We start from the raw sequence: 176,032 nt of genomic DNA on the forward strand, positions 1-176,032 counted from the left end.
GTGCCGCCGGCCGCGTCCCACCCGCTGGCAGGGCTGGCGCAGGTCGCCCGGGCCGCGCTCGGCGTGGCCCACCGGGTGCGGCGCGGCGCGCAGGCGGCGATCGGCGTACCGGCGCCGCCCGTGCCCCCGTCACCGCCGGATCCGGCCGCCACCGACCGCGGCACCCGCCGCGACACCGAGCCACGCCCGGTGCGGGAGCGGCCACCGACCCGGGACGAGCGGATCGCGGCCGTGGCGGCCTCACCCGCCTGGCGGGCGGGCGCGGCGCAGCTGGTGCTCGCCGCCTGGCTGCTCGCCGCCGTCGCCGAGTGGCACGTACTGGAGGTCTACACGCTGCCGGCGGCGCTCGGCCTGCTGGTCGCGGCCGGCCCCCGGGTGGCGACCGGCCGGTCGGCGGCGGCCTGGGGGCCGGCGCTGTGGGTCGCCGCCGCGCCCTCGGTCGCCTACGCGGTGCTGGCCCCGGGCAGCCAGCGACCGGTGGCCGTGTTCGTCGTCGCCGCGACCGCGATGGCGCTGGGCGCGTGGCGGTCCGTGCGGGCCCCCGTCGTCGCCGGGGGCGTCACCGCCGTGACCCTGGCACTGGGGCTGCTCGCGGTGCAGCTGCCGCTGCCCATCGCCGGCGCGCTGGTCGTCGGAGCGGCCCTGCTGGGCGTCGGTGCCTGGCGGGAGCAGCTGCTGCGCCGGCGGCGGCAGGAGTCCGACGCCGGGGGGACGCCGGAGCCGGCGGGTCACGCCGACGGCTTCCGCACCCGGCTGGCCGACATGCGCTGAAGAGGAACCCCTCTGCCCCACGCCTCACAGGCTCGTCGCGGGACCCCGGTGAGGTGCTGGAATGGCCCCCTTCCAGGGCCCCGCCCTGAGCCTGCGAAGGGCGGGGAGGAAGGGGGCCATTCCTCAGACGCGGAAGCCGAGGGCGCGCAGCTGCTCGCGGCCGTCGTCGGTGATCTTGTCGGGGCCCCACGGCGGCATCCAGACCCAGTTGATCCGGATGTCGTCGACCAGGCCGGGGCCGGGGCCACCGGTGAGGGCCTGGCGGGCCTGGTCCTCGATGACGTCGGTCAGCGGGCAGGCCGCCGAGGTCAGCGTCATGTCGATGACGGCGACGTTCGAGTCGTCGACGTCGATGCCGTAGACCAGGCCCAGGTCGACGACGTTGACGCCCAGCTCGGGGTCGACGACGTCGCGCATGGCCTCCTCGACGTCCTCGATGAGCGCCGACTTGTACGCGGGCAGCTCGGCCGCCGTCGCGTCGGTCGCGGCCGGCGTCGCGTTCTCGGTGGTCTCGCTCATGCCTGCTGGCCTCCAGTCGGGGTGGCGTCAGCGACCGACAGAGCTCGGGCGCTGGCGTCCTTGAGAGCCATCCAGCTCATCAGTGCGCACTTGATCCGGGCGGGGTACTTCGACACGCCGGCGAACGCGACGGCGTCCTCCAGCTCGTCCTCGAGCTTCTCGGCCACCGCGGCGTCGCCCTTGCTCTGCATCAGCGTCATGAAGTGCTCGCCGGTCTCGAGCGCCTCGGGCACGGACTTGCCGATGACGAGGTCGTACATCGCCGACACCGAGGCCTGGCTGATCGAGCAGCCCATCCCCTCGTAGGAGACGTCGGCCAGCGTGTCGCCGTCCAGGTGCACCCGCAGGGTCACCTCGTCGCCGCACGTCGGGTTGACGTGGTGCACCTCGGCCTCGAACGGCTCGCGCAGTCCGCGGCCGTGCGGGTTCCGGTAGTGGTCCAGGATGATCTCCTGGTACATCGACTCGAGCTGCATGCTCTAGTCCGCCCCATTCCCGTTGGGCACAGCCGGGGCAACGCCGAAGAACGTCTGGGCCTTCCGGATCCCGTCGGCCAGGGCGTCGATGTCGTCGTACCCGGTGTGCACGTAGAAGGTGGCCCGCGTCGTCGCCGGGACGCCGTAGCGCCGAACGACCGGCCACGCGCAGTGGTGCCCCACCCGGACCTCGACGCCGAGGTCGTCGAGGACCTGGCCGACGTCGTGCGGGTGGATGCCCTCGACGGTGAAGGAGACCGCGCCGCCGCGGGCCACGGTGTCGGGCGGGCCGATCACGGTGACCCCGGGGATCTCGGCCAGCCTCGCCAGCGCGTACCCGGTCAGCGCCTCCTCGTGCGCCTGCACGTCGGCCATGCCGAGGCCCTGCAGGTACTCGACGGCGGCGGCGAGCCCGATCACCTGCGCGGTCATCGGCACCCCGGCCTCGAACCGCTGGGGCGGCGGCATGAAGGTGCTGCCCTCCATGCGGACGACCTCGATCATCGAGCCGCCGGTCAGGAACGGTGGCAGCGCGTCGAGCACGTCGTACCGGCCCCACAGGACGCCGACCCCGGTCGGGCCCAGCATCTTGTGGCCGGAGAACACGAGGAAGTCCGCACCCAGGGCGGCGACGTCGACCGGCTGGTGCGGCACCGACTGCGCGCCGTCGACCAGCACCAGCGCACCGACCTCGCGCGCGCGGGCGACGATGCCGCCGAGCGGGTTGATCGTGCCGAGGATGTTCGACTGCTGGGTGACCGCGACCAGCTTGGTGCGCTCGTTGACCACGGTGGCCAGGTCCGAGAGGTCCAGCCGGCCGTCGTCGGTCAGCCCCAGCCAGCGCAGGGTCGCGCCGGTGCGCTCGCACAGCTGCTGCCAGGGCACCAGGTTCGCGTGGTGCTCCATCTCGGTCACGACGATCTCGTCGCCCTGGCCGACGGCGTACCGGCGGAACTCCGGCTCCTTGGCGGTGGCAGCGTTCGACAGCGCGTAGGCGACGAGGTTGATGCCCTCGGTGCTGTTGCGCGTGAAGACGATCTCCTCGGCCGGTGCGCCGATGAACGCGCCGATCGTGGCGCGGGCCGCCTCGTAGCGGCCGGTCGCCTCCTCGGCGAGCTGGTGCGCGCCCCGGTGCGGGGCGGCGTTGCAGGTCTCGTAGAAGTCGCGCTCGGCGTCCAGGACGCTGCGCGGCTTCTGCGAGGTGGCCCCGGAGTCCAGGTAGACCAGCCGCTTCCCGTCGCGGACGGTGCGGGTCAGGATCGGGAAGTCCGCCCGGATCGCCTCGACGTCCAGAGGCAGGGGCGTCTTCTGCGCCCCGGCTTCGGGACGCGAGACGGTCTGGGTCATGACTGGAGGACCTCCGCTGCGGCCTTCTCCGCGCTGGCCTGCTCGTTCGAGTCCTTGACGTACGCGGCGTAGCCCTGGTCCTCGAGCTTCTCCGCCAGCTCCGGGCCGCCCTCCTCGACGATCCGGCCGCTGACGAAGACGTGCACGAAGTCGGGCTTGATGTAGCGCAGGATCCGCGTGTAGTGCGTGATCAGCAGGACGCCGACCTCGCCCTCGGCGCGGGTGCGGTTGACGCCCTCGGAGACGATCCGCAGCGCGTCGACGTCGAGGCCGGAGTCGGTCTCGTCGAGGATCGCGATGCGCGGCTTGAGCAGCCGCATCTGCAGGATCTCGTGGCGCTTCTTCTCACCGCCGGAGAAGCCCTCGTTGACGTTGCGCTCGGCGAACGCCGGGTCCATCTCCAGGGCCGCCATCTCGGTCTTGACGTCCTTGACCCAGGTGCGCAGCTTCGGCGCCTCGCCCTTGACCGCGGTGGCCGCGGTGCGCAGGAAGTTGGAGACGCTCACCCCGGGCACCTCGACCGGGTACTGCATGGCGAGGAACAGGCCGGCGCGGGCGCGTTCGTCGACGGTCATCGCGAGGACGTCCTCGCCGTCGAGGGTCACCGTGCCGCCGGTGATCGTGTACTTGGGGTGGCCGGCGATCGAGTAGGCCAGGGTGGACTTGCCCGAGCCGTTCGGACCCATGATCGCGTGGGTCTCGCCGGCGCGGACGGTCAGGTCGACGCCGCGGAGGATCTCCGTGGCGTCGTCGCCCTCACCCACGGTGACGTGCAGGTTGCGGATCTCCAGCACGCTGCCGTTCTGGGGGGTGGTCACTTCTCGCTCCTCAGTTGCTGGCCGCGGGAACGGAGGCGTCGACGTCGACCAGGACGTCGTCGCCCTCCACCCGGACCGGGTAGACGGACACCGGCTCGGTGGCCGGCAGGTTGGTGGGCTCGCCGTTGCGCAGGTCGAAGCACGACCCGTGCAGCCAGCACTCGATGGTCGGGGCGCCGCGGAACTCCTCGACGTCGCCCTCCGACAGCGGGACCTCGGCGTGCGAGCAGAGGTCCTCGATCGCGTAGACCTCGCCCTCGAAGCGGACGACCGCGACGTCGACGTCCGCGAGCTCGACCCGCAGCGAGCCGGTCTCCGGGACCTCGGTCAGCGCGCACACCCGCTCGAAACTCACTCGGAGACCTCCACCGGCTGCTCGTCCAGGCCGGGCAGGGCGCCGAGACGGGCCTCGATCGTGCCCATCAGGCGGTCCTGCAGCTCCGGCAGGCCGATGTGCTGGACGACGTCGGCGAAGAAGCCGCGCACGACCAGGCGGCGGGCGGTCTCGGCGTCGATGCCGCGCGAGCACAGGTAGAACAGCTGCTCGTCGTCGAACCGGCCGGTGGCGCTGGCGTGCCCGGCGCCGACGATCTCGCCGGTCTCGATCTCCAGGTTGGGCACCGAGTCGGCGCGGGCGCCGTCGGTGAGCACCAGGTTGCGGTTGAGCTCGTAGGTGTCGGTGCCGGTGGCCGCCGGGCGGATCCGCACGTCACCCACCCACACCGTGTGCGCCTTCTCGCCCTGCAGCGCGCCCTTGTAGAGGACGTTGCTGGTGCAGTTGGGCACCGCGTGGTCGACCCACAGCCGGTGCTCCTGGTGCTGGGTCTCGTCGGCGAAGTAGACGCCGAACAGCTCCGCGGTCCCGCCGGGGCCGGCGTACTGCACGTTGCTGACCAGCCGGACGAGGTCGCCGCCGAGGGTGACCACGACCTGCTTGACCGTGGCGTCGCGGCCGACGACGGCGTCGAACTGCGCGCCGTGCACCGTGCCGGGCGCCCAGTCCTGCACCGAGACGAGGGTGACCTGCGCGCCGTCGCCGACGAGCAGCACGACCCCGCCGGAGTACCGGGCCAGGCCGCTGTGGTCGAGGACGACGGTCGCCTTCGCGAACGCGCCCACCTCGACGACCAGCTGGCCCCAGACGACCTCGTCGGACCCGGTGCCGGACAGCCCCAGCCGGACCGGGCGGTCGAGCTGGGCCTCGGCCGGCACGCGGACGACGGCCGCGCCGCCGCTGCGCTGCCGGGTGAGCGCCGCCAGCCGGTCGACCGGCTCGGGCAGCCCCTTGATCAGCGGGTCGTCGGCCTCGACGCTGGTCAGCTCGACGCCCTCGGGGAGCTCGGTGTCCCACTGGAGGTGGGCGTCGGAGGGCGCGCCCTGCAGCAGCGGGCGGATGCGGCGCATCGGGGTGAAGCGCCAGTCCTCCTCGCGGCCGGTGGGGTCGGCGAAGGCGTCGGGGTCGGTCGAGGTGAACCGCTCGGCCGGGGAGCCGGTCGGGGCCGGTCCGCCGTGGGAGTGCGCGCCCGGCGTGGCGCGGCCGGCCGTCGCCGTCTCCGACGCCGGGGTGGTCGGCGGGCCGGCCTGCGCACCCACGCCGGGGGCGAACAGCTCGCCGGCGAGGGTGGCCGGCGCGACCGCGACGTCCTCGGTGGTGCTGGGGGTGTTCTGCTCCGGCATCAGCCGACGGCACCTTCCATCTGCAGCTCGATCAGGCGGTTCAGCTCGAGGGCGTACTCCATGGGCAGCTCCCGGGCGATCGGCTCGACGAAGCCGCGCACGACCATCGCCATGGCCTCGTCCTCGGACAGGCCGCGGCTCATCAGGTAGAAGAGCTGGTCGTCGCTGACGCGGGAGACGGTCGCCTCGTGACCCATGGCCACGTCGTCCTCGCGGACGTCGACGTAGGGGTAGGTGTCCGACCGGCTGATCGTGTCGACCAGCAGGGCGTCGCACTTCACCGTCGACCGGGACCCGTGCGCGCCCTCGTCGATCTGGACCAGTCCGCGGTAGGACGTCCGGCCGCCGCCGCGGGCCACCGACTTCGACACGATCGTCGAGGAGGTGTTCGGCGCGGCGTGCACCATCTTGGCGCCGGCGTCCTGGTGCTGGCCCTCGCCGGCGAAGGCGATGGAGAGCACCTCGCCCTTGGCGTGCTCGCCGGTCATCCAGACCGCGGGGTACTTCATGGTGACCTTGGAGCCGATGTTGCCGTCGACCCACTCCATGGTCGCGCCCTCGTGGGCGATGGCCCGCTTGGTGACCAGGTTGTAGACGTTGTTCGACCAGTTCTGGATGGTCGTGTACCGGCAGCGGGCGTTCTTCCTGACGATGATCTCGACGACCGCGGAGTGCAGCGAGTCCGACTTGTAGATCGGCGCGGTGCAGCCCTCGACGTAGTGCACGTAGGCACCCTCGTCGACGATGATCAGCGTCCGCTCGAACTGGCCCATGTTCTCGGTGTTGATCCGGAAGTAGGCCTGCAGCGGGATCTCCACGTGCACGCCCTTCGGCACGTAGATGAACGAGCCGCCGGACCACACCGCGGTGTTCAGCGCGGCGAACTTGTTGTCCCCCGACGGGATGACCGAGCCGAAGTACTCCCGGAAGAGGTCCCCGTGCTCCTTGAGCGCGGTGTCGGTGTCGAGGAAGACGACGCCCTGGTCCTCCAGCTCCTTCTGGATCTGGTGGTAGACGACCTCGGACTCGTACTGCGCGGCGACACCCGAGACCAGCCGCTGCTTCTCGGCCTCCGGGATGCCCAGCTTGTCGTAGGTGTTCTTGATGTCGTCGGGCAGCTCCTCCCACGAGGCCGCCTGGGCCTCGGTGGAGCGCACGAAGTACTTGATGTTCTGGAAGTCGATGCCGGAGAGGTCCGAGCCCCAGTCGGGCATGGGCTTGCGGCCGAAGAGCTTGAGCGCCTTGAGCCGGCGCTCGAGCATCCACTCAGGCTCGTTCTTGCGGGCCGAGATGTCCCGGACGACGTCCTCGCTCAGACCACGCTTGGCCGACGCTCCGGCGACATCGGCGTCAGCCCAGCCGTACTGGTAGCGGCCGAGCTGGTCGATCTGCTCGTCCTGCGTCAGCGGCGTACTGGTCACCGGCTGCTGGGTGCTGGTCATACGGGCGTCCTCTCCCGGTCGATCGTGGGGGCGGTGCTGGTGGACGGGGCGGTGCGCACAGTGGCCGTCGTCGGCCGCGCTCCTCGCTCACCTGGTACAGGTCTTTCGGGGGTCGGTCTGTTCCCTCGCCGCAACGGGCCGGGGATGTGTGTGGTGCAGATCCCGTCGCCGTGGGCGATCGTGGCCAGGCGCTGTACGTGCGTACCCACCAGGCGGCCGATCACCGCGGTCTCGGCCTCGCACAGCTGCGGGAACTCCGCCGCCACGTGCGCCACCGGGCAGTGGTGCTGGCAGAGCTGCCCGCCGCTGGAGATCGCCGAGGCCGAGGCAGCGTAGCCCTCGGCCGTGAGGGCCACGGCGAGCACCTGTGCCCGGTCGACGGTCCCGCCGCCCGCGGCCTGCTCCACGGCCGTGGAGCAGCGCCGCTCGAGCCCGGCGAGCTGGGCCTCGGCGACCGCACGGACGGCGTCGGGCCCGCCCGAGGCGGCGACGAACCGCAGCGCGGTCAGCGCCAGGTCGTCGTAGGCGTGCGGGAAGGCGCTGCGGCCGGCGTCGGTCAGGTGGAACAGCCGCGCGGGACGGCCCCGGCCCCGGCGGCCGCCGGGAGCCTGCCGCTCCTCGACCTGTCCGGTCGCGACGAGGGCGTCGAGGTGGCGGCGGACGGCGGTCGGCGAGACGCCCAGCCGGCCGGCCAGCTCGGTCGCCGTCTGCGGACCGTGCTCGAGCAGCAGGGCGCTGACACGGTGCCGCGTCCGGCCGTCGTCGGTGGTCGCCGACGGGCGGGACGGGGGCGCCATGCCCCCGACGTGCACGCTGTCGCTTTCCACAACACAAGTGTTACCTATTTCCGGCCGCTCGCAACCAAGGCTGCCCTAACCCGCCCCTTGCGCCGGACGCGCCTGTGATCGATGCCACCAGGAGCCACCGCCTAGCATCGGGGGGTGCCGGTCTCCCCTGCCGTCGTCTCGCGTCTCGCCCTGGCCAACGCCGTCGCCAACGGCGCCATCGTCCTCACCGGCGGGGCCGTCCGACTGACCGGCTCGGGGCTCGGCTGCCCCACCTGGCCGCGGTGCACCGACGCGAGCTTCGTCGCCACCCCCGAGCTGGCCGGCCACGGCGTCATCGAGTTCGGCAACCGGCTGCTGACGTTCGTCCTCGCCGCGGTCGCGATCGCCACCGTGGTCGCCGTCTTCCGCTCCCCGCGGCGGGACCTGCGCGGGCTCGCCGTCATCGCGTTCCTCGGCATCCCCGCCCAGGCCCTGCTCGGCGGCGTCACCGTGCTCACCGGCCTCAACCCGTGGACGGTCGCCGCGCACTTCCTGGTCTCCTCGGGGCTGGTCGCCGTCACGACCGTGCTGTGGCTGCGGTCCCGCGAGCCCGGCGTCGGCCGGCCGCTGGTCCGCCGCCCGTTCGAGCTGCTGGTCGGGGGGATCGCCGCGGCGACCGCAGGGGTCCTCGTGCTCGGCACCGTCGTCACCGGCAGCGGGCCGCACAGCGGCGACCCCGAGGCAGGCCGCACCGGCTTCGACCCGGAGCTGGTCAGCCAGCTGCACGCCGACTCGGTGTTCCTCCTGCTCGGGCTGACGATCGCGCTCCTGGTCGCGCTGCACGCCACCGACTCGCCCGGCCGGATCCGGCGGGCCGCCCGCGACCTGTTGCTCGTCCAGCTGGCCCAGGGCGTCGTCGGCTACGTGCAGTACTTCACCGACCTGCCGATCGCCCTGGTGCTGCTGCACATGCTGGGCGCGGTGCTGGTGACGGCGCTCACCGCCCGGCTGGTCTGGTCGGTGCGCGGCCCGGCCTCCGACGTCCCGGTCGGGGCACCGGCGCCCCGGGTCTCGGCCCGCACGCACTAGCCGGTCGCCGACGGGTCGTCGTCTCGACGGCTGGAGGCGACGACCCGTCGGCGCGGTGCGAGCACGTGGTCCGGTGCTACGACAGGTCCACCCGCCAGACCTCCCCGTCGTACGTGACGATGTAGGCCGCGCCGCGGGTCACCTCGAGCGACGTGGGCCGGTCGAGCGGCTCCGCGACGACGTCGAAGCCGCCGTCGTCGACGCGCAGCAGCTGGCCGGTGTCCGGCACCGCGGGCGTGGCCGGCGTCCCGCCCGCGGGGAAGGCTCCCTGGGACAACGCGTACTCCGCGTGCCGGCCGAACTCCACGTCCACCAGGAGCCGGCCACCCGACGCGACGTCCCGCACGCGGTCCGAACCGACGCGGAACGAGACGATGCGCCCGTCCTCGGGCCGGTGCGGCACGGGCCCGGCAAGGGCGAGGTGGACCCGGCGTCCCTCGCCGTCCAGACCGGTCGGCACCACGTTGCCCAGTTGCAGGACCGAGCGCACGTCCCCATCGGGGTCGGCGCGCAGCACGCGGTTGTGGTTGCCGTCGGTGATCAGGAAGCCGCCGCGGAAGGGCTGCATGGCGTAGGGCACGCCGCCCGGGGCCTCCCCTCCCACCGGCGGCGGGTTCGCCCGGGAGAAGGCGCCGGTGTCCGCGACGACCGTGCAGGTGTCCTCGTCGTCCACCCGGTACACCCCGGTGACCGCGTCGGCGACCAGCCCGACCAGGACGTACATCGTGTCGTCCAGGAACGCCACGTCCATCGCGCCACCGGCCGTGGCCGCCGCCCCCCGGAGCGGCAGGCACGTCGCGACGACGGTCACCTCGCCGGTCCGGCGATCGATGCGGGACACCTCGCCCGCGGTGGGCTCGGTGACGTACAGGTCGCCGTCGGGACCGATCGTGCTGCCCGAGCCGCCGCCCAACCCGGATGCGAGCAACCGCGCCTCGGTCGGCTCACGCTGATCGTCGTGGCCCTGCGCCACCCCTGGTACCGCCAGCCCCGCCCCCACCACCGCGAGGACGAGCAGAGACCGGTTCCGGTGTCGTGGGTGCATGGTCGGACCTCCCCCTGCGCCGCCGTGCCGCACGCGCGGGTGCCTCCGCCGGCATCCCCGTCCCGGGCCCGACGTGCGGAGCCGGTCTACTCGGGTCGCCGGGGTGGGACAAGGGGTTTCGATCCGGCTCCGTCCGGAGGCTCGGAGCCGTCGCTCAGACGAGGACGTCGACGATGATCGCGACCGACACCAGGGTCATGTAGGTGATCGAGATGTGGAACAGCTGCATCGGCTTGGTCTCCGCGCCCGAGCGGATGCGGCCGAGCAGCCGGTGCGCCTCGATCGCGAACCACAGTCCCAGCCCCGCGGCCGCGGCGGTGTAGATCCAGCCGATCCCGAACCCGTCGGCCACCGGCCACAGCAGCAGCGAGATGGCGACCGTGGCCCAGGTCCACGCGACGGTCTGCCGGCCGACCGACTGCGCAGCGGCCACCACCGGCAGCATCGGGACGTCGGCGCGGGCGTAGTCGGACCGGAACCGCATGGCCAGCGCCCAGAAGTGCGGCAGCTGCCAGCAGAAGACGACGCCGAAGAAGACCACCGCCGGCCAGTCCAGGGACCCGGTGACCGCGGCCCAGCCGATGAGCACCGGCGCCGCCCCCGGCACCCCGCCGAACAGCGTCGAGTGCCGGGTGTGCCGCTTGAGCACCATCGTGTAGAGGACGGCGTAGTAGACGATCGCGCCCAGCGCCAGGGCCGCGGCCAGCAGCGTCGTGGTGGCGGCCAGCAGGGCGACCGAGACGACGGTCAGCACCAGGCCGAACACCAGCGCCCCGCGCGGGCTGACCTCGCCCATCGGCAGCGGCCGCCGCTCGGTGCGGTGCATCAGCCGGTCGATGTCGCGGTCGTACCAGCAGTTGAAGACGTTGGCGGCGCCGGCGGCGAGCGTGCCGCCGACCATGGTGGCCAGCAGCAGCCGCCAGGACGGCCAGCCGCCGACGGCGAGCATCATCGCCGGCAGCGTGGTGACCAGCAGCAGCTCGATGATCCGCGGCTTGGTGAGGGCCACGTAGTTGCGGATCGTGGCCGAGGCGCGACGGGCCTGGACGGCCGGGCGCTCGGACAGCGCCGTCACCGCGAGGCCTCGGGCACACAGGTGCGCGGGCAGGGCACCACCGGGCACCTGGACAGCACGGGGTCCCTTCCGACCGGGGACAGCAGAACGGGGACCACTGTAGCCCGCGGTGCCCCCCTGTCCTGGCGGGCATGACCGGCGTCCCGTCGCGGCAGACGGCTAGGGTCGATCACGTTGGTGCTGCGCTCGCAGCGGGTAGGGCCGACGTCGACGACGACGGTGCGTCCGGGTCCTGCACCGCAGGACCGGGGTGGCGCGCGCCAGGCCGGTCGCTGGAGCTCGGCACCGTCGTCCGCCCGGGGTCCGACGGCCCCACCGAGCGTCCCGGGTGGTCCCGCACCGGCCGACCCCGAGGGAGCACGCGAGAGATGGGAACCAAGAGCACCGAGTCCGAGGCCCCGGCCGAGGCCGCGAGCGACGCCCCGACCGGCAACCCGACGCAGCCCTCCCCCACGCTCCCCGACGACTTCGGGGACATGGACCGCCGGGTCATCGACACCGCCCGGGTGCTCGCGATGGACGCCGTCCAGAAGGTCGGCAACGGCCACCCCGGGACGGCGATGAGCATGGCCCCCACCGCCTACCTGCTGTTCCACAAGTGGCTGCGGCACGACCCCACCGACCCGAACTGGGCCGGCCGCGACCGGTTCGTCCTGTCGATGGGCCACTCGAGCCTGACGCTCTACGTCCAGCTGTTCCTGTCCGGCTACGGCCTGGAGGTCGAGGACCTGCAGGCGCTGCGCACCTGGGGCTCCAGGACCCCCGGCCACCCGGAGGTCAACCACACCCCCGGCGTCGAGACCACCACCGGGCCGCTGGGCCAGGGGGTCGGCAACGCGGTCGGGATGGCGATGGCGGCCCGCCGCGAGCGCGGCCTGCTCGACCCCGAGGCCGCCGAGGGCGAGAGCCTGTTCGACCACACCATCTGGTGCTTCGCCTCCGACGGCGACCTGGAGGAGGGCGTCAGCGGCGAGGCCTCGTCGCTGGCCGGCACGCAGCGGCTGGGCAACCTCGTCCTCGTCTACGACGACAACCGGATCTCGATCGAGGACGACACGAACGTCGCCTTCACCGAGGACGTCGGCAAGCGCTACGAGGCCTACGGCTGGCACGTGCAGCGGGTCGACGACGGTGAGGACCTCGCCGCGGTCGACGCCGCGTTCGCCGCCGCGGTGGCCGAGACGGGCCGGCCCTCGATCGTCGTGCTCCGGACGATCATCGCCTGGCCCGCGCCGAACAAGCAGAACACGGGCGCCGCGCACGGCTCCGCGCTCGGCGAGGCCGAGGTGAAGGCCACCAAGGAGATCCTCGGCTTCGACCCCGAGCGGACCTTCCAGGTCGACGACGAGGTGCTGGCGCACGCCCGCTCCGTCGTCGAGACCGGCCGCAAGGCCCGCGCCGAGTGGGACGAGCGCTTCGCCGCCTGGGAGCAGGCGCAGCCCGGGCGCGCCGCGCTGCTGGCCCGCATGCGGGAGCGCCGGCTGCCCGAGGGCTGGGCCGACGGCCTGCCGTCGTTCCCGGCCGACGAGAAGGGCGTGGCCACCCGCAAGGCCTCGGGGCAGACGCTCGCCGCGCTCTACCCCGAGCTGCCGGAGCTCTGGGGCGGCTCGGCGGACCTGGCGGAGAGCAACAACACCGCCGTCGAGGGCGAACCGTCGTTCCTGCCGGCCGACCGGCAGACCAAGATGTGGTCCGGCGGCCCCTACGGGCGCACCCTCCACTTCGGCGTCCGCGAGCACGCGATGGGCGCGATCATGAACGGGATCGCGTTGCACGGCGGCACCCGCGTGTACGGCGGCACGTTCCTGACCTTCTCCGACTACATGCGCGGGGCGGTCCGGCTGGCGGCGCTCATGCAGCTGCCGGTCACCTACGTGTGGACCCACGACTCGATCGGGCTGGGCGAGGACGGCCCCACCCACCAGCCGATCGAGCACTACGCCGCGCTGCGGGCCATCCCGGGGCTGGACGTCGTCCGGCCGGCCGACGCCAACGAGGTGACGGTGGCCTGGCGGACCATCCTCGAGCACAACGACCGGCCGGCCGGGATCCTGCTGTCCCGGCAGAACCTGCCGGTCTTCGACCGTGAGCGGTTCGCCTCCGCCGAGGGCGTGGCCCGCGGCGCCTACGTGCTGGCCGAGGCCTCGAACGGCGCGCCCGAGCTGATCCTGCTCGGCACCGGATCCGAGGTGCAGATCGCCATGGCCGCCCGCGAGCGGCTGGAGGCCGAGGGCGTGCCGACCCGGGTCGTCTCGGTGCCCTGCGTCGAGTGGTTCGCCGACCAGGAGCAGGCCTACCGCGAGGAGGTCCTCCCGCCGTCGGTGCGCGCCCGGGTCAGCGTCGAGGCGGGCGTGCCCATGGGGTGGCGCGAGTTCGTCGGCGACGCCGGCCGGATCGTGGGCCTCACCCACTACGGGGCCAGCGCCGCGTACTCCGTCCTGTACGAGCAGTTCGGCCTGACCGACGAGGCGGTCGTGACCGCCGCGCGGGAGAGCCTCGAGGCGGCGCGGTCCGGCACCGCCGTCCCGGCCGGTCCCGTCCCGGCCACCGGCGGACTGCCGCACCCGACCGGCGACCGCTGATGAAGGACCCCGCTGTCCCCCACCACTCGCAAGCTCGCGGCGGGCCCCTGCAGCGGGGCCGCTCCAGGCCCAACCACGAAAGGCAATGACATGGCACAGAACGAGAAGCTGGCCGACCTGTCGTCGGCGGGGGTCGCCATCTGGCTCGACGACCTGTCCCGCGACCGCATCCGCAGCGGCAACCTGCAGTCGCTGGTCGACGAGTACAGCATCGTCGGGGTCACCACCAACCCGACGATCTTCGCGGCGGCGATCAGCGGGTCGGAGCTCTACGACGACCAGCTGCACGCCCTCGCCGTCCGGCAGGTGAGCGTCGAGGAGGCGCTGCGGACGATCACCGGCGCCGACGTCCGGGACGCCTGCGACCTGCTCGCTCCGGTCGCCCAGCGGCAGCCCGGCGACGGCCGCGTCTCCCTCGAGGTGGCCCCCGGCCTGGCGCACGACACCGACGCCACGGCCGCCGAGGCCGCCCACCTGTGGTGGCTGGTCGACCGGCCGAACCTGTTCATCAAGATCCCGGCGACCGAGGCCGGGCTGCCGGCGATCACCACGTCGATCGCCCGCGGCATCAGTGTCAACGTCACCCTCATCTTCAGCCTCGAGCGGTACCGGGCGGTCATGGACGCCTACCTCGCCGGGCTGGAGCAGCGGCTGGCCGACGAGCCGGACGCCGACCTCACCGGCATCGCCTCGGTCGCGTCGTTCTTCGTGTCCCGCGTGGACACCGAGATCGACAAGCGGCTGGACGAGGTGGGGGCCGACCCGGCGCTCAAGGGCCGGGCCGGCGTGGCCAACGCCCAGCTGGCCTACCAGGCCTACGAGGAGGTCTTCTCCTCCGACCGCTGGAAGGCCCTCGAGGCCAAGGGCGCCCGGCCGCAGCGCCCGCTGTGGGCCTCGACCGGCGTCAAGAACCCCGACTACTCCGACACGCTCTACATCAGCGAGCTCATCGCCCCCGGCACGGTCAACACCATGCCGGAGAAGACGCTCATGGCCTACGCCGACCACGGCGCTCCCGGCACCCCGGTGCAGAAGAGCTACGACGAGGCCGCCTCGGTCATGCAGGCCGTCGCCGACGCCGGCGTCGACCTCGACGACGTCTTCCGCGTCCTCGAGGAGGAGGGCGTGCAGAAGTTCGTCGACTCGTGGGACGAGCTGACCGAGTCGGTGCGCACCCAGCTCGAGGACAAGAAGTGACCGAGGGCCGGTGACGCTGCGGTTCGCCTGCGCGGGCCTGGACGTCCCGCCGGCGGTCCGTACCCAGGTCGCCGACGACGACGTCGCCGCCCGGCTCGCGGCCGAGGACCCGACGCTGTGGGGTCCGGACGCCGCGGCCGGGACGGCGGCCCGGCTGGGCTGGCTGGACCTGCCCTCGACGTCCCGCGAGCTGGTGCCCCGGCTGGCCGCGCTGCGCGCCGAGCTGCAGGCCGAGGGCCTGGACCGGGTCGTGCTGTGCGGCACGGGCGGGTCCGCGCTGGCGGCCGAGGCGGCCTGCCGGACGGCGGGCGTCCCGCTGGTCGTCCTCGACGGCACCGACCCCGGCCAGGTGGCCGCGGCGACCGCCGAGCTGGAGCGCACGGTCGTCGTCGTGACCTCGGGCACGGAGACGACCGACGCCCACCGCCGGGCCTTCGTCACGGCCTTCGCCGCCGCGGGCCTGGACGAGGCGCGGATCGGCACCCGGTTCGTCGTCGTGACCGGCCCCGGCTCCCCGCTCGCGCAGACCGCGGCGGCGATGGGCGCCCGCGCGGTGTTCCTCGCCGAGCCGGGCCTCGGCAGCCGGTACGGCGCGCTGTCGGCGTTCGCGCTGGTGCCGGCCGCGCTGGCCGGGGCCGACGTCGGCGCGCTCCTCGACGAGGCCGTCGAGCTGGCCGAGGACCTGGTCAAGCCGGACAACCCCGCCCTGGAGCTGGGCGTCGCCCTCGGCGCGGGCTTCCGCACCGGCCGGGACAAGGTCGCCCTCGCCGACGGCGGCTCGTCCCCGGCGGGGTTCGCCGGCTGGGCCGAGCAGCTCATCGCGGGGTCCACCGGCACGCAGGGCCGCGGCCTGCTGCCGGTGGTGGTGGAGTCGGTCGACGCCCCCGGCGCCACCGGCGCGGACACGCTGCTGGCCGTCGTCGGCGGCGACCCCGTCGCCCCGGGCCCGTCGGTCGGCGTGACCGGTCCCCTGGGCGCCCAGTTCCTCGCGTGGGAGTACGCGACCGCAGTCGCCGGCCGGGTCCTCGGGATCGATCCCTTCGACCGGCCCGACCCGGACGAGGAGGACCCGCCGGTGCCCGAGGACGGCGTGCCGGAGCAGCGGCCGGCCGCGACGATCGGGGCGGTGCAGCTGTCCGGCGTGAACGGCGTCCTGGACGCGGTGGACCTCTCCCAGCACGACGGGGTCGCCCTGGCCCTGGCCGCCGTGCTGGCCGCCGTCCCGCCGCGCGGCTACCTGGCGGTCACCGCCCACCTCGACCCCGGGCGCGACGCCCGCGCGGCCGCGCTCCGGGCGGCGCTCGCCGCCCACGGCGATCGTGCGGTGACCTTCGGCTGGGGTCCGCGGACGCGGTCCACCACTGGTCCCTACCACCAGGACGGCCCGCAGACCGGGGTGTTCCTGCAGATCACCGGCGACGTCGACGACGACCTCCCGGTGCCCGACCGGCCGTACTCCTTCGGCGACCTCCAGGCGGCGCAGGCGGCCGCGGACCGGCAGGCCGTGGCCGACCGCGGCCGGCCGCTGCTGCACCTGCACCTGACCGACCGCGCCGCCGGCATCGGCCAACTGCTCGACGCGCTCGGCTGAGCGCCGTCCAGCAGGATCGGTGCCGGAGACTTGTCCTGCGATCCGCCCCGTCGGCCGGTCCACCGCCGCGCCGGACGACGGGTCCCCGCCGACCTCGAGGACGGAAGATGATCCCCAACCCGCTGCGCGACCCGCGGGACCGGCGGCTGCCCCGCGTGCCGGAGCCCTGCGCCCTGGTCGTGTTCGGCATCACCGGCGACCTGGCCCGCAAGAAGCTGCTGCCGGCGGTGTACGACCTGGCCAACCGCGGCCTGCTGCCCACGAACTTCGCCCTGCTCGGGTACGCCCGCCGCGACTGGGGTGACACCGACTTCGCCGAGCTCGCCCGCGAGGCCGCCCGCAAGGCCGCCCGCACGCCGTGGCGCGAAGAGGTGTGGGAGCGGCTGGCCGGCAGCGTCCGGTTCGTGCAGGGCTCGTTCGACGACGACAACGCCTTCGACCAGCTCGCCGAGACCCTCGGCGAGCTGGAGGGCACCCACGGCATCGGCGGCAACGCGGCCTTCTACCTGTCCATCCCCCCGGCCATGTTCCCCATCGTGCTCAAGCAGATGCAGCGCACCGGCATGGCCGACAGCACGCCGGACCGCTGGCGCCGGGTGGTCGTGGAGAAGCCCTTCGGCACCGACCTGGCCTCCAGCCGGGAGCTCAACGCGCTGGTCGACTCGGTGTTCAGCGCTCAGGACGTCTTCCGCATCGACCACTACCTGGGCAAGGAGACCGTCCAGAACCTGATGGCGCTGCGGTTCGCCAACACGCTGTTCGAGCCGATCTGGAACGGGCACAACGTCGACTCGGTGCAGATCACGATGGCCGAGGACGTCGGCATCGGCGGGCGGGCCGGGTTCTACGAGGAGACCGGCGCCGCCCGCGACGTCCTGCAGAACCACCTGCTGCAGCTGCTCGCCCTGACCGCCATGGAGGAGCCGGTCGAGTTCTCCGCCGAGGAGATCCGCACCGAGAAGCTCAAGGTGCTCCGCGCCATCTCGCTGCCCGACGACCTCGCCACCTTCGCCATCCGCGGGCAGTACGAGCAGGGCTGGCTGGCCGGCCAGCGGGCCAGCGGGTACCGGCAGGAGGAGGGCGTCGACCCCGAGTCGACCACCGAGACCTACGCCGCCGTCCGGCTGGGCGTGGAGACCCGCCGCTGGGCGGGGGTGCCGTTCTACCTGCGCACCGGCAAGCGGCTGCCGCGGCGGGTCACCGAGATCGCGCTGGTGTTCAAGCGCGCGCCGCACCTGCCCTTCGCCGACACCGACACCGAGGAGCTCGGCAACAACCAGCTGGTGGTGCGGGTGCAGCCCGACGAGGGGGTCACCCTCAAGTTCGGGTCGAAGGTGCCCGGCAGCGTCATGGAGGTCCGCGACGTGTCGATGGACTTCCTCTACGGCGAGCAGTTCACCGAGGTCAGCCCCGAGGCCTACGAGCGGCTGCTCCTCGACGTCCTGCTCGGCGACGCGACCCTGTTCCCGCGCAACGCCGAGGTGGAGGCCTCGTGGACGGTGATCGACCCGCTCGAGGAGTTCTGGGCCGGGACGACGCCGCACGCCTACCGGGCCGGCGAGTGGGGCCCGCGGGCGGCCGACGAGATGCTCGCCGCCGAGGGTCGACGGTGGCGGCGGCCGTGACGCGCACCCGCGGTACAGCCACCCGACTGGAGGAGACGCCATGACGACCCTGTGGGACACCACCGGATCCGCGGTGGTCAAGGAGCTGGCCGCCCAGCGGCGCACCGGCGGGGCCGTCCTGTCCGGGGTTGCGCTGACCCTGGTGGTCGTGGCCGACGAGGGGCGGGTCGAGGAGGCCGAGGAGGCCGCCACCGCCGCCTCCGAGCAGCACCCCTGCCGGCTGCTCATCGTCGTCCGCCGGCAGATCGAGGCCCCGGCGCCTCGGCTGGACGCCGAGGTGCTGATCGGCGGGCGGCTGGGTCCCGGCGAGGCCGTGGTGATGCGGATGTACGGGCGGCTGGCCCTGCACGCCGAGTCGGTCGTGCTGCCCCTCCTGGCCGCCGACGCGCCGGTCGTCACCTGGTGGCACGGCACGCCCCCCGAGCGACTGGACACCGACGCGCTGGCCGTCATCGCCGACCGCCGGATCACCGACAGCTCGCTGGCCGACGACTCGCTGGCGGCGCTGCGCACCCGGGCCGAGGACTACGCGCCGGGTGACACCGACCTCGCCTGGACCCGCAGCACGCCGTGGCGGGCCACCCTCACGTCGACGGTGGACTCGGTGGCGGGCCGGCGCGGGGACGTCGTCCGGGTGCACGGCGGTCAGGTCGAGGGCGATCCGCGCAACGCGACCGCCCTGCTGCTGGCGGGCTGGCTCAGCGCGCGGTGCGACACCGAGATCCCGGTCATCGAGGGCGAGCGGCGGCCCGGGCCCAGTGGGGTGTCCTCCGTCGTCCTGCAGCTGGACCAGGACGAGGAGGTGCGGGTCACCGCGGACCGGCGGGGCGGCGCCGTCATCGCCCAGCCGTACCGGCCCGAGGCCATGGTCGCGCTGCCGGACCGCCAGCTCGGCGACCTGGTCGGCGAGGAACTGCGCCGGCTGGACCCCGACGAGCCGTTCGCCGAGGCGCTGGAGGCGACGACCGGCACGTCCGGCCTGTCCCGGCGCTCACCGGTGCGCTCGCACGTGTGGTTCGACCCGACCGACGTCCGCGGCGGGGACGGCGACCCGCTGCCCACGGTGCCGCCGACGTCGGCGGGTGCCGAGGAGGTCGCCGAGCACGGCGAGCAGGACACCGAGGAGGTCCGCACGTGACCGGGCTCGCGACGTCACCGAGGAGCACGGCAGCCCGGCGCGCGCGTCGGCCGAGCGCCGGCGAGGCAGGCTCGTGAGCCTCCCCCCGGGGGACCGGATCGCCGCGCAGCTGCCCGAGGACGGGCGTCCGGTGCCCGACGTCGTCGTCGAGCCCGACGCCGACCGGCTGGCCCGCGCGGTCGCCTCCGCCCTGGTCGCCCGGCTCGCGGCGGCGCAGGCGGTGCACGGGACGGCGTCGGTCGTGCTCACCGGCGGCGGGATCGGGACCGCCGTGCTCAAGCGGGTCGCGGCCCTCGCGGCCGAGCCCGAGCGGGAGCGGGTCGACTGGAGCGCGGTCGACGTCTGGTGGGGCGACGAGCGCTACCTGCCCGCCGGCGACGGGGAGCGCAACGAGACCGGTGCCCGGCGGGCGCTGCTGGACGCGGTCGACGTCCCGGCGGAGCGGGTGCACGCCATGCCGGCCGCCGACGCCGGCTTCGCCGAACCCGAGGACGCCGCCGCCTGGTACGCGGGGCAGCTGGCCGACGCCGCCCCCGACGGCGCCGCGCTCCCCCGCCTCGACCTGCTGCTGCTGGGCATGGGCGCCGAGGGCCACGTCGCCTCGATCTTCCCGGACTCGCCGGCCGCCGCCGACGACCGCCCGGTGGTCGCGGTCCGCGACTGCCCCAAGCCACCCCCGACGCGGATCAGCCTCGGCTTCCCGGCGATCAACAGCGCGGAGGAGGTGTGGCTGCTGGTCACCGGGGAGGCGAAGGCGCCGGCAGTGGCCCGGGCGCTCCGCGAGCGGCCCGGCCCGCAGCAGCTGCCCGCAGCCGGGGTGCACGGCCGCCGGGCCACCCGCTGGCTGCTGGACGCGGCCGCGGCGGGCGGGCTCGACTCCGCGGACTGACCGGTGGAGGTGCGGGTCCTCGGGCCGCTGGAGGTGCGCCGCGACGGCGTCCCCGTGACCCTCGGTGCCCGGCTGCAGCGGGCCCTCCTGACCGTCCTCGTGCTCGAGGGCGGCCGGGTGGTGCCCGCCGACCGGCTGGCCGAACTGCTGTGGCGCGGCGCCCCGCCGCCGAAGACGTCGGCGTCGCTGCACACCACCGTGGCGCACCTGCGCCGGGCGCTCGAGCCGGGGCGGACGCCGCGCAGCGGGCCGTCGGTGATCGTCAGCGCGGCGCCCGGCTACCGGCTCGCCACGGAGGACGTCGACGTCGACGCCGACCGCTTCGAGCGGCTGCTGGCCGAGGCTCCCGGCCTCGCCGGAGCCGACGACGCACGGGCGCTGCGACTGCTCGACGAGGCGCTCGGCCTGTGGCGGGGGCCCGCGCTGGCGGAGTTCGCCGACGAGCCCTTCGCCCGCCCGGCGGCCGACCGGCTGGAGGCGCTGCGGCAGAGCGCCGTCGAGCTGCGGGCCGGCGTCCTCGTCGCGCTGGGCGACGTCGCCCGCGCGGTCGCCGAGCTGCAGGCCCACCTCGGCGCCCACCCGCTGCGCGAGCAGGCCCGCGCGTCCCTCGCCCGGGCCCTCTACCTCTCCGGCCGGCAGGCCGAGGCGCTGGCCGTGCTGGGCGAGGGCCGCCGGCTGCTGCGCGAGGAGCTCGGCCTGGACCCCGGACCGGAGCTCCGGCGGCTCGAGCAGCAGATCCTCGACCACGACGACGCGCTGCGACCGGAGCGCCCGCCGGCCCCGGCCGCCCCGGCACCTCCGCCCGCCCCCGCGCCCGCGCCCGTCCGGCTCACCGGTCGGGACGAGGAGGTGGCGCTGCTGCGGTCCGTCGTCGCCTCCGCCGCCGGCGGGAGCGGCGGGGTGGTCCTGCTCACCGGCGACGCCGGGATGGGCAAGACCGCGCTGCTCGACGCGCTGCGCGACGCGGTGTCCGACGCCGGGGGCACCGCGCGCGCGACGGTGTGCCGGGACGGCCTGGCCGCGCCGCCGTTCTGGCCGGTGGTCCAGGTGGTGCGCGCGGCCGCCGCGACGCTGGGCCCCGACGCCCGGGCGCGGCTGGGCGCCCGGCTGGGGCCGCTGCGCGGGCTCGTGCCCGACCTCGGCGGGCCGGGTGACCCGGCGGCCGGCGGCGTGGACCCGGCGATGGTGCTCGTGCACCTCACCGACGCGCTCGAGGTGCTCCTGACCGGGCCGGACGGCGGCCGGCCGGCCCTGCTCGCCGTGGACGACCTGCACCTGGCCGACCCCGCGACCCTGCAGCTGCTCACCGGCCTGGCGCAGGGACCGGACCGCACGCCGCTCGTCCTCGCCGTCGCGCTGCGCACCGGCGAGGACGCCGACTCCCCCGCGCTGACCGACGCGCTGGCCACGCTGGGCCGGCTTCCCCGGTCGGTCCGGATCGACCTCGAACCCCTGCCGGACGACGCGGTCGCCCGGCTGGTGCGTGCGGCCGCCCCGTCCGAGCCGGGGGCCGCGGAGGTCGCCGCCGTCGTGGCCCGCGCGGAGGGCAACCCGTTCTACGCCCTCGAGCTGGCGCGGCTGCCGGCGGACGACCGGCCCGCGCCCGGGGTGGGCCGTCCGGTCGGCGGCGTGCCCGCCGCCGTCTTCGACGTGCTGCGCCAGCGGGTGCAGCGCCTGCCGGCCCCCGGCGAGGAGCTGCTGACCGCGCTGGCCGTCGCCGGGGAGCCGCTGGCGGTCGACGACGTCGCCGCGGTGAGCGGGGTCCCGCTGCCCACCGCGCTGCCGGTGCTGGAGGCCGCGGTGCGGGCGCGGCTGGCGGTGGACGCCGGCGCGGGACGGTTCGGCCTGGCCCACGGGCTGCTCGCCGACGCGCAGCGGGCCTCGCTGAGCAGCGCCCGGGCGGCCCTGCTGCACCGGGCCCTCGCCGAGCGGTTCGCCGAGCGGCGCGGCGCCGATCCCGGCGAGGCCGCGTCGATCGCCCACCACCACCTGGCCGCCGCGGCGCTCGACGGCGGTGCCGCGGCCCTGCCGTGGCTCGAGCGGGCCGCCGACGCCGCCCTGGCCGTGTCCGCCCTGGACGCGCTGCGCGAGCTCTCCGGCCGGCTGCTCGCCCTCCCGGCGCTGGCCACCGATCCCGACCGGGACCGGCGGGAGCTGCGGGCGCGCAGCCGGATCGGCTACGTCGACGTCTGGTCGGCCGGCTACGACAGCCCGTCGATCCGGGAGTACTGCCGGCTGGTCGACCACTGGACCGTCCCCGACCAGGCCCGCCCGGACGACCAGGAGCTGCTCTGGGTGGCGGGCCTCTTCCAGTGCCAGGTCGGCCGGCTGGACGACGCCGACCGCACCGCCGCGCGGATGGCCGCGCTCGCCGGGGGTCTGGACGACGCCACCGCCACCTACCTGGCCGAGGACATGACCGCCGTCGTCCGGTGGATGCAGGGCCGGGCCGACGAGGCGCTGGCCGCCCTGGACCGCGCCGAGGCGGTGTCCGCGGCGGCCGACCTGCGGCGGTCGCTGGCGTTCTCCCCGCCCACCCGCATCGCCGTCGTCCGGGCCCTCGCGCTCTGGCACGTGGGCCGGCGGGCGGACGCCCGCGCGCAGGCCGACCTCGCGCTGCGCGCGGCCGCGGCGGCCGGGCTGGGTGCCGCCGGGTTCGCCCGGCGCTGGGCGCTGGTCCTGGCGCTGCAGGACGGGGACCCCGACCGGGTGCGTGCCCTGGTGTCGATGGAGCTGGCCGAGACCTCCTGGGAGCGGTTCCGCTACCCCTCCGCCGTCGTCGCGTTCGCCGAGGGCTGGCTGCAGGTCCGCACCGGCGACCGGGACGCGGGGCTGGCCGCCATGCGCACGGCCCACGCGGTGCTGGTCGACCAGGGGCTGTCCGCCGGCCGCTCGGTCTTCCTCGGGCTCCTCGCCGAGGCCGCCCTGGCCTGCGGGGACCCGCGGCAGGCGCACGCCTACGGCACGGCCGGCCTGGCGATCGGCGAGCGCGGCGAGCGGTTCTGGACGGCACCGCTCGAGCGGGTGCGGGCGGCCGCGCTCGCCGCGGACCCGGGGGCCGACGTCAGTGGATGACAAGTCCCGGCTCAGTCGGCCGGCCGACCCTGACCCCATGACCGAGACGCTGCTCCGCGACCCCCTCCGGGAGATCCGTCCCGGCGACCGCTGGCTGGTCGCCGTCGCCCACCCCGACGACGAGTCCTTCGGCTGCGGCTCGACGATCGCCCGCGCCGCGGCCGCCGGGGCCGAGGTGACGGTCGCCTGCGCCACCCGCGGCGAGGCCGGGGAGCTGCCGCCCGGGGCGCCCGACTGCGGCGACCTGGGCGCGGTGCGGGAGGCCGAGCTGCACCGCGCCGCCGCCGCACTCGGGGTGGCGCGCGTGGAGCTGCTCGGCTACCGGGACTCCGGCTTCGACGGCCCGCCGCCGCCCGGGTCGCTGTGCGCGGCCGACCCGGCCGCCGTGGCCGCCGTCCTGGCCCGGCTGGTCGCGGACCTGCGGCCCACGGTCGTGATCGTCCTGGACGGCAGCGACGGCCACCGGGACCACCTGGCGGTGCGGGCCGCGGCGCGGGCAGCGCTCGCCGGGCCGGGCGGCCCCCGCCCGGCCCTCTACGAGCACTGCCTGCCCAACGCCCTGATGCGCGGCTGGCTCGAGGAGATGCGCTCGCTGCGGCCGGACACCGCCTACCACGCGCTGGACCCGGCCACGCTGGGCCGGCCGGACGACGAGGTCACCGACGTCCTCGACGTCAGCGGGGTGCTGGACCGGCGGGAGGCCGCCATCGCCGAGCACCGGTCGCAGGCCTCGCCGTTCGACGGGCTCAGCGAGCCGCTGCGCCGGGCGTTCCTGACGACCGACCACCTGGCCCGCGTCCCCCTCGGGGAGCACACTGCCTGACGCGACCGCTGCAAGCAGATCGCAAGCGGGCCTCCAGACGGCGGCGGCACAGTGACCGCACCCCGTTCCCACGCACCCCGGAGACTGCGATGACGCTCCCCGCCTCCACCCGCCCGGCCATCGACCGCCCCGCGGGCGCCGTCGTGCCCACTCCGGCGCTCCGGCACGCCGGCTGCTACTGGGACCACGAGCAGGCGGGCTGGGTGCGGTACGCACCGGTGCCCGCGCCCCGGCCGGCCCAGGACTGACGAGGCCCCCCGCAGGTCCCCCCGCGAGCGGTGGGGGCAGGGGGTACTCCGTCAGGCGCCCCGGCGGGCCCGGAGCTTGGCGAGCGCCTCCTCGAGGAGCGCGTCGCCGTCGGCGTCGCTGCGCCGCTCGCGGACGTAGGCGAGGTGGGTCTTGTACGGCTCCGTGCGCGGCGCCGGCGGCGGGGCCGCCTGGTCCTGCCCGGCGGGCAACCCGCAGCGTGGGCAGTCCCAGAACTCGGGGACATCGGCGTCGGAGGCGAACGCCACCCGCGTCTCGTGCCCCTGCGTGCACCAGTAACCGATGCGGCGGCGCGGAGCGGTCTCGCCGCGCTCGGCCTCACCCATCGGCCCTGCGCCGACCCGCGTCCCCCGGATCGCGTTCCCACCAGCCACGAGCGCCCCCTGTGCGTCCCCAGGTGATCGCGACCCCGGACGGGCCGCGCGCGCAGTCTAGGGCTTGGACGTCGCGATTCCGGTCACGTTTTGCGCGCGGGACCGTGCCGCGCGCGCCGCCGGACCCCCGGAGCTGCGGCTCAGACCTTGAGCAGGATGCCCAGGCCCACGATGCAGACCGCCCAGATGAGGGCGGTGAAGATCGTCAGCCGGTTCAGGTTCTTCTCGACCACGGACGAGCCGGCCAGCTGCGAGGAGACCGCGCCGCCGAACATCGAGGACAGGCCCCCGCCCTTGCCGCGGTGCAGCAGGATCAGCACCACGAGGAGCACGCTGGTCAGCACCAGCAGCACGTTGAGGACCAGCTCGATCATGCATCGAGGGTAACCGACCGCTCGCGCACCCCCGACCGACGCGGCCGAGACCGGCTGTCAGCGGCTCTGCCACCCGTCCGCATCCGCGCCCTGGTCCGCTCCTCGCTCGCCGGCGCTCGCTGCGATGCTCCCAGGGCTGTCAGCGGCTGTGCCACCCGTCCGCATCCGCGCCCTGGTCCGCTCCTCGCTCGCCGGCGCTCGCCGCGATGCTCCCAGGGCTGTCAGCGGACTCCGGCGGTGGCCAGGTCGTAGGACGTGTAGGCCGACATCACCACGCCGTTGCGCAGCCGCTGACCGGCCAGCAGCTGCACCCGGGTCTCGGTCAGCGGCACGTACGCGCCGGTGGCGGTGGCCGCGGTGGCGACCTCGCTCCAGGCGGCCCGGGCGGCCCCCGGGTCCCCAGCCGCAGCGCGCGCGGCGTCGATCAGCCCGTCGACGGCGGGATCGGCCAGGCGCGCGAAGTTGGTGTTGCCCACCGGGCTGATCGACCGGCCGTCGACCAGCGGCTCCAGGAACGAGCCGGGCGTCGGGACGTCCGCCGTCCAGGTGGCCAGGACGATGCCGAACCCGTTGGCCGCCACGTTGTCGGGGTTGCCGACGTCGGTGGCGTAGAAGCTCGGCGCGGCCAGCGGGCGCACCTCGACCTGGATGCCGATCTCGCCCAGCTGGCCGGCGATCTCGTCGGCCACCGCGACGCTGATGGTGGCGTCCGGGACGGCGAGCACCGTGCGGAAGCCGTCGGGCTGCCCGCAGGTGGCCAGCGACTCGCGGGCCGCGGCGAGGTCCGGCTCGGGGTCGGACTCCTCCGGCCCGCCCTCGAGGGCGCGCGGCCACAGCTGTGAGGTGCGGACGGCGTTGACCGCCCCGCCGAGCCGCTCCTGCACCGCCCGGCGGTCGATCGCGGCCGCGACCGCCGCCCGGCACGCGGGGTTGTCCAGCGGGGCCACGTTGGTCGGGAGGGCGAGCAGCCGTACCACCCCGCTGGTCACCTCGTCCACCCGCTCGGTGACCGGCACCTCCCCGCCGGCGCCCTCGGCCAGCCGTGCCGTCGTCGCCGCCTGCACGCCGGTGCCGGAGACGTCGACGTCGGCGGACCCGGCGAGCAGGGCCTGGTCGCGCTCCACGCCGGTCAGCCCGGTGCGCACGATCACCCGGTCGGGCAGCGCGGTGCGGACGTCGTCGGTGGCGCCGTCCCACTGCGGGTTGCGGTCGAGCACGATGCCGGTCACCGGGTCCACCGAGCTGATCGCGTACGGGCCGGAGGACACCGGATCGCGGCCGTAGTCGCCGGCGGTGTCGTTCTCGATCGGCACCGGGCTGCTGGAGGGCAGCGCCATCACGTACGGGAAGTCCGGCTGCGGGCTGCGCAGCCGGAAGGTGATCGTCCGGTCGTCGGGAGTCTCGACCGCCGCCAGCCCCAACTTGTCGGGCGCCTCGTCCTGGTAGGGCCCGGCGTAGGGGTTGCCCGGGTCGTCCAGCAGCTCGACGACCTGGGTGGGACCACCCACGACCACGTCGGAGGCGAAGGACCGTTCGATGCCGTACTTGACGTCGCGCGAGGTGATCGGCCGGCCGGTCTCGAACCGGGCGCCCTCGCGGAGGGTGAACGTCCAGGTGGTGCCGCCGTCGGGGCTGGTGCCCAGGTCGGTGGCGAGGTCGGCGACGAGCTGGTCGCTGCGCCCCGGCTCGGTGGAGAAGGTCACCAGGGTGCGGGTGTAGAGCCGCATGAGGTTCCACACGCCCGGCAGGTACGAGCGCTGCGGATCGAGGCTGTCCACCTCGCCGGTGACCACCCGGAGCGTGCCGCCCGCGGTGTCCGACGGCGCCCGGACACCGGTCAGGCCGGCGTCCGGGCCGCCGCCCTGGACGGGCACGCCCGTGTCGCCGTCCCCGCTGCTGCAGCTGACGGCGACCGCGACCACGAGCAGGACGGCGGCGGCGATGCCGACGACCCGGCCCCCGGTCCCGCGGGCCCAGGCCGGTCCCCGACTTCGCGTGCTGTCCACCTACCCGCTCCCCGCCTGCCGGCGGCGGCGGTCAGCTGCCGTCGGCGGCTGTCCGACAGATCTGCGTGAACTCGTCGGCGTCCAGGCTGGCGCCACCCACGAGTGCACCGTCGACGTCCGGCCCGGCCAGGATCCCGGCCGTGTTGGCGGCCTTCACCGACCCTCCGTACAGGATACGGACGACAGCGGCCGTCTCCGGGCCTAAACGCTCGGCGAGCCGCGTCCGCAGTGCGCCGCAGACCTCCTGCGCGTCCTCCGGGGTGGCGACCTCGCCGGTGCCGATCGCCCACACCGGCTCGTAGGCGATGACGATCCCGGTGCCCCCGCCCGGCGTGGTGACCTGCTCGGCGGTCAGCCCCTCGAGCGCCGCGTCGAGCTGCGCCGTGCAGTGCGCGACGTGCGTGCCGGCGCGGCGGACGTCGAGGCCCTCCCCCACGCAGAGGATCGGCACCAGGCCGTGCCGCAGCGCCGCCTGGACCTTGCTGGCCACGACCGCGTCGTCCTCGCCGTGCATCGCCCGCCGCTCGGAATGGCCGACGACGACGTAGGCGCAGGCGAGCGCGGCGAGCATCGCCCCGCTGACCTCACCGGTGTACGCGCCGGAGTCCTGCACGGAGAGGTCCTGCGCGCCGTAGCCGACCTCCAGCTTGTCGCCGGTCACCAGCGTCTGCACGCTGCGCAGGGCGGTGAACGGCGGCAGGACGACGACCTCGGCGGCCTCGAGCTCGGGCTCCTTGAGCGAGAAGGCGAGCTTCTGCACCAGCCCGATGGCCTCGAGGTGCGTCATGTGCATCTTCCAGTTGCCGGCGATGAGGGGACGGCGCCCCTCCCGCCGCGCGGCGGTGCCCTTGCGTGCCATCAGGCGTCCCCTCCGTCGGCGAGCACCGCGAGGCCCGGCAGCTCCCGGCCCTCGAGGTACTCCAGCGACGCGCCGCCGCCGGTGCTGATGTGGCCGTAGGCGGCCTCGTCGAGGTCCAGCTGCCGCACCGCGGCCGCGGAGTCGCCGCCGCCGACGACGGAGAGCCCGTCGATGGCCGCGACCGCCTGCGCCACGCCGCGGGTGCCGGCCTGGAAGGGCGCCAGCTCGAACACGCCCATCGGGCCGTTCCAGAAGACGGTGCGGGCGCCGCCGAGCTCCGTGCCGAACACCTCGACGGTGCGCGGTCCGACGTCCAGGCCCATCTGCCCGTCCGGGATCTCCTCGACCCCGACCGTGGTCGTCGCGGCGTCGGCACTGAACTCCGGGGCGCAGACGACGTCGACCGGCAGGACGATCCGGTCCCCCGCCTCGTCCAGCAGCCGGCGGCAGGTGTCGACCTGGTCGGCCTCCAGCAGCGACTTCCCGACGCCGTGGCCCTGGGCGGCCAGGAAGGTGAAGCACATCCCGCCGCCGACCAGCAGCCGGTCGACCTTGGGCAGCAGCGCCTCGATGACGGCGAGCTTGTCGCTGACCTTGGAGCCGCCGAGCACCACGACGTAGGGCCGCTGCGGATCCTGGGTCAGCCGGGTGAGGACGTCGAGCTCCTGGGCCACCAGCCGGCCGGCCACGTGCGGCAGCCGCTGGGCGACGTCGAACACCGAGGCGTGCTTGCGGTGCACCGCGCCGAACGCGTCGTCGACGTAGACGTCGGCCAGCGCGGCCAGCCGGTCGGCCAGCTCGCCCCGCTCGGCGTCGTCCTTGGAGGTCTCGGCGGCCTCGAAGCGGACGTTCTCCAGCAGCAGCACGTCACCGTCGGCGAGGCCGGCGGCCCGGGCCCGCGCGTCGTCCCCGGCGACGTCGGTGGCCAGGGGCACCGCGGTGCCGAGCAGCTCGCCGAGCCGCTCGGCGACCGGGGCGAGGGAGAACTGCGGGTCCGGGGAGCCCTTCGGGCGGCCGAGGTGGGCGGCGACGATCACGCGGGCGCCGGCGTCCCGGAGCGCCTGCACGGTGGGCAGGCTGGCCCGGATCCGGCCGTCGTCGGTGATCGCGCGGGTGCTCTTGTCGAGGGGGACGTTCAGGTCGGCGCGCACGAGCACGCGCCGACCCGAGACGCCCTCGGCGAGCAGGTCGTCGAGGGAGCGCATCGTCAGAGGGACTTGCCCACCAGCGCGGTCAGGTCGACGAGGCGGTTGGAGTAGCCCCACTCGTTGTCGTACCAGCCGAGCACCTTGACCATCGGGCCGAAGACCTTGGTCAGCTTGGCGTCGTAGATGCACGACGCCGGGTCGGTGACGATGTCGGAGGAGACGATCGGCGCGTCGGTGTAGGTGAGGTACTTGCCGAGCGGGCCGGCCGCCGCCTCGCGGTAGGCGGCGTCGATCTCCTCCGCCGAGGCCTCCCGGTTCACGGTCACCGTGAGGTCGGTGGCCGAGCCGGTGGGCAGGGGCACGCGCATGGCGTACCCGTCGAGCTTGCCCTTGAGCTCGGGCAGCACCAGCCCGATGGCCTTCGCGGCGCCGGTGGACGTCGGCACCATGTTGAGCGCGGCGGCGCGGGCGCGGCGGAGGTCCTTGTGCGGACCGTCCTGCAGGTTCTGGTCGGCGGTGTAGGCGTGGATCGTGGTCATCAGGCCGCGCTCGATGCCGAACGCGTCGTTGAGGACCTTCGCCAGCGGGGCCAGGCAGTTCGTGGTGCAGGACGCGTTGCTGATGATCGTCTGCGAGCCGTCGTAGAGGTTGTCGTTGACGCCCATGACGATCGTGATGTCGTCGTCGCTGGCCGGCGCGGAGATGATGACCTTCTTCGCGCCACCGGCGTCGACGTGCTTGCGGGCGTCGGCGGCCTTGGTGAAGAAGCCGGTGGACTCGACGACGACGTCGACGCCCAGGTCGCCCCACGGCAGGCTGGCCGGGTCGCGCTCGGAGAGCACCTTGATGGTGTTCCCGCCGACCTTGATGCCCTCGCCGTCGGCGGCGACGTCGTCGGCCAGCTTGCCGAGGATGCTGTCGTACTTGAGCAGGTGGGCGAGGACCTCGGGGCTGGTGAGGTCGTTCACCGCCACGATCTCGATGTCCTGGCCGCTGGCCGCGGCGGCCCGCCAGAAGTTGCGGCCGATCCGGCCGAATCCGTTGATGCCCACGCGCACGGTCACTGCAGACCTCCGATGTCGGTCGACGCTGTCAGTCGGGGCCGCGAGACCGCGGCCTCGCTCCGGCGACGACCCTAGCGGTCGCGGGAGGCCGGGGCCCGGGCCGCCCGGAGAGGCGACCCGGGCCCACGGAGGCGGCCCCTCCAGGGTCCCGCTGGAACGGCCACCCTCCAGGGTCCCGCGCCGAGCGAGGCGTGGGGGGAAGGGTGGTCCTCCTACTGGGCGAGCATGTCCTCGGTGACCACCGACTCGGTGTCGGGGATGCCGAGGTCCTTGGCCCGCTTGTCGGCCATCGCCAGCAGCCGGCGGATCCGGCCGGCCACGGCGTCCTTGGTCATCGGCGGGTCGGCGCGCTGGCCGAGCTCCTCCAGCGAGGCCTGGCCGAACTCCAGCCGCAGCCGGCCGGCTACCAACAGGTGCTCTGGGGCGTCGCCGGCGAGGATCTCCAGGGCGCGCTCCACGCGGGCGCTGGCGGCCACCGCAGCGCGGGCCGAGCGGCGCAGGTTGGCGTCGTCGAAGTTGGCCAGCCGGTTGGCCGTCGCCCGGACCTCGCGGCGCATCCGCCGCTCCTCCCAGGCCAGCACCGCGTCGTGCGCGCCCATGCGGGTCAGCAGCGCGCTGATCGCGTCGCCGTCCCGGACGACCACCCGGTCGGCGCCGCGCACCTCCCGGGCCTTGGCGGCGATGCCCAGCCGCCGCGCCGCGCCGACCAGGGCCATCGCGGCCTCGGGACCGGGGCAGGTGACCTCGAGCGAGGAGGAGCGGCCGGGCTCGGTGAGCGAGCCGTGGGCGAGGAAGGCGCCCCGCCAGGCGGCCTCGGCGTCGTTGATCCCGCCGGAGACGACCGACGGCGGCAGGCCGCGCACCGGGCGACCGCGCTGGTCGACCAGCCCGGTCTGCCGGGCCAGCCCCTCGCCGTGCTTGGCGATCCGGACGAGATAGCGGACGCCGCGGCGGATGTTGCCGCCGGCGAGCACGCTCACGCCGCTGGTGTAGCCGTAGACCTCGCTGATGTCACGGCGCAGCCGGCGGGCCACCGAGCCGGTGTCCAGCTCGGCCTCGATGACCACGCGGCCACCGACGATGTGCAGCCCGCCGCTGAAGCGCAGCAGGGCGGTGACCTCCGCCTTGCGCTCGGAGGTCTTGGTGCACTCCACCCGCGACAGCTCGTCCTTGACCATGGCCGTCATCGCCATGCCGTCCACCCCCACGTTCCCCCGGGGTTACCAGGCCCCATGTGCGACGTCCCCTCTTCTTCCCCTCGTACCGTCACCGGTACTCGGCGTTGCCGTACCCGGCAGCTCCCTTCCATGCCCTACGCCTCCCCGACGGCGGACCCGAGCGCCGCCGCCAGGCGGGCCGGGTCGTGCCGCGGAGCGCCGTCGAGCTCGGCGACGGGAGCCAGGACCAGCTCCGCGCCGCACTCACGCACCGCAGAAAGGAGACCACAGCGGTCAACAACCGAGTCGACATCGGCAATCACCGTGTGCAGCGCCACTCCGCCCAGATGGGCGCGCAGCACCGCCAGGTGCTCCTCCGGCGAGAAGCCGTCGGTCTCCCCCGGCTGCGGTTCCAGGTTGAGGACGACGACCACGCGGGCCCTGCTGGCGGCCAGCGCGGCCCGCAGCCGGGGCACCAGCAGGTGCGGCAGCACGGAGGTGTACCAGGAGCCGGGACCGAGCGACACGACGTCGGCCGCGGCGATGGCGTCGAGCACCGCGGCGCTCACCGGCGGGTCCGGCGGGGAGACCAGGATGTCCCGCACCCGGCCGGGCGTGCTGGCGATGGCCACCTGCCCGCGGATGGTGCGGGTGCGGGCCGGGTCGTCGGGGTCGGTGCTCTCCACCCGCGCGACGAGGTCGAGCGGGACGTCGGCCATCGGCAGCACCCGGCCGCGGGCGCCGAGCAGCCGGCAGAGGTCGTCCAGCGCCGCGACGGCGTCTCCGTCGTGCAGCTCGGTCAGGCCGGTGAGCACGAGGTTCCCCACCGGGTGCCCCGCCAGCACGCCGGTGCCGCCGAACCGGTGCTGCAGCAGCGCCGCCATCCGGCGGGTGTCCTCGGCCTGGTCGGCCAGGGCGGCCAGCGCCATGCGCAGGTCCCCCGGCGGCAGCACCGGCATCTCGCGGCGGATCCGGCCGGAGGAGCCGCCGTCGTCGGCCACGGTGACCACGGCGGTGAGCGCGGGGGTGATCCGTCGCCACGCGGCCAGCGCGGCGGCCAGGCCGTGCCCACCGCCGAAGGCGACAACGCGGGGCGGCCGCCCGGACGACGCCTCCGGACCCTCGGGTGCGGCGCCCACTACTCGCGGCCCAGGTCGCGGTGCTGGACGGCCGCCGCGACGCCGTCGGCGGTCAGCCGGCGGGCGAACTCCTCGGCGATCGCCACGCTGCGGTGCTTGCCGCCGGTGCAGCCGACGGCGAGGGTCAGGTAGCGCTTGCCCTCCCGCCGGTAGCCGGGGATCAGCAGCCGCAGCACGTCGAGGTAGCGGTCGAGGAACGCTCCGGCGTCCTCCTGGCCGAGGACGTAGTCGCGCACGTCCGGGTCCTGACCGGTGTGCGGGCGCAGCTCCGGCAGCCAGTGCGGGTTGGGCAGGAAGCGGGCGTCGATCACGAGGTCGGCGTCCAGCGGAAGCCCGTACTTGAAGCCGAAGCTGAGCACCGTCGCGGTGAGCGGTGGCGCCTGGCCCTCGTGGGCGAAGGAGTTCTCCAGCGTGGCGCGCAGCTGGTGGACGTTGAGGTCGCTGGTGTCGACCCACAGGTCGGCCTCACCGGCGATCCCGGTCAGCACTGCGCGCTCGGCGGTGATCCCGTCGATGAGCGTGCCGCCGTCCTGCAGCGGGTGCTCGCGCCGGTTGGACTCGTAGCGGCGCACCAGCACCTCGTCGCGGGCGTGCACGTAGACCACCCGCGGCCGGTGGCCCACCTCGGCCAGCACCCGGATCGCCTCCTGCAGGTCGCTGGAGAACGCCCGGCTGCGCACGTCGACCACGGCGGCGAACCGGCGGACGTCGCCGCGCGCGCCCAGCTCGACCATCGGCAGCAGCAGCGCCGGCGGGAGGTTCTCCACGACGAAGAAGCCGAGGTCCTCCAGCACCCGGCCGGCGCTGTTCTTGCCGGCGCCGGACAGCCCGGTGACGACGACGACGTCCAGCGGCTGGGTCTCGGTCGACGTCGGGTCGATCGGCGGCGGCACGTCGGTGTGCGGGTGCCCGGGCGCGCCCGGCGGCGTGCCGAGGACGCCGCCGCCGGACGCGCGGGTCAGCTCGCTCACGAGGCCACACGTCCGACCTCGGCCGTGGCACCGGCGTCGGGTCGGGGCGTGCCGCGATCGGCGGGCCCCTGCGGCGCGGTGGTCGTCGCCACGACGTCGTCCGACGCGGCGTCGGGATCCGGCGGTGTCTCCGCCGCCGGCTCCGCGACCGCGGCCTGCACCGCCTCCGCCGTCCGGCGTCCGATGCCGGGCACGGCCATGAGCTCCTCGACCGTGGCCGCGCGCAGCCGCTTGAGGGATCCGAACTGCTTCATCAACGCCTTCCGCCGCGTCTCCCCGAGGCCGGGGACGTCGTCCAACAGGGAGACCAGCATGCCGGTGGACCGCTTCTGCCGGTGATAGGTGATGGCGAACCGGTGGGCCTCGTCGCGGACCCGCTGCAACAGGTACAGCGCCTCGGAGGTGCGCGGCAGGATCACAGGGTCGCGCTCGTTGGGCAGCCACACCTCCTCCATCCGCTTGGCCAGCCCGCAGACGGCGACGTCGACGACGCCCAGTTCGTCCAGCGAGCGCGCGGCCGCCGCCACCTGCGGCGCACCGCCGTCGACGACGAGCAGGTTCGGCGGGTACGCGAACCGGCGCGGCCGGCCCTCCTCCGCGGCGACGCCCTGCTCGTCCCGACGGTCGGCCTCCTCCTTGAGGTGCCGGGCGAACCGCCGCCGGACGACCTCGGCCATCGCCGCGGTGTCGTCGGTTCCGTTGGTGACGCTGAACCGGCGGTAGTCGGACTTCTTCGCCAGGCCGTCCTCGAAGACCACCATCGAGGCCACCACGTTGGTGCCCTGGACGTGGGAGACGTCGATGCACTCGATGCGCAGCGGCGCGTCGGGCAGCTCGAGCGCCTCCTGCAGCTCCGAGAGCGCCAGGGACCGGGCGGTGAGGTCGCTGGCCCGCTTCACCCGGTGCCGGGCGAAGGCCTCCTTGGCGTTGCGCTCCACCGTCTCCAGCAGCGCCCGCTTGTCGCCGCGCTGCGGCACCCGCAGCGAGACCCGCGAGCCGCGGAGCTCGCTGAGCAGGTCGGCGTAGACGTCGGCGTCGTCGGGGAGCTCGGGGACGAGCACCTCGCGGGGCACGGCCTCCCCCGCCTCGCCGACGCCGGTCTGCTCGTCGACCCCGCCGTAGACCTGCAGCAGGAACTGCTCGACCAGCTCGCCGGTGGTGACCGCCTCCACCTTGTCGACGATCCACCCGCGCTGGCCGCGAACCCGCCCGCCGCGGACGTGGAAGACCTGCACCGAGGCCTCGAGCTCGTCCTGGGCGAAGGCGACGACGTCGGCGTCGGTGCCGTCGCCCAGGACGACGGCCTGCTTCTCCAGGGCCCGCCGCAGGGCCCCCAGGTCGTCGCGCAGCCGGGCGGCCTTCTCGTACTCCATCGCCTCCGCGGCGGCGGCCATCTCCTGCTCCAGCCGCTTGACCATCTGCTCGGTGCGGCCGGCCATGAAGTCGCAGAAGTCGTCGACGATCTCGCGGTGCTCCTCGGCGGAGACGCGGCCCACGCAGGGCGCGGCGCACTTGCCGATGTAGCCGAGCAGGCACGGCCGGCCGATCTGCCCGGCCCGCTTGAAGACGCCGTTGCTGCAGGTGCGCGCGGGGAAGACCCGGGTGAGGGTGTCGAGGGTCTCGCGGATCGCCCACGCGTGCGCGTAGGGGCCGAAGTAGCGGACGCCCTTCTTCTTCGGCCCGCGCATGACCTGCAGCCGCGGGTACTCCTCGTTCAGCGTCACGGCCAGCGACGGGTAGCTCTTGTCGTCGCGGTAGCGGACGTTGAACCGCGGGTCGAACTCCTTGATCCAGTTGTACTCGAGCTGGAGCGCCTCGACCTCGGTGCCGACGACGGTCCACTCCACGCTGGCCGCCGTCGTGACCATCTGGCGGGTGCGCGGGTGCAGGCCGGCGACGTCGGCGAAGTAGCTGTTCAGCCGCTGGCGGAGGCTCTTGGCCTTGCCGACGTAGATGACCCGGCCGCCGGGGTCGCGGAACCTGTAGACCCCCGGCGACTCCGGGATGCTGCCGACCGCCGGTCGGTACGTGGACGGGTCCGGCATGGAGCCCAGGTTAGGTCGGGGGGACGACGGTCCGCCCACCCCGGGGCGCGGGAACCGTCACAGGGACCACACGGATGTGATTCCGCCGCCCGCCCGGCCGTTGACAGCCCCGCCGTCCGGGTCCCAGCCTGGTTCCGCACGGGGGCAGGCGAGAGGGCCCCTCCATGGGTGCACACGTCCGTGCGGGCGACCGGCAGATCTGGACCGAGCAGGTCGGGCAGGGGCCCGACGTCCTGCTGATCGGTGGTCTCGGCGACACCGTCGAGTCCTGGCAGTTCCAGCTCGACGGCCTGGCCGACCGCTACCGGCTGACCGCCTTCGACAACCGCGGCGCCGGGCGGACCCCGATGCCGGCCGAGGGAGCCACCGTGGCGGGGATGGCCGACGACGCGGCCGCCGTCCTCGAAGCCCTCGGCATCGGGTCCGCGCACGTCGCGGGCTTCTCGGGTGGCAGCCTCATCAGCCAGGAGCTGGCACTGCGCCGTCCCGACCTGGTCCGCAGCCTGGTGCTGCAGAGCACGTGGGCGGCGCTCGATCCGTACTTCCGCGCATGGGGACACTTCGTCGAGTGGCTGGTCGACAACGCCTCCGACGAGCGCACCTTCCTCGAGTCGTTCTTCCTGTGGATCTACACGCCCCGCGCGCACAACGACGGCACCGTCGCAGCCTTCATCGACGAGGTGGTCGCCTTCCCCCACAAGCAGTCGGCGGAGGACGTGCACCGCTTCCTCGCCGACATCTGGCACTACGACAGCACCGAGCGGCTGCCCGGCATCAGCGCGCCGACGCTGGTGCTGGCGGGGGGTGTCGACCCCACCGCACGACCGCACCTCGGCCGGGCGGTCGCCGACCTGATCCCCGGGGCGCGCTTCGAGGTGTGGGAGACCGAGTCACACCAGCCCTTCCAGGAGGTCCCGGACCGGTGGAACGCCCGCGTGGACGCGTTCTGGCAGGAGGTCGCGGCCCGCGCCGGGACGCCGCACCCCCGGGCGGCGGACGACGAACACCCGTCGCCGGACCGGCCCCCGGCACCCTCCGCCCGCGGCGGCTGACCGGCCCGCCCACCGCGGCGCCGGAGAGAGGAGGCCGGAGATGGGCCGGCACATCCGGGTCCGGGAGCTCGACATCTGGACCGAGCAGGTCGGGCAGGGGCCCGACGTCCTGCTGATCGGCGGCGCCGGGGACACCGTCGAGTCGTGGCAGTTCCAGCTCGACGGGCTGGCCGACCGCTACCGGCTGACCGCCTTCGACAACCGCGGCGCCGGGCGGACGGCGATGCCCCGCGGCCGGGTGAGCGTGGCCACGATGGCCGACGACGCCGCCGACGTCCTGGACGGCCTCGGGATCGCGTCGGCGCACGTGGCGGGGTTCTCCGGCGGCAGCATCGTCAGCCAGGAGCTGGCGCTGCGCCGTCCCGACCTGGTGCGCAGCCTGGTGCTGCAGAGCACCTGGCCGGTGCCGGACCGCTACCTGAGCACGTGGCTGCGGTTCGTCCAGCGGCTGGCGGCGGTCGACTGGAGCGAGCGCGACTTCCTCGAGGGCTTCTTCCTCGACATCTACACGGCACGGGCGCACGACGACGGCACCGTCGCGGCCTTCATCGACGAGGTGCTCGCCTTCCCGCACAAGCAGGCGCCGGAGGACCTGCAGCGCTACCTCGACGCGTTCCTCGACCACGACGGCACGGCGGGGCTGCCCCGGATCACGGCGCCGACGCTGGTGCTCGCCGGTGGCGTCGACGTGGTCGCCCGCCCGCCGCTGGGGCAGGCCGTCGCCGAGGCGGTCCCCGGGGCGCAGTTCGAGGTGTGGGCGACCGAGGCGCACCAGCCCTTCCAGGAGGTCCCCGACCGGTGGAACGCCCGCGTCGACACGTTCTGGCAGGAGGTCGAGGCCGGCATCGGGACGCCGCACCCGCGGGCGGCGGACCACGACCGCGCGGCGCCGGCCCGCCGCGAGGGGTGACGCTCAGCCGGGGATCCGGCCGTCCAACCAGGCCAGCAGGTCGCCGGTCACCTCGTTGCGGTTGGTCTCGTTGAAGACCTCGTGGCGGGCGTCGTCGTAGACGTGCAGCTCGACCGGCAGGCCCCGGGCCCGGAGCAGGTCGGCGAGTGCGATGACCTGGCCGGCGTCGACCCCGCCGACCGGGTCCCGGCTGCCGGCCAGCAGCAGGACCGGCAGTCCGTCGGGGATCGTCGCGAGCGCGTCGGGGGTCACCGATCCGACGGCCAGGCCGAAGACGCCGGCGGCGTAGCCCGCGGTCAGCGGCATCCGGTCGCCGCACAGCGGGTCGGTGACGTACGCGTCGACCTCGGCGGGGTCGCGGGAGAGCCAGTCGAAGCGGGTGCGGGCCGGCTCGAAGGCCTCGTTGAAGGCGCCCAGCGCGTCGAGGGCGTGCTCGCCGGCTCCCGCCGCGACGGCCTCGTCCAGGGCGGCGACCGTGTCGGCGAGGTGCGGGGCCACGCCGACCGGCCCGGACAGCACCAGGCCGGCGAGGTCGCCGCCGTCCCGCTCCGCGGCGGCGAGCGCGACGATCGAGCCCATCGAGTGGCCCACGAGCACCCGTGGCACGCCGGGCTGCTGCTCGGCCATCACCCGCTGCAGGGCCCGGACGTCCCCCAGGAGGCTGTCCACGCCGGCGCCTCCGGAGCCCCCGAACCGGCCGACCCCGCTGCTCTCCGCCGTCCTGCCGTGTCCCCGGAGGTCGAGGGCGTACACGGCCAGGCCGCGGCCGGTCAGCGCCGCCGCCAGGCGGCCGTACCGGCCGGAGTGCTCCGAGGCGCCGTGGACGATCTGGACGGTGCCGCGGACGTCGCCGTCGGGCAGCCAGCGCCGGTAGACCAGGCGGACGCCGTCGGGGGCCTCCAGCTGCCGCAGTTCGTCTGACGTCGCCGTCATCGGGGGGCCTCTCCAGGTGGGTTCTTCACCGCCAGGACCGGGCAGTCGACGTCCAGCAGGATCCGCTGGGCGGCGCTGCCCATGAGCAGCTTGCCCACCGCCGAGCGCTTGCGCAGGCCGATGACCAGCAGCTCCGCCCCGGTCTCCTCGACCACGGCGGCCAGCTCCTCGGCCACGTCCCTCCCCCGGACCGGCTGGCGGACCTCGAACACGACCCCGGCCGCGGCGAGGTCGGTGTGCAGCCGCTGCAGGCGGTCGCCCTGGAGGAACTCCTCGTCGACGAGCGCGTCCCCGCGCGAGCTGTTGACCACCACCAGCCGCGCGTCCCGCCGCTGGGCCTCGACGACGGCGTGCTCCAGCGCCGCCTCACCCCGCGGGTTGGCGACGACGCCCACCACCACGACCCCGCTCACTCAGCCCTCCCCTCCCTCGCGGTTGGCCGCCGCGGTGTCGCGGTGGCGCAGCTCGCCGCTCTCCTGCACCTCCTCGGGGGTCGCGCGGCGGCCGCGGACGACGCGCAGCACGATCGGCACGACGAGCGCCAGGAGGGCCAGCAGCAGCACGATCCGGCTGAACCAGGTGTCGACGAGGACGCTGAGGTCCCCGCCGCTGATGGCCAGGGCCCGCCGGAGGTTGGTCTCGGCGATCGGCCCGAGGATCAGGCCGATCACCGCCGGCGCCACCGGCCAGCCGTAGCGCCTCATGACGAACCCGAGCCCGCCGAGCAGGAGCAGCAGCACGAGGTCGAGCGGGTCGGCGTTCACCGCGTAGCACCCGAGCGAGGCGAACAGCAGGATGCCCGCGTACAGGTACGGGCGCGGGATGCGCAGCAGCTTCACCCACACGCCGGCCAGCGGCAGGTTGAGCACCAGCAGCATCGTGTTGCCGATGAACAGGGCCGCGATGAGGGTCCAGACCAGGGTGGACTCGGTGGTCAGCAGGGTCGGGCCCGGCTGGATGCCGTAGCCCTGGAACGCGGCCAGCAGGATCGCCGCCGTGGCCGACGTCGGCAGCCCGAGGGTGAGCAGGGGCACCAGGACGCCGGCGGCCGCGGCGTTGTTCGCCGCCTCCGGCCCGGCCACGCCCTCGATCGCGCCCTTCCCGAACTGCTCGGGGTGCTTGGTCAGCTTCCGCTCGGCGGCGTAGGAGAGGAACGTCGGGATCTCGGCGCCGCCGGCCGGCAGCGCCCCGAACGGGAACCCGAGGGCGGTGCCGCGCAGCCACGGTTTCCAGGAGCGGCGGAGGTCCTCCCCGGTCATGTACCGGCCGGACGCCGCCATCACCTCCACGGGCCCGTGCCGCAGCCGGGAGGCGACGTAGAGCGCCTCCCCGACGGCGAACAGGGCCACCGCCACGACGACGACGTCGATGCCGTCGTTCAGCTGCGGGACGCCGAGGGTGAAGCGCTCCTGCCCGGTGAGGACGTCGGTGCCGACCAGCCCGAGGTAGAGCCCGATGCCGAGGGAGGCCAGGCCGCGCAGCGGGGACGCACCGAGCACCGTGGCCACCGCGACGAAGGCGAACACGGCCAGCGCGAAGTAGTCCGCCGCGGTGATCCCGATGGCGAGGTCGACGACGACCGGCGCCACCAGGGCGAGCAGCAAGGTGGCGATCGTGCCCGCCACGAAGGAGCCGATCGCCGCGGTCGCCAGGGCGGCGGCCCCACGGCCGGCCTTGGCCATCTTGTTGCCCTCGAGCGCGGTCATGATCGAACTGGCCTCGCCGGGGGTGTTCAGCAGGATCGACGTCGTCGACCCGCCGTACATGCCGCCGTAGTAGATGCCGGCGAACATGATGAACGCGCTGGTCGGCTCGAGGACATAGGTGACCGGCAGCAGCAGGGCCACCGTCATCGCCGGACCGATGCCGGGGAGGACGCCGACCGCCGTCCCCAGCAGCACGCCGATGAAGGCGAACAGCAGGTTGATGGGGGTCAGCGCGTCCGCGAAGCCGCCGGCGAGGTCGGAGAGCGCGTCCATCTAGAACCAGCCCGTCGCCAGCTCGAGGAGCGTCCCGCCGGGCAGCGCCACGTTCAGCGCCTTGACGAAGACGATCCAGACGACGATCGAGGTGATCCCCCCGACGATCAGCGGCCGGACGATGCCCCGGGCACCGAGGGCCCAGGCGACCGTGCCGAACATCAGGGTGACCGCCAGCGGCCAGCCGACGACGTTGATCAGCAGGGCGTGGGCCAGGAAGGCGACGGCGATGATGCCGACCGCGCGCCAGTCCGTGCCGACCGTGAGGTCGACGTCCTCGCTCTCGTCGGCGGGCCCCCGGTCGCCGCGGAACACCCGCACGCCCAGCGCCAGCGCGGTGGCGATGATCAGGCCGCCGACGAGGTAGGGGAAGAACCGCGGTCCGACGTTGCTCGCCGATCCGGGCACGGCGATGCTGCCGGCGTCCAGGACGAGGTAGACGCCGAGCGCGCCCAGCAGGACGGTCAGCGCCAGCTCGCCGTTGTTCCGGCCGGTCTGCTCCGGCGCGGGCGTCGCGGCCGGTGACTCGTCGCCGCCCGGCGGGGCGGGCGCGGGCTCCCGCGCGCTCACTGCACCAGGCCGATCTGCACCAGGATCTCGCGCACCCGCGTCTCCTCCGCGGCGAGGAACTCGCCGTACTCCTCCCCGGTGAGCAGCAGGTCGTCCCAGCCGTTGTTCTCCAGCGCCTCGGCCCACTCGTCGCTGTCATGCGTGTCGACGACCAGCTGGATGAGGTCCTCGCGGGCGGAGTCGCTCATGCCGGGGCGGGCCATCACGCCACGCCAGTTGGACACCTCGACGTCGAACCCCGACTCGATCAGCGTGGGGACGTCGGGGACCTGGTCGCTGCGCTCGGCCGTGGAGACCGCCAATCCCTTGAGGTCGCCGGAGGCGACCTGCGGCCCGTAGTCGGCGGTGCCGGAGATGCCGGCCGTGACCTGTCCGCCGAGCAGTGCCGACAGCGACTCACCCCCGCCGGAGTACGGGATGTAGTTGATCTGCCCGGGGTCGATGCCGGCGGCCACGGCGAGCAGGCCGGCGAGGATCTGGTCGGTGCCGCCGGCCGAGCCGCCGGCGATCGGCGTCGCGGCGGGGTCGGCCGCCCAGACCTCGACGAAGCCGGCGATGTCGTCGAACGGCGCATCGGCCGGGGCGACGATCAGCTCGGTCTCGCCGATCAGCCGGGCGATGGGCGTGACGTCGGTGAGCCGGGTGGACGAGTCGTTGGTGTCGACGGCGCCGACCATGACCAGCCCCATCATCATCAGCAGGGCGTCGTCGTCCTCCCGGCTGAGCTGACCCAGGCCGATCACCCCGCCGGCGCCCTCGACGTTGAACACCTGCACGTTGCGGGCCAGGCCGCTGCTCTGGATGGTCCGCTGCATCACGCGGGCGGTCGTGTCCCAGCCGCCGCCGGGGCTGGCCGGGGCCATGATCCGCAGCCGGGAGAGGTCGCCGGGCTGGACCACCGTCCCCGCGCAGGACGCCAGCGCGCTCAGGGCCGGCGCGGCGACGAGGCCGGCGAGGAGGGATCTTCGGGTGAGCACGGCTGCCGGCCTCCCGGGGACGTGACCGCGGTCACCTGCACCCTAGCCGCGCACCGCCCAGCGCGTCAGCCGGACGTCCGGGCCCCGGAGCCGCCCGGTGGGGGACGGCTCCGGGCCCGCCTCAGCTGGCCTTCTTGCGGACCCGCTTCTTCGGCGCGGCCGCGGCGGCGACGGCGTCCGGGTCGAGGATCTTCGCCAGGTACCGGCCGGTGTGGCTCTCCGGCACGCCGGCGACGAACTCCGGCGGCCCCTCGGCGACGACCGTGCCGCCGCGGAACCCGCCCTCGGGGCCCATGTCGATGAGCCAGTCGGCGCTCTTGATCACGTCGAGGTTGTGCTCGATGACGACCACCGAGTTGCCCTTGTCGACCAGGCCCTGCAGCACCAGCAGCAGCTTGCGGATGTCCTCGAAGTGCAGGCCGGTGGTCGGCTCGTCGAGGACGTAGATGCTGCGGCCGTTGGAGCGCTTCTGCAGCTCGCTGGCCAGCTTGACCCGCTGCGCCTCGCCGCCGGACAGCGTGGTCGCCGGCTGGCCCAGCCGCACGTAGCCCAGGCCGACCTCCGTGAGGGTGCGCAGGTAGCGGGCGATCGCCGGGATGGCCGCGAAGAAGTCGGCCGCCTCCTCGATCGGCATGTCGAGGACCTCGGCGACGGTCTTGCCCTTGTAGTGCACCTCGAGGGTCTCCCGGTTGAACCGGGCCCCCTTGCACACCTCGCACGGCACGTAGACGTCCGGCAGGAAGTTCATCTCGATCTTCAGGGTGCCGTCGCCGGAGCACGCCTCGCAGCGTCCGCCCTTGACGTTGAACGAGAACCGGCCGGGCAGGTAGCCGCGCATCTTCGCCTCGGTGGTGCTGGCGAACAGCTTGCGCACGTGGTCCCAGACCCCGGTGTAGGTGGCCGGGTTGGACCGGGGCGTGCGGCCGATCGGCGACTGGTCGACGTGCACCACCTTGTCGAGGTGCTCCAGGCCGGTGACGGTCCGGTGCCGGCCGGCGACCATCCGCGCGCGGTTGAGCTGGTTGGCCAGCGTCGTGTACAGGATGTCGTTGACCAGCGTGGACTTGCCGGATCCGGACACCCCGGTGACCGCGACGAAGCAGCCGAGCGGGAAGGTGACGTCGACCCCGCGGAGGTTGTGCTCGCGGGCGCCCTTGACCACCAGCTCCCGGCCGGGCGTGAGCTCGCGCCGGACCTTCGGGATCTCGATCGCCATGCGCCCGGACAGGTACGCCCCGGTCAGCGAGCGCTCGCTCGTCATCAGGTCGTCGAGGTGGCCGCTGACGACGATCTCGCCGCCGTGCTCGCCGGCGCCGGGGCCGATGTCGACGATCCAGTCGGCGACCTTGATCGTGTCCTCGTCGTGCTCGACCACGATCAGGGTGTTGCCCATGTCGCGCAGCCGGACCAGCGTCTCGATCAGCCGGGTGTTGTCGCGCTGGTGCAGCCCGATCGACGGCTCGTCGAGGACGTAGAGGACGCCGACCAGCCCGGACCCGATCTGGGTGGCCAGCCGGATCCGCTGCGCCTCGCCACCGGCGAGCGTGGCGGCCGGCCGGTCGAGGGACAGGTAGTCGAGGCCGACGTCGACGAGGAAGGACAGCCGGGCCTGGATCTCCCTGAGGACGCGGTCGGCGATGGCCCGCTCCCGGTCGCCCAGCTCGAGCCCGCCGAGCCACTCGGAGGCGTCACCGATGGAGAGGTTGGTGACCTCGGCGATCGAGCGTCCGTTGAGCTTGACGGCGAGGATCTCGGGCTTGAGGCGGGTGCCGTGGCAGACGGGACAGGGCACGTCGCGCATGTAGCCCTCGTACTTGTCCCGCGCCCAGTCGCTGTCGGTGTCCTCGTGTCGGCGCTCGAGGAACGGCATCACGCCCTCGAACGCGGCGTAGTAGCTGCGCTCGCGGCCGTACCGGTTCTTGTAGCGGACGTGCACCTGGTCCGGGGAGCCGTGCAGGATCGCCTTCTGCGCCTTGGCCGGCAGCCGCTCCCACGGGTCGTCCATCGAGAAGCCGAGCTGCTGCGACAGCCCGGAGAGCAGCCGGAGGAAGTACTCGTTGGTCATCGAGCTGGCCCACGGGGCGACCGCGCCCTGCGCGAGGCTCTTCTCCGGATCGGGGATGACCAGCTCGGGGTCGACCTCCTTGCGGGTGCCGATGCCGGTGCACTCGGGGCAGGCGCCGAACGGCGAGTTGAAGGAGAACGACCGGGGCTCGAGCGCCTCGAACGACAGCCCGTCGTCGACGCAGGCGAGGTGCTCGGAGTAGGTGCGCTCGCGGTGCGGGTCGTCGTCGGGGAGGTCGACGAAGTCGAGGACGACGAGCCCGCCGGCGAGGCCGAGGGCGGTCTCCACCGAGTCGGTCAGCCGGCGCTTGGCGCTCTCCTTGACCGTGAGCCGGTCGACGATCACCTCGATCGTGTGCTTCTCCTGCTTCTTGAGCTTCGGCGGCTCGGTCAGCGGGTGCACGGTTCCGTCGACCCGCACGCGGGAGAAGCCCTGGGTCTGCAGCGAGCTGAACAGGTCGACGTACTCGCCCTTGCGGGCGCGGACGACGGGCGCGAGCACCTGGAAGCGGGTGCCCTCCTCCATCTCGAGGACCTGGTCGACGATCTGCTGCGGCGTCTGCCGGGAGATCGGCTTGCCACAGTTGGGGCAGTGCGGCTGGCCGGCCCGGGCGTAGAGCAGCCGCAGGTAGTCGTAGACCTCGGTGATGGTGCCGACGGTCGAGCGGGGGTTGCGGTTGGTCGACTTCTGGTCGATCGAGACCGCGGGCGACAGGCCCTCGATGAAGTCGACGTCGGGCTTGTCCATCTGGCCCAGGAACTGCCGCGCGTAGGCCGACAGCGACTCGACGTACCGGCGCTGGCCCTCGGCGAAGATCGTGTCGAAGGCGAGGCTGGACTTGCCCGAGCCGGAGAGCCCCGTGAACACGATCAGCGCGTCGCGGGGGAGGTCGAGGTGGACGTCCTTGAGATTGTGCTCGCGGGCGCCGCGGACGACGAGGCGGTCCATGTGATCCCTGTCGGTCGTGCTCGGTGGAGGCCAAGCCGGTGGGGTGCTGCCGTGCGGGTGGTGCGGGGACGCCGGGCCCGGTCGCGCGCCGACGCCGGCCGCGGCGGCGGTGCCGGGCCGGTCTTGCTCAGGCGGGTGCTGGGACCGGTGGTGCAGTCGGGTCGAAGACCGGCGCGTACCGGCGCCACGGCTGTCGCCGCTCCAGCTCTCCGGCGACCCAGAGTAGTCGCGTCTCGGCTCCTGGGGGGCCGGCGAACTGGACGGCCAGCGGGTGCCCCTCGGGCCGGGTGCCGGCGGGCAGGACCAGCGCGGGCAGGCCGGCCAGGTTCCAGGCCGCCGTCCACGGGGCCCAGCGGGCGTTGGCCGTCACGTTGGCCAGGAACGACCGCTCGTGCCACGGCCGGGCGGGCAGGGGCGGGCCGGTCGTCACCGGGCTGAGCAGCAGGTCGACGTCGGCGAAGAAGGCGGTCATGCGCTGCCGGAACCGGTCGGCGGTGGCCGGCCGGACCAGGCCGGCGGCGCGGACCGCCCGCCCGATGCGGGCGTGCGTGCGGCTGCGCGGCTGGAGGTCGGCCAGGTCGATGCCGAGGTGCTCGGCGTCGTTCGCCGCGCCGGCCATCCACCGCGCGACGGCTCCGGCCGCGGCACCCGGGCTGACCGGTGGATCCCTGCGGACGACGGTGTGCCCGGCGGCGGTGAGCAGTCCCACGACGGCGTCCACCGCCGCCCGCGCCGGGCCGTCGGCGCGGATCCCCGGCAGCGGCGACCGGGTGCTGACCGCGACGCGCAGCGGCCGATCGGGGGCGACCGGCGGTGCCGGCTCCTCCCCCGCCATCACGGCGTGGGCCAGCGCGAGGTCGGCCACCGTCGTCGCCAGCGCGCCGTTCTCCGCCATGCCCGACCAGTCGTCGGCGCCGATCCCGGCGGGGACGACGCCGCGGCCCGGCTTGAGCGTGACCAGGCCGCAGGCGGCCGCCGGGAGCCGCAGCGAGCCCAGGCCGTCGTTGCCGTGCGCCAGCGGGACCGCACCCGACGCGACCGCCGCCGCGCTGCCCCCGGAGCTGCCGGCCGGCGAGCGGGCGGTGTCCCAGGGGTTGCGGCTCACCGTGCCGGGGCCGTCGGTGGAGGCGTAGAGGCACAGCTCGGGGGCGCGCGTGAGGCCGACGACGACCGCGCCGGCGGCGCGCAGCCGGGCCACGACGGGGTGGTCCTGGGCCGCCGTCCGGCTCGGGCAGGCCGGCGAGCCGTCGGTGCAGGCCTCGCCGGCGACGTCGACGTTGTCCTTCACCGCGATCGGCACCCCCGCCAGCGGGAGTGATCCGCGGTCGGGAGCGGCGTCGACGGCAGCCGCCTCGGCCAGCGCGGCCTGCCGGCGGACCACCCGGAAGGCCCCGACGCGGGCCTCCACCTCGTCGAGGTGGGCGAGGTGCGCGCGCACCACGTCGACGGCGGACAGCTCCCCCGCACGCACGCGGGCGGCCAGCTCGGTGGCGGGGAGGCCGACGATCGTCCGGCCCTCGGCACCGACCGGCAGACCTCCGCTAGCGTCCATGCCGAGGACCGTAACCGCGGCCGCCGACACTCTCGAACGGAGTCCAGGATGAGCTCGGGGACCTACACCGGCGACGTCGAGGTGGGCGGGCCCGCCGACGTCCGGGAGCTGCCGGGGCTGACCATCAGCAAGCTCGCGGTGAGCGAGATGGCCAACAACGCCTACCTGCTCCGCTGCGCCACGACCGGCGAGGCGCTGCTGATCGACGCGGCCGCCGAGCCCGACGCGCTGCGCACCCTGATCGGCGACACCGACCTGCGCACCGTCGTCACCACGCACGGGCACTGGGACCACCACCGCGCCCTCCCCCAGGTCGTGGAGGCGACCGGCGCGACCACGGTGGCCCACCCGGCGGACGCCGGCGACCTCCCCGTCCCGGTGCAGCGGCCGGTCGAGCACGGCGACACGGTGACCGTCGGCGCGCAGACCCTCGAGGTCGTGCACCTGCGCGGGCACACACCGGGCAGCATCGCGCTGGTCTGGCACGGCCCGGACGACGCCGGCACGCACGTCTTCACCGGCGACAGCCTCTTCCCCGGCGGCGTCGGCAACACCCAGAAGGACCCGCAGCGGTTCGCCAGCCTGATCGACGACGTCGAGCAGCGGCTGTTCGGCACGCTGCCCGACGACACCTGGGTCTATCCCGGCCACGGCAAGGACACGACGCTCGGCGCCGAGCGCCCGCACCTCGGGGAGTGGCGCGCCCGCGGGTGGTGATCCGGTGACCTTCCGGGCCGACGAGGTGGAGTTCCTGCGGTCCCACGGGATCGCTCGGCTGGCGACGCTGGGTGTAGACGGTCAACCCGACGTCGTCCCGGTCGCCGTCGAGTTCGACGGTGCGCACTTCTGGGTCGGCGGCTCCGGGGCGAGCGTCCTGCGGACCCGCAAGGTCGGCAACGTGCGGGCCGGACGTCGCAAGGTCGCCCTGGTGGTGGACGACCTGCCCTCCTTCGACCCGTTCATCGCGCGCGGGATCCGGGTCTACGGCGTGGCCGACGGTCCGGTGGAGCGGGTCGGAATGGTGGGTCCGGGTCTGTACCTGCGCATCACCCCCCAGGTCTCCTGGAGCTGGAACATGGCCGGCGAGCCGGTCGGCGCCACCTGGTACGAGACGAGACGGACAGTCCACGACAGCTCAGCGAGCGGAGCCGACGACCTGAGCTGACTGCTCGACCCTCTTCCCCGGGGGTCCAGGGAGGACATCGAACCCGACGGACCTCACGTCGCTGATACACGACCTCGAGGCGCGGAGCTTTGGCCGTCTCGACGACGCGACGTGGTTCTAACCCGGCCACGTGAAGAACAGAACCCTCGGCGCCGAACGGCCCCAGTTCGGAGAGTGGCGCGTCCGAGGGGATGACCGTAAAGGCGGCCTAAGGGACACCTCCGCAAGCCCGGACGCATCGGGCCGACGAGGTCGCTGAGAGTTCCAAACGCAAAGGCCCGCCACGACCGTTCCGAGCGCTTCTCGGCTAGGTGCGCGTGCGAAGGCGTCACATTCGCCGGACTGCGGTGCCTTGACAGGCGCCGCGTCACGGTCCACGGTGCGGCCCCACGTCCCGTCTGATGCAGAGGTGTGTCGTGCGCCACGGACACGAGCAGGCCATCGAGGTCCTCGACCGAGAGCTCGACGGCGTGAGCGGCGTCTTGACCGACCTGACAGATGCCGACTGGGAGCGGCCTACCCACCTGGTTCCCGAGGGTGAAGGAATCACGCCCTGGCGGGTTGCCGATCTGGTGGCCCACATCGACATCTCCATCGGCCTGACCCTCGGACTGCTCGACAGCATCCAGACGGGCCAGCCCGGCCGGGACCGGGCCAGCTTCTTCATCGCCGAGCGAAGCACGGTCGCCCCGGTCGTCTACGCCTACGCCCTGGCACACGCCGCGGAGGGCGACCGGACCAGCTTGGTGGAGCGGACGCGCTCCACCTTCGCTGCCAGTCTGGCGGGTATCCGCAACCACCCCCCGGACACCATCGGGTCCGGGTTCTTCGCCCTCATGCGCCTGGAGGAGTGGGTACCCACTCGCGTGGTCGAGGCGGTGGTGCACGGGATCGACCTCACGGACGCCCTGGACCGCACCAGCGTGGCGACGCCCGAAGGCATCGCCACGACAGCCGGCATCCTGGATGACGTGCTGGCCCGTCGCACAGTCGCGGGACGGCCCCCAGATCTCATTGACGACGTGATGTGGGTACGGGCGGCGTCAGGTCGAACCGCTCACCCCGACCCACGACTCCCGCTGATCGTGTGAAATGCGTCGACACCGGGGCTCGCAGCTTCCCCGCGGAGCAGTTTCCGGCCGACGGGGACGCAGCCGCGAGGAGTGAAACGTCCCTAAATGGGCCACTCAAGGACGCCGCGGCTGGTGCGGTCACTTAGCTCGCCTTTTAACTTCAGGCGGCTTCCTTCTTGATCGCGGGCTGGCGTGGTGCCGGTCCTCGTCGGCTGCCGATCGGGCGTCCGGGTGAGCGGCCGCAGGGTTTCGGTGGACTGGCCGGGGTGCCCAGGATCGGCAGGAGTCGAGGGAATCCGCGGCGGAGCCGGGCGGGAGTCAGCCGGTGCGCCGGCAGCCGGCGTCCCAGGGCAACCGCGCCTCGATCGCGATGGGCCGGGCCAGGCGCAGCTGGGCGTAGGCCAGGAGCACCACTCAGGTCCAGCGGTCGGCCTGCTCGGGCGTGCGCACCCTGGGAGTGGTCCAGCCCAGGGCCTGCTTGCAGAAGCGGAAGGTGTGCTCCAGGTCGAACCGGCGGATGTAGGCCCGCCAGCACAGGTTCAGGTCCGGGCGGCCGGGCCCGGCCCACCACAGCCACAGCGTCTTGACCGCCCGGGCGGTGGGCCGGGGCAGGTGCTCGACCTGGACCCGGATGACCGTGCTGGCCACGATCGGCGGCTGGGCGCAGTCGCTCCAGCGTCCCCGACCGGCCAGCTTGGGATGCAGCCCGCTCCAGCAGCCCACCTGCACCCGGCCGTACTGCTCGTCGTCGGCCTGCAGCGTCTGATCCGGGGCCGGCCAGGTGGCCGGGTCGGCACAGAGGAAGCGGGCGCCGTGCCGCGGCGGGCGGCCCAGCCGGCCCGCAACCGGTGCCGGGGCGGCGTAGAAGACCCGGTCGGAGCGGATCCGCGCCAGCACCGTCACCGGCAGATCGCCCAGGTCCACGGTGAGCGCGATCGGGTCGTAGCCGGCATCGAAGACGAACATCGGCGCCGCGCCGCGTTCCAGCCGGGCGGTCAGCGCGCGGACCTGGGCGGCGGTGACCCGGCCGACGTCCTCACCCGCCGACACCCGGTGGGCATCGACCGGAGCGGTCCACGAGTCGCGCTCGAAGCCGAGCTGGGCGATCCAGGAGTAACACCAGCCGGCCACGATCGGCTGACCGGCCGAGTGCCGGGTCGGTGAGTAGTAAAAACCGCGGCCTGGCGAGCACTCGGCATCGCAGCGCGGCCAGGTGCTGGCGTCCACGGCGAACACCGGGTGCGCCACCTGGGGCGTCCGCGCGGCCAGCAACTCGGCGATCCGGTCGGCGTCGACCTCGCCGACGGCCAGCGCGGCATACACGCTGCCCCAGCCCCGCCGGTGGACCGGCGGCAGGCTCAGGTGCGGCAGCGAGGGCATCGACTCAGCCGCCAGCAGCGCATCGACCAGCTCGAACAGCGCGTCACGACGCCGTCCCAGACAGCCGAACACTTCCTCACGGAAGCCCCGAAGCCGCGCCACCGCCAGGCTCTGGTCAACCCCACCGGTCGGGCACACACTGTCCATCGCGGCCACCGCCGTTGCTTCGAAGCATCGCAACTCCGAAGGATCCAGCGGTGGCCGCCCGCATGCCAGGCCCCGAATCACACCGGTGCAACTGCCGGACGCCTGGGGTTAAAAGGCGAGCTTAGGGACATGCGCGATGGTGGCCGGGGTAGGCGTCGGGTGGTTCTGGCGCGCCTACCCCGGTTGCCTGCACGGGCCCGACTCGATCGGGCTGCTCCCGTCTGAACTGCGGCGCTGATGCACCCACCCCTCGACCCGCGGCGCGAGTACACGTGGTCCGGTGCTGCCCCTCGTTCCTCCGATGTCGCTATGCGCTCGACTCGGGTGGGAGCCTGTTGCGCTAGCTCTCGCGGGTGCCGGATGGCTGACCGAAGGGGGCACGATGAGCGCCGCTAGAGACAACGTGCCATTGGAAGGCCGCTCGCATTTTCTGATCCTGACGATCCTGGCTGCGCTCGGCTTCGGGATGCTCTGGTGGGTAGAGAAGGTGCCAAATCAGCCCGAGAATGTGCGGTTCGGCATGTCGGAAGCCGCAGCCGGGCTGATGGCGGCAACGCTGGCTGTGATTGTCTCTCACCTCAGTCACAGGCGCGGTCGCGCGCGCCGAGCGGTGGTGTCTACGCACGGGGAAGATGCCTTGGGTTCCAGAAAAAGCGAGGGCGTCCTGCTATTAGTTGCGTCGGTCGGGTTGGTGATTGTTGCGATCCTGATTGCATTCTATCTGGAAATGTCGGTTGCCGCCGCCGCCGCGCTAGTCGCAGCAGTCCTCTCCTATGCACTTGCCGATCTCCTGCACGACACGTCCTCTACGGTTCGGACGCACCACACGTGGGGCTGGTTATTCATCGCGATTGTGCTCGTCGCTGCCGTCGTGTGCATTGTATCGGCCCCGAGTGTCGCTGAGGCGGTGGCGGCCATAGCGGCGGCGTTCGTAACTTTCGGAGGAAGTCTCGTTGGGCACGGGGAAGGCGCTGCTGCGTGACAGGCGCTGCATGCACGTCCCTTAGGCCGCCTTCAGGGCGAGAACAACAGTCGTAGCTGCCTGCCCGGGACTTAAGCATCGCGTCAGCTCGGGATCGCCTTGTGCCCGGACCGCTCCGCTTCCCGGGCGGTCCTGGGAGGACAACAAACCCGACCGACTTCACATCGCTACCTGGAGGAGCGGATCTTCGGCCTCTCGACGACGCGACGTGGTTCTACCCGGGCCACGGCAAGGACAGCACGATCGGCGCCGAGCGCCCGCACCTCGGGGAGTGGCGCGCCCGCGGCTGGTGACCCGGTGACCTTCGCCGCCGACGAGAGCGAGTTCCTGCGCTCCCACGGGATCGCTCGGCTGGCGACGCTGGGTGCAGACGATCAGCCCGACGTCGTCCCGATCGCCGTCGAGTTCGACGGTGCGTTCTTCTGCGAGAGCGTCCGGCGGACCCCCACGGTCGGCAGCGTGCGAGCCGGACGGCGGCACGGTCGCCCCTGGTGGTGGACGAACCCCCTCCTTCGACCCGTTCGTCGCGCGCGGGATCCGGGCCTACGGCGTGGCCGACGGTGCCGTGAAGCGAGTCGGGATGGTGGGTCCGGGTCTGCACCTGCGCACCACTCCCCAGGTCTCCTGGAGCTGGAACATGGCCGGCCAGCCGGTCGGCGCCACCTGGTATGAGACCCGACGGACATGATGGCTCGCCCGCTCCACGTGCTCGACCCGCGCGTTGGTCGGCACGAGTACGGGTCCTTCCCCGGGGGCCGGCGGTCGATCCTGCCGGTCGATCCTGCCGGTCGATCACGGCCCTGATCACGACGGACACCCGGCCACGGAGCGACGAGGCTCCGACCGTCGCGCGGCGACGGTCGGAGCCCCGATGACCTCAGCTGCTGGCAGCAGCCAGCGCTTCGATGCCCATGATCGCCTGTGGCCCTGGGGTATCCGCGTTCATGGTCACCGCCACGGCCGTACCGCTCTCGGCGTCGAAGCCGATGAACGCCGAGTGGGCGGCTCCGATGCCCATGTGACCCACGGCGGTGAGCTGGTCGGTCGCGTACTCCTCCAGTCCCAGGCCGTACTCGTGGACGACGCCGAACTGCGACAGGTCCTCCGCCGGGATGAACGCGCTCATCTCGGCCAGGCTGCGGTCGGAGAGCAGCCGGCCCTCGACCAGCGCCTCGGTGAAGGTGAGCAGATCCGAGGTGGTCGACTGGAGCCCGCCCGCCGCACCGCCGAGCGAGGGATGCTCGCTCTCGGTGTCGTCGACGAAGGCCTCCCCCTCCCTGGTGTAGCCGCGTGGTCCGCCGACGGCGACGACGCCGGTGTCGCGCATCCCGAGCGGCTCGGCGATGCGCTCGTGCACCTCCTCCTCCCAGGGGTTGCCGGTCACGTCCTCGATGATCTCGCCGAGGACGATGTAGTTGGTGTTGGAGTAGCGGTGCGGACCCCCGGGTTCCCCGGTACGTCCGGCCGCCTCGGCGACGGCGATGAGCTCCGACGGCGTCCACTCGCGCTGCGCGTCCGCCTCGACCGCAGGTGTGTTCTGGTACTCGTTCAGCCCGCTGGTGTGCTGGAGGAGCTGGCGCGGAGTGATCCGGTCGGCGTCCGCGAGATCGGGAAGGAAGCGCTCGATGCCGGCGTCGAGGTCGAGCTCTCCCTCCTCGGCCAGTTGCAGCGCGACGACGGCGACGAAGGTCTTCGTCACGCTGCCGACGTTCCAGGGGACGGCCGGGTCCACCGGCGGACTGTCCGCGTCTACCGTCTGGGAGCCCGTCGTCACCGTGACCGTGGCTCCGTCGGCCTCGCGAAGCGAGAGGACGGCGCCGACGAATTCGTGGTTCGCGTGATGCGACTCCAGGATGCCGGCAAGGGTCCGTTCGAGATCGGCGTCCCCCTGGAGTGCCGACGATGCGGTTCCGGCGGTGTTGGCCGAAGCGGCGGCAGCGGCCTCTCCGTCTGCGCCTCCGCACGCTGCCGCGACGGTCAGCGTGGCGAGCGCGGTTGCCGCCGCGAGGCTTCGGCGGAGGACCGCCGACCGGCGTGGGCGGTCAGGGGCAGGCTGCCGCGGAACGGGGGTGTGGGCGATGTGGGTCATGACGGTTTCCTCTCTGGACGACCCAGACCTGGACGGAGGAGCAGCAGGGCCAGGACCAGCCGGGCGGCGCACCGCGCACGCCCTCCCGGGGGCCGGAGCGGTGCGGGTGGGCTGAGGGACGGCGGTCATGCGAAACCTCCGGGGACGAGGCCGGCGCTGCAGGGTGGTGCAGCGGGCAGTGCGAGCGTGCCGCCGCCGTGGCGCCGTCCACGACCCCCGAGCAGGGGCGGATCCGGTCCCCCGCGAGTGGTCCAGGGCGCCGCACGGCCCCTCGCCCGGAGCCCGTGCCTGCCTCGCGGGAGGGAGGCAGATTGACTCGCGCGGGCCTGCCGGGCGGAACTCCGCAGCCAGACGATGAGCCCGCGTTGCCCTCCCTGCCGGGCCGCCTGCGCGAGGTGACGGCTCACGGGCTTCCGAGTCGATGCGGGTCTCGGCGTCGCTCGGGCGGTGGCGTCGGTCGGTCCCCCTCGCCGCGTCCGGACCGCTGGCCCTGGTGTGCGGCCCACTGTGGGACAAGCGGCCCGGAGGTACTTCTCGACCGACGTCTAGGTCGTCGGGTACCTACTCGCGTGCGGGGCCAAAGGCTCTGCGATCAGGATGGCTGCTTCCTACGCTTGGTTCGTGACGACGAAGCCACTGCAATGCTGGCTCGGGCTGCACGCGTACGTGACGGAACATCCCTCCGACGAGCGTTTCGAGGGCGTGCTGGGGCGTGTCTGCCGACGGTGCGGGAAGCGACAAGGCGCACTACGGGGCCCTGCCTCCCCCATTGGGCCGCCGAGCTGAGGTTCGTCGATCGAACGAGCTGAGAAGTCAACAGACCGTCCCTGAAGCCCGCCTTCCAGGGGACTGGTGCTGCCCGGCCCGGACGTTCCCGCGGATCGTGGTCAAGGCGTGCGGCTTGATGGCATTCCCGCGGGAACGTCCTGTTCAGTCGGCGCGAGTCGAGCTGCGCGTCACGTCGACCGCTCGACCTCCTCTGCTGCTTCCGCCGCCTCACGCGGCCCCGGCAGTTCAGCGCCGGCTGCCGGCGGCGAGTACAGGAGGGGCTGCCGCAAGTCGATGAAGTCCGGCGGCTCCGGGCTGAGGGCCATGAGCTGCTCCATGACCGCCTGCACCTCCGGCGGTGCCTCCTTGGTCTCGCCCTCGCGGGCCTCCGCCTCGGAGGTGAAGTAGATGACCTGGGCCCACCGGTCCGGCTCGTAGGTCATCATCACGCTGCCGAGGACATCGGGGCGGAAGTCCGCCATGTCCGCGGTGGACATCTGGGCAGCGAGCTCCTTGGCCCGTTCCCGGTCCGTCACCCGGCCCTGCATCACCTGCACGAATCCAGCCCGGTCCGGGTCCCCGGTCAGGTCGACCACGACGTCATCGCTGTCGGCGAAGGTCACCTCACCGTCGAAGAGCCTCTGCGTCTCCTCCCACCACCGGGACTGCTCCGGCCGCTCCGAGTTGCGGGCCGCGGCCTCGGCCGACTCGAAGCGGGCCACGGCGACGAACCGGCCGTCGTCAGCGACCCCGATCGTGCTGCCGAGCCAGCCGATCGAGCCGGGCTGAAGCTCCCGCATCCACGTATCCAGCGCCGTCCGCACCGCCTCGGCGTCCGACGTCCTGCCCTGAATGAGCTGAGCGAACATGGCGAGTCTCCCGCCGCCGTCGTCGGCCCCCGTGGGAAGGCCGACGCTAGGCCCGGGCAGCGGTCGGGGGGAACCGGTCCGGCGCGGTCCGTACGGAATCCGACGGCACGTCGCGACGGTCAGGCGCGGGGCTCACCCTCGGAGTCCAGCGGGGAGGACGCCGCCCCTGCGCCGGGCGGTGCGGACGGCGACTCCGGAGGCGAGGTGCCCCTGACCAGAGCCGGCGCCCGGGCAGGGCCTGACCCCCAGCGGGCAAGCAGTCGATGACCACCTCACCGAGCGGGACTCGACCGATGGGATCCGGCGGCGTACGGGGGAGAAGGACGATCAGCCCGACGTCGTACCGGTCGCTGTCGAGTTCGACGGTGCGGACTTCTGTGTCGGCGGCTCCGGTGCGAGCGTCCTGCCCGCAGCCGGCGTCAGCAGGCCCAGCCCGAACCGCAACCGAGCACGACCGGCAGTGTGGCCCGGCCCACGCCGGTCGAGAGCACACGAGGCCATGCCCTTCGAGTACCGCCAGCCTGACAGGTGCGTGGCCGACCGGTCCGGCCGTTCACCGCGGGCCTCTGCGGTGGAATCAGCGGCGCGACCGGCGCCCTCAACCTGTCACTGATCAGGCGCGTCGACGGGCCCGACGCCGCCGACGCCATGAGCGGCAGCCGGGGCCGATGCCGCACGGGCGAACAGGGACCGCAGAGTTTGCTTCTGAAAGGTCTCCTTGACGCCTCCATCAATCCCGACGCGATTCACACTGCCAACCCTTGACTGCCGGCCGAGGCGACGTCGTCGCCTCTGCACCGGTCCCTTGTGGCCGGGGTGGTCTACGCCATCCGACCGCTCGTCCGGCGTGTCGCCTCCCGTCGCGTCAATTGGCCCTGGGGACCGCCCGGACTTCGGTTGACTCGCTGGGGGGGACGGTGACGTCGCGGTGACACCGCGGTGACGTTCGCGCGCGCAATATAGGTTTGCGACGACACGCCGCCGCATCGAATGTGCGGCGAACCGCATGTAGTCACGACAGGCTGCCGTCGGCAACGGCAGCGGGCACTGGTCAGGAGGAGGTAGTCCCATGGCGGCCAATACGCAGCAGGGAAACTGGCGGTTCTGCAACAAGTGCTTCACACTCTGGTGGAACGGCGCATCCACCAACGGCGTGTGTCCCGCAGGCGGCGCCCACGATGGGCGGGGGAGCTGGAACTTCTACCTCCCGGCCAACTCGAACGAGGTCTTGCAGAAGTAGCTGCTGAGAGTTCTTCGGGAAAGCTGCTTGCTCGGCCGCCTGGATTACTCGGATGCCTCCCCTGGTCATCCCGCGACACGTTGCGGTGAGGCCGGGGCCAGCCGACAGGTGACCCTCCGGGGAGGGCCGAGAACCCACCACTTCGTCAGAATGCGTCTGGGGTGGCGACCGCGCAGGGGCGGCCGAGGTCGCGGACATCATGGCGGCAACTCTCGCCTTTCAGCGCATGAACTTGGCCTCGGCGCGGGTGGACCAAGCAGTCCGTCATCGGGGCGGCGACCTCGCACCTAATGCCTCCAGCGATCGTAGCGGCGCGGACACGGTGTCTCCAGTGGGCCGCTGCGCGACTTGCTGGACCGTCGGCCCGGACGGTAGGCAGTACCCGCCTTGCCGAGCCTGCTTGTCCCCGCCGTCGGCCGCAGAACCTGATCAGGGTGTTCTGCGGCCATGCCCGCGTACTCCGAGTTCATGACGTTGCCGAAGCCAAACTCTCTCGGAGAGACCCTCGTGAAGCTGCCCGAGCCCTCGGGTCCTGCTGCCGACAGCGACTCGTACCGCGGGTCTGCCATTCGTGACGCGGGTCGATGTTGGCCCGACTCGTTTTGGACGACCGATTCCCAGCGAGCTGGCCGGAGTTGTCTTGCGGCAGCTGATCAGCCACGAGGCGTCCGTGGACCGCACGGTTGACGGTCTCTGAACGACAGGCGAGGCGCGTACCGGGACATGGGGCCGAGTTGAGGGAGGCGGGACGATGTTCGAATCGATGACACGCTTCACAGACATGACGGGACAGATCGATAGGATTCGCCGAGCGAGCTCGACTCTCCTCAGGCAAGGGGATCGGGCGGAGGCGGCCGCTCTCGTGTCCGTTCTGCAAGACGTCGGAGGGACGTTCACTGCGGTTGAGCTGGTACTGAAGCGGTTTCTCTCGCTTCGGTTCGAAGCCAAGCGGGAAGACGACGCGACTACCTTGATCGAACTTCAGGGTGGAGAGCCGGCGAAGTTGATCGGCGAGATGCGGGCCCGCTCCAGCAAGATTGGCCATCTCTATTGGGATAGCCTACGAGGCTGGTTCGCTCGGTCCGGGATATCCGATCAAGAGCGGCGCGATCTGGAGACGCTCTTCGAGGCGATCGGCAATTCAGACAATGATGTCATAAAGCCAGCCGTGAGGGAGATAATCGATTGGTTGCAGGTGAACGCCGACTCCGTCGCAGAATCTGTCCGGAAGGGGGAGTTCAAGAAGGCAAAGGAGCAGGTGGACACTGCGGGACAGGAAGTTGCACCCATTAGGCGCGCCATGGGCAAGGTGGCCGCGGATCTCCTCGACCTCGAGATCCAGTTCACGCCACTATCCTTCGGTCGCCATGAGTGATCCTCGGGTCACGATCGGCGTGGCTCTGATTGCTGCCGTTACTGCATTGACAGGAGCTGCGGTGGCCGCGATCACCGCGAGCATTCGTCAACACCAGCAGTTGAGACACGACCGGATACTCGCAGACGTCTCAGAATTGCGTGGTGTCTTGGATGACGCTGTGCGGTCCACCGCCCGTGCGGCACGCTTCATAAGCGAGGCAGCCCGAGGCGAGCACATAGGCGACGAGCGAGACCGGAGGTTCGACGAGGCGCAGCACGACCTGCTTACCAACGCCCTGCGCATGCGGATTCGACTCGGCGACGGTGCACCCTACCAGGCGTGCAAGCAAGTCGCGCAAGCGTTCGCCAACTTCAGCAGTAACGTCGTAAGCGATGGTGTCCGGGATCGACAGACTATGGAATTTGACGCTGCAAGCGAGACGCTGGCCGAAGCAGCGAAGGCTGTAGCAGGGTCCCACACCAGCATGTCGCGAACCAATTGAACGAGTGTTCACGAGGGGAAGCTCGCTATTGAAGCTGCTGCCCGGCTTCGACGAGGGGCAGTCGAGTTCTGACCGGGCCTGATGAACGAGTGACTCTCCAGTGTCCCAGAGCCGCCATCAGGGCGAGAAGGACGGTCGACACCCGCCTGCCCGGGACTTGACCGTCCCCTCATGTCCGGATCGCCGCGCGGCCCCAGAGCCCTGCTTCCCCGGGGGTCCTTGAGGACGACAAGCCGACCGACTTCACGTCGCTGGTGGACGATCTGGAGGAGCGGATCTTCGGGCGTCTCGACGATTCGACGTGGGTCTATCCCGGCCACGGCAATGACACGACGATCGGCGCCGAGCGCCCGCATCTCGGGGAGTGGCGCGCGTGCGGGTGCTGACGCGCTGACCTCCGGAGCCGACGGGACCGAGTTCCTGCGCTCCCACGGATTCGCTCGGCTGGCGACGTCGGGGAAGGACGATCAGCCCACTTCCTGCGGACCCGCACGGTCAGCAACGTGCGAGCCGGACGCCGCAAGGTCGCCCTGGTGGTGGACGCCCTACCCTCCGTCGACCCGTTCATCGCGCGCGGGATCAGGGTCTACGGCGTGGCCGACGGTCCGGTGGAGCGGGTCGGGATGGTCGGTCCGGGGCCGTACCTGCGCATCACCCCGCAGGTCTCCCGGAGCTGGAACATGGCCGGCCAGCCGGCCGGCGCGACCTGGTACGAGACGAGACGAGCAGTCCACGACGGCTCCGCGACCCGAGGCCCGCAGGTGACTTCGTCGCCGCTCTTCCCCGGGCCACCTGGTCCCCGCGTGTGCACACGTGGCTGACAGCACCCGGACGACGTCTGGTGAGCAGTTCTCGTTGCCCGGCGGAGGTCTCTGGGGTCCTCCGCCGTCACCGCTCGTCTTCCCCGCGACGTTGCGCCCCTGGCTGTGCCCGCCGCCGCCCTCGTTGCCGACTGTGAGCGCGGTCTCACGTCAGCCACACCCGCCCAGGGACTGAACGCGAAGGGGACGCAACCTGCTGTTCGGCCCCTGCACGAAGCCACGCGCCACCTGCGCTCGTCACGGCGTGTATTCCGGCCGCGTCGGCGGTCTCTGGTGGGTGTGCACGACCAGAGACCTCCTCCCGCCAACCCCGGTGCCCGCGTCCCGCGGCGCTCGGCGGCCGACCCGGCGCCCGCGGTGTGCCTTTCCGACCTGCTGCAGGGGCGGGCGCTCGTGCACCCCGATCGGACGGCGGTCCACGACGGCGGCCGCCGCCTGACCTTCGCCCAGCTCACCGCCGGCAGCGCAGAGCTGGGTGCTTCGGTGTGGCGCCTCGGCGTCCGACCCGACGACCCGGTCGGCGTCTTCCTGGAGCCGTCACTCGACCTGGCGACGGCGGTCTGGGGCGTCGTGTACTCGGGCGGCGCCTACCTGCCGCTGTCGCCGGAGTACCCGGACGAGCGGATCCGGCACATGGTCACCGACGCCCGGGCACGAGTCGTGCTGACCGACCGGCAGCTGGCGCCGCGGCTGGGCGGGCTGGTCCCCGACGGCACCGTGATCGTCGCGCTGGAGGACCTCCAGGCGGCGAGGCCGCCGGCACCGTCCGGGTTCCGTGCCCCCGTCGGGCCGCGGAACCTGGCGTACGTCATCTACACCTCGGGGAGCACCGGCACCCCGAAGGGCATCATGATCGAGCACCGCTCGATCGTCAGCCAGCTCGGCTGGCTGGCCCGCGTGCACGGGCTCGACGGGCGCCGCACCGTGCTGCAGAAGACGCCGCTGAGCTTCGACGCCGCCCAGTGGGAGATCCTGGCGCCGGCCTGCGGCGCCACCGTGGCGATGGCCGGGCCGGGCGTCTACCGCGACCCGGACCGGCTGCTCGACCTGATCGCCGAGCACGGCGTCACCACCCTGCAGGGCGTCCCGACGCTGCTCCAGGCACTGGTCGACACCGACCGGCTCGGCGCCTGCTCCTCGCTGCGTCAGGTGTTCAGCGGCGGAGAGGCGCTGACCCGCCGCCTGGCCGTCGAGCTGCTCGATGCGCTGCCTGGCGCCGAGCTCGTCAACCTGTACGGGCCGAGCGAGTGCACCATCAACTCCTCCTCGCACGTCGTCGACCGCGACGCAGTCGGGGCCGGGCCGGACGTCGTGTCGATCGGCCGACCGGTGGACGGCACGGCCTACCACATCCTCGATCGCGCCGGTTCGCCGGTCGGGCCGGGCGAGATCGGCGAGCTGCACGTGTCCGGCGTCCAGCTCGCCCGCGGCTACCTGCACCGGCCGGACCTGACCGAGGAGCGCTTCCGCCCCAATCCGTTCAGCAGCGACCCGGCGCACTCTCGGCTGTACCGCACGGGAGACCTGGCGCGCTGGGACGCGGGCGGCAGCGTGGCCTTCGCCGGCCGCACCGACAGCCAGGTCAAGCTGCGCGGCTTCCGGGTGGAGCTGGACGAGATCCGCTGCGCCATCGAGGCGCACGACTGGGTGAAGCGGGCTGCCGTCGTCGTACGTGACGACTCGCGCACCGGCGCCAACCTCGTGGCGTTCGCCGAGCTGAACCAGCGCGAGGCCGCGTTGATGGACCAGGGCAGCCACGGCTCGCACCACCGGTCCAAGAGCAGCCGGCTGCAGATCCGCGCGCAGCTGTCCGACCCCGGATGCCGCGACACGGAGGACGTGGCCGCCCGCCCGCGGATCGACCTGGCCGGCCGCACCCCGACGGCCGCCCAGCGGGAGGCGGTGTTCGCCCGCAAGACGTACCGCTTCTTCGAGGGCGGCGAGGTGACCCGGGACGACCTGCTCCTCCTGCTGGACGCCCCCCGGCCGGACGTCGCGCCGCGGCTGCCGGAGTCGCTGACCGGCGCCGAGCTCGGCGGGCTGTTGCGCTGGTTCGGGCAGTTTCGCAGCGAGCAGCGGCTGCTGCCGAAGTACGGCTACGCCTCCCCCGGTTCGCTGTACGCCACACAGCTCTACCTCGAGCTGTCCGGCGCCGTCGGCGACATCGCACCGGGCCTCTACTACTACCACCCCGTGCACCACCAGCTGGTGCTCATCCGGCCCGGTCACGGCGCCGCCGGCGGCGGTCTCCGGCTGCACTTCGTCGGCCGGACCTCGGCGGTGGAACAGGTGTACCGCACGAACACCCGCGAGGTGCTGCAGATCGAGACCGGGCACATGCTCGGCCTCTTCGACGCCGTGCTGCAGAGCCACGGGCTGCTCGTCGGCGAGCCGGAGCCGGCGCCCGGCCTGCTGGCGGCGGTGGGCGCGGGGCCGGCCGACCACCATCTCGGCAGCTACGCCGTCGGGCCGTTCACCGGCCCCCGGATCGACCCGGTCGAGGTGTACGTGCAGGCCCACCCGGGCCGCGTCGCGGGGCTCCAGCGCGGCCTGTACCGGTACCTCGCCGGCCGCCTGGAGCAGGTCGGCGACGAGCTGGTGGAGAAGCGGCACGTCGTCGCCATCAACCAGGAGGTGTACCGGCGGGCCGGCTTCGGCGTCAGCCTGCTCAGCAGGCACCCGGAGCCCTGGCAGCGCTACGTCGAGCTCGGCCGCACCCTGCACCACCTGCAGATGAACGACCTCGGCCTCGGGTTGATGTCGTCCGGCTACAGCTCCGAGACCGGCAACGACCTCCCGTCGGCCCGCCGGATCGCCGAGACGCTGGGCCTGTCGGGCGGAGTTGCCTCCTACTTCGCGCTGGGCGGCCGGGTCAGCGACACCCAGCGACGCAGCGAGGGCATGAAGGAGGACGTCGTCCACATGCGGGGACCGGCCGAGATGGTCAGGGACGACCTCGCCGAGCGCCTGCCGCGCTACATGGTCCCCAACCGGGTGGCCGTGCTCGACGCGCTGCCGCTGACCCCCAACGGCAAGGTCGACCTGCGTGCGCTGCGTGAGCTGGACGAGGCGGCGGCCGGCACCGGCGACGCGCCGATGGTCGCACCGCGCACGCCGACCGAGGAGGCGCTCGTCCCGCTGTGGCGGCGAGCGCTCGAGCTCTCCGAGCTGTCGGTGCACGACGACTTCTTCCGCTGCGGCGGGAACTCGCTCGTCGCGGTCGGCCTGATCGGACGGATCAACCGCGAGCTGGGCGGCCGACTCCCCGTGCAGGCGCTGTTCGAGGACCCCACCGTCGAGGCACTGGCTCGCCGGCTGGACCGGAACTCGAGCGGCGGGTCGTCCCGGCTGGTCCGGCTGGGCACCGCCGAGGTCGGGCGGCGCCCGGTGTTCTGCTGGCCAGGGCTCGGCGGGTACCCGATGAACCTGCGGCTCCTTGCCGGCCGGATGCCCGGTGGTCGCCCGCTGCTCGGCGTCCAGGCGCACGGCATCAATCCGGGTGAGGCGCCGTACCCGACGCTGGCCGAGATGGCAGCCCGGGACGTCGAGCTCATCCGGCGCGAGCAGCCGGAGGGCCCCTACACGCTCTGGGGTTACTCGTTCGGCTCGAGAGTCGCGTTCGAGGCGGCGCACCAGCTCGAGCAGGCCGGCCACGAGGTGGACGAGCTGCTCCTGATCGCCCCCGGCCATCCGCGCCTTCGCGCCGACCTGCTCGAGCCGGCCGCGGGCGGCCGGCGAGCAGCCGGCCCGACCGACTTCGACGACCCGTCGTTCGTCGCGATCCTGTTCTCCGTCTTCGCCGGGCGGATCGACCACCCGCTGCTGGACGCCTGCCTGCGGGCGACGCGCGGCGAGGACTCGTTCCTGGACTTCGTCCACTCCCGTCTCGGGCTCCTGGACGGCGAGGTGGCGCGCCGCGTGATCCGCGTGGTGCGCCGCACGTTCGGCTTGGGGTTCACCGAGGACGAACTCGCCCGGCGACGGATCGCCGCCCCGGTCGCGGTTCTCGCCGCTCGTGGTGACGAGCCGTCGTTCGTGGAGACCGCGGCGGGGCGGGCGGCCTGCTCGCCGGAGGTCCTCCGCCTCTGCGCGGACCACTACGGCCTCCTGCGCGACTCCGGCGTCGACGAGCTGCTCGACGCCGTCCACCACGGCCGTGCCCACCGGAAGGACGCCCCCATGCCGCACGTCTCCGTCAGGCACTCTCCGCGCCGGCTCGGAGCGGACCGGAGCCCGAGCCCGGTCCGACACGTCCACCAGCCGGAGATCGTCCGCGGGAGGGCACGGCTGATCACGGAACCGCAGCACTGATCCCGGCTGCTGAACCCATCCGTGAAGAAGGGCTGTGTCGTGCACGAGATGATCGCGCGAGCCGTCGAGGACATCACCACCATCGTGGCTCGCGACCCATCGGTCCGGAGCCGCGGCGAGGCCCTGCTGCACCCGGCGCTGCCGGCGCTGTGGAGCCACCGGGTGGCCCACGTGCTGCACCGGCGGGGGTGGCGACGGGGCGCGCGTGCCCTCGCCGGCCTGGCCCGCGCGGCCAGCGGCGGCGTCGAGATACACCCGGGCGCGCGGCTCGGCCGACGGGTGTTCATCGACCACGGCGCGGCGCTGGTGATCGGTGAGACCGCCGTCGTGGGCGACGACGTCACCATCTTCCACCAGGTCACGCTGGGCGCCGTCGGCTGGTGGCGGGACGCCGAGCGGGACGACGGCGAACGGCGCCATCCGAGCATCGGCGACCGGGTGGTGCTCGGGGCCGGCGCAACCGTCCTCGGCCCGGTCACCGTCGGGGACGACGCGTTGATCGGCGCGTCCGCGCTGGTGCAGACCAGCGTCCCGGTCAGTGCGCGCGTGCTCGCCAGCCCTGCAGCCGTCCTGCTGCCCCACCCCGCGCCGGCGACCGACGGCCCGGGCCGGGTGCCGGGCACCGCCCCGGCTGGCGCGCTGCGTGTCGTGGCCGGTACCGGCTGCCGGCCGAGCGCTACCCCACCGCCGCCCACCCCCCGGGACCACCGGCCCAGCGCCTGATCGGAGACCAATTCGTGCGACACCTCGGAATCCTGGAGAGCAACCTCTCCGGCTCGGGCTTCGAGGGCCTGCGGATCAGCAAGGCTCTCGGCTGCCACGTCACCTTCTTCACCCGCGACGTGCAGCGCTACCTCGACGTCCCCGGTGCACCGGCGTACTTCGACGACTACGTCGACGAGATCGTGCACTGCGAGACGAACGTCCTCGAGGAGCTGCTGCCGCACGTACGGGCGATCGCGGCCCAGCGGCCGTTTGACGGGTTCCTCACGCTGGCCGAGTACGACGTCGTGGTCGGCGCCCAGGTCGCGGTCGAGCTGGGGCTGCCCACGGTCAGCGTCGAGGGCGTCCGAGTGGCCCGCAACAAGGCGCTGATGCGCCGCCGCTGTGCCGAGGCCGGCCTGCCGATGCCGGCCTTCCGCACCGTCGAGACACCGGCCCAGGCCCGGGAGGCAGCTCTCGGGGTGGGCCTGCCGTGCGTCGTCAAGCCGGCCGACGAGACGAGCAGCGCCGACGTGCGCCGGTGCCTCACCCCGGATGAGGCCGCCGGACACGTCGCGCTCATCCGCACCAGGGTGGAGAACACCCGCGGCCAGGCCCGGTACCACGAGCTGATGGTCGAGGAGTGCGTGCGCGGGCCCGAGGTGAGCGTCGAGGTGCTGGCCGAGGGCGACCGCTTCGAGGTGCTGGGCGTCACCGACAAGTCGCTGGCCGGCCACGGGTACTTCGTCGAGATCGGGCACTCCTTCCCCTCCGCCCTGCCGCCGGAGACCGTCCGTGCGTGCGGCGAGCTGGCCACCGATGCCCTGCGCGCCGTGGGTTTCGACCTCGGGATGGCGCACGTCGAGATCCGGGTCACCGAGTCCGGGCCGCGACTCATCGAGATCAACCCGCGGCCGGCCGGTGGCAAGATCACCGACCTGGTCGACCACGCGCTGGGCATCTGCTGCCTGGAGCTCGCCATCCGGCAGTACCTGGGACAGTCGCTGCCCGACGTCGTGCTGCCGCCCGCGCCGGTGGCCGGCGCCGCCATTCGCTACCTCAGCGGCCCGCCCGGTCGGGTCGTGGCGGTCACCGGTCAGGAGCGGGCGGCCGGCATGCCCGGCGTCCTCGAGGTGACGCTCAAGCCGAAGCCGGGCGACGTGCTGCGACCGTTGCACCGCAACGGCGACCGCGCGGGCCACGTGCTGGTCGTCGCCGAGACGGCGGCGCTGGCCAGCCGAACCGCCGAGGCGGCCGGCCACGAGATCGGCATCCACACCGAACCCCTGGCGACCGGCCCGGCGGGCACGTCGATCGCCGACCTGGTCGGCCGCACTCCGCTGGTGGAACTGGACCTGCAGCGTCTGCTCGACGCGGAACCCGGAGGCGCCCGGGTGCTGGCCAAGCTGGAGATGCTGAACCCCCTGTCCAGCAGCAAGGACCGCGCCGCGCTGTCGATGCTGGCGGGCGCCGAGGCGCGCGGCGAGCTGGCCCCGGGCGGCACCGTGGTGGAAGCGACCTCCGGCAACACGGGGATCTCCCTGGCCGCGCTGGCGGCCGCCCGCGGTCACCGGTGCATCATCGTGCTGCCGGACAACGCCACGCCGGAGCGGCTGCACATCCTGCGCGCCCTGGGCGCGGAGGTGGTGCGGACGCCGGCCGAGGGCAGGTACGAGGCCGCCGTCGCGAAGGCCGAGGAGATCCACCGCGCCACGCCCGGCTCGTGGTTCTGCCGCCAGCACGAGAACCCCGACAACGTCCGGGCGCACCTCCAGACCACCGGCCCGGAGATCTGGGCGGCCACCGGCGGCGAACTGGACGTCCTGGTCTGCGGCGTCGGCACCGGCGGCACCTTGAGCGGCATCGCCCGCTACGTCAAGCAACGCAGACCCGGGGTGCGCGTGGTCGCCGTCGAGCCGGCCGGCTCGCCACTGCTGTCCGGCGGCGTACCCGGCCCGCACGGGATCCCTGGCTTCAACGGCGGGTTCATCGCGGCCACCACGGACCGGGATCTGATCGACGAGGTGGTCACCGTCACCGATGCCGACGCCCTGGCGACGGCGCACCGGCTGGCCCGCAGGGCCGGCCTGCTGGTCGGCGTGTCGGCCGGGGCCGCAGTGCACGCCAGCGGGATCGTCGCTGCGCGGGCGGGTCTGGCCGGCGCCGTCGTCGTCACCGTTCTGCCGGACACCGGCGAGCGCTACCTCAGTGCCTGGCACCGGGAAGCCGAGTCGGCTGTGCCGGTGGCCGTTGCGCCTGAGCCGGTCATCGTCTCCGGCGGTGTGCCCTGAACGGTGAGCCTCCCGCTGCGGACGGGCGTCCGCGGCTGCTCATGGTCATGCCGTACCGGCAGCTGGTCCGGAAGGCCGTCGAGGAGGGGTTCTGGGTGGCCGCCCTGTGGGACCCGACGCTGGAGACCCCGGAGTACCTGGACGACGTACGGGCGGCCGCGGACGTCATGGTCCTCGCCGACTTCGCCGACGGTCCTGGGCTGCGCCGCACCATCCGGGAAACGGCGGAGCGGTTCGGCGTCGCGACGATCTACCACGTCGGCCGCGAGGAGACGATGCTCGCCGCCTACGAGGTCGCCGAGCTGCTCGGAGCGGAGCTGAACCCGGCGACCGCGGTGCGCCTGCTCACCGACAAGCTGGCGATGCGCCGACACCTGGCCGACTGCGGCATCTCCGCCGTCCGGTTCGCGGCTGCAGCGACGCGGGCGGACGTCCCGGCAGCGCTCGCCGAGGTGGGCTTGCCGGCCGTGGTCAAGCCGACCGCACTGGCCGGCAGCCGCGGCGTCTTCCTCTGGCGGCGGGCCGAGGACGGCGCGGCGTGGACGGAGCTCGTCGACGGTTTCGGCTGCGCGGGCCCGTTCCTCGTCGAGGAGTACCTGCGCGGCCCGGAGTTCAGCGTCGAGACGCTCAGCCACCACGGGCGGCACCAGGTCGTCGGCGTGACGGAGAAGCAGCTCGGGCCGCCGCCGCTGTTCGTGGAGGTCGGGCACGTCCACCCTGCGCGCCTCCCACCGGACCGGCGGCGCGCCGTCGAGGACCTGACGACGAGCTTCCTCACCGCGTGCGGCTACCGTTTCGGACCGGCCCACACCGAGGTGATCTGGACCGCCGACGGCCCGCGGATCGTCGAATCACAGGCCCGGCTGGGCGGCGACCGCATCCCACGACTGGTCCAGCTCAGCTGTGGGCTGGACATCGAGCGCGCCGTCTTCGCGGCGCTCGCCGGCCGCCTGCCGGCGCGGGCCACGCACACCGCGACGGCGGAAGTCCGCTTCGTCACGCTGCCGCCCGGGCGGGTCGATGCCGTGCGCGGGCTGCAGGCGGCGCGTCGGCTGGGCGGGGTGGACGAGCTGACGCTGCGCCCGCGGCCGGGCGACGTGCTGACCCCCGTGCGCGACTCTCGCGACCGGCACGGGCACGTCATCGTGTCCGGCGCCGGACCGGAGGAGGCGACTGCGCGGCTGGACGAGGTCCTCGCGACGATCGCGGTGGTCGTGAACGGCGTCGCCCACCGGCTCGACGGTCGGCCCCACCGGACCGTCGGCTGCCGACCAGCTCGCCTTCGCACCGTCACCGAGGCCCCGGAGGGCATCGACCATGTCGTTCCAGCAGCCCCTGCCTGCAGATGAGCAGGTCGTCTTCGTCGGGTTCAACTCCGCCTACCTGCGGGCGATCGAGGGCCGCGCGCCGACCGGCGGCATCGTCGTCCTCGAGGAGCCGGACATCATCCGCAAGCGCTCCCTGGCGGGCGCGGCGGACGCCTTCGACTGCCTGGACCGGATCGTCCCGGTCGCGTACCAGCAGTCCTCCGACGTCCTCGAAGCGGGGGCCGCGGTGGCCGGGCAACGGTCGGTGGCCGCCGTCGTCCCCGGCCTGGAGTACGCCGTACCGGCGGCCGCCGCGCTGGCCGCGGAGCTGGGCCTGCCCGGCGCGACCGAGCCGGCCGCACAGGCGCTGCGCGACAAGATCCAGCTACGGCAGGCGGCCGAGGCCGGCGGGGTGCGAAACCCGGACTGGCGCGAGGTCCACGGCCCCGACGACGTCCTCGCCTTCGCCGGCGGCCGACCGGTGGTCCTCAAGCCGGCCAATCGTCAGGCGAGCGTGGGCGTGGTGCTGCTCGACGCGGTCGACCCGGTGTCCACGCGGGCCGCGTGGGAGCACGCCTGCCGGGCGCATGAGCGCACGCAGGTGCCGGACCGGGAGCTGGCCTGGCGGTACATGGTCGAGGAGCGGCTGCGCGGCCCGGAGTTCAGCGTGGAGGCGCTGGTCCGCGCCGGCTCGGTGATCTTCGAGAACGTGACGGCGAAGACCGTGGTGCCCGGGCCCTACCCGGTCGAGCTCGGCCACCTGGTCCCGGCACCGCTGGAACGCACCACCCGCGCCGCCTTCGCGGCGGCGACCCGGTCACTCGTCGCGGCGATCGGCTTCGACACCGGCATCCTGCACGCGGAGTGGATCCTCACCGAGCACGGCCCGACGCTCGTCGAGTGCGCCGGCCGCTGCCCCGGCGACCACGTCGTCGACCTCATCGACCTGGCCTGGGACACGAGGCTCCGGTTCACCCTCATCGACCTGCTGGCCGGCCGGCCGGTCACGCTCCCTGCGGCGCCCGCCCGGGCGTCGGCGATCCGGTTCCTGGCCGCCGAGCCCGGCACCGTCGTGGACGTCATCGGCGTCGACGCGGCGTCCCGGCTGCCCGGCGTGCACGACCTCTCGGTCGAGGTGACGCGGGGCGACCCGGTCGGGGTGTGGGCGTCGTCCTGGGACCGCTGTGGACACGTCCTGGTCACCGGGGCCGACCCGGCCGACGCGCAGAGCCGGGCGGTGGACGCCAGCGCAGCCGTCCACATCGCGACGAGCTCGTCGGATCTGTGACGACCCCCACCCGGACACCGCCCCCCTCGGCGCGGCGCCGCTCGAGCCTGCGCGCACGCGCCACGCACGCGGAGCCCCGGCCCGGCCTGCCCGGCGGGTCGGTCGGCATGCGACTGGCCGTGATGGCCCTGGTCGACGCGGTCGGCACCGGCGCCTTCCTGGCGGTGTCGGTCCTGTTCGTGACCCGTTCGGTGCACCTGTCGCCGGCCGAGCTGGGCCTCGGCCTCACCCTGTCCGGGGCGATCGCGCTCGCGACGACCGTCCCGATCGGCGCGCTCGCAGACCGGATCGGCCCGCGCCGGGTGCTGGTCGGTCTCAGCCTCTGGCGCTGCGGTGGCTTCGTCGCCTACGCGTTCGTCCAGAACCTGTGGCAGTTCCTCACCGTCGTCTGCCTGCTCGGCCTGGTCGACAAGGCATCCGCGCCGATGTCCCAGGCGCTGGTCGGGCAGGCGGTGGCGGCCGCCGACCGGATCCGGGTGATGGCCACCCTCCGGGCGGTGCGCAACGTCGGGATGAGTGCGGGAGCGATGCTCGGCGGCCTGGGCATGCTCGTCGACACCCGCCCCGCCTTCAGCGCCGTCCTGCTCGCCAACGCGGCGTCGTTCGCCGTCCTGGCCGCGCTCGCCGCGGGGCTGCCGCGGCTGCTGGTGCCGGCCGCCGGACTGCGCCGCCGGTTCTCCGTGACCGTGTTCCGGGACGGCGCCTTCCTGGCGTTCACGGCCGTGAACGCGGTCCTCACCATGCACATGACCCTGCTCAGCATCGGACTGCCCCTGTGGATCATCGGGCACTCGCACGCCCCGCCGGCCGTCATCGCGCCGCTGCTGGTGGTCAACACGGTGCTGGCCGTGGCGCTGCAGGTCCGCGCCAGCCGCGGAACGGACACCGTCCCGACCGCGACGCGGGCACTGCGCCGGGCCGGGATCGCGCTGGCCACCTGCTGCCTGCTGCTGGTCGGCGTGCCGCGGCTCGGCGCCGGACCGGCCGTCGTCCTGCTGCTGGTCGCGATGGTGGCGCTGACCGCGGGCGAGCTGTGGCAGTCGGCCGGCGGCTGGGGCGGCTCCTACCTGCTGGCCCGGCCGGGGCAGGACGGCGTCTACCTGTCGGTCTTCTGGCTCGGCGTCGCGGTGCAGCAGATCGCGGCGCCCGTCGTCCTGACCCGTGTGCAGGCCGCCGGCACGGCCGGCTGGGTAGCGCTGGCCGCCGTCCTCGCCGGCTCCGGACTGCTCGCGCCGGCGGTCGGCCGCTGGGCGCTGGCCCGGAGGTCCGCCGGCCGGGAACCGGTCGCGGTCCCCGCCACCTGAGCGGTCCGGCTCGGGGACCGTCACCCGGGCGATCGTCCACCTCGTCGCGGAGCTCCTCCGCACGCGGGAGCACCCCCACGGTCGTCGACCGTGGGGGTGCTCCCACGTGCGCGCCGGTCCGGGGGCAACCGGGCGGAGGGACGCCGACCCGGCAGGAGCCGGCACGCCGGCTCAGGCGGCCTCGTCCTCCGCCCCGCGGAAGAAGTTGGGACGGCGCACGGTCGGGTCGTAGGCGCAGTGGTAGACGGGCGTGGTGGAAGGTGACATCGGCGGGACGATCCAGGCCCAGTCGGCGTTGACCTCCCGCCCGGACCGCATCTCGGTCTGCACATACCGGTGGAACTGATCGGTCATCGTGTGGTGGTCGACGATGCGGACACCCGCGCGCTCGAAGGACCACAGGACCGCGGCGTTCAGCTCCACCAGAGCTCGGTCCTTCCACAGCGTTCGAGCGGAGGAGACGTCACATCCCAGGTGCCGCGCCACCGTCGGCAGCATGTCGTAGCGGCTGGCGTCCCCGAAGTTCCGCGTGCCGATCTCGGCAGCCACGTACCAGCCGCTGAAGGGCGCGGCAGGGTAGGACACGCCCCCGATCTCCAGGCGCATGTCCGAGACCGTCGGGAAGCTGTACCACCGCAGCCCGAGGGACGCGAACCACGTGTGGTCGGGATGCGTGATGGCCACCTCGGGGGTCACCGCGTCCGGTAGCTCGAACAGGGTGGTGCCGTGTCCGGGCACCTCGACAGCGACCGGGAGGATGTCGAACGCCCCCGGAGGATCCCGGTCCCAGCCCAGGTCTCGGATGGTGTCGGTCAGGGCGAGGTTCGCCGGGTCACCCACGATCGAGCCGTCGGCTGCCCGGTGTCCGGCATAGCGGACGAGCTGGTCGTTCAGGATCCGCGGGCCGGGGCGTCCGGGCGCGTCCGGTGCGAACACCGACAGGACCGGCTTGATCCGGCCCCCGTTGCCCGCGAGCCTCAGGTGCTCGACGAGTTCGTCCCGGATCCCCTCCGGGGACGACACGGTCCGGCAGTCCCTGACCTGCAGGGTCCGCCAGTACAGCTTGCCGATGCACCTCGTGTGGTTCCGCCATGCGATCCGGCAGCCGAACTGGAGCTCGGCCGCAGTGTGGACATAGGTCCCCGTCCGCGAGATCTCGTCGACGATGGCCTCCCACCGCGGCTGCCAGAGGTCGTCGGGCATGCGGGTCTCCCGCCGGAAGACCTGCATGAAGTCGCTCGCGGCTGCCAGCACCGAGGCGGGCGGCGCCGCTGCCGGCGGTTCCGGCGTTGCCGGGCAGAAGTCGTGACGGGATGAGTGCACCGTGCCTCCAGGGATGCGCCGACGGCGGCTTCTTCGCGAGGACAGAGCCGGCCCGGCGCGGTCAGATACGGCGGTGCCGGCGTATCAGGGGCGGACGCGCGGTCCTCCGCGTAGCGGGGGTCGGGGCGTCCCGTTCCCCGAGGGCCGAACGGGCCCGACCACCAGCCAGCCCGGGAGGAACAGTGGCGTTGCCCCGCACGGCCACCCTGCTCGTCGTCGACGTCCAGGAGGCCTTCGACGACCCCAGCTGGGGGGCGCGCAACAACCCCTCGGCCGAGTCGAACATCGGAGCCCTGCTGGACCGATGGCGGTCCACCGGCCGCCCGGTCGTCCACGTCCAGCACCGCAACCCCGCACCGGGGAGCCTGTTCCACCCCGACGCCCCGGGGCACCGGTTCAAGCCGGTGGCTGCCCCGCTTCCCGGCGAGGCGGTCGTGCACAAGTCGGTGAACAGCGCCTTCATCGGTACGGATCTGGAACGGCGGCTGCGGGCCCGAGCAGAAGTGGACCTCGTCATCTGCGGGCTGACCACCGACCACTGCGTGTCGACGACGACCCGGATGGCGGGCAACCTCGGGTTCCGTGCGCGTCTCGTCGGGGACGCGACCGCGACCTTCGAGCGGACCGGCCCCGACGGGCGCCACTACGGCGCAGATCTCGTGCACGACACCGCCCTGGCCAGCCTGCACGGCGAGTTCGCGGACGTCGTGGCGACCGAGGACGTCCTGCTCGACCGTTGACACGGGCGGCCCGTCTGCCCGCCGGGGCGCCGGATCACGGCGCCGCGGGTGACGGTGGACGGCCCGCGGTGCGGCGCGCGTACGCCGCGGCCACGGCGAGGAAGGCGTCGTTGGCGGCCGGCAGCCCGACGGTCACGCGGATGCCCTCGCCGGGGAAGGGCAGGACGAAGACCCCGGCCGCCGCGCAGGCGTCGGCGAGGTCGTTGCTGCGAGCACCGGCGGCGACCCAGAGGAAGTTGGCGTGGCTCTCGGGGACGGGCCAGCCCTGCCGGAGGAGCGCCACGCGGACCCGGTCACGTTCGGCGATGACCTGGTCCACCCTCCGATCGAGGTCCCGGGTCACGTCCAGCGACGCGAGTGCCGCCGCCTGTCCCAGGCCGCTCACCGCGAACGGCGGGACCGCCGCGCGCAGGGCAGTGGTGAGAGGGCCGTGGGCGATGGCGTAGCCGACCCGGAGACCGGCGAGCCCGTACGCCTTGGAGAAGGTCCGGAGCACGGCGACGTTGCGGTGCCGGCGGTAGAACTCGAGACCGTCCGGTACGTCCGGGGCCCGGACGAACTCCCGATAGGCCTCGTCGATCAGGACCGGCACGTCGCCCGGGACCTCGCTGAGGAACCGGTGCAGCTCGTCGTGCTCGATGCAGGCTCCGGTCGGGTTGTTCGGGTTGCACAGGACGACCAGGCGGGTCCGGTCGGTCACGGCGCCTGCCATGCGGGGCAGGTCGTGCCGGGCATCAGCGGTGAGCGGAATCCGGATCGAGGTGGCGCCCGAGAGGTCGGCGAGCGCCGAGTACGCCTCGAAGGACCGCCAGGCGTAGACCACCTCGTCGCCCGGACCGCAGCTGACGGCCAGCAGCTGTGCCAACAGGGCGGCGCTGCCCGCGCCGCACACGATGTCGTCGGCGGGGACGGCCAACCGTGCCGCCAGCGCCGACCGCAGAGCACCGGCCCGTGGGTCCGGATAACGGTTGATCTCGGAGGCGCCGTCGACGATGGCCTGGCAGACCCCGGCCAGCGGCGGGTACGGGTTCTCGTTCGCGAACGAACGGTGGGCGGGGAAACGGGCGGTGAGCGCGCTCACGTCGCCGGCCAGCTGCGCCCGCATCAGGTCGGGAACGGAGGACATCGGGTCGGGCGCGGTGCTCAGGGCATCGGCCGACCGCAGCGACCGTGGCCCGGCGCGTCCGGCCCTCGGGGCCGCCGGCGCGTCGGTGGTGGTACGGGCGAGCTCGGACATGACGGCTCCTTGACGGGCCGGGCCGCGGGCCGGGCGCGCAGATCCCCGTCGGAGCGTGGTCGGCTGTCCAGGATCCGACGACCCGTCGGGCGGGATGCCCCGTGCGGTCTGCGTGCGGGGCCGGCTCCCCAGCGGAGCCCGCGGCCCCCTGGTGGATGGGGCTTCTGGCGGAGAACCGGCGGCGGTCCGCTGATACACGTGCCCCGCAGACGAGCGCCGTCCGGCGCCGCCGGGCCGCACGCTCCCGGCCGTCGGCCGGCAGCCGCCGTATCACCGGGCTCCCGAACTGCTCTGCCCTCTGCGTCCGGCCGGCGAGGTGCCGTGGGAGCTCGACCCCGACCTCCCAGCCGGCCGGTGTCGTACGTGCGCCGCCGAGCAGAGGAACGAGGTACCCCATGGGCTCCGCCGTCCGTACCCCCGGATCAGCTCCGCCGACGGGCGATCCCGGAGCCGCCGCCCCCGCACGAGCGCCCCAGCAACCGGACTGGCCGGACCTCGATGCCGTGGCCGCGGCTCGCCGGGAGCTGGCCGCCCGCCCCGCTCTCGTTGGACCGCGCTCCGTCGCCCGGCTGCGCGCCAGGATGGCCGCCGCCGCACAGGGGCGCGCGATGGTCGTCCAGGGCGGTGACTGCGCCGAGGCCTTCGGGACCGATGCCGAGACGGTGCGCCGCACCCTGGGCGTCCTGGCGGGGGTCGCCACCGTGCTCAGCAGGGCCGGCGGCGTACCGGTTGTCGAGGTGGGCCGGATCGCCGGCCAGTACGCCAAGCCGCGCTCGTCACCGATCGAGCGCGTGGGCGATCGAACGCTTCCGAGCTTTCGCGGCCACATCGTGCACGACCACCGCCCGAGCGCCGCCGCCCGCAGGCCGGACCCGCGCCGCCTCGTGCGCGCCCACGACGAGGCCGCCGCCACGCTGCGGGCCGTCGACGCCGCGACGGCAGGACGTCGCTCTCCCGTCTGGACCAGCCATGAGGCCCTTCTCCTCGACTACGAGGAACCACTGGTCCGGCGGGATCCGGTGACCGGCGGACGGTACGGGGGCTCGGGGCACCTCCTGTGGCTCGGTGAGCGCACCCGCGATCCGGACGGCGCCCACGCCAGGTTGCTCGCCGGCCTGAGCAACGCCGTCGCCTGCAAGCTGGGCCCGGACGCCGCGGTCCGGGACGTGCTGCGGCTGTGCGAGCTGCTGGACCCCGACCGTCTCCCGGGTCGTCTCTCGCTGATCTCCCGGATGGGGGCGGATGCCATCCGGGCAGCCCTCCCACCCCTGGTCCGTGCCGTCCGCGACGCCGGCCACCCGGTCGTCTGGCTCTGCGACCCGATGCACGGCAACACGGTGGCCGCGACCGGAGGCGGGAAGACCCGGTCCCTACGCGCGGTGATCGACGAGGCCGTCGCGTTCGTGGCCGTGCACCGGGACGAAGGCACGTGGCCGGGCGGGCTGCACCTCGAACTCACCGGGGACGACGTCCACGAGTGCGTGGACGACGCGACGGAGCGCCCACCCGCGGGCCGGGCCACGTCGTTGTGCGACCCCCGGCTCAACGCGCAGCAGGCCCTGACGGTGGCGGGCGCCATCAGCGACGTCCTGGGCCGCACCGCGGCCGGCCCATCCGCGGCCGTCCGGGGGGACGCCCCGGTATCAGACGCCGCCTGACCCCCTCCGTTCAGCCGTCACCCCGACTCACGTCTCCAGAGGAACCACTCATGCGTCTTTCCCCGCTGGCCGGCGACGGCAGCGCAGGCCCGGTCTCCGGTCAGGAGCTCGCGCCTCTCCGGATCCGGCTGGACAGCATCGACGAGGCGCTGCTCGACCGGCTGCGCGAGCGGCTCGAGTGCTGCCGCGCGATCGCCGCCGTCAAGGAGCGGCACGGCCTGCCGATGATGCAGCCCGACCGGATCGAGTTCGTCCGCCGGCGCGCCAGCAGGTACGCCACCGACCACGGCCTCGATGCCGGCTTCGTGGAGCGGCTCTACGCGCTGATCCTCGCCGAGGCATGCCGGCTGGAGAGCGCGCTCATGGGCGAGGACCGGCAGCCCGGCTGTGAGCCGATGGGCAGCTGCACGATCCCGGCGGAGCTCACGTGACGGGGATGCGAACGCTGCTGATCGACAACTACGACTCCTTCACCTACAACCTGCACCAGCTCCTGGGCGAGGTCACAGGCGTGGCCCCCACGGTCGTCCGCAACGACACGGCCTGCTCTCGGGAACTGCTCGAGCAGTTCGACAGCGTGGTGATCTCACCGGGCCCGGGCCGGCCGGAGCGGGTGGCGGACTTCGGCATCAGCGGGCAGGTCATCCGGGAGAGCGGACTGCCTCTGCTCGGGGTCTGCCTCGGTCATCAGGGGCTGTGCCAGCTCTTCGGTGCGGCCGTCACGCACGCGCCTGCTCCGATGCATGGCCGGATCTCACCGGTCCACCACAGCGGCGGCGGTGTGTTCGCCGGGTTGCCGTCGCCCTTCGCCGCGGTCCGGTACCACTCACTCGCCGTCACGGACCTCCCGGACGAGATCGAGCCGCTGGCGTGGACTCCCGACGGCGTCATCATGGGCGTCCAGCACCGGTACCTGCCGATGTGGGGCGTCCAGTTCCACCCGGAGTCGATCAGCAGCACCCACGGCCGCGAGCTGCTCGAGAACTTCCAGGAGCTGGCCCTGGCGGCCCGGGGACGGGCTCGCGCACGCCGGCGCCCGGTTCCGCCCCGGGCCGCCCCGTCGGGCCCCCGGGTCGGGGCATCGGGGCGTTACCGCGTCCACGTCCGGCAGTTGCCGTTCCTCCCCGATCCGGTCGCGGCGCTGGAGGCGCTGTTCCCGCAGGGTGCGCCCCGCTTCTGGCTGGACAGCAGCGACGTGGGCGCGGCGTCGTCGCGCTTCTCCTTTCTCGGGGACGGCCGCGGCCCTCTCGCGGAGTACCTGACCTACGACGTCGCAACGCGGACCGTGACGGTGGACCGTGGCGGCGAGCGGCGGCGCATCCAGACCGCGTTCTACGACTACCTGGACGAGCAGCTGCGCAGCCGCCGCGCCGAGACCCCCGAGGGTCTCCCGTGCGACTTCAACCTCGGCTATGTGGGCTGCCTCGGCTACGAGCTGAAGGCGGAGACGGGGGGCAAGGCGGCCCATGGGGCGCGGACGCCGGATGCGGCTCTGCTGTTCGCCGACCGGATGCTCGTGCTCGACCACCGGGAGGGCTCGTGCTACCTCGTGGGCCTGAGCGTCGATGACGAGACCACGACGCTGGCGTGGCTCTCCGAGAGCGCCGCGACGCTCTCGTCGTTGCCCGGCCGCGACGCCGGGCCGATGCGACCGACCTCCCCTGTGGCCCTGGTCGGGATGACCGACCCGTCGGTCCGGGACCGACTGACCCTGCGACAGGACGAGGGCTCCTACGCACGCCTGGTCGGGGAGTGCCTGGCCGAGATCCGCGACGGTGAGTCGTACGAGATCTGCCTGACCAACGCTGTCACCGCCCGGACGACGGTCGACCCGCTCAGCACCTACTCGTGGATGCGGGAGGTCAGCCCGGTGCCGTACGGAGCGTTGCTGGACTTCCCCGGGCTCGCCGTACTGAGCGCCTCCCCCGAGCGGTTCCTGTCGATCGGCTGTGACGGCACCGTCGAGTCCAAGCCGATCAAGGGCACCCGGCCCCGGGGGGCGTCACCCGAGGAGGACGAGGCGCTCCGGCGAGATCTCGGCAGCCGGGAGAAGGACCGTGCCGAGAACCTCATGATCGTCGACCTCGTCCGCAACGACCTCAACCGCGTGTGTGAGCTCGGCTCGGTGCACGTACCGCAGTTGTTCGAGGTGGAGACCTACGCACCGGTCCACCAACTCGTGTCGACGATCCGCGGCACCCTGCGCCCGGAGGTCTCCGCCGTGGACTGCGTGCGAGCCGCCTTTCCCGGTGGCTCCATGACCGGGGCCCCCAAGGTCCGCACGATGGAGATCATCGACCGGCTGGAAGGGGGGCCGCGAGGGATGTACTCCGGGTCCCTGGGCTGGTTCTCCCTGAGTGGTGCGGCCGACCTGAACATCGTCATCCGCACCCTCCTCGTCACCGAGGGCGAGGTCAGCTTCGGCGTCGGCGGCGCGGTGATCGCCCTCTCCGACGCGGCGGAGGAGTTCGAGGAGACCGTCGTGAAGTCCCGCGTCATGGTCACCGCCCTCGACAGGAGGGCACACGGGGACGACGCACCACCGCGCCTCGCGGAGTGCGCATGACCGCGCCCGCCGACCCGCGGCCGGTCTGCGTGGTGATCGGCGGCGCCGGTCAGGTCGGCCGGATGTTCGTCGATGTGCTGCTCGGTCTCGACGCGCGGGTCTGCGTGGTGGATCCCGCCGGCCGGCCGGTGTGGCTGCCGGAAGGCTGCGCTTTCGAGCGGGGCGACGTCACCGCCCCGGGTCCGGGACTGGCAGCGGTTCTCGCCCGCGCCGACGTCGTCGTCCTCGCCGTGCCCGAACGGGTGGCCCTGGAGGCCGTCGGGAGTCTCGCCGCACTCATCCGGCCCGACGCCCTGCTCGTGGACACGCTGTCGGTCAAGACGCGCATCGTCCGGGCCGTCGCCGATGCCTTTCCCCGCGCGGAGGCGTTGAGCCTGAACCCGATGTTCGCCCCGGCACTCGGGATGACCGACCGGCCCATCGCAGCCGTCGCGATCCGGGACGGACCGCGCTCTCAGGAGCTGCTCGCCGGCATCAGCCGCCAGGGAGCCTGCATCATCCGGCTGACCGCCGACCAGCACGACCGGATCTCCGCCGCGGTGCAGGCCCTCACCCACGCCGCGGTGTTGGCGTTCGGGCACGCGCTGGCCGGGCTCGGGGTCGGCTCCGCCGAGATGGGGGCGATGGCTCCGCCTCCTCACCGCCTGCTCCTCGCCCTGCTGGCGCGGATCGACGGCGGCTCGCCCCACACCTATTGGGACGTCCAAGCCGCCAATCCCTACGCCGCCCGCGCTCGAGATCTGCTGGTCCAGAGCACGGCCATGCTCGCCACCATCGTCGACACCGGCCGGCAGGACCGCTTCGCCGAGGTCTTGGGCGACATCCGGGACCTGCTCGGCCACGACGCCGAGCACTACCGGCAGCTGTGCGCGGAGGCGTTCCGGCACTCCGCGTGAGATCTGCTCACGCCCTCGCCCGGGGACGGACCGTCCGTCCCCTTCCCCTGCCGTGACCGGGCAACGACCGCACGGCATGCCGTCGCCACGACCGTCCTCCGGCCCCATCGAAAGGCGAGATCATGACCACTCTCCCCTCCCCCACCGTCCTGTCCCAAGGCCAGCGGCACTCGCTCGCCGTCGACCCCGACTTCGGCGGCGGCAGCGTCCTGCAGGCGGCCCTGTCGGCGAACCCCTGCCCCGACGTGCCGTTCATCCGCCTCGCCCGGCCGCTGGTCGGCACCGACGGTCAGCCGGTTCACGAGCTCAGCCTGTCCCGGCTCGACCACCTCGCGCAGAGCTGGTCGGTCTGGTACCTGGCGCGCGGCGTGCGCCCCCGCGACCGGGTCGCCATCTTCCTCGACGACTCGTTCGCCTACGCGGTCCACTTCTTCGCCCTGTCCCAGATCGGCGCCATCCCGGTGCTGGTCAACAGCCGCGCCTCCCGCGCGACCGCACTCGCGCTGTGCCGGCAGACGACGCCCGTGGGCCTGTGCACCGACGCTGCACGGCTGCGGGAACTCGGCGATGTGCGGACGTCCCTGGGTGTCCACTGGGTCAGCGTCACGGAGGAACTGCCGGCTCCCCCGCCGGCACAGCTGTCCGAGGCGGACCGGTTCCGGCACGCTCCCGACGATCCCGTCTCGATCCTGCACTCCTCGGGGACGACCGGGCGGCCCAAGCCCGTCGTACAGACCCACAGGTCGAGCACGGCGGGGCCTCGCTTCCGCATGCTCAGCCACGCCGAGACGCCCGGGGCCGTGATGATGACCGCGCTGCCCCAGGCCCACCTCGGGTGCATCGCGTACACGACCTACGCCGTGCTGACCGGAACCCCGATCGTGGCCCTCCACGACCCGACCGGCGCCGAGCTCGCCGCCGCGGTCGGCACCTACCGGCCCAGCTCCGTCATGGCCTTCGCCCACGCCTACGGCGAGTTGGCCGAGCTGGACCTGCCCCCGGGCTCCCTGGACTCGGTCAACGCGTGGGTGACCATGGGGGACGCGATCCACGAGGCGCACCTCCGCAAGATCCTCCAGCAGCGCAGCCCACACCTCCCCCCGAGCCAGTTCCTGGACCGGCTGGGCACGACCGAGCTCGGCTGGGGCGCGCTCCTGCACGTCAGCACGCACGGCTCGCCACGCAAGGACCGCTGCGTCGGTCGACCCACGGGCGTGGCCGACGTCACCGTGCTGCGCCCGGACGGCACCCATGCGGACGTCGGCGAGGTCGGGTTCCTCGGGGCACAGGGGCCCGCGGTCACCGCCGGCTACTGGAACGACGCGGACACCACCTACCGGAGCATGCTCGCCGGCTACTGGCTCACCGGCGACGTGGCCTACCGGGACCACGACGGCTCCTTCTACCAGGTCGACCGTGCCGTCGACGCCATCAGGACACCTCAGGGCACCGGCTTCTCCGTGCTCATGGAGGAAGTCCTGCTCCGCGAGGTGGCAGAGATCTCCGACTGTGCGGTGGTGGCCGGGGCGCGGGAGGGCACCCACGTGCCGGTGGCCGTCGTCCGATCGGCGACCCCCGGGATGCACCCGGCGCGGCTGCTCGAGCGGGCCAACGCCGCACTCCGGGCGTCGGGCCAGCCCGAGCTGGCGCTGCTGGAGGTCGCCCGCAGCGAGGCGGACCTCCCGCTCGGCGTCACCGGCAAGGTCCTGAAGCGGGTGCTCCGCGAGAAGTACGCGGACCTCTCGGCGTACGCCGCGGCCGCCGAGGACCGGGTGCTCGCCGTCCACGGTGGCTGCTGCGGGGCCGCGGGGTGCGCCGCGTGAGGCACCTCGGTGTCGTGGAGTCCAATCTGGCCGGGTCGGGGTTCGCAGGCCTCCGCATCGCGAAGGAGCTCGGCTGCCGGGTCACGTTCTTCACGTCCGGGACGGACCGCTACTTCGCCGTCCCGGGCGGCCGCCAGCACTTCGAGGCGTACGTCGACCGGATCGAGCTCTGCCAGACGAACGAGATCGCACCGTTGCTCGACCGGGTACGTGCCGTGCACGCCGTCCAGCCGCTGTCGGGGTTGCTGTCCATGGCCGAGTACGAGGTGGTCGTCGCCGCGATGGCCGCCGCCGAGCTGGGGCTGCCCGGTCCGGACGTGGACAGCGTCCGAGCTGCCCGCAACAAGGTGGAGATGCGCCGGCGCTGCGCGCAGCGCGGGGTCCCGATGCCCGCCTTCCGCAGCGTGACCGATGCGGCGGCCGCCGTGCAGGCGGCCCACGAGGTCGGCCTCCCCTGTGTCGTCAAGCCGGCCGACGAGACCAGCAGCGCCGATGTGCGCCGGTGCACCACCGTCGAGGAGGTGGTCGAGCAGTTCGAGACCATCCGGGCCACCGTGTTCAACGTGCGCGGCCAGCGGCGTCACCGCGAGGTCCTCGTCGAGGAGTGCGCGCTGGGCTACGAGGTCAGCGTGGAGGTGCTGGCGGGGCGGCGGCCGCAGGTGCTCGGTGTCACGGACAAGTCCGTGGGCGGGACCAACCGCTTCGTCGAGGTGGGCCACCTGTTCCCGTCCCTGCTGCCGGCGCCGATCCGCGCCGCCTGCGAGGACGTCGCGCTCGACGCCGTGGCCGCCCTCGGGTTCGACCTGGGACTGGCGCACGTGGAGATCAAGTACACCGCCGACGGTCCACGGCTGATCGAGGTCAACCCGCGGCCGCCGGGTGACCGGATCACCGACCTGATCGATCTCAGCCTGGGCACGTCCTGCCTCGAACTGGTCGTACGGCAGTACCTGGGCGAGCGCGTCGACGGAGGAGCGGCCACGTCCCCGGTGCGCGGTGCGGCGATCCGCTTCCTCACCGCCGAGCCCGGGCGGGTCGTCGGTGTCACGGGGACCGACGTGGCGGGCGCGATGCCCGGCGTGCGCGAGGCGGTCGTCTCCGTCGCACCGGGCGACCTGGTCCCCCCGCTGCACCGGAACGAGGACCGGGCCGGCCATGTCCTCGCTGTGGGCGAGAACGCCTACGTGGCGGCTCGGCGAGCCGAGGCCGCCCTGGGCGAGATCGCCGTTCGGACGGTCGCCGCACGCCACCCGCAAGGCGGTGGGGATCCCCGCCACGACGTCCTGGGAGCACCCCTGTGCACTGCAGCCCATCCGGCTCCGTAGCGACGCCCGGGAACCCGGCGCTCGGCGGACTGGACGCCACCGCGTGGGATCGCCTCGCGGCGGAGCACTTCTACTCGTCGGCGGACTGGTTGACGTTCTGCGCCGGTCACGGTGGCGGGATCTCGGGTGCCGTCGTCAGCTCCGTCGACGGGCTGCCCTCGGCCGCGGTCCCCGTCTGGGAACCCACCGAGCCCCCGTCTCCGCTCTACCGCTGGAACGACGTCCTCTCCGGACACGGCCTGCCCACGCTCCCCGAGCGGGGCCTGATCGTGGGTCCGCGGCAGGGCTACCAGACGCACATCCTCTCGGCGAGTGGACCCGTGCGCGCGGAGGCCGTGGCCGAGCTCGTGTCCCTGGTGCAGACCTGGCCGCTGGAGAGATGCCCGCGTGGCGACGGCAGCGCCCGCGTGGCCATGTACGTGACGTCGGCCGATGCACAGGCGCTGGCGGACGCCGGCGTCACCCACACCCCCGTGCTGCTCGAGGCCGATGCCTGGTTCGACCTGCCGCCCGGTGGCTGGGACGCGTGGTTGGCCACACTCCCGGCCAAGCGCCGCAGCAACGTGCGGAACGAGGTCGGCCGCTTCCAGCGGGCCGGGTACACCGTCGACCACCTGCCGCTGGCTGAGTGCTGGGCGGAGCTGGCGCCACTGGCCGCGTCGACGCAGGCCAAGTACGGCCACGTGGCGCCCGAAGCGCACTGGCGGGGCCTCCTCCATCGGCACATGACCGGCATGGGTCGGGCGGCCCGGGTCGCGGTCTGCCGGAGGCGTGGTGGCGACATCGTGGGCTTCTGCCTGTACTACATCCGGGGGAACACGCTCTTCCTCCGCTGGGCCGGGTTCGACTACGACCGGCTCGACCGCGCCGCCGAGTACTTCAACCTCGTCTACTACAGCCAGGTGGCCCGCGCGCCGGAACTGGGCGTCCGCCGGCTGCACGCCGGGGTCAAGGCCCTGGAGGCCAAGGTCCTCCGCGGCGCGCGCCTGCGTCCCCTGTGGATGGTCGACCTCGACCCCGACAGCGTGCTGAAGGGCGCCGACCCGGCGATCCGGCAGCACAACCGCGCCACCCGTGAGCGGCTGCTGGCCGAGGCGGGCTCCGGGTCGGCGGTCGACGACCCCGGCGCATGGCTCCCGTTCGCGTGAGCGACCGTCCCCACCGGGAGGAGCGCGACCGCGCACCCGCGGTGCGTCGAAGGCCGGCCGGGGGGGTCGGCGCTGCCCGGCACCGGCAACCGCGGGCGGGCACCGGTGTCCGCCGCAGGCTGGCGAGCCTCCTGCCGGCGGGTCGAGCGAGCCGCGCGGTGCTCGCAGCATCCCTGATCGACTCGATCGGCACCGGCTTGTTCCTCGCCGGTTCGGCGCTCTTCTTCACCCGGGCCGTGGGGCTGGGCACGGGGCAGATCGGGTTCGGGCTGTCCCTCGCCGGGGTCATCGGCCTGCTCTGTGCCGTGCCCCTCGGCAGGCTGGCCGACCGTCTGGGGAGCAAGCGGGCACTGGTCCTGCTGCTCCTGTGGCGGGGGGCGGGTTTCCTCGCCTACCTCTTCGTCGACGGCTTCTGGAGCTTCGTCGCGGTCGCCTGTCTGCTCGGCGCCACCGAGTGGGCGGTGGGCCCGGTGCTGCAGGCGCTGGTGGGCGCCACGGAGGAGCCTGCGTCGCGCGTCCGGACCATGGCTGCCATCCGGGCGGTGCGCAACGCCGGCTTCGCGTGCGGCGCACTGCTGGCCACGCTGGGCATCGCCCAGGACTCCGCAGCGAGCTACCGCGCGCTGGTGGTCGCCAACGCGATCTCCTTCTGCCTCGCCGCCGCCCTCCTGGCCCGGCGACGCGTTCCGCCCCACCGCCCAGCCCCACGACAGGCGGCCGCCCAGGCGGTGCGCGTCCATGACCCGAGGTACCTGGTGCTCGCGACCGCCAACGGGGTCCTCGTCCTGCACCCGATTCTCCTGAGCCTGGGACTCCCCCTGTGGATCGCCAGCCGGACGAACGCTCCTCCGGCACTCGTGGGGGTCATCGTCACGATCAACACCGTGCTGGCGGTCGTGGCCGGACTGCGTCTGAGCCGGCGCGTGGAGGGCGTGCGGGCGTTCGCGAAGCGGCAGCACTGGTCGGGCTGGTGCCTGGCCCTCTGCTGCGCCCTCGTGGCGGTGACCGAGTCGCTGGACGGCCTCACCGCCAGCATCGCCCTCCTGATCGCCGCCGTGGCCCTGACACTGGGCGAGGTCTGGCAGTCGATCGGCGCCTGGGGGCTCTCGTACGCGCTGTCCCCGGAGGACCGGCGCAACTACTACCTCAGTGTGTACAACCTGGGGCAGCCCGTCGCCGCGATCATCGGCCCGGTGCTGCTCACCACCGTCGTCCTGAGCGCGGGAGCGGTCGGGTGGCTGGCCCTCGCCGGCGCCTTCGCCGCCACCGGTGTGGGGGCCCGGGTCGTCGCGACCTGGTACTCCCCGAAGCGGGCCCACCGCGGTGGCCGATCCCTGGCCCGCGGCGCACGGGTCACGGGCCCGCCGGCCGCCGCGGCCGTACTCGAACAGGCGTGACGGGGACCAGGACACGACAGCGAAGGCGAAGGCGGAGGTGGAGCGGCGTGGATGAGCTGATGCTGGTGGGAGTGGGCCGGATGGGGCGGCCCTATCTGGCCGCTGCCCGCCGTCTCGGGCTGCGGGTACGCGCGGTCGAGTCGGTCGCCCGGGCATCCGCCCTGGCCGGCGAGGTCGACGACGTCCGGATGTGCGAGGGCGATCTCGACGAGCACTGGGTGGCGGCGGCGGCGGCCGCCGCCGCCGCCGGCCGACCCGACGGCGTCGTGGCCTTCAGCGAACCCCAGGTGATGGCCGCTGCACTCCTGCAGGAGTCCGAGCGGCTACCCGGCCCGGGGATCCACGCCGCCGTCCTGTCGAGGAACAAGGCCCTGCAGCGCGGCACCTTCGCCGCTGCCGGAGTGCGCCAGCCGGACCACCTGCTCACCGACGACCTGCGCGCGGCCGCCGACTGGGCCGCCGCGAGGATGCCTGTCGTCGTCAAGCCGCTGTCCTCCTCGGGCAGTTCCGGAGTCGAACTGGTCACGGACGTCGACGGATACCTCGAGGTGGCGCGCCGGCGTGCCGGGGAGGGGCGGTTGCTGGTCGAGGCCGCCGTGGCCGGCCCCGAGTACAGCTGGGAGGCGCTGGTCCGGGACGGTCAGGTGTGGTTGTCCAACACGACCGCGAAGGAGACCACAGGCCCTCCGCACTTCGTCGAGGTGAGCCACCGGACGGGCATCCGCCTGGCGCCCGCGGTCGCGACGGAGGTCGAGGGGCTCGCCGCCGCCGTCCTCCGGGCGCTGCGGATGAGCACCGGGATCGTCCACCTGGAGTTCCGGCTGGCGGCGGCAGGCCCCACGCTCATGGAGGTGGCGGTCCGGACTCCGGGCGACTTCATCATGGACCTGCTGGGGCTGACCTACGGCGTGGACTGGTTCGAGCTCGTCGTTCGGGCCGCGATGGGGTTGCCCCTGCCGTCACCGTCGGGGCCCGTGCGGTACGCGGCGAGCTACCTCCCCGTCGCCGCCCCGGGGGTCGTCACACGGATCCGCGGGCTGGACGAGGTCCTCGGACACCCAGCGGTCGTCCACGCCGGCCTCATCGTGGCCGAGGGAGATGTCATCCGGTCGCTCCGCTCGTCCGCCCAACGGGCCGGGCACGTCGTGCTCGCCGCCGACACCCGGGAGGAGCTCGAGGTCGCGCTGGCCGAGGTCCGCAGCACCCTGGACATCCGGACGCGATCCGAGCGGGTGACCGCGCGGACGCGATAGCAAGCGGGAGCGGCCCCGGAACGGGAGCCGTGCCGTTGTGTGCTGCCGCGGAGAGGCAGACGGGCGGCTGCCGACCAGACGACCGCACCGGGGGCTCCGACAGGTGAGGACGACGAACCCGCCGTCCCGCGACGTCTCCCTACGCCTCCCACGGTCGACGAGGACGCAGTGGGCGGCGATCGCGTCAGTCACGTGGACGGGACGGGATCGGCCTGTTCCACGGCGTCGGCAGGGATCCCGCGCTGGTGACGCGCCCTCCCGCCATCCCCACCACCCTCGTCATGCTCCGACGAGCCGACGCTGCGCGTGGCGGCGTACTGGCTGAACGGCGCGGACCGGGGTCGGCCGGCCCTCCACCGGTTCCGGCGACGCCGGTCAGGCTGCCTCGCCGGCAGGTCGATCGGACTGATGGACGCGACCGCAGGGCATGCCCGAGGGGTCGGTGTACGTGACGCTGACCTGCTCGCGACGGACGCGGATGACCAGGACCGTGGCCGGGTCGTAGCCCAGTGCGTCGCAGAGGAGGGCGAAGAGGTCGGTGTCCATGTCTCTCCGGCTGGAAGGGGTGAGGGCGCTGGTTCGCCGATCGCCGACGCTGTGGTGAGGCGGAGGTCGTCGCTCCGACACGCCGGGACCGTTGCCGGTCGCGGAACGGCGTCCGCACGCCACTCAACCGCGATCTCATGGCCCAGCGGAGGCCGGATGTGTCGGAAGACGTCCGCCGGACGGCCTCGTGCCCGCACGTCACCGGGAGATGACAGGTCGCCGACCTGGAAGGTCGATGGCACCGGGCGTCGGGTGTACGGGAGGCGTTGCAGGACCGGCTTCTGCGGGGCGGTGGCCGCAGGCGCCATCCGCTGAGGCGGCCGACGCGCTCCTGTGGTGGGCGCCGCAGGTCAGGCGACGGCCCGGACGGCGACGTTGGCAGAGGCGGGTTCGGCCGCCGTCGCAGCCGACGCCACAGGAATGCGCTGCTCGAGCTGACGCTGCTGCTCCGACAGGAACGCCTGCATGACGTCGTGGCTCTGCCGCTCGAGACGGCTGAGCCTGTCGATCTCGGCCCGCAGTTGTTGCGCCTGCATCGCCAGGGGCGCCAGCTCGCGCTGCCGGCGCAGTTCCATCTCGGCCTCGATCCGGCCGCTCTCGACCTTCGCGGCCGCGATCATGTCCTCACGCTCCCGGTGCGCCCGGTCCCGGATCTCGTCCGCCTCGGCAGCCGCATCGGTCATGATCTGCTCTGCCATCTCCTCGGCTCGCGCCAGCGTGCGCAGCGCGCGGGCGGCAAGACCGGGCTCACCGGCGCGTTCGTCGGCACCCGGCGTGGACACGGCCGCACCCGGCCTCGGTTCCTCATCGGCAGCAGCTGCCGCCGGGGCTGTCGTCGTCGGCTCTCCCGCCCGGGCAGCGAGCACCTCGGCGAGGTCCGCCTGCAACCGGTCGAGAAAGGCGTCGACGGCCTCGACCTTGTAGCCGCGGAACACGATGGGGAACGTCTGGGCCTCGATGTCAGGAGGCGTGATGCTCACGTCAGGTTCTCCTCGGGGTTTGTTCGGGCTGCTTCACACATCCGTCGTACAGGTTGGAGCGCGCCGACCCGTCCGTGATACGCAGGGCCGGACGGTCGACTGGCGGTCAGGGCTGACGTCGGCCGGCTCTTCGCGACCCCATCGAACGGAATCGCTCACCGGAGCGGCACACGGCAGAGCGTCGCCGGAGTCGCTCTCTGCGCGAGGGGTGCAGAGGTGGATCGGCTGAGCCGTCGAGGCCGGTATCAGGGGACCCCTGGGAGGCGTCTGTCAAGCAGATCCGCTCGGACGCCTGACTCGGAGCAGCCGCCCCTCGGGGCCACCGCTCGGAGCTCCGCCACCCGGCGGCGTGCATGGCGCCGTGTCGCCCACCCTGCACCTCCTACGACGGCTGAGGCATCAGGAGAGACCGGTGAACACCTGCGATCCTGCCGACGGCATTCGCTTCGTCCACATGGCTCGGCAGATGGATCCGTACTCCATTCCGCTGGAGTGCGGCCGCACGTGCGCCAGGCTGCCCACCGGATACGCCAACCTGTCTCCGCGCACCTGCCTGCGGCACCGCCGGTCCCCTCGACGGGGAGTTCCGCCCACACCCGATCCCGTGCCCTCCGATGCGACCGCAGAAGTCGCGCAGTGGTGATCGTCCGGGTCGCCCCCGCTGCGTCTCTCCGCGAGTACCCCGTCGCGGGGATGTGGGACCGCGTCCGGCGGCTGGGACCGGAGCCCCGCCCCGCTCTCGAGGCGACGCCGAGAGGGCCGATGCGCTGTCGCTCTGCTGACCCCGATCACCTCATCGACACCCGGGAGCCGTCATGACCGCCCTCATCGAGGATCTCCGCACCGACCTGGGAATCGACTTCGCCGGAGCCTGCCAGGAGCTCGCCCGGGCCCGGGTCCGACAACAGCGGAAGGACACGCCGCAGAACCGGGCCGCCGTCGCCGATTGCCTCGTGCGGATCGACCTCGTCCTCGACGTCTACCTCGAGATGTGGGGTCACGGCCGACGATGAGGACGGGGCCGGCGCGAATCGGCCGTCGCACCACTGAGATGTCCGCGGTTCGCCGTCCCGCATCGTGCGGATCCCCACCACGTCGCCGTCGGCGCCTCCCCGGGATCCCTGGCGACGTCCCCTCGTTCCTGACGGGAGCCAGGCGCCGAGCCCGGGCTCAGCCGGTTCACAGCAACCGATGCTGAACTCCCCTGCCCCTCTCGCCGGGAGACGGCTGGTCGCGGCCGCCGCTGACACCCACCGCCGGACGGGACGGGTGCCGTTCGTGCACGCGCCGTCGTCAGCGGGCCGGTGAAGGGAGCGGCGCCGGACACCTGGCAGGCGGCCACCCCCCTTGAGCCTCCTCGGGCGTCATCTCCCAGACGCGCGGGGACCCCGTGTCCAGGACGCCAGCGTCCGGTCTAGGTCGCTGTCCGCGGTCCTCCCCGTACGGGTGCCGGCGGCTCGCTGCGTGGGCCGGCGAGATCCTCGGCGTCCGCGGTGGTGACGTCGCCGACGTGCCAGCCCGCATAGCCGCCGTCGCGGTCGTCGTCACACCGGTCCGCGTACGGCTTGAAGCCCCCGATGTAGGGCATGAACACTCGCGGCTTACTGGAGACGTTGGCGCCCAGGTACCAGGAGTCGGCTCGGGGGAACAGCGTGGCGCGCGCCGCTTCGTCGACGCGCCGGGTCCACGCCTGCGCGGCGTCCGCCCGTGCCTCCACCGGTGCGGATCCCGCGTTGCCCGCAGTGCGCCAGGAGTTCCATCAGCCAGTTCACCTGCTGCTCGGCGGCGAGAGGGAGATTGGAGAGGCCGGCCGGGCTGCCCGGGCCGGTCAGCACGAACAGATTGGGGAAGCCCGGCACCCCGAGCCCGAGATGGGTGAGGGGGCCGTGCGCCCAGGTGTGCGCCAGCACGTCGCCGCGCGGTCCCCGGACGTCGATCCGGGTCAGTGCGCCGGTCATGGCGTCGAAGCCGGTGGCCAGCACGAGGACGTCGAGATCGTGTGACGCACGCGCGGTTTCCACGCCGCGCTCGGTGATCCGCACCATGGGATCGCGGCGCAGGTTGACCAGTTCCACGTTGCCGCGGTTGAAGGTCTCGAGGTAGCCACTGTCGGTGCAGATGCGCTTGGCCCCCACCGGGTGACCGCTCGGCAGCAGGTCCTCGGCGGTCTGTGGGTCTCGGACGATCTCTCGGACCTTGCGTTCGGCGAACCGCCGGGCGGCCTCGTTGATCTCCGGGTCGACGGCCTGCCCGTCGAACGTCTTCCCGAAGAGGACGCCGCCCTCCCGCCACCGGGCCTCGAACGCGGCCAGGCGCTCGGCCTCGTCGATCTCGGCATACTGCTTGTGGTAGGCGACGTGAGGTGTCCCGGCGAGGCTGGCCCAGGACCGCCGGCGACGCTCCGGATAGGCACGCTGGATCTCGTTCCACTCGTGCGGCGCGAACCGGCGGTTGAGGACCGGCACGGTGTAGTTCGCCGTCCGCTGGAACACCGTCAGCCGGGCGGCCACCTCGGCGACGAGCGGGATCAGCTGGACGCCCGACGACCCGGTGCCGATGACGCCCACCCGACGGCCGGTCAGGTCCACCTCCGTGTGCGGCCACCGCGACGTCTGCAGGAGCAGTCCGCCGAAGTCGTCGAGGCCCGGGACATCCGGCCTGTTGGGGGCCGACAGGCTGCCCGTGGCGAAGACCAGCCACCGCGCCCGGTGACACTCGCCGGTCTCAGTCGTCACCGTCCAGTTGGCGTCAGTGCCGTCGAAGGCCGCCGCCGTCACCCGGCGGTCGAAGCGGTAGTCGCGGCGGAGGTCGTAGCGGTCGGCGACGTGCTCCGCGTAACGGAGGATCTCCGGCTGGGTGGCGTAGCGCTCCGACCAGGTCCAGTCCCGCTGGAGATCCTCGTCGAAGGAGTACGAGTAGTCGATGCTCTCGACGTCGCACCGGGCACCCGGATAGCGGTTCCAGTACCAGACCCCGCCGACTCCGGACGCGGCCTCGAGGCCCAGCACCGAGAAGCCGTGCCGCCGCGCCTGGAGGACGGCGTACATGCCGGCGAAGCCGGCTCCGACGACGAGGACGTCCACCGCTCCGGACGCGACCTGGCCGTCGTCACAGGTCCTGGCCGGTGTGCTCATGAGCGGACCTCCTCGTCCGGTCGGTACGGCGTCTCCGGCACGCCTGCGCCGGACGTCCGGGCTCGCGGGGGCGCGATGTACTGCTGCCCCTCGGGGCACAGCGGGCCGCGGCCGGCAGTCACCACCGCGGCGGCCCGTGCGGGTTCCTGCAGCCGGCTCCGAACCATCTCCGCGGTGACCACCCCCGGACCCGATGCCGCGCGCCTCGTCGCACCACCCGAGGCGGAGCTGCAGTCGGCCGGGGCCGGTGACGAGACGCCGGACCGTCCGGTCGGGGTTGCCGCCGCCGGATCAGGCGACCCGATGCGGCGCGGCGATGTCATGGCGGGGGCCGCCCGCCGGTGGTCGGTGATCTCCCGGACCCGGCGTGCCGGGGGGCTCGTCATGGTCTCCGCTCTCCGATCCACGCGGTGTCTCGTCGGGCCTGCAGCGCCGCGGTCGATGTCCCCGAGACACCGACCGCGGCGCACGGGCGCGACGCGACCGTCCTCGACGGGTTCAGCCGTCGGTCATGGGGACGCAGTTCGGCCGGCAGGCCCGCTGGCCGACCGCGTCGAGGAAGATCTGGCGGATCTCATCCGGGCTCGTCGCCCGGTAGGCGGCGCCACCAGTGGCCTGGCTGATGGCGGCGAGCGCGTCGATCCCGCTCTCTGCCCCGTAGGCGATCGTCATCACCGGCACCGCCCGTCCGTCGGACTGCTCGGCGCGGAGTGTGGCCAGCAGCTGATCCAGCCCGATGCCGTCGTCGTCGGTGTCCTCCCCGTCGGTCAGGATCACGACCGCATTGACCCGCCCGGGGTCCCAACCGGCGCGAACCGCGCGCACGGCAGCGAGCGTGGTGTCGTACAGGCCGGTGCCGCCGTTCGTGACCGGCTCCAACTCCCCCAGGGCCCGGGCGAGCAGCTCGCGCCCGTTCGGTTCGGTACCGGCGAGCGGTGTGATCGGGAGCACCTCCCGGTAGTCGGAGATGGCGCTGACGTCCTCGGAGAACGCCCAGAGCCCGATCTGGCTGGAGTCGGGGAACAGGGCGAGGCCCGCGGCCGCGGCGCGCATCGAGAGCTCGATCCGGGTGCTTCCCCCCGCCTCCGGGACGACGGCGGCCATGGACCCGGAGACATCGACGACGGCGAGCAGACGAGAGTCCCGCCGCAGGACCTCGAGCACCCGCACCGCCTCGTCCGCCGTCGCGACGTCCGGGACGGCCACCGTGCCCGGCTGGGAACCATCGATCCCGTGGTCAGCGGTCAGGCCGCCGCCGACGCCGTCCGCCCCGCGGAACCCGGCCTCGCGGAGTCGATGCCGGCCGCCGACAGCCTGCAGCGCGGCGAGCAGCCGTCCGGCGTCCGATGCGGTCGTCCCCCCGGCTGTGAGGTCGACGAAGGGATGGTCGAACGGAGTCGCCGCCGGAGACGGGTAGACGGCGACCGGCTCGGGTGGGAGGCCCGGGCGAGCGTCGCCCGGCCGGGGATCGTCCTTCTCGTGCTGGGCCCACACCGCCTGCTCGCTGACGGGCACGGCGACGTCCGCTCCGACCGGCGCGCCTCCCGTAGCCGTCCCGTTCGTGCGCAGCCCCCGCAGGAGGTCCGTCACCGTCGCCCGGCCATCCGGCCCACGGTCGGCGGTCGCTCTCAGCGCCAGGAGGAGCCCGACCGTGGCGGGAGCTGTCGGCCCCTGCGAGACGTCCAGCACCACCTGGCGACCTGATGCGGCGCTGACCAGGGCGTCCCAACCGAGCGGGCCGTCGGCACCGGCCAGCGCGTCGTGGAGAGACGACGACACCGCCAGGACCAGCGGACTGGACGCGATGCTGGGGTGCTGTGCAGGCTCGAGGAGGTGACTCGCGGCGGCGCGTTCCACCCACAGGGAGGACGTCGGGATCCAGACGTCGGGGGGCTTCGCCCCTTCCTGGACCAGCGCACTCAGGACGTCGGGATCCTCCTCGGCCCGCACACGCGCTCGGATGCACCCGTTCGAGTCCCTGAGGTCATCGACGGACTCGGCCACCGCCAGGATGACGGGCGCGATGTCCGGCGACGCAACCACGTCCAGGGGTGGGCGCGCGTCGTCGCAACCGGCCGGCGTGCGGGCCGTCTGAGCAATCGCTCCCCCACCGCCCAGCGCAGCGACGGCGACGGTGACGGCGACCAGCAGGACGCGGGTGCGCGGCCGGCGACGCGGGACGATGAGCGCGTGACGGGCTCGTGACGGCACGGCGAACTCCTGGTGGATCGACTGCCGGGGCCGGGCGGCACGGCCTCGTGGTCGGCCGCCTCACGGATCTGAGCCGTGGTCGGGATCCCAGATACGTCGTGTGCTCTGGACCGGCGGAAGGGCTCGATAGCCCTCCGTCCTGTCGGGAGCTCGGGCACCTTCGCCGAACGGACCGGCCCCGGCCGCCGTGCACGGGGAGAGGTGGCACGGCCGGTCGCCCTCCGGCGGTTCCGGCGTATCTGCCAGGGGGACGCGGCCTCCTCTAGAGCACCGGGGCGCACTCGTCCCGGGCAGGTGGGCGGGCACGGGTACGCCCCCGCACGGCGTCCAGGCTCCCCAGGCAGCAGGAAGACGGTCCACACCGTCGTCCGCGATCGAATCGAGGACTCTCATGAACGAAGCGCTGTCCCTGCAGTCCACCCCGTTCGACGACCTGAATGCGGAGGAGAAGAGCGAGTACCTCCACGTGCTCGCCGATGTCGTCGCGGACATCGAATCTGAATTGGCACGGGCGAAGGCCGAACGGTCCGCACTGGTGAGAAGTCTCCAAGCGGACCTGGAGCGGGACCTCGATGAGTTCTGCCGCCCGACGGCGTCCGGTGCCGTTCGGGTGTCGGAGGGCCGGCCGCGGACGCCCGGCTCGCGCTGCTGTCAGGGACGGATGACCCCGGCGAACGTGCCGTAGGCCCGTCCGGCAGAACCGAATCGACTCCGGCGGCACGGGCGAGCAAACCGCGTGTCGCTCCCGATCGCCGATGGCCGTTCTCGAGACCGGCGACCCCGGTGCGAACGGAGTCGCCACGACCGTCGAACCCAGCATCCGTGCCACTAGGCTGGCCCGAACTGTCACAGCCCCGGTCGAGAGGGGGTGGACCGTTGGATCACGACAACGAAGACAATCCCGTCGCCTCGCTGGTTGCGGCCGCCATCGACGGTGACACTGCATCCTGGAACGCGCTCGTCGACCGGTATTCGCTCCTGGTGCTCTCGGTCGTCCGCCGCTACCGCCTACAGGGCAGCGACGCTGAGGACGTCGTCCAGACGGTGTGGTTGAGGCTGGTCGAGAACCTGCGTCTCATCCGGCAACCCGAGGCGCTGCCCGGCTGGATCGTCACCACCGCGCGCAACGAGTGTCTGCACGTGCTGAGAGGACGCCGGTACGTCGTGCCTGCCGATCTCGGGGAGGAGGCGTGGCCGGAGGGAACCGGTACACCTGCCGTCGAGGCGAACCTGCTGGAGAGCGAACGGCACGAGGCCCTCCTCATGGCCCTGGCCGAGCTGCCCGGACGGCAGCGGGCTCTCCTCCTGCTGCTGATCGAGGACCCGCCGCTGTCGTACGAGGAGATCAGCCGCCGCCTGGGCATCCCCATCGGCAGCATCGGCCCCACCCGGGCCCGCGCGCTGGCCCGGATCCGTACCTACCAGGCGGTGCAGGCGCTGCTGAACGCCTGAGTCCACGGGTGCCGGGACCGGCCGCCTCACCCGGCCCCGAGACACACGAACGCAGCGGCCGCAGCCCAGCCGGCGGAGTCCTCGGCGTCGAACCCCGCCTGGGCGGCCGCCAGCGCCTCGGACGGCGGGTGACCGGCCCGCAACTTCTCGTGGTACGACCGCATCAACGACACCGTCGCGGCATCGGGGACCGGCACGACCGGCGCGACCAGCGTCGCGGTACCGCCGCCGAGCAGGGCGGCGCCGAAGCCGAGGAGTTCCTCACCGGCGACGATGTGCGGCCGACCGGTGTCACAGGCGGCCAGCACCACGTGGTGCGGTGCCTGGGCCAGGCGCTCCAGCTCGTACACGGTCAACGGACCGTCCGCCAGCGTCAGCGACGAGAACAGCGGGTTGTCCGAGCGCACGTTGCCGTGCGCGGCCAGGTGCAGGACGGCCGCTCCGTTCATACGCGCCAGCAACGTGGGGGCGGTCGCCACCTCTTCGGACAGCAGGACGGACCCGGGGTACAGCGCGGCGATCGTCGAGGCCTCGATCGTCGCGCCCGGCAGTCCGGGACCGGCCACGACCACGACCGGAGCGTCGTCGGGAGGCCGGGGGCGGCTGACCGCCTGGTGCCACATCGTCGCCGACGGGTTGACGCTCACCGGCCGGCCATGGCAGGACGCCAGCACCGACCACGGCAGTGACTGCAACGCTCCGGTCGGAACCACGACGAGCGGGCGATCCCCCACCTCGTGTCGCAGCGGCCGCAGCAGCAGGTCGTCGAATGCCGTGGCCGCACGCTGGAGCACGGCCGTGGCCGCGGCCTCCCGACCGGTCGAAGCGGCCCGGGGCTTGACCAGGCGGTGCAGCGCAAAGGGCACGTGCGTCAGCACCTGTCGCACCGTCTGGGCCCGGCCGAGGAAGTGCAGCCGGGCGCGCCCCCCGGCGACGGTCACGGCATGCAGATCACCCTCCAGCTCGACGTACTCCACGAGGGCGGCGTCGCCGAGGGGGCCGGTGAGATCCGCCACGGAGTGCCGGAGCGGCCGGCGCTCGGCGCTCTCACCGGCCTGGAGCGTCCGGCAGCAGTCGCGGATGCGTCGCTCCAGGAGGACCTGGTGGGCGACCAGCGCATCGTCGGCACGGCCGGCCCCGCGGGCCTCCTCGATCTCGGCCATGGTCGACCGGAGGTCCGCCAGGTTGCCGGCGAGTTCCGGGTGCTCGGGTGGCTGGGCGGGGCGGAGCCGCAGGGCACTGGCTCGCGCTCGTTCAGCCCACCAGATCACCCGCCGCGGATCCTGGTCCTCGATCGCCATCCGCAGTCCCAACCGGGCGAGCGATCCCCGCTGCAGGCTGACGTGTGCGCGCAGCTCGGTGGCCCCCAGGGTGGCCTGGTAGTCCTCGACGATGCGCAGCCCCGCCCGCAGCGCCGACAGCGCGGCGGCCTTGCGTCCGTCCGCGCGGCGGAGCAGCGCCTCGGCCAACCAGGCGCGGACACGTGCGTCGGCCGGGCCGGAGTGCCGGGCACGGCTGGCCATCGACAGGTGGCGCCGGGCCGCGCTCCGCCGGCCCTGGTCCAGCGCGATCCGGCCGGCCAGGACCCGCGCCTCCAGCGCCGGGACCTTCCACTTGGCCGCCTCCAGGGCCTCGGCCACGCGTGCGGCCCGCTCCGCACTGGTGCCGGTGGGATCGGCGGCCACCTGGGCCTGTAGCCGAGCGAACCGAGCGAGTGCCAGGAGGTTGGTCCGCCCCAGCCGGTGCAGACCCTGGATCGCCGCAGTCGCGCTGTCACAGGCCGTGGCGGCATCCCCCTGCACGAGCGCGACGGTCGACAGGAGCAACTGCGCTTCGGGCAGGCGGACCTCACGCTGTTGGTTCCGGTACGCGGCGACCGCGGCCTCGGCGATCGTCCGCGCCTCGTCGAGCAGCCGCACCGACAGCAGCACCTCCGCCCGGTCGACGAGCAATGACGCCTCGACGAGCCCGAACCGGCGGTAACGCTCGTCGGCAGCGTCGAAGTGCCGCAGCGACGCCGGCACGTCGCCGCGCTTCGCCTTCACACAGCCCAGGTTCTGCTCGGCGAAGGCGCCCAGGAGGTCCAGGTCGTGCTCGACGCAGAGCCGGAGTGCGTCCACCAGGTCCGCCTCGGCAGCGGCGAAGGCACGTCGCGAGGTCTGGATCAGACTGCGGTTCGACAGCGCGCGGGCGGCCCACTCGGCGTCGCCGGCCTGCCGGAGCACCGGCAGGGCACGGCGCACCTCATCCAGGGCGGCGTCGTCGCGACCGAGCTCCTGCAGGATGGCCGCCCGCTGGACGCGGGCCCGGGCCGCCTCGACGCCCTCGAGATCCGGGAGCACCGCCTCCATCTCGCGCAAGGCCTGACCGGACTGCCCACGCACGACCAGGGCCGCGGCCAGGCTCATCCGCGCCTGAGCCACCCGGTGCCGGGACCGGGCACGCCGTCCGGCCGCCACGGAAGCCCGCAGATGGGTCAGGGCCGCCTCGATCTGGCCGAGATTCATCGCGGCGACGCCCAGCGCCCGCTCGGCCATGCTGACGACCTGCCAGGCACCGCTGCGCCGGGCCGGTTCCAGGATGGCGGCGCCGATCGCTCGTGCCTCGGTCGGCCGCAGCCGGGACAACTGCAGCGCCTTGACCGCAGACGCCTCCAGGTCCGTGTCGACGCCGGTCCGAGGGGTCGTGCGGACGTCACGCACGGAACTCACCCCATGACGGTGCGCCCGCGGCGAGGGGCGAGTCAACGGGTCATGGCGTGTCACGGGTGTTCGTTCGTACCCGTCGACCGCGACACTTTCCCGACCCAGCAACAGTCCCATCGGCAGGGGGGACCAATGGCCGCGGATCCGCGCTGGAGCGACCGGTACGCCGTCTACAGGTCTGAACTCGTCGTCGTCCTGGAACACCGTGGAGAGGTGCTGCGAGTCCTGCGCGCGTGGGACGTCGGCTTCGAGGCTCCGACCGCTGAGAACAAGAGCCGCTACGAGAGCCAGGACCTCGGCCTGGGTCTGATCCCCCTTTTCGACGACGAGAAGGCAGCGGCCATCGCCGTGGCGGAACTCAAACGGGAGGCCAAAGCGGACGCTGCGGTGAGAGCTCTCGTGGAGAAGGCTGCAGGAAACGCCGGCGTCGATGCGTACGTGGAGTCGCTGACGCCTGGGATGGACCGATTTCTGTGGGCATTGCGCACGCACTTCGCCGCCAAGTACGAGAGATGGACACCGACGCTCGGCAAGAACCGGCTGGTCGGGAATGTGGAGGGTGGCGGCAACATCTCCCACGCCGAGACCGAGCCGTCGCTCGCGGACTCCGACTGGCGGCCCAGGCCAGAGGTCCGCCCGACAGAGCCAGGTCCAGGCGTGCGGATCGGTGTGGTGGACACGTCGGTCTTCCTCCATCCATGGCTCGCGGGGGGTCTGGTCGGGCCGGCCGAGGACTTCCTCGGGCCACAGCCAGACGGCGGATACCCGGCCCTGGCCGGACACGGCACCTTCGTGGCCGGGCTGGCCATGCAGAGGGCGCCTGGCTGCGTGATCGAGTTCCGCAAGGTCCTGTCGGACGACGGCGGCACCGCTACGTCCTGGGACGTGGCGAGAAAGATCGTCGAACTCGGACGCACCGGGTTGGACGTGCTCAACCTGTCACTCGGCTGTTTCACCGAGGACGGGCAGCCGCCGCTCGTACTCGCCACGGCGATCGACCGCTTGGATCCCGAGATCGTCGTCGTGGCCGCCGCCGGCAACCACGGCGACGTCCCGACGAGGGAGGCCGGGGACGCCGAACACCCCGCCATCACGATCGGCGACCGGCGTAAGCCGTCATGGCCGGCCGCCCTGGATGACGTCGTCGCGGTGGGAGCGGCCAGGGACGACGGGATCCGCGCGGCCTTCACTCCGGACGATGTCCCGTGGATCGACGTGCTCTCGAACGGAGTGGACGTTTCCAGCACCTACCTCGACGGGCAGGTGAACGTGACGTACACACCAGGAGAGCCTCGGCCCAAAGAGTTCAAGGGGTATGCCGAGTGGAGCGGCAGCTCGTTCTCCGCAGCACTGGTGAGCGGAGAGATCGCGCGCAGGACGGTGCCGGGCCGATCGTCCGCACAACAGGCGTGGCGGGCGATCCTCGACGAACTCGAGGACGGGCAGCCGGGCGTTCGTCCCCCGTTCCTCCAGCTCCGCTGAGCCGCACTCGCCGTCCAGCCGACGGAGGCAGGGACCGCGGTCCCGTCGCCCGGGGTCGCTCGCCCTGCTCAGGGGATCGCGACCAGGGGGTGACCAATCGGGGTTCGGTCGTGCGGTCCACCCGTCAGAGGCGGAACCAGTCCGTCATGAGCACCCCTGACGAGGTCCGGCAGCGCAGCCGGACCAGTCCCACGGACGAAGTCTCGAAACAGAAGCAGCCCAGCTCGTCGATCTCCGCCTGCCCGAGTTCCCCGTCCGGCCCCAGGAGGGCCGCCTCTCCGGAGGTGGGCGGGACGAGCTGACCGACGAGACCGTCGTCGGTCTCGTCGAGCTCTACGGACAGTTCCCTACCCTCGAAGACGAGAGAGCGTGGTGCGGCGCTGCTCCGGACGAGTGCCGATTCATCCGCGAGCGAATCGTGGCTGAGCGCGGCGAGTTCAGCGTCGACCGTTCGCCACGAGAATGCAGCCTGACCCGCGGCCACCATCGTGGGAGTCGGTGTCCCTGCTTGCCGGACGGCCGTGCGCAGCTGCGCGAGCAGCAGGTCGTCCTCGTCGGAGTTCTGCGGTGTCACTGTGGTGGCCTCCCTTCTTCGGGTCGACGTCCGATGCTGCATGGTGCACCCACCGACACCGGGATCGCCAGAGCTGCCGCTCCCTGCTCGATGGGGCCTTTCCCAAGAGGATGTTCCAACGCTCTCCGGAATACGTGCGCCTCGAGATCGGCGGTCGCGAGGTCCAGATCGACGACGGCCCGACGACGACCGACGGTGCCGGCACAGAGACGAACGCGGCGAACCGGCCGCGCCGAGCGCCGCGCAGCTGCTCCAGCAACACGTCGTCCTCGGCCAGCCCGCGGTGTCACCTCACGTGACCTCCCTGCGCCCCGCGGCGTGGCCCGATGCCGCATCCGGCACCCTGCGACACCGCATCGCCAGGACCGCCGATCCCCCCAGCGGTCCGATCCGTCCTCCAACGGAGCCCTCGGCCCGCCCAGGGATACCGGCCACGCGGCCGGAGCGACGTCAGCCTGCGTGAGTGCGTGCCGGCGCGGCGGGCACCAGGTCAGGAACCGCACAGGACGATCGATCCCCGGACGAGTTCGGGCTGACGCACGCCCATCGCCGTCCCACCGCACCGGTCCCGACCAGAGGGGCAGGTCGCCGACCGGACCCGGCGGTGTCGGCCGTGACACCGGCCGCCGTGGACGGACGGATGCGGGTATCAGGCCCGGCCCCCTGGGTTCTGCTGGGTGGGACCTCCAGGCGCAGGTCCCCCATCAGCCGTCACTCTCCGGGAGACGAGCGCGTCATGGCACGCAACCGAGCCTGTTACCGCCACACCCGCGTCTGGATGGCCGCCTGCCCCGAGTGCACGGCGTGGCACCTCCCCGTCCAGATCACCGCACGGAACGCGGCGGCCTGGCAGCAGTCGAAGCGGGCTTGAGGAACCACAGCTGGTCGGCAGCCGTGATGCGGTGACGTCCAGACGTGGGTGTGCCGTTCACCGCTGTGCGGGGCCGCCCCGGCTCGCCCCGTGCTGGTGGACGTCGAGGGGCTCCTACGCCGGGACACCCTGGTGAACCACCCCCCGCAGAACCTCGACTCGCCGCTGGACCTCCTCGGCCGGGCGGACGAGGAACTCGGAGCGGCGCGCGACACGGCAGCCCACACGCTCCGCCCTCTATCCGCCAAGCCTCGTCCGCAGCCAGCGCATGGCGCCGTCAGCCGCCAACCGCTGCTCCATCCGGAGCGACGGCGCATAGTAGGGAGCCGGCCTGAGCGAGTTGCTCCGCCAGTAGCCGGCGAGGGCCACCAGGAAGGCGTCGACCGCTCCCGGCGGTGCTGTCCGACCGACCTCGCGGGACAGGAAGACGGCGTTCGCGTCGAATCGGACCATCTGCGCGCCCACGGTGGGCAGGAAACACGCCAGGTCCAGCCAGGGAGCCCCCACGGCCGGCCACGCCCAGTCGACGAACACGACCTCGGTCGGCGTCAGCAGGATGTTGTCCCGACGCAGGTCCAGGTGTAACAGCGTGACCCCGCCGACGCCGTCCGCCCAGTGCGACTCCAGCGACGCCAGTGTTGAGAGGTGCTCGGCGGCCCAAGGATCGGCGTCGGCCAGCGCCGACCCGTCCTCGATCTGCTCCCAGGCGCCACCGAGGACTGCCGAGAAGGCATCACGGACGGTGGCGGCGTCCTTCATCGGGCTTGGCGTCAGGGCCTGAACGCTTCGCTCTATCGAGTCCAGTACCCGGATCAGGTCCTCACCGTCCCAGGACAACGACGGAAAGCGACCGGCCACGTCGTCGAAGATGAGGCAGACCCAGTCCCCGTCGTCGATGTGGGACCACATCCTCGGCGCGGGGACCGCTGGCGGCAGGTGCGCATTGACCGTCGCCTCATGGCGGTAGGCGGTCGGCACCCAGTCCCCGTACGCAGCGCTGGCTGCCTTCACGAAACAGCGGCGGCCATCGGCGAGGAGCAGACGGGCCGCAACGCCAGGAGTGAAGCCGCCCGAGGGCGCCTGGATCGACACGACCGGCGCTCCGACCGTGTCCGTGATCGCTCGGCGCACGTGCGCCGGCACGTCCGACCAGCCCAATCGTCGCGGGGGCGCGGGCTCCGAGCTCTGCATGGGGCGGCCTCTCCACCGTCGCGGGACAGCCAAGGCATCGCAGATGTGCGGCGACGAATGTCATCCCCGGAGGCGTACGCCAGACCTCAGATCGCATTCTCGAGTTCCGGCTCGGCCCGGCGCCGCCGGGGCAGCTGGCGGCGGACCGTCCGCCGCCGAAGTGGGAGGGTCCTCAGGTCACCGGCAGGCGTCTACCGCCCGAACACCGAGCGCTCCCCCAACGCTCGGGCGTCGAGCGCGTGTTGCCATTCCGCAAGCTTCTGCTCGCGCTGCGTAGCGAGCGCCCGGGTCCACGTCGATGCGGGAACGCAGCCGGCACCCGGAGGGCTTCGCACGGCCCACCGACGGGTGGGTTCAGGCGACGCGGTTGACGTGCACGCCGGCGACGCAACAACTCGATGCCGGTCACGTCGTTCAGGGGGCTGGCCCCCAGCTGGAGCTCCTGGAGAAGTGGCGCATCGGCCGGCCCGCGCACGTCGGCGATCTGATTGCCGACAGCGTCGAGGATCAGCAGCGTCGGGATGGTCCCGAGCGGCGTGGGGTCGACGATCGCGTTCTGCGCCAGCCGCAGCGTGTCGAGATCGGGCGGCCCCGCCAGCGGCCCGTCGTCGGTGATCTGTGCGGCGGCGACACCGCGGCTGGTGAGGGTGGTCGTCTCCGCCAGGGGCGTCAGATCGCTGACGGGGTTCTGCGAGAGACCGAGGTCGAACAGCAGCAGGCCGACAAGGGGGACAGGTGCTGGATGCCCTCGAGCCGGCGGATCGGTCCCAGCGCTGAGCTCTGACCGTCGCAGTGGAGCTCGGTGATCACGGCGCCGAGGACGCCTCAGTGCAGCCGCTCGGCCACCTGCTCCAGGCCGTCCCTGATCAAGCGCCCGTACTCGTCGTCGCCGAGCACGCCGATCGTCGCCTGCGCCTGCTGGAGGTGCTCGCGAGCACGGACGAGATCGCCCAGCTTTCGGTAGCACTCGCACAGGTTCAGGTGCAACGACGGGTACAGGCCGGCTACCGGAAGCGTCACGCCGGCCTGCACCACCCGCGCGTCCGTGATCAGGTCGGCAGCAGCCAGGGCTCGTCGGTCCCAGACCAGCTCGTCGCGCACGTCGTCCTGCACATCGGCCATTGCGTGGGCGAGCGTGCACCGGTGCAGCGGGTCCCCCCGCTCGCCGCCGATCTCCTCCCAGATCTCTGCGAACTGGTGGCGAGCGGCCTCGCGCTCGCCCGAGTGGCTGAGTTGCACCACCTGCCCGATCCGGATGAGCGTCGGGTCCGTGATCATCGCCGACCACTTCCTCCCCTCGCGGCAGGCGTCCGCCTCTCGCGCCAACGTCAGGCTGACACTGCTCACAGGGATCGGGCCGCTCGAGCACCGGTCACCTGTTCGGGGACCTGACCTCGACGCCGCGATGTCGCACGGACACAGTGCTGGGCGTGTACCCCGCCGCACCGACACCGCCGCCGGAGCCGGCTCGTGCGGGCCCGCCGCGGTCGGCGTGGGTGCCGTCGTCCACGTGGCTGGTGGCCGACGTGCCCGGGCCGCTGTGGCATTCCTGCTCTCCCCGGCCCTGATCGGTTCCGCAACCGCCGTGGTCCTGCTGCGGCGGGAGACGGGTCTGGAGTCTCGGAACCCGGTCTTCTGGACGTGGCCGGCTCTCGTCGTGGTCGCCGCCGCGGCGCTGGTGTGGAACGCCCTCTACGCGCGGCGGCGCTGTCGAACCGCGACTTCGGCGCCATCATCCCGATCTGCCACTGACTGTTCACGTTCACCCCGGCCTGCCTTGCCGGCTGGCTGTTGGGTGGTCGCGGACGCCGAGCGGGCGGGCCGCAGCGCTGGGCACCGGTGTGGTCCCCCTGCCGCTGTTCGCGCTGTCGTGGGCACTGCCGGCCGGTCCGACGGGGTCTCGCTCGCCGTCATCGCAGGCCTCCTGGACGTCGTCGGCTTCCTCGGTGTGGCGCCGCTCGTCGCGGGAGTGGCCCTGGCCGGCGCGATGGGCGGCGCAACGACGACTGCCCGGTAGACCGTCCGCGCAGACCCCCCCGAGACGGTGTGTCCAGGGACGTGGCGGGATCCCGCGAGAGACGCGGCCGCCATGGGGCAGCCGCTCGGCGTGAGGGCGGCGTGGGGCGCCGGCGCAGCGCTGAGTCTGGCGGCGCGCACAGGTCTACCTCCCGACCGAGACGACTCCTCATCGGGAGCAGGACATGGGCCTCATCCACATCGAGCTGTTCGCGACCCTCGACCTCGTCGGGCAGTCGCCCGGCAGCCCCGACGAGGACCCGGAGGGGTTCCCGTTCGGCGGCTGGCAGGCGCCCCTGCTGGACGAGGTCGCCGGGGCGCAGGTCGGTGCCGCGTACCAGGGCACGGACGCCCTCCTGCTCGGCCGCCGCACGTACGACATCTTCGCCGCCTACTGGCCGTACCAGGAGGGCGGCCAGGACAACGAGATCGCAACGCTCTTCAACAGCGTCCCGAAGTACGTGGCCTCCCGCGGCACGCCCGACCTCTCGTGGGCCGGTGCCACGCAGCTCGGCCCGGATCTGATCGGCGCCGTGCGCGAGATCCGTGACCGGCACGAGCACGTGAAGGTCGTCGGGAGCCTGAACCTGGTGCAGACCCTCCTGCGCGAGAAGCTCTTCGACCGTCTCGACCTATGGGTGCACCCGGTCGTGCTCGGCGTCGGGAAGAAGGTGTTCGACGGTGGCGCGGTGCCCACGACCGTCACGCTCCTCGAACCGCCCGTAGCCGGTCCGAAGGGCACCGTGTACCTGCGCTACGGGCTCGCCGATGGCACGCCCCGGACAGGGGACATGAGCACACCCGATCGCGGCGCCCGGCGCGACGATTGACGCCACGCTGCGCCATGCGGGTCCGTGTCGTCGGCGGTGGATCCCCCGGACCGGTTGGCGTCAACGCCACGCTCCTCGCCGGAGCCGCGGCGTCACCCACTCGTGGTGGACGTGAGGGTGACGGGACGATCCCGGGGGAACGTGGTCGAGGTGTCCGGCTGAACGGCGATCCCGCGGGGAACGCCACCGCCACCTGCCCCTCGTGTGCGCCCCGACGGCCGAGAGCCCCCCCGAACAGTCGACCGCCCGGCGCCGGTGCCAGGACCCGACATCCATCCATGCACCGCAGACCCGCTGAGGACGTCTCCAGTTCAGGTGTCGGCGTCCCCGTGGTCGTCCGGTTCGGCGCCGCGTGACCGCACGGGCGGCGAGGGCCGCCGCGGCTCCCGCACGCCGGCGCCGTCCGCCCCGCCGCCGAACCCGACCCGGACCCGGACCGCGGTCGTGGGACTGCCTGGATGGGGCCACTGCTCGACGACCCGCGCCGTGGGCGACTCCCATCCCCACCAGTCCACCTGCCACTGGTTGTCGATGCTGACGTCGAGGCTCAGCGCGAGGCAGACGCGCGCGGCGTCATCGGGAGGCAGTCCCACGACCTCGGGCGCCGCCTGCGGCGCTGGCTCCATCCAGAGAGCATCTGTCCAGCCCACGGTCGCCGCACGTTCCCGCGATCCGGTCGAGCTGCGGCCGGGAGCAGGCACGGCGCGCTCGGCGTTACGGTGGGCGGCTGCTTGTCGAGAGGGGCCGCGCGACATGGGCTCGCACACGGACAGCACCGACGGGCAGCGCCGCGACGAGGAACTCCAGGCGGTCACGGTCGGGACGCGGGAACCGCACAACGCTCCGATCGCCCTCGCGGCGTACGACCCCGACTGGCCTCGGTTGTTCCGTCGCGAGGCCGACCGCCTCCGCTCCGCGCTCGGCGACGCGGCGCTGCTCGTCGAGCACGTCGGGTCGACGTCGGTCCCCGGTCTGGTGGCCAAGCCCATCATCGACATCCTGCTGGTCGTGTCGGATTCGGCTGACGAGCCGCGCTACGTGCCACATCTGCAGGCGGCCGGCTACGTCCTGCGGATCCGGGAGCCCGAGTGGTTCGAGCACCGCCTGTTCAGGGGGCCGGACACCGCCATCAACCTGCACGTCTTCAGCTCGGGCGCGGCCGAGGTGGAGCGGATGCTGCGCTTCCGCGATCGGCTGCGCGACGACGACGCGGCGCGGGAGCGCTACGCCCACGTCAAGCGCGAACTCGCGCAGCGGACCTGGCGGCACGTGCAGGACTACGCCGACGCCAAGACCGCCGTGGTCACCGAGATCCTCGACGCCGCGGAGGGCCCACCGACCCCATGCGCCGGCTGATCACCGGGGCGACCGTGCTTCCCTCGCAGGCGGGAACTCCCACGAGACGGACAGGAGGCCGAGGTGACGGTGGCCGAGACGACGGTGGCCGAGGTGATGGCCGAGCTGGCCGCGCTCGAGGACCCCAAGGCACGCGCGGTCAACGAGAGACACGGCGACGACCACGGCGTGAACCTCGGCCGACTGCGCGCGATCGCGAAGCGGCTGAAGACGCAGCAGGAACTCGCTCGCCGGCTCTGGGAGACGGATGACACCGCGGCGAGACTGCTGGCGCTCCTGATCTGCCGTCCGAAGGCGTTCGAGCGGGACGAGCTGGACGTCATGCTGCGCGAGGCACGCACTCCCAAGGTGCACGACTGGCTCGTGAACTACGTGGTCAAGAAGAACCCGCACGCCGAAGAGCTGCGCGTGGCGTGGTCCGCCGACCCGGATCCGGTGGTCGCGAGTGCCGGCTGGGCGCTGACCACCGAACGCGTGGCGAAGAAGCCCGAGGGCCTCGACCTGGCAGGACTGCTCGACGTCATCGAGGCGGAGATGAAGGACGCCCCCGATCGCCTGCAGTGGGCGATGAACCACTGCCTGGCCCAGATCGGGATCGAGCACGCCGAGCACCGCGCTCGTGCCCTCGACATCGGCGAGCGCCTCGAGGTGCTCAAGGACTACCCGACTCCCCCGAACTGCACGTCTCCGTTCGCGCCCGTCTGGATCACCGAGGTGGTGCGCCGACAGCACGAGAACTCGGGAGGGTTCGCGCTCCCCCTCGCGGGGGCCGGAAGGGGGGCGGCGACGACGTCAGGCTGAGACGAACGTGTGCGCGGGAGACAGCTCCGGCTCCTCGGTGATGCCGACCTCCTGCAGCACCGGCATCAGCTTCTCGCCGAAGGCCCCGGCGGCTTCCAGCGTCCGACAAGGCTGTGGCCTTGACGGCGTTCCCGCGGAAACGTCGTCGGCACCACGGCGCCCCGGTCCCGCGCGGGACGAACCGCCGCGGACCAGACGCCGTCCAGACGAGCGATCTCGTGGTCCACCCACCCGCGGTCGAGGCCGTGCGCCCGGACGACGCGCTGGTCGACGTCGGACCTGGACGACAGACGGATCTTCATCGAGGGGTCAGCACACAGAACTCGTTGCCGTCGGGATCGGCCATCACCACCCAGCCGACGTCGCCCTGGCCGATGTCGTTCCGAGTCGCCCCGAGCGAGACCAGGCGGTCGACCTCCGCGTGCTGATCACCGTCGTCCGGTGGAGCGAGGTCGAGGTGCAGCCGGTTCTTCCCCGTCTTCGGCATCAGGGGCGGACCGCCCCAGGTGATCTTCGGACCGCCGTGCGGGGAGCGGATCGCGGTCTCCTGGTCCTGGTCCCAGACCAACGGCCAGCCCAGCGCGTCGCGCCAGAAGTACCCGACCCCCTGCGAACCGTCGCACGCGAGCGCTCCGACGAACCCGCAGTCGGCCAGGAAGTGGTTGCCCGGCTCGATGACGCAGAACTCGTTGCCCTCGGGGTCGGCGAGCACCACATGGCGCTCCTCCGGGCGTTGACCGACATCGGTGTGGCGGGCACCGAGCCGCAGTGCGCTCGCCACCGTCTGCTGCTGGTCCTCGAGGGACGCGCTCGTCAGATCGAGGTGCATCCGGTTCTGACCGGTCTTCGGCTCGTCGGTCGGGAGGAACCGGAGCCGGAACCCGGTGTCGTCGCTCGGCAGGAGCGCGATCCCGTCGTCGGGGTCGTCGACCAGCTCCCAGCCCAGGACGCCGGCCCAGAAGCGCGCGAGGAGGAGCGGGTCGTTCGCGTCGAAGCTGAGCGCGACGAGGCGGCAAGGCATCCGGTCCGCATCTCCGATCTGCCGACGACCAGCCGGAGCAGGCCACGGCCGCCCGCCCATGGGGGAACGACGCTAGGGCCGCCGCAGACCGCGGGGCAACGCGAATTCGGCCTGGAGGTGCCGGGCACGGATCGACCCACCGGCGAACGGCGGCGGAGCGTCATCAGCGGCATGGCCGAGCCGCCTGATGGCCGAGCCGCGACCTCGTCGCCCGTCGAGGGCGGCGCGCAGGACCACTCCCCCCACCACCCGCGGCACGGGCGCCGGCGGCGCCACTGGCTCGCGCTCGCCGCCGTGGTGGCACTCGCGCTCGTCGTCGGCGTCGTCGTGTGGCGCGGTGGGGACGACCCCGCGAGCCGCGCGGAGGCCGCCCGGGCCACCGCGCGCCTCGATCGGCGTGGCCGGCACCGCCGTGGTGATCGTGGCGGTCCAGCCGGGCACCGGCTCGACCATGACGAACGCGAACGGGGTGTCGGTCGGCAGCTGCACGCGCAGCGACGTCGTCCGCGCGGTGTCGCTCTCGCTCGGCACCCGGAAGGTGATCTGCCCGAAGCCGCCGGCGGCGGCGTCGGGCGAGCCGACGGTCACGTGCGCGGACGCCGTCCCGACGCCGAGGGTCAGGACGGCGACGACGGCGGCGAGCACCGCCAGCGCAGCGCGGCGCAGTCGGGTGGTCATGGGGGCTCCGCGGGCCTCCCCCCATGCCGATCCCCCTCCCACCCCCGATGACGGGGAGAGGGGCCCGGGCTACTCCTCGTCCTCGAACAGGGCGACGAGCTCGTCGGCGGTGCCCGCCACGTGCAGCGGCACGATCGACACCGTCCACTCCGCACGGCGGTCGTCCACGCCCAGCGCGAGGTCCCACGCCGCGCGGGCGCTCAGCGGGCCGAAGCAGGCATCGTCCCCGTCGTCGCTGACGGCCACCTCGACCAGCCAGGTGTCGGAGAGGTCGGCGGCCAGCTCGGCGAAGTCGGGGGGCGTGCCCTCGTCGGGCTCCGGCGAGTCGGCCTGGACGGGGTAGATGAGCGCCATGAGGCACCCTCTCAGAGCTGGATGCCGCGCGTGAGGGCGCCGTCCACCACGAGGTTGGTCCCGGTGGTGAAGCTGGAGACCGGGCTGGACAGGAAGACCACCGCCCGCGCCATCTCCTCCGGGGCCCCCATCCGGCCGGTCGGGTTGAGCGCGAGCGAGTCGGCGTACAGCTCCGGCTGACCGGTCTCGATGCCGTTCCAGATGCCGCCGGTGAAGTAGGTGTTGCCCGGCGAGACCACGTTGGCCCGGACGCCGCGGCCGGCCAGCTGGAAGGCGAGCCCGGAGACGTAGCCGACGATCGCCGTCTTCATCGTCCCGTAGGGGCCGGAGGCGAAGTCCACCTCGCGGCCGGAGACGCTGGAGACCGCCACGATCGAGCCGTTCGCGCCGGCCTCCAGGTACGGCAGGGCGGCCCTGGCCAGCCGCACCGTGTGCATGAGGTCCACCTCGAAGGACAACCGCCAGTTCTCCTCGGTGTCCGGAACGGCCAGCGCGCTGACGTTGGCGACGACGGCGTCCAGACCGCCCAGCCGGGCCGCCGCGGCGTCCACCCACGACACCAGCGCCGGCCCGTCGCCGACGTCGAGCCGGACGCCGGCCGCGCGGCCGCCGCGCTCGGCGATCGCCTTCTCGGTGGCCTCGATCTCGGCGGCGTCGCGGGCGCAGAACTCGACGACGGCGCCCTCGTCGACGAACGCCTCGACGATCGCCCGCCCGATGCCGCGGGTGCCGCCGGTGACGAGCACGCGGGAGCCGGTGAGCTGCAGGTCCATGGGGTCCTCCGGGGTCTCAGAGCAGGGTCGCCGCGCGGCGGCGCAGGTCGTCGTGCAGCCCGCCGTAGGCCGTGGCCTGCGGCAGGAGGGACTTGCGCGCCTTCACCACGGCGCTGTAGTTCGCGTCGACCACATTGGCGATCGGCACCTCGGTGATCTGCGAGAGCAGTTGGTAGGCGTCCATCGGGTGCAGCCCGAACAGCTCGCCGAACCAGCGCACCAGCTCGACCTGGCCGATCCGCCAGGCGTCCTCGAGCGGGCGGCTGGAGCCCACCGTCATCCAGTGCGTGTCGTCCTCGAGCCGGGGCCATGCAGGCCACCCGCCCACCCCCCCGCCCTTGATCAGCTCGACGATCAGTGTCGTGGTCATCGCCCCCTCGACGGCGGTGCCGCAGGCCTCGCCCTCCCCCTGCCGGTAGTGCCCGTCGCCGACCGAGAACAGCGCGCCCTCGACGTTCACGCCCAGGAAGCACGTCGTGCCCGGGCGCATCTGCGGGGTGTCCATGTTGCCGCCGAACCGCTCGGGCACCAGCGAGCTGCGCACCTCGCCGCCCGGCGGGGCGACGCCGACCGTCCCGAGCATCGGCGCCACCGGGAGGGCGACCTGCAGGTCGGTGTGCTGCGCGGCGAAGGTGACGGTGTTGGCGGCCCGGTCCAGCTCGTAGATCCAGGTGGTGTCGGGCAGCGGGTCCTGAAGTGTGGCGACGCGGTCGGTGCTGGTGAGCCCGCCGAAGAACGGGATCGCCGCCGAGGCGCCCCAGTCGCGGGCCGGCTCCATCGCCACGAAGTGCAGCGCGAGCGTGTCGCCGGGCTCGGCGCCCTCGACGTAGAACGGGCCGGTCTGCGGGTTCACGAAGCGCAGGTCGACCTTCTCGGTGGACAGGTCGGTGGTCTTCTGCAGGGCGCCGCAGAAGGCGTCGTCGGACCAGACCCGCAGCGCCGTCCCCGGCGGGATCCGGCGCAGCGGGGCGACCCCGCCGAAGGTGAACGCGTACTGCTCGAACGTGGGCACGACCTCGACGACGTCCATGACGCAGCCTAGGAAGGCGCAGGTCAGCTCGGCAATGCTCAGATCCCGTTCCGCATCCGCACCCGGTCCGGGGTCAGCTCCGCCACCGAGGGGACGCCGAGCAGCTGCAGCGTGCGGGCGATCTCGCGGGACATGATGTCGGTGGCCCGCTGCACGCCCCGCTCGCCACCGGCCATCAGCCCGAACAGGTACGCCCGGCCGACCAGGCAGGCGCGGGCGCCGAGGGCGACGGCGGCGACGACGTCCGCGCCGTCCAGGATGCCGCCGTCCAGGTAGACCTCCGCCCGGTCCCCGACCGCCGCCACCACCGCGGGCAGCTCCTCCAGCGGCGTCGGCGCGCGGTCGAGCTGGCGGCCGCCGTGGTTGGAGACGACGACCGCGTCGGCGCCGGCGTCCACCACGGCGCGCGCGTCGTCGGCGGTCTGCACGCCCTTCACCACCAGCGCCCCGGCCCACGTCGCGCGCAGCGCCCTGACGTCGGCCACCGTCGCGGCCGGCTCGAAGACGCGGTCGGCCAGCTCGGCGACCGTGCCGCCCCACGAGCGCAGCGAGGCGAACTCCAGCGGCTCGGTGGTCAGCAGGTCGACCCACCACCGCGGGTGGACGGCGGCGTTGGCCATGGTCCGCAGCGTGAGCGCCGGCGGGATGGTGAACCCGTTGCGGACGTCGCGCAGCCGGGGCCCGGCCACCGGGGTGTCGACGGTGAGCACCAGCGCCTCGTACCCGGACGCCGCGGCCCTCCCGACCAGCGCCTCGCTGGCGGCACGGTCGCGCCACAGGTACAGCTGGAACCACTTGCGCGCCCCCGGGGCCGCGGCGGCGAGCGCCTCGATCGTCGTGGTCCCCATGGTCGACAGCGCGTGCGGGATGCCGACCCGCTCGGCCACCCGGCCGACCGCGACCTCGCCCTCGGTGTGCATGAGCCGGGTGAAGCCGGTCGGGGCGAAGACCAGCGGCAGCGCCGACGGCCGCCCGAGGACCGTCGTCGACGGGTCGACGACGGAGACGTCGCGCAGCACGCTCGGGCGGAACTCGACGCGCGCGAACGCCTCGCGGGCGCGGCGCAGGCTGATCTCCGCGCCGGCGGCCCCGTCGGTGTAGTCGAACACCGCCCGCGGGACCCGCCGCCGGGCGATCTCCCGCAGGTCGCCGACGGTGACGGCCGCCGCCAGCCGCCGGTCGGTCGCGTCCCCCGGCCGCCGGCGCGGCCGGACCACCTCCCGCAGCTCGCTCCAGCGGGGCACTCGACGCTCGACCACGCGACCTCCTCGACCCGGCGTCCGCCCACCCTGCCAGCACCGGTGTGACGGCCGGTACGGGTGGGACGGCGCCGGCCCCGCCCGGCGCTCCGACGCGCGACCGTCGGCGCGCGGAGTTAACGTGCGGGTAACCGTGACGCCGGTCACGCTCCGATCACAGACAGGCAGGGTCCCGATGCTCTACACCGCGTACGAGGTCAACCGCCGGGCGAGCGCGCCCGTGCTGGCGGCGTCCGGGCTGACCGCCCGGGCGCTGTCCGCGCTGCCGCCCCGGCTGGGGGGCGCGGCGGGCGTGCGGCACCTGCGCGCGGCCTGCGACGTCGTCGCCAAGGCGCGGCCGACCCACGCCCGCCCGGAGTACGGGATCGACGCCGTGGTCGTCGGCGGCCGGCCGGTCGCGGTCACCGAGGAGCCGGTGACGGCGACGCCGTTCGCGACGCTCCTGCACTTCCGCAAGGCGTCGCTGACCGGCCAGCCCCCGGTACTCGTCGTCGGGCCGATGTCCGGGCACTTCACGACCCTCATCCGGCCGACCATCCGCACCCTGCTGACCGACCACGACGTGTTCGTCCTCGACTGGCACAACGCGCGGGACATCCCGGTCGAGCACGGCGCGTTCGGCCTCGACGAGTACATCGAGCACGTCATGGACGCGCTGCGGCAGCTCGGCGGCGGCGCGCACGTCGTCGCCGTCTGCCAGCCCGCCGTCCCGGTGCTGGCCGCGGTGGCGCTGCTCGCCGAGGCCGACGACGACGCCCAGCCCGCCAGCCTCACCCTCATGGCCGGGCCGGTCGACACGCGGGTCAACCCGAACCGGATCAACCTCGCCGCCGAGAAGCGCCCCCTGTCGGCCTACGAGCGGCGGCTGATCGCCTCGGTCCCGGGCTGGTACGCCGGCGCCGGGCGGCGCGTCTACCCGGGGGTCGTCCAGCTGACCGCGTTCATGTCGATGAACCCGCGGCGGCACCTGAGCGCGCACCTGCAGATGGTCCGGGACCTCGCCGGCGGCAACACCGAGCGGGCCGCGGCCACGCAGGCGTTCTACGAGGAGTACGGCGCCGTCATGGACGTCCCGGCCGAGTTCTACCTGGAGACCGTCGGCCGGATCTTCCAGGAGCACCACATGGCGACCGGCCGGTTCACCTGGCGCGGGCAGCGGGTGGACCCGGCCGCGATCGGGCGGACGGCGCTGCTGACCGTCGAGGGCGCCCGCGACGACATCTGCTCCCCCGGCCAGACCCGGGCCGCGCACGACCTGTGCACCGGCATCCCCGAGGAGCGCAAGCGGCACCACCTGCAGGAGGGGGTCGGCCACTACGGCGTGTTCAGCGGGTCGCGCTGGGAGAACGAGGTCTACCCGGTGCTGCGCGACTTCATCGCTGCCTCCGCCCGCGAGGAGGTCGCGGCGGGCTGAGCAGGGGATCCCCCGGAGGCCGCGAACCAGGGGCCGATCCGGGCGTTCCCCGATGGTCGCGGGCGGTCGTGCCCAGCAGAGTTCTTGCCATGACCACCGCACCGAACCCTCCCCAGCACCCGACCTGGCAGCAGCCGCCTCCGCGGCCCCAGCTGCGCCGCAGCGGCACCGACAAGATGCTCGGAGGCGTCTGCGGCGGGCTGGCCGAGTACAGCGGCATCGACGCGCTGATATGGCGGGTCGGCTTCCTCGTCCTCGCCTTCTCCGGCATCGGCGTCGTCGCCTACCTGGCCCTGTGGGTGCTCGCGCCGCCCGCCCCGGCCGGCCCGGACACCCGGACCAACGTGGCCGACCAGTTCGTCGAACGCCTCCACGCGTCGCTCACCGGCACGCGGACGACGGCCGGCCGCTGACCGGGCAGCCCCGGCGTCCCTCCGCGGACGCCGGGGCTACCGGTCGGTGAACCGGACGTCGTGCTCCCGGCCGGGCGCGAGGAAGCCGAGCAGGCGGGCGCCCTCCTCTCCCGTCTCCGTCCGCACCGCGGCCGGCAGCGGGAGGGAGGGCCGCACGGTGAGCACCGTCGCCGCGCCGTTCCGCCGGGCCGCCCAGGTCGCCTGGACGCGGCCGTCGACCAGCACCGTCCCCACCCAGCCGCCGGGACCGCCCGGCAGCGGCACGTGGTCGCCCTCGGCCACCACCCGCGAGCGGTCGGCGTGCGAGAGCGTGACGTTGTCGTACTCGGCGAGGAACCGCACCGGCGCGGGCGTGTCCGGGTCGGGCAGCGGACCGTCGGGCACGTCGAGCAGCTCGCCGCCGTCCCCTGTGCGCACCCGGCGCAGCCGCGGCCCCAGCCGCTCGGCGACCTCGCGCAGCCGGGTGAGCCCGCACCACACCTGGGCGTCCCGCACGGACGCCGGGCCGAACGCCGCCAGGTAGCGGACCAGCAGCTCGTCCGGGGTCGCCGGCGGGACCGCGCGGCCGTCCAGCCAGGCCTCGACGGGCGTCATGACCGCGGCACTGCTCGCGCCCCACAGCCCGCGCGGCGTCGGCTGCACCCAGGGGACCCAGTAGCCCACGCAGAACGCCACCGCCTCGCCGTCGAGGCCGGGGTGCCGGCGGCCGAGCTCCCGCTGCAGCTCCGCCCGGCCCATCGGCCGCTCGGCCAGCAAGGCCGCGGCCTCGGCCACCACGGCGGAGACGTCCTGCCCCCGCAGCCGCTGCCCCCAGACGGTGGACGCCGCCGTCCGGTCGAGCACCGGCTGCAGCAGCGGGCGCAGGGCGAGGGCGTCCTCCGCCGTCACGGTGTGGATCGTGGTCCGCATCAGCGGGGTCCGGACCACCTGCCGCGACGACAGCAGGCCGTCGAGCTCCGCCGGGTCGTACCCGGCCAGCCGGTCCCACAGCGCCAGGTGCGGCACCCGCGGCACCTGCGCCTGCAGGCCCACGAGGTGCTCGACGACGTCGCGCACCGGGCGGGTGGTGCGCTCGAGCAGCAGCTGCCGGGCGAGGGTGGCCCGGCCGAGGGCCCGCACGCTCAGCGCCGGCACGCCCGCTCCCCCGCGGGCGGCAGGCCGCCGCGACTCACTTGCGGCCGGGAGCCCAGTTCATGCCCCAGCCGTACTGCTGGTCCAGCACGTCCTGGCCGCCGTGGACGTAGCGCACCTCGCGGTTGACGACGAGCTGCCCGCCCTGGTTGGTGAACGAGGCGATCGCGCACAGCCGCGCCCGCGGGTCGTGCTCGTCGAGCCGGATCTCCACCTGCGGCCCGGACGCCGGGAACAGCGTCACGACCGCGTCCGCGTCGGCCCAGTTCGGCGTGCCCTGGTAGATGAAGGCGAAGACCAGGATCCGGCGGATGTGCGCGGTGTGCCGCAGGTCGATGAGCAGGTTCTCGCCGCCGGTGTTGCGCCCGGACCGGTCGTCGCCGTCCAGCCAGGCCACCAGCTCCCCGTTGGGCAGCGTGTGCTGCCCGCGGAAGGCGTTGCCCAGCGCCTGGATGACGCCCCTCGACCCGTCCGCGTACTCGTACAGGCAGCCGAGGTCGAGGTCGATGCCGCCGGAGGCCGCGCCGGCCAGGCGCTTGAGGAACCCGCCGCCCTGCGGGGCAGCCGGGCGGGCGTTCCAGTTCAGGTTGACCCGGAGCACGCCGGTCGTGCCGGCGGTCTTGGTGAGCGACACCGACGGCGCGCTCTTGGTCAGCGTGACCTTGCCCAGCGAGACCCCGGGCGCCGGCGGCGGGGCGCCGTGCTGCTGCTGGGGAGCCGGCGGCGGGGCGCCGTGCTGCTGCTGGGGAGCCGCCGGCGGGCCCCACTGCTCGTACCCGGCCGACGGCGGCCCGGGCGGCGGGGGCGGCGGCTGCTGCTGCGGCGGCGGTGCCGCCGGCTGCTTCGGGCGCTTGGTGTAGTCGACCATCGGGCCTCCCTGCTCTCCCCCGGGCGGTGCGCCGGGCGGCTGTCCACTGCCCCAGACCCTAGGCGGCCCGGTCAGCCCAGCCGGGTGGCCCGGACGGTGAGGGGTCCGCGGCCGTCGTCGTCCATCGGCAGCGGCTCGCCGTCCACGACCTCGCCGGGCAGCTCGTCGAGCCCGGGGCCGGCGTCGGCGGAGGCCGGCAGCCAGCGGTCCCACCAGCGCAGCAGGTGCTGCAGCCGTGCCAGCCGGTGACGCGGCCGCCCGGAGCGCGCCAGCCCGTGCCCCTCCCCGGGGAACAGCAGCAGCTCCGAGGGGACGCCGCGGCGCTTGAGCGCGACGTAGAACCGCAGCCCCTGCTCGACCGGGCAGCGCCAGTCCTCCTCGGCGTGGACCACCAGCGTCGGCGTGGTGATCTGCCCGGCGGCGGCCAGCGGGCTCTGCGCGGCCAGCCGCGCCGGGTCGGTACCCAGGTGCTGGTCGACGAAGTACCACCCGATGTCCGACGAGCCGGCGAAGCTCACCGGGTCGGTGAGGGCGCGCTCGCTGACCGCGGCGGCGAACCGCGTCGTCCGGGCGGTGAGCAGCGTGGTCAGGTAGCCGCCGTAGGAGGCGCCCATGACGCCGACCCGGTCGGCGTCCAGCGCCGGGTCCTCCAGCGCGGCGTCGAGGAAGGCGAGGACGTCGGCCGCGTCGTGCTCCCCCCACGCCCCCCGGATGGCCCGCCCGTGCGCCTGGCCGTAGCCCGACGAGCCGCGGGGGTTGCACTGGACGACGGCGTAGCCGGCCGAGACGAGGACCTGGGTGTCCTCCGACAGCGACCACCCGCACTGCCGGTACGGCCCGCCGTGGATGCTCAGCAGCACCGGGTGCGGCCCCGGCCCGTCCGGCACGGTGACCCATCCGTGCACCGGGGCGCCGTCGGGGGCGGTGGCGGTGCGCTCGGCCATCCGGCGCAGCCGGCCGGTGGCACCCAGGGCCCGGCCGAAGCCGGTGATCAGCCGCCGGCGGCCCGGGGTGATCGCGATCAGCTCCCCGGCCGACCGATCGTGCGCCACCGTCGCGACGACGACCCCGCCGCCGACGGCGAACCCGCGGACGGTGAACGGGCCGTCGACCAGCGTCTCCACCGGCCCGCCGTCCAGCGGTACGCGCAGCAGCACCACCGCGCCGCGGCGCTGCACGCCGAGGTGGGCCGCACCCCCCGCCAGCACCGTCCCCGGGGTGTCGTCGCCGCGGTCGGTGTCCTCGGGGTCGAGCACCGTCTCCACGGTCCCGCCCGCGGCCGGCACCCGGCAGAGGGTGGCGCTGCGGGCCACCACGTCCAGCCCGTCGGGGCCGAGGTCGGGCCGGGCGGTGAGGTAGATCCAGGCGCCGGAGGGGTCGTAGGCGGGCAGCGCGCAGTCGGACCGGCCGTCGGTGAGCCGGCGCGGGGTCCCGCCCGCGGCCGGGACGGCGTAGACGTCGCGGACCAGGTCGCGGTCGGCCCGCGGGTGGCGGGCGGAGGTGAAGGCCAGCTCGGCGCCGTCCGGGCTCCAGGCCACGTCGGCGTCCTCGCCGGCGCCGGCGGTGACCCGCCGGGGCTCGGGCGGCGGCGCCCCGTCGTCCTCCCCGTCGGGCGGCAGGTCGAGGACGAAGACCGAGCTCGGCCGGCCGGCGAGGAAGCCGACGCCGTCCAGCCGGTACTTCAGGGTGGTGATCAGCCGCGGCGCCTCCGCCCCGGACGGAGCCTCCGGCGCCGTCCCGGACCGGCCCGGCTCCGGGGCGCGGGCGGTGTAGGCGAGCCGCCGCGAGTCCGGCGACCAGACCGGCCCGCCCGCGCCGAGCGGGGCGCCGGTGAGCCGCCGGGGCGCGCCGCCGGCCGTGGGCAGGAGGTGCACCTGGGGCGGCTCCCCCGGCTCGGCGCCGAGGTAGGCCAGCCACCGCCCGTCGGGCGAGAACGCCGGCGCGGTGTCCCGGGGGCCGGGGGTCAGCGGCCGGGCCGGGGCCGATCCGTCCGTGGGCACGGCCCAGAGCCGGCTGCGGTCGGTGTCGGCGTCCAGGTCGAGCCGGCTGACCGCGACCACCGCCATCCGGCCGTCGGGCGACACGGTCGGGACCCCGGGGACGCGCAGCAGGGCGAGGTCGTCGGGCCGCATGCCGCCGACGCTAGCCGAGCGCCGTTCCGGGCCCGGGCCGGCTCAGCGGGTGCCGCGGGCGGCGTCCCGGCGGCTCCGGCGCAGGCTCGCGGCGGTGGTCACCAGCAGGGTGACCATGATGACCAGCAGCGAGAGCCACGTCGGGATGAGCGGGACGGCGGTCACCGGCTCGCCGCCGTTGACGAACGGCAGCTCGTTGGTGTGCAGCGCCTCGATCACCAGCTTGACGCCGATCAGGCCGAGGATCACCGCCAGCCCGTAGCCCAGGTACACCAGCCGGTCGAGCAGCCCGCCGAGCAGGAAGAACAGCTGCCGCAGGCCGAGCAGGGAGAAGGCGTTGACGGTGAAGACCAGGTAGGTCTCCTGGGTCAGGCCGAAGACGGCGGGGATCGAGTCGACGGCGAACAGGACGTCCGCGCTGCCGATCGCCAGCAGCGCGATCACCAGCGGCGTCACGGCGCGCCGGCCGTTCTGCCGCACGGTCAGCCGGTCGCCCTCGTAGCCCTCCGTCGTCGGCAGGACCCGGCGGGCCAGCCGGAGCGCGGCGTTCTCCTCGAACTCGTCGCGCTCGCCGCGGGCTGCCTCCCGGGCCTGGTTCACCGCCGTCCAGAGCAGGAAGGCGCCGAAGAGGTAGAAGACCCAGCTGAACAGCTCGATGACGGCGGCTCCGACGAGGATGAACCCCGTCCGCAGCAGCAGGGCGAACACGATCCCGTACAGCAGCACCGTGGGTTGCAGCTCCTTCGGCACCGCGAAGCTGCTCATGATCAGCACGAAGACGAAGAGGTTGTCGACCGAGAGGCTCTTCTCGGTCACGTAGCCGGCGAAGTACTCGCCGCCGAAGGTGGGCCCGGCGACCACCAGGACGACGACGCCGAAGAGCAGCGCGATGCCGACGTAGGCCGCCGACCACACCGCCGACTCCCTGAGCCCGGGCTCGTGCGGGGTGCGGACGTGCAGCACCAGGTCGACGACGAGCATGGCCACGATCAGGGCGACCGTGAGTCCCCACACCCAGACGGGCACGTCCACGCGGGCACCTCCGGGATCGGCCGCCGGCCCCGGCCCGGGCGCCGGCGTCCCCCCGTCCTTCCCGCGGACGCCGGCGGCTACCCCCGGATCAGGGCTGCTGCTGCGCCCGGGCCATCAGTCGCTGGCCCAGGCTGCCGGCCTGGCTGTTGGTGAGCAGCTGGGTCTGGGACTCGATCAGCCGCAGCACCGCCGGGTCCTCGCGGGCGATCTCGGAGGACTGCAGCAGGATCGTCCCCTGGCCGGTGAAGTCGTACTGGCGCTCCTCGCCGGAGACCCGGCCGAGCATGCCCTGGACCATCCCCGCCATCGACGACGCCATCCACTCGGTGTCGTGGTGCACCGAGGGGGACGGGCAGTCCGCCCAGCCCAGCAGCGCGTCGGGGTCGGCCCGGAACGGCGGCTCGACGAAGATCACCGGGCCGTTGGACGACGCGATGAACTTCCCCGTGCCGAGCAGCGTCACGAACCCGGGGACGATCGACTGCTTCAGCTCCAGCCGCCGGTCGAAGGCCAGCAGGTTGTTCGCCTTGATCGTGAGGTTGCCCTCGTCGAGGTCGTAGGCGTTGAGGTCGAAGCCGCGGTCACCGAGCAGCACCTTGCCGTGGCCGGCGGCGACCACCCAGTCCTGCACGTACACCGGGCTGGAGAAGCGCGCGGCCACCCAGGCCTGCACCGAGGAGTAGGCGGTGACCGCCTCGAAGCGGACGTCGCCGTAGTAGGCGAGCATCGCGCCCTTGCTCATGAACCACTCGCCGGAGAGGGCCACGCAGAAGACGTAGGGGTTGACGTTGTCGTCGACCGGCAGGCTCGCCGCGTTCCAGGTCTGCACGTCGCTCGCTCCTCAGAACTTCTTCTCGCTGGCCTGCACGTACACCGTCCCGTAGCCGCTGATCCGCAGCTGGAACGCCTCCCCCGACCCGCGCCCGACGACGTCGCGGAAGCCGAGCTTCGCGGCGAGGTCGACCTGCAGCTGGCCGACGTGGCCGACGTAGGCCTGCGGGTCGACGCCGACCGCGGTGCCGTTCAGCTGGAGCGGGAAGGCACCGCCGTGCGACAGCAGCGCGACCGCGCCCCGGCCGTGGACGTTGGTGGTGAACAGTCCCTGGCCGGTCATCGCGCCGCTGACCGCCTGGCGCAGCCCGCCCGAGCCCAGGAACTGGACGCTGGTCTGCAGGGTGGCGTCGTGGGCGAGCAGCCGGTCGGCCTCGCACACCAGCGGCGCGCTGCCGTCGAGGTCGAGCACGGTGGTGTGCAGCCCCTTGTAGCCGTAGAGCACCTCGCCCTGGCCCTCGGTGGCCATCATCGGGTTGGACTCCCCGGAGAGCGCGGCGCCGACGAACCCGCCGGCGCCCCGGCCCTGCCCGCGCACCGGCCGGAACGCGATCCGCCCGGAGTAGCCGAGCATCGCGCCCCGGCGGGCGAGCACCGGCGTCTGCGGGCTGACCCGCGCCCGCACGACCTTGCTGTTGACCGCTTCGAACGGCACCGGTCAGCCCTCCGAGGACTGGACGAGGACCAGGCCGTGCCCGGAGAACCGCAGCGAGAACGGCTCTCCCGAGCTCTCCCCGACCATCGACTTCCAGGACACCCCGGACACCAGGGACATCTGCAGCTGCCCGCGGGAGCCGACGTAGGCGTCGGGGTCGACGACGAGGTCCTGCCCGGACGCGACCTCCAGGGCCATGACCGGGCCCTCGGAGACCAGCGCCACCTGCCCCTGACCGCTCACCGACGTGGTCGCCAGCCCCTGCCCGCTGGTCATGCCGCGCAGTCCGGAGAACTGGACGTCGAGGCGCAGGCCGTCGGTGTGGGCGAGGATGTGCTCGCTCTCCGCGGTGAGGGTGTCCCCCGCCAGGTCGACGACCAGGACGTCCATGGCGTCCTTGGCCAGGTAGGCGCGGCCGTGCCCGGTGCAGTCCATCAGCGAGAGGCTCTCGCCGGCGACCGCCCGCTTGAGCGCGGCGCGCACGCCGCCGCCGCCTCCCATGCCGGCGTTCCGGAACTCGATGTCGCCCTCGAAGGCGACCATCGAGCCGCTGGCGGCACGGATCCGGTCACCGTGCAGGTCGGCGCGGAGCACGCGCTTGTCGGCGATGAGCTGGGCCACGGGGTCCTCTCCGTCGGGGTCCACGAGCGGGACGGCGCCGGACGGTAACGGTCCGGCTGCGCGGACGGTAGGCCCCGCGCCGTGGCCCGCCCAGCTCCCCTGCCGACCGTGTTCCCGAGAGCGAACCGGCTCCTCCCCCACCACGGGTGGGGAGGGAGGAGCCGGGACGGTGCGTGCTGCGGGCGGGCGTCAGCGCCGGCCGGCCAGCTCCTCGCTCGGCTCGCGCCCCTCGGCCACCGCGTGCGCGTGGTCGCGCCGCTGGGCGACGACGCTGCTGATGACCGCGGCGATGATGAACCCGAGGCCGGTCAGGCCGGTCACGTACTCGCTGATGTGCCAGCGCAGCTCGAGGATCATGATCGCGGCCAGGACGCCGATCGCCCACATCGCGCCGTGCTCGAGGAAGCGGTACTGCTCCAGGGTGCCCTTGTCGACCATGTAGATGGTCAGCGACCGCACCCAGAAGGCGCCGATGCCCAGGCCCAGCGCGATGATCAGGATGTCGCTGCTGATCGCGAACGCGCCGATGACGCCGTCGAAGGAGAACGACGCGTCGAGCACCTCGAGGTAGAGGAACGCGGCCGCGCCCGCTCCGGCGACCGCCTTCGCGCCCGTGCCCACGTCCGTGGCCTTCCGGGTGGAGCGGCCGTCGGGCAGCACGTCGGGCTCGTCGTCCTCCTCGTCCTTCTGCTCCATCAGTTCGTTGAGGCCACCGATGAGCAGGTAGGTGAACAGGCCGGCCAGGCCGGAGGCCAGCACGGTCGCGTACTTGTCGTCGTCGGCGATCTGCGAGCCGGTGTAGATGACCGCGAGCGCGATGACGACCGCGAGGTAGGGCAGCAGCCCCGCCTTCGCCAGCGGCCGCTCCAGCCAGGCGAGCCAGTGGATGTCCCGCTCCTCGTCGAAGAGGAAGTTCAGGAAGATCATCAGCAGGAAGATCCCGCCGAAGGTGTAGATGGCCTCGGCCGCGCCCTCGACGTTGGCCGCGTAGGCCTCCGAGTCGTTGAGCGCCAGCGACCACACCTCGCCGATCGACAGGTTGGCGGTGATCGCGACCATCACGATCGGCAGCAGCAGCCGCATCCCGAAGACGGCGATGAAGATGCCGACGTAGAGGAAGAGCTTGCGCCACAGCGGGCTCATCCGGCGCAGCACCTTGGCGTTGACCACGGCGTTGTCGAAGGAGAGGCAGACCTCCAGGACGCCGAGCACCGCGACGGCGAGCAGCGCGGCCGGGCCGCCGAAGACCACGGCGGTGACGAGGGCCGCAACGGTCAGTCCGACCGAGAAGCCGAAGTAGCGGAGCATGGGGTTCCTCTCTCAGGCGCCCGCGGGAGTGGGGGCACCGACGTCTATACGAACGGGGCCGGGCGGCCGTTCCGGTGCTGCCGGTGCTCTTCGGCACACCCGGCCGGACGGGTCGCCCGTCCGACCGGCCGGCCGCCCGACGTGGTAGGCATCGGCGCACGGGGCGCCGATCGGGACCTCGCGGGTTCGGAGGGTGGACGGGCGGCATGAGCGGGCAGGCGGGGAGCCCCGCGTCGCGCTGGTGGCGCCGCGGCCGGGACGCGGCCTTGGCCGACGCCGTCGGCGATGCGCAGCTGGCCCGCGAGGCGGCCGCGGCGGCGATGCTCGAGCTCGACGCCGAGCTCAGCGGCCTCTCGGTGGACGTGGCTGCGCACGAGGACGCCGGTAGCGCCCGGGGCGCCGGGCACCACTCACCCGGCCCCGACCCGCTCGTGCAGAACTGGCGTGACCTCTCTTCACGTACGGACGCGGTCATCGGACACTATCTCTCCGCACTCGCCCAGCACGACCCCGCGTACCTCGTCGACGTCCCCCGCGCCCGGCAGGCGCGCGCGGAGCTCGACCAGGCGGCCGCCGAGCTGCGCGACGTCCTGCCGCAGGTGCGCCGGTTCAAGCAGCAGTACGAGCGGCCGCTGGGGATCGCCCGGGGCGCCCGCACGCTGGCGCCGCGCCGGATCGCCGAGGCCACCGCGGCGGTGACACGGGCCCGGGAGGCGGTGGCCGCCGCCGGCACGCAGGTCACCGACCCCGGGCTCGGCCGCGCGCTCGACGAGGCCGAGCGTGCCGCCGAGGCGGCCCAGCGGGCCATGGCCGAGGGCCGGCTGGCGGCCGCCGGCGCCGCCGCCGAGTCCGCCCGCGCGGGCGCCGACGCCGTCACCACCCGGGCGCAGACCCTGGCGGCGCGGGCGGCGGACGTGCGGCGCGGGGCGGCGTCGGTCCACACCCGCCGTGAGGCGCTGCGCACCCGGCACGAGCGCCTGGCGCCGGTGATGAGCGAGCTGCGCCGCCGGTACACGCACGGCGCGTGGGCCGGCGTGGAGCAGGCGCCGCAGCGGGCGGCGCAGGCACTCGCCGAGGTCGACGACGTGCTGGGCCGGCTCGACGGGCTGCTGGCCGCGCCGGTCCTCGACGTGCCGGCCGCGGCCGCCCTGCTCGACCAGGTGCGCGGCGCGGCGGCCCGGGCCGAGCAGGCGATCCGCTCGGCGACCGACCGGCTGGCCCAGCTGGACGCCGCGTCGTCCGACCCCGGCGCCGTGCTCGGCGCGGTGGAGCACGAGCTGGTCGACGCCCGCCGGTTCCTCGCCGCCCTGCCCGAGGGCCGCGGCCAGCGCTACCGGTCGACGTTCGACAACCTCGCCCGCCGGCTGCAGGCGCTGCAGCAGGAGGTGCGGGCGCCCCGGCCGGACTGGGGACACGTGGTCGACGAGGCGCGGTCGGTCACCGCCGGGCTGGACGCCATGATCCGCACCGCCCGCGCCGGCTGAGCCGCGCCCCTCCGCCCCGGCCGGGCCGCGCTCAGCCCGCCTCGGCCAGCAGCCAGCGGAGGATCTCCTCGCCGGCCCGCACGCCGCTGGCCGCGGTCACCTCGACGCCGGCGGCCGACCAGCCCTGCTCGTGCAGCTCCCCGTGCGCCGGCCGGATCGCGGCGTCGGCGGCCGCGAGCATCGGGGCGTCGAGCAGGCTGTCCCCCGCGCAGAGAAGCCGGACCGGGCTCCCGGCGCCGTCGGCCACCTGATCCCGCAGCCGCAGCAGCGCCCCGGCCTTGGTCAGCCCGGCCGGGACCGCGTAGACCTTGCGGCCCTGCAGGCTCACCGTCCACCCGGCGTCCGCGGTCGCCGTCGTCAGGTCGGCCAGCCAGCGCGCGGGGACGGCGGCCCGCGAGCGGGCGACCAGGTAGACGAAGAGGTCCTCGGCGGAGCGCACGGTCTTCACCCACGGCTCGCCGTCGACCGCGGTGAGCAGCCGGAGCACCTCCGGCAGCGGCGCCGACCGCGCGACGACGTCCGCCGCCCAGCCGTCCCAGCCGGGGTCGCGGACGCCGTCGACGAGCAGCGCGCCCCCGTTGGCGCACAGCGCGTACCGCGGCACCGCGGGGAGGCCCACCCGCCGGTACTGGGCCTCGGTGCGGGTGGTGACCGGCACGACGAGCGCCCGGTCCATGAGCTGTCCCAGCAGCGCCCAGGCGCTGTGGGTGACCCGGGACAGCGGCGCGCCGTCGTAGTGCTCGACCACCCGCAGCGGCGGCAGCCCGGCCGGGTCGCCGGCGGAGCTCGCCGAGTAGATGAGCGTGCGGTCGAGGTCGACCGCGACGAGCGCATCGGCCTCCAGCACCGCCGTCACGTGCTCACCGGCCGGATCAGGCCGACGCAGGAGTACGGCAGGTCGGGCACCTCGACCACCGGGACACCCCGGGCCTCGGCGAGGGCGCGGACGTGCCGCAGGTCCTCGGCCCGCCCGGGGTGTGCCAGCACCCGCCAGGGGACCCGGCGCAGCAGCACCCGGGTGGTCTCCCCCACCCCGGGCTTGACCAGGTTGATGTCGGCGATGCCGTGCTCGGCGGCGATCCGCTCGACCGCCGCCCAGCCGGCCCAGGTCGGCCGGCGGTCCGCGGCGGCGTGCGCCGGGAGCGTGGCGGCGACCCGCCCGGCGACCTCGGGGAACCGCGCCGCGACGGTGTCGACGAACAGCCGGGAGACGTCGCCTGCGGCGTGCTCGGCGTAGTACTTCGCACCGTGGAACATGCCCGGTCCGATGAGGTCCCCGCGCAGCACGGTGCGCGACACGAGCCCGGAGACGGTGCTGTTCAGGCAGGCGCTGGGGATGAGGAAGTCGTCGCGGGTGCCGTACAGGTCGGTGCAGCTGCCCGGGTCGGCGAGCACGGCCAGCCGGTCGTCGAGGTCGGCGTGTTCGGGGTGCCGGTCCCGCCAGGCGGCCACCGCGGCGGTCAGCTCGCGCTGGATGGCGCCCTTGCCGGTCCAGCCGTCGACGAAGCGGACCGCGCCGGCGGGGTGCCGGGCGAGCACGGTGGCGAGCGCGACCTCGTCGATGCCCCGGCCGCGGACGATCGAGATCGTGTAGTGCGGCACGTCGGTCCCGGAGGCGGCGGCGAACCAGCGGCGCAGGAGCACACCGACGGGGGTCCCGGCGCGAGCGAGGGAGACCAGCACCGGCCGGTGCCCCGCCTCCGCCGCGGCGGTCCGGACCAGCTCCCCGACGAGGGCGACCGCCTCGGCGAGGCGGTCGGCGCTCTGCGCGAGCGCGGTGTGGAACAGCTCGAGGTAGGCGGCGTCGGGCTGGTACTCGACCGGCAGCATCTCCGAGTAGTGCGTGCCGCCCTGGATCGCCTCCTCGCGGTCCTGCGTGCCACGCTCGAGCGCGACGCCGGACAGGTCGGTGAGCAGCCAGGTGACGTCCTCGACCGGGTAGGACCCGAACCGGCCGGGCACGGCCGCGCGCAGCGCCGGGGCCTCGACGGCGGTCATCGCAGTGCCTCCGGCTCGGCGTCCGGCACGGTCACGAGGTGCACCGCCCGCGCGGCGAACGGCCGCAGCGCGGCCAGCAGCCCGGCGCAGTCGGCCGCGGGCGCGTCCACGACCACGACGACGTCGTCCGCGCGCAGCTCCGACCAGGGCACGCCCGGCGGCGGGACGGCGGCCGGGTCGGTGAGGTTGTGCACCAGCGAGCGCCGCGCAGGGTCGTCGGGCGCGGGGAAGGCCACGGTGCGGCGGACCGCGTAGCCGGGGTCGTCGGCGGCGTGCACCGGGCTGCGGGTGGTCGACTGCAGGAGCACCGGCGTCCCGGGCAGGCGCGTGGCGAGCCGGTCCCCGAGCACCGCGGGGGCGTACATGAGCTCCTCGGTCCCGAGCACCAGCACCCCGCGGCTGCCGATCAGTGCCGGTGCCAGGCGCGCGGCGGCGCTGTCGGCGGCCGCGGCGAGGCGGGCGGTGCCGTCCGGGGTCAGCCCGTGACGGGCGGTGGTCGGGGCGGCGTCCGGCCACAGACCCGGGTGCTCGGCCACCGTGGCGCGTGCTCCGGACGGCGGCGGCGCGGGCGGCGGCAGCGCGTCGCGGGCGGCCGCGGCCCGGCCCAGGACGTCGGGCGGGAAGGTGAGCCGGGCGGCGACGACGGCGGCCACGTCGACCCGGACGCCGAGCTCGGCGGCCCGCTGCTCGAACGCGGCCCGCAGCTCGGGGGTGCGCGCGTCGAGCAGGGCGGCGACGACGTAGCGCGGTCGCGGGAACCGGGCGTGCAGCTCGGCGACGGTGTTCAGCGCCGTGCGGCCGGAGGTCAGCTCGTCGTCGACCAGCACCAGCGGGCCGTTCCCGGCCAGCGAGACCTGACCCGCCGGCTGCAGGGCGTGCGCCACGGCGTGCGAGTGCTCCTCCTCGAACCGGGCGGCGACCGGGACCTCGGGGTGCAGCCGCCGGGTGGTGTGCAGGTAGGCCGCGCCGAGCCGCGCGGCGGCGGCGTGGCCCAGGCCGGTCGCGGTCTCGCAGTAGCCGATCACCAGGTCCGGGGCGTCGGCACCGAGCACCGCCGCGACGGCGTCCCCGACGGCCGCGCCCGCCGCCAGCACCGCGGACGGCGCGGCCGGGACGTGCTTGCCGAGCACGCGGGAGACGACCAGCTGGGCCCGTCGCGGGTTGTCCCGCAGGGCCAGGCCGGCCCACTCGGGGAACGCGGCCGCCCCGGGGCCGGACACCTGCGCGTCCAGGAGGCGGGCGACGGTGGCCGACAGCGGAACCGTGTCCGGCGGCGCCGCGGCGAGGGTGCCGGTCATGCCGGCAGCGCCGGGGCGAAGACGCGGGCCACCTGGCGCTGCCCGGCCCCCAGCAGGTCGACCAGCGCCGACTCGTCGGCGACCACGCCGTACACGGCCGCCCGGCGGCTGATCAGCTCGGCCCACAGCGCGTGCGGCCCGAGCTCGTTCATCCGGCCGTGCGCCGAGGGCAGGACGCCGCCCCGGGCCCCGGCGGTCAGGATGTCCAGCGCGTCGTCGTACTCCGAGCGGGCCACGGTGAGCAGCGCGTTGACCACCGACACGTGCGCGGGGTGGATGACGGTCTTGCCGTGCATGCCGTTGGCCTTGTCGAGGGTGGTCTCCCGGATCAGGCCGTCGAGGTCGTCGTCGATCAGGTGCTGGCGCAGGGCGGTCTCCCGCTGGTCGGAGAAGGGGGTCTGCCGCAGCTGCGGCTTGAACAGGCGGGGGCCGGGGATGTGCTCCCAGACGGCGGCGGTGACCACGTGCTCCCCGTTCCGGGCGAACCGGTTGACGATGTCGGCGAGGCAGTCGCGGACCACGGCGACGTCCCAGATGGTGGTGCCGCGGTCACGGCGCAGCCCGAACAGGCCGGACAGGTCCGATCCCCCCACCCGCACGCAGAGCACCTCGTCGGCGTACCGGTCGACGACCTCGGCCACGGCGGCCAGAGCCGCGGCCCGGGTCTCGGACCAGGCGACGTCGGGCGTCTCGAGGATCGGCATCGCGTACAGGGGGTGCGCGCACCCGGCGCTCACCTCGGCGACGGCGGCGAGCATCTCGCCCAGCCCGGCGCCGGTCGCCTTCGGCAGGCTGAACCCGGTGAGCCGGGAGAGCGCCGGTCCGGCGGCCGCGGCCACCCGGTGGATCTGGGCGGCCTCCCGGACGCGGACGAACAGCAGCGGGAGGTCCTCCGCGCGGCCGCGGTCGTGGATCCGGCGCAGGGCGGCGACCACGGTGGCCTCGGCGGCGGCGACCTCGGCGTGCGGGATCGCGTCCTCCAGGCACCAGACCATGCTGGTGGCGCCGATCGCCGCCGCACGGGCGGCGTCGACGTCGAGCGCGGGCCGGGTGCCGGGGCTGTAGAGCGTGGCGCCCAGCGCGAGGGCCAGGGTGGCCCGCGGGCTGGCCGGCGTGACCGTGCCCGGGGGCACGGCGAAGAGCCGGTCGTGCTCGTCGTCGGTCAGGTACGCGAAGTGGCGCACGGCTGGCCTCGCTTCTGGGCTGAACGGTGGGCGAGGGCGGGTGGTGCGGTCGGTCAGCCGGCCAGCAGACCCTGGGCGCGGGCCCGGCGCAGCCAGTCGGGGTACTCGGTCATGAGCCGGTCGAACAGCTCGTCGTCGCTGATCGGCGTCCGGCCCATGAGGTCCTTCTCGTCGACGGCGAAGAAGTCGGCGTTGTCGGTGAAGCGGCCCTCGAGATCGTCCAGCCGCTGCAGGAAGGTGAACTGCCGCGGCGAGCCGATGCCCATGAACTGCCAGAACACCGGCTCGTAGGACGCCGACCGGATCTGCGCCGTCGCCACCGCCTTGTCGCTGGGTGCACCGTCGGTGAGGAACATGACGTACACGGGGACCCGGTCGGACAGCGGCGCACGCCGGTCCTGGCTGGAGCCGAAGTAGTGCTGCCGGACCGCTGACATCGCGGCACCGTATCGAGTGTCGAATTCCAGCCGGTGCTTCTTCGTGACGGCGGAGATGAACTCCTGGTGACCATCCAGTCGCAGTCCGGTCTCGGGCTGGTGCACCTGCTTCCCGAACAGGAAGACGTCGACCACGCCGTCGTCGTCGAAGCGCAGGCCGAGCGCGAGCACCCGCTCGGCCAGCCGCTGGACCGCGCCGGAGCGGTAGAGGCCGGCCATCGAGCCGGAGATGTCCAGCACGAGGGCGACGCGCGCGGTGTGCTCGCCCAGGCCCCGCTTCTCCAGGCTGACGCCGGCGGTCGTGACCAGGGACAGCAGCTGCGGCGCGGAGGTGGCCAGCTTCTTCTCGAGGTCGACCAGCCGGCGCTTCTCCATGCTGATCGGGGGGCCGGCGGGTGGACTCGCCGGCGGGCTGACCGGCGGACTCGCCGGTGTCGCGGCGGCCGAGACCGGGGCCGGTTCCTCGTCGACGTCCACGCCGACGTCGGTGGCCAGCCCCGCGAGGCCGTTGGTGTAGCCCTGCCCGACGGCGCGGACCTTCCACTCCCCGCCCCGGCGGTAGACCTCGGCGAACACGAGCGCGGTCTCCTGCCCGGCGGTCACCTCGCAGCGGACCGCGGCGGGCGCCTGCTCGTCGGCGGCCACCTCGACGCCCACGCCGGCCAGGCCGCCGAAGGTGCCGGGGCCGTCCAGCGAGGCGCCGATGACCACCTTCTCCACGTCGGCGGGCAGCCGGTCGGGGTCGATCCGCACCCGGTCGACGGTGACGGCGCCACGGGTGGACTTGCCCAGGTGCCGGACCGCCCCGCCCGCGCCGTCCGGCTGGTTGTAGAACACGAAGTCGGCGTCGCTGCGGACCTTGCCCGCGCCGGTGGTGAGGAAGGCGGACAGGTCGGCGTCCAGCCCAGGCGCCGGCTGCCAGGTCAGGGTGACCACGACCGGCCCGCGGAGGCCGACGGCGGCCAGGCCGACGTTGCCCCCGCGCGGGAGGAGGTGGGTCACTTGCGGCCCGCGGTCCAGTTCATGCCCCACCCGTAGGCGGCGTCGAGGTCGCGCTGGACACCCGGCAGGTAGCGGATCTCCCGCTGCACGGTCAGCGCCCCGCCCGAGTTGGTGAGCAGCGCGATGGCGCAGGACCGGGCGTTCGAGGCGTGCTCGTCGAGCCGGACCTCGATGGGGGCCGCCCCCTGCGGGAACAGCGTGACGACGGCGTCGGCGGCGGCCCAGTTCGGCACGCCCTCGTAGATGTAGGCGAAGACCAGGATGCGCTTGATGGCGTCGAGGTGGTCCAGGTTCACGACGAGGTTCTCACCGCCGGAGACCTTGCCGGAGCGGTCGTCGCCGTCGAGGAACACGTAGGGCGGGCGGTCCAGCGAGCCGAAGGCGTTGCCGAGCGCCTGGACGACGCCCTTCTTCCCGTCGGTCGTCTCCCAGAGACACGCCAGGTCCAGGTCGACGGCGGGGGTCTTGCTGAACAGTCCGCGCTTCTGCGCACCGGAGTTCCAGTTGAGGTTGATCCGCATCTGGCCGCCGGCGCCGCGCCCCTTGGTGAGCGACACCGAGGGCGCGCCCTTGGTGAGGGTCACCTTGGACATCGAGACGCCGCCGGAGGGGGTGGCCGGGGGCTGGGACGGGCGGGTGTAGTCGACCATGACGGGACCTTCCTGGGTGCTGGGGTGCGGGAGGCGCGGGGCGGCCGGGCCCGGACGGCGTCCGGGCCCGGCCACGCCGGTCAGCCGACGTTGACGCCGAAGTCCTGGGCGATGCCGCGCAGGCCGGAGGCGTAGCCCTGGCCGACCGCGCGGAACTTCCAGTCCGGGCCGTTGCGGTACAGCTCGCCGAAGACCATGGCGGTCTCCACCGAGGCGTCCTCGGTCAGGTCGTAGCGGGCGATCTCCTGCCCGTTGGCCTGGTTGACGACGCGGATGAAGGCGTTGCGGACGGCGCCGAAGTTCTGCTTGCGCGTGTCGGCGTCGTAGATGGACACCGGGAAGACGATCTTCTCGCAGGTCGGCGGGACGCCGGCCAGGTTGACCTGGATGACCTCGTCGTCCCCCTCGCCCTGCCCGGTGAGGTTGTCGCCCACGTGCACGACGGAGCCGTCGGGGCTGCGCAGGTTGTTGAAGAAGACGAACCCCGAGTCGTCGGGGGTGACCCGGCCGCCGGCGTCGAGCATGATCGCCGAGGCGTCGAGGTCGAAGTCGCCCCCGGAGAAGGTGTTGACGTCCCAGCCCAGACCGACGTTGACCGCGGTCATGCCGGGCGCCTCCTTGGTCAGTGAGACGTTGCCGCCCTTGCTGAGGCTGACACCCATGTGGAGAACTCCCAATCCATCGCCAGGATGAGCGCAGCGGCGGTTGCCGCTCCGCGAGCGCGGGGGACGGCCGGCCCTCGGGACCGGCCGGAGCCGCCCCTGGTGGTCCGGGCGGAGCGCGCCCGGACCGGTTCCCCCCGCTTCCGTTCCTCGTGGACGGGCCACGAGCAACGGACGTTCGTCGGATACTGCCGCACCTGCTCCGGCGGCGACAGGTTCGGTGGAGCGCCCGCTCAGGGGTGCACCGGCCTGGTCGGCGTCCCGCGGCGGCGCACCGGAGCGGACCTCACCGGCGCTCGTCGTCGGCCGAGCGGACCGCCGCCGTCCGGCCGGTGGGCGGCGCGTCGCCCCGGCCGGAGGTGGGCAGGTCGTCGTGCGTGTGCGGCGCGGCGACCGCGCGGCCGTCGGACCCGGCGCCCGCGTCGGCGGCCTCCGTGTGCCCGGTCCGGCAGGCGGCGGCGTCCTTCTTGTTCTTCCGCAGGCTGGCCCAGGTGGTCACCAGCAGGGTGACCACGATGACGGCCAGCGACAGCCAGGTCGGGATCTCCGGGACCGCGGTGACGTGCTCGCCGCCGTTGATGAACGGCAGCTCGTTCTCGTGGAGCGCGTGGATGACCAGCTTGACGCCGATGAAGCCGAGGATGACCGCGAGGCCGTAGGCCAGGTAGACCAGCTTGTCCAGCAGCCCGTCGAGCAGGAAGAACAGCTGGCGGAGGCCGAGCAGGGCGAAGGCGTTGGCGGTGAAGACCAGGTAGGTCTCCTGGGTGAGACCGAAGATCGCCGGGATCGAGTCGACGGCGAAGAGGATGTCGGCGCTGCCGATCGCGATGAGCGCGATGAACAGCGGGGTGATGTACCGCTTGCCCTTGACCTTCGCGGTCAGCCGGTCGCCGTGGTAGTCGTCGGTGGTCGGCAGCAGGCGACGGGTGAGCCGCAGGAAACTGTTCTCCTTGAACTCCTCCTCGTCGTCGTGGCCGCCGCTCCTGGCCTGCGCCCACGCGGTGTAGATGAGGAAGCCGCCGAAGATGTAGAAGACCCAGCTGAAGTTCTCGATGGCCGCGGCGCCCAGGAAGATGAAGATCGTCCGCAGCACGAGGGCGAAGGCGATGCCGAAGAGCAGCACCTTCTGCTGCAGTTCCCGGGGCACGGCGAAGCTCGCCATGATCAGGACGAAGACGAACAGGTTGTCGACCGAGAGGCTCTTCTCGGTGATGAAGCCGGCGAAGTACTCACCGCCGTACTGCGGGCCGGCGAACCAGAGCACCAGCAGCCCGAAGACGATGGCGATGCCGACGTAGACCGCCGACCAGGTGGCCGACTCACGCAGCGTCGGGGCGTGGGGCGTGCGGACGTGGCCGACGAAGTCGAACACGAGCATGCCGATGATCGCGGCGATGGTGATCGCCCAGATCCAGAGCGGGACATCCATACAGGGGTACCTCCGGAGGACTGGCAGCTGTCAGCACCGGAGGTCTCTCCCGCCGCCCGGAAGGACCGGACGACCGGCAGCGCCGGGGATCACTGGACCCCGTGTTGACGACGCTGCCGAGTGGGGATACTCCCCTCCACGGGACCGGCCAGCCTGCGTCGAGGCGTGCCCGGTCCCAGAGGGTCCAACGGCCGGGCCGGCGGCGGGGTTCCCGAACTCCCAGGGAACCTCCAGCCGTCGGTCACGCCGTCGGTCACGCCGTCGGTCACGCCGTCGTGGGCCGCCGGCTCCGGGGCAGTGCGGCCACGATCGCGTCGTAGGAGGCGTCGACCAGCTCACGGACCTCGTCGTCGGGCACGGGGCCGGTCCAGTCGACGGCGTTCCAGCCGTACCGCCCGACGTAGGCGCTCTGCGTGATCGCCCCCGGGTAGCGGTCCCGCCACTCGGCGGCCTCGGCGGCGTCCCGGCCGCACTTCACGCCGACGGTGCCGCTGTCCAGGCCGATGAACGCGAAGGCCTTGCCGCCCACCTTGGCGACCAGCTCGGCCTCCCCCCAGGGGTAGCTCTCCTCCGCGCCCGGCTTGCCCAGGCAGTGGGCGACCAGCTCCTCCCTGTGCATCAGGCGTGCGCGGCGTCGAGCTGCCGGAGCTCCTTCTTGAGCTCGGTCAGCTCGTCGCGCAACCGGGCCGCCACCTCGAACTGCAGCTCCCGGGCGGCGGCGAGCATCTGCTCGTTCATCTGCGTGATGAGATCGGCCAGCTCGTTGCGCGGCAACCCCTGGACCTCGATCGCGCCGGCCTTCCCGGCCTTCTTCCTCGACGAGAGCCCCGGCACCGGCGACTTCCCGCGGGACTGCTGCCGCCCCGAGCCGCCGAGCAGCTCGGCGGAGGCATCGGTGTCGTCGGCCGCCTGGTAGATGCCGTCGAGGATGTCGACGATCTTCTTCCGCAGCGGCTGGGGGTCGACCCCGCGCTCGGTGTTGTAGGCGATCTGCTTCTCGCGCCGGCGGTTGGTCTCCTCGATCGCGTGCGCCATCGAAGGGGTGATCTTGTCGGCGTACATGTGCACCTGCCCCGAGACGTTGCGGGCGGCGCGGCCGATCGTCTGGATCAGCGAGGTCCCCGACCGGAGGAAGCCCTCCTTGTCGGCGTCGAGGATCGCCACCAGCGACACCTCCGGCAGGTCCAGGCCCTCGCGGAGCAGGTTGATGCCGACCAGGACGTCGTACTCGCCCTGCCGGAGTTCGCGGAGCAACTCGACCCGGCGCAGGGTGTCCACCTCGGAGTGCAGGTAGCGGACCCGGATGCCGAGCTCGAGCAGGTAGTCGGTGAGGTCCTCGGCCATCTTCTTGGTCAGGGTGGTGACCAGGATCCGCTCGTCCTTCTCGGTGCGGACCCGGATCTCGTGCACCAGGTCGTCGATCTGCCCCTTGGTCGGCTTGATGACGACCTCCGGGTCGACCAGGCCGGTCGGGCGGATGACCTGCTCGACGAACTCGCCCTGCGTGCGGCCCAGCTCGTAGGGGCCGGGCGTCGCGGACAGGTAGACCGTCTGGCCGATCCGGTCGGTGAACTCCTCCCACTTCAGCGGGCGGTTGTCCATCGCCGACGGCAGCCGGAACCCGTGCTCCACCAGCGTCCGCTTGCGGCTCATGTCGCCCTCGTACATGCCGCCGATCTGCGGCACGGTCACGTGCGACTCGTCGATGACCAGCAGGAAGTCGTCGGGGAAGTAGTCGATGAGACAGGCACCGGCGGAGCCGGGCGCGCGCCCGTCGATGTGCCGCGAGTAGTTCTCGATGCCCGAGCAGAACCCGACCTGGCGCATCATCTCGATGTCGTAGGTGGTGCGCATGCGCAGCCGCTGGGCCTCCAGCAGCTTGCCCTGCCGCTCCAGCTCGGCCAGCCGCTGCTCGAGCTCGGCCTCGATGCTCCCGATCGCCCGCTCCATGCGCTCGGGGCCTGCCACGTAGTGGGTGGCCGGGAAGACGAACAGCTCCTCCACCTCGCGGATGACCTCGCCGGTCAGCGGGTGCAGGTAGTACAGCCGCTCCACCTCGTCGCCGAACATCTCGATCCGGACGGCGAGCTCCTCGTAGACGGGGAAGACCTCGATGGTGTCGCCCCGGACCCGGAAGGTGCCGCGGGTGAAGGACAGGTCGTTGCGGGTGTACTGCTCGGTGACCAGCGTGCGGAGCAGCTCGTCGCGGTCCCGCTCCTCCCCGACCGAGATCTTCAGCGCGCGGTCGACGTACTCCTGCGGCGTGCCCAGGCCGTAGATGCAGGACACCGTGGCCACCACGACCACGTCCCGCCGGGTGAGCAGCGCCTGCGTCGCCGAGTGCCGCAGCCGCTCGACCTCCTCGTTGATCGAGGAGTCCTTCTCGATGTAGGTGTCGGTCTGCGGGACGTAGGCCTCGGGCTGGTAGTAGTCGTAGTACGAGACGAAGTACTCGACGGCGTTGTCGGGCAGCAGCTCGCGGAACTCGTTGGCCAGCTGCGCGGCGAGGGTCTTGTTCGGCGCCATGACGAGCGTCGGCCGTTGCACCTGCTCGACCAGCCAGGCCGTCGTCGCCGACTTGCCGGTGCCGGTGGCGCCGAGGAGGACGACGTCCTGCTCGCCGGCGTTCACCCGCTCGGCGAGCGCGGTGATCGCCGCCGGCTGGTCGCCCGAGGGCTGGAAGTCGCTGACGACGCGGAAGCGCCCCTGGGTCGGCCGGAGATCGGTGGTCGCGCGCACGGGTCGACGGTACGACGGGGGTGTGACAGGACGGCGTCCGTGCGACGCCCGCGCACTCCCGGGGCGGACGGGACCGATCCACTGGCCCCGGGTGCTTGCCCTGGGGTATCCGACCCGCCTAGCGTCCCCGGTCGCAGGAGCGGTCACCGCCGGGGACCAGCGCCACCCGGGGACACCCGGGCGAGGTCGGACCCCGGCGCCGCTGCCGGCCGGACCTGCGCACGACGCCCCCCGTGGAGAACCGCGGGGGGCGTCGTCGTCCGGGGTGAGCGAGATCTCCCCCGCCGGGCACCGGACCGAGGTGTGCGGGCCCCCCGGAGGGGGCAACGGGGGCATGGTGCACCACGTGTGACCCGACCTCCCCGCCCATGCCCCGCGGCGGGAGGCCACCGGCCCCCGGCCTCCCGGGGGCGCCAGCGCAGGAGGACCTCGTTTCATGACCCAGGTGTGGCCTGGTACCGCCTACCCCCTCGGTGCCACCTACGACGGCACCGGCACCAACTTCGCGATCTTCAGTGAGGTCGCCGAGAAGGTCGAGCTGTGCCTCTTCGACGACGCCGGCAACGAGGAGCGCATCCGCCTGCCGGAGATGGACGGGTTCGTCTGGCACGCCTTCCTGCCCGGCATCCAGCCCGGCCAGCGCTACGGCTACCGCATCCACGGCCCCTACGACCCGTCGCAGGGCATGCGGTGCAACCCGAACAAGCTGCTGCTCGACCCCTACGCGAAGGCCATCGACGGCCGGGTCGACTGGGACCCGTCGGTGTTCGGGTACGACTTCGACAGCGGGGAGCGCAACGACGAGGACTCGGCCGCGCACATGCCGAAGTCCGTCGTCGTCAACCCGTACTTCGACTGGGGCGTGGACCGGCCGCCGCGGACCCCGTACCACAAGTCGGTGATCTACGAGGCCCACGTCAAGGGCCTCACCATGACCCACCCGGACGTGCCGGAGGACCTGAGGGGCACGTACGCGGGCATCGCGCACCCGGCGGTCATCGACCACCTGACCGGGCTCGGCGTCACCGCGATCGAGCTCATGCCCGTGCACCAGTTCGTGCAGGACGACACCCTGGAGCAGAAGGGCCTGCGCAACTACTGGGGCTACAACACGATCGGCTTCTTCGCCCCGCACAACGAGTACGCCAGCAACACCGACAACGGCATGCAGGTGGCGGAGTTCAAGGGGATGGTCCGGACCCTGCACGAGGCGGGGATCGAGGTCATCCTCGACGTGGTCTACAACCACACCGCCGAGGGCAACCACCTCGGGCCGACGCTGTCGTTCAAGGGCATCGACAACCGGGCCTACTACCGGCTGGTCGAGGACGACCCGCAGTACTACATGGACTACACCGGCACCGGGAACTCGCTCAACGCCCGCACCCCGCAGGCCCTGCAGCTGATCATGGACTCGCTGCGGTACTGGATCACCGAGATGCACGTCGACGGCTTCCGCTTCGACCTCGCCTCCACCCTCGCCCGCGAGCTGCACGCCGTCGACCGGCTGTCGGCCTTCTTCGACCTGGTGCACCAGGACCCGGTGGTCAGCCAGGTCAAGCTCATCGCCGAGCCCTGGGACGTCGGCGAGGGCGGCTACCAGGTCGGCAACTTCCCGGCCCTGTGGACCGAGTGGAACGGCAAGTACCGCGACACCGTCCGCGACTTCTGGCGCGGCGAGGACGCGACCGTCGGCGAGTTCGCCAGCCGGATCACCGGTTCCTCGGACCTGTACCAGCACTCGGGCCGGCGCCCGGTGGCCAGCATCAACTTCGTCACCGCGCACGACGGGTTCACGCTGACCGACCTCGTCTCCTACAACGAGAAGCACAACGAGGCCAACGGCGAGGGCAACAACGACGGCGAGAGCCACAACCGCAGCTGGAACTGCGGGGTGGAGGGCGAGACCGTCGACAAGAAGGTGCTCACCCTGCGGGCCCGTCAGCGCCGCAACTTCCTGGCCACGCTGATGCTCAGCCAGGGCGTGCCCATGCTCCTGCACGGCGACGAGCTGGGCCGGACGCAGCAGGGCAACAACAACGGCTACTGCCAGGACTCGCCGCTGACCTGGGTCCACTGGGACGAGGTCGACGAGGGGCTGCTGGAGTTCACCAAGCTGGTCACCCGGCTGCGTGCCGAGCACCCGACGTTCCGCCGTCGTCGCTTCTTCCACGGCCGGCCGGTGCGGCGCGAGCGGGGCGCCCCGGTGCAGGACATCGCCTGGCTCACGCCGGACGGTGACCTGATGACCGAGGACGACTGGGACGCCGGCTTCGCCAAGTCGATCGCCATGTACCTCAACGGGCACGGCATCCGGTCGACCGACGAGCGCGGCGAGGACGTCGTCGACGACCACTTCTACCTGGCGTTCAACGCGACGCACGAGCCGATGGACTTCACCCTGCCGGCCGAGGAGTACGCCGCGGCCTGGACGGTCGTCCTCGACACCGCCGAGATGGAGGCCGTCGAGCCGACGCAGCTCAAGCCCGGCGAGACGATCACCGTGCAGGACCGGTCGATGGTCGTGTTCAGCGCCCCGCGTCGCGCGTGAGCGGGCCCGAGATGAGCGAGCAGGGCACGAGCGAGCCGCTGAGCCGGGAGCGCCGGCGCGCGGTGCCCACCGCGACCTACCGGCTGCAGGTGACGGCGGACTTCACCCTGGACGACGCCGCGTCGGTCGCCGGCTACCTGGCCGACCTCGGGGTGAGCCACGCCTACACCTCTCCCCTGTTGCGCGCGGCCGCCGGCAGCACGCACGGCTACGACACCGTCGACCACGCGCACGTCGACGAGTCGCGGGGCGGGCAGGCCGGCTTGGACCGGCTGGTCGCCGCGCTGCACGCGCAGGGGCTGGGCCTCGTGCTCGACCTGGTGCCCAACCACATGGGCGTGGCCGATCCGGCCGAGGCGCCGTGGTGGTGGGACGTGCTGCGGCACGGCCGGGACAGCGCGCACGCCGGCGCGTTCGACATCGACTGGGACTTCGGCGGCGGCAGGGTGCGGCTGCCGGTGCTGGGCTCGGCGGACGACGTCGAGAAGCTGGAGGTGGTGGACGGGGAGCTGCGGTACTACGACAACCGCTTCCCGATCGCGCCGGGCACCGGGCAGGGCACCCCGCAGGAGGTGCACGCCCGCCAGCACTACGAGCTGGTCGACTGGCGGCGGGCCGACGCCGACCTGAACTACCGGCGGTTCTTCGCGATCAACACCCTCGCCGGGCTGCGCGTGGAGGACCCGGAGGTGTTCGCCGCGACCCATGAGCTGGTCCTGCGGCTGGTCGAGGTCGGCGCCGTCGACGGCCTGCGGATCGACCACCCCGACGGCCTGGCCGACCCCAAGGGCTACCTCGACCGGCTGGCCGAGGCCTCGGGCGGGCGCTGGACCGTGGTGGAGAAGATCCTCGAGCCCGGGGAGGACCTGCCGGAGAGCTGGTCGACGGCCGGGACGACGGGCTACGACGCGCTGGCCGAGGTGGACGACGTGCTCGTCGACCCGGCCGGCGAGGCGGCGCTGACCGCGCTGGACACCGAGCTGTCCGGCGCGCCGGTGGACTATGCGCGGTTGGTGCACGACTGCAAGCGCGAGGTGACCGACGGGATCCTCGGCTCGGAGGTGGCCCGCCTGGTGCGGGTCATCGGCGAGTTGCCCGGCATCGACGTCGCGCAGCAGACCGAGGCGCTGGCCGAGCTGCTGGCGGGCTTCCCCGTCTACCGCACCTACCTGCCCGACGGCCGCGAGCACCTCGACGCGACCGTGGCCGCGGTCCGGGAGCGCCGTCCCGACCTCACCGACGCCGTGGACGCACTGCACACGGTGCTGTCGCAGGCGGGGACCGAGGCCGCCACCCGCTTCGAGCAGACCAGCGGTCCGGTGATGGCCAAGGGCGTCGAGGACAGCGCCTACTACCGCTGGGCGCGGTTCGTCGCGCTCAACGAGGTGGGCGGCGACCCGGCGCGCTTCGGCAGCACGGTCGAGGAGTTCCACGAGGCGCAGCAGCGCCGCCTGGCGCGCAGGCCCGAGTCGATGACCGCGCTGTCGACGCACGACACCAAGCGCAGCGAGGACGTGCGCGCCCGGCTGGCGGTGCTCGCCGAGCTGCCCACCGAGTGGGCGCAGCTGGTGCGACAGCTGCTCTCCCGGCACCCGCTGGCCGACCGACCGCTGGCCCACCTGGTGTGGCAGAACCTGGTCGGGGCCTGGCCGCTGTCCCGCGAGCGGGCGCACGCCTACGTGGAGAAGGCCGCCCGCGAGGCGGGGACGTCGACGACGTGGACCGACCCGGCCGAGGAGTTCGAGAACCGGCTGCACGCGCTGGTCGACGCCGCGTTCGACGACGAGCAGACGAACGGCGCGATCGAGGACCTCGTCGCCCGGATCGCGCCCTTCGGGAGGTCCAACTCTCTGGCGCAGAAGCTCCTGCAGCTCACCATCCCCGGCGTCCCGGACGTCTACCAGGGCACCGAGCTGTGGGACCTCTCCCTCGTCGACCCGGACAACCGCCGTCCGGTCGACTACGAGCTGCGCCGCCGGCTGCTGGCCCGGCTGGACGGCGGCGAGGTGCCCGCGGTCGACGAGAGCGGCGCGGCCAAGCTGCTCGTGGTCTCCCGCACGCTGCGGGCCCGCCGCGAGCACCCGGAGTGGTTCGCCGGCTACCAACCGGTGGCGGCGACCGGCGCGACGGCGGGGCACGTGGTCGCCTTCGACCGCGGGGGTGCGGTGACGGTGGCCACCCGGCTGCCGGTCGGGCTGGCCGGCGCCGGCGGCTGGGGCGACACCGCGCTGCAGCTGCCGAACGGCGCCTGGCGGGACCTGCTCACCGGAGACTGCTTCGTCTCCGACGCCGCCGGGATGCCGGTGCGCGACGTGTTGGGGCGGCTGCCGGTCGCCCTGCTGGTCCGCGACTGAAAGTGAGGGGCCTGGGACGGTGCGCCGTCCCCGGCCCGGCCTGTCGCGCCACGCCGGGGTGACACGCCGGGTGCCGCGGAGTCGCTCGATTGCCTCCGCCTACCGTCCCCCGGGTGTTCGGCCGACCGGCCGGGCACGGCGCCGTCCCGCCCAACCCCGTCCGGCGGCGTCCTGACCACAGCACAACCGTGGACGGGGGTGGGGGAACCACATTCGACGCCACGTGCGTCTCGGGGTGAAGCCGCGTTCCGCGGCCGGGCACCGATCGTCCGAACCCGACAGCTCACCCCGCAGGCGGTCGATCGGAGGATCCCCTTGTCCCAGCACGATCGTTCCTGCCTGCCTGCCCGCGGTCTGCGCCGCGGTGCCGTCGTCCTCACCGGCGCGGCGGCCCTCTCCCTCGGCGCCCTCGCCGGCCCGGCGCTTGCCGCCGGCCCCAACAACTGGGACGCCGTCGCCCAGTGCGAGTCCGGCGGCAACTGGAGCATCAACACCGGCAACGGCTACTACGGCGGCCTGCAGTTCAGCCCCGGCACCTGGGCGGCCTACGGCGGCACCGCGTACGCGGCCCGCGCCGACCTCGCCTCCAAGGAGCAGCAGATCGCCGTCGCCGAGCGCACGCTCGACGGCCAGGGCCCCGGCGCCTGGCCGACCTGCGGGAAGGGCCTCGACCCGGCCGCGCCCGAGTGGGGCGCCCCGGCCCCCGCGGCCGCCCCCGCACCCGCCGCGGCGTCCGCCGGGACCTACGTGGTCAAGCCCGGCGACACGCTCGGCAAGATCGCCGCCGCGCACGGCACCCCCGGTGGGTGGCAGGCGCTGTACGAGAAGAACAGGAACGTGCTGAGCAGCCCGCACGTCCTCCAGGTCGGCCAGACGCTCGTGCTCTGACGCCGGTGTCCGGGATCCGGGGCGCCGCCGTCGGCGGCGTCCCGGAGCCCGGCGGGTGAGCGCCCGCGCAGGTCACGATTGGCCGCCGGTCGGACGGGCATGTTCTGGCCGCCGGTCCCCCGGCCGATCCGTCCCACCCCGCCTGGAGGCCCCCGCATGTCCGCACCCGTCGACTTCTCCGTCTGGGCACCGCTGCCGAAGCGGGTCCGGCTCCAGGTCGACGGCACGGTGCACGAGATGCACCGCGGCGACGGCGGCTGGTGGCGCGCCGAGGTCGAGGCCGGGCCGGAGGCGGACTACGGCTTCCTGCTGGACGACGACGACACGCCCCGGCCGGATCCGCGCTCGCGGCGCCAGCCGAACGGCGTGCACGGGCTCTCCCGCCGCTTCGACCCGGCGGCGTACCGCTGGGTCGACCGGGCGTGGACCGGGCGGCCGCTCGCCGGGGGCGTGGTCTACGAGCTGCACGTCGGCACGTTCACCCCCGAGGGCACCCTCGACGCCGCCGTCGGGCGACTGGACCACCTCGTGGAGCTCGGCATCGACTTCGTCGAACTGCTCCCGGTCAACGGCTTCAACGGCACGCACAACTGGGGCTACGACGGCGTCCTCTGGTACGCGGTGCAGGAGGAGTACGGCGGCCCGGCGGCCTACCAGCGCTTCGTCGACGCCTGCCACCAGCGCGGCCTGGCCGTGATCCAGGACGTCGTCTACAACCACCTCGGCCCGTCGGGGAACTACCTGCCGCTGTTCTTCCCGGTCTTCGCCGAGGGCGGCGCCACCACGTGGGGCAACTCGGTCAACCTGTCGGGGCCGGACTCCGACGAGGTGCGCCGCTACATCGTCGACAACGCCCTCATGTGGCTGCGCGACATGCACGTCGACGGGCTGCGCCTGGACGCCGTCCACGCGCTCGTCGACGAGCGGGCCACCCACGTGCTGGAGGAGATGGCGCAGGAGGTCGACCGGCTGTCGGTCGCCGAGGGCCGGCCGCTGACGCTGATCGCCGAGAGCGACCTCAACGACCCGCGCCTGGTCACCCCGCGCGTGGCCGGTGGCATGGGACTGACGGCGCAGTGGAGCGACGACTTCCACCACGCGCTGCACGCGACGCTGACCGGCGAGGGGCAGGGGTACTACGCGGACTTCGCCGCCGCCGGGCTCGCCGGCCTGGCCAAGACGCTCACCGGCGCGTACTTCCACGACGGCGCGTGGTCGAGCTTCCGGCGGCGGCACCACGGCCGGCCGGTGGACACCAACGTGCTGCCGGGCTGGAAGTTCCTCGCCTACCTGCAGGACCACGACCAGATCGGCAACCGGGCCGTCGGCGACCGCATCTCGGCCTCGCTCTCCCCCGACCTGCTGGCGGTGGGCGCCACCATCGTGCTGACCAGCCCGTTCACCCCGATGCTGTTCATGGGCGAGGAGTGGGGGGCCGCGACGCCGTGGCAGTTCTTCACCAGCCACCCCGAGGCGGAGCTCGGCAAGGCCACCGCCGAGGGCCGGATCGGCGAGTTCGCCGAGCACGGGTGGGACGCCGCGGTGGTCCCCGACCCGCAGGACCCGGAGACCTTCACCCGCTCCAAGCTCGACTGGAGCGAGCTCGAGCGGGAACCGCACTCCCGGCTGCTCGGCGCGCACCGGGCGTTGCTGGCGCTGCGCCGGGCGCACCCCGACCTGCTCGACCCCGACCTGTCGGCGGTCGACGTCAGCTGGGACGACGCCGACCGCTGGCTGGTGGTGCACCGGGGCTCGCTGCGGGTGGTGGCGAACCTGTCCGGCGAGCCCCGCGAGATCGACCTCGACGCACCCGCCCGCGAGGTGCTGTTCGCCAGCGGCGAGCTGCCGGTCCTGGACGGCAGGACGGTGACCGTGCCCCGGGAGAGCGCCGTCGTCCTCTCCACCCGCTGACCGTGCGCCGGCTGCTGCCCACCCCGGCCGGGGACCTCCGGGACGACGAGCTGCCCGACCTCTACCGGCTGCCGCCGGGCCGCGCGCTGCGGGTGAACTTCGTCGCCTCGCTCGACGGAGCGGTCACCGTCGAGGGGGTGAGCGAGGGGCTCGGCTCCCCGGGTGACCGGCGGGTGTTCCAGGTCCTGCGGTCCCTGGCCGACGTGGTGCTCGTCGGGCACGGCACGGCTGCCGGCGAGGGGTACCGGCCGGTGGCGGCGGACTCGACCGTGGGCCGGCTGCGCGCCGCGCTCGGCCGGCCGGCCGAGCTGCCGATCGCGGTGGTCTCGCGGCGGGCGTCGCTGGCTCCCGGGGACCGGCTCGCGGCGGCCCCCACGCTGCTGGTCACGTGCGCGGCGGCCGATCCCGGGCGGCGGGCGGCGCTCGCCGCGGCCGGCGTGACCGTGCTCGTGTGCGGGGAGGACGACGTCGACCTGCCGCTGGCGCTGGACCGGCTGGCCGACCTCGAGCACGAGCAGGTGCTGTGCGAGGGCGGCCCGGCGCTGCTGGCCTCCGCGCTGGCGGCCGGGGTGGTCGACGAGCTGGACCTCACCGTTGCGCCGGCGCTGGTCGGTGGGCAGAGCCGGCTGCTGCCCGCGGCGCTGCCCGCCGTGGTCCGGCCCCGGCTGGTGCAGCTGCTCGAGGAGGACGGCGTCCTCTTCACCCGCTACGCGATCGGCTGAGCGTCGATCAGCCGGACGACGTCGCCGTAGCCGGTCAGGCGGGCGTCCGCGGTCAGCAGGACGACCCCTTCCACCGAGGCCTGGGCCACGAGGAGCCGGTCGAACGGGTCGCGGTGCACGTCCGGGAGGTCCTCGACGGCGGCGGCGTGGTCCGCGGTCACCGGCAGGTGGTCGAGCACCAGCTCGCGGGTCACCCGGCGCAACCAGGTCCGGACGTCGGTGCCGAGAGACAGCTTGCGCGGGTGCTGCTTGATGGCCAGCTCCCAGACGCTGACCGCCGACACGATCCGCTGGTCGGCGTCCGCCAGGAGCTCCTCCGCTGCGCCGAGTCGTTCCGGTGTGGTCGCGGCCCACACGAGCACATGGGTGTCGAGGAGGAGCCTCACTCCCCGCCCTCGAAGGCGCGCTGCAGGTCCTCCGGCAGCGGGTCGTCGAAGTCCTCGGCGATCCAGACCCGGCCGCGGTCGAAGCCGAAGTTCGGTGTCCGGCGAGCCGGCCCGACGAGCCGGGCCACCACCCGGCCCCGGTCGGTGATCTCCACCTCTTCGCCCGCAGCGACCCTGTCGAGCAACCGGGAGAACTGCGCCTTCGCCTCGTGCACCTCGACGGACGTGGTCACGTCACCCAGTCTGCTCGCGGACGCCCGTTCCCCGCGTTGTTCAAGCGCTGGGCCCTGAAACGCCGCGAGGGCGGCCCGGGAGATCCCGGACCGCCCTCGCGGGTGCTCGTCGTGGTGCTCAGACCGTCTGCTTCAGCGTGAAGTTCGCCGTGAATGCGGCGGCGTCGCCCTGCACCTGGTTGATGTTGCCCGCGTCCTCGAGCGTCATCTGGACGACGACGCAGTGCGCCTCGTTCGGGTTCAGGGTGGGGGACGGCACGGTGAAGGTGGCCAGCGAGGCCAGGGTGCCCGTGTACAGGTCGACGCCCCCGGTCGCCGTCGGGGTGCAGGTCGCCGCGGTTGCCCTCGGGATGTACTTCACCGTCACCTTGGCGAAGTCGGCGAACTCGCCATCCTTGTCACCGCAGGTCTTGTCCCCGGCGCGGTCCTCCACGGGGAGGCAACCCTTCTCCTGGTCGTCCACGACGAAGCCGGCGCTGATCACGCCGGGGAGGTTCCCGCCGTTCCGCACGAAGTAGGAGTACGTGGCGCCCTCGCCCGGCTGCATCTTGGCGACGTTCAGGGCGGCGGCCTTCGACTGCGTATTGCTGTCGAGCACGAGCGTGCCGGCACCAGCCTCGTTGCGGAGGGCACTGGTGTCCTGGAACGCGGCGAAGGTGCCGCTGGCGCCGAAAGCGATGAGGGCGGTGCCGCCCATGGCGGCGGCGGTGAGGGCGATCTTCTTCACGGGTGTCTCCTGTCGGTGTCCCCGTCGGAACGACGGTTCTCGCCGGACGTCTGCGCGGCGAACGACTCAAGACTCGGTTCCTGCCACCCTGGCAGCATCGTCAGAACTGTTGATTGACTTCGTCGCGTGACCCCTCCGTCACACTGGGCACGCGCGGCGCACTCGCCACTTCCCTGCTCCTCGCGCGCGGTTCCTGTGGTGTGCTCCCCACACGAGAACGGCCAGTTCTGTGAACGGGGACGCGGGACGGATGAGGACGGCAACAAGCGAGGGCACTCTCGCCGACGCATTGCGCGGCACGTGGGCCCGGCTCTCGACCGGACGCCTGGCGGCGGTCGTCGCCCTGATCGCGGTCCTTGCGCTGGCCAACGACCGGGCCAGGCACACGGTCCTCGTCGTGCTCGGCGTCCTGGGCCTGTTCGCCGCGGGAGCCGGCTTCCTGGTCCGCTGGCGCGTGACCGGCACGGGAGCCAGCTGGCAGACCGGCATGGGCCTGGTCCTCCTGGGACTCCAGCTCCCCGCCGTGATCGCGGTGAACGCGCTCCTGGACCAGCGCTGGCCGGCCGCCGCCACCGCCGCGGGCCTGTGCGTGGTCGCGTGGGCGGCGGTCGTCAGCCTCCGCGCCTTCACCGATCCCGTTACCCGGCCGCGGTTGCAGCGGGCCGTCGTCATCAGCCTGACCGCCCTGCTGGTCGCCGGCACCACCCTCGCGCTGGTGGCCGTGGTCGGCCCGTGGCCCGCGCTTGCGTGGGCGACGGTGCCGGCGGCCTACCTGCTGGCCGGGGCCCCGTGGCTGGCCGTCACCGTCGCCGCCTGGCGGATCGACCCGCTCGGCGCCCGGGACCGCCGGTCCGCGCGGACCCTCGCCGTCATCGGTCTCGCCGTCGGGGTGCTCACGGCGCTCAGCGGCCTTCCCTCGGTCCTGCCGGCCACCACCACCGAGGTGCAGACCGTCTTCGACCTCGGGCTCCTGCTCGTGGCGCTGGTCGCGCTCGACAACGCCGCGCGTGGCCTCGCGGACGCCCTGGCGGGCCAGGAGCGCTACGTCGCCGGCCTGCTGGAGCAGCTCGCCGGCCACGAGCGGCAGCTGCAGCAGGTCCGCGGCTGCCTGCACGATGCACGGGCCGCGGTCGCGGGCATCCGCGCCGGCTCCTCCGCCGTCCGGCACCTCGCGTTGCCGGCCGACGCCGCGGCCCGGGCCGACCTCGAGGAGTCCGTGGCCGTCGAGCTGGCCCGGCTGGAGCGGATGCTGCGGCTGCCCGACCGGCCGCCGTCGGTGAGCAGTGTCGACCTCGACGGGCTGGTCCGCGCCCTGGTGATCGGCCACCGCGAGCGCGGCCTCCGGGTGAGCTGGGCGCCGTCGGAGCAGGCGCCGGTCGTCGTCGACGGCGACGCGCTGGCGGTCATCCTCGGCAACCTGCTCGGCAACGCGCTGGTGCACGCACCAGGAGCGCTGTGCAGGGTCAGCGTCGACGTCGGCGACCACCTCACCGTCACCGTCGCCGACAACGGTCCGGGCCTGCCGGCAGCCCGCCGGGCGGCCGCCTTCGAGGCCGGCGCCCGCCGCTCCGGCAGCCCGGGCGAGGGGCTGGGCCTCGCGATCTCCCGCGACCTCGCCCGCCGGCACGGCGGCGACCTCGTCGCCGAGGACGCGACGGTCGGGACCCGCTTCGTGCTGCGGCTGCCGCTGCACTCGCCGGCTCCGACCGCGGCGGTCGTCGAGCTGTCGCAGTCCGGCTCGACGGCCGGGATGCGCAACCCGGGGGTTCCGCTGAAGCTGGCTGGGTGACGGAACCGGTCCTTCTCGTCGACGACCACTCGCTCTTCGCGCAGTCGATCGAGATCGGGCTGCGAGCCGCCGGGATCCCCGCGTCCCGGGTGCCGCCGCGTTCGGCGGCCGAGATCGAGCAGACCTGTGCCGCCGCCGCACCGGCGACGGTGCTCCTGGACCTGCGGCTGGGCACGGGCGTGGACGACGTGCCGATCGACGGCCTGGACCTGGTCGGGCCGCTGACGGCCGCCGGGTGCCGGGTCGTCGTGGTCACCGGCGAGACCGGTGACGGCACCTGGGGCACCGCCGTCGAGCGGGGCGCGGTGACCGTGCTGCCCAAGGACACCGGGCTGGACGACCTCCTCGAGGTGGTGACCGCGGTCCGGGAGGGCCGGCCCGTGCTGTCCGAGGGCCGTCGTCAGGACCTCCTGGCAGCCGCCCGGAGGGCCCGCGCCGAGGAGTCCTCACGGCTGGCGCCGTTCCGGCAGCTGAGCGCCCGCGAGGCCGAGGTGCTGCGCTGCCTGGCCGCTGGCATGCCGGCGGCCACCATCGCCGCCACTGCGCACGTCAGCGAGGCCACCGTGCGCACCCAGATCCGCGCCGTGCTGACGAAGCTGGAGGTCACCTCGCAGCTGCAGGCCGTCGCGCTGGCGCGGCGGTCCGGCTGGCTCGACCTCTCCGCACCGACCGCCTGAGTCGCCGGGAGCCGCGCGCCGCCTCCCGGCGGGAAGGCGGGTTCAGCCGGTGGTCGTGGCCGTCGTCGTCCCACCCGGGACGGTGACGGCCGGTTCGTCCGTCACGGTGTCGTCGGGCGCCGGCTGCTCCGTCACCGGGTCGCTGTTGCCGGTGACGCTCGCACCGGCCCGACCGGCGGTCTCGCTGCTGCCTGGCTTCTCGTTGCCGCCTGGCTTCCCGTTGCTGCCCGTGTTCGCATTGCTGCCGGGGTTGCCGTTGCTGCCCGTGTTCCCGTTGCCACCGGCGTTCCCGTTGCCGTTTCCCTGAGAGGAGCCGGAGGGGTTCTGCGCGACCGGCGGGAGGACGACCTGCCGGGGCGGTGAGGTCACGAGGACCGGCACGTCCACCTGGTCGCTGAAGCCGTCGACCGTGTGCCGCAGCGTGAACCGGAGCGCGCCCGGCCACGCCACGTCGGCCACGGCCGGGTCTGCCGTGGCCAGCACGCTGAGGGACAGGTCGGCCGACGTCGGCAGGTCGTCGACCACGAGGAAGGTCACCGGCCGCTCGCCCTCGTCGTCCGGAGCCAGGTCGCAGAGGTCGACCGGCTGCGGCCAGGTCCCGGAGGGCACGTCGATGGTCAGGACCACACCGACCGGGCAGGGGTTCGCGCCCGGCTTCTCGACCAGGGATACCTGCAGCGCGACCGACGTGCCGCGGGTCAGCTCGGCGTGCAGCGGGATCGTCACCGCGGTGCCGCTGGGCAGTTCCTCGCGCGCGTGACTCGACGGGCCGGTCAGGGTGAGCGATCCGGCGCCGGCCACAGTCGAGACGGAGGTGGTGTCGCTGAGCAGGGCGGTCGTGCCGCCGAGGCCGAGCAGCAGCGCCGTCGCCGCGGTCACGCCGCCCAGCCCGAGCGCGGTGCGGCGCCTCACGCGGCACGCCCCAGACGCCGGCGGCGCACCACCAGGAAGACCAGGCCGCCGAGGACGACCGCGCCCAGGAACATGCTGCCCCAGGCGAGGGCCTGGCCGACGAGGGAGGTCGAGGCCGACTCCGTCGCCACGGCGACCCCGCCGTCGTCGACGGTGACGGGCGTGTCCACCCGTCCGAGGACCGGTCCTTCCGCCTCGACGCCGCCCCCTGCGTCGGCAGGCGCGGCAGCGCCGGCCGGAGCGCCGGCGCCCGCTGCCGCTGCACCACCCGCTGCACCACCGGGCGTGCCGCCCTGCGCGGTCGTCGTACCGGTGCCGGTCGGCGCGCCCGCAGCGGGGACCGCTCCCCCGCCGGCAGCGGCCGTGTTCCCGGACGTCGCGCCTCCGGAGGTCGCATCGCCGGCGGGGTCCGCGGACGGGGTCGCCTCGACGTCGCCGCTCGAGGGCCGGCCGGTGAGCTTCTCCCGGCCGACGACGGCGAGGCTGAAGCTGATGCTGTCGGACTGGGCCCGGTTGTCCGGGTCCCGTGACCCGCCGTCCGGGAACTCCAGGCGCAGCACCAGGCAGTCGACACCGTCGACGTCGAACGCGCTCGGTTCTCCGTCGAGCAGGTCGAGCGTCACACCCGTGGGCATGGCTTGGCAGCCGGCGTCGCCGTCCACCCCACCGGCGACCGTGGCCTCCAGGAAGTCGGCCAGCTCGCCCTCCTCGTCGCCGCAGGAGTCGTCGCCGGACTCGGTCTCCGGCTCGACGCAGTCGTTCTCGAACTGGGTGAGCGAGGTGACGGAGACGCCGAGCCGGTCGACACCGGAGGCCCACTCCGCGGGCAACGAGACGTCGAGCGTCTGGCTGCCCCCGGGGGCCAGCGGCTCGCTGGCCATCGCGGTGCCGGGCGTGGCCAGCACGGCGGCCGTGACGAGCACGGCACCGAGGGCGGGGAGGGGTCGACGCACGTGCCCATGCTCGTGCGGGACAAGAAGGCGCACATCGACAAAATCGATGATGTCGGGGCCGAGCGTGGCAGGGAGCATCGGAGCGTGCCCTCCTCCGCCCCCACCCCGGCACCCAGCGGCAGCGCAGCGGTCCACACGCTGCGCCGGCTCGTCTCCTGGGTGCTCGGCGCGGCACTGCTCGCCGGAACGGGGGCGGCGCTGGGGCTCGTCGCCTACCCGATGATCACCGGGGGTCAGGCGCTGGCCGTCCTCAGCGGCAGCATGACGCCGGGGCTGCCGGTCGGCGCCATGGTCTTCACCGAGCCGGTGGAGGACCCGGCGACGCTGCAGGTGGGCGACGTCATCACCTTCCAGCAGACGCCAGGCTCCCCCGCCCTCGTGACCCACCGCATCATCGGCGTCGACACGTCCACCGGCACGCCGGTCTTCACCACTCAGGGCGACGCCAACAACGCCCCGGACATCGACGCCGTCCCCGCCTCCGCCGTCCGCGGCGAGCTCTCGTTCAGCGTCGCCAACCTGGGCCGGACGGCGGCGATCCTGCAGTCGCCGAAGGGCGCGGGCATGCTCGTCGTCCTGGTGTGCGCCGTCATCGCCGTCTCACCGGGACCGCGCCCGGCGCGCGTCCGCCACACCACGTCCACGGCGGACCCCGCCCCACCGGAGGACGACGCGACCGTGTTCATCCAGGTCGACCGCCCGGCCGTTCCGCCGTCCCGACAGGCGATCGGACTGCTTGACTGACCGGCATGGACCTGCCCGTGCTGCCGCCGGTCAAGCCGATGCTGGCCAAGGCGTCGACCAAGCTGCCCACCGCCGAGGGACTGTTCTACGAGCCCAAGTGGGACGGCTTCCGCTGCATCGTCTTCCGCGACGGCGACGAGGTGGAGCTCGGCAGCCGCAACGAGCGCCCGCTCACCCGGTACTTCCCGGAGGTGGTCGAGGCGGTGAAGGCCGCACTGCCCGAGCGCTGCGTGGTCGACGGCGAGATCGTCGTCCCGCAGGGCGACCGGCTGCACTTCGAGGCGCTGCTGCAGCGGATCCACCCGGCCGAGTCGCGGGTCACGCTGCTGGCCGAGCAGACCCCGGCGTCCTTCGTGGCCTTCGACCTGCTGGCGATCGGCGACGATTCGCTGATGGAGACCCCGTTCGGCGAGCGGCAGGCCCGGCTGCGCGAGGTCATCGGCGCGGGCACCGAGTCGGTCCACGTCACCGCCATCACGCAGGACGCCGGCATCGCGCAGCGCTGGTTCCAGGAGTTCGAGGGCGCCGGGCTCGACGGCGTCGTCGCCAAGCCCGCGGACCTGCCCTACGGCCCCGACCAGCGGCTGATGACCAAGGTCAAGCACGTGCGCACCGCCGACTGCGTGGTCGCCGGCTTCCGCTGGCACAAGAGCGGCCCGGTGGTGGGATCGCTCCTGCTCGGCCTCTACAACGACGCCGGGGATCTCCAGCACATCGGCGTCGCGGCGTCCTTCCCGATGGCCCGGCGGGCCGAGCTGGTGGAGGAGCTGGCGCCCTACCGGGCCGACGCGCTCGCGGGGCACCCCTGGCAGGACTGGGCGAACGCCGAGACCAACGGCGACGGCGAGCACCGCATGCCGGGGGCGCAGAGCCGCTGGAACGCCGGCAAGGACCTCTCCTGGGTGCCGCTGCGCCCGGAGCTGGTGATCGAGATCAAGTACGACCAGCTCGAGGGGCGCCGGTTGCGGCACACCGGCCACTTCCTCCGCTGGCGCACCGACCGGGAGCCGCGCAGCTGCACCTACGACCAGCTGGAGGTGCCGGTGAGGTACGACCTGGCCGAGGTCTTCGCGGGGTGACCGGCCTGTCGCGGACCCGGCGGAGCCGTTTCGCGACCTAGAGTCACCACCCGTGTCGAATCGCGCGGGAGACCTGGTGCGGACGACGGCCCGCGGTGTGGGCCAGGCGTTCCTCACCGTCGGCTTCGTGCTGCTGCTCTTCGTCGTCTACGAGCTGTGGGTGACCGACCTCCAGAGCGCCGCCGCCCAGGAGGAGCTCACCACCGACCTGCGCGAGGAGTGGAGCCGGGCGACGCCCGCCGACCGGGCCGTGCCGACCGAGCTGACCTCCGGCGAGGCGTTCGCGTTCCTGCACATCCCGCGGCTGGGCGAGGACTACGCCCGCGCCGTCGTCGAGGGCACCGCCGCCGAGGACCTGGAGCAGGGTCCCGGCCACTACACCGGCACCGCGATGCCCGGCGAGCAGGGCAACTTCGCCGTCGCCGGCCACCGGGTGGGCCGCGGGTCGCCGTTCCTGGAGCTCGACGAGATGCGCCCCGGTGACCCGATCGTCGTGGAGACCGCCGACAGCTGGTTCGTCTACCGCGTCCTCGGCGACCCCGTGACCGGGGACCCGGCCGGCGGCCCCGTGCCGGGCCAGCACATCGTGTCGCCGAGCGACGTCTCGGTGATCGCCCCCACCCCCGGCGGCGTGGACGACGGCCCGACGACCGGCGCGTACCTGACGCTGACCACCTGCCACCCCGAGTACTCCGCGCGGCAGCGGCTGATCGTGCACGCCGTCCTCGACGGTGCGCCGATCGCCCGCGCCGAGGCCCCTGCCGGTCCGCCGGCACTGCGCGGAGAGTGAGGACGACCGACCGTGTACACCTGGATCTGGCGGCACCTGCCGGGCGGCACCGCCGCCAAGACGTTGCTCTCCCTCGTGCTCGTGGTTGCGGTGAGCGCGCTGTTGCTCTTCGTCGTCTTCCCGTGGGCGGAGCCGTACGTCCCCTTCGCCGACGTCACCGTCGACCAGTGACGGCCCGCCGCCGGGAGCTGTGACCCGGCGGACAACTCGGTGCGGGGCGGCGTCCCGACTCATACGCTCGTGATCATGCGCCTGTCCCCCGGCCTCGTCGCCGCAGCCTCCGCGCTGCTCGTGGCGGTCTCCGGCTGCACCTCGTTCTCCGACTCGACCGCGCCGGAGTCGTCCCCGGCGACGGAGTCCTCACCACCGGCCGAGCCGGAGGCGGCGGACATCACCTGGACCGACTGCAACGACCAGATCCAGCCGCTGGTCGCCGGCCGGCCGGGCAGCGAGCGGCCGCTCACCTTCGAGTGCGGCCGGACCGAGGTCCCGATCAGCTACGACGAGCCCGACGGCGCGACAATGCCGATCTTCCTGGTCCGCGCGCGGCTGGCCGGCCAGACCGACCGCATCGGCTCGCTCCTGCTCAACCCCGGCGGCCCGGGTGCCTCCGGCGCGGACGCCGCGATCGGGCGGGCGCTGACCCTCCCCGAGGACGTGCTGCGCCGCTTCGACCTCGTCGGCTTCGACCCGCGGGGCGTGGCGCTGTCGACGCCGGTCGAGTGCATCCCCGACGAGCTCAAGGACCGCATGATCGCCGCCGAGCCGCGCCCGGTCTCGGAGGAGCAGCTCGACGCGGTCTTCACGCTGACCCAGGAGGCCGCCGACGGGTGCGCCGAGGAGTACGGGGACGCGCTGGGCACGTTCAGCACCACCGCCACCGCCCGGGACATGGACCTGTTGCGCCAGGGACTCGGCGACGAGCAGCTGACCTTCCTCGGCTACTCCTACGGCACCACGCTGGGATCGACCTACGCCGAGCTGTTCCCCGACCGGGTGCGGGCGCTCGTGCTCGACGCCGCGGTCGACCCGGACGCCGACCAGCGGGCCGACGCCGAGGCCGGCGCGGCCGGGTTCGAGGCCGGGTTCGACGCCTTCGCGGCCAACTGCACGCAGCTGATCGCCGGCTGCCCCCTGGGTGGCGACCCGCGGGGGTTCGTCAACGACCTGCTGGCCCAGGCCGGCGCGGCCCCGATCCCCAGCGCCCGCGCAGGTGAGACACGGCAGGCCACTCCCGGCGTGATCATGACCGCCATCCAGGCCGCGCTCTACAGCACCACCGCCTGGCCGCAGCTGGCGCAGGGCCTGGCCGCCGCGGCGCAGGGCGACTCGCAGGCGCTGTTCTCGCTGGCCGACACCTATTACGGCCGGCTGCAGGACGGCACCTTCTCGAACCTGATCGACGCCAACATCGCGATCACCTGCGCCGACCGCGACCCCGGCCAGGAGCTGGCGGAGGAGGACATCCGGGCACTGGCCGCCGACTGGGGTCAGCGGTATCCGCTGTTCGGCGCCGGCGCCGCGGCCAGCCTCTACACCTGCACGGTGTGGGAGGCCGAGCGGACGCCGCTGCCCGAGCGGGACGCCCAGGGGGCGGCGCCGATCCTCGTCGTCGGCAACTCCGGTGACCCGGTCACGCCGTTGCCCGGGGCGGTGGACCTGGCCGAGGACCTCGAGTCCGCCGTGCTGCTCACCTGGCAGGGCCAGGGGCACACCGCCTACCCGAAGACCGACTGCGTCAACGGGGCGGTCAACGCGTACCTGATCGACCTGACGGTGCCCGCGGAGGGGACGACCTGCCCGCTCTGACGGGGGTTCGTCCTAGGGTGCCCGGGTGACGAGCCACGGGTCGGGTCGGTGATGGCGTCGGCGAAGGACGCCGTCGTGCTGCAGGTGGACGGGCGGGAGGTGCGGGTCTCCAGTCCGGAGAAGCCGTACTTCGGCGAGCGCGGGATCCGGAAGATCGACGTCGTCGAGTACTTCATCAGCGTGGGCGACGGCATCCTGAACGCGCTGCGGAACCGGCCGACGACGCTCGAGCGGTGGCCCGGGGGTGTGTTCGAGGGAGCCCGCATCTCGACCCGCGTGGACAACACCGGCGACGCCTTCTACCAGAAGCGGGTGCCCAAGAACGCCCCCGACTGGGTGCCGACCGCGCACATCACCTTCCCCAGTGGCCGGACGGCGGACGAGATCGCGCCCGACTCGGTCGCCGTCGTCGCCTGGTGCGCCAACCTCGGCACGCTGACCTTCCACCCGTGGCCGGTGTCCAAGACCGACGTCGAGTCCCCCGACCAGATCCGCATCGACCTCGACCCGCAGCCGGGCACCGACTTCTCCGACGCGGTGTGGGTCGCCCCGCACGTGCGCGAGCTGCTGGCGGAGTTCGGCATGCAGGGCTGGCCGAAGACCTCCGGCGGCCGCGGGGTGCACATCTACGTGCCGATCCAGCCCCGCTGGACCTTCCCCGAGGTGCGCCGGGCGGTCATCGCGTTCGGCCGGGAGCTGGAGCGGCGCCTCCCCGACCGCGTGACGATGTCGTGGTGGAAGGAGGAGCGCGGCGAGAAGATCTTCATCGACTACAACCAGATGGCCCGGGACCGCACGATCGCCTCGGCGTACTCGATCCGGCCCAAGCCGCACGCGCCGGTCTCCGCGCCCCTGGACTGGGACGAGCTGCCCGACGTCACGCCGTTCGACTTCGACGTCCTGACCATGCCGGCCCGCTTCAAGGAGGTCGGGGACAAGCACGCCACGCTGGCCGACCACGCGTTCGGCATCGAGCCGCTGCTGGAGCTCGCCGAGCGGCAGGAGAAGGACGCCGGCCTGGGCGACCTGCCCTATCCCCCGGACTACCCGAAGATGCCTGGCGAGCCGATGCGGGTCCAGCCCAGCCGCGCCAGGAGACTGACCAGCGAAGACGCCTGACCGCTTGATCAACGGCGGCGCTCGCAAGAGCTGGGGACGGGCGCACGACGCTTGTTCACCTGATGTCCCGACCACGACCGAGCAGCCGAGGCGACCGATCACGCCTTTCACCCCCTGGCCGTCGGCAGTCCGTACGGCGCCGCCACGCTGAGAGGTGCCCCTCAGAGCTGGCGGCAGAGTCAGGGAACTGTGCTGGTGCGCCAACGGGCGAGGACCAGCGCGACCCTCCTGGGCAACGGCGCCGGATCAACGGGCCGACGCAACTGGGTGACGCGCCTTGGTCCTTCCAGCGAAGCCCAAGGCCGCAGCCTCACAGGCAAGCAGTCACCCAAACCCTGGGCAGTCCCCGCTGCCCACCACCGCCCCAGGCGAACCGGTCAGCTCGCCGAACCAGGGCTGCGGTGGGCGGTGATCGACCCCACCGACGACCAACTCCTGGGCCCTCACGACGGATCCTCCGCCTCCGTGGCCCCTAGGCTCCGGGCATGGCTTCCAAGCGCAAGCCACTCGACGACCTGCGTGAGACCGTCGGTCGCCTGGGCGATCAACTTCCGCGCCCCGGTCTGCGGGGTGTGGACGACCTGGTGAGCGACCTCTTCGGCGGCCGCCCCGGGCCGGCTCGGCCGCTCTCAGCGCTGCAGGCGGAACTCGATGCGCTCGTTGGACTGGAGACAGTGAAGGAGCAGGTGCGAGCGCTCGTCGCCTTCCTGCAAGTGCAGGCGCGCCGCAAGACGCACGGCCTGCCCGAGGTGGCGACATCCCAGCACCTGGTGTTCCTCGGAAACCCGGGCACGGGCAAGACCACGGTGGCGCGGCTCCTGGCCGAGATGTACCGGGCGGTCGGCTTGCTGCAGAAGGGCCACCTGGTGGAGGTCGATCGGGCCGCTCTGGTCGGACAGTACGTCGGTGCGACGGCGATCAAAACCGACCGCGTGATCCGCCGGGCACTCGACGGCGTCCTGTTCATCGACGAGGCCTACTCGCTGGCCCCCGAGGGCGACGGCCGGCTGGACTTCGGGCCCGAGGCGGTCGAGGTCCTGCTCAAGCGCATGGAGGATCACCGCCATCGCCTCGTGGTGATCGTGGCCGGCTATCCCCGGCTGATGGAGTCGTTCCTGCTCTCGAACCCCGGCCTCCGCTCCCGGTTCGCTCGCGAAGTCAGGTTCCCCGACTACTCGACGGACGAACTCGAAGCGATCTTCGCAATCATCCTGGCCCAGCACGAGTACGCGTTGGAGCCTGGCGCCGAAGTGACGCTCCGCCGCATCCTCGGTGGCCTCCGCCCCGGTGAGGAGTCCGGCAACGCGCGCTTCGCCCGCACGCTGTTCGAACAGGCTCTCAACCGCCAGGCTCTGCGGCTGACGCGCGACGAGGACCGGAGCGTAGATTCGCTCGACCGTGCCGACGTAACGACGCTCACCGCGGACGACATCGCCGAGGCTGCCCGCGCGCTGGGCGAGGAGCCGGCGCGTGAACCCGAGCCCTCTCGATGGCAACGCTGGCTCGGGTGACGTCCTGGACGGCGGGTGACGTCACGGCTGTGACTCGAGCTTTCGGTGAACCCCGGCCTCGTGTTGCGACCGGCCCGACAAGGACCAAGCGCAGTAGACGTCTCCCCGCGGGCAAGCCGTTCCCCGCTCCCCCGCGACTGCAGGACGCCTGCCCGTCGCGCGTTCGTGTCGCAGCGAACCTGGCTCCCGTGAACGTCGGTCGACGCGGCACGGCGTGTCTGTCCGCGCGAATCTTGGGCGCGAGAACTCGCCCGATAGCCCACCCACTGACGCTCACGCGCGACCTGCGGTTTCATCGCTTTCAACAGCGCTACCGGGTCCCGCTCACCGAAGATGCCGGGTGAGCCGATGCGGGTGCAGCCGAGCCCGCCAAGCGGCCTACCGGCGAGGACGAGTGAGTCTGCGGTCGCTGGGCAGCTAGCACACCCCTAACTCGCCCGGTCACCTGCCGCCGTGACCATCTGGCTCGAGGACCTGCTGGCGTCCTTCCGGCGACACCTACGGGCCGCCCCGAAGGCGCCGCGGACGATCGAGCTCTACAACCAGTCCGTCGTCTACTTCAGCGGCTGGCTCACCGACCGCGGCCGCCAGCCGCTGCTCGACGAACTGACCCTGCACGCGATCTCCGCCTGGCTCGCCGAGCTGGCCGAGACGAACGGGCCAACCCCGGCCGAGCGGCGATCAGGTCCTGGGCGACGGCCCGAACCCGCGCCGGGTCCACCATGCCGTCCTCATCAAGGACGTCGGGCAACCCCCGAACAGGACGAGGTGAAGTGACCCCGCTGGCTGAACAGCGCGTTCAGCCGACGGGGGTCACTTCACACCTACGGCCGCCCCTTGATGCTGGAGGAGGCGAGCCGAGACGTGACCGCGGTCCCGCCGTGCCGGTCGGCGCCTGCGCGCGACGCCGATCCGGACCCCCGTGCGCTGCAGGCTCGGTGGCACGGGGGGCGGCCGTTGACGCGCTCGTCACGGCACGGTGACGCCCGGAGGCCACGATGCCCGGCAGGCCGTCGAGGGGGGGGTGGAGAGCCGTGACTGACAGAGCATCAAGCTCACCGCCCGACAGGCGCCAGGCCGCCGGACCCCCGGAGGACTCCGGTCGTTCACCGCTGGGTCCGGCAGGTCGCACAGGCCCCGGACCGCTCGGGCCCGCGGGCTCACGCGGTCGGTCGGTCGCTGCGTCGCTGGCGGACTCGACGCTGGGCAGCGGGCCGCTCCCGTTCCTCGGCGCCACGCTGTTCGGGGTGGCCGCGGTCGCGCGGCGGCAACCTCTCGTCAGCCGGCGGCCCGGAGAGTTCGCCGCCCGGTTGATCCGGTCGGTCGTGCAGTTCCTCAAGAACGTGTCCCGCCAGAACCTGCACCTGGGGTCGGCCGAAGAGCGCATCCACCCGGATGAGCCGGCCATGACGGCGCGGATCATCGAGGTGTTCCGCCAGAACGTGCTGCAGCGCTACTCGACGCGCAAGGTCGAACGGGGAGCGAACGCGAGGACCTACGGCGTGGTACGAGCCGAGTTCCGCGTCCTCTCCGGACTACCGGACGACCTCGCCCAGGGCATCCTCCGGGAGCAGGAGTTCGCGTCTCTGGCGCAACTCGACTTCGCCGACGTCCTGAGCGTCAACCCGTGGCACTCGCTGCCGGACCACCGCCCGCTCGGAGGGATCAACCGCAGCCGGAAGGCCCTGTACCGGGAGCAGAGCCGTCTGCGCCAGCAGCTCAACGGCGTCGAGCACCACGAACCCACGGGCGCCGAAGTCTTCGCCTGAATCCTGTGACCTTCCCCCCTGGAGGCTGTCGTGAGAACGAGGAGCGCCCGGACGGCTGTTGCCGACGCCCTGGACGAGCGGGCTCTCAGACAGATGGACAACCGTGAGCTGGATCTCCTCTTCCGGTCCAGCCCCGCGGGCGCGATCCCCCGTGGCCGGCTGCCCGGCACGGCACTGCCGTTCCCGGGGAGCCGAATCTGCGGTCTCCTGGCAACGGTGGTCCGCCTCGTCTTCTGGCAGGGAAAGGTCACCGACGACTCCGCCCGGTCCCTGGAGAACCTCATCGGGCCGTTCGGGATCCGGACGATCAAGGCGCGACTCTCGCACGACGGCAGCTGGGTGGACGGGGAGGACTGCGTCCTCATCGACTACTCGAAGACGTCCCTGGTCGCCCGGATGGTGCGCGACGAGATCCGGCTGGTGGCCCCCGACCTCTACCTCGGGCTCGCCTGGTTGTGGCGGAGGCGGGCCGGGTGGTTCACCCTCCGGCAGCAGTGAGGCGCGAGATGCCGTACCAGTCCGCGGTCACCCTCCTGGCGCCGGTGCCGCCCGCGCAGACGGAACGGGTGAGGGCCGCCCTGGCCGACCTGGCGGGACCTGGGCGTGCGGCCCTGGCCTTCGAGCAGCACGCCGGCCTGCACTTCGCGCGACTCCTGTTTCTTGACGGGACCGACGACCCGAACGGAGGACAGGTCGCCCCCTGCCTGCTCTACACCGCCGACGTCGACGGTTCCGCGGACGCGCACCTGCGCGCCCTGGCGGACGTGTCGAGCGAGGGCATCGACCGGGCCTTCTCCTGCTGCTCCGACTACCCCGCATGGCCTGATCCGGCGAGCAGGACGGCCTGGCTACAGGCGCACCGCGTCCCCGAAGCGGCCTTCTACGTCAACACGGTCGGCCGGGGCGCCCCCCAGGTGCTCGCCGAGGCGCGCCTGCGACAAGGCCTCGAGGCGTACCTGGACGAGCACCGCGCCGAGGTCGCCGGCCTGGCGCCCGCTGGGGTCCACGCAGTTCTGCGCCGCCACGCCCTCACCGACCCGCAGCTGCGATTCGGCGCCGTCCCCGCGCCACGGCCTCCGCTGTGGTGGCGCGGCAGGGAGCTGGTCCACCGGGTGGCGGTGCTCCTGGTTCTCGTGCTGTTGTCCCCGCTGCTCCTGATGTCCCTGCCCCTCGTGGCCGTCGCCCTGCGACTGCACGAGATGCGGGACGTCCCGGATCGGCGGCGCCCCGACCCCGCTGCCGTCGAGCGGCTGCGGGCCAGCGAGGACCGCGTCGCCCACAACGCATTCACCGCCGTCGGGTTCCTCAAGCCCGGCCGGTTCCGCGCCGGGCTGGCCCGCGCGGTCCTGTTCGCGATCAGCTACGCCGTCCGGCACGTCCTCAACCGCGGCAGCCTCGCGGGCGTGAAGACCATCCACTTCGCCCGATGGGTCTACCTGTCCCCGGGGCGTGTGGCATTCGTGAGCACCTACGACGGCAGCCTCGAGAGCTACATGGACGACTTCATCGACAAGGTCGCCTGGGGGCTCAACGCGATCTTCAGCAACGGGACCGGCTACCCACCGACCGTCCTGCTCCTCTGGCGGGGTGCCCGTGAGGAGGAGCTCTTCAAGAACTACCTGCGCAACCGCCAGGCGCTCAACCACGTCTGGTACTCCGCCTACGAGGGGCTCACCGCGCTGAACGTCGGCATCGACTCCGCCATCCGCCGGGGCCTCGCCCAGCGCTCCCTGTCCGACGAGCAGGCCCGCGAGTGGCTGGCCCTGCTCTGAGCAGCCTCCGTACCGCGTCCCGTCCTCGAGGAGGACCGCAGATGGGCTCGCCCAGCAGCACCACCTCCACCCCGGCCGTCGCGCGAGGCCCCGTCGTGGCCCGGGCCACCCGCGACCGCGGGGAGCTCGACCGCGCAGATGTACAGGGCCTCGTGGGCAGCGGCTACGGCCGCCTCCCCGAGGCGCGGTTCGTGGGCGTCCGGATCGACGACGAGGCCGCCGGACGAGCGCTGCTGTCCCGGCTGCTGCCGCAGGTGACCAGCACGTCCGGCACCCATGCGGCTCGGGCACTCAACCTGGCCATCACGCACACGGGTCTGGCGCACCTGGGCCTCCCCCGTCCGGCTCTGGAGCTGTTCTCGCTGGAGTTCACCGGGGGGATGGCCACCCCCAGCCGGAGCGCGTTCCTCGGCGACGCGGGCGAGCACGATCCTGCGGGCTGGGCGTGGGGCGGACCGCGCAACCCGCGCGTGGACATCCTGCTGCTCCTCTACGCCGCCACGACCGTGGAGCTGGACTCCGTGCACGAGGACGTGCGATCGGCGGCCGGCACCGACGGGGTCGCCGAGGTCGCCGTCCTCGCCACTTCGACGCTGACCCCCCACGACCACCACGGGTTCGCCGACGGGATCTCGCAGCCCGCGGTCGCCGGACTGCACGGCAACGCCCAGGACGGCGATGTCGCCCTCGGCGAGTTCCTGCTCGGCCACCCGAACGCCTACGGGCGCTACACCAGCCGACCCCTCCTGCCCGCCACAGCTGACCCCGGGGGGCTGCTGCCGTCGGCCCCGGACGCCCGGGACAAGGTGGACCTCGGCCGCAACGGCACCTACCTGGTGGTCCGCACCCTGGCGCAGGACGTCGCCGCCTTCCGGGAGCACGTGGACCGGTGGGCGGCCCGGACCGGGCTGCCGCGCGACCTGGTGGCGGCGAAGATCGTCGGACGCTGGCGCAGTGGCACGTCCCTGACGGTCAGCCCCGAGGTCGACGTCCCCGCCGGACCGGTGGACAACAGCTTCCGGTACCACCGCGACGGTGACGCCCTCGGCCTGGGCTGCCCGGTCGCCGCCCACGTGCGCCGCGCGAACCCCCGTGACTCGCTCGACCCCTGCCCGGGCAGCGACGCCTCGCTGAAGGTCAACAACCGGCACCGGCTGATCCGCCGCGGTCGGCAGTACGGCCCGGCAGCGCAGGACGGCGGGGACGCCGAGCGTGGCCTGCACTTCCTCTGCCTCAACGCCAACATCAGCCGGCAGTTCGAGTTCGTCCAGCACACCTGGCTGAACAACCCGGCCTTTGCAGGCCTCCAGGACAGCCCCGACCCCCTCGTGGGAGCCCACGCCCCGGGCACGGGCCTGTTCCCGGTCCCGGCCGTCCCCGTCCGCCACCGCCTGCTCGGCCTCCCCACCTTCACGCGCGTTCGCGGCGGCACGTACGCGTTCATGCCCGGGCTGCGCGCCCTGGCGTACCTGGCCGCCGGACCGTGGGCACAGGAGGCGGTGCCCAGGCCCCGGGACGGCTGATCCCCGCTGCAACGCCGAGAGGCTCTCGCCCCCGTCCGCTCCCCGCCCACTGACAGGAAGGCCCGCTCATGACACGAGTGGCCGACGTCGCCCGGGTCCTGCTCGCGTGCGTGCGTCTGACGATGGGGACGGCCGGGCTCCTCGCCCCCGGCACGGTCATCCGCCGTCTCGACATCGACCCGTCCGTGCAACCGGGGATGCGCTATCCGCTGCGCATGTTCGGGATCCGCACCGTGCTGATCGCCGCCGACCTGCTGCGCCCGGACGGCCCCGACCGGCGGCACGCCGTGCTGCTGGCGCCCGTCGTCCACGGCACCGACACCGTCTCGGCCTACCTGGCGTGGCGCCGGGGCGACCTGCCGCCCCGCGCGGGAACCATGACCACCGCGATCTCTGCGGTGAACCTGGTCCTGGCGCTGGTCGGCCTGCGCAAGCCACCACGGCCGCCGGCCCGGCGCCGAGCGGCCGGCGGCCTGACTCGCCCGTGCCGGTCCCGGGCGCGTCGCTGAGCCGATGGTGATCCCACGAAGAGGCCGGAGCCGTCGCGAACCCGCTGGTCGGCCACCGGACCAGGACCTCGCCGGAACGACGCAGGAGGACCCAGGAATGGCCGGAAGAGGAAAGAGCAGGTCCACGAGTGCCTCGGGCGGCTACCACGCTTCGCTGCCGTGGACGGTCATCCGTGCGGCGGCCACCGCCCTGGACCGACGTCGGGGCTGGGACCGCCTCCCCCTGCCGCTGGCACTCGCCGTCCTCACCGGGCTGCGCGACGCCCTCCGGCGGCACAACCTGATCGACACCGGTGTTCTGCCGACCGCGGACGCCCCGGTCGTGCCGCCGTTCTCCCCCGGGGTCCTGACCGCGCGGACCCTCGACGGCACGTACAACGACCTGGCGGTGCCGTCCGCCGGCATGGCCGGTTCGCGGTTCGGCAGGAACGTCCCGCTGGACGCGGCGCGTCGGCCGGAGCCGGCAGAGGTGGTCGAGCCCAGTCCGCGGGAGGTCAGCCGGCAGTTGATGACGCGGCAGGACCTCGTCCCCGCGACTTCGGTCAACGCCCTCGTCGCCCCGTGGCTGCAGTGGATGATCCGCGACTGGTTCAGCCACGGGAAGAGCCCCACGGACGACCCCTGGCGGGTGGAGCTCGCGGCCGACGACCCGTGGCCGGTGAACCCCATGCTGGTCATGCGCACCCCCGAGGACCCGACCCGGCCGGACGGCGCCTCGTCACCGCGGACGTCGATCAACACCAGCACGCACTGGTGGGACGCCTCACAGATCTACGGCATGACGCGGGAGTACCAGCGGGACATCCGCACCTTCGAGGGCGGCAAGCTCCGCGTCGAGGCCGACGGCACGTTGCCCGCGCCCAAGAGCGATCACCCGATCATGCACGAACCGGGGTTCTGGCTCGGGCTGGTCCCGCTGCAGACGTTGTTCGCCCGGGAGCACAACGCCGTCTGCGACATGCTCGTGGAGCAGTTCCCGCACTGGCCGGACGAGGAGATCTTCCAGCGCGCCCGCCTCATCGTCGCCGCGCTGATCGCCAAGATCCACACCGTGGAGTGGACGCCGGCCGTCATCAGCCATCCCGTCACGGTCATCGCCCTGCGGGCGAACTGGTGGGGTCTGGCCGGCGAGCGTCTCAGCACGGTGCTCGGCCGGCTCAGCGACAGCGAGCTGATCAGCGGTATCCCCGGGTCGCCGACGCAGGACTACGGGGTCCCGTTCTCCTTGACGGAGGAGTTCGGCGCCGTCTACCGGATGCACCCCCTCGTCCCGGACTGGTTCGACCTGCGATCGCACGAAGACGACCGGCGCCTCCGTGCGGAGCCGTACAGCCTTCGAGAGCTGTCCGGGCCGGCATCCCTGCCGTTGCTGAAGACCGTGCCGATGGCCGATTTCCTCTACTCCCTGGGGACGGAGCACCCCGGCCTGGTGACCCTGCACAACTTCCCCAAGTTCCTGCAGGAGTTCCAGCGGCCGGACGGCACCCTGATGGACCTCGCCGCCGTGGACGTCCTCCGTCACCGGGAGTTGGGGGTCCCCCGCTACTGCGAGTTCCGGCGGCTGCTGCGGCTCAGGCCACCGGCGGACTTCGACGAGCTGACGGAGGACCCGGGGATGGCGCAGCAGATGTCCAAGCTCTACGGAGGGGACATCGAGAAGGTCGACCTCATGGTCGGCCTCTACGCCGAGCGTCTGCCGACCGGCTTCGCGTTCAGCGACACGGCCTTCCGCATCTTCATCGTCATGGCCTCGCGCCGGCTGAACAGCGACCGGTTCCTGACCCAGGACTTCACCCCGGCCGTGTACACCGCGGCGGGGATGGAGTGGCTGGCCGAGAACACCATGGCCTCGGTGATCCTGCGGCACCACCCGGAGCTGCGGGCGGCGATGAGGTCGGCGCCGAACGCCTTCACACCCTGGCAGCGCCCGTCGCCGGGCACCGGGCGGTGAAGGGATGACGACCATGGTGATCCAGGACGACGAGCGGCTCCGGGCGATCCGGAAGCGGTGGACTGGCAGTTCGGCCCATCGGGCTGCCGCTCGCACCGCGGTCGGCCGGCGGGAGCTGAGCCTGGCGAACGGGCCCCAGGAGATGCAGCAGCGCAGCGCGCGGCTGAAGCGACGCGGGCTCAAGGGATCGTCGAGGCCCACGACTCGGTGTGGGTGAACTTCTTCGACTGCGGGCTGAAGCGGCGCGCTCGGTCGGCCGGGTCGTCGAGGCCCCCGTCCGGCAGACGGTCCGGCCGATCCGTACCGGCTCGCTCGTCACCGAACGGCTCCTCGTGACCAACAACCACGTGTGCGAGACGCGCGAGGACGCCGAGCAGATGGCCGTGCAGTTCGGCTACGAGTACGCCGAGGACGGTTCCGAACGCCCCCACGACCAGTGGCGGTTCGCGCCCGGCGACTTCTCGTCACGCATCCCGACCTCGACTACACGCTGGTCGCCCTGGCCGAGCGCGAGGGCACCACGCCGGGATCGCGGTACGGACACATCCCGCTGTTCGCGAAGACCGGCGAGGCGGATCGGCGAGGTGCTCAACGTCATCCGCCACCCGGCGGGTGACGCAACGGGTGAGCATCCGCTCCCACCGCATGGTCACCGAGGACGACCTCTGGGTGCGCTACGAGAGCGACACCCGAGAGGGCTCGTCGGGGCACCTGTCTTCAACGACCAGTAGGAGCTGGGCGCGCTGAACCACGGCGAGGTGACCGCGACCGACGCCGAGGGCTTCGAGCTGGCCCGCAACGGGCAGCGCTGGACCGAGGCATGGGCGAGGAGGCCCTGGCCTACACCGGCAACGAGGGTGCGCGCGTCAGCAGGATCGTCCGCAGCCCCCGGGCTGCCGAACTCCCGCAGCGGTACCGGGAACTCGCGGCCGGGATGGCCGCCCTCACGTCCAGCCTCGAGAGGATGACCGTGGCTAGCGGAACGGAACCGGGCGACGTCGTCGCCGTCGAGCGCGCGGAGATCGGCGCCCTCTGCATGGCGGCCCTCGCCGACCTCGCCTGGCCGACCTCGCTGGCACGGGCGGACTCGTGGAGCCGGGCACAAGGGCCCGCGAGCGTTCGCGGCTGGCTTCCGAACGTCTCCAGTCCTTCCCCGGTGACGCTGCTGGGTGCTGCGGTCCTGCGCTGGTCCCTGCCCGACTTGGCAGCGAACGCGAGAGCTCGAAGAGCGGCTGCACGCCGCCGGGCCATCGAACCTGGGACCGCCCTACCCCAGTTGCCTCATCGGGAGGTCCGACGCATCTGGAAGACCATGCAGGTCAGAGGTGACGATGACGGGACATACCAGGCCGGGAGGGTTCACGTCGCCGGCCGGAAGTCGCAGCCGTCGGCGTGCCCCGCCGGGGAGTGGCAGATCCGGCCCTTGGCCAGGTCGGTGGTGCCGCAGTTGCCGGCAGCCGCGGTCGGCTGGTCGATGCAGGCGTTGTGCAGGTCCAGCCGGTCGCGGTCGGCGTTCGGCAGTCGCGGGTCTCGGGTCACGGCGTGCTCCTTGAGTCAGGCGGATCGGGGGGCGTGCGGGGCCGGCGCGGCCGGAGAGGGGGCACATGCGGGGCGCCCAGGGGCGTAGACGGGCTGCGGATCGGACGGCTGGCGAGCATCGCTGCCCTCGTCCCCGGGGGTCGCGGTGCTGTCTGTGCGCCATGTGCCCTCGGGGGCCGCGTCGGCGCGCCGCCGGCTGTAGTGGGCGGAAGGGGATGTCGAGTGGGAGACGTCTCGGCCCACCGGGTGCGACGGACAGGTGCGATCCACCCGGTCGCCGTCCACCCGGGGGTGCCGGGTGGACGCGGACCGGGGGCGGGACGCGCCCGGGTCACCGCGGCTGGAAGCCGCCCTCGGAGTCCCACGCCGCGATGGCGAGCGTCCCCCGTCGATCAGGAGCAGTCCGCCCGCGTGCCGGAGCGGTCCGCCGGCGGCGGTCGGGCGGCACGGCCGGCGGCGCCTCGGGGTGCGGCCGGCGGATGGTGCGGATCGTGGTCACGGCCGGCGTCCCCGGGCGCGGGCGAGCCTGCGCAGCTGGACGATCCGCACGGAACCGAAGCCGAACACGATCAACCCGCCCAGGAGGGCAGCGACCACCAGGGCGAGCCCCAGCGGCGCGCCGCCGGAGAAGCCGAGGAAGCTGACCGTGGTCTCCCGGAGATTCTGGAAGACGAACACGAGCATGATCACCAGCGCGATCATCGCCGGGATCAGGCCGAGCCACAGGTGTCGCGGCCGGCGCCCGGGCTCGGTTGCGCGAGCAGGAACCGCAGGAGCAGAGGGCGTCCTCGGCGGGACGAAGACCTGAGGAGCGCCATTGCGCGTAGGTGCCTGGGTTGGTCCCATCAGGGACCGCCGATCTCCCTCCGCCAGCGGAGGGGCTGGACGCCGAACTGGCGTCGAACACAAAGCTACGCGCATCCCAGGGGCACCAAGACATTTCCCGGCGGGCGATCCGAATCGGTTTCACACCAGTCGTCCGGCGGAAGATCCCGGACACCCGGCCGAACTGCGCTCACCGAAGTCAGCCGTGCGGCTTCCGTTCCGGGTGTCCCGGATTCTCTCGCCCCTGGAAGAGGCCGAGCAGCGCCGCATCACGCGTAGCATGGTGCTCCGGTCCTCTTCGCGCACCGGCCCCCGCCGCCGATGCCGGACCGGAAGTCTTCCGACCGCCGCCGGCCAGCCGGTGGAGTCAGGCCCGTGAGTCATGGCCGCTTCGGCGCCGCCGACGGCATCGATCACCCGCGCCGAGCCGAGCATCCCCACAGCCCCGGCCCCGCCCGGCGGGTCGGCACAGTCACTCCCGTCCGGTCCGCCGTCGTGGCGGAGCCGGCTCCGCCGGCGGTCAGTGCTGGGGCCGCTCTGGCGGGGGGCTGTCTTCCTGGCCGGACTCCTCTGCATCCTCGCCGGAGTCGTCCTGACCGTGCTCCCCGGTCCGCTCACCATCCCCCCGATCCTGCTGGGGCTGTACGTGTGGTCCACCGAGTTCACCTGGGCCCATCGACTCTTCGGCGTCTTCCGGACCAAGGCCCGGCAGGCGTGGAAACACGCTCGTCGGCACCCGGTCCGTGCCGGTGCCCTCACCCTCGGCGGTCTGCTCCTGGCGGCCGTGGCGATGTGGTCAGTGGGGCACTTCCACCTGGTGGCCCGGATGGGCGATGTGTTCACCTCCTGACACGGCTCGAGGCGGCCGCTTGACGCTCAGGTGGCGGCTCGAAAGCCGTACGCGCGCGTCAGGCGCGCATGGCGTCCGAAGACGTCGAGACCACGGAGGAACCGCCGCCAGACGCCGGCCGGGTGGGCCCAGGTGCTCTTTGCTTCAGGTCAGCGGGCGGCTGTGTCCGTCGGCATACGGCTGACTACGCCGTTGTCCGAACCACGTCGCTGTGAAGTTGCGAGAGGTCCCGACGCGATCCTCCACACCGGTGAGAACCCGACCGCGGCGGACGCCTGAGTAAGGCGGCCCGGCCGAGCCGGCTGCTTGGCTGGCTGAGCCTGACCCCCGGGCCAATTCAGCAAGACCGCGGTGGCTGAGCCCGGCTTCATCCCTTGAGCGTGTCGGCGGCGCCTGAAAACTGACCCCCTGGCGGCAGGCGGGTTCCAGGGTGGATTCGCGTGGTCGTCGCAACGATGACGCCGTCACTGTGCCAGTGCGGCCTCCATCGCGCGGGTGGGGCTGAGCCAGTCGAGGCGCTTGCGCGGGCGCTCGTTGAGTCGTCGCTCGACGGCCCTCAGGTCCGCGGCCGAGAAACGGCGCAGGTCGCTGCCCTTGGGGAAGTACTGGCGGAGTAGGCCGTTGGTGTTCTCGTTCGTGCCGCGCAGCCACGGGCTGCCGGGATGGGCGAAGAAGATGCCGTCGGCGAAGTACTCGGCGAGCAGGTCGTGCTGGGCCATCTCCGAGCCCTGATCCCAGGTCAACGTCTGCCGCGCCTGCGCGGGCAGGTCCCGCAGAACCGGCAGAAGTCCACGACGGAGCTGCTCGGCCCGGTGCCCATCGGGCAGGTGCACCAGCCGCAGGTAGCCGGTGAGGCGGTCGACCAGGGTGCCGATCGCCGAGCGGCTCATCCGGCCGACGATCAGATCGCCCTCCCAGTCTCCGACCCGGGTCCGGGCCTCGACCACGGCGGGGCGTCGGTCGATCAACTGGGCCGGTGCGAGGAATCTCGGCGTGCGGGCGGTGCTGCTGCGCCGGCGCTTGCGCAACGGCCGGCCGGTCCGCAGCTTCCTGGTCAACGTCCTGCTCAGACCGCCTTTTCCGCCGTGGAACAGTGCCTGGTAGATCGTCTCGTGGCACAGGTGCCAGGCCGGCCGGTCGGGATAGATCTCCGCAGGTGCGCGGCGATCTGCGCCGGGCTCCACTCCTCCTCGAGCTTGCCCTGGATCAGCTGGCGGAGCTCAGGCTCGCGGCTGAGCAGCGGGCGCCGCGGCCGGCGAGCCCGCTTCCGGGCGCGGGCGTGCGCCAGGTCGCCGTCGTAGATGCCACGGTCGTGCGGCCGCAGGTTGCGCCGCAACTCGCGACTGATCGTGGACGGTGACCGCCCCAGTCGGCGGGCGATCTCCCGCACAGCAAGATCGCGCCCGCGCAGGCTGGCAATCCGCTGCCGTTCCAGCAGCGACAGGAACCGAGTCGAGCGAGCCGACTCCGCCAGTCGCGCCGGCGGGAGCCCCCCGTTCTCCGCACGCCACCGGTAGCCGGTCTTGCGGGTGATGCCCACGGCCTCGCACGCGGCAACCGTCCCCACGCCGGTCTGCAGCAACCTCCAGTACTCGCACTCAAGATCAAGCTGACGCTTCCGGCCCCTTCGTCCCACCTGCACACCCCTCGCCTACCAGGAGTGTTGCGACAAGTACTGGAACCCGCCTGCCGCCAGGGGGTCAGACTTCGGCCGCCGTTGACAGAGCGCGCCGATGGCTACCTGGCGAACAATGAATTGGCGGTCCGGTGAGGCCCCTTTCTGAATTGGCGGCACCAGCCGCTGCGGACGCCGGTACCGACCCCGGAGCCATCACCGCAGGAAGAGAGGAACGATCGGGGCAGCAGCGGCGTACGGTCGGTACCAGCGCGTTGCACAGTCGGCGCGTGTTCGCGGGGCCTCCGCCGAGGTCGCCACCCCGGTGCCCAGCATCGGAGTCGACCCATGCCCAATCCTGACGCGCCCCGTAACGAGCCCGCCCGCGGCTCGAACAGCTGGTCAGCATGTCACTGCAGCAGCACTCGATGGAGTCCGTGCTGCAGGCGGTCGCAGACCTGAGCAAGAAGGTCATACCCGGGAACCCCGAGACGTCGGTGTTCATGAAGGAGAGCCACCGGAGGGTGTCCACCGTGGCCTCCACCGGTCAGCTCGCCCGCGACCTCGACGAGGCGCAGATCTCCGAGGACCAGGGACCTGCCTGCACGCGGCCGCCACCGGCGAACTCACCGAGGTCCCCGATACCCGCACCCAGACCCGCTGGGCGGACTAGCACAGCGCTCACTCGCCCGATGACCTGCCGCCGTGGGTCCGGCTCGAGGACCTGCTGGCGTCCTCCCGGCGACACCTGCGGGCCGCCGCCAAGGCGCCGCGCACCATGGAGCTCTACAGCCAATCCGTCCGGTACTTCGGCCGCTGGCTGACCGACCGCGGCCGGGAGCCGGTGCTCGACGAGCTGACCCGGCACGCCATCTCCGCCTGGCTCGCCGAGCATGCCGAGACCGCCGAGCCCTCCACGGTCGGCACCCGACTGCTGCTCGACACCGGCGTGCGGGTGTCGGAGCTGTGCGGGATCGCAGTGACCGACATCGACCTGGACCGGGGAGCTGGCCTACGTCACCGGCAAGGGCTCACGTCCCCGGGTGGTGCCGTTCGGCGCGAAGACCGCCCGGGCCGTCGACCGCTACCTCCGCGAGCACGCGCTGCGTCCCTACGCCCGCTCGACGCGGCTGCTGCTCCGCCAGCGCGGCCCGGATGACCCCCGACGGCGCCTGCGACGTTTCCCACACGCGCGCCCCGCAGGCCGGCATCGCCGACGTCCACCCGAATTGGTTCGGCACACCTTCGCCCACCGCTGGCTGGCCGGCGGCGGTCAGGAACGAAACCTGATCATGCTGGCCGGCTGGCGGTCGGACGACATGCTGTCCCGGTACGCCCCATCCCACGGCCATGGCAGCGAACACGAGAGATCGAACAGCGACTGCACGCTGCGGGGCCATCGACCCTGGGACCGCACCTACCCGCAGCGAACCTCTCATGGTCCGCACCGGCGCGTTCGCTGCGCATCGACCACAGGGATCGCCGCCGATGCCAGGCCGGACGGAAGACGGCTGCCTTTGGGGTCACTACGCTGCGTGGAGCACCCCGACCAACTCCTCCGGGGTGAGCCGCACAGGATTGCCCTGCATGCTGCTGGAGCGCGCCGCCTTCTCGGCGACTTCGGCGTGCTGCGCCGGCCGCAGGCCCACGGCCGCCAGGGGCGGCACGTCCAGCGCGGAGACGGTTTCGTGCAGCCAGGTCACGGCGTCCTCGACGGTGGCGTCGTCTCGTCCGGTCAGCAGTCGGGCGACCTCCGCGTAGCGGCGCAGCCCGGCCGAGCCCGGCTCACGCGCGCGCAGCGCTCGCAGGTTCGCCTCGACCACCGGTGCCAGGAGGGCGGCGCAGACCGCGCCGTGGGGTGCGTCCACCATGCCGCCGACGACGCCCGCGACGCCGTGCACCGCCCCCAGCTTGGCGTTGGCCAGCGCGATGCCGCCGAAGAGGCTGCACAGCGCCATCTCCACCCGGGCCTCGCGGTCCTCACCGTGGTCGTAGGCGGGTCGCAGTGCCCGGGCACCGCGCCGCAGCCCCTCGGCCGCGATGGCGTCGGTCGCCGGGCTGCCCCGCGGTGAGACGTAGGGTTCCAGGCACTGGGTCAGCGCATCGAGCCCGCTGCTGGCCGTCACCGGCGGCGAGCAGGTGAGCGTGAGCAGCGGGTCCACAAGGGCGACCGCAGCCAGCAGATGTGGGCTGCGGATGCTCGCCTTGAGGCCGTGTTCCGGCGAGCTGAGCACGGCGTTGGCGGTCGCCTCGGCACCGGTGCCCGCCGTGGTGGGCACCGCGACGTACGGCACGCCGGGGCGCTCGACGGGCATCCCGCGGCCGACGACCTCCAGATGGTCGACCGGATCGGTGCCGTTGCCGAGCAGCACCGCGACCGCCTTGCCCAGATCCAGCACGCTGCCCCCACCGATCGCGACGACCACGTCGGCGTCGGCGCTGCGCGCCTCGCCGGTCGCGACACGGACGTCGCCGACCGTAGGCTCGTGCGGGACGGTGACCAGGGTGACCGGGTCGACATCGCCCAGCAGGTGGCGGTGACGTGCCGGGTTCGCCCCCGTGCACAGCAGCACTCTCTGCCCCAGGCCGAGAAGCAGCCCGGGGAGCTCGTCGGCGCGGCCCGAGCCGAACAGCACCCGCCGCGGTACGGCCAGGTCGAAGGTGCTCACCAGCCGTCGTCTCCAGGAAAGACAGCGGTGAAGCGCGTCGAGGTGCGTGGCTCGGCCATCATCCCGGCGACCGCGTCGCGCCAGCGGGCGTAGTGCGCCGTCTGCTTGTGCGCGTCGGCCGCGGACTGGTCCACGTACACCTCGTTGAGGACCACGTGCGCGGCGTCGGCCTCGTCGTGCAACACGTCGAAGCGGCGGACGCCGGACTCCTGCAGGGAGGCCGACGCGTTGTGCCGGGTCTCCTCCAGGAACGCCTCGAGGTCCTCCGGCCTGACCCGCACGTGTACATGAACGACGAGCATGAGGCCCCCCTGGCGCCGTCGCATCGGTGACGCCCCAGGCTCCGGGACGTGCAGCCGGTCATCCTCCACCCACCGACGCGATCCGGAGGACCAGCCCCGAGCCTCCGGTGCACGTGCCAGTGCGCTCGTAGGCGGTCTGCCACGGCCCGAACTGCTCGGGCTCTTCCTGCCCCCGTGAGCCGGTGCGGTACTTCCAGGCGATCGCCTCGTTCACCTGCCGGTGACCGCACCACCGCCCGCCACGCCGACCGGACGATACCGGCAGCAACGGCTCAATCCAGGCCCACGCCTCATCGGAGACCACCATTCGATGCTGTCGCACTGCCCGACGCGTGCCGCTCCTGACCGCCACGATCCGTCAGACACGCCTCAGTCGTACTCGGCGACGAACTCGACGTCCGCTCGCCGGGGGCGGACGTCGTTGCACCCGCAGGCCCCGCGGGCTCCCCCCACTCATGTCCGTTGTGCTCGACGAGCACCGTCGTGGAGCGTCGTGGAGCGGTTCTCGAGCAGTCGTTCGGTTCCCCTTCCCGGCGGCGTCCACTGGTGAGAGCGTGCGTCCACCGACTGCGCGAGTGGGCGGAGGCTCGATGACGGCGGCCGGAGCTCGATCCTCCGAGGAACTCGATCGCTGGCCGATGCTGGACGTGGCGCGGGCCGCCGTCGTGGCTGGCCTCATCTTCTTTCACGCGGCACTGGTCTTCGACACGGCCGACGACTTCTACGTCAAGAACGACCGCACTGCTGACCTCACCCCGTTCGCCGCGCCGGTCGTGCTGTGGGCCATGCCGCTCCTCTTCCTGGCCGCGGGCGTGGGCGCGTGGCACTCGTGGACCCGCTGGGGAACGCGCGGCTACCTGCACCGGCGCCTGCGCCGGCTCCTGCTCCCCCTCGTGGCCGGGACCGTGCTGCTCGTTCCGCTCCCCGTCTGGCTCCGGTTGCGCGCCGACCCGTCCTACGCCGAGTCCTACGCGGTCTTCTACCCCGGCTTCTTCCGGGTGCGGTGGGACTGGTCGGAGTTTCCCTTCGCCCTTCAACCCGCCCCCGACGGCCGGTACTTCGAGACCGGCCACCTGTGGTTCCTGGTCCTCCTGCTGGTCTACTCGGGGCTGATCCTGCCGCTGCTGTGGTGGCTCGGCGCCGACCGCGGCCGGAGAGCGGCTCAGTGGCTGGCGACCGCGGCCGGAACGCCGGCAACGACGCTGATCCCTGCGGTGATCATGGCAGCGGTGACGGCGGTGCTGGGCCTCGACGAGGGGATCGCAGCCTGGAACCCCCTCGCCTACCTGATGTTCTTCGTCGCCGGCGTGCTGGTGGCGGCCGATGGCCGCCTCCGAGACGCCATCCGCCGGGATGCCCGCCTGGCCGGGCTGGTCGCCTGCGCCGCCTTCCTCCTCAGTGCCGCGATTCTGGTGCTCGTCACCGCGCCGGGCGCCGATCCCTTGCTCGACCGGAACTGGACCAGCCTCGCCGGACGAGCCGCGTTCGGGGTCGCCGGATGGTGCGCCACACTGGCGATCGCCGGTGCACTCGCCCAGCGCCCTCGCGACATCGGCGTCGGCGGGCCGGCAACCTCCAGCTCGAAGCGGCTGAAGGCGACCGGGTACGTCGGAAAGGCCGTACTCCCGTGGTATGTGCTCCACCAGCCGGTCGTCGTGGTGGTGGCCTTCTTCGTCGTCTCCTGGGACCTCGGGCCGGTGGCCAAGTACGTGATCATCTGCGCCGCCTCCGTGGTGGTCACGCTTGCCTGTTACGACCTGCTGGTCCGCCGGACGGCCGTGACCCGGGCCTTGTTCGCGGGAGAAACTCCCCGAGGTTGAGATCAACCCGGCCTCGGGTGGGTCGCGAGGGGCGGCGACGTCCACCGAGCGGGAGGGGAACCCCGCCTGCTGGTTCCGGTGCTGCCGGACCGTCGGCATGTGCGCTCTTGTCTGTGAGCGGGAGCCGCTGACCGGGCCGGCTCGTCCGCAGCGCCCCCCCGCCGTCGGCGGCATCGGCGGCCCGGCTTGCCAGAGCGGCCGGCGAGGAAGCGCAGTCAGCTACCGGCCCATCCCCCGCGTCTCGGTCACCACGCCACCGGCAGCCTGGTCACGCCGTGGATGATGCCGGGGGCCCGTAGCTGCACCTCGGCGGGTGGGTGGGCCAACCGCAGCCCGGGGAATCGGCGCAGCAGGGCCGGGAAGGCGATCCGCATCTCCGCTCTGGCCAGCGGCGCACCGAGACAGTGGTGGACCCCGTGACCGAAGGCGACGTGCCCGACGGCGCCGCGGGTCAGGTCGAGGACGTCGGGATCGGGCACCAGCCTCGGATCACGATTGGCGGCGGGTGGGCACGGCAGCACCATCTCCCCCGCGTCGATCCACTGGCCGGCGATCTCCACGGGCTCGGTGGTGATGCGCACTGTGGTGTTGTTGACGATGCTGAGCCAGCGCAGGAGTTCCTCGACGCCGGCGTCGACGTGTTCGGGCCGATCCCGCATGACCCGCAGCTGGTCGGGATGGCGGAGCAGGGCCAGCGTGCCCAGGGCGAGCATGCTGGTGGTGGTCTCGAAGCCGGCGAGGAGCATCAGGTGACTGATGGCGGCCAGTTCATCGGTGGTGAGCTCGTCCCCGTGCTCGCGGGCCAGCGCGGCCAGCATCCGCCCGCCCGGGTCAGTGCGGGCGCGGGTCGCCAGGCCGGCCATGTAATCGCGGACCTGACGGAAGGACGCCGTCCGCTCCTTCGGAGACAGCGTCAGGTCGAGCGGACGCCTCGTGAGCCGCTGGAAGTGGGCCCGGTCCTGGTCGGGCACTCCGAGGAGTTCGCAGATCACCAGTGACGGGATCGGCAGGGCGAAGGCCTGCACCAGGTCCGTGGGAGGCCCGGCGCGATCCATCGCGTCCAGGTGGTTCTCGACGATGTGCGCGATCCACGGCTGCAGCCGGCGCACCTGGTGCACCGTGAACGCAGGACTGAGCATCTTGCGCAGCCGGGTGTGCTCGGGCGGGTCGTGGGAGAGCAGGTCGCCGGCGCGCTCCCGGTAGACGTCCTCGTCGCTGATGTCCTCGTCGGCGAGGCGGCGGGAGAAGTCCGGCGGGAGCCCCATGCTGAACCGCTGAGCATCGGACAGCACCCGCCGGACGTCCGCGTGCCGCATCACCAACCAGGCGTCACAGCCGAACGGCGTGCTCACGCGCGCGATCCCCGCCTGCTCCCGCAGGCGGGCGAGACCTGGATCCGGGTCGAACTCGCCGCACCGACGCTGGAACGCCGCCGCGATGGTCGCCTCGGTCATGACCGCCTCCTCTTCGCCGAGGTCAGGAACTCGTCGCCAGGGTCAGGGAAGAGACCGTGCGCGATCGACGGCGCCGGTCAGTGCGGAGAACGGGATGCCCGAGCGGATCGCGGCCCGGGTGCGGGAGTCGCCGGGGGCTGTGTAGGCGGGGGCGCCGAGAAGCGGGCGGCGAGGGCGGCGGCGCCGGGACCGCTCAGCTGGGGCAGGGCGGCGATGCGACCGGTGCACACCAGGAGAAGCGCGGCCATGGGGCCGAGGACCTGCGGGCCCTCACCCGCGGACCAGGACGTGTCGGTGGCGGTCAGCCGGAACCCGGCCACCCTGCGGGTGACGGGAGGCGGCGGCGGCCAGCGCATGGACAGCACCCGGTTCGCGGCGACCGCCGCGGCCTGCGGAGGCATGTCGTGGCGGCGGCCGAGGGGGATGGCGATGTCCTGAGCGTGGACGAGGATGTCGATGAGCGTCTCCAGGTGGGTGACGCCCAGGGTGTGGCGCCGCGAGCCGACCATGCCGCGGATCTCGGCGACGATCTGCTCGGTCGGCACGGCGGCAGCGCGCCGGCAGGCGATGTGCTGGATGGTGCGGTCCATGCTGCCGCGCCACTGGGCCATCGTCGCCAGCAGGTCGCGGAACCCGAGCTGTTGCAGGGTCAGGTGCGCGGCGACGTCCCGCACCGTCCAGCCCGTGCACAGCGACGGTCGCCGCCACTGCTCGCCGGACAGGTCGTCGAGCAGGTCGGCCAGACTGCGGCGCTGCGCGTCGATGACCTGCCAGACCTGGTCGGAGTCCGTGACGGCTGAGCGGGATGGCTGACCGTGGGTCATGACTGGATCTCCGCAGAACGTGGGCGGACGACGGCATTGACCAGCGCTGCGATCTGCGGGTACGGGTCGAACGCCGGGTCGGGGATGGCCAGTTCGTGAAGGACGATCCCGGTCCAGTGATTCATGATCATCGGCGCGTCGCGCTCGGGATCGGTGGAGCCGGCGATGCGCAGCCAGTTCATGAACCACGCGTTGACCCGGGCACCGGTCGCCAACAACTGTGCGCGCAGTGACGGGTGGATGCCGGCCTCCACCAGGATGGCGTACCGGGCCAGGGTCAGTGTCCGGTGCGGCCCGGTCGCCGCCTGCGCGAACACCGCCATCGCTCGGGCGAACTCCTCCGGCGTGACGGGGTACATCGTCGTCGCGAGAGTCTCCCAGTTGGCCCGCTCCCGGGCGGCGAACCGCTCCACCACCGCGTTGAGCAGGGCATCGCGGGTGCGGAAGTGGTTGGAAGTGGACCCGGGCGGCCGGCCCGCGGCGGCGTCCACCGCGCGGTGGGTCAGGCCGTGCATCCCGGACCGGCCGAGCACGGAGATCGCGGCGTCGAGGAGTTCCTCGCGGCGACTACCCACGGCGGTAACACTACGCTCGTTGTGACCGGCGCCACAAGAGTAGTTCCGAACACTACGATGGCGGCGTCTCGAGTTGACGCCAGACGACATCGGTGCGGTGCGGCGTCCGCAGCACGCCGAGCGGTCGGTGCGGCGTCGGCGCCCACACGTTCGCTCCGAGGTCTCCGTACTTGATCATCGCGCTACACGCTGGGCCCATCGGCACGACGGCGGCCCCAGCGGAGCCGCCCGGCCGGGAGGCCCTGGCGCCGGCTCCCTCACGCGAGGCGGGCGTGGCGTGGATGCCTTCGCGGCCTCCCCCTCGTTGCCGCCCATTCGTGCGGAACTCGGCGGCGATGCCGGCGCGGGACCGCAGACCCGCTTCGCGCAGCACGCAGCCGACGTGGCGGCCATGGTTCACGACCGTCCAGCGCGTCTGCGTCCGAGCCGTCGCCAGGAGAGGAGGATCGATGACCACCGCTCGCCGCACCGTCACCGTGCTGTTCCTCGCCTGCGTCATCGTGCTCGGCAGCTCGGTAGCGGCGTCGTCGGCATTCATGGACAGCGCGCCGACCGGGAGCGTCTTGATCACCACCGACACGATCGCGACGCCGACCGGTGTCACGGCGACGAGGGCCGGCTGCTCCAACTCCCGTTGGATGGACGTGACCGTGGCCTGGCAGCCCAGCACCTCGGTCCGGATCAGCGGTTACCAGATCAAGGACTACCGGGACGACGGGCGCGTCTACACCTTCGCCAGTAGCGCCGCCGGCTCCACGTCATCGACGGTGACCACAGACAAGCGAGAGGGCGCCCCGACCACGTACACGTTCACGGTCACCACGTCCACCAGCTACGGCTGGACCAGCACCGAGTCCCAGCGGTCAGGCTCGATCACCTGCTGAGCCGCCGTCCCGGTCAGGTCTCAGAGATGCCAGACAAGCGGACCAGTCGCCGCAGCACGCGCGCCACCATCGTGACCGGCGCTAGCTGATAGCCGTTGACCCCGTCCGTGCGGGAGCGTCCAGATGACGTTTCCGCAGAGGACGGG

154 protein-coding genes and 1 riboswitch are annotated in these 176,032 nt (G+C 73.3%); of the genes, 73 read left to right on the forward strand and 81 right to left on the reverse strand.

Features of this window, described 5'->3' with window-relative positions; all coding sequences use genetic code 11:
• The coding region (locus MY526_RS02435; protein ID WP_436703159.1) for an SCO7613 C-terminal domain-containing membrane protein at positions 1-771 on the forward strand (771 nt) is incomplete at its 5' end.
• 123 nt (positions 772-894) lie between these two features.
• On the opposite strand, the gene MY526_RS02440 is transcribed toward MY526_RS02435, so the two are convergent.
• Genes MY526_RS02440 through MY526_RS02475 form a run of 8 tightly spaced genes read right to left on the reverse strand, consistent with a single transcriptional unit; the run spans position 895 to position 7,877 of the window.
• Positions 895-1,290, reverse strand: a complete 396-nt coding sequence (locus tag MY526_RS02440) for a metal-sulfur cluster assembly factor (protein ID WP_436694570.1) — start codon at positions 1,288-1,290, stop codon at positions 895-897.
• Entirely contained in the window at positions 1,287-1,766 is a 480-nt protein-coding gene (sufU, locus tag MY526_RS02445; protein WP_436694569.1) for a Fe-S cluster assembly sulfur transfer protein SufU, read from the reverse strand. Before sufU ends, MY526_RS02440 begins: the two co-directional genes overlap by 4 nt.
• A gap of 3 nt (positions 1,767-1,769) precedes the next feature.
• Positions 1,770-3,113: a cysteine desulfurase gene (locus MY526_RS02450; protein ID WP_436694568.1), complete on the reverse strand. Its 1,344-nt coding sequence runs from the start codon at positions 3,111-3,113 to the stop codon at positions 1,770-1,772.
• Positions 3,110-3,931, reverse strand: coding sequence for a Fe-S cluster assembly ATPase SufC (gene sufC / locus MY526_RS02455; protein ID WP_436694567.1), 822 nt, complete (start codon positions 3,929-3,931; stop codon positions 3,110-3,112). Before sufC ends, MY526_RS02450 begins: the two co-directional genes overlap by 4 nt.
• A 10-nt stretch (positions 3,932-3,941) precedes the next feature.
• Positions 3,942-4,286: a non-heme iron oxygenase ferredoxin subunit gene (locus tag MY526_RS02460; RefSeq protein ID WP_436703160.1), complete on the reverse strand. Its 345-nt coding sequence runs from the start codon at positions 4,284-4,286 to the stop codon at positions 3,942-3,944.
• Positions 4,283-5,608, reverse strand: a complete 1,326-nt coding sequence (sufD, locus tag MY526_RS02465; RefSeq protein ID WP_436694565.1) for a Fe-S cluster assembly protein SufD — start codon at positions 5,606-5,608, stop codon at positions 4,283-4,285. The genes MY526_RS02460 and sufD overlap by 4 nt, the downstream gene beginning before the upstream one ends.
• Positions 5,608-7,050 carry a Fe-S cluster assembly protein SufB gene (gene sufB, locus MY526_RS02470; protein WP_436694564.1) on the reverse strand — a complete coding sequence of 481 codons (1,443 nt, stop codon included), beginning with the start codon at positions 7,048-7,050 and terminating at the stop codon, positions 5,608-5,610. The genes sufD and sufB overlap by 1 nt, the downstream gene beginning before the upstream one ends.
• A complete protein-coding gene (locus MY526_RS02475; RefSeq protein ID WP_436694563.1) occupies positions 7,047-7,877 on the reverse strand; it encodes a helix-turn-helix transcriptional regulator in 831 nt (276 codons plus the stop codon). The genes sufB and MY526_RS02475 overlap by 4 nt, the downstream gene beginning before the upstream one ends.
• A gap of 114 nt (positions 7,878-7,991) precedes the next feature.
• Between MY526_RS02475 and MY526_RS02480 the strand changes: the two genes are divergently transcribed.
• A complete protein-coding gene (locus tag MY526_RS02480) occupies positions 7,992-8,906 on the forward strand; it encodes a COX15/CtaA family protein (protein WP_436694562.1) in 915 nt (304 codons plus the stop codon).
• Positions 8,907-8,982: 76 nt separating this feature from the next.
• On the opposite strand, the gene MY526_RS02485 is transcribed toward MY526_RS02480, so the two are convergent.
• Positions 8,983-9,951: a ScyD/ScyE family protein gene (locus MY526_RS02485; RefSeq protein ID WP_436694561.1), complete on the reverse strand. Its 969-nt coding sequence runs from the start codon at positions 9,949-9,951 to the stop codon at positions 8,983-8,985.
• Between the two features lie 154 nt (positions 9,952-10,105).
• Complete coding sequence (locus MY526_RS02490; protein WP_436694560.1) at positions 10,106-11,026, reverse strand: heme o synthase; 921 nt, start codon at positions 11,024-11,026, stop codon at positions 10,106-10,108.
• A 368-nt stretch (positions 11,027-11,394) separates the two neighbouring features.
• Here MY526_RS02490 and tkt point away from each other — a divergent pair, with 368 nt between their 5' ends.
• The 9 genes from tkt to MY526_RS02535 all read left to right on the forward strand — a co-directional run bounded on the left by tkt (position 11,395) and on the right by MY526_RS02535 (position 24,194).
• The gene (tkt, locus tag MY526_RS02495; RefSeq protein WP_436694559.1) at positions 11,395-13,608 is read left to right on the forward strand and encodes a transketolase; all 2,214 of its coding nucleotides are present in this window, start codon (positions 11,395-11,397) and stop codon (positions 13,606-13,608) included.
• Positions 13,609-13,698: 90 nt separating this feature from the next.
• Positions 13,699-14,805 (forward strand): transaldolase, encoded by a 1,107-nt coding sequence (gene tal, locus MY526_RS02500; protein WP_436694558.1) that lies wholly within the window; start codon positions 13,699-13,701, stop codon positions 14,803-14,805.
• A 10-nt stretch (positions 14,806-14,815) separates the two neighbouring features.
• On the forward strand, positions 14,816-16,396 hold the full coding sequence (locus MY526_RS02505) for a glucose-6-phosphate isomerase (protein WP_436694557.1): 1,581 nt from the start codon (positions 14,816-14,818) through the stop codon (positions 16,394-16,396).
• A 107-nt stretch (positions 16,397-16,503) separates the two neighbouring features.
• Positions 16,504-18,021 (forward strand): glucose-6-phosphate dehydrogenase, encoded by a 1,518-nt coding sequence (zwf, locus tag MY526_RS02510; RefSeq protein WP_436694556.1) that lies wholly within the window; start codon positions 16,504-16,506, stop codon positions 18,019-18,021.
• Between the two features lie 40 nt (positions 18,022-18,061).
• Positions 18,062-19,159 carry a glucose-6-phosphate dehydrogenase assembly protein OpcA gene (locus tag MY526_RS02515; RefSeq protein WP_436694555.1) on the forward strand — a complete coding sequence of 366 codons (1,098 nt, stop codon included), beginning with the start codon at positions 18,062-18,064 and terminating at the stop codon, positions 19,157-19,159.
• A 73-nt stretch (positions 19,160-19,232) separates the two neighbouring features.
• Complete coding sequence (gene pgl, locus MY526_RS02520; protein WP_436694554.1) at positions 19,233-20,048, forward strand: 6-phosphogluconolactonase; 816 nt, start codon at positions 19,233-19,235, stop codon at positions 20,046-20,048.
• Positions 20,049-20,051: 3 nt separating this feature from the next.
• Positions 20,052-23,123, forward strand: coding sequence for a BTAD domain-containing putative transcriptional regulator (locus tag MY526_RS02525; RefSeq protein WP_436694553.1), 3,072 nt, complete (start codon positions 20,052-20,054; stop codon positions 23,121-23,123).
• Between the two features lie 37 nt (positions 23,124-23,160).
• A complete protein-coding gene (locus MY526_RS02530; protein WP_436694552.1) occupies positions 23,161-23,946 on the forward strand; it encodes a PIG-L deacetylase family protein in 786 nt (261 codons plus the stop codon).
• A gap of 89 nt (positions 23,947-24,035) precedes the next feature.
• Positions 24,036-24,194: a hypothetical protein gene (locus tag MY526_RS02535; protein WP_436694551.1), complete on the forward strand. Its 159-nt coding sequence runs from the start codon at positions 24,036-24,038 to the stop codon at positions 24,192-24,194.
• A 51-nt stretch (positions 24,195-24,245) separates the two neighbouring features.
• On the opposite strand, the gene MY526_RS02540 is transcribed toward MY526_RS02535, so the two are convergent.
• The 10 genes from MY526_RS02540 to uvrC all read right to left on the reverse strand — a co-directional run bounded on the left by MY526_RS02540 (position 24,246) and on the right by uvrC (position 35,350).
• The gene (locus MY526_RS02540) at positions 24,246-24,587 is read right to left on the reverse strand and encodes an RNA polymerase-binding protein RbpA (protein WP_436694550.1); all 342 of its coding nucleotides are present in this window, start codon (positions 24,585-24,587) and stop codon (positions 24,246-24,248) included.
• A gap of 140 nt (positions 24,588-24,727) precedes the next feature.
• Complete coding sequence (gene secG / locus MY526_RS02545) at positions 24,728-24,961, reverse strand: preprotein translocase subunit SecG (protein WP_436694549.1); 234 nt, start codon at positions 24,959-24,961, stop codon at positions 24,728-24,730.
• Between the two features lie 221 nt (positions 24,962-25,182).
• Positions 25,183-26,967 (reverse strand): ABC transporter substrate-binding protein, encoded by a 1,785-nt coding sequence (locus MY526_RS02550; protein ID WP_436703161.1) that lies wholly within the window; start codon positions 26,965-26,967, stop codon positions 25,183-25,185.
• Between the two features lie 31 nt (positions 26,968-26,998).
• The gene (gene tpiA / locus MY526_RS02555) at positions 26,999-27,826 is read right to left on the reverse strand and encodes a triose-phosphate isomerase (protein WP_436694547.1); all 828 of its coding nucleotides are present in this window, start codon (positions 27,824-27,826) and stop codon (positions 26,999-27,001) included.
• The gene (locus MY526_RS02560) at positions 27,826-29,031 is read right to left on the reverse strand and encodes a phosphoglycerate kinase (protein ID WP_436694546.1); all 1,206 of its coding nucleotides are present in this window, start codon (positions 29,029-29,031) and stop codon (positions 27,826-27,828) included. The genes tpiA and MY526_RS02560 overlap by 1 nt, the downstream gene beginning before the upstream one ends.
• Before the next feature lie 2 nt (positions 29,032-29,033).
• Positions 29,034-30,038: a type I glyceraldehyde-3-phosphate dehydrogenase gene (gap, locus tag MY526_RS02565; RefSeq protein WP_436694545.1), complete on the reverse strand. Its 1,005-nt coding sequence runs from the start codon at positions 30,036-30,038 to the stop codon at positions 29,034-29,036.
• A gap of 212 nt (positions 30,039-30,250) precedes the next feature.
• On the reverse strand, positions 30,251-31,231 hold the full coding sequence (gene whiA / locus MY526_RS02570) for a DNA-binding protein WhiA (protein WP_436694544.1): 981 nt from the start codon (positions 31,229-31,231) through the stop codon (positions 30,251-30,253).
• A gap of 119 nt (positions 31,232-31,350) precedes the next feature.
• Positions 31,351-32,334 (reverse strand): gluconeogenesis factor YvcK family protein, encoded by a 984-nt coding sequence (locus tag MY526_RS02575; protein WP_436694543.1) that lies wholly within the window; start codon positions 32,332-32,334, stop codon positions 31,351-31,353.
• Positions 32,334-33,305 (reverse strand): RNase adapter RapZ, encoded by a 972-nt coding sequence (gene rapZ / locus MY526_RS02580; protein WP_436703162.1) that lies wholly within the window; start codon positions 33,303-33,305, stop codon positions 32,334-32,336. The genes MY526_RS02575 and rapZ overlap by 1 nt, the downstream gene beginning before the upstream one ends.
• Positions 33,302-35,350: an excinuclease ABC subunit UvrC gene (uvrC, locus tag MY526_RS02585; protein WP_436703163.1), complete on the reverse strand. Its 2,049-nt coding sequence runs from the start codon at positions 35,348-35,350 to the stop codon at positions 33,302-33,304. The genes rapZ and uvrC overlap by 4 nt, the downstream gene beginning before the upstream one ends.
• A gap of 164 nt (positions 35,351-35,514) precedes the next feature.
• Between uvrC and MY526_RS02590 the strand changes: the two genes are divergently transcribed.
• The gene (locus MY526_RS02590) at positions 35,515-36,402 is read left to right on the forward strand and encodes an alpha/beta fold hydrolase (RefSeq protein ID WP_436703164.1); all 888 of its coding nucleotides are present in this window, start codon (positions 35,515-35,517) and stop codon (positions 36,400-36,402) included.
• A gap of 40 nt (positions 36,403-36,442) precedes the next feature.
• A complete protein-coding gene (locus MY526_RS02595) occupies positions 36,443-37,312 on the forward strand; it encodes an alpha/beta fold hydrolase (RefSeq protein ID WP_436703165.1) in 870 nt (289 codons plus the stop codon).
• 3 nt (positions 37,313-37,315) lie between these two features.
• Here the strand turns inward: MY526_RS02595 and MY526_RS02600 are convergent, their stop codons facing one another.
• The 7 genes from MY526_RS02600 to MY526_RS02630 all read right to left on the reverse strand — a co-directional run bounded on the left by MY526_RS02600 (position 37,316) and on the right by MY526_RS02630 (position 46,336).
• Positions 37,316-38,245 (reverse strand): alpha/beta fold hydrolase, encoded by a 930-nt coding sequence (locus tag MY526_RS02600; RefSeq protein WP_436703166.1) that lies wholly within the window; start codon positions 38,243-38,245, stop codon positions 37,316-37,318.
• On the reverse strand, positions 38,242-38,658 hold the full coding sequence (locus MY526_RS02605) for a universal stress protein (RefSeq protein ID WP_436694537.1): 417 nt from the start codon (positions 38,656-38,658) through the stop codon (positions 38,242-38,244). Before MY526_RS02605 ends, MY526_RS02600 begins: the two co-directional genes overlap by 4 nt.
• Positions 38,659-40,224, reverse strand: a complete 1,566-nt coding sequence (locus tag MY526_RS02610; protein ID WP_436694536.1) for a tripartite tricarboxylate transporter permease — start codon at positions 40,222-40,224, stop codon at positions 38,659-38,661.
• Positions 40,225-40,794 carry a tripartite tricarboxylate transporter TctB family protein gene (locus MY526_RS02615; RefSeq protein ID WP_436694535.1) on the reverse strand — a complete coding sequence of 190 codons (570 nt, stop codon included), beginning with the start codon at positions 40,792-40,794 and terminating at the stop codon, positions 40,225-40,227.
• Positions 40,791-41,771 (reverse strand): Bug family tripartite tricarboxylate transporter substrate binding protein, encoded by a 981-nt coding sequence (locus MY526_RS02620; RefSeq protein WP_436694534.1) that lies wholly within the window; start codon positions 41,769-41,771, stop codon positions 40,791-40,793. The genes MY526_RS02615 and MY526_RS02620 overlap by 4 nt, the downstream gene beginning before the upstream one ends.
• Before the next feature lie 121 nt (positions 41,772-41,892).
• Entirely contained in the window at positions 41,893-44,784 is a 2,892-nt protein-coding gene (gene uvrA, locus MY526_RS02625) for an excinuclease ABC subunit UvrA (RefSeq protein WP_436694533.1), read from the reverse strand.
• Between the two features lie 127 nt (positions 44,785-44,911).
• On the reverse strand, positions 44,912-46,336 hold the full coding sequence (locus MY526_RS02630; RefSeq protein WP_436703167.1) for an amidase: 1,425 nt from the start codon (positions 46,334-46,336) through the stop codon (positions 44,912-44,914).
• 48 nt (positions 46,337-46,384) lie between these two features.
• Here MY526_RS02630 and MY526_RS02635 point away from each other — a divergent pair, with 48 nt between their 5' ends.
• From MY526_RS02635 to MY526_RS02645, 3 genes are all read left to right on the forward strand, one after another.
• Positions 46,385-47,053 (forward strand): MBL fold metallo-hydrolase, encoded by a 669-nt coding sequence (locus MY526_RS02635; protein WP_436694531.1) that lies wholly within the window; start codon positions 46,385-46,387, stop codon positions 47,051-47,053.
• A 4-nt stretch (positions 47,054-47,057) separates the two neighbouring features.
• Entirely contained in the window at positions 47,058-47,501 is a 444-nt protein-coding gene (locus MY526_RS02640) for a PPOX class F420-dependent oxidoreductase (protein ID WP_436703168.1), read from the forward strand.
• 416 nt (positions 47,502-47,917) lie between these two features.
• Complete coding sequence (locus MY526_RS02645) at positions 47,918-48,592, forward strand: maleylpyruvate isomerase N-terminal domain-containing protein (protein ID WP_436703169.1); 675 nt, start codon at positions 47,918-47,920, stop codon at positions 48,590-48,592.
• Between the two features lie 396 nt (positions 48,593-48,988).
• Here the strand turns inward: MY526_RS02645 and MY526_RS02650 are convergent, their stop codons facing one another.
• Entirely contained in the window at positions 48,989-50,026 is a 1,038-nt protein-coding gene (locus MY526_RS02650) for a transposase (protein WP_436703170.1), read from the reverse strand.
• A 457-nt stretch (positions 50,027-50,483) separates the two neighbouring features.
• On the opposite strand from MY526_RS02650, the gene MY526_RS02655 reads away from it, so the two are divergent.
• On the forward strand, positions 50,484-51,083 hold the full coding sequence (locus MY526_RS02655) for a hypothetical protein (RefSeq protein WP_436703171.1): 600 nt from the start codon (positions 50,484-50,486) through the stop codon (positions 51,081-51,083).
• 877 nt (positions 51,084-51,960) lie between these two features.
• On the opposite strand, the gene MY526_RS02660 is transcribed toward MY526_RS02655, so the two are convergent.
• Complete coding sequence (locus MY526_RS02660) at positions 51,961-53,172, reverse strand: serine hydrolase domain-containing protein (RefSeq protein ID WP_436703172.1); 1,212 nt, start codon at positions 53,170-53,172, stop codon at positions 51,961-51,963.
• 956 nt (positions 53,173-54,128) lie between these two features.
• Complete coding sequence (locus MY526_RS02665) at positions 54,129-54,809, reverse strand: hypothetical protein (protein WP_436693757.1); 681 nt, start codon at positions 54,807-54,809, stop codon at positions 54,129-54,131.
• A gap of 1,991 nt (positions 54,810-56,800) precedes the next feature.
• Here MY526_RS02665 and MY526_RS02670 point away from each other — a divergent pair.
• From MY526_RS02670 to MY526_RS02710, 9 genes are all read left to right on the forward strand, one after another.
• Positions 56,801-57,424 (forward strand): hypothetical protein, encoded by a 624-nt coding sequence (locus MY526_RS02670; protein ID WP_436693755.1) that lies wholly within the window; start codon positions 56,801-56,803, stop codon positions 57,422-57,424.
• Positions 57,417-57,908 carry a hypothetical protein gene (locus MY526_RS02675; RefSeq protein ID WP_436703173.1) on the forward strand — a complete coding sequence of 164 codons (492 nt, stop codon included), beginning with the start codon at positions 57,417-57,419 and terminating at the stop codon, positions 57,906-57,908. The genes MY526_RS02670 and MY526_RS02675 overlap by 8 nt, the downstream gene beginning before the upstream one ends.
• Before the next feature lie 254 nt (positions 57,909-58,162).
• On the forward strand, positions 58,163-58,294 hold the full coding sequence (locus MY526_RS02680) for a hypothetical protein (RefSeq protein ID WP_436693753.1): 132 nt from the start codon (positions 58,163-58,165) through the stop codon (positions 58,292-58,294).
• A 792-nt stretch (positions 58,295-59,086) separates the two neighbouring features.
• Positions 59,087-63,040, forward strand: coding sequence for an amino acid adenylation domain-containing protein (locus MY526_RS02685; RefSeq protein WP_436703174.1), 3,954 nt, complete (start codon positions 59,087-59,089; stop codon positions 63,038-63,040).
• A gap of 48 nt (positions 63,041-63,088) precedes the next feature.
• On the forward strand, positions 63,089-63,763 hold the full coding sequence (gene epsC, locus MY526_RS02690; RefSeq protein ID WP_436703235.1) for a serine O-acetyltransferase EpsC: 675 nt from the start codon (positions 63,089-63,091) through the stop codon (positions 63,761-63,763).
• 14 nt (positions 63,764-63,777) lie between these two features.
• A complete protein-coding gene (locus MY526_RS02695) occupies positions 63,778-66,033 on the forward strand; it encodes a pyridoxal-phosphate dependent enzyme (protein WP_436703175.1) in 2,256 nt (751 codons plus the stop codon).
• A 47-nt stretch (positions 66,034-66,080) separates the two neighbouring features.
• Entirely contained in the window at positions 66,081-67,382 is a 1,302-nt protein-coding gene (locus tag MY526_RS02700; RefSeq protein ID WP_436703176.1) for an ATP-grasp domain-containing protein, read from the forward strand.
• On the forward strand, positions 67,351-68,628 hold the full coding sequence (locus tag MY526_RS02705; RefSeq protein ID WP_436703177.1) for an ATP-grasp domain-containing protein: 1,278 nt from the start codon (positions 67,351-67,353) through the stop codon (positions 68,626-68,628). Before MY526_RS02700 ends, MY526_RS02705 begins: the two co-directional genes overlap by 32 nt.
• A 107-nt stretch (positions 68,629-68,735) precedes the next feature.
• On the forward strand, positions 68,736-69,932 hold the full coding sequence (locus MY526_RS02710) for an MFS transporter (protein WP_436693748.1): 1,197 nt from the start codon (positions 68,736-68,738) through the stop codon (positions 69,930-69,932).
• A 171-nt stretch (positions 69,933-70,103) separates the two neighbouring features.
• On the opposite strand, the gene MY526_RS02715 is transcribed toward MY526_RS02710, so the two are convergent.
• Positions 70,104-71,255 carry a nitric oxide synthase oxygenase gene (locus MY526_RS02715; RefSeq protein WP_436693747.1) on the reverse strand — a complete coding sequence of 384 codons (1,152 nt, stop codon included), beginning with the start codon at positions 71,253-71,255 and terminating at the stop codon, positions 70,104-70,106.
• Positions 71,256-71,437: 182 nt separating this feature from the next.
• Here MY526_RS02715 and MY526_RS02720 point away from each other — a divergent pair, with 182 nt between their 5' ends.
• A complete protein-coding gene (locus MY526_RS02720) occupies positions 71,438-71,995 on the forward strand; it encodes a cysteine hydrolase family protein (RefSeq protein WP_436693746.1) in 558 nt (185 codons plus the stop codon).
• A gap of 34 nt (positions 71,996-72,029) precedes the next feature.
• Here MY526_RS02720 and MY526_RS02725 read toward each other — a convergent pair whose 3' ends face one another.
• Positions 72,030-73,232, reverse strand: a complete 1,203-nt coding sequence (locus MY526_RS02725) for a histidinol-phosphate transaminase (protein WP_436703178.1) — start codon at positions 73,230-73,232, stop codon at positions 72,030-72,032.
• A 395-nt stretch (positions 73,233-73,627) separates the two neighbouring features.
• Between MY526_RS02725 and MY526_RS02730 the strand changes: the two genes are divergently transcribed.
• The 9 genes from MY526_RS02730 to MY526_RS02770 all read left to right on the forward strand — a co-directional run bounded on the left by MY526_RS02730 (position 73,628) and on the right by MY526_RS02770 (position 85,298).
• Positions 73,628-74,890 (forward strand): 3-deoxy-7-phosphoheptulonate synthase, encoded by a 1,263-nt coding sequence (locus MY526_RS02730; RefSeq protein WP_436703179.1) that lies wholly within the window; start codon positions 73,628-73,630, stop codon positions 74,888-74,890.
• 50 nt (positions 74,891-74,940) lie between these two features.
• Positions 74,941-75,321, forward strand: coding sequence for a chorismate mutase (locus tag MY526_RS02735; RefSeq protein WP_436693743.1), 381 nt, complete (start codon positions 74,941-74,943; stop codon positions 75,319-75,321).
• Positions 75,322-75,326: 5 nt separating this feature from the next.
• Complete coding sequence (gene pabB / locus MY526_RS02740) at positions 75,327-77,456, forward strand: aminodeoxychorismate synthase component I (RefSeq protein WP_436693763.1); 2,130 nt, start codon at positions 75,327-75,329, stop codon at positions 77,454-77,456.
• Positions 77,453-78,352, forward strand: coding sequence for a prephenate dehydrogenase/arogenate dehydrogenase family protein (locus MY526_RS02745; RefSeq protein WP_436693742.1), 900 nt, complete (start codon positions 77,453-77,455; stop codon positions 78,350-78,352). The genes pabB and MY526_RS02745 overlap by 4 nt, the downstream gene beginning before the upstream one ends.
• A 122-nt stretch (positions 78,353-78,474) precedes the next feature.
• Positions 78,475-80,175: a class I adenylate-forming enzyme family protein gene (locus MY526_RS02750; RefSeq protein WP_436703180.1), complete on the forward strand. Its 1,701-nt coding sequence runs from the start codon at positions 78,475-78,477 to the stop codon at positions 80,173-80,175.
• The gene (locus MY526_RS02755) at positions 80,172-81,500 is read left to right on the forward strand and encodes an ATP-grasp domain-containing protein (protein WP_436703181.1); all 1,329 of its coding nucleotides are present in this window, start codon (positions 80,172-80,174) and stop codon (positions 81,498-81,500) included. The genes MY526_RS02750 and MY526_RS02755 overlap by 4 nt, the downstream gene beginning before the upstream one ends.
• Entirely contained in the window at positions 81,473-82,648 is a 1,176-nt protein-coding gene (locus tag MY526_RS02760; protein WP_436703182.1) for a GNAT family N-acetyltransferase, read from the forward strand. The genes MY526_RS02755 and MY526_RS02760 overlap by 28 nt, the downstream gene beginning before the upstream one ends.
• A gap of 158 nt (positions 82,649-82,806) precedes the next feature.
• Complete coding sequence (locus tag MY526_RS02765; protein WP_436703183.1) at positions 82,807-84,045, forward strand: MFS transporter; 1,239 nt, start codon at positions 82,807-82,809, stop codon at positions 84,043-84,045.
• A 47-nt stretch (positions 84,046-84,092) separates the two neighbouring features.
• Entirely contained in the window at positions 84,093-85,298 is a 1,206-nt protein-coding gene (locus tag MY526_RS02770; RefSeq protein WP_436703184.1) for an ATP-grasp domain-containing protein, read from the forward strand.
• Between the two features lie 375 nt (positions 85,299-85,673).
• On the opposite strand, the gene MY526_RS02775 is transcribed toward MY526_RS02770, so the two are convergent.
• Positions 85,674-85,844 (reverse strand): hypothetical protein, encoded by a 171-nt coding sequence (locus tag MY526_RS02775; RefSeq protein WP_436703185.1) that lies wholly within the window; start codon positions 85,842-85,844, stop codon positions 85,674-85,676.
• Between the two features lie 350 nt (positions 85,845-86,194).
• The gene (locus MY526_RS02780) at positions 86,195-86,824 is read right to left on the reverse strand and encodes a DivIVA domain-containing protein (protein WP_436703186.1); all 630 of its coding nucleotides are present in this window, start codon (positions 86,822-86,824) and stop codon (positions 86,195-86,197) included.
• A gap of 815 nt (positions 86,825-87,639) precedes the next feature.
• Here MY526_RS02780 and MY526_RS02785 point away from each other — a divergent pair.
• Complete coding sequence (locus tag MY526_RS02785) at positions 87,640-87,837, forward strand: hypothetical protein (protein WP_436693734.1); 198 nt, start codon at positions 87,640-87,642, stop codon at positions 87,835-87,837.
• A gap of 588 nt (positions 87,838-88,425) precedes the next feature.
• On the opposite strand, the gene MY526_RS02790 is transcribed toward MY526_RS02785, so the two are convergent.
• Positions 88,426-89,958: a flavin-containing monooxygenase gene (locus tag MY526_RS02790; protein ID WP_436703187.1), complete on the reverse strand. Its 1,533-nt coding sequence runs from the start codon at positions 89,956-89,958 to the stop codon at positions 88,426-88,428.
• A gap of 498 nt (positions 89,959-90,456) precedes the next feature.
• Positions 90,457-92,169, reverse strand: a complete 1,713-nt coding sequence (locus tag MY526_RS02795) for a substrate-binding domain-containing protein (RefSeq protein WP_436703188.1) — start codon at positions 92,167-92,169, stop codon at positions 90,457-90,459.
• A 391-nt stretch (positions 92,170-92,560) separates the two neighbouring features.
• Between MY526_RS02795 and MY526_RS02800 the strand changes: the two genes are divergently transcribed.
• Both MY526_RS02800 and MY526_RS02805 read left to right on the forward strand, forming a co-directional pair.
• On the forward strand, positions 92,561-92,854 hold the full coding sequence (locus MY526_RS02800; RefSeq protein ID WP_436693732.1) for a hypothetical protein: 294 nt from the start codon (positions 92,561-92,563) through the stop codon (positions 92,852-92,854).
• A 191-nt stretch (positions 92,855-93,045) separates the two neighbouring features.
• Entirely contained in the window at positions 93,046-93,621 is a 576-nt protein-coding gene (locus MY526_RS02805; protein WP_436693731.1) for an RNA polymerase sigma factor, read from the forward strand.
• Between the two features lie 26 nt (positions 93,622-93,647).
• Here the strand turns inward: MY526_RS02805 and MY526_RS02810 are convergent, their stop codons facing one another.
• On the reverse strand, positions 93,648-96,332 hold the full coding sequence (locus MY526_RS02810) for a CHAT domain-containing protein (RefSeq protein WP_436703189.1): 2,685 nt from the start codon (positions 96,330-96,332) through the stop codon (positions 93,648-93,650).
• Positions 96,333-96,458: 126 nt separating this feature from the next.
• On the opposite strand from MY526_RS02810, the gene MY526_RS02815 reads away from it, so the two are divergent.
• Positions 96,459-97,808 carry a S8 family peptidase gene (locus MY526_RS02815; protein ID WP_436703190.1) on the forward strand — a complete coding sequence of 450 codons (1,350 nt, stop codon included), beginning with the start codon at positions 96,459-96,461 and terminating at the stop codon, positions 97,806-97,808.
• Positions 97,809-97,932: 124 nt separating this feature from the next.
• On the opposite strand, the gene MY526_RS02820 is transcribed toward MY526_RS02815, so the two are convergent.
• Positions 97,933-98,382, reverse strand: coding sequence for a hypothetical protein (locus tag MY526_RS02820; protein ID WP_436703191.1), 450 nt, complete (start codon positions 98,380-98,382; stop codon positions 97,933-97,935).
• A 736-nt stretch (positions 98,383-99,118) separates the two neighbouring features.
• Here MY526_RS02820 and MY526_RS02825 point away from each other — a divergent pair.
• Positions 99,119-99,253 (forward strand): hypothetical protein, encoded by a 135-nt coding sequence (locus tag MY526_RS02825; RefSeq protein WP_436693727.1) that lies wholly within the window; start codon positions 99,119-99,121, stop codon positions 99,251-99,253.
• Between the two features lie 237 nt (positions 99,254-99,490).
• Here the strand turns inward: MY526_RS02825 and MY526_RS02830 are convergent, their stop codons facing one another.
• Positions 99,491-100,444, reverse strand: coding sequence for a hypothetical protein (locus MY526_RS02830; protein ID WP_436703192.1), 954 nt, complete (start codon positions 100,442-100,444; stop codon positions 99,491-99,493).
• A 298-nt stretch (positions 100,445-100,742) separates the two neighbouring features.
• Here MY526_RS02830 and MY526_RS02835 point away from each other — a divergent pair, with 298 nt between their 5' ends.
• Entirely contained in the window at positions 100,743-101,228 is a 486-nt protein-coding gene (locus MY526_RS02835) for a hypothetical protein (RefSeq protein WP_436703193.1), read from the forward strand.
• A gap of 41 nt (positions 101,229-101,269) precedes the next feature.
• On the opposite strand, the gene MY526_RS02840 is transcribed toward MY526_RS02835, so the two are convergent.
• Positions 101,270-101,722 carry a hypothetical protein gene (locus MY526_RS02840; RefSeq protein WP_436693724.1) on the reverse strand — a complete coding sequence of 151 codons (453 nt, stop codon included), beginning with the start codon at positions 101,720-101,722 and terminating at the stop codon, positions 101,270-101,272.
• 592 nt (positions 101,723-102,314) lie between these two features.
• Here MY526_RS02840 and MY526_RS02845 point away from each other — a divergent pair.
• The gene (locus MY526_RS02845) at positions 102,315-102,461 is read left to right on the forward strand and encodes a hypothetical protein (RefSeq protein ID WP_436693723.1); all 147 of its coding nucleotides are present in this window, start codon (positions 102,315-102,317) and stop codon (positions 102,459-102,461) included.
• A gap of 184 nt (positions 102,462-102,645) precedes the next feature.
• Complete coding sequence (locus MY526_RS02850; RefSeq protein ID WP_436693722.1) at positions 102,646-103,290, forward strand: dihydrofolate reductase family protein; 645 nt, start codon at positions 102,646-102,648, stop codon at positions 103,288-103,290.
• 311 nt (positions 103,291-103,601) lie between these two features.
• Here the strand turns inward: MY526_RS02850 and MY526_RS02855 are convergent, their stop codons facing one another.
• The gene (locus tag MY526_RS02855; RefSeq protein WP_436693721.1) at positions 103,602-103,916 is read right to left on the reverse strand and encodes a hypothetical protein; all 315 of its coding nucleotides are present in this window, start codon (positions 103,914-103,916) and stop codon (positions 103,602-103,604) included.
• Between the two features lie 127 nt (positions 103,917-104,043).
• Between MY526_RS02855 and MY526_RS02860 the strand changes: the two genes are divergently transcribed.
• The gene (locus MY526_RS02860) at positions 104,044-104,646 is read left to right on the forward strand and encodes a GrpB family protein (protein WP_436693720.1); all 603 of its coding nucleotides are present in this window, start codon (positions 104,044-104,046) and stop codon (positions 104,644-104,646) included.
• Positions 104,647-104,742: 96 nt separating this feature from the next.
• Complete coding sequence (locus tag MY526_RS02865) at positions 104,743-105,447, forward strand: DNA alkylation repair protein (RefSeq protein WP_436693719.1); 705 nt, start codon at positions 104,743-104,745, stop codon at positions 105,445-105,447.
• A 298-nt stretch (positions 105,448-105,745) separates the two neighbouring features.
• Here MY526_RS02865 and MY526_RS02870 read toward each other — a convergent pair whose 3' ends face one another.
• The 6 genes from MY526_RS02870 to MY526_RS02895 all read right to left on the reverse strand — a co-directional run bounded on the left by MY526_RS02870 (position 105,746) and on the right by MY526_RS02895 (position 110,562).
• Positions 105,746-106,468: a VOC family protein gene (locus MY526_RS02870; protein ID WP_436703194.1), complete on the reverse strand. Its 723-nt coding sequence runs from the start codon at positions 106,466-106,468 to the stop codon at positions 105,746-105,748.
• A gap of 72 nt (positions 106,469-106,540) precedes the next feature.
• Positions 106,541-107,146: a DUF1775 domain-containing protein gene (locus tag MY526_RS02875; RefSeq protein ID WP_436703195.1), complete on the reverse strand. Its 606-nt coding sequence runs from the start codon at positions 107,144-107,146 to the stop codon at positions 106,541-106,543.
• Positions 107,147-107,215: 69 nt separating this feature from the next.
• Complete coding sequence (locus MY526_RS02880) at positions 107,216-107,500, reverse strand: hypothetical protein (RefSeq protein WP_436693716.1); 285 nt, start codon at positions 107,498-107,500, stop codon at positions 107,216-107,218.
• 11 nt (positions 107,501-107,511) lie between these two features.
• Positions 107,512-108,273, reverse strand: coding sequence for an SDR family NAD(P)-dependent oxidoreductase (locus MY526_RS02885; RefSeq protein ID WP_436693715.1), 762 nt, complete (start codon positions 108,271-108,273; stop codon positions 107,512-107,514).
• Between the two features lie 16 nt (positions 108,274-108,289).
• Positions 108,290-109,303 carry an acetamidase/formamidase family protein gene (locus tag MY526_RS02890; RefSeq protein WP_436703196.1) on the reverse strand — a complete coding sequence of 338 codons (1,014 nt, stop codon included), beginning with the start codon at positions 109,301-109,303 and terminating at the stop codon, positions 108,290-108,292.
• A gap of 38 nt (positions 109,304-109,341) precedes the next feature.
• On the reverse strand, positions 109,342-110,562 hold the full coding sequence (locus tag MY526_RS02895) for an alpha-hydroxy acid oxidase (RefSeq protein ID WP_436693713.1): 1,221 nt from the start codon (positions 110,560-110,562) through the stop codon (positions 109,342-109,344).
• A 175-nt stretch (positions 110,563-110,737) separates the two neighbouring features.
• Here MY526_RS02895 and MY526_RS02900 point away from each other — a divergent pair, with 175 nt between their 5' ends.
• Positions 110,738-111,976: a polyhydroxyalkanoate depolymerase gene (locus MY526_RS02900; RefSeq protein ID WP_436693712.1), complete on the forward strand. Its 1,239-nt coding sequence runs from the start codon at positions 110,738-110,740 to the stop codon at positions 111,974-111,976.
• Between the two features lie 89 nt (positions 111,977-112,065).
• Positions 112,066-112,389 carry a PspC domain-containing protein gene (locus MY526_RS02905; protein ID WP_436693711.1) on the forward strand — a complete coding sequence of 108 codons (324 nt, stop codon included), beginning with the start codon at positions 112,066-112,068 and terminating at the stop codon, positions 112,387-112,389.
• Between the two features lie 36 nt (positions 112,390-112,425).
• On the opposite strand, the gene MY526_RS02910 is transcribed toward MY526_RS02905, so the two are convergent.
• From MY526_RS02910 to MY526_RS02945, 8 genes are all read right to left on the reverse strand, one after another.
• Positions 112,426-113,523, reverse strand: a complete 1,098-nt coding sequence (locus tag MY526_RS02910) for a winged helix DNA-binding domain-containing protein (RefSeq protein ID WP_436703197.1) — start codon at positions 113,521-113,523, stop codon at positions 112,426-112,428.
• Between the two features lie 34 nt (positions 113,524-113,557).
• The gene (locus MY526_RS02915) at positions 113,558-114,388 is read right to left on the reverse strand and encodes a TerD family protein (protein WP_436703198.1); all 831 of its coding nucleotides are present in this window, start codon (positions 114,386-114,388) and stop codon (positions 113,558-113,560) included.
• A 71-nt stretch (positions 114,389-114,459) separates the two neighbouring features.
• On the reverse strand, positions 114,460-116,520 hold the full coding sequence (locus tag MY526_RS02920) for a prolyl oligopeptidase family serine peptidase (protein WP_436703199.1): 2,061 nt from the start codon (positions 116,518-116,520) through the stop codon (positions 114,460-114,462).
• Between the two features lie 42 nt (positions 116,521-116,562).
• Positions 116,563-117,552, reverse strand: coding sequence for a TerC family protein (locus MY526_RS02925; RefSeq protein ID WP_436703200.1), 990 nt, complete (start codon positions 117,550-117,552; stop codon positions 116,563-116,565).
• Between the two features lie 88 nt (positions 117,553-117,640).
• Positions 117,641-118,381 (reverse strand): AIM24 family protein, encoded by a 741-nt coding sequence (locus MY526_RS02930; RefSeq protein ID WP_436703201.1) that lies wholly within the window; start codon positions 118,379-118,381, stop codon positions 117,641-117,643.
• Between the two features lie 12 nt (positions 118,382-118,393).
• Entirely contained in the window at positions 118,394-119,038 is a 645-nt protein-coding gene (locus tag MY526_RS02935) for an AIM24 family protein (protein WP_436693705.1), read from the reverse strand.
• Positions 119,039-119,041: 3 nt separating this feature from the next.
• Positions 119,042-119,683, reverse strand: coding sequence for an AIM24 family protein (locus tag MY526_RS02940; RefSeq protein ID WP_436703202.1), 642 nt, complete (start codon positions 119,681-119,683; stop codon positions 119,042-119,044).
• Between the two features lie 165 nt (positions 119,684-119,848).
• Positions 119,849-120,967, reverse strand: coding sequence for a DUF475 domain-containing protein (locus MY526_RS02945; protein WP_436693703.1), 1,119 nt, complete (start codon positions 120,965-120,967; stop codon positions 119,849-119,851).
• A gap of 206 nt (positions 120,968-121,173) precedes the next feature.
• On the opposite strand from MY526_RS02945, the gene MY526_RS02950 reads away from it, so the two are divergent.
• A complete protein-coding gene (locus MY526_RS02950; protein ID WP_436703203.1) occupies positions 121,174-122,451 on the forward strand; it encodes a hypothetical protein in 1,278 nt (425 codons plus the stop codon).
• Positions 122,452-122,482: 31 nt separating this feature from the next.
• On the opposite strand, the gene MY526_RS02955 is transcribed toward MY526_RS02950, so the two are convergent.
• From MY526_RS02955 to uvrB, 10 genes are all read right to left on the reverse strand, one after another.
• Positions 122,483-123,307 carry a hypothetical protein gene (locus tag MY526_RS02955; protein ID WP_436703204.1) on the reverse strand — a complete coding sequence of 275 codons (825 nt, stop codon included), beginning with the start codon at positions 123,305-123,307 and terminating at the stop codon, positions 122,483-122,485.
• Positions 123,304-124,449, reverse strand: coding sequence for a cysteine protease StiP family protein (locus MY526_RS02960; protein ID WP_436703205.1), 1,146 nt, complete (start codon positions 124,447-124,449; stop codon positions 123,304-123,306). The genes MY526_RS02955 and MY526_RS02960 overlap by 4 nt, the downstream gene beginning before the upstream one ends.
• Positions 124,446-125,747: a phosphoribosyltransferase domain-containing protein gene (locus MY526_RS02965; protein WP_436703206.1), complete on the reverse strand. Its 1,302-nt coding sequence runs from the start codon at positions 125,745-125,747 to the stop codon at positions 124,446-124,448. The genes MY526_RS02960 and MY526_RS02965 overlap by 4 nt, the downstream gene beginning before the upstream one ends.
• Positions 125,744-126,931, reverse strand: a complete 1,188-nt coding sequence (locus tag MY526_RS02970) for an HpcH/HpaI aldolase/citrate lyase family protein (RefSeq protein ID WP_436692128.1) — start codon at positions 126,929-126,931, stop codon at positions 125,744-125,746. The genes MY526_RS02965 and MY526_RS02970 overlap by 4 nt, the downstream gene beginning before the upstream one ends.
• A gap of 53 nt (positions 126,932-126,984) precedes the next feature.
• Positions 126,985-128,370, reverse strand: a complete 1,386-nt coding sequence (locus MY526_RS02975) for a VWA domain-containing protein (RefSeq protein WP_436703207.1) — start codon at positions 128,368-128,370, stop codon at positions 126,985-126,987.
• Positions 128,367-129,020, reverse strand: coding sequence for a TerD family protein (locus tag MY526_RS02980; protein ID WP_436692126.1), 654 nt, complete (start codon positions 129,018-129,020; stop codon positions 128,367-128,369). The genes MY526_RS02975 and MY526_RS02980 overlap by 4 nt, the downstream gene beginning before the upstream one ends.
• An 80-nt stretch (positions 129,021-129,100) precedes the next feature.
• Positions 129,101-129,682, reverse strand: a complete 582-nt coding sequence (locus MY526_RS02985) for a TerD family protein (protein ID WP_436692125.1) — start codon at positions 129,680-129,682, stop codon at positions 129,101-129,103.
• A 286-nt stretch (positions 129,683-129,968) separates the two neighbouring features.
• Positions 129,969-131,111: a TerC family protein gene (locus MY526_RS02990; protein WP_436703208.1), complete on the reverse strand. Its 1,143-nt coding sequence runs from the start codon at positions 131,109-131,111 to the stop codon at positions 129,969-129,971.
• 265 nt (positions 131,112-131,376) lie between these two features.
• On the reverse strand, positions 131,377-131,730 hold the full coding sequence (locus MY526_RS02995; protein ID WP_436692123.1) for an MmcQ/YjbR family DNA-binding protein: 354 nt from the start codon (positions 131,728-131,730) through the stop codon (positions 131,377-131,379).
• Positions 131,730-133,850: an excinuclease ABC subunit UvrB gene (uvrB, locus tag MY526_RS03000; RefSeq protein WP_436692122.1), complete on the reverse strand. Its 2,121-nt coding sequence runs from the start codon at positions 133,848-133,850 to the stop codon at positions 131,730-131,732. Before uvrB ends, MY526_RS02995 begins: the two co-directional genes overlap by 1 nt.
• Positions 133,851-134,286: 436 nt before the next feature.
• Between uvrB and glgX the strand changes: the two genes are divergently transcribed.
• The 5 genes from glgX to MY526_RS03025 all read left to right on the forward strand — a co-directional run bounded on the left by glgX (position 134,287) and on the right by MY526_RS03025 (position 142,276).
• Positions 134,287-136,401 carry a glycogen debranching protein GlgX gene (glgX, locus tag MY526_RS03005; RefSeq protein ID WP_436703209.1) on the forward strand — a complete coding sequence of 705 codons (2,115 nt, stop codon included), beginning with the start codon at positions 134,287-134,289 and terminating at the stop codon, positions 136,399-136,401.
• Positions 136,398-138,755 (forward strand): malto-oligosyltrehalose synthase, encoded by a 2,358-nt coding sequence (gene treY, locus MY526_RS03010; protein WP_436703210.1) that lies wholly within the window; start codon positions 136,398-136,400, stop codon positions 138,753-138,755. The genes glgX and treY overlap by 4 nt, the downstream gene beginning before the upstream one ends.
• A gap of 169 nt (positions 138,756-138,924) precedes the next feature.
• A riboswitch (cyclic di-AMP (ydaO/yuaA leader) is annotated at positions 138,925-139,068 on the forward strand.
• Between the two features lie 2 nt (positions 139,069-139,070).
• Entirely contained in the window at positions 139,071-139,643 is a 573-nt protein-coding gene (locus MY526_RS03015; RefSeq protein ID WP_436692119.1) for a transglycosylase family protein, read from the forward strand.
• 156 nt (positions 139,644-139,799) lie between these two features.
• Positions 139,800-141,554, forward strand: coding sequence for a malto-oligosyltrehalose trehalohydrolase (gene treZ / locus MY526_RS03020; protein ID WP_436703211.1), 1,755 nt, complete (start codon positions 139,800-139,802; stop codon positions 141,552-141,554).
• Between the two features lie 2 nt (positions 141,555-141,556).
• Entirely contained in the window at positions 141,557-142,276 is a 720-nt protein-coding gene (locus tag MY526_RS03025; RefSeq protein ID WP_436703212.1) for a dihydrofolate reductase family protein, read from the forward strand.
• Here MY526_RS03025 and MY526_RS03030 read toward each other — a convergent pair.
• From MY526_RS03030 to MY526_RS03040, 3 genes are all read right to left on the reverse strand, one after another.
• Entirely contained in the window at positions 142,261-142,662 is a 402-nt protein-coding gene (locus MY526_RS03030) for a type II toxin-antitoxin system VapC family toxin (protein ID WP_436703213.1), read from the reverse strand. The genes MY526_RS03025 and MY526_RS03030 overlap by 16 nt on opposite strands.
• Positions 142,659-142,895 (reverse strand): type II toxin-antitoxin system Phd/YefM family antitoxin, encoded by a 237-nt coding sequence (locus tag MY526_RS03035; protein ID WP_436703214.1) that lies wholly within the window; start codon positions 142,893-142,895, stop codon positions 142,659-142,661. The genes MY526_RS03030 and MY526_RS03035 overlap by 4 nt, the downstream gene beginning before the upstream one ends.
• A gap of 118 nt (positions 142,896-143,013) precedes the next feature.
• On the reverse strand, positions 143,014-143,622 hold the full coding sequence (locus tag MY526_RS03040) for a TasA family protein (RefSeq protein ID WP_436703215.1): 609 nt from the start codon (positions 143,620-143,622) through the stop codon (positions 143,014-143,016).
• A 250-nt stretch (positions 143,623-143,872) separates the two neighbouring features.
• Between MY526_RS03040 and MY526_RS03045 the strand changes: the two genes are divergently transcribed.
• A complete protein-coding gene (locus MY526_RS03045) occupies positions 143,873-145,411 on the forward strand; it encodes a sensor histidine kinase (RefSeq protein WP_436703216.1) in 1,539 nt (512 codons plus the stop codon).
• Complete coding sequence (locus tag MY526_RS03050; protein ID WP_436703217.1) at positions 145,408-146,088, forward strand: LuxR C-terminal-related transcriptional regulator; 681 nt, start codon at positions 145,408-145,410, stop codon at positions 146,086-146,088. Before MY526_RS03045 ends, MY526_RS03050 begins: the two co-directional genes overlap by 4 nt.
• A gap of 42 nt (positions 146,089-146,130) precedes the next feature.
• Here MY526_RS03050 and MY526_RS03055 read toward each other — a convergent pair whose 3' ends face one another.
• A complete protein-coding gene (locus tag MY526_RS03055; protein ID WP_436703218.1) occupies positions 146,131-147,000 on the reverse strand; it encodes a hypothetical protein in 870 nt (289 codons plus the stop codon).
• On the reverse strand, positions 146,997-147,953 hold the full coding sequence (locus tag MY526_RS03060; protein ID WP_436703219.1) for a hypothetical protein: 957 nt from the start codon (positions 147,951-147,953) through the stop codon (positions 146,997-146,999). The genes MY526_RS03055 and MY526_RS03060 overlap by 4 nt, the downstream gene beginning before the upstream one ends.
• Positions 147,954-148,037: 84 nt before the next feature.
• Between MY526_RS03060 and MY526_RS03065 the strand changes: the two genes are divergently transcribed.
• The 14 genes from MY526_RS03065 to MY526_RS03130 all read left to right on the forward strand — a co-directional run bounded on the left by MY526_RS03065 (position 148,038) and on the right by MY526_RS03130 (position 162,529).
• A complete protein-coding gene (locus MY526_RS03065; RefSeq protein WP_436703220.1) occupies positions 148,038-148,697 on the forward strand; it encodes a signal peptidase I in 660 nt (219 codons plus the stop codon).
• 5 nt (positions 148,698-148,702) lie between these two features.
• Entirely contained in the window at positions 148,703-149,776 is a 1,074-nt protein-coding gene (locus MY526_RS03070; RefSeq protein WP_436692111.1) for an ATP-dependent DNA ligase, read from the forward strand.
• Between the two features lie 52 nt (positions 149,777-149,828).
• Complete coding sequence (locus tag MY526_RS03075; RefSeq protein WP_436692110.1) at positions 149,829-150,566, forward strand: class E sortase; 738 nt, start codon at positions 149,829-149,831, stop codon at positions 150,564-150,566.
• A 12-nt stretch (positions 150,567-150,578) separates the two neighbouring features.
• Positions 150,579-150,737 carry a hypothetical protein gene (locus MY526_RS03080; protein ID WP_436703221.1) on the forward strand — a complete coding sequence of 53 codons (159 nt, stop codon included), beginning with the start codon at positions 150,579-150,581 and terminating at the stop codon, positions 150,735-150,737.
• Between the two features lie 75 nt (positions 150,738-150,812).
• Entirely contained in the window at positions 150,813-152,375 is a 1,563-nt protein-coding gene (locus MY526_RS03085; RefSeq protein ID WP_436703222.1) for an alpha/beta hydrolase, read from the forward strand.
• 51 nt (positions 152,376-152,426) lie between these two features.
• Positions 152,427-153,494 carry a DNA polymerase domain-containing protein gene (locus MY526_RS03090; protein ID WP_436703223.1) on the forward strand — a complete coding sequence of 356 codons (1,068 nt, stop codon included), beginning with the start codon at positions 152,427-152,429 and terminating at the stop codon, positions 153,492-153,494.
• Between the two features lie 485 nt (positions 153,495-153,979).
• Positions 153,980-155,005 carry an AAA family ATPase gene (locus tag MY526_RS03095; RefSeq protein WP_436695501.1) on the forward strand — a complete coding sequence of 342 codons (1,026 nt, stop codon included), beginning with the start codon at positions 153,980-153,982 and terminating at the stop codon, positions 155,003-155,005.
• Positions 155,006-155,458: 453 nt separating this feature from the next.
• Positions 155,459-155,782: a hypothetical protein gene (locus tag MY526_RS03100; protein WP_436703224.1), complete on the forward strand. Its 324-nt coding sequence runs from the start codon at positions 155,459-155,461 to the stop codon at positions 155,780-155,782.
• Between the two features lie 470 nt (positions 155,783-156,252).
• Entirely contained in the window at positions 156,253-156,774 is a 522-nt protein-coding gene (locus MY526_RS03105; protein ID WP_436703225.1) for a hypothetical protein, read from the forward strand.
• Positions 156,775-156,990: 216 nt separating this feature from the next.
• Positions 156,991-157,272, forward strand: a complete 282-nt coding sequence (locus MY526_RS03110; protein ID WP_436695498.1) for a hypothetical protein — start codon at positions 156,991-156,993, stop codon at positions 157,270-157,272.
• 8 nt (positions 157,273-157,280) lie between these two features.
• Positions 157,281-158,546, forward strand: a complete 1,266-nt coding sequence (locus MY526_RS03115; RefSeq protein WP_436695497.1) for a hypothetical protein — start codon at positions 157,281-157,283, stop codon at positions 158,544-158,546.
• Between the two features lie 41 nt (positions 158,547-158,587).
• Positions 158,588-160,069: a Dyp-type peroxidase gene (locus tag MY526_RS03120; RefSeq protein ID WP_436703226.1), complete on the forward strand. Its 1,482-nt coding sequence runs from the start codon at positions 158,588-158,590 to the stop codon at positions 160,067-160,069.
• A gap of 68 nt (positions 160,070-160,137) precedes the next feature.
• Positions 160,138-160,578 carry a hypothetical protein gene (locus tag MY526_RS03125; RefSeq protein ID WP_436695495.1) on the forward strand — a complete coding sequence of 147 codons (441 nt, stop codon included), beginning with the start codon at positions 160,138-160,140 and terminating at the stop codon, positions 160,576-160,578.
• 97 nt (positions 160,579-160,675) lie between these two features.
• Positions 160,676-162,529, forward strand: coding sequence for a peroxidase family protein (locus MY526_RS03130; protein ID WP_436703227.1), 1,854 nt, complete (start codon positions 160,676-160,678; stop codon positions 162,527-162,529).
• 1,359 nt (positions 162,530-163,888) lie between these two features.
• On the opposite strand, the gene MY526_RS03135 is transcribed toward MY526_RS03130, so the two are convergent.
• The 3 genes from MY526_RS03135 to MY526_RS03145 form a co-directional block, all read right to left on the reverse strand.
• A complete protein-coding gene (locus MY526_RS03135) occupies positions 163,889-164,068 on the reverse strand; it encodes a hypothetical protein (protein ID WP_436695492.1) in 180 nt (59 codons plus the stop codon).
• Between the two features lie 331 nt (positions 164,069-164,399).
• Positions 164,400-164,567: a hypothetical protein gene (locus MY526_RS03140; RefSeq protein ID WP_436695491.1), complete on the reverse strand. Its 168-nt coding sequence runs from the start codon at positions 164,565-164,567 to the stop codon at positions 164,400-164,402.
• On the reverse strand, positions 164,564-164,770 hold the full coding sequence (locus MY526_RS03145) for a hypothetical protein (RefSeq protein ID WP_436695490.1): 207 nt from the start codon (positions 164,768-164,770) through the stop codon (positions 164,564-164,566). The genes MY526_RS03140 and MY526_RS03145 overlap by 4 nt, the downstream gene beginning before the upstream one ends.
• Before the next feature lie 646 nt (positions 164,771-165,416).
• Between MY526_RS03145 and MY526_RS03150 the strand changes: the two genes are divergently transcribed.
• Positions 165,417-165,743 carry a PGPGW domain-containing protein gene (locus tag MY526_RS03150; RefSeq protein WP_436695489.1) on the forward strand — a complete coding sequence of 109 codons (327 nt, stop codon included), beginning with the start codon at positions 165,417-165,419 and terminating at the stop codon, positions 165,741-165,743.
• Positions 165,744-166,207: 464 nt separating this feature from the next.
• Here the strand turns inward: MY526_RS03150 and MY526_RS03155 are convergent, their stop codons facing one another.
• From MY526_RS03155 to MY526_RS03175, 5 genes are all read right to left on the reverse strand, one after another.
• Positions 166,208-166,927, reverse strand: a complete 720-nt coding sequence (locus MY526_RS03155) for an IS30 family transposase (protein ID WP_436703228.1) — start codon at positions 166,925-166,927, stop codon at positions 166,208-166,210.
• Entirely contained in the window at positions 166,810-167,325 is a 516-nt protein-coding gene (locus MY526_RS03160; protein WP_436703229.1) for a helix-turn-helix domain-containing protein, read from the reverse strand. The genes MY526_RS03155 and MY526_RS03160 overlap by 118 nt, the downstream gene beginning before the upstream one ends.
• Before the next feature lie 1,559 nt (positions 167,326-168,884).
• The gene (locus tag MY526_RS03165) at positions 168,885-170,027 is read right to left on the reverse strand and encodes an iron-containing alcohol dehydrogenase (protein ID WP_436703230.1); all 1,143 of its coding nucleotides are present in this window, start codon (positions 170,025-170,027) and stop codon (positions 168,885-168,887) included.
• Entirely contained in the window at positions 170,024-170,353 is a 330-nt protein-coding gene (locus MY526_RS03170; protein ID WP_436703231.1) for an antibiotic biosynthesis monooxygenase, read from the reverse strand. Before MY526_RS03170 ends, MY526_RS03165 begins: the two co-directional genes overlap by 4 nt.
• Before the next feature lie 34 nt (positions 170,354-170,387).
• Complete coding sequence (locus MY526_RS03175; protein ID WP_436703232.1) at positions 170,388-170,636, reverse strand: transposase; 249 nt, start codon at positions 170,634-170,636, stop codon at positions 170,388-170,390.
• A gap of 283 nt (positions 170,637-170,919) precedes the next feature.
• Here MY526_RS03175 and MY526_RS03180 point away from each other — a divergent pair, with 283 nt between their 5' ends.
• Positions 170,920-172,149, forward strand: a complete 1,230-nt coding sequence (locus MY526_RS03180; protein WP_436695484.1) for an acyltransferase family protein — start codon at positions 170,920-170,922, stop codon at positions 172,147-172,149.
• A gap of 245 nt (positions 172,150-172,394) precedes the next feature.
• On the opposite strand, the gene MY526_RS03185 is transcribed toward MY526_RS03180, so the two are convergent.
• The 3 genes from MY526_RS03185 to MY526_RS03195 form a co-directional block, all read right to left on the reverse strand.
• Positions 172,395-173,603 (reverse strand): cytochrome P450, encoded by a 1,209-nt coding sequence (locus tag MY526_RS03185; protein ID WP_436695483.1) that lies wholly within the window; start codon positions 173,601-173,603, stop codon positions 172,395-172,397.
• A gap of 77 nt (positions 173,604-173,680) precedes the next feature.
• The gene (locus MY526_RS03190; RefSeq protein WP_436695482.1) at positions 173,681-174,427 is read right to left on the reverse strand and encodes a maleylpyruvate isomerase family mycothiol-dependent enzyme; all 747 of its coding nucleotides are present in this window, start codon (positions 174,425-174,427) and stop codon (positions 173,681-173,683) included.
• Entirely contained in the window at positions 174,424-175,002 is a 579-nt protein-coding gene (locus MY526_RS03195) for a TetR/AcrR family transcriptional regulator (RefSeq protein ID WP_436703233.1), read from the reverse strand. The genes MY526_RS03190 and MY526_RS03195 overlap by 4 nt, the downstream gene beginning before the upstream one ends.
• Positions 175,003-175,451: 449 nt before the next feature.
• On the opposite strand from MY526_RS03195, the gene MY526_RS03200 reads away from it, so the two are divergent.
• The gene (locus tag MY526_RS03200) at positions 175,452-175,886 is read left to right on the forward strand and encodes a hypothetical protein (protein ID WP_436703234.1); all 435 of its coding nucleotides are present in this window, start codon (positions 175,452-175,454) and stop codon (positions 175,884-175,886) included.
• Positions 175,887-176,032: the final 146 nt, after the last annotated feature.

The organism is Geodermatophilus sp. CPCC 205761, from assembly GCF_051383655.1.
In the GTDB taxonomy this organism is placed as follows: domain Bacteria; phylum Actinomycetota; class Actinomycetes; order Mycobacteriales; family Geodermatophilaceae; genus Geodermatophilus.

Bases quoted from the DNA above. Each gene is read 5' to 3' on its own strand.
- MY526_RS02865 (WP_436693719.1), top strand. From the start codon at position 104,743: ATGGCCGAGCTGGCCGCGCTCGAGGACCCCAAGGCACGCGCGGTCAAC.
- MY526_RS02595 (WP_436703165.1), top strand. From the start codon at position 36,443: ATGGGCCGGCACATCCGGGTCCGGGAGCTCGACATCTGGACCGAGCAG.
- MY526_RS02750 (WP_436703180.1), top strand. From the start codon at position 78,475: ATGACCACTCTCCCCTCCCCCACCGTCCTGTCCCAAGGCCAGCGGCAC.
- MY526_RS02610 (WP_436694536.1), bottom strand. From the start codon at position 40,224: ATGGACGCGCTCTCCGACCTCGCCGGCGGCTTCGCGGACGCGCTGACC.
- MY526_RS02775 (WP_436703185.1), bottom strand. From the start codon at position 85,844: ATGGACACCGACCTCTTCGCCCTCCTCTGCGACGCACTGGGCTACGAC.
- MY526_RS02860 (WP_436693720.1), top strand. From the start codon at position 104,044: ATGGGCTCGCACACGGACAGCACCGACGGGCAGCGCCGCGACGAGGAA.
- MY526_RS03045 (WP_436703216.1), top strand. From the start codon at position 143,873: ATGAGGACGGCAACAAGCGAGGGCACTCTCGCCGACGCATTGCGCGGC.
- pabB (WP_436693763.1), top strand. From the start codon at position 75,327: ATGCGAACGCTGCTGATCGACAACTACGACTCCTTCACCTACAACCTG.
- sufU (WP_436694569.1), bottom strand. From the start codon at position 1,766: ATGCAGCTCGAGTCGATGTACCAGGAGATCATCCTGGACCACTACCGG.
- MY526_RS03130 (WP_436703227.1), top strand. From the start codon at position 160,676: ATGGCCGGAAGAGGAAAGAGCAGGTCCACGAGTGCCTCGGGCGGCTAC.
- MY526_RS02960 (WP_436703205.1), bottom strand. From the start codon at position 124,449: ATGACCGCCGTCGAGGCCCCGGCGCTGCGCGCGGCCGTGCCCGGCCGG.
- MY526_RS02950 (WP_436703203.1), top strand. From the start codon at position 121,174: ATGAGCGGGCAGGCGGGGAGCCCCGCGTCGCGCTGGTGGCGCCGCGGC.
- MY526_RS03200 (WP_436703234.1), top strand. From the start codon at position 175,452: ATGACCACCGCTCGCCGCACCGTCACCGTGCTGTTCCTCGCCTGCGTC.
- tkt (WP_436694559.1), top strand. From the start codon at position 11,395: ATGGGAACCAAGAGCACCGAGTCCGAGGCCCCGGCCGAGGCCGCGAGC.
- MY526_RS02835 (WP_436703193.1), top strand. From the start codon at position 100,743: ATGCGGGAACGCAGCCGGCACCCGGAGGGCTTCGCACGGCCCACCGAC.
- MY526_RS02440 (WP_436694570.1), bottom strand. From the start codon at position 1,290: ATGAGCGAGACCACCGAGAACGCGACGCCGGCCGCGACCGACGCGACG.
- MY526_RS02600 (WP_436703166.1), bottom strand. From the start codon at position 38,245: ATGACGGCGACGTCAGACGAACTGCGGCAGCTGGAGGCCCCCGACGGC.
- MY526_RS02675 (WP_436703173.1), top strand. From the start codon at position 57,417: ATGAGTGATCCTCGGGTCACGATCGGCGTGGCTCTGATTGCTGCCGTT.
- uvrC (WP_436703163.1), bottom strand. From the start codon at position 35,350: ATGCCGGACCCGTCCACGTACCGACCGGCGGTCGGCAGCATCCCGGAG.
- MY526_RS03125 (WP_436695495.1), top strand. From the start codon at position 160,138: ATGACACGAGTGGCCGACGTCGCCCGGGTCCTGCTCGCGTGCGTGCGT.
- MY526_RS03190 (WP_436695482.1), bottom strand. From the start codon at position 174,427: ATGACCCACGGTCAGCCATCCCGCTCAGCCGTCACGGACTCCGACCAG.
- MY526_RS03185 (WP_436695483.1), bottom strand. From the start codon at position 173,603: ATGACCGAGGCGACCATCGCGGCGGCGTTCCAGCGTCGGTGCGGCGAG.
- MY526_RS02660 (WP_436703172.1), bottom strand. From the start codon at position 53,172: ATGACCCACATCGCCCACACCCCCGTTCCGCGGCAGCCTGCCCCTGAC.
- MY526_RS03180 (WP_436695484.1), top strand. From the start codon at position 170,920: ATGACGGCGGCCGGAGCTCGATCCTCCGAGGAACTCGATCGCTGGCCG.
- MY526_RS02990 (WP_436703208.1), bottom strand. From the start codon at position 131,111: ATGGATGTCCCGCTCTGGATCTGGGCGATCACCATCGCCGCGATCATC.
- MY526_RS02920 (WP_436703199.1), bottom strand. From the start codon at position 116,520: ATGCGGCCCGACGACCTCGCCCTGCTGCGCGTCCCCGGGGTCCCGACC.
- zwf (WP_436694556.1), top strand. From the start codon at position 16,504: ATGATCCCCAACCCGCTGCGCGACCCGCGGGACCGGCGGCTGCCCCGC.
- MY526_RS02705 (WP_436703177.1), top strand. From the start codon at position 67,351: ATGTCGTTCCAGCAGCCCCTGCCTGCAGATGAGCAGGTCGTCTTCGTC.
- MY526_RS03095 (WP_436695501.1), top strand. From the start codon at position 153,980: ATGGCTTCCAAGCGCAAGCCACTCGACGACCTGCGTGAGACCGTCGGT.
- MY526_RS03145 (WP_436695490.1), bottom strand. From the start codon at position 164,770: ATGATCGCGCTGGTGATCATGCTCGTGTTCGTCTTCCAGAATCTCCGG.
- secG (WP_436694549.1), bottom strand. From the start codon at position 24,961: ATGATCGAGCTGGTCCTCAACGTGCTGCTGGTGCTGACCAGCGTGCTC.
- MY526_RS02800 (WP_436693732.1), top strand. From the start codon at position 92,561: ATGAACGAAGCGCTGTCCCTGCAGTCCACCCCGTTCGACGACCTGAAT.
- MY526_RS02535 (WP_436694551.1), top strand. From the start codon at position 24,036: ATGACGCTCCCCGCCTCCACCCGCCCGGCCATCGACCGCCCCGCGGGC.
- epsC (WP_436703235.1), top strand. From the start codon at position 63,089: ATGATCGCGCGAGCCGTCGAGGACATCACCACCATCGTGGCTCGCGAC.
- sufD (WP_436694565.1), bottom strand. From the start codon at position 5,608: ATGCCGGAGCAGAACACCCCCAGCACCACCGAGGACGTCGCGGTCGCG.
- MY526_RS02730 (WP_436703179.1), top strand. From the start codon at position 73,628: ATGGGCTCCGCCGTCCGTACCCCCGGATCAGCTCCGCCGACGGGCGAT.
- MY526_RS02850 (WP_436693722.1), top strand. From the start codon at position 102,646: ATGGGCCTCATCCACATCGAGCTGTTCGCGACCCTCGACCTCGTCGGG.
- MY526_RS02665 (WP_436693757.1), bottom strand. From the start codon at position 54,809: ATGTTCGCTCAGCTCATTCAGGGCAGGACGTCGGACGCCGAGGCGGTG.
- MY526_RS03070 (WP_436692111.1), top strand. From the start codon at position 148,703: ATGGACCTGCCCGTGCTGCCGCCGGTCAAGCCGATGCTGGCCAAGGCG.
- tal (WP_436694558.1), top strand. From the start codon at position 13,699: ATGGCACAGAACGAGAAGCTGGCCGACCTGTCGTCGGCGGGGGTCGCC.
- MY526_RS02825 (WP_436693727.1), top strand. From the start codon at position 99,119: ATGGCACGCAACCGAGCCTGTTACCGCCACACCCGCGTCTGGATGGCC.
- MY526_RS02995 (WP_436692123.1), bottom strand. From the start codon at position 131,730: ATGCACAGGGAGGAGCTGGTCGCCCACTGCCTGGGCAAGCCGGGCGCG.
- MY526_RS03170 (WP_436703231.1), bottom strand. From the start codon at position 170,353: ATGCGACGGCGCCAGGGGGGCCTCATGCTCGTCGTTCATGTACACGTG.
- MY526_RS02885 (WP_436693715.1), bottom strand. From the start codon at position 108,273: ATGGACCTGCAGCTCACCGGCTCCCGCGTGCTCGTCACCGGCGGCACC.
- MY526_RS02880 (WP_436693716.1), bottom strand. From the start codon at position 107,500: ATGGCGCTCATCTACCCCGTCCAGGCCGACTCGCCGGAGCCCGACGAG.
- MY526_RS02985 (WP_436692125.1), bottom strand. From the start codon at position 129,682: ATGGGTGTCAGCCTCAGCAAGGGCGGCAACGTCTCACTGACCAAGGAG.
- uvrA (WP_436694533.1), bottom strand. From the start codon at position 44,784: ATGGACCGCCTCGTCGTCCGCGGCGCCCGCGAGCACAATCTCAAGGAC.
- MY526_RS02745 (WP_436693742.1), top strand. From the start codon at position 77,453: ATGACCGCGCCCGCCGACCCGCGGCCGGTCTGCGTGGTGATCGGCGGC.
- MY526_RS02965 (WP_436703206.1), bottom strand. From the start codon at position 125,747: ATGACCGGCACCCTCGCCGCGGCGCCGCCGGACACGGTTCCGCTGTCG.
- sufB (WP_436694564.1), bottom strand. From the start codon at position 7,050: ATGACCAGCACCCAGCAGCCGGTGACCAGTACGCCGCTGACGCAGGAC.
- MY526_RS03115 (WP_436695497.1), top strand. From the start codon at position 157,281: ATGCCGTACCAGTCCGCGGTCACCCTCCTGGCGCCGGTGCCGCCCGCG.
- MY526_RS02900 (WP_436693712.1), top strand. From the start codon at position 110,738: ATGCTCTACACCGCGTACGAGGTCAACCGCCGGGCGAGCGCGCCCGTG.
- MY526_RS02785 (WP_436693734.1), top strand. From the start codon at position 87,640: ATGACCGCCCTCATCGAGGATCTCCGCACCGACCTGGGAATCGACTTC.
- MY526_RS02530 (WP_436694552.1), top strand. From the start codon at position 23,161: ATGACCGAGACGCTGCTCCGCGACCCCCTCCGGGAGATCCGTCCCGGC.
- MY526_RS02700 (WP_436703176.1), top strand. From the start codon at position 66,081: ATGCCGTACCGGCAGCTGGTCCGGAAGGCCGTCGAGGAGGGGTTCTGG.
- MY526_RS02635 (WP_436694531.1), top strand. From the start codon at position 46,385: ATGAGCTCGGGGACCTACACCGGCGACGTCGAGGTGGGCGGGCCCGCC.
- MY526_RS02890 (WP_436703196.1), bottom strand. From the start codon at position 109,303: ATGGACGTCGTCGAGGTCGTGCCCACGTTCGAGCAGTACGCGTTCACC.
- MY526_RS02485 (WP_436694561.1), bottom strand. From the start codon at position 9,951: ATGCACCCACGACACCGGAACCGGTCTCTGCTCGTCCTCGCGGTGGTG.
- MY526_RS02840 (WP_436693724.1), bottom strand. From the start codon at position 101,722: ATGATCACGGACCCGACGCTCATCCGGATCGGGCAGGTGGTGCAACTC.
- MY526_RS02725 (WP_436703178.1), bottom strand. From the start codon at position 73,232: ATGTCCGAGCTCGCCCGTACCACCACCGACGCGCCGGCGGCCCCGAGG.
- MY526_RS02915 (WP_436703198.1), bottom strand. From the start codon at position 114,388: ATGGTCGACTACACCAAGCGCCCGAAGCAGCCGGCGGCACCGCCGCCG.
- MY526_RS02945 (WP_436693703.1), bottom strand. From the start codon at position 120,967: ATGCTCCGCTACTTCGGCTTCTCGGTCGGACTGACCGTTGCGGCCCTC.
- MY526_RS02870 (WP_436703194.1), bottom strand. From the start codon at position 106,468: ATGCCTTGCCGCCTCGTCGCGCTCAGCTTCGACGCGAACGACCCGCTC.
- MY526_RS03090 (WP_436703223.1), top strand. From the start codon at position 152,427: ATGGCGTCGGCGAAGGACGCCGTCGTGCTGCAGGTGGACGGGCGGGAG.
- MY526_RS03085 (WP_436703222.1), top strand. From the start codon at position 150,813: ATGCGCCTGTCCCCCGGCCTCGTCGCCGCAGCCTCCGCGCTGCTCGTG.
- glgX (WP_436703209.1), top strand. From the start codon at position 134,287: ATGACCCAGGTGTGGCCTGGTACCGCCTACCCCCTCGGTGCCACCTAC.
- MY526_RS02830 (WP_436703192.1), bottom strand. From the start codon at position 100,444: ATGCAGAGCTCGGAGCCCGCGCCCCCGCGACGATTGGGCTGGTCGGAC.
- MY526_RS02855 (WP_436693721.1), bottom strand. From the start codon at position 103,916: ATGGAGCCAGCGCCGCAGGCGGCGCCCGAGGTCGTGGGACTGCCTCCC.
- MY526_RS02630 (WP_436703167.1), bottom strand. From the start codon at position 46,336: ATGGACGCTAGCGGAGGTCTGCCGGTCGGTGCCGAGGGCCGGACGATC.
- MY526_RS02590 (WP_436703164.1), top strand. From the start codon at position 35,515: ATGGGTGCACACGTCCGTGCGGGCGACCGGCAGATCTGGACCGAGCAG.
- MY526_RS02515 (WP_436694555.1), top strand. From the start codon at position 18,062: ATGACGACCCTGTGGGACACCACCGGATCCGCGGTGGTCAAGGAGCTG.
- MY526_RS02815 (WP_436703190.1), top strand. From the start codon at position 96,459: ATGGCCGCGGATCCGCGCTGGAGCGACCGGTACGCCGTCTACAGGTCT.
- MY526_RS02670 (WP_436693755.1), top strand. From the start codon at position 56,801: ATGTTCGAATCGATGACACGCTTCACAGACATGACGGGACAGATCGAT.
- MY526_RS02655 (WP_436703171.1), top strand. From the start codon at position 50,484: ATGAGCGCCGCTAGAGACAACGTGCCATTGGAAGGCCGCTCGCATTTT.
- MY526_RS02790 (WP_436703187.1), bottom strand. From the start codon at position 89,958: ATGAGCACACCGGCCAGGACCTGTGACGACGGCCAGGTCGCGTCCGGA.
- MY526_RS03175 (WP_436703232.1), bottom strand. From the start codon at position 170,636: ATGGTGGTCTCCGATGAGGCGTGGGCCTGGATTGAGCCGTTGCTGCCG.
- MY526_RS02905 (WP_436693711.1), top strand. From the start codon at position 112,066: ATGACCACCGCACCGAACCCTCCCCAGCACCCGACCTGGCAGCAGCCG.
- tpiA (WP_436694547.1), bottom strand. From the start codon at position 27,826: ATGGCACGCAAGGGCACCGCCGCGCGGCGGGAGGGGCGCCGTCCCCTC.
- MY526_RS02450 (WP_436694568.1), bottom strand. From the start codon at position 3,113: ATGACCCAGACCGTCTCGCGTCCCGAAGCCGGGGCGCAGAAGACGCCC.
- whiA (WP_436694544.1), bottom strand. From the start codon at position 31,231: ATGGCGATGACGGCCATGGTCAAGGACGAGCTGTCGCGGGTGGAGTGC.
- MY526_RS02980 (WP_436692126.1), bottom strand. From the start codon at position 129,020: ATGGTCGACTACACCCGCCCGTCCCAGCCCCCGGCCACCCCCTCCGGC.
- MY526_RS02875 (WP_436703195.1), bottom strand. From the start codon at position 107,146: ATGACCACCCGACTGCGCCGCGCTGCGCTGGCGGTGCTCGCCGCCGTC.
- MY526_RS02710 (WP_436693748.1), top strand. From the start codon at position 68,736: ATGCGACTGGCCGTGATGGCCCTGGTCGACGCGGTCGGCACCGGCGCC.
- treZ (WP_436703211.1), top strand. From the start codon at position 139,800: ATGTCCGCACCCGTCGACTTCTCCGTCTGGGCACCGCTGCCGAAGCGG.
- MY526_RS02560 (WP_436694546.1), bottom strand. From the start codon at position 29,031: ATGCGCTCCCTCGACGACCTGCTCGCCGAGGGCGTCTCGGGTCGGCGC.
- MY526_RS03120 (WP_436703226.1), top strand. From the start codon at position 158,588: ATGGGCTCGCCCAGCAGCACCACCTCCACCCCGGCCGTCGCGCGAGGC.
- MY526_RS02735 (WP_436693743.1), top strand. From the start codon at position 74,941: ATGCGTCTTTCCCCGCTGGCCGGCGACGGCAGCGCAGGCCCGGTCTCC.